This window comes from Burkholderia paludis (assembly GCF_000732615.1).
GTDB classification, from domain to species: Bacteria; Pseudomonadota; Gammaproteobacteria; order Burkholderiales; family Burkholderiaceae; genus Burkholderia; species Burkholderia paludis.
Map to the genome: position 1 here is coordinate 1 of NZ_JPGL01000012.1, position 206748 is coordinate 206748.

The following is a 206748-nucleotide window of genomic DNA, read 5'->3' on the forward strand; positions in this document are numbered from 1 at the left end:
CCCTCACGCCCGCGCCGCCACCATCGCGCGCTCCGAGCGCGTCCACGCGACCAGCGCGCCGATGCCGAGCAGCGCCAGGCACACGATCGGCACGATCATCGGCCCGAACGCGGTGCCGGTCGCCTTGCCCGCGAACGGCATCAGGTTCTGGCTGAAGAAGCCGCCCAGGTTGCCGATCGAGTTGATCGCGGCCACGCTCGCCGCCGCCCGCGCGCCGGTGAAGTAGCGCGGCGGCATCGACCAGAAGCACGGATACAGCAGCGGAATGCACGCGCCGCCGAGCACGAGCGCGACGAAGCGCAGCGGCGTGGACGGCAGCACGAGGCTCAGCAGGAAACCGAGCGCGCCGAGCGCCGCGACGATCGCGATCGTGCGCAGGATGCTCTTCGCGCGGCGCAGCTTCGCCGGCAGCCACAGCAGCAGCAGCACCGCGAGCGCCCACGGCAGCATGCTCAGGAAGCCGTTCATGCTGCTCGACACGCCGAACGACTTCACGAGCGTCGGCAGCCAGTACGTGACGCCGTACAGCGACGTCGACATCAGCATGTAGGTCGCCGCGAACAGCATCACGCGCGGATCGAGCAGCGCCTTCCACGGCTGGCCGTGCTCGGCCTGCGCCGGCTTCTCGCGTTCGAGCGCGGCCTCGACGATCGCCTTCTCGCGCGCATCGAGAAAACGCGCGTCGCGCACCGACGCGGGCAGCACGCGGAACACGACGATCGCGACGATCACCGCCGGGATGCCGGTCGCCACGAACACCCACTGCCAGCCCGCGAGCCCCCACACGCCGTTCAGGCTCAGCAACACGCCGCCGACCAGCGAGCCGAGCATGTTCGCGAGCGCGCTGCCGAGCGTGAAGATGCCGAGCACCTTCGCGCGATAGCTTTGCGGAAACCACAGCGTCAGGTAGTAGATCACGCCGGGATAAAAGCCGGCCTCGGCGATCCCGAGCACGAAGCGCAGCGCGCAGAACGCGGGCATCGACGTCGTGAAGCCCATCAGCACCGTGATGAGGCCCCACGTCAGCATGATCCGCGCCAGCCACAGGCGCGCGCCGTAGCGATGCAGCGCAAGCGTGCTCGGCACCTCGAACAGCAGGTAGCCGATGAAGAACAGCGACGACGCGAGGCCGAACGCGGCTTCCGTCATCCCGAGGCTGTGCACCATCTGCAGTTTCGCGAAGCCGACGTTCTGCCGGTCGATGAACGCGATCAGGAACATCACGACGAGGATGGGCAGCAGGCGCCGCGCCATCTTCGACATGATGCGCTGCTCTTCGGCGGACGCGGGGTCCAGGGTATCGGTAGCGCTCACTTCGGGCTCCTTGCGTGAATCGGTTGCGTATCGGTTGGATCGGCGCCGCGCGACGAACGCGCGGGCGCGGGGGTGGATCGATGAACGGGGGCGGCGGTTCAGCCCGACCGGTAGGCGTCCAGCATCGGCGCGAACATCTCGTGCCACGCGCGCGGCTTCGCCTTGATCGTGCCGGCCAGGTACAGGAATTCGACGTAGTCCATCAACTGGTTCGGCAGGACCGAAAAGCGCGTGTCCGGTGCGGCGAGCATCCGCATCACGTCGTCGTGCGACACGCCGACGCCCGACGACGCCGCGTACAGCGCGGCCGCCGCGCGCGGGTCCTGCGCGATCAGGCGGTTCGCCTCGTCGAGGGCGGCGATGAACGCCACGGCCAGCGCGGGCTCCGTGTCGACGAGCCGCTTCGGCGCGAACACGACGTCGAGCGTCATCGGGCCGAGCACGTCGACCGAATTCACGACGCGGTGGATGCCCGGCCGGCGCAGCTCCAGCGTGGAGAACGGCGGCGACGTGAAGTGCGCGGTGACGCCGTTCTCGCGGCGGATCAGCGCCTGCATCGCCTGCGGATGCGGCAGGTTCACGGTGATCGAATCGAGCTGCGCGAAATGCGCGGGGCCGAGCTGGCGGCTCGCGACCATCTGCAGCACGACCGCCGACAGCGACGTGCGGATGCCCGGCACCGCGATCCGGTCGGACGGCGCGAAGTCGCGCAGCGACACGAGGCCCGGACGGTTCGCGTTCAGCGACAGCGACGTGGCCGACAGCCCGCTGATGCCGATCACCTCGACGTTCGGAATGCCGCGCGCCCGCGCCCACAGCTCGATGAAGCCGGGCGCGCCGGCGCCCGCGAAATCGAGCGTGCCGGCCATCATCGCGTCGTTGACGGAATTGCCGCCGTCGAGCAGCACCCAGTCGACCGCGACCTCGCGCAGGCCCTGGCGCGCCGCGTGCCGTTCGAACAGCCGCTGCTTCTCCATCACGAGCAGCGGCAGGTACAGCACGCCATAGCCTTTCGAGATCCGGACCGTGCGCGGCTTCGCGCGCACGAGCGACGGCGCGGCGAGCACGCCGAGCCCGGCGGCCAGCAACGCGCGGCGACGCGGCGACGCGGTCATGCGCACACCGCCATGCAACGGTCGGCCAACGGCCGCGCGCGGGCCATCGCCGCGCCGCGCCGCACGCCCGTCGTGCCCGTGACCTGCTGCATGTTGCCGTCTCCTTGAATATTTCTGGTATTAATGCCGTCCTTGCATTCTGCTTCCGGCTCGACACAGGTTATCGGCCGAGTCTGAGAAAATGCTGACATCCCGGCCCCGGGAAAACCCCTAACCCATCCTCTGCAAGACGGCACCATGCGCATTCTGGTCGTGGAAGACGATGCCGAGATCGGCGCGGCGATCCGCAGCCGCCTCGCGCGGCTCGGCCACGCGGTCGATCTCGAAACCGACGGGGCAACCGCGAACGGGCTGCTGCGCGTCGAGCGCTTCGACCTCGTCGTGCTCGATGCGAACCTGCCCGGCATGGACGGCTTCGCGGTGCTGCGCCACCTGCGCGCAGCGGGCAGCACGACGCCCGTGCTGCTCGTCACCGCGCGCTCGGCGATCGACGATCGCGTGAGCGGCCTCGGCCTCGGCGCCGACGACTACCTGGTGAAGCCCTTCGACTATCGCGAGCTCGACGCGCGCGTGCAGGCGCTCCTGCGCCGCAACAGCGGCCATGCGAACGACGTGCTGACGCTCGGCGGCCTCGTGATCGACCGCAGCAGCCGGCTCGCTGAACTCGACGGCCAGCCGCTGTCGCTGTCGCGCCAGGAATTCGCGCTGCTCGAAATCCTCGCGAGCCGGCCGCAGCGGATCTTCTCGAAGGACGAGCTGCTGAACCAGTTGTTCAGCTTCGGCAACGAGCCGACCGCGAACGCGGTCGAGCAGTATGTGACGCGCGTGCGCAGGAAGCTGCAGGGCAGCTCGGTCGAGATCCGCACCGCGCGCGGCATGGGGTACCAGATTGCCGCGCATTGACTGGTTCCCCAAGACGCTGTTCGGGCGCACGCTGCTGTTCGTCGCGATCGTCGTCGCGACCGGCGCCCTCGCACTCGCGGCGATCGCGCGCTACTACGCGGGCGTCGCGGCCGAGCGTGCATACGACCAGTTGCTGGGCGGCGCGTCGATCCAGGTCGCCGAGAACCTCTACGTGCAAGGCGGCGTGCTCGCGCTGAATCCGCCGGTGGCCGCGCTGTCGACGCTGTCGCGCTACGACCTCGTGTACTACAAGGTCGTCGACTCGCGCGGCATCGTCGTGGCCGGCTACAGCGATCTCGCGAGCCCCGCGACGCTCGCCGCCGCGCAACAGGGCCCCGCGTTCGCGAACGCCGTCTACCAGGAGCACCCGATCCGCACCGCCACCATCGCGCGCTACATGCCCGAGGAAAGCACGCCCGGCTGGGCGCTCGTGACCGTGGCGCAAACCACCCACGCGCGCCGGCAGCTCACCAACGACATGAGCTTCAAGGTGTGGACGCTGATCCTGCTGATGAGCGTGCTCGCGATCGGCGCGAGCGGCCTCGCGATCCGGCGCGGCCTGCGCCCGCTCGCGCAGATCGGCGCGATCATCGCCGCGCGCGACCCGGCCGACCTGCGGCCGGTGGCCGTCGATACGCCGAGCGAGATCGACGCGATCATCGGGTCGATCAACGGGTTGATGCGCCGTCTGGCCGAACGCATCAACGCGATGCAGCGCTTCATCGCCGACGCCGCGCACCAGATGCGCACGCCGCTCGCGCGGCTCGATGCGCAGATCGAGCTGCTCGACGGCGAGGCCGATCCCGCACGCCACGCGGCGCGCCTCGACGCATTGCGCGCGACCTGCTCGGACGTCGGGCGGCTGACCGGCCAGTTGCTCAATCACGCGATGGTGATCCATCGCACCGAGGCCGTGCCGCAGCAGCCGGTCGAACTCGTCGCACTCGCGAAGGACGTGCTCGGCCGCACGATTCCGCTCGCGGACGAGCGCGACGTCGCCGTCGCATTCGCGAGCGACGCGCCGTTCGCGTGGATCGACGGCGACGCGATCAGCCTGCAGGAAGCGCTGTCGAACGTGCTGCACAACGCGTTGTTGCACGGCCATGCGGACGATCTCGTCGTGGCGGTCGCGAGCGCCGGTCACGCCGACGGCGCGATCACGCTGACCGTCACCGACAACGGTCGCGGCATCCCGCGCGAACACTGGGACGCCGCCTTGCAGCCGTTCGTGCGGATCGCGCCGGACGGCAGCGAGCGGCGCACCGGGTCGGGCCTCGGGCTCGCGATCGTGCAGGAGGTGATGAAGGCGCACGGCGGGCGCGTCGGGTTCGCGTTTCCCGACGCGGGCGGGTTCGCGGTCGTGCTGACGTTTCCGCGCGCGGCGAAGCTCCCGGCGGATGCCGCAAAGGCCGGACGGATACGGCCGGGCAACTAGGCCGGGCACGCCGGGCGAACGCCATCCGGCGCAGGTGCGGCCGGGCCGGGCCAGTGCGTCATTCCGGTCGACGCGTCAGGCCCGGCGCATCATGGCCCGGGTCGAGGCTCGCGCGTCGCCGCGCTCAGTCGCCGTCGCCGGCATCGCGGCCGAGCGCCGCCAGCCGCGCGACGAGCCGGTCCAGCTCGTCGTACTGACGCTCGCAGAACAGCCGGCACAATGCGTCGACGTCCGCGCGCTTCTCGACATCGATCGTCTCGACATACCGCTCCTGCTTTTCCTTGCCGATCCCGAAGAGCCCCTTCTTCACCCGCATGGAAACGGCATGCAACTGGAAGCCTTCCGCATGCGCATCGCCGAGCGCGGTCACCCACAATTCCCGCTGGTCGTCGGCCTGCTGCAGCACGAGGGCCGGCAACGGGCCTTCCTGCGCTTCGTCCCACTCCGCATGCTGCGCGGGCCACGGAAACGCGTCGAACGCCTGCGTGAACGACGCGTAGTCCGTCGCGCCTTGCGGATCCAGCTGATTGAAGTCATAGCCGACTTTCTGAACGGAATAGGTCAACATGCGCGGCACTCCGTGGCGTCCGGTATCGGGAGAACGTCAATCTACCTTGAATGCCGCCGTCCATCAGTATTTTTCGCATGCCTGACAAAAAACAGGCGACCTACCCGACTGGAGAGGGCGCGGCGCACCCGTCCGCTGCGTTGACGCACGTCGATCAGTCGTGCGCGACATCGTATGCAATCCGGAACCCCGTGTGTCCGGTCGAGGTATCCCGCGGTCGCCCCGTCCGGGCGGCGATACGATAGCGATAGCAGTAATCGCGATGGCACAGATACGACCCGCCTTTCAGCGTATGCTCCCGCTCCGCGAGCGCCTGACGATTGCGCGCCTTTCCCGCGCCCGACAGCGACTGCGTCAGGAACGGATCGGCGCACCATTCCCACACGTTGCCGCTGCAGTTGTACAAGCCGGCGGGATTCGGCGAAAACGCATCGACCCGAACCGTACCGGCATACCCGTCCGGCGACGTGTTCAGATGGGGAAACACGCCGTGCCAGATGTTGCAGCACTGCATCTCGTCGGACGGCTCCTCGTCGCCCCAGGGATAGCGGCGCGCTTGCGCGCCCCCTCTGGCCGCATGCTCCCACTCCGCCTCGGTCGGCAGCCGGCCGCCGCACCACGCCGCAAACGCGCACGCGTCGTTCCACGACACGTGCACCACCGGATGCTGCTCGCGCCCCGCAACCGACGAACCGGGCCCCTCCGGCGCCGCCCAGCTGGCGCCGTCGATCGCCAGCCACCACGGGGCGTCCGCGACGCCCACGAGGTGATCTGCGCAGACGGAGGACGAGCGGAACACGTAACTCCAGCCGATGCGCTCGGCCTCCGTGCGATAGCCGGTCGCGGCGACGAACTCCGCGAAGCGCGCGTTCGAGACGGCATAGCGATCCATCCCGAACGCGCGCAACGTGACGCGCCGCCGCGGCCCCTCGCCATCGGCCTTGATGACGGGCGTATCCGTGCCGACCCAGCTCCTGCCCGCCTCGAACCAGACGATGTCCCGGCTCGACGGCACGCCGGCGCCCGTGCTGTGGATGCGCGGCGCGGACGCATGCGCCGACACCGCGGACAGTTGCTGGCGCTTTCCCGCGCCGGGACAGCACGATCGTTGCTTGTCGTTGCTCACGGTTCCTCCCTGCCGAAACGTCGTTTCCCCGTGTCTGCCGGCCACGGGGTGCCGAACCCGGGATGGCGTCGCACGTCAGCCACCCGACGCGGCCCCGGCCTGGGCCGCGCGCTTGCGCTCGACCTCGGCGCGCATCGCCTGCGCCTGGACGGCCAGGTGCGCCCGCCACCGCTCGGCGCGATCCGCGTGGCTGCGGGCCAGAAGCCGCGCCGGCTCGATCGCGCCCGCGGACGGCAGACCGAGCCGCGTGTATTGGTCTTCCGGCGCATCGCTGGCCCGCATCAGGTCGCGCATGAGTTCGGCCATCCGCAGTTCGGCCGTCTCGTCGTACAGCGGGCGCTCCTGTCGCGGATCGTCATGCAGATCGAAAAGCAGCGTCCCCGACCGGTACGCATACCCGACAGGCCGGCTCGCGATCCGCATCGTCCGGACACCCTTGGTAAACGAAAAGGGTTCGGACAACTCGATGTCACGCAGTTCGTCGACGCTGAACCGCTCCCGCATGTGGGTGGGCATCAACGTATATTCGTACAGCGGTTCGTTACGGTCCGGATCGACGCCCGAGCGCATGTACACGTAGCGCCCGTCGGTCACGTTGACCTGTTCGCCATGCATGCCGAACAGCGCGGCCTCGCGAACGGGCGCGTCCGTGTCGATCGTTCTCCAGAGCGCACTGCCCTGCATGTCCGGCGTGGGCGCCAGACCGAAAAAGTCGAGCAGCGTCGGCGCGAGGTCGATCATCTGCACGAGCGAGCGGCGGCGTACGCCGGCCCGACGCCAGCGCGGATCCCAGATGAAGAGCGGCGTGTTGGCGAGTTCGTTGAACCACGGCTGGACCGTCTTTGCCCACCACCCGTGCTCGCCGAGCATGTACCCGTGGTCGGTGCAGACGATCAGCATCGTGTCGCGCCACAGATCGAGTTCGTCCATCAGATCGAGCACCCGCCCGAGCGAGTGGTCGCACATGGACACGAGCGCGGCATACCCGGCCTGCGCCGTGCGCAGGTCGCCGTCCGTCTCGGCGGCGGAGACCGGGCCGTAGGGCGGCCAGTCGAAGTGCGTGCCGTCTCGGTCGCCCGGGTAAAGGTCGCGATACTTCGGATAGCTGGCGAACGGCTCGTGCGGATCGAACGTCTCGATCTGCAGGAACCACGAATCCTTGTCGTGATTCTTTCTCAGGAACGCTTCGCCCGCATCGAAGGTCAGCGTCTGCGGATGCAGATCCTCGGTCGGGTAATACTGGCGGTTCACGAAATCCTGCCGCGCGGCCGTCTCCTTCAACGCGCCTTTCAGCCGTGCCGGCATCGGGGGCGGGCCGAGTTCCGCCTTCCACGGGTCGCCCTCCTGCCCCCGGAAGAATTCCCAGCTGCTGTATCGCGTGTGATAGGTCGCGCCGCCGTCTTCCCAGTAGTGCGGGTGATCGCTCGCCAGATGGGTGTGAATGCCCTTCTTGCGGAGCATGTCCGGCATCGAATCGTCGAACGGCTCCAGCGGCCCCCAGCTTCGATGCAGGAAGTTGTAGCGCCCGGTGTGCAGTTCCCTGCGCGCCGGTATGCAGGCCATGCTGCCGATATAGCAGTTGTCGAAGGTCGCGCTGCGATCGGCGAGCCGCTGAAAATTCGGCGCGTTGACCCAGGTGTTGCCGTACGGCGGCAGCATGTGCCGGTTCAGGCTGTCGTACATCACGAGTATGGCTTTCATGATCGGTTCGATTCACTCCATGTTTGATGCGTCGTGTGCGGCCTGCTCGTCGCGTCGTTCACGCACGGCTCGCCGCCGGAACGGTCGCGGCCCCTTGCCCGCCGCAACGCATCCGATGATCCCGACGGTTCCCGTCTTACCGGGTCTGCGGACTGATGCGCAACCGATTACGCACCTCGCCGACGCCCGGCACGCGCTGCGCGGCCGATGCGGCCAGCGCGGCCTGCTCGGCATCGGCCACCTCGCCGGACAACGTGACGACGCCGGACCTCGCGAAGATCAGCAGGCGGCTCGAATCGAGACGCTTCGTTCGCGCCAGCGCACCCGCCACCTGCTTGCGCAACCGTCGGTCGGCCGCCTTCGTCGCCTTGCGCGACTCGCTGCCGGACGCTGACGCCGACACCGATGCCGACGCAGCCGCCGATGCCGATGCTGGAGTCGCCGCCCCCCCGCCCTGCGATTCCTGAGCGGCGGCACTCAGCGCACTCAAAGCGATCGTCCATGCCACCAGATAGCGGCATCCCCTTCTGCAAACCTGCATGTCGTTTCTCCCGTTGTTCCCCCGGCATCGCCTCGCGTCGTGCGCCGCGATGCCATTGGCCGCACCTCTAAAACTGCGTCATGACGCCGATCGACACCCCGCTCACGGTGCGCCCGTCGGGACGCAGGTTCAGTGCCGACACGTTCGTCGGATCCTTCTTGTAGGCCCCCGAGAAGCCGTTCCGGTCGAACTCCACATAGAGTTCCGACCGCTTCGACAGGAAGTACTCGAGCATCGCGTACGAGCTTGTCTTCCGGCCATCCGCCCCGGCAACGTTTTGCAGGTTGCTGGCCATGTCGTAATAGGTGGCGCCGGTGAACTGCAACGTCGGCGTGATCTGGTAGACGATGCCGACCCCGGGAATGTTGTCGCGCCGCTTGCTGCCGGCCGCGCTCGCCGCGGAGACCGCCAGCGCGCTGTAGTTCAGGTACAGCCGCGTCGGCCCGAGCTGCCACGTCGCGCCGCCCATTGCGGTTTGCGCCCACTGGTTGGTGGTGGCGCTGTAGGTCTTCTGGTACGCGGCCGCGAGCAGCAGCGAGCGGAACTGATAGCTGGCGCCGGCGGCCAGATTCGTACCCGTGTGCCAGTCGCCGGCCACGCCTCCCGGCGAATAACTGGCTCTCAGCGTGAAGCCGCCGAGCCGGCCGACGTACTTGACCGTATTGTTGAAACGGGCATCGAGCGTAAAGAAATTGCCGCCCCAGACAATGCCGGGCGTCATCGCAAGCGTCGAGCCATTCGCCTGGTTCGGATCGAGTTGAACGCCGATATCTTCGGCGGCGTTCAGCTGGCGTCCAAGCGTCAGCCGGCCGAATCCCCCCTCCAGCCCGACGTACGCCCGCTGCGAGAAAAGCGTATTCGACGATTTCAACGCACCGGTGCCCAGATTGAAGCCGCTCTGCAGCATGAAGACGGCCCTCACTCCGCCGCCCAGGTCCTCCTTGCCCGTGAAACCGAGGGTGTTGCCCGCAATCGGATTGTTGTCGAAGCCGACCTGCTGCCCGCCCTTCCCGCCATCGGTCCATCGAACGCCGCCGCCGAGCGTGCCGAACAGCGTCACGCTCGACTGCGCGTGCGCACCTCCGCCAATCACCAGCGCAACCATGCCTAATGTCAGTCTCCTCACCACGCTTCCCCTTCAATAATTAATATTCCTTATTAAATTCCACGCTAAAACAGACAACATCGAACGGGGCTTCTCCGAGCTCCTGTACGGGCCGGGCGCGAAGGCGTACCTGACGTACCGCCTGCGCGCCCGGTTACTGCCTATCGATCTTCCTGCGCACGCCACTCGCCGGGGCGCGGCAAGTCGACCGGCGGAAAGCGAGAGCCTTTCGCGGCGGGCAGGACGTCGGCCGTTTCGACTTGCCAGCGCAACAGGCGCTCCAGCAACCCGGCCTCGACGTCGGCAAATTCCGGCCTGCCGGCCAGGTTCGTCGTCTCGCCCGGATCGGTCGTGCGCCGATACAGCTCGGGCGCCTCGTAGAGGCGCCACACATACGTCCACTCCGGCGTCCGGATGACCGCGGCCTTGCCCACCGTCTCCGGCTGCCCGCTTTGCAGCTTCGCCTTGATGTCGTACGGAAAGCCGGCCTGCTCGAAATGGTCGACTTCCCGGGTCAGGAAGCCGCCCTCGCTGAACACCTGCTCACGGTGCGCCTCCCCTGCCGCGAGGAGGCAGTGCGCGAAGCTTTTCCCGTAGTGCGCATGCGTCGCCTCCAGGCCGGCCAGCTCCAGTAGCGTGGGAAACACGTCGATCATCTCGACCATCGCGCTCGAGGTCGTGCCGGCCACGTCCGGCCCGGACGCGCCGGAGACGATGAGCGGATTGCGCAGCAGGCATTCGTGCACGCCCGACGGCCACTTCTCCGCGAGCCCGAAATCCCCGATGTATTCGCCGTGATCCGAAAAGAACGTGGTGACCAGGCGCCCCGGCTCGGTGGCGCGGCCGGCCGCCTCCATCACGCGGCCGACGTGGTGATCCAGTCTCGACACCATGCCGTAGTACACGGCGCGCAGTTCCCGCCATTGCGCGTCGGTCAGACGGTCCCATCCATGCGCGCGGGCCAGCGCCTCGACGTAAGCGGGCATCCGGCCATGTCCGACCGCACGCTCCGGCACCGCCGCGCGGTCGTACATCGAAAACCACGGCTCCTCCGCCTCGAACGGCGGATGCGGCGCAAACAGCGGGACATACAGCACCCACGGTTCGCGCGGCGGGGCGGCGAGCCAATGCTCCGCCGTGCGGATCACCACCTCGTCGTATTCGATGGCGGCCTGCTCCTGCGAACGCTGCCCCCGATAGAACGCGCGCACCATCGGGTCCGCGGGGTCCCCTTTCGCCTTGCTCTGCAGGAATTCCGCCGCGCTGCGCCGCGTCTCTTCCGGCAGGAAGCCATACTCATGCGCCGAACGTTCGGTCGCGCCGGGCGCGAACGAATCGCCGCGACCGCCGGCCATCGCCACGTGATAGCCGTTCTCCTTGAAGACGCGCAGGAAATTCGGCTCGTCCGGCCCCAGCAGGTAACCGAGCGTGCGATGCCCGGCCACGTGCGGATACTGTCCCGACAGGAACGACACGCGCGACGGCGAGCAGACACTGTGTTGTCCGAACGCCTGCGTGAACGCAACGCCGCCGGCGGCGAGCCGATCCAGGTTCGGCGTGCGGACGGGCGTCGCGGGATCAACCGCGTGAACGCAATCGGCGCGCAACTGGTCCGCGACGATGATGACGAAATTGGGCTTCGTGGTCATGAGATATCCGTTGGCAAAATACGAGTCGATGTCAGCGAACCGACCTGATCGCGGCGATGACGATCCCGCCGAGCAGCGTCGAGCAACCCGCCGCGAGGAACAGCGCGTCGAAGCGGATGGCGCCGCCCGGCATCGTCAGCCAGGTCGCGAGAAGGGAAAGGGAAAGCTGCGGCACGACGTTCGCGAGATGGAACACGCCCATGTCCTTTGCCGCCGCATTGCGGTCGGGCAGCACTTCCGTCACCAGCGCAAGGTCGACGGCGAGATACGCGCCCTGCGCCACGCCCATCCACGCGATCACGGCCAGCAACTGCGAAAACGTCGCGCAGTACAGGAGCACCGGAAACCCGAGCGCCATCCCGATGCCGGCCCCGATCACGAAGACCTTGCGGCGCCGCAACCGGTCCGACAGCCGCCCGAACACCAGCGCACTGGCCGTCATGGCCGTCGTGGCCACCAGCAGGCACATGAACATCGCGTGCGGCGTCTCTTTCGTCGACAGGCCGATCCGGTCCCGCAGATAGAACAGCAGGTAGTACTGCAAGCTGCTGACGCCGAACAGCACCAGCGCACGCGACAGCCACGCGATCGCGAAGTCGGGATGCCTGACCGGATTGGTCCAGAAACTCGCCGCCAGTTGCCGCCACTGCAGCGGTTTCACCTGGCGGGCATCCAGTTGCCGGTCGTTGGCGAACACGACGAAGCAGGTGACCGCCACCAGCGCGATCGCCCCCTGCACCAGCGCGATCGACACGAGATCGGGGGCCAGTTGCCTCGCAATGCCGACGCCCAGGAGAATGCCGATCGGCGGCGTGAATCCGACGATCGACGAATAGAAGCCGAGCTTCTCGGAGCGGACCTGATCCGGAAGCACCGCGTTCAGGCCGCTCAAGATCGAATTGAAGGTCAACGCCATCAGCCCCCATCCGAGCGCGAGCTGCGCGGGCGTGCGCGCGGTCGCCATGACGGCCATCGCACCGAGCCCGCCCAGCATGCCGCCCAGGATCCACGGCTTGCGCATGCCCCAGCGCGAGCGCGTGTGATCGCTCAGCACGCCGAATATCGGCTGCGCGACCAGGCCGATGAACGAGCCGATGCCGAGCGCCCGCGCCAGCACGGTTGCCTTGTCGGTCGGCGAGATGCGTTCCGCCAGCATCGGCAGGATCATCATCGGATACGGCAACATCGCCAGCCAGACGCCGACGAAGGCGACGGTCAGCGTCACGCCGAGATACCGGTTGGCCGTTTTACGGGCCGATACATAGATCAATTCGTCCATATCCCCTCCATTCATCATGCGCCGCCGCCCGCTCAGCGCCCGAACACCCGCCCGTCGAGCTGCACCGACCCCGCGATCGCGTGATCGATCGCCGCGCGCGCCAGCGCGATGCGATACGTGCCGGCCGCGATCCGCCACTGTCCGGCCGATCCGTCGAACCGGGCCAGCAGGCGCGGATCGACGCTCAGCGCCACGCGGATGGATTCGCCCGCGCGCAACGTCACGCGCTCGAACCCGAGCAGCCGCACGCGCGGCTCGCCGCAGGCATTCGTCAGGTAGAGCTGCGGCACATCGTCGCCGTCGCGCGCGCCGGTGTTGGTCACCGTGAAGCGCGCCGTCACCGTGTCGCCGCCGTCGAGCCGCAGGTCGTCGTACGCGAAGCGCGTATAGCTCAGCCCGAAGCCGAAAGCGAAGCGCGGCGTCCGCCCCGTCCTGGCGAACCAGCGATAGCCGACGTCCGCGCCCTCGTGGTAGTGCACGTCGATCGGCGTGCCGAGTTCGACGTCGGCGCCCGGCAGCGCCGGATGCGGCGTGTGCGCGACGTCGACCGGAAACGTGACCGGCAGGCGGCCCGACGGATTGACGCGCCCCGTCAGGATCTCCGCGATCGCCTGCGCGCCCGCCTGCCCCGGATACCACGCCTGCACGATCGCCGCGACGCCGCCGCTCCACGGCATCGCGACCGGGTTGCCGGTCTGCAGCACGACCACCGTATCGGGGTTCGCGCGCGCCACCGCGTCGATCAGCGCATCCTGCCCGAACGGCAGCGTCATGTCGGGGCAATCGAAGCGTTCGCCCTCGTGACGGATCGCGTTGACGATCACGACGTCGGCGCGGCGCGCGAGCGCGACGGCGTCCGCGACGTGCGCGCCGCTGTCGTATTCGACGATCGCGTCCGGCAACTGCGCCCGCAGCGCCGCGAGCGGCGACCCGCCGCCGATGCACATCGCGGTCGGCCCGAGCAGCGGATGGCTGCGCATCGGCACGACCGCCGCATAGCCGCCGTGCGGCATCACCTGGCTGGAACCCGAACCGGACAGCACGCCCGCCTGCGCGAAGCCGCCGATCACCGCGACGCGGCGCACCGCCGGCAGGAGCGGCAGCACCTGCCGGTCGTTCTTCAGCAGCACGATGCCCTCGCGGGCGATCTGCAGCGCGATCGCGTCGTGCGCGGCGAAATCGACCGGCTCCGGCGGGCGCGCGCGATCGATGCCGACCGCGTAGCAGGATCGCAGGATGCGCGTCACCATCTCGCCGATGCGCGCCGGCGGCACCTTGCCTTCGTCGTACGCGCGCCGCAGCGGCCCGTTGAACCACTCGGCCTCGTCGAGCTGCGCGCCCGAATGCTGGTCGAGGCCCGCGAGCGCGGATTCCCAGCCGTACACCGAGCGCCAGTCCGACATGATCCAGCCCTTGAAGCCCATCGCGTCCTTGACGATGTCCTGCAACAGCGGCCGGTTGCCGCTCGCATACGCGCCGTTGACCTGGTTGTAGGCGGCCATCAGCGCGCCGGGCGCGCCCGCCTCGATCGCGATCTGGAACGCGAGCAGGTCGCTCTCGCGATGCGCGTCCGGATCGATCACGGCGTTCAGGAAGAACTTGTCGGTCTCGCTCGCATTGAGCGACAGGTGCTTGAGCAGCGCGACCACGCCCTCGCGCTGCGTGCCGGCCACCACGCTGCCGCCGATCCGCCCGGACAGCAGCGGATCTTCCGACACGTATTCGAAGTTGCGGCCGTTGCGCACGTCGCGCACCAGGTTGATGCCGCCGCCCAGCGCAACGTTGAAGCCGCGAGCGCGCGCCTCCCTGCCGATTGCCGCGCCCATGCGGCGCGCCAGCGCGGGATCGAAGGTCGCGCCGAGCGCCAGCGCGGCCGGGAACGCGGTCGCGCGCTCGTCGGCGGTTTCGGTATGGCGCAGGCCGAGGCTCGCGTCGGCCAGCTTCAGCGCCGGCACGCCGAGGCGCGGCACGCCGGGGACGTATCCGGCGATGACCGGCAGGTCGGCCGGCACGCGCGGCTCGCGGCCGGTACGGCCAAAGACCCGCACCATCAGGCTGTAGAGCAGCGAAAAGCGCTCGTCGTCGGTCATGCGGGCTTCGGTTTCCCGCGCGCGGGCGTCGGGACAATCCGCCGGCGCCATGTGCGGGCCGGCCGGCTCGGAGGATTCGAGGGGATGCTGCAGATGGGTCGTGGGTTTCATCATGCGTGGCGTCGAATGAACGGGACCGGCAGGCACCGCGCTCGCATCGCCATGCCGAGCGGGTGCCGCCGAATAATTATCCGAGTGGATAATTATTGTTTTGAACCTGCGTGTCAAGCGTGTGACCGCTCTAATGGCGGCGGGGTTTTCCCCGACCCGTGCGGGCTGCGGCATCGCGCGGGCGCACCGCGTCGGGCCGGGCCGGCCCGTTGCGGCCGGCCCGGACGGACGGCACAATCCGGGGATTCGATCAAGGACAGGACACATGCAGATTGCCCGGCAAGCGCAGCAGGAGCGCGGCGAACAGACCCGTTCGGAAATTCTGGGCATCGCGCTCGAACAGTTCTCGACCCGCGGTTTCGACGCGGTCAGCGTGCGCGACATCGCGGACGCGGCCGGCGTGAACCACGCGATGATCCGCTACTACTTCGGCAACAAGGAGAACCTGTGGCGCGCCAGCGTGACGCAGCTGTTCGACCGGTTCATGGAGGGGGTCGCGCTGCCGGACCCGGCGTCGGACACGTTCTCGATCGACGCCGTCAAGCAGTACATCCGCAACTACGTGCGCTATTGCGCCGCGCATCCCGAGCATGCGCGGCTGATGATGCAGGAGGCCAACCGCGATTCGGAACGCCTGAAGTGGATGGCGGAAACCTTCGTGCGGCCGCGCCACGATCGCTCGGTGCCGCTGATCCGCCTGGTCAGCGAGACGACCGACGGGCTCGCGCGGATCGACCCGGTCGTGCTGCTGTACATGATTACCGCGATCGCGCAGGTGCCCTATCTGCTGACGGCCGAAATGCGCTACGCGCACGGCATCGACGCGCTCGACGAGCGGGCGATCGACGCGCATTGCGACGCCGTCGTCGCGTTCATCTTCCGTTGAAACGTCGGGTGCGCGGCGCGACCGCGCCGCGCCGGCGCCCTCGCCCGGTGCGCGCGGCTACGCCGCGACCTCGCCGCCGAGATACGCATCCCTGATCCGTTCGTCCGCGAGCAGCGCCTGCGCCGGCCCTTCGAGCACGACGCGCCCGGTCTGCAGCACGTAGCCGTAATGCGCGATCTCCAGCGCGAGGCTCGCGTTCTGCTCCACCATGAACACCGTCACGCCCTGCCTGTTGATCGCGTCGATCAGCTCGAGCACCTTGTCGACGTAGAGCGGCGACAGCCCCATCGTCGGCTCGTCCATGCAGATCAGCTTCGGCCGCGCCATCAGCGCGCGCGCCATCGCCAGCATCTGCTGCTCGCCGCCCGACAGCGTGCCCGCACGCTGCGCGAGCCGCTCCCGCACCCGCGGAAACAGGTCGAGCACGCGCGCATAGTCCTCCGCCACCGCCGTGCGGTCGCCGCGCGTGTAGGCGCCCATCAGCAGGTTCTCGCGCACGCTCATGTCGCCGAACAGCCGCCGCGCCTCGGGCACGGCCGCGATCCCGCGCCGCACGCGCTGCGGCGTCGCGAGCGCCGTCACGTCGTCGCCGTCGAAACGCACGACGCCGCGCTTCGGCCGCATCAACCCGAGAATCAGCTTCATCGTCGTCGACTTGCCGCTCGCGTTGCCGCCCAGCAAGCTGACGATCTGCCCGCGGCCGACCTCGAAGTTCACGTCGAAATGCACCTGCACCGGCCCGTAGAACGTGTCGAGGTGTTCGAGTTTCAGCAGCGCGTCGGTCATGGTCGTGTCGGGTCCGGAAGAAAGCGCGGTCATGCGACCGCCTGCGCGGGGTGCGGCGCGTCGGCGCCGCCCGCATGGCGGCGGCCGAGGTACGCCTCGATCACGCGCGGATCGTGCCGCACGTCGCGCGGCGCGCCTTCGGCGATCTTCACGCCGTTGTCGAGCACCATCACGCGGTCGGACACGCGCATCACGAGTTCGAGCTTGTGCTCGATCAGCAGGATCGTGAGGCCGCGCGCCTTCAGCGACTGGATCAGCAGCAGCATCTCCGCCGTTTCCGTTTCGTTCATCCCGGCCGTCGGTTCGTCGAGCAGCAGCAGCCGCGGATGCAGCGCGAGCGCACGGCCGATCTCCACGCGCCGCCGGTTCGCATACGACAGGCTGTGCGCCGGATGATCGATGCGCGGCGTGAGCCGTTCGCCGAACCCGGCGACGATCGCGCGCGCCTCGTCGCGCAGCGCCGCCTCCTCGCGGCGCACCGACGCGGGCCGCACGAGCGCGCGCAGCACCTCGGCCGCCGCGCCGAGCACGGGCCAGCCGGGCCGCGCCGCGCGCAGCCGCGCATGTGCGCCGATCAGCACGTTGTCGAGCACGCTCAGGTTGCCGAACACGCGGCCGTGCTGGAACGTGCGCGCGATGCCCAGCGCCGCGAGCCGTTCGGGCGCGGTGCCCGTGATGTCGCGGCCGTCGAACGTCACGCGGCCGGCGTCGGGCCGGTCGGCGCCCGCGATCAGGTTGAACAGCGTGGACTTGCCGGCGCCGTTCGGGCCGATCACGCTCAGCAGTTCGCCGTCGGCGAGCGTCAGGCTCGCGCCGTCGAGCGCGGTCACGCCGTCGAAGCGGCGCGTCAGGCCCTGCACGTCGAGCAAGGGTCGAGGGGTCGTCATCGTCTGTCTCCTCACACGGTGCCGAGCAGGCCCTGCGGCCGGAACCGGACGAGCAACAGCAGCACGACGCCGTAGATCAGCATCCGGTAGTCGGCCGCCCAGCGGAACAGCTCGGGCAGCCCGATCAGCGCGACCGCGCCGGCGATGCCGCCGAGCACGTTGCCGAGCCCGCCGAGGATCACCATCGTCAGCGCGAGGATCGACACCTGCGAGTCGAAGGTCTGGTGATTGATGTAGCTGTACAGGTGCGCGGCGATGCCGCCGCTCACGCCGGCCGCGACGCCGCCGACCGCGAACGCGATCGCCTTGTAGCGGTTCGGCGCGATGCCGTGCGCGCGTGCGGCGACGTCGTCCTCGCGCACCGCGCGCAGCGTGCGGCCGAGATGCGAGCGCAGCAGCCGCACCTGCACCAGCGCGAACGCGACGAGCACCGCGAACGTGAACCAGTACGCGGCCTGCGCGCTCGTCGCCCACGGCAGCGGCGCGATGCCGGTGATGCCGAGCGGGCCGCGCGTGAGGCCGTCCCAGTTCAGGATCACGAGGCTCACCACCTCGCCGATGCCGAGCGTCGCGATCGACACGTAGTGCCCGCGCAGCCGGAAGGCCGGATAGACGAGCAGCGTGCCGAGCACGGCCGTGATCGCGCCCGCGCACGGGATCGTCACGGCCGGCGACCAGCCGAGATCCGACGACAGCAGCGCCGACGCGTACGCGCCGATCACGAGCAGCGCCGCGTGGCCGAGCGAGATCTGCCCGACCGTGCCCGCGACGAGCGTGAGGCTCAGCGCGAGCAGGCCGTACAGCCACGCGTTGGTGAGCGTCTGCAGCACGTACGGCGATGCGCCGAGCCACGGCAGCGCGGCGGCCGCCAGGATCAGCGCGACGAGCGCCGGGCGCGGCACGCGCACGGCTTTCGCGGCCGCGAGGAAGGTGCCCGTCATCGGCTCGGGCGGCAGCGCGCGGTTCGCGCTGAACAGGCCGTTGGGCCGCCACACGAGGAACACGATCAGCAGTCCGAACGCGAACAGGTCGCGGTAGCTGGTGCCGAACAGCGCGACGCCGTAGCTTTCGACGAGACCGAGCAGCAGGCTGCCCGCGATCGCGCCCGGCACGTTGCCGAGCCCGCCGATCAGCAGCGCGACGACGCCCTTCAGCGTCGCCTGGAAGCCCATCGCCGGGTCGATGCTGTTGTAGTACATGCCGACCAGCAGCCCGCTCACGCCGCCGAGCGCGCACGCGATCGCGAACACCGTCTGGTTCACGCGGTCGACGTCGACGCCCATCTGCAGCGCCGCGTCGCGATCCTGCGCGGTCGCGCGCACGGCCCAGCCGAGCCGCGTGAAGCGCAGGAAGCCGTACAGCAGCGCGGCCGCCGCGATGCCGATGCCCGCGATCAGCAGGTCGAGCGAGCCGAGCGTCGCGCCGGCGATCCGCAGGTGCCAGTCGGGCAGCGGCGTCGGCACCGCGCGCGGGTCCGCGCCGAACGCGAGCTGCGCGAGCTGGTCGAGGATGAAGCTGATGCCGATCGTCGCGAGCAGCGGCGCGATCCGCGCGGCGTGGCGCAGCGGCCGCAGCCCGATCCGCTCGATCGCGATGCCGAGCGCACCGCAGCCGGCCACGACCGCCGCGAGCGCGACCGGCAGCGGCAGCCCGAAGCGCGTCAGGCACAGCCAGCCGATGAATGCGCCGACCATGTACACCGAGCCGTGCGCGAAGTTGATCAGGTGCGACACGCCGAAGATCAGCGCGAGCCCGACCGCGAGCAGCGCGTAGATGTTGCCGACGATGAGGCCGTTGAGCGTGTAGTCGAGCCAGGATGCCATCACGATGCGTCCATCACTTGCCTGTGGAATCCGGAATCAGCGCGCGGCGAGCTGGGGCTTCGCGCCGTCCCACAGCGCCCACTGCCCCTGCTTCACGACCAGATACACGGTGCGCGCGCCCGCGACGCGGCGCGTCTGCGGATCGAAGCGCACCTTGCCGAAGATCACGCTCGGCACGTCGCTCACTTTCGCGAAACCGTCGTGCGCGGCCTGGCGCGTCGTGCCGTAGCGGCGCAGCACTTCGGCCGACAGGATCAGCGCGTCGTACGCCCGTGCGACGAACGAATCGGGATCGGCGTGGAATTTCGCGCGATAGCGCTGCACGAACGCCTGCACCTCGGGGCGCGGCTCGGCCGGGAAGAAGTTCGATTCGGTATAGACGCCGTCGACAGCCGCGCCGCCCAGCTCGATGAACTTCGGCGAATACACGGAACCGACCGCCGCGATCGGAAGCGCGACGCCCGACGTGCGCGCCTGCCGCACGATCTGTGCGCCGTCCGCGTAGTACGAGATCAGCACGATCGAATCGGGCTTCGATTCGCCGATGCGCACGAGCGTCGAGCGGAAATCCTTCTCCGCCGGCTGATAGCCTTCGGCCGCGACGACCTGCGCGCCGAGCCCGGCCACCGCCTTCGCGAAGATGTCCTTGCTGGTGCGGCCCCAGTCGGTGTTCAGGTACAGCACCGCGATCCGCTTGAAGCCGAGTTCCTTCACCGCGTAGCGCGCGAGCAGCGGCTGCTCCTCGGCCTGGCTCAGCGCGGTGCTCCACAGGTAGTCGCCGCCTTTCGTGAAATCCGGATGCGAGTTCGTGAAGCCGAACTGGAGCAGTTGCCCGCGCTGGTAGATCGGCGACGCGGCCATCGACGTCGCGCTCGAGAAATCGCCGAGCTCGATCACGACGCGCGGATCGGCGACGAACTTCTGCGCGATCGCGACCGCCTGGCGCGGATCGCTGCGGCTGTCCTGGAAGTCGACCGCGAGCGGCCGGCCGTGAATGCCGCCGCTGCCGTTGATCTCGTCGAGCGCGAGATCGAAGCCGCGCTTCCATTGCTCGCCGTATTGCGCGTCCTGCCCCGTGAGCGGCCCGCTCACGCCGACCACCACCGGCTCGCCCGACACGCCCGCCGCGAGCGCACCGCCCGCCGACAAGCCCCATGCGGCCGCGAACGCCGCCACCGTGCCCAGCACGCGCCGCCATGCGCTGCGTGCGTCGTTCCCCGAAACCTTCATGCCGCCCCCACCTTCAGTCGATCGAAAAGAGTGAGGGCATGTAACCACCCGGTTCAGGGCGATCCAACGAAGTTTTGCGCATATCGATATCGCGTGCGGCGCGAAGCCGATCGCGCCTGCGCAAGGCCCGGCGACTGCCGCGCATCGTGCGGCGCCGCGCCGATAGCGCATCGCGTTGATTCGATTGGTGTTTTCCGCGCGACATCGCGCGACGCCGCGGCACGGGCGCCCGCCGCCGACGCGCGCCCCGGGCGCGCGCTTCGCAGTTTTCGCGCTGTCGATAGCAAAAATCATTATATGAATTACGCATGCTCGCACTTCTACAATGCGCAAATCGCATCATCGGAACGTGTCATGGAGCTGCACCAACTCGAAGCCTTTTCCGCGGTCATGTCGGCCGGCAGCGTGACCGGCGCGGGCGAACTGCTCGGCCGCTCGCAGCCGGCCGTCACGCGGCAGATCCAGGAGCTCGAAGCCGATCTCGGCTACGCGCTGTTCGACCGGAACGGCCCGCGCGTCACGCCGACGCGGCGCGCGTTCCTGCTTTACGAGGAAGTCGAGCGCTCGCTCGTCGGCCTGCGCGCGATCGAGGCGCGGGCCCGCGCGCTCGGCGTCGAAACGGCCGAGCCCGTGCGGATCGCGGCCACGCCGTCGCTCGCGGCCACGCTCGTGCCGGCCGCGCTCGCCGCGCTGCCCGACGACGCGCACGCGCCGCACTACCAGTTGCGCAGCGAATCGGCCGAGCATGTCGTCCACGAAGTGCTGGCCGGCACGGCCGACGTCGGCGTCGTCACGCTGCCGATGGCGCATGCGGGGCTCGACGTGCACTGGATCGCGCAGACGCCGTGCGTCGCCGTGCTGCCCGCCGGCGATCCGCTCGCGTCGAAGCCGCGCATCGCGCTGCGCGATCTCGAGCAACGCCGCATCGTGACGGTCGCGAACCGCCACCGGCTGCGCCAGCGGATCGATGCGGCATTCGCGGCGGCGCGAATCAAGGCGCGCGTATTCATCGAGACCAATGCGTCGCTGAACGCGGTGATGGCCGCCCGCGCGGGCGTCGGAATCGGCATCGTCGATCCGGCCACGGGCGTCGCGCTGCCGGTGGACGGCGTCGTCGCGCGCCCGCTCGACGTCGACATCCCGTTCGCGTTCGGCGTCGCGACGCCGGCCGGCAAGGCCCGCACCGCGGCCGTCGATGCGCTGCTCGACGCGCTGCGGCGCACGACGCGCGCGCTGCTCGACGACGTGATCTTTCACGAGGCCGCCGCGCACGATGCGCTGCTGCGCGGCGACCGGCTGCGCAGCGAGCGCACGCCGCGCCCGCCTCGCGCCACGCGGCCCCGCCGCGCCCGCCAGGAGGCCGCATGACGACGATGCCCGACGCACTCCCGGCGCTCGAAGCGCGGCTCGCGCAGGACCTGCGCTGGCTCGACCTGCCCGCGCCGTCGTGGGTGCCGCCGCAGGAAGCCGACGGCATGCGCGTGCTCGACGTCGCGATCGTCGGCGGCGGGATGGCGGGGCTCGCGGCGTCCGCCGAACTGCGCCTGCTCGGCATCGACAACCAGTGCGTGATCGACCGCGCGCCGGCCGGCTACGAAGGCCCGTGGGTCACGTTCGCGCGGATGGAAACGCTGCGTTCGCCGAAGCAGCTCGCCGGCCCCGCGCTCGGCCTGCCCGCGCTGACGTTCCGTGCATGGTTCGAGGCCCAATACGGCCGCGACGCGTGGGACGCGCTCTACAAGATCCCGCGCACGCAATGGATGGACTACCTGCGCTGGTACCGGCGCGTGCTCGACCTGCAGGTGTGCAACGACACCACGCTTGCCGCGCTGCGCCCGCGCGCCGACGGCCTGCTCGCGCTCGACGTGCGCGCCAACGGCGAAGCGCGGACGCTGCTCGCGCGCCATGTCGTGCTCGCGACCGGCCGCGACGGGCTCGGCGGCCCGTACGTGCCACCCGTCGCGCAACGCGCGCCGCGCGCACGCTGGGCCCATTCGTCCGAGCCGATCGATTTCGCGGCGCTCGCGGGCAAGCGGGTCGGCGTGGTCGGCGCGGGCGCTTCCGCGTTCGACAACGCGGGCGCCGCGCTCGAGGCCGGCGCCGCGCGCGTCGACCTGTTCTTCCGCCGCGCCGACATTCCGCGCATCAACAAGCTGACCGGCATCGGCAGCCCGGGCCTCGTGCACGGCTACGCCGATCTCGACGATGCGACGAAGTGGCGTTTCATGCACTACGCGCTGACGTCGCAGACGCCGCCGCCGCGCGACAGCGTGCTGCGCGTGTCGCGCCACGCGCAAGCGCACTTTCACGCGGGCAGCCCGATCGAGACGCTCGCCGGCCACGCGGACGGCCTCGACGTGACGACGCCCCGCGGGCGCTACACCGTCGACTTCCTGATCTTCGCGACGGGCTTCCATTCGGACTGGACGACGCGCGCGGAATTCGCGTCGTTCGGCGCGCACGTGCGGCGCTGGAAGGATCGTTACCGGCCGGCGCCCGGCGCATGGCTCGACGAGCTCGCCGAGTCGCCCGACCTCGGCCCCGCGTTCGCGTTCCAGGAACGCGAGCCCGGCGCGTGCCCGGCCGTCACGCGCATCCACTGCTTCAACCACGCGGCGAGCCTGAGCCAGGGCAAGCTGTCCGGCGACATCCCGGCGATCAGCGCGGGGGCGAAGCGGCTGGCGCGCGGCATCGCGAGCCGGCTGTTCGACGCCGATCGCGACTGCCATTACGACGCACTCGTCGCGTATGCGAACGCCGAACTGCAAGGCGACGAATGGCATGACGCCGACGCATGAACGCACATCCAGCGACGACATTGACGAACGAAGGGAATCCGAAACGATGACTGAACCCATTACGCCGGCCGCCGTGCCGGATACGATCGACGCGGTGGCCGGCCTGCACGGCGGCGACGCGATAGCCGTGCTGCGCCGGGCGCGCGACAAGGTGCTGCGCCATACGCAGCTGAGCGAAGCCGCGCTGTTCGATCCCGCGCTGCCCGATCTCTCGCTGATCGAAAGGCTGCATGCGGCGCGCCTGGTCGCGCGCCAATCGAACGCGCACGCGCTGGCCGAGACGTATCGCGCCCGGCTGCTCGACGCCGGCGCCGCCGCCGAGGACATCGCCCGCGCGGACGCCGAGGCGTTCGACGCGCTCGCCCCGCGCGTCGGCGCGATCCTCGCGCACGCGCGGCTGCTGGCGCGGTCGCCCGTCGACGCACGCGCGGCCGATCTCGACGCCCTGAAGTCGGCCGGCCTCACGACGCCCGCTATCGTCGCGCTGTCGCAGCTCGTCGCGTTCGTCGCGTACCAGTTGCGCGTCGCGGCTGCCGCGCAGGCACTTCAGGCGCGTGCCGCGCAGGAGGCCGCATGACGACCGCCGCCCACGGCTTCACTTCCGACACGCTCGGCTGGCGCGCCTGGCTCGACACGGTGCCGCTCGACGCCGCGACGCCCGAGCAGCTTGCGGTGCTCGAAGCGAGCCACCCGCAGGCGAAGACGTCCGACTACTACCTGCTGCTCGTCCACCTGCCCGAGATCCTGCGGCAGCGCTCGGGCGTGTTCAACGCGATCATGTACGGCCCGGGCGGGCTGTCTCGCGCGGAACGCGAACTGGCCAGCACGGCCGTGTCGCGCGTGAACGGCTGCGTATATTGCGCGTCGGTTCATGCGCAGCGCTTCGCGCAGCTCGCGAAACGCACCGATGCGATCGAGCAGGTGTTCGACGATCCGGCGACGGCCGGCACGACGGCACGCGAACGCGCGATCGTGCGCTATGCGATCGCGCTGACCGAGCGGCCCGATACGGTCGATGCGAGCGCCATCGCCGCGCTCGAGGCCGAAGGGCTCACGCATGAGGAAATTCTCGACCTGTCGCACGCGGTCGCGATCTTCGCGTGGGCGAACCGGTTGATGTTGACGCTGGGGGAGCCGGTGTTTCCGGGAGAGGGAGATCGATCTGCGTAAGCGCGGCGCGACATTCGCCGCGCCGCGTCCGCCCGGGACCGACCTTCACGCCGCGCGGCCCGGCTCCGTCGGCACCGTGCCGCCGCGCACCAGCAACGCGAGAAACACCGCCGCCGCCAGCCCGAACGCGATGCCCGCGCCAGCATAGAACGCCGGCCAGCCCACCGACGCGATCAGTCTCGGCATCCCGAGCAATCCGAACGTGCCGACCAGCCGCCCGCTGCCGTAGAACAGTGCATAGACGGTCGCCGGCTGGCGGCCGGCCGCCCAGCCGAGGATCGCACCGCCCATGCCGATGAAGGTCCAGGCGCTGGCCGCGCCGACCAGTACCGCTCCCGTCGTGGCCAGCGCAGCGTCGCCACGCATGGCAGCGACCGCCAGCACGGTAACGCTCGCGATGCAGGCCACGGCGCCCGTCGCGCAGATCGCGGCGGGCCGCCAGCGACGCGCGGCCCAGCCGGTCGCTATCGCCGCCGCAAGGTTCGCTGCCGGCACGAGCGTGCCGAGCAGCGCACCGATCCGCTGCAGCGGCAGGCCGAGATCGACCAGCAGCAGCCGGTTGAAGTTGAACAGCAACATCAACATCACTGTCAGAGCGATCGTCGCAAGCAGTCGCGCCCGCATCGGCGCGTCGCTCAGTGCATTGCGCCATCCCGGCAGCGACCGGTTCGCGATGCGCGGCGCCGCGCGATCGGCCGCGACCAGCAGCGTGACCGGCAGCAGCGACACGGCAAGGATCGCGGCCAGCAGCACGAACGTGAGCCGCCAGCCGGCCGACGGATACGCCCACAAGAGCACGCCGCCGCCCAGCAGCAGGCCGAACGCCATCCCGCCCATCTTCGCGGCCGCAACGAGCGTACGGCCCGATGGCGGCGTCTGCTCGACCGTCAACGCGTCGAGCGACAGGTCCATCGTCGCGACGGCCGCCGTCGCGACGAGCCCGAGCGCGAACAACCTCGCGACGGGGGCGCCCGGCAACGCGGCGATGCCGAGCGTCGCGGCGACCGCGACGCCCTGCGCCGCGACGATCCAGCCCGTCCGGTGCCCGAGCCGGGGCAGCCGCCGCGCGTCGAGCCACGGCGCCCACAGGAACGCGACGCCGAAAGGCAGGTACAGCGCATAGACCCATTGCAGCGACGCCAGCGCCACGCCCTGAGCGCGCAGGATCGGCCCGAGGCCGCCCTGCACGAAGCCGAGCACGCTGCCGATCGCGGCGTAGAGAATCGCGACGACCGTGAGCGCGCGCGCGATGCCGGGCCCCTGCGCAACGGCCGGCGATCGATCGCCGGCGAGATGAAGCGGTTCGCTCATGTGATCTCCTGTCAAAGCTTCGTCGTGATGCCGATGCCGACGACGCGCGGCTGCCCGACGCGCACCGATCCGACGCCCGGCGCCCAGCTCTGCCCCGCGACGACGTAGCGACGATCGAGCAGGTTCTCTGCGAACCCGTACAGCGTCCAGTTCCGGTACGTCCAGCCGACCCGCAGGTTGACCACGCTGTACGCGGCGAGATTGAAGCTGTTGCGTACGTCGACCGCGCGCGAGCCGACGAATTGCCACGCCGCGTCCGCGTTGAAGCGTCCCGGCATGCCAACCGTGCCGCCGGGCAGTTCGCCATGCACGCCGAGGCTGGCCGTCGTGCGCGGCACGTTCGGCAGCCGGTTGCCCGACCGCGCGCCCGTCACATCGCCGGCGGGCACCGCGCGCAGTTCGCCCTGCGTATAACCGAGCCCTGCCGTCAACCGCACGTAGCGCGATACCTTCGCGCCGAGTTCGAGCTCCGCGCCGTAGGTCCGGTAGTCGAGCGACGCGGGCATGAACAACCCGTTCGACGGGAAGAACGCGACGAGGTGGCCGTTCTTCACGTCGTTGTAGAACACCGAACCGTCGACGCTGAGCCGCCGGTCGAGCCACAGCGACTTGAAGCCAAGCTCGTAGGCCCAGCTCGTCGACGCCGGAAACGACGACTCGCGCCGGCCTTGCGGCCCGTTCACGGTCACGGCCGGGAACCCGGCCGATGCCTCGCCACGCGACACGGTCGCGTAGGTCATCAGCGTATCGGTCCAGTCGAACGTCAGGCCGGCGCGGCCGGTGACGAACGTGTCGCTCAGGCTGTCTTCCTCGCGGAATCGGCTCACGACCTTCGGATTGCCGTTGCCGTCGAACGCATAGCGCGCGTCCTTGCGTTCGTAGGTCGCGCGCACGCCCGTGATCGCCTTCAGCCGGGCCGTGAGCGGCCAGCTCGCCTCGCCGAACAGCGACACGCTGTCGGTATTGATGCGGTTGTGCTGCTGACCGTTCTGCGTCGTCACGAAATTGAACGCGGCCGGCGACGCAATCGCCGACGAGTCGTTCGTAAAGCGCGAATGGAAATAGTTGAGCCCGGCCGTCCACATCACGGGGCTGTCGTCGCGCGAATTCAGCCGCATCTCCTGCTGGAACGTCGTTTCGCCGAAATGCATCTCGGTGTAGTCCGCGCCCGGCACGTCGAACACGGTCGCCGGCCGCTTCGACAGTGCCGAATAGATGAGCCCGTCGGTCAGGTCGAACTGCTGGACGTTGCGCGAATCCTGGTAGCTCGTCAGCGACGTGAACTTGAAGCGCTCGAACTCGCGGTCGACCCGCACGCTGCCGCCCGCGTCGCGCCAGCGGCTGAACGTGGACGGATTCAGCTCGACCTGCGGGAACGCGGGATTCTGCAACAGCACGAAGCGCGGCGCGGTGGTCTCGGTCTGGTCGACGAAACCCGACACAGTGACCGACGTATGGTCGTCGATCACCCACAGCACCGTGCCGCGCGCGGCGCCGATCTTCACGCGCCCGTCGGTGCCGCCCGTCGCGAGGTTCGGCACGTTGCCGTTCAGATTCGACATCCGCACCGCGACGCGCGCGGCGACATCGTCCGACACCGCCCCGTTGCCAATCACCTCGCCGAGCCAGCGACCGTGCGTGCCGGCTTCCGCGGTGGCCGAGAATTCCCGCTTGAAGGTCGGCTGCTTCGTGATCACGTTGATCGCGCCGCCCTGCGTATTGCGGCCGAACAGCGTGCCCTGCGGGCCGCGCAGCACCTCGACGCGGTCGACGTCCATGAAGGTCGGCGGCGCCCCGGTGGTCGCGCGCGGCACGTCGTTCACGTACATCACGACCGATTCGTCGTCGGCTGCGAGCGGCATGAAGGAGCCGACGCCGCGGATGCTGAACACGTTCGCATAGGTCGCGCCGATATCCGCGAACGCGAGATTCGGCACCGAGCGCGCCAGGCCCGCATTGCCGGCCGACGGCGCTGCATCGACCGCGAGATCCGCACCGCTCACGGCCGTCACGCTGACCGGCACCTTCTGTCGCGATTCGCTGTGACGGCGCGCGGTGATCGTCACCGCTTCGAGCTGCGAGCCGTCGACCGCATCGGACGAAGCGGAAGCAGACGACCGGGCCGCCGCCGGCGTCGCTGTTTCAGCTGCGTGCGCGGCTGGCGTCGGCGCCAACGCGGCAGCCAGCGCAAGCGACAGCGGCACCATCGACGAGACCTTGATGCGTAACCCGGCATCGGTGGATTCTGCGACGCCCACCGGTGAAACGTTCCGTGAATGGACGGAATGACCGGCGAATCGATCCGGTGAAGCGATACGAGAAGTCGCCCGGCGAGTCCGGGCGGTGCGACTGCAACGACGATTCATGAAGCCTTCCTCTGCTGATGCTCCGTCCGCGACGGACCGGCAACGGCCTCGCCGCGAACCCCGTGAAGCGTGGTGGTTGCAATGGGTGATGAGATTCACGCGTGCCCGGCATCGCGGGCAATCAGGCGCGCATAGCGTCCGTGGCGCGCGACGAGTTCGGCGTGCGTGCCCTGCTCGACGACGCGGCCTTCATCGAGCACGACGATGCGGTCAGCCTGGCGGATCGTCGACGGCCGGTGCGCGATCATCAGCACCGTGCGACGCCGTCGCAGCCGCGCGAGCGCGTCGTGGAACGCGCGCTCGCTTTCAGTGTCGAGGCTCGACGACGCTTCATCGAGCACGAGCACGGGGCTGTCGCGCAACAGCGCGCGCGCGATCGCGATCCGCTGTCGCTGGCCGCCTGACAGCCGCGCGCCACGCTCGCCGCAGCGCGTGTCATAACCGTTCGGCAACGCGGCGATGAAGTCGTGAGCCTGCGCATCGCGCGCGGCCTGCTCGATGTCCGCGTCGCTCGCGTCCGGCCGCCCGAGGCGGATGTTGTTCGCGATGGAATCGTCGAACAGGTACACATCCTGCGGCACCACCGACACGAGCTGCCGCAGCCGCGCGACCGGGATGTCGCGCACGTCGACACCACCGAGCGTCACCCGTCCCGACTGTACGTCCCGGAAGCGCAACAGCAGGCTCACACACGTGCTCTTGCCCGCGCCCGACGCACCGACGAGCGCGACCGTCTCGGCCGGCTTCACATCGAGATCGACACCGCTCAGCGCCGGCGCGTGCGCGCCGTCGTACGCGAACCCGGCCTGCTCGAAGCGGACCGTCGCGTCGCCCGGCTCCGCGCTGCCGTGGTCGACGATCTGCACGGGCTGCCGCTGAATCGCGAGAATGCGCTCCGCACCGGCCTTCAGCTCGCCGAGCTTGCGCGCGGCCTGCGCGACTTCGGCAAGCGGGATCAACGCGGCGCCAACCAGTACGACCGCGCACGGCAGCAACGCGCCGGCGAGCAGCCCGTTCTGGACCAGCACCGCGCCGGCCAGGAGCGCGGCGAGCAACGCACACGCCTGCAGCAGTTCGATCGCGGCCTGCTCGAGCCCCGCACGCACGCCGTAGCGGCGCTGTTCGTTCTCCATCTCGGCCACGCGCGACGCGACGCGGTCGAGCCACGCGCCTGCCTGGCCGAACAGCGCGATCTCCTTGCGCCCCTGGATCCCTTCAATCACGTCGGCATCGAGCCGCGCAGCCGCTTCCGCGAGCTTGCGGCCCTGGCGGTGCGCACGATCGCCGAGCCAGAACGGCACCGAGGCGAGCAGCGGCAGGAACGGCAGCAGCGCAAGCGTCAACCACGGCTGCACGAACGCGAGCACCACGAGCGCCAGCAGCGGTACGACGCCCGCCGCGATCGCGTCGGCAAGCGTGTGCGCGAAGAAATGTTCCATTGCCTGCGCGTCGCGCGTCGCCGTCGCCGCGAGCTCGCCCGTGCGGCGCCCGGCTACGGAACCCGGCGCCGCGCGGTCGAGCCCGTCGTAGATGCCGATCTGCATCGTCTCGATCAGCGCGAACGCGAATTCGTGCGATACGTGCGCCTGCCACCAGCGACCGCCCGCGCCCGCGACCACCGCCGCGGCAAGCACCCACAGGCCGGGCTGCCACTGCGCGACGGCCCCGCCGGTGACCGCCACCCCGACCAGCCACGCACAGGTCGCGAGCGTCGCGACCATCCCGCCCTGTGCAAGAACCGTCGCGACGATCGTCAGCACCATCAGCCGTTCCTGCCCGCCGGCGAGCCGCATCAGGTCCGCCCATCCGCTGCGCGTGCGCGGCGCATCGTCGCGCGGCGCCGCCGCGCGATCTCGGATCGTTGTCGAGGTCGTGCTCATGCGGTTTTCTCCTGCGATGCGCCGGCGTGTGCATCCTGTGCGGCCAGCAGACGCGCATACAGTCCGCCGCGCGCCGTCAATGCGTCGTGATTGCCTTCCTCGACGATCCGGCCGTCATCGACGACGACGATCCGGTCCGCGTGCCGCACCGTCGCGAGGCGATGCGCGATCACGACGAGCGCGCGCTGTCCGGCGAACGCCTCGATCGACGCCTGGATCGCCTGCTCGCTCGCCGGATCGACATTCGAGGTCGCCTCGTCGAGCAGCAGGACCGGCGCGCCCTTCAGCCACGCACGTGCGATCGCGAGCCGCTGTCGCTGGCCGCCCGACAGTTGCGCGCCGCGTTCGCCGACCGCGGTCGCATAGCCACGCGGCAGGCTTTCGATGAAATCGTGGATGTGCGCGACGCGCGCCGCGTCGCGGATCGCTTGCGCGTCCGCGTCGGGACGCGCGAACCGCAGGTTGTCCTCGATGCTGCCGTGAAACAGCACGATGTCCTGAAACACCGCGCTGACCTGCGCACGCATCTCCGCCAGCGGCAGATCGCGCAGGTCGATGCCGCCGATCCGCACGGCGCCGCGCTGCGGATCGGCCATCCGCATCAGCAACGCACCGAGTGTCGACTTGCCGGCCCCCGACGGTCCGACGACGCCGACGAATTCGCGCTCGCCGACCGCGAGCGATACGCGCTCGAGTGCGGGGCGATCGCTGCCCGGCCATGCGAACGTCACGTCGTCGAATGCGATGTCGGAGCGCGCACCCGGCGCGCGCGGCGACGCAGGCTCGCGCACCGGCGGTTCGGCATCGAGCAGCGCAGCGACCGGCGCGGCCGCGCTCGCGGCGCCCCACGCGATGTGGAACGTCTTGTCGAGCCGGTCGACCGGCCGGAACGCCTCGCGCGCCAGAAACAGCGTGATCAGCGCGGTCGTCGCAGGCAGCGCACCCGACGCCGCGCGCGACGCGTTGAGCGCCGCGATCAGCGCGATGCAGCCGAGCCCGAACAGGCCCGTCACGCCATTGCGCATCAGCGTGGCGTAAAGAATCTCCATCGCCTCGCGGCGCAATTCGGCCGCCGCGGCAACCAGTGCCGCGCGGCGCGTACCGGCCACGTCGAACGCCTTCAGCGTGACGATGCCCTGCAGGCTGTCGAGCATCGTCGCACCGAAACGCCCCATCGATGCCATCAGCCCCGATGCCTTCGGCCGGCACAGCCGCAGCCACACACGATCGACCACGGGCACCGCCAGCACGCAGACGGCGAGCACGCCGGCAGATAGCGGATCGAGCCACGCGACGACGCCGATCACGCCGGTACAGCCGACAAGCGCGACGCAGACGGCCGGGATGTAGCGACCGTAATACGTCTCGAGCGCTTCGACACCGCCGACGATGGTGTTCTGCAGTTCGGCGGTGCGGCCCGCGCCGCCGTCCGCGCCGAGCGCCAGCGCCTGCGGCAGCAACCGCGCGCGCAGCCGCGCCTTGGTGCGGCTCGCGGTGCGCAGCGCGGCAACTTCACCGGCCCACATCAGCGCGATCCGCACAAGCGCGAACAGCGCGAAACCAAGCGCCCAACCGAACACGCCAGACGGCGGCGTGCCGGACAGCACGGCCACGATCCCGAACGCGAGGCACAGTGCCTGGGCCGCGTGGCATGCGGTAACGGCCAGCCCGATCGCGACGCTCGCCGCGATATCGGCATAAACGACTCCCGCGAGCCGCCACAACTGAGTTTGCATCTGATTCTCCTTAATATGGATACCTTATCGATTGGGATCGGACCGCACCACCATGGCATGGATGCAACGCGCTGGTCAGCCGGCCGCGCGGTCGCCCGTCACGCAGTGCACGGGCACGCCCTTCAGCGGCGTGGCCGTGATGTCGACGAGCCCCTGCTCGGCGAGCAGCGCCCTGACGGCGGCAACCGGATAGCAATCGCCCGCCTGCGTAAGTCCAAGCATCTGTGCTGCGAACAGACGCGGCACGGGTTCGCTCGCTGGAGGCGCGTCGGAGATCATGAAATCGCAGACCGCGATCCGCCCGCCGGGCGCGAGGCAACTGCATGCGCGAGCGAGCAGCCGACGGCATGCGTCCTCATCGAAGTGATGGAGGATCTGGCTCATGATGACGAGGTCGTACTGCCCCGGGATCTCGACGTCGAACAGGTCACCGCCGACGAACCGCGCACGCGCCTCGACCCCGAATTCATGCGCGGTGCGCGCACATGCGTCGTGGATCGACGGCCAGTCGACGCCGCACACGATCGCCTTCGGCTGCGCCTGCGCGAATGTGAAACCGTAGATGCCGTTGCCGCAGCCGAGATCGAGCACCGCAACCGAACGGCGCACGGCAGCCCACGGTGCGAGCAGATCCGCGACGCGTTGCGCGGTACGCCGGCTTGTGTTCGCAATGCCGACCGCGAATTCCTGCCAGTACGGGTGATCCGCCGCCTCGAGGCTCGACGGCAGCACGCTGCCACCCGCCACGACGGCCTCCCTGAAATGCCGGAACGTGTCCCACATCAGATCGGCCGTGTAGACGCTCGACAGGCCGCCGATGTAATGCGGCGATGCGGTCACGAGAAAGCGCTGCGACGTCGGATTCAGCGCATAGCATGCCTGCACGGCATCATGATCGACGAGCGCAAGCCCGGCCAGCGCATCGAGCAGGATCCGTATTCCGCGCGCACTGGCCCGCAGTTCTCCGGCCAGCTCGGCCGCGCCGCGCGGGCCGGCCGCCAGCCGGTCGAATACGCGCAGCTCGATCGCCGCGCGCAGCACGCCGGCGCGCTCGACGCCCATCAGCAGATCGAGGATCGGTGCCGCGGACAGTGCGGGTTGCGCGCCCGGCAAGCAGGTCGCGAGCGCAGCCTGCGCGGTCGCGACCTCGCGCGCGAGCATCGCGCGGTCAACCTTGCCCGACGGCGCGAGCGGCAGCCGCGGGCAGGGCACGACCGCGTCGACGCGCTTGCAGCTTTCCACGCCCGCGTCGTCGAACAGGAAGCGGTTGACCGCGTCGAGCGTCGGCGCCGGGCGACCCGCGCGCGGCACGACGCAAGCGCAGAGCCGCACCCCAGTTGCGTCGCCGGCCGCCTGCACGACGGCCACGTCCGCGACGTCGGGATGCCCGTGCAGAAGCATCTCGATCTCAACGAGGTTGATCTTCACGCCGTTACGCAACACGATGTCCGCCCGTCGGCCGACGATCTGCAGGTAACCGGCCGAGTCCATCCGGCCGCGATCGCCCAATCGCACCCAGCCGTCCGCCGCGCGATTGCGTTCATCCAGCCCCGGCGCACCGTAGTAGCCCATCGGCGTCATCGGCCCGCGCGCCCAGATCTCTCCCTCGTCGCCCGGGTCGACGTCTGCACCCGCCTCATCGACGATCCGCACCGTGACGACCGCCGGATCGGGACGCCCGACCGTCGCGACAACCGTATCTAAATCGTCGTCCAGCGCGGTGTGGCATGCGACACCGTCTGCCGAGCCGTACGACTGGATCAGAGAGCAGCCGATCACGTCGCGCACACGCCGAGCGGTCTCCGCGCTCAGCGCCGAGCCACCGCTGACGATCGCCTTCAGCGACGACAGGTCGGGCGCGTCGGCCCCTCCGTCCACAAGCAGCGGGCTTTCAAGCAGCATGTCGACCATGTTCGGTCCGGCGAACAGGTGCGTGACGCGCAGCGCGGCGACCGAGAGCAGCGCGGCAGTCGGCTCGAACCGCTCGAGATTGACGAGCGCTCCGCCGAGCGCCGCGAGCGTGCACGACGTGCCGAGCGAGCCGAACGGCGACGCGAGCGACACGCAGAACATCGCGCGTATCGACGAAACATCGGCGCCGAGACTCTTCAGGTACGATGCCTGCCCGCCGATCAGGCCGTTGTGCGAATACAGCACGAGCTTCGGCTCGGCCTCCGAGCCCGACGACGCGATCAGCCGCACCGGGCCGTCCGGATCGAGCACGCCCGCCCGATACGGATACGGTTCGAACTCCCAGCAGCGATCGAGGTCGGGCCAGTCGAGATAACGCGCGCCATGCACGAACACGCGTTCGAGCGCAGGCAGTTCGTCGCGCAACCCGTCGACCAGCGCTACGTAGTCGATGTCGCCCACCCGCCGCTGGCAGATCAGCACTTTCGCGGCCGACTTCGAGAGCAGCGCGCGGCTCTCGTGCCGCTTGCGACCGATCGGGTAAGGCAATACGATCGCGCCGAGCGCGGCGGCGGCCAGGTCGACCGCGCAGGCACGCCAGCCGTTCGGCAGATTGACCGCGACGACGTCGCCCATGCGCACGCCGCTTGCGTGCAGCGCGGCTGCGAGCCCGAGGCTGCGCACGCGCAGTTGCGCATAGGTGAGCGCGATGCCGCCGTCGGACACCGCGAGTGCGAGCGGGTGCGCATCTGCGTAGCCCGCGAACGCCCCGAACAGGTCGCGACCGGCGTAAATGCCGGCGTCAGCCCAGGCGCGCCGCAGCGGGGCTGGCACATGATCGCGTACGGCACCGGATTCCGGAACGGCGTCGCACGAGCGGGCGGCGGAAAGCGTGGAGTCGAATGTCATCGAAGCGTCTCGGTGTGAGTGAAGGTCCAGGGACAGGCGACGGACAGGCGATCGGCTTCGCGTCGCACGCTGCCCGTCAGCAGAGAATGGGTGGCGACGCAGGCTGCGTCGGGCGCGATAGCGACGGCCGGCACGTCGTGCGCGGCGAATTCGTGCTGCCAGTGCGTGGTGTCGTGCATCGCGAGCGCCGCAGCGAGACGCTCGGCTGCATCGTCCGGCACCGTGCCATGCACGACCCCGCACAGCGTCGCAATGCGCGCCGCGCCACGTTCGCCGGGCGGCACATCGATCATCAGGCGGCCGTCGCGCGTCGCGTACGCGGCCGGCAGGCCCAGCGCCGCGACGAGCGGCGCGGCATCGTTACGCCGCATCGCGACCGCCACCTCGTGCTCATGCGCGACGAGCAGCGCCGCGGCACCCGTCATAGCGGAATCGAACCCGCGCGCGCGGCCATCGACAGCGCGCGCGTAGAGCGCAGCGGCCACGCCCTCAGCCGCCGCGACGCCGCCGAGCACGTCGACCAGCGTCAGCAGCGCGCCGCCGCTTCCATGCGGGCCGCCGATCAGAGACGCCAGGCCGCTGTGCGCCTGCACCATGAAGTCGGTACCGACCGGATCGTCGGGCGCTGGCTCGCGCCCGGCGCCCGACGCCGATACATAGACGAGCGCTGGTGCGACCGCCGCGAAATCGGCCGCCGTCAGTTCGAGCCGCACAGCGCGGCCGGGTGCCCAGTTGTGCAGGAACACGTCAGCGTCGCGCGCGAGCTCGAGCACGCGGTCGCGCCCGGCGCGCGTACGGAGGTCGAGTTCGACGCATTCCTTGCCGCGGTTGATGGCATCGAAATGCGCGGACACGCCGCCCGCGAAAGGGGGCATCCCACGCATCGGATCGCCGCCGGGCGGCTCGATCTTGAGCACGCGCGCGCCGAGCAGGCGCAACACGTGCCCGGCGAGCGGCCCCTGGATCAGCCGGCAGGATTCGAGCACCGTGATGCCGGCGAGCGGCCGGTCGTGCACCGCCGGCACATTGCCGCGCGCGAACGTTCGCGCACTGGCCGGTTCGGCCGCAGGATCGAATTGCCACGGGCCACCCGCGCGCCAGCGCGCGTCGCGCGGATCGTCGCGCAGCGCGGCCGCGTCGCGCACCGCGCTCACGTAGGTACCCGTCTCGCGTGCGATCGCGCCCAGCGACGCATAGTCGAACCGGGCCGCCGCGCGGAACAGGCCGACCGGCAGCGGCGCAAGCGCCTGCGTGTAGCGCAGCATGAACGGACGCCACCCGGCAGCGATGTCGTCCTCGCCTGCCGCCACTCGCCGCCAGAAGCGCCCCCACGCGTCCGGGTCGAGCGCTTCGAGCTCGAAGCGCACGCCGTCGCCACTCTCGAACGGCGGCGGACGATCGTTCGCATCGCGCGGCTGCTGCGCGGGCTGCCCGACGTGATCCATCGCGAGGTATTGGCCCATCGCGAACAGCGCCGCATCGGCAAGACACAGCGACAGCGCGGCAGGCAGCGCGCCGTCGCGTCCGCGCTGGGCAGCCAGTGCGGACAGCGCCGACACGGACGCGAGCGACGCGGCGAGCGTCGACACGTAGTCGACACCAAGCGGCCGCCACGCATGCACCGCACGCGCATGCCAGCCCGTGATGCCGGTCGCGGCCTGCAGCAGCGCATCGGACACGGGAGCGACGGCCGCCGGCCAGCCTCGTAGCGAAACATCGACGCGCGCGCCCGACGCATCGGCAAGACGCGCGTGAATCGCGCCATCAGCGGCTGCCCCGCCGTCAGGCAACGCGCAAGCGAGCGGCAGCGGAGCACACTGCACGCCCAGCGCCACCATCCGCCGACGCAGCGCGGCTTGCGCCGGCGCGAAGCCGGGCGACGCCGCCGGCAGCGTCAGCCGCACGCCACCCAGCGGCGGCGCCGCGAGGCTCGCGGCATTTCGTTCAACGTCAGTCATAGGCATGGATATAGATCTGGCCCCGACCTGAGGAAACGCACCGTTTCCCGCTTGTCCGGCAGCCACGCCATCGGTTGATGGTCGACATCCACAATGATATTTTACGGTTGAATGAGAATAATTCTCATTTCGTATGTATGTCGGCGAATTTCATATGCGGGCCGGATGAAGCCGTTCCATCCCAAAAACTTTGTAGCTAGTCTTGCGGCCATCGAGGCGTTTGAGACTCATACGAGCCGTCCGGTCTGCCGTGGAGAACCTGAGAGGAGTTGTTCGGATGCACGCACTGACCATACCCAGCGCGTCCCCAATGGACGTCGCCCCAAACCAGACCTGGACCGTCGCACGCGGAGACGCCGAATGCGGCAGCTACGCGGTCGAACGCCTCAATTGCGAACCCGGCTTCTCGGTCGTCCGCTCAAGCGTGCTGTCGGAGCGCGAGTTGACCGAGGCCTGCAGCCACGACGGCGCCGAACGCCAGCTTGTCGTCGCGATCGGGCTCGAAGGCGACTCCGAATTCTGCGACCGGCGCGGCGAACGTCTGCCGTTCTCGTCCGGTCACACAACGGTGTCGGTGTTCCGCAGCGGCGGCGGCGAACGCCGCTTCGCGGCGAACCGGCTCGTGCGGCAACTGCGGCTTGTCGTATCGGAAAGCACGCTGTCGAGCTTCGTCGGCGAGGACCGTTGCCGCGAACTGCTCGGCCCGATGCTCGGTCATTTCGAAGGATTCCGGCAGGTTGCATTCACGGCGAACGGCACGAGCCCACACCTGCGTTTCTTCCGCAACCCCGACCTGCTGCAGCAGGATGGCCTGAGCCTGCGCATCCACGCGCTGAGCCTGCTCGCCGACCAGTTGCACACGATCGCGCCGGCACCCGCGCGAACCAGTCGCCTCGGCGCGCGCGACCTCGACAAGCTCGCGCATATCGAGGCGTTCATGCGCACCCACCTCGACAAGCCGCTCAACAACGCGTACCTGTCGGCCTCGCTCGGCATCAGCGAATACAAGCTGAAGGAGTGCTTCCGTCAGGCCTACGGCACGAGCCCCGCGCAGCACCTGCTTGAACTGCGGATGCACCGCGCGCAGGAACTGCTCGAAGCCGGCCACCAGGTGGCCGAGACAGCTTATCGCGTCGGCTACCAGCATCCGAGCAATCTCAGCGCCGCCTTTACGCGTTTCTTCGGATGCACGCCGAAATCCGTCCTCGGCAACCGATCCTGCCGAGCCCTTCCCCGATCCGCCGAATGTGCCAGCCATGACTGACCTGCATGCCACACCCGCCCGCGCCGCCGGCCGGTGCGAGATTTTCCTGAACCTCAACGAATCGCCGTTCGGACCGTTCGACGAAGCCGAAGCCGCCGCCGCGCGCGTGCTCGCCGAGGCAGGCCGCTACCAGTTCCCGCTCGTCGAACGGCTGCGCGAAGCGATCGCCGCCGCGCACGACGTGCCCACCGGCTGGGTGTCGCTGTATCCGGGCTCGAATCGCGCGCTGCATTACGCGACGCTCGCGTTCACCGCGCCCGATGCGCCGCTCGTGCTCGCCAGCCCCGGCTACCCTGTCTGCGAGCAGGCCGCCCGGCTCGCGAACCGGCCCGTGCGCCGCGTACCGCTCCGCGCGGACGGCGCGCACGACGTTGCCGCGATGTGCGAGGCGGCGCCGCGCGGACTGATCTATGTCGCCAACCCGAACAACCCGACCGGCACCGTGACCCCGCACGGCGCGCTGCGACGCCTGCTCAGCGATCGCTGGCCCGGCACGACCGTGCTCGTCGACGAGGCGTATATCGAATACAGCGACGAGCCGTCGATGCTCGACGCGGTACGTACGGACCCGGGGCTGATCGTCGCGCGCACATTTTCGAAGATCTACGGGATGGCCGGCCTGCGGCTCGGCTATGCGGTCGCGCAACCCGACGCCATCGGGTGCATCCACACCATGCCGCCGCACGACGTGTCGGTGCCGGCCACCGCCGCGGCCCTCGCGAGCCTTGCGCTGCGCGACCGGCTCGGCGAGCGCAAGGCATACACGGCAGCCGGCCGCGACGACCTGATCCGCTGGTTCGCCGCGCGCGGCCTCACGTGCCTGCCTTCGCGCTCGAACTGCGTGATGGTCGATCTCGGCCGCCCCGGGCCGCCCGTGATCGCGGCGCTCGCCGCGCGCGGCGTGCACGTCGGACGCAATTGGCCCGACATGCCGAACTGGATGCGCATCACGATCGGCACGCGCGACGAGATGGCGGCGCTGAAAGAGGCGCTCGTACACGTGCTCGCCGAGCCGGTCGGGCGCGACGCTGCCTGAGCATGCCCCACTCTCCCCCCTCATTCCGTTCAACCGCCTACCGACGATCCACCATGAAACTACCGCCTCTCGTTACGACGCTCGCGCCGCTGTCCGGCGACGAACTGACCCGCTACAGCCGGCATGTCCTGCTGCCCGAACTCGGCCTGACCGGCCAGCAGCGCCTGAAGGCCGCCCGCGTGCTCGTGGTCGGCGCAGGCGGGCTCGGCTCGCCCGCACTGCTCTATCTTGCCGCCGCGGGAGTCGGCACGCTCGGCGTGATCGATTTCGACCGCGTCGACGTGTCGAACCTGCAGCGGCAAGTGATCCACCGGATGTCGACGGTCGGCATGCCGAAGACAGCCAGCGCGCACAACGCGATCGTCGCGCTCAATCCCCACGTCGACGTGCGGCTGCATGACGAACGGCTCGACAACGACAACGCGATCGCGCTGTTCTCGCAGTACGACCTGATCGTCGACGGCACCGACAACTTCGCGACGCGCTACCTCGTCAACGATGCCTGCGTGCTGGCCGGCAAGCCCTACGTATGGGGCTCGATCTACCGCTTCGAAGGCCAGGCGTCGGTGTTCTGGGAGGACGCGCCCGACGGCGTCGGCGTCAACTATCGCGATCTCTATCCGGAACCGCCGCCGCCGCATCTCGCGCCGTCGTGCGCCGAAGGCGGTGTACTCGGCGTGCTGTGCGCGTCGATCGCGTCGATCATGGCGACCGAGGCCGTGAAGCTGATCACGGGCATCGGAGAATCGCTGCTCGGCCGGCTCGCCGTGTACGACGCGCTCGACATGCGCTACCGCTTCCTGCCGCTGCAGCGCGCGCCGCAGCGACGGCCGATCGTCGCGCTCGACGACTATCCGCATTTCTGCGGCCTCACGACGCGCATCGAGCCCGTGCAGGTGCCCGCAATCGATGCGACTGCACTCAAGCAACTGCTCGATGCAGGTATGCCCGTGGAACTCGTCGACGTACGCGAGCCGAACGAATGGGACCTCGTGCGCATTCCCGGCGCAAGGCTGATGCCCAAGCAGCAGTTGCTGGCCGACGGGCTCGCACAGCTCGAACGCACGCGACGCACTGTCGTCTACTGCAAGGGCGGCGCGCGCTCGCGCGACGTCGTGCAGGCGATGTACCGTGCGGGCTTCACGGACGTCAGCAACCTCGACGGCGGGATCCTGTCGTGGATCCGCATGGTCGATCCGTCTCTGCCGCGATATTGAGGCGCCGACGATGCTGACCCTGCCGACCGACGTCGTAGACACGATCGTCCGCCACGCGCACGACGCGCATCCGCTCGAATGCTGCGGCATCATCGCAGGCACGGCCGACGGTTCCCCGCCATCGCGAGTGGTGCCGATGCGCAATGCCGCGCAGTCGCAGACCTTCTTCCAGTTCGACGCCGCCGAGCAGTTGCGCGTCTGGCGCGACCTCGACGCACGTGACGAGGCACCCGTCGTGATCTATCACTCGCATACGGCATCGGCCGCGCGACCAAGCCGCACCGACATCGCGTACGCGGCCGCGCACCCCGATGCATACCACCTGATCATCGCGACCGATCCACGCTTCGAGCCGACGCTCCGCTGCTACCTGATCGTCAACGGGATCGCGACCGAAACGCCGCTGAAAATCGGAGCATAGGAACCACTCTGATCAACCTGTACGATTTATCCAAAAAATATACTAAGGACTACAAATGGCAATCACCATCTGCATCCCGACCATCATGCGACCGCTGACCAACGACCGGAAGGTCGTCGAAGCGCAGGGCGGCACGCTTCGCGGTGTGATCGAATCGCTCGAGTCGACATATCCGGGCCTGCAGGCGCGGCTCGTCGAAGACGACCGGCTGCACCGCTTCGTCAATGTCTACGTGAACGACGACGACATCCGCTTCAAGGGCGGACTGTCGGCCGCCATCGCGGACGGCGACACCATCACGATCCTTCCGGCAGTCGCCGGTGGCCGCTCCTGAACGTGGCCGCCGCGACGCCTCTCCCGTCCGAGGAGCCGATCATGCAGCAATGTCCTTTCATGAGCCCGCCCGTTACGAAACCCGCGAAGCCGCGGCCGGGCTTGCGTTACAGCGGCTATCTGCAGCTCGACAGCTTGCTCGACAGCCAGTCGATGCTGTCAGGCACGCACGACGAGATGCTGTTCATCATCCAGCATCAGGCATCGGAGCTGTGGATGAAGCTGCTGCTGCACGAGCTGACGCGTGCGTGCGCGCAACTTCGCGCATCGCAGCTGCCGCAGGCGTCGAAGACGATCGCCCGCGCGCAGCGAACCATGGAGCATCTCGTGCACAGCTGGAACGTGCTCGCGACGCTCACGCCCGTCGAGTTCCTCGCGATGCGCCCCGCGCTCGGTACCGCGTCCGGCCATCAGTCATTCCAGTTCCGCGAAATCGAATTCCTGCTCGGCAACAAGAACCCGGCGATGATCGGCGATCACGATGCGCACCCGGCCGCGCGCGACGCGCTGCTCACGCGGCTGCACGCTCCGTCGCTATACGACGAGGCGGTCGGCGCACTGGCGCGCGCGGGCTTCGCGATCTGCCGCGCGCGACTCGATGCCGATCCGGCCGGGTCGGTACGTTACGACGCGTCGGTGGAAGCCGCGTGGTGCGCGGTGTACCGCGACACGGATGCGCACTGGGCGCTGTACGACCTCGGCGAACGCCTGATCGACCTCGAGGAAGGTGTACGTCAATGGCGCTTTCGACATATCGGCACCGTCGAACGCACGATCGGCCTGCGCCGCGGTACGGGCGGCAGCGATGGCGCGAGCTATCTGCGCAGGACGCTCGACGTCGTGCTGTTTCCCGAGCTGTGGCAGATGCGCACGGCGCTCTGACTCCCGCCTCTCTTTTCGAATCTCCGACATGCACGATACCTTCCCCCCTCCTCTCGGCCGGCCCGCGTCGCGCGGCCGCCTCGCGATCGCTGGCGCGGGACTGGCAGGCACGCTCGCCGCGTGCCTGCTCGCCACGCGCGGCTGGCGCGTCGATGTGTTCGAGCGGCGCACTGACCCGCGACTCCACGGCGACGCGGGCGGCCGATCGATCAATCTCGCGCTCGCGGAGCGTGGCATCCACGCGCTACGCGCCGCGCGGCTCGACGTCGAAACGATGCACCACGCAGTCGCGATGCGCGGCCGCATGGTGCATACGATCGGCGAATATCCGCACCTGCATCCTTACGGACGCAGCCCCGGCGACGTGATCTGGTCGATCCATCGAGGTCGACTGAACCGGCTCCTGCTCGATGCGGCCGAGCGCGCCGGTGCGCGCGTGCATCACGATGCGGCCGTCGAGGATATTGATTGCGGGGCGCGCGAGCTGATCCTGACGAACGGGCAGCGTGTCGCCTTCGACCTGCTGATCGGTGCGGACGGCGCGGATTCCCGCGTGCGAGCCGCGCTATCGCGCACCGCCGATCTCGGCATCGATTGCGAACGGCAACCGCACGGCTACAAGGAGCTGGAGATTCCCGCAGCGCCCGGCGGCGGCTTTCGCATCGAGCCGCATGCGCTGCATCTGTGGCCGCGCGGCGGCTACATGTGCATCGCTCTGCCGAATGTCGAAGGCAGCTTCACCACGACGCTGTTCCTGCCGGTCGACGCGGATGGCGACCCGGGCACGCCCAGCTTCGCTCAGTTGCCCGACGGCCGTGCCGCGCGGCGACTGTTCGAGCAGACGTTCCCCGACCTGTCCACGCACGTGCCGGCACTCGAGGCCGATTTCGACGCGCACCCGGTCGGCATGCTCGCCACGCTGCGGCTGCAGCGCTGGCATGCGCACGGGCATACCGTACTGCTCGGAGATGCCGCGCACGCAATGGTTCCGTTCCATGGTCAGGGAATGAACTGCGCGCTGGAAGACGCCGTCGCGCTCGCGCACCAGCTCGATCAGCACCCGCACGATCGCCCGGCCGCGCTCGCCGCATTCGAGGCCGAACGCCGACCCAATGCGCTGGCGATCCAGGCGATGGCGCTCGAGAACTATGTCGAGATGCGTGCGCGGGTCGCGACGCCCGGATATGCGCTCGAACGCGAGCTGTCGACATGGCTCGCTGAACGCCATCCCGCGCGCTTCGTCCCGCGCTACAGCATGGTGACCTTCCAGCGTGTGCCGTATGTGCTCGCGTACGAACGCGGCAAGATCCAGGCCGACATCCTGCGGGCTGGTACAGCCGGCTGCGACTCATTCCGGCAGATCGACCTGCGCGCGGTCGAGCGCGACCTGTTCGAGCGCCTGCCCGAACTGTCCACAGTATGACCGCCGCCACGATCCTGCCAGGCATCATCCGGCCGGCCTGGCGCCGGCTGGATGACGCCGAGCGCGCACGCGAGTATTCGCCGAGTTCGAAAGCGCCGGATTTCCTCCACACGCTGTCCGACTATCGCGCGCGCAGCCTCAGCGCGGCACACGACCTCGTTGCGCCGACGATCCTGCGCTACGGCCCCGACGCCGCGCAGCGCATCCTGCTGTTCGAGCCGCCCGGGCACGCCGCCGACGTGCTTGTTGCCTATTTCCACGGCGGCTACTGGCAGGAACTGTCGGCCGACGATTCGCTGTTTCCCGCGCCCGCATTCCTCGGCCGGCGCATCGCCTACGCGGCCGTCGGCTACACGCTCGCGCCGCGCGCGACACTGCCCGGCATCGTCGAGCAGGCTGCCGATGCCATCGCCGCACTGCGGCGCTTCACGACCGCCCCACGGATGGCCGCCGCCCGGATAGCCGCCCCCCGCATCGTCATCGCCGGCAGTTCGGCGGGCGCTCATCTGGCCGCGATGCTGCTGACGCTCGACTGGCGCACGCGCGTGCCCGGCGTATCGCCGTTCGACGGCGCGATCCTGCTGTCGGGCATCTACGACCTGCGCCCGCTCGTCGGCACCTACATCAACGATGCGCTGCGACTAGACGAACGCGACGCCTTCGCGTTGAGCCCACAGTACCTGCCGATTCACACACGGGTACCGGTGACCGTCTGCTGGGGAGAACATGACACCAACGAGTTCCGGCGGCAGAGCCGTAATCTGGTCGGCCGCCTCGCGCGTGTCGGCATGCTGTACGCGGCCGGCGAAATGGCGGCGCGGAACCACTTCGACCTCGTATTCGACCTCGGTGTGGCCGGCTCGCCGCTTGATCGCCGGATCGCGCCACTGCTCGGCCGCGGCGGACGCTGACGCGTGCCCGCCACGGCGCGTGGCCTGCCCGCTACGCGAGCGCGGCGATCCCCGCACGGGCGACTTCCGCGTCCTCGGCGGACTTCACACCCGATACGCTGACCGAGCCGACGGTCTCGCCGTCGACGACGATCGGCACGCCGCCCTCGAGAAAGCCGGCCATCGGCGCGCTGAGAAACGACACGCGGCCCTGCATCACGATGTCTTCGTAGATCTTGGTCTCGCGTCGTCCGAGCGCGGCCGTGCGCCCTTTCGCGATCGCCATCTCGACCGAACTCGGCGTTGCGCCGTCGAGCCGCTGCAGATGCAGCAAGTGGCCGCCGTCGTCGAGAATCGCGATCGTCACGGGCCAGTGACGAGCCAGCGCGAAAGCCTCCGATGCGGCGGCGATCTTCTTTACGTCTTCACTCGTCAATACGGGTTTGGTTTTCATCGCGTGTGGCCTTTCTTTGGTTGATTCGTTGTTTTTACATAGTTATCCGAATTAAAAATATAGCGTAAACATTGCACCGATTCGACCGTCGCTTGACAATATGTCCGATACGGAAATGACGATTCGACGGAAAGCCCGCAGAGCGCGCCTGCGGCACACCACGCGCTACGCCTTGTGCGTCGACAACAAAATACTCGTCTCCGTATTCGCGATCCCGTCGATCAACCGGATCGCGCCGAGCACGCGATCGAAGTGCTCGAGCGAATCGGCGTGCAGCTCGGCGACCAGATCCCAGCGGCCATTGGTGCTGTGGATCGACGCGACGTTCGGATGCCCGCGCAGCACCTTCACCACTTCCGCGCCGCGATTGCCCTGCACCGCGATCGACATCAGCGCGCGGATCCGGTGCCGTTCGGCCGCCGGCTTGAGCCGCACCGTATAGCCGACGATCACGCCGTTTTTCTCCAGCCGCGTCAGCCGGTTCTGCACGGTCGCGCGCGCGACGCGCAGTTCCTTCGCCAGCGCGACGACGGGCAGTCGCGCGTTGTCGCGCAGCAGCGCGATGAGCTGCCGGTCGACGTCGTCGAGCGTGATCATGGGCGAGGCTTCCTGTTGAACGTGAACCGGCCGCCAGCGTGCCGGAGGCTGCGCATTCCGGCCAGCGCGAACCGCGCATATTGCCGAAATTGGCCATCATTCTGCCAAGTCTATCGATAAATCTGCCACTTTTGCTGTCTTTTTGTTGGCTCGACTCGCGGAAATAATGACGTCATCGACCGGCCGCATCCGCCGCGAAAGTGCCCGTCAGGCAGTCCGGGCCCGCGCCGGCGCCCTGTCCGGTCGACCGAAAAACCAGGACACCCGTACCGGCAAAGACCCTATGGAGACAGACCGATGACTCGCTTCCTCGACGTGCCCGCCACCGCCCGCCTGATCGCCCGGACCGGCGTCACGACGTTCCTGCGCGAACTCGTCGATACGCTGCGTGCCGATTACCTGCAGTGGGCCGATTTCGACAAGTCGCCGCGCGTCGCGTGCCACTCGCGCGACGGCGTGATCGAACTGATGCCCGTCGCGAACGCGTCGCTGTTCGCGTTCAAGTACGTGAACGGCCACCCCGTCAACGCGGCGCGCGGCATGCACACGGTGATGGCGTTCGGCGCGCTGGCCGAAGTCGACACCGGCTACCCGCTGCTGCTCGCCGAACTCACGCTGACCACCGCGCTGCGCACGGCCGCCACGTCGGTGCTCGCCGCGCAAGCGCTCGCACGGCCCGATGCGCGCACGATGGCGCTGATCGGCAACGGCGCGCAGAGCGAATTCCAGGCGATCGCCTTCCACTCGCTGCTCGGCATCGACGAAATCCGCGTGTTCGACGTCGATCCGCGCGCGACCGACAAGCTCGTGCACAACCTTGCCGCGTACCCCGGGCTGCGCGTGGTGCGCGCCGCGTCGACCGCCGACGCCGTGCGCGGCGCCGACATCGTGACGACCGTCACCGCCGACAAGGCATACGCGACGATCGTCACGGCCGGCATGATCGAGCCCGGCATGCATCTGAACGCCGTGGGCGGCGATTGCCCGGGCAAGACCGAACTCGAGGCGGGCGTGCTGCACGCGGGCCGCGTGTTCGTCGAATTCGAGCCGCAATCGCGCATCGAGGGCGAGATCCAGCAAATGCCGGCCGACTTCCCCGTCACCGAACTGTGGCGCGTGCTGCGCGGCGAAACGACCGGCCGCGAACGCGCGGACGAGGTCACGGTGTTCGACTCGGTCGGCTTCGCACTCGAGGATTACTCGGCGCTGCGCTACCTGTATGCACTCGCGCAGCGGCACCACGCGGGCGTCGAGATCGCGCTGATTCCGCCGGCCGTCGACCCGAAGAACCTGTTCGCGCTGATCGACGATCCGGCCGCGATCGCGCCGGGTCACGCGGTGCTGGTCGCCGAAGCCGTCGCCGCGTTCGCGCGCTGACCGTCATTCCCGGGCGGCGCGCGCCGCCCGGCTCCCCGTCCCTCGCTCCTGCCCCTCATGAATCTCGTATCGATCCAGGCGCCAGCCGCCGTCGTGATGATCCGGCCGCACCGCTTCCTGCCGAACCCGCAGACCGCGGCCGACAACGCATTCCAGCGCACGGCCGGAGGCGGTGCGGCCGGCGCACCGTCCGTTTCCGCGGCCGCGCGCGACGAGGTCACGGCCGCCGCACGCACGCTCGCCGATGCGGGCGTGCGCGTACACGTGTTCGACGACCACGGCGAACGCGACACGCCCGATTCGGTGTTCCCGAACAACTGGTTCTCGACGCACCCGGGCGGCCATGTCGCGCTGTATCCGATGTTCAGCGCGAACCGCCGCCGCGAACGGCGCGCCGATATCGTCGAGATGCTGAAGGCCGAGTATCGCGTGCAGGACGTGATCGATTACTCGGGGCTCGAATACGACGACGTGTTCCTGGAAGGCACGGGTGCGATGGTGCTCGACCACGTCGCGCGGATCGCGTACACCGCGCGTTCGCGCCGCGCCGATCCGGTCGCGCTCGAACGCTTCTGCACGCACTTCAATTTCGAGCCGATCTGCTTCGACACGGCCGATGCGGACGGCCGCCCGATCTATCACACGAACGTGATGATGAGCGTCGCGACCGAGTTCGCGATGGTCGGCCTCGACCTGATCGCCGACAGCCGCCGGCGCGACGAGATCGCGCGGCGGCTCGCCGAAACGGGCCGCACGGTGATCGCGCTCGATGCGGCGCAGATCGCGAATTTCGCGGGCAATACGCTGGAATTGTCGGGCAACGCGGGCCGCGTGCTCGCGCTGTCGCGGCGTGCGTTCGACTGCCTCACCGCAGCGCAGCGCGCGACGATCGAACGCTCCGCGCGGCTGCTGCCACTCGACGTGCCGACGATCGAACTGGCCGGCGGCTCGGTGCGCTGCATGCTGGCGGGGATTCATCTGGCGCGGCGTGCATGCACGCAGGACGCGCTGGACGTGCCGACAATCGAACTGGTCAGACCATAGGGCGTGCCGGAACTGCAAACCTGCCATTGACAGGTGAAGTGTCCACAACATTACAAGCCGGCCACCATAGATGGCATGAGCGGCGGGCCGATCTTCGCGTTGAACGTCCTCGACGGAGGGGACTATTCGTACAAGCTAATCGGCGTCCAGAGCTCGCGCAACAACAGCGACTCAGTTGCATTCTGCGCAATGCCGCCGTTCCTGAAGGCGCTTCGAGACACCGCGTCCAAATTCCACAAGAAATTGGGGGGACTGTAACGGCGCGGCGACCAAATCTTGATCGATCGGGAGCATTGGCCTTGGCATGGACTCACTGAAGATCGACGGGTGCCGAACTATCTCCGGACCAACAGGCGCGTGTGGTATTTCGCGATCTCCGCGCGGCGCCGCTTTTCCTCGGCCGTCCCAGCCACTCGCCGCACGCGAGCCGCTCGAACGCAGCGGCGAACTCGCCCACATAGCGCTCGGCCTGCTCGGGCGACCAGCGTTCGACGGTGTAGCTCCAGATGCCCTCGAGATCGGTCTCGGCCGGCGGCGTCAGCCGCACCGTACGCGACTTAACCGGCATGCCTGGTCCGCATGCGGGCCAGGAACGTCGGGCCGTCAAACGCGACCGGCGTGCCCGAGGCCTCGCCGGCCTTCAAGGCGTCCTGCAGGACCCGCAGTTCCGTTTCCCGGGTCTCGAGCAGGCGCAACCCTGCCCGCACCACGTCGCTCGCCGAGCCGTAGCGCCCGGACGCGACCTGCGTGTCCGCAAACTGGGTCAGGCGATCGCCCGGCGAGATCGATGTATTGCGTGGCATCGCGCTCCTCCTCGTAACCGCTCGATCATCTACCAAATTTTGGTATTCGCATCGATGGGGGGCCGCGGCCTCGCATCTGATAAGCAGAGTTATCAGAGGTAGCATTTTTGGCCCCGGCCCCGTGGATCCGCCGGCGCCGGCCGTAAAAAACCCGGCCGGGGCCGGGTCCACAGGTCGACATGCTGCCGTCAGCACTATCCGCCCCAGAAGCACCAAAACTCCCAGCATTGAGTCACCAGGCACTGGCGGGAATTACACTCGAACTGGGGCTGGAACTCCTCGGCGACCGCCGGCGCGACAACCCCGATCAGCATGGCGGCCGCTAGCCCGCCCAGCACGGCCCTTTTGATTCGACGCATGATGCGCTCTCCTTGATGGTGGATTGGCCCCGTCCGCGCGCGTCCCGATACCGACAAATCGTCTGACGAAAGCCATCAGCAAGCTTAGGCGACGCAGGCGGTTCGTCAAGCGGCGGGATCGATGCGTGCCAGGTTTGAGCGAGCTGCCGCCGCTCTGGTGGCGGTCCCCGCGGCGCCGGCTGCGGCGGCAACCGGCCAGTTGTAAGGGATTGGCCCGGCGGTTAGCCAATCAATCCCGGCCGCAGCCCGGATCGGGTACGTGAGTTGCGGGCGACACCGCCCGGCCCGACCAACATGCAGCCAAGCAGACTTGGCGGCATTGAAAGGTACGAAAGAAAAACCCGGCCGAGGCCGGGTTCTCGCTGCCTCGTACTACGCAGCCTTGCCTTGCTTGACCGATTCCGGCAGTGGGATGCCCCACTCCCGCATCAGTTTTTCCGCCTCATCCCAAATCAGGTCCAACGTGGCCCCGTCATCGGTTGCGGCGTCTAACCCCAGTGCCTCGGCAGCATCGTGCCAGGCTTCTTGCCACGCTTCTTCTCGATCGATCGACATAGGATCGGTCTCCCTACGGTTTGCCGCGAAGGTGCACTCGCTTGCGCGGCTGCCGGGCGCTTCACTCCACCATGGAGGTCTCGCGTAATCCGACCCGATCATCGTACAGGGCCGGAAGGAAATTGTCTGCGGGTAGACACGTAGTCAACTGACTTTGAGCACGAGGCCGTAAGCCGGAAAGAGCCCTGCAGCCGGGCTCTTTCCCGGGAGACGGGATTCCAGCCCGCGACAGACTTTCACCTATACCGGTTTGGCAACCCGACTCCTTAAACCGCTCGGGCGCCCCGGAACTCACGGCGAAGGGAAAGTCGCCAGGATTTATGCGTACGAGGCCATCAGCATCATTGGCCGCAAATAAAGGTTTGACGAGCAGGCAACAGCCGCGCCATTGCCCATTGCTCAGCGGTTTCGGACGCAATCCCTGGATGTCCGTCTGCGGGGCGACCGTTCTGGCCGACCGGGTTGCTTGCCCGCTCCTGCTCATATGCAAACGATGCCGAAGCGTGACGCGCACCGCTCACCCCGCCAGCAGCTTCAACCCGGCCGGCAGCGTTTCGCCGAACACGCGCACCGTATCGGCTTCGTCGAACGCGATCGCCTCGCGCACCATGTCGACCCATGCGGCCGACGCATTGGCGGCCGCGAGACGCCGGATCACCGATTCACGCACCTCGTCCGCCAGATCGCGCGAACGGTCGCCCGTCATCCGCGCGATCTGCGCGGCCGCGAACGCGGCCGGCTCGACCTGCTTCCAGTCGAGCGCAAACAGCGCATCGAGCCAGCCGCCGACGACATCCGCCGGCACGACGCCGTGCGCGCTACCGTAGAACGGCCGGCGCGCGCCGATGCGCCCGAGCGCCCATGCGCACAGCGCACGCTCGGCCGGCTTCTGCAATTGCACGATCAGGCGCCCGGCCAGCTCGACCTTGCGCTCGACCGGCAGCCTTTCGAGCGATGCGGACAACCGCGTCATGTCGGCGGGGCCGACCTTGCCCGGATCGAACGGCAGCTTGCGCCGCTTGTCGTCGGACGGTTCGAGGAACGCGATCGCGTCGCGCACCTGCGCCTGCGCGTCGTCGTCGAGGCCGCCGGCCACGCGCCGCCACAGCGTCCACCACTCCGACCACACCTGGCCGTCGGTCACGTATTGAATGCCGTCGTCGAACAGCGGCCACAGCTGCTCGATGCGCCAGGCGTCGAGCGGATGGCCGAAGCCCGGCCGCAGGCAATACCCGGCGAGGTTCAGCCACGCGCGCTCGTGATCGGCCGAGCGGCGGCGACGACGCGCGCGTGCGAGCAGCGCATCGAACAGTTCGCGGGCAAGCGCGACGTCCCACGCCTCGCGGGCGCCGAGCACCTGTTCGAGCTGCGCGCGCAGCCGGCGCGTGTCCTTCGGCGCGACGTCCGCCGCCTTGCTGCCGAACGAGCGCTCGATCAGTTCGAGCGCCTGGTCGAGCCGCGGATGCCGCGCGGGCGACGCATCGTCGCCAGGCGCCGGCGCATCGCCGCGCAGCTGGAATTCGAGCCGCCAGCGGCGCGCCGCGTCGTCGGTCGCGAGGCAATGCATTTCGAGCGTGCCGACTTCGGTCAGCGACGCGGTGAGCTTCACCGGCGTTTCGCGTGCGTCGCTGCCCACCTTCGCGTCGACCACCGTCGCGATCGGCGGCAGCCGCACGAAATCGCCGCCGTCGAGGTCGACGAGATCGCCGGGCCGGTACGCGGTCTCGGCCACCGTCGACACGAGGTGAAAACGCACCGGCTGTCCGAGCTGCAACGCGAACGTGCGATCCTCGAGCCGGATCTCGCGGCCCTCTTCCGCGCCCCGCGGCAGCAGGCAGACGCCACGCGCGGCGGAATCGGCCGCGCCGTCGTCGAGCACGAGGAAATAGCTGCGCGCGGAGCCGCCGCCGATGCGCGGCGCATGCCCGGCGCGCGCGAGCCCGTAGGCCACCGCGCCGCGCGCGACGGCCACGTCCGGATGCGCGTTGTGCAGCACGTCGAGCGGCGCGCCGCGCCACGCGCCGAGCGTCCGTGCGAGCCGGCCGGCAAGCGCGCCCGCGCGGAACACGCCGCCGTTGAGCAGCAGCGTGTCGGGCAGCGGGCCTTCCGCGTGACGCTTCAGGAACGCGGCGACGTGCCGCGTGACGGCCGCGTCGCTCGCATACGGCAGCCCGAATTCGACGATCGCGGCGCGCGCACGGCGCGGCAGCTCGCCGGCTTCGACCTGCGGAAAGAACCCGTCGACGACGATCTGCTCGACTTCCTGCCGCGTCAGCTCGGCCGAGCGCGCGCCGCCGACGAGCTTGCTGCCCGCGCCGAGCAGCGTGACGGTGACGGATGCGGGCGCGTCGTCGCCGAGCAGCCGCTCCTTCGCCGCGCGGCAGCGCTCGACGAGCTGCGACAGGCTCGCGGCCGACAGCCGCGCGCCGGGCTCGGTCAGGCGCGTTTCGACCAGGCGCGCGAGCGCGAGGTCCATGTTGTCGCCGCCGAGCATCAGGTGATTGCCGACGCCGACGCGCGTGAAGGTCGGCTCGCCGTCGCCGCCCGGCGCGACGTCGACGAGCGTGAGGTCGGTCGTGCCGCCGCCGACGTCGCAGATCAGCACGCGCCGCGCGGCGGCGAACGTGTCGCGCAACCTGCGACGCTGGCCGTACAGCCAGTCGTAGAACGCGGCCTGCGGCTCCTCCAGCAGCCGCAGCGCGGGCAGCTTCGCGCGCCGCGCGGCCTCGACGGTCAGTGCCCGCGCGCCGTCGTCGAACGACGCGGGCACCGTGAGGATCACGTCCTGTTCCGCGAGCGGCGCATCGGGAAAGCGCGCGTTCCACGCGTCGCGCACATGCGCGAGATAGCTCGCGCTGGCATCGACCGGCGACACCTTGTCGACGCCGTCGGCCGCGCCCCACGGCAGGATCGCCGCGAGCCGGTCGACCGACGCGTGCGACAGCCAGCTCTTCGCACTGCTGACGAGCCGGCCCGGCACCTGCGCGCCGAGCGTGCGCGCGTAGCGGCCGATCACGGCCGGCGCCGCCCCGGCCGCGCCCGCCTGCGCATCGGCCGCCCACGGCAGCCGCAACGCATCGGGCGGCAGCTCGCCCGCCGCGGGGTGATAGCGCACCGACGGCAGCAGCGGCTGGGCGGCCACCGCACCGGGGCCGACCAGCTGCTCGACGTCGAACACGCGGATCGCGTCGGAACCGGCCTCGACGTATGCGACGACCGTGTTGCTGGTGCCGAGGTCGATACCGACCGTATAGCGCTTCATCGCGCTCAGGCGGCGCCGCGCACGTCGAACTCGACCTTCCAGCGCTCGTTCGTGCCGCTCGGGATCGCCTCGAGTTCGAGCGTGCCGGCCTCGGTCACGCGCGCATGCAGCTTCACCGGCACGACCTCGCCGACCGTGCGCCCTTCGGCGGGCAGCGTGGCCTGGATTTCCTCGAGTTCCTGCAGTTCTTCCGGCGACCAGTAGTCGAGCAGCGTGCCGACCTGATCCTGGCGGCGCACCGACGAACCGAAGAAGCGGAACTGCACCGGTTCGCCGACGACGAGGCCGAACTCCTGCGGCGGCAGCGCCGCATCCGAGCCCTCCTCCATCCCGAACGGCGCGACGCACAGCGCCTGCACCGGCGGTTCGAGCCCCGGCACCGCGGGCATCGCCGATTCGATCGCGACGTAGTACGCACGCGCCGTGCCGCCGCGAATGCGTACGCCGCGGCCGCGCTTCACGTAGCCGTAGTAGGCCGCGCCGCGCGCGACCGCGAGATCGAGATCCGCGCCTTCGAGCAGGCGGGCGGGCGGTGCGCCTTCGGCGGCGAGCCAGCTGTTGAGGGTGTCGAGCACGCGCTGCGTGAGCAGCGTCGACTTGAACACGCCGCCGTTGAACAGCACGGCGGTCGGATGCAGGAACGTCGCGCCCTGCGGCAGCGTGCGCTGCACGCCTTCGAGCGAATCGAGCGCCGCGACCTGGCGGCCGAGGAACGCCGCGAGATGGCGCGTGACGCCCGCGTCCTGCGCATACGGCAGGCCGAGCTGCGTCAGGCCGACGCGCGCGCGGCTCACCGGGCGCGCCGCCGCATCGACCTGCGGGAAGAAGCCTTCGAGGATCGTCTGCGTGAGTTCCGCGCGGGTGAGTTCCGTGCGGATCGACCCGCCGATCAGCTTCGAGCCGCGGCTCGGCACGACGAGCGGCACCGCGTCGGCCGACGGATCGGACAGCAGCGTTTCCTTCGCGGCGCGGCATGCGTACGTGAGCGCGCGCAGTTGCCACGGATCGGCCTGGGTGCCCAGCTGCGCGAGCTTGCGGGCGACCACGTGCGCGAGCGCGAGGTCCATGTTGTCGCCGCCGAGCAGGATGTGCTCGCCCACCGCCACGCGGTGCAGTTCGAGATTGCCGTCGCGCTCGACCACCGCGATCAGCGACAGGTCGGTCGTGCCGCCGCCGACGTCGACGCACAGGATCAGGTCGCCGACCTGCACCTGCTTGCGCCAGCCGCCGTGGCTTTTCTGGATCCAGCTGTAGAGCGCGGCCTGCGGCTCCTCGAGCAGCGTCATCCGCGAATAGCCGGCGGCGCGGGCGGCCTCGGCCGTCAGCTCGCGCGCGGCCGGGTCGAACGACGCGGGGATCGTGACCGTCACGTCCTGCTCGGCGAACGGCGCATCGGGATGCGCGTGGTCCCACGCTTCGCGCAGGTGCGTCAGGTAGCGGATCGAGCTTTCCAGCGGCGACACGCGCGACACCTCGGGCGGCGCATCGCTCGGCAGGATCGCCGCGCGGCGGTCGACGCCCGGGTGGCACAGCCAGCTCTTCGCGCTCGACACGAGGCGGATCGGCGTGCCGGCGCCGCGGGTGCGCGCCATCTCGCCGACCGCGAAGTCGCGCGAGGACGTCCACGGCAGCGTCAGGTCGCCCTGCGTCAGTTCGCTTTCATGCGGCAGGTAGAGGAACGACGGCAGCAGGTCGCGCGACTCCAGCGCGCCGGGCGCGGTGAGCTGCGCGATCGGCAGCACCTGCTGCGCGATGGTTTCGCCGTCGCTCGCGGCGCTGTCGACGTACGACAGCGCGCAGTGGGTCGTCCCGAGGTCGATCCCGATCGAATAGCGCGAATCGCTCACAGTTCCACCTCCGCCGGTGCGACGACCGAGGCGTCGTGGCTGCCCGTCAGCTTCGGCAGGCGCACGTCGGCCACGCGCCAGCCGCGATGGCTGACCGTCCCCGTGAACGGCGCGGCGCCGACCACGTTGCCCGTCACGCGCACGGCCGTCGCGTCGAAGCCGGCCGGCAGCGTCACGCGGCTGCCTTCGGCTTCGTCGCGCACCGGCACGATCGTGAAGTGCTCGCGCAGCGCGGCGCGGCAGCCGTCGTGGACGAGGCGCGCGGCCGCGCCGATGTCGGCGTCCGCGTAGCCGGCGATGTCTTCCTCGACGAAATCGATGAAGCGCGCATCGCGCTGCAGCAGGCCGAGCAGTTGCAGCGCGGCCTGCGGGCTCGCTTCGCGCAGCTCGGGCGCCGGCGCCTTCACGGGCGCCGGCGCGGGGGCCGGGGCGGCCGCGGGGGCCGGTGCAACCGGCGCCGGGGCGCCGTCGCGCACGCGCAGCACGCCGGCCGCGAACTCGCGATTGCCGAGCACGGAGAAGAACGTGCCGACGGCAAGCGACAGCCGGCCGAAGAAGGACAGGTTGGATTCGGGCATGAGGTCTGGACTCCTGTGGGCTCGCGACATGGCGAGCGATCGTGCCTGGGCGCCCGGCGGCGGCGTGCGGATTGCGCACTTTCGCCACCCGGCGCGTGATTCGGTCGCGCCCTCGCGGGTGCGGAAAACCCGTATTTTGCCCTGTGGCGGGCGAACCGGGCAGAAGTTGGGGGACAGAACGTCGCGACGCGACCGTTTCGGCCGCGTCGGCACGCACGGCGGCCGCGCCCGGCCGCGATGCTGCAGCGCGTCAGCGCGGCTTGCGCCGCCGGGCCGCCTTCGCTTCGAAATCGCGCGACAGCATGCCGAGCGTGACTTCGCCGAAGCGGGCCAGCAGCGTCGTCTCGGCCTCCTTCAGCGTGGCTGACAGGTGCGCGTTGACGGCCTGCTCGACCAGGCATTCGGCCTCGTCGTCGGTGACGAGATCGGAGAACAGCGGCGGCTCGCCCACCGCGCCATAGACGTCGAGCAGCGTGATGTCGTCGAGTGCGGCGCTCAACACCCACCCGCCGCCATGCCCCTTCTCCGACTGCACGTAGCCGTGGTCGCGCAAGCCGCCGAGCAGGCGGCGCACGACCACCGGGTTCGTGCCCAGCATCGTCGCGATCGTCTCCGACGTCAGCGGGCCGTCGGCCTGGTCCATGTGGATCAACACGTGCAGCATGCGCGACAAACGGCTATCGGTCCTCACGGGCGGCGCCCCTCTCTCTCGAAACTCTTGAAGTTGCGTGAATGATACCACCGCCCTATCATGCAACTTCTCATGTTTCATGAGTTGGCCGCCATCGGAACATGTCCGTCATTCACGCAGGTTCAGGAAAGGAGTGGGTGCATGCATGACCATCATGAAGTGATCGTGATCGGCGGCAGCTTTGCGGGGCTGTCGGCCGCGATGCAGCTTGCGCGGGCGCGCCGCCGCGTGCTCGTGATCGACGCCGGCCGGCCGCGCAACCGCTTTGCCGCACACGCGCACGGCTTTTTCGGGCAGGACGGCAAGCCGCCCGTGCAAATCGTCGAGGAAGCCGCCGCGCAGCTCGCCGCGTATCCGACCGTACAGCGGATCGCGGGCGACGTGCGCACGGCCGAACGCGATGAGCACGGCCGCTTCCAGGTGACGCTGGCCGACGGCAGCCATGCGAGCGCCGACCGGCTGATCCTCGCAACCGGCATTCGCGACGAACTGCCCGCGCTGCCGGGGCTCGCCGAACGCTGGGGCGTCAGCGTGCTGCATTGTCCGTATTGCCATGGATACGAAGTGAGCGGCCGGCGGCTCGGCGTGCTCGCCACGCATCCGCTGTCCGTGCATCAGGCGATCCTGATTCCGGACTGGGGCCCGACGACGTGGTTCACGCAGGGCGTGGCCGACGTGAATCAGGAAGAAGCCGCGCTGCTCGATGCGCGCGGCGTACGCATCGAGCGCTCGCCGGTCGTTGAAATCCTGGGCGACGCGCCGCGTATCGAAGCGTTGCGGCTCGCCGACGGGCAGGTCGTGCCGATCGATGCGCTGTTCGTCGGCGCGCGTACGGCCATGGCGAGCGATCTCGCTCAACAGCTCGGCTGTGCATTCGACGACGGGCCGCTCGGCGCCGTCGTGCGCGTCGATGCGGGAAAAGAGACGAGCGTCGCCGGCGTATTCGCGGCCGGTGACGCGTCGACACCGATGACCAACGCGACGTTCGCGTCGGCGTCAGGCGTGATGGCCGGGGTCGCCGCGCATCGGTCGCTGATTTTCGGGCTGCGCGCGTAAGCGGGCATCTTGCCGGCTGCAACGCGCCGTCACGCGGCGCGCGGCGCCGCTTCCACCGCCGGTTCCGCGCCGCCCTCCATGCAGCACTCCTCGAGCGAGATCCGCCGCGTTTCGCGCCCGTTGAGCCACCACAGGCCGGCCGCGAGCGGCCCCGGCAACGCGAGCACGAGCAACACGACCAGCGCGGCCGACGGCGCGCCGGACATCGCATGGACGCTCGTCAGCATCAGCGGTGCGACCACCGCGCCGAGCCGGCCGATCGCGACCGATACGCCGAGCCCCGTCGCGCGAATCCGCGTCGGCAGGATCTCGGACGACACGACATAGCCCGAGATGTACGCCCACGTGACGCCGAACTGGATCAGGCAATAGCCGAGCACCATGCCGGGCAGCGCGTGCATCGCATAGATGAACACGATCGCCGCGACCGTGAACGTGTAGCTCGCGAACAGCGACGCGCGCCGCCCCCACGCCTCGACGAGCACTGCCGCGACGATGCCGCCCGCGAGCGCCGCCGCGTTGCCGATCATGTAGTAGATCGGCATGTCCGTCGACGCGACCTTCAGGTATGGCAGGATCACGAGCGCCATCAGCGACAGCACGCCGTACACGACGGCCGCCTGCGAGAAGTTCAGCGCACCGGCCAGCGCGCAGCGCGCGCGATACGCGCCGAACAGTTCGCGGACGTTGCGCCAGAATGCGGGCGCCTGGTGTGCGAAACGGGTCGGCGTATAGCGTTTCGCCAACTGCGCGCGATCGGCCGGCGCAAGCGGGTCACGCGCAGCGCTCGCGACGACCTGCTCGACGATGGCCTCCGCTTCCGCCACGCGCCCCTGCTGGATCAGCCAGCGCGGCGATTCCGGAATCACGCGGCGGATCCAGAAGAACACCAGCGCCATCGTCGTGCCGAGGCCGAAGCCCACGCGCCACGCCCACTCGGCCGGCAACTGGTTCAGCACGAGATACGACACGGCCGCCGACAGCAGTGCGCCGACCGGGAAGCCCGACAGGATCAGCGCATCGGTGCGGCCGCGATGGCTATGGTCCGTGAGATGCGGTTTAATGCTCTGCATCATCAGCATTAAGGAACATGAAATGCTCGATCTCGACGACCTTCGGCTCGTTCGCGCGATCGGCGCGTCGCGCTCGCTGGCCGCGGCCGCGCGCCTGCTCGACCTCACGCCGCCCGCGGTCACGATTCGCCTGCAGCGGATGGAGGCGCGCCTGAACGCGCGGCTCGCGGTGCGGCAGCCGAAAGGAATCGCACTGACCGACGAAGGGCAGCGGCTGTACCAGGAAGCCGTCGGCATCCTCGAGCGGGTGGAGGCGCTGCCGGCCAGCCTCGCGGGCGACCGGGGCGACGTGCAGGGCACGCTGCGGGTGGTCGCCCCGCTCGGCTTCGGGCGCAAGTACGTCGCGCGGATCGTGCGCGACGTCCAGCGGGCGCATCCGAAACTCGAGATCGCGCTGCACCTGTCGGAGAGCCCGTTGACCGGCGCGGCGGGCGCCGACGTGGTCGTCCACGTCGGCAGCCTCAAGCCGTCGTCGTGGGTCGGCTATCCGCTCGCGCCCAACGAGCGCTTCCTGTGCGCGAGCCCGGCCTATGCGCGCCGCATCGAGGCACTGAACCACCCGTCCGACCTCGCGCGCTACGACTGCCTGTGCCTGCGCGAAAACGACGAGGACATCCCGCGCTGGCGCTTCTCGCCGGGCCGCGACGTCAAGGGCGAGTCGCGGCGGTCGGTCGTCATCCGCGTCGGCGGCGCGCTGTCGTCGAACGACGGCACCGTCATCACCGAGTGGGCGCTGGCCGGCCTCGGGATCGTCGAGCGCTCGGAATGGGACGTCGCCCCGTTGCTGGCGAGCGGCAAGCTCGTCCGCCTGCTGCCCGACTGGCGCCTGCCGGCCGCGCCGGTCACGGCGCTGCTGCCGTCGCGCACCGGCCATTCCGCGCGGCAGCGCGTGTTTCTCGACGCCGCGCGGCGGTTTCTCGATCCGCCGCCGTGGCGCGGCAACGCATGAACGCCGCCCCGCCCCATCCCGCAAGATCCGACCATTAAACGATATTTAATGACGGATTAGCGCTGCGTTAAACACGCGGCGCATCGCCGGCCCTACAGTGCTCGCATCGGCAACACTCCGAGGCAACGCATCGTGGATCTTCGAACCCTCAACACCCCGGCCGCACTGATCGACGTCGGCCGCATGCAGCGCAACATCGATCGCATGCAGACGCATCTGGACGCGCTCGGCGTGCGCTTCCGGCCGCACGTCAAGACCACCAAATGCCGGCACGTCGTCGACGCGCAGATCGCGGCCGGCGCGCAGGGCATCACGGTGTCGACGCTGAAGGAGGCCGAGCGGTTCTTCGCGGACGGCATCCGCGACATCGTCTACGCGGTCGGCATGGTGCCCGCGAAACTGGGCCAGGCGCTGGCGCTGCGCCGGCAGGGCTGCGACCTGAAGATCGTCGCCGACAGCCTGGAGGCCGCACACGCGATCGCCGGCTTCGGGCGCGCGCACGGCGAGCGCTTCGACGTCTGGATCGAGGTCGACGTCGACGGCCACCGCTCGGGCATCCCGCCCGAAGCCGGCCTGCTGATCGACGTCGGCCGCGCGCTGGTTGACGGCGGCATGGCGCTCGGCGGCGTGCTCGCCCACGCGGGCTCCAGCTACGACCACGACACGCAGGACGCCCTGGCGGCGGTCGCCGAACAGGAGCGCGGCGGCGCCGTGCGGGCCGCGGCGCGCCTGCGGGCCGCCGGGCTGCCCTGCCCGGTCGTGAGTATCGGCTCGACGCCCACCGCGCTGTCGGCGCAACGGCTCGACGGCGTGACCGAGGTGCGCGCCGGCGTGTACGTGATGTTCGACCTCGTGATGCGCAACATCGGCGTGTGCGAACTGTCCGACATCGCGCTGTCGGTGCTGACCACCGTGATCGGGCACCAGGAAGGGAAAGGCTGGGCGATCGTCGACGCCGGCTGGATGGCGATGAGCCGCGATCGCGGCACGCAGCGCCAGGCGCACGATTTCGGCTACGGGCAAGTCTGCACCGAAGACGGCGCCGTGCTCGGCGACTACGTGATGAGCGCCGCCAACCAGGAGCACGGGATCGTGTCGCGCGCGGGCTCGCCCGACACGGGCATCGCGCAGCGGTTTCCGATCGGAACGCGCCTGCGCATCCTGCCGAATCACGCATGCGCCACCGGCGCGCAGCACCCCGACTATCAGGCCGTCGGGGAAGACGGCGTCGTGCAGACGTGGCCGCGCTTTCATGGATGGTGAACGACGCCCGCCGCCGCGCCGTCCTGCGCGTGACTTGACTATTAATCCAGATTTGGACAAACTTTAAATTACCTCGATCCGCCCCGCGCCGCCAAGGCCGCCCCGACATGCCGACAGACGCCCGACTCCTGCTCCTCGACCGCGACGCCGTCGAGCCCGCCCTTCAGGCCCCGCAGGTGATGGCCGCGGTCCGCGAGGCCTTCGTGCTGCACAGCCAGCGGGCCGGGCGCGTGTTCCCCGTGGTGCGCGAGAAGCTGCACACCGGCGGCGTGTTCGGCATCAAGTCGGGCGATATCGCGAGCCAGGGCGTGCTCGGCTTCAAGGCGGCCGGGTTCTGGCCCGGCAACCGGCGCGTCGGCGGCGAGCCGCATCAGGCCACCGTCGCGCTGTTCGATCCGGACACGGGCCGCCCGCTGTGCATCATGGACGGCAATGCGATCACCACCGCGCGAACCGGCGCGGCAGGCGGCCTCGGGCTGCAGCATCTGGCGCGCCGCGACAGCACGCGGATCTGCGTGTTCGGCACGGGCGTGCAGGCGCGCGTCCAGCTCGACTACGCGCTCGGGCTGCTGCCGCAGCGGTGCACGGTGCAGTACGTGAACGTCGGCGGCCAGCCGGACCCGGCGTTCGAGGCGGCGTTCCTCGACCGATGCGCGATCGGCGTGGCGCGCGACCGGAACGACGCGGTGGCCGCCAGCGACGTGGTGATCACGGCAACGCCCGGCGGCGGCCCGTTGTTCGATGCCGAGGCCGTCCGGCCGGGCACGCACCTGACCTGCGTGGGCGCCGACACGGCGGGCAAGCGCGAGCTGCCGGCCGGCGTGCTGGAACGTGCGCGGGTTGTCGTGGACGATCGCGACCAGGCGCGCAGCATCGGCGAATGCCAGTGGTCGCCGGATTTGCCATGCACCGAAATCGGTGACATCCTCTCCGGGGCGGCCGCGTTCGACCGCGCGCCGCACGACATCACCGTCTTCGACATGACGGGGCTCGCGCTTCAGGACCTGACCGTCGCGCGCCTCCTGTATCGACAGGCCCTCGAAAACGGCACCGGAATCGCCATTCCGTGGCCCTGGTAAAACGACTCTCCGCCACCCGCCATGCGTCTCGCCAAAGTATCCGCCGTCTCGTTCGACCTGGACGACACCCTGTGGCCGTTCGGACCGTCCGTCGCGCGGGCCGAAGCGGCGCTTCGCGCATGGCTGGTCGAGCACGCGCCCAATACCGCGAGCGTGCTGCCCACGCAACAGGCGCTGAGCGCATTGCGTGAGGAATACGAACGTTTGCACCCGGATCTCGCGAACGACTTCCGCGCGATGCGGATCGGGTCGATCCGGCTGGCGCTGACGCGCGCAAACGAAGATGTGTCGCTGACCGACCGCGCGTACGAGGTCTTCTATGCGGCGCGGAACCGCGTCGAGTTCTACGAGGATGCGTTGCCCGCGCTCGCGTGGCTGAGCGAGCGCTTTCCGCTGGTCGCGGTCACCAACGGCAACGCGAATCTGCGGCTGACCGGCGGCGGCGAATTCTTCCGCGCGACGCTCAGCGCGCAAGCGTTCGGCTTCGCGAAGCCGGAGCCCGAAATCTTCCATGCGGCGGCGGACACACTCGGCGTGCGCCCGGCCGAGCTGCTGCACGTCGGCGACGATTTCCACCTCGATATCGTCGGCGCGCTGAACGCGGGGCTTCAGGCGGCATGGGTCGTTCGCGATCCGCGCACCGAGGACGAACACGCCCCGCGGCCCGACGCGACGCCGCACCTCACGTTGCGCGATCTGTCGATGCTGTGCCGCGCGCTCGGCGGGCCCGCCGACGTGTCGTGACCGCACGCGCGCGGCCGATCGCGCCGATACGGCGCGCGGCCGGCCGCGCGCTCACGCCGCCTTGCGCGCGTCCGCGATCCGCTGCGGCGCCTTCGGCCGCGCGTAAAGCCGTTCGAGATACGCGCGCAATTGCGGGAACGGTTCGATCAGGTCGCATTCGCCGGCCCAGTCGATCAGGTAGGCCGTCACGCAATCGGCCACCGTCAGCGCATCGCCGACGATGAATTCACGCCCTTCGAGATGCGTGTCGAGGATCGCGGCCATCGTCGCGAAATCCTCGCGCGCCAGGTCGATGTCGGCCGGCAAGCGCTTCTCCGGCGGATAGATGAACGCATGCCGCGTGATGCGCCACAGCGGCTGCTCGAGTTCCGTCACCGCGAACATGACCCACCGGTAGGCCTGCGCGCGCAGCGCCGGATCGGCCGGCAGCAGCGCCCGCTCCGGGTACTTGTCCGCGAGATACAGCACGATCGCGGCCGATTCAGGAATCACGAGATCGCCGTCGACCAGCACGGGCACCTTGCCGGCCGGGTTGAGGCGCAGGAATTCGGGCCGCCGGTGCTCGCCCCGCAGCAGGTTCACCGGGACGAACTCGAACTCGGCATCCAGTTCCTTCAGCCCCCACAGCGCGCGCTGCGTGCGGGTGCCGGCCCATCCATATAGCTTCATCGCCAGTCTCCATCCGAAGGGCGGGAAGACTCCGCGCCTGCCCGCCACCGCGCCTCGCCCGTGCGCGGCACGCGGCCTTGCGCGTCGCTCATGCAGCGGGGATCGCCAGCACCGGCATCACGTCGACCGCCACGCCCGGAAACAGCGTGAAATGCGGATGGCCTTCGAACAGCGCGGCGGCCGCCTCGTGCGAGGCCGCGCGCACGACGGTGAAGCCGCTCATCGCGTTGACCGTGTCCCGGATGCCACCCGCATCGATGGTCCTGGTCTTGCCGAGCGGGCCGCCCATCTCGACGATCGCGTCGCGGTGCCGGTCGACCCACGCATGCCATGCCGCGATGCCGTCCCGCTCGCGCGCACGCCGCGCCTCGTCCGGCAGCGCCAGCCAGGCCTGCATCGCCGGGCTGTCCTTGGCCCCGAGAAACACGGCAAGATACAACTGCTGTTGAGCGCTCATGCTGCCTCCTCCGATGTCGGACGCGACGGGCTGCCGCGCCTCGCCCTTGACACAATAGGTTGATATCAACACAATTTCAACATGGCACGAAAAGAAAGGCTCCCCTTCGAAGCGACGCTGATGGTGCGCGATTGCTGCCTGTGTCTGCACATGCAGCGCGCGGCGCGCAATCTGGCGCGCATCTTCGACGATGCGCTGCGTCCGCTGGATCTCACCAACGGCCAGTTCTCGCTGCTGATGTCGCTGAACCGGCCGCAACCGGCGCCGATGAAATCGGTCGCGTCGCTGCTCGCGATGGATCGCACCACGCTCACCGCGGCGCTCAAGCCGCTCGAGCGGCGCGGCCTGGTCACGATCGCGCACGATCCGGACGACCGGCGCAGCCGCCTGCTCGAACTGACGCCGGCCGGCCGCGACCTGCTCGCCGACGCGTTTCCGCTGTGGCAGCAGACGCATGCGGAGGTCGAACGGCCGTTCGCGCCGGGCGAAGTCGACCGGTTGCGCGGCCAGTTGCGCGCGCTGTCGACCGATCCGGCCGAGCGCGGTTGAACCCGGGCGCGCCCGGGCTGGCTTTCCGCTTTTTCCCTGCTGCGGCAGCGGCGCGAATGACGAAGGGTCTCGGGCCGCTGCACCCGGCGGACCGTGCGGCCCGCCGGGCGCGTTCATTCCGCGAGCGCGGGCACCACGCCGACCCGCTTCGGCACGCCGGTCGCGATCGTCGCAACCGCGACGGCCAGCACGACGGCCGCGGCGACGAACACCCCGGCCGCGCCGTTCGCATCGAACACCACGCCGCCGGCCGCCGCCCCGGTCGCGATCGCAAGCTGGATCGCCGCGACGATCAGCCCGCCCGCGCTCTCGGCCTCGTCGGGCACGGTGCGCGTGACCCACGTCGACCAGGCAACCGGCACGCCGCCGAACGCCATTCCCCACAACGCAACGAGCACCGCGTCGAGCACCGGCGCGCGGCCGAGCGCCACGAGCGCGACGCCGAGCACGACCATCAGCGCCGGCATGCCGATCAGCATCGGCCGCAACCGGTGTTCGAGGACGCGCCCCGCGAGCGACGTGCCGACGAAGTTCGCGACGCCGTAGCCGAGCAGGATCGCCGACAGCCCGTTCACGCCCACGCCCGCGACCTGTTCGAGAAACGGCCGAAGGTACGTGAAGAACGCGAAATGCCCGGTGAACACGAGGATCGTCGCGAACATCCCGAGGCCGACGGTCGGGCGGCGCAGCACGTCGAGCAGCGTGCGCAGGCGCGTCGTGCCGCTCGGCGGCATCGACGGCAGCGTGACGACCTGCGAGACGAACGCGACGCCGCCGAGCACGGCCGCGATCAGGAACACGTTGCGCCAGCCGATCAGGTGGCCGAAGTAGCTGCCCATCGGCGCGGACGCGATCGTCGCGACCGCCACGCCGCTGAAGATGATCGACAGCGCGCGCGGCACCATCGCCGTCGGCACGAGCCGCATCGCGGTCGCCGTCGCCATCGTCCAGAAGCCGCCGAGCGCGATGCCGAGCACGACGCGGCCGACCAGCAGCAGCGTCAGGTTCGGCGCGAACGCGACCGCGAGATTCGACGCGACCAGCAGCACCGAGAACGCGAGCAGCACGCGCCGCCGGTCGATCGTGCGGGTCAGCGCCGAGATCAGCAGGCTCGTGACCAGCGCGACCGTCGCGGTGGCCGTGACGGCCTGCCCGGCCACGCCCTCGGTCACGCCGAGGCTGTCGGCCATCGGCGTCAGCAGGCTCGCGGGCAGGAATTCGGCCGTGACGAGCCCGAATACGCCTAGCGTCATTGCAAAGACCGCGCCCCAGGCCGGTTCGCGGGGGGCCGCCAGCGGGGCGGCCGAAGAGATTCCGGGATTCATGCGTCGTTCCGTATCGATAAGGGGAAATACTGATGACGGCCTATCGTAAGGATCGGCAGCAGGACGGTCTATGACATACAATCCGCTCTTGTTGATCGATCGTCCGAATCTCACGATGTCCGAACCCCTGTCCCCTCCCGTACCCGACGCGCACGACCTCGTCAGCGAGCTGCTGCTGGGGATGCGCCTGAGCGGCGTCCAGTACCGCCGCATCCAGGTCGCGCGGCCGTTCGGGCTGAGTTTCGGCCACGCGCCGGGCCGCGCGCAGTTCCATTTCGTCGGGCGCGGGCCCGTGCTGCTGCGCGACGCGGCCGGCGAAACGATGCGGCTCGAGGCCGGCGACGCGGTTCTGCTGCCGCACGGCCGCATGCACGCGCTGGTGTCCGATCCGGATGCGCCGTGCCGCGAGATCAACGGCTTCGAGGCGGCGAAGCTCTGCGAGTCGGTGGCGTCGGTGGCGTCGGCCGGCGCGTCGCCGGGCGCCTGCGCGACGGCCGAGCCGGGCGCCGGCGATGCGCTGATCTTCAGCGCGTGCATGGAACTCGATCTCGGCGGCATGCAGCCGCTCGTCGGCACGATGCCCGAGTTCATGCACGTCGGCACGCTGCTCGCGCGCTACCCGGAAATCCGCCCGATGCTCGACGCGATGGAGCGCGAATCCTGCTCGGCGCGCGCGGGCTTCGCGGGCATCCTCGCGCGGCTCGCGGACGTGGTCGCGGCGTTCATCGTGCGCGGCTGGGTCGAATGCGGATGCGGCGACGCGAGCGGCTGGGTGCAGGCGCTGCGCGAGCCGAAGCTCGGCCGCGCGATCGTCGCGCTGCATCGCGACCCCGGCCGCAACTGGAGCGTCGCGGAGCTGGCCGCCGAAGCCGGTGTGTCGCGCTCGGTGTTCGCCGAGCGCTTTCTCGCCGCAACCGGGATGACGCCGGTGCGCTACCTGACCGAACTGCGGATGCGGCTCGCCGCGCAGTGGATCGCGCGCGACCGCGAAGCGATCGAGGCCGTCGCCTACCGGCTCGGCTACGGGTCGCTGGCCGCGTTCAGCCGCGCGTTCAAGCGCGTGGTCGGCAAGCCGCCGGGAGCGGTGCGGGCCGAGGGGGAAGCCGCCGTCGAGGCGTGAGCCGGCGCCCGGCGCCCACCCCGCTCAACGCGCGGTCGCCCGCACGACGATCTGCGCCTGCGTGTCGCGCTCGATCCGTTCGAGCGACGCGCGCAGCGCCGCGAACTCGTCCGGCGTGCACACCTGCCGGCCGAAATCCGCCGTCATCCGACGCGTGACCTGCACGACGCGCGCGGCCGCGTCGAACACGTAATGCGATGTGAAATCGACGAAGCGGTCGTGCACGGCCGCATCGGCCGGCAGGTCGGTCACGACCACGTCGGCCGGCAGCGCGATCTGGCCGGTCTCGTCGAACGTGCCGCCGATGCAGCCCCACGGCTGCGTGCGCACGGGTTCGGCGAGCCAGCTTTCGACCTGCGCCGCGATGCCGCCCGGCACGCTCGACAGCGCGGGCAACGCGGTCGTGCCGTCGGGCCACACGAAATGATCGAGCGTGCCCGCGAGCGTCACGTCGAACGGCCCGCCGGTCGCGCGCCGGTCGCCGGTCGACAGCTGCGCCCGGCCGCGCAGGCCGCTTTGTCGCAGGCGGTCGGTCGCGAGCTGCCCGATGACGTCGGGCGTCGCACGGCGAAACAGGTTGCGTTCGAGTTCGGCCGTCCAGCCGTCGTCCTCGACGTACGCATGAAAGCGCGTGGCGCCCGGCCCGGCGGCGTCGATCTCGACCCGCGCGACGCGGCCGCGCGGCTGCGTGGCCGGCGTGCGCGACAGCACGCCCGTATCGACGAGCAGCGCGGGGCGATCCATCACGATCGGCGGCAGATAGCCGAACGCGATGCCGGCCGTCGTCGTATCCGCGTAGAGCCCGAGATCGGGCAGCCACGTGATCGCGTGATTGATCGCGCCGCCGCCGTAGCCGGGCACCGCCGGCAGCGTGTAGACGGCGCCGAGGCCGATCAGCACCGGCTCGCTGCGGATGCCGACCGCCGCGAGCAGCGCGCCGAACAACGCGACGTGATCCTTGCAGTCGCCGTAGCGGTTGCGCAGGATGTCGGTCACGCGATGCGGCGCGGCGGCCGTCTCGCCGAGAAACAGCCCGACGTAGCGCACGTTCGCCTGCACCCAGTCGTACAGGATGCGCGCCCGGTCGCGCGGATCGGCAGCCTGCGCGGTGAGCGAACGCGCCAGCCGCACGACGGCCGGATCGCCCGCCGACGGATCGACGGCCGCGTTGCGGTAGCGCGCGGCGAACGCCGCATAGTCGGGCAGCGTCGACACGACGAGCCGGTCGCCGTAGGTCGGGTAGCCGACCGCGCCGCTCTCGATGCGGTCGTACGGGCCGTGCCGGTAGTCGAATTCGTAGCGCGTGCGGCCGTTCGCGGTCACCGGCGGCACGGCGACGTAGCCGCGCGCATCCGCGTACAGCGGCAGGTCGGCCGGCAGGTCGAAGATCAGCCGCTGGCTGTCGACCGGCCCGCGCGACGGCTCCACGGTATAGCCGAAATAGCCGGGGTTGACCGGCTTCGTGCGCGTCTTGCGGACCGCCACGCGCGTGCTCCATCCGGCCTCGACGCCGGGAAACACGACGGTGCGCAGCAGCCCGTCCTGGAACGTCGGCGCGCCGGCCGAGCGCGGCTCCTGCACGTCGCGGATGCCGTCCGCGCCGACCGGATGCGCGACGCCGTCGCGGTCGATCGCCTCGGCCGCGAGCAGGTCGACCCGTTCGAGATTCTTGTCGTACCACACGTAGCGCTGCGCGACCGCGTCGATGCCGTTCGCATTGTTCGCGCGCAGTATCGAATCGTCGTGTTCGTCGAGCGATCCGTCGCGCTGGAGCACGAATTCGTGGACGTCGCTGACGATCGTGACGGGCGCCGTGTCGGCCGCGTCGTGCACGTCGCCCGCCGGCTGGCTCGTATTCGGGCGGGTGTCCGGGCCCGCATCGGCGGCCGGCGGCGCGCCGAGCGCGGCGGCGCATGTCAGCATCCAGCCGGCCAGGCCGGCAGAAAAGCGCACCAAATCGCACCTCGTCGCGGTTCACGGAAGTCGCGGCCGCGCGGCGGGCAAGGTCATGCGCGCGGCCCTCGTGCCGGCCAGTGTCGGCGACGCATCCGCACGCGTCAAGCCGGCGCGCGCCGGCCTACAATGAATCGTCGGCGCGGCGTCGCGCGCGACCGGGAGGCACCATGCAAAACGCGATCGTGGAAGCCGTCGTGCTGCTGGCATTCGTCGCGCTCGCCGTGCTGTTCATCCTCAAGCGTCCGGGGCGCGACCGCGCAAGGGCCAGATTCCACCACTCGCCGCTGCGGCGGCCGAACCGCCCGCATCGGCGCGACCGGACCTGACGGCGGCGCCGGCCGGCAGTCGCCACGCCGGCAGCGCCGCGGTTCGCACGCGCCGGGCGACGTTCAACCGACGTTCATCGGCAGCAGCACCATCTGCTTGCCCTCGACATGCAGGCGCGCCTGCAGCTCGACCGGGGTCTGGTTGTGCAGCCACGCCGTGAGGAAGTTCACGCGCCGGAAGATCAGCTTGCTCGCGAAGCACACGGCGTTCGGATACGCATCGAGCGTCGTCGACGCGAGGTTCATGAATTCGACGACGGGATTCGTGCCGAACGCGATCCGGTAGTCGGCCGCGATGCCGTTGCGGCGGCAGTGCGCGACATAGTAGTCGAGCGATTCGGTGATCGCGCGCCGCAGCCGTTCGAGATGCTCGTGCCCGTCGTACGCCTTCGCATCGACTTCGCCGACCGCGAGGAAGATCACGTTGCGGAAGTGCCCGGGAAACAGCCGGTTGACCCACAGCAGCGCATGCATGCTCGCGCCGCGATGCTTGCCGACCAGCAGCACGGCGGTGGGTTGCGACGGGTCCGGCTTGCCCGGCGCGGTCGCTTCGTCGACGACCGGCGCCTTCCCCGAGAACAGCGCGTCTTCCTTCGCGAGCTGCGCGCGCGTGTACGCGTAGTGGCGGTTGATCATGAAGCACAGCGCGATCACCGCGCTCGTCACGAGCACCGTGAGCCAGCCGCCCGCGGTGAACTTCTCGATCAGCGTGATGACCAGCACGGTCGACGTCACGCTCAGCCCGAGCGCCGACAGGAAGAAGTGCTTGAACCAGCCCTGCTCGCTGCGATGGTGCCACCAGTACGTGCACAGCCCGAGCAGCGACATGCTGAACGTGAGGAACACGTTGATGCTGTACAGCACGACGAGCACGTCGACGTTGCCGTGCGTCCACAAGAGGATCAGCAGGCTCGACAGGCCGACGACGATGATGCCGTTCTGCCGCACGAGGCGCCCCGACAGGTCGCGGAAATGGCGCGGCACCCATGAATCCGACGCCATGTTCGACAGCACGGCCGGGCCGTCGAGGAAGCCCGTCTGCGCGCCGACCAGCAGCAGTCCGGCCTCGAACGCGAGCACGGCCGCGAGCAACGCATGGCGCGCGAAGGCCGAGCCGAGCCCGAGATGGTCGATCACGCTGCCGAACACGACCGCGTTGAGCGTCTCGCCGTCGACGGGCTTCGCATGCCACAGCATGTACAGCAGGATGATGCCGCCGGCCGTGAACGCGAGCGACGTCGACATGTACCACATCGTCACCTTGCCGTTCGGCACGCGCGGATCGGCGAGCATGTTCACGTTGTTCGACACGGCCTCGAGGCCCGTGTAGGTACCGCCGCCAAGCGAGAACGCACGCATCAGCAGCGCGAGCAGCACGAACAGGCCGAGCGACTGCGACATCCCGTGCGCCTCGTGCACGGCGTCGGGCACGACCATCGCGAGGTTGCTGCCGTGCACGGCGACGCCGTACACGATCAGCCCGAAGTGCAGGATCACGAAGCCGATGAAGATCGGCAGCAGCACCATGATCGATTCGCGCATCCCGCGGAAGTTGAGCCCCGTCATCATCAGGATCAGCACGATCTCGGTGGTGAGCTTGAAGGCTTGCGCGCTGACCGGCAGCAGGCTGAAGAACGCGTCGACGCCGCTCGCGAGCGACGTCGCGACGGTCAGCACGTAGTCGACCAGCAGCGCCGCGCCCGACACGAGCCCGGGCTTCGACCCGAGCAGCGACGTCGCGACGCGGTAGCCGCCGCCGCCCGTCGGGAACAGCTCGATCACCTGGTTGTAGCCGAGCGCGATGATGAACACGGTCGCCGCCGTCGCCAGCGCGAGAAACAGCGCGAGCGCGTGGTGCTGGCCGAGCGCGAGGAACGCCTCCTCCGGGCCGTAGCACGACGACGACAGCCCGTCGGCGCCCAGCCCGACCCAGGCCAGCAGCGGCGTCACGGCGATCGCATGCCGCGTGCGCGGATCGAGCGGGTCCAGCGGTTTGCCGACCAGCAACTGCCACACTTTCTGGAATGCAGCCACGATTCCTCCGGAACGCACGACGCATCGGCGACACTGCTCTAAAAATAAATGAGTTCCGGGACGACTTCCAGTCGGCGTATTCCATAGGAGTGCATCGCACGCGGCCCGTCCGCTTTCAACCTGCCGACAGCTTGCCGACACGCTGCAGACGATCGGGCTACAAACGTGCAAGACGGATGCCCGCGACGCTGCCGCGTCACGCATGCGTTGCGCGCAATGGCGCAGGTTCGCGCCCTAACCCGCCTCGCCCAACGCGCGGGCGAGCACGCGGGACACGCCGACGAAAGCCGGATGCGGAGCGGTGATCACGAAGGTCGGAATCCTCGCGACGTATTCGGCAAAGCGGCCCTTTGCCTCGAAGCAGGCGCGAAACGGCGACGTATCGAACCATGCGCCAAGGCGCGGCACGACACCTCCGCCGATATGGATGCCGCCGGTCGCGCCGAGGGTCAGCGCCAGATTGCCCGCGAACGTGCCGAGCATGCCGCAGAAGCATTCCAGCGTCGCCGCGCAGCGTGCATCGCCCGCGAGCGCCCGGGCGACGATGGCGGCCGTATCCGGCGCCTCGGCCTCCGGTGCGTCGCGGCCGTCGCGCGCGGCGAGCGCCGCGTGAATCACCGCAATGCCGGGCCCCGACACCAGCCGCTCGAACGACACGTGCGGCCAGCGCATTCGCGCATGGCGCAGCACGTCGGCCTCGCGTGCGTCGGCGGGCGCGAACGACACGTGTCCGCCCTCGCCGGACACCGGCACCCACGCGTCGCCCGCGCGCACCAGCGCCGAGACGCCCAGCCCCGTGCCGGCGCCCAGCACGCCGATCGTCCCGGTGGGCGTCGCACGCCCGCCGCCGACCTGCCGCCGTTGTCCGGCGGACAGGTGCGGCACGGCCATCGCCAGCGCCGTGAAGTCGTTGCAGACCTGCAGCGTGTCGAGGCCGAGCGCGCGGCGCGTCGCGTCGATCGAGAAGCGCCAGTCATGATTCGTCATCGCGACGCTGTCGCCGTCCACGGGATTGGCGATCGCGATCGCCGCGTGCCGCACCCGCGCGCCGCCCATGTCGCGCAGGAAGGCGCGCACCGCGTCGTCCACGCCGGCATGGTCGCGGCATCGATAGACGCGCACGTCGCCGATCCCGCCGGACGCGGTCTCCAGCGCGAAGCGCGCATGCGTGCCGCCGATGTCCGCCAGGAGGCGCGGCTCGCCGTCGCGCATGTCGCCACGCGCGGCCGGCGGCGCGTTCAGGGTCGCTTCACTCATCGTGTCTCCCGATCCGTCCTCGTGTGTCGATCGCGCGCGTCATGGCACCTCCACGCCACGCGCCGCATCCAGCAGCGCGAACCAGTGCTCCCGCTCGAGCGTGACGCGCGTGGCCGCGACCGCTTCGCGCAGCGCAGCGATCCGGCCCGAGCCGACGATCGGCAGCGGCCGGCACGGCAGCGCGAGCAGCCACGCGAACAGCACCGTCGTCGCGGACACGCCGAGCGCGTCGCCGATCCGCGCCGCCGTCGTGCGGACGCGCGTCGCGGCGGGCGCCGCCTCCGTCAGCAGCCGGCCGCCCGCGAGCGGCGACCACAGCATCGGCGGGCAGCGCCACTGCTGCGCCTGGTCGAACGTGCCGTCGTCGAGCGGCGCGAGGTGCAGCAGCGAGCATTCGACCTGGTTCGTCGCGAGCGACATCCCCCGCGCCGCCATGCGGTCCTGCAGCAACGCGGCCTGCGCCGGCGTGAAGTTCGACACGCCGAACGCCCGCACCTTTCCGTCGCGGTGCAGCGACGCCAGGGTCGCGGCGACTTCGTCGGCATCCATCAATGGATCCGGGCGATGCAGCAGCAGCAGGTCGATCCGGTCGGTGTGCAACGCGCGCAGCGACGCGTCGACCGACGCGACGACGTGCGCGGCCCGCGTGTCGTAGTGCTTGATGCCGTGCGCGGGCCGGCGCGCGGACACGAGCCGGATCCCGCACTTCGTGACGATCTGCATCCGTTCGCGGAGATGGCGCGCCTCGGCCAGCACGTCGCCGAACAGGCCCTCGGCCGCGTAGTCGCCGTAGATGTCGGCATGGTCGAAACTCGTCACGCCGAGTTCCAGCGCCGCTTCGATCAGCGCCCGGCGTTCGCGAACCGACAGCGCCCAGTCCGCGATCCGCCACATCCCGAACACGATGCGCGAGAACGGCGCGCCTTCGGCCCCCAGCGATATCGTCGTACAGCGTTCCGTCATCGCGTCACCACCACCATTCGACTTGCGCGCCGACCGTCGAGCCCGAGCGCGAGGTGCCGAAAATGCCCGTCGTCGACAACGGATCGCCGGGCGTCGCCGCATCCTGCGCCGCCTGGTTCCAGTGCGCATACGTATAGAACACGCGGAATTCGGGCCGCGACCAGAACGAGCGGTCCATCGCCAGCGTCAGCGCGACGCTCGCCTTCAGCAGCGTGCGGGTCGGGCCGCCGGACGGCGTCACGCGGTCGTGCCCGAGATCGCCCTGCAGCTTGATGTGCTGCGTGAACGCATACACCGGCCGCACGCCCATCGACACCCACGTCTGCGAGCCGCCCGACGGCGCGATGTCGCGCTCGTAGATGCCGACCACCTGGCCGCTGAAATCCCGCGTCGCCTGCCAGTCGAATGCGTCGAGCACGCGCAGGCTCTTGTAGCGGTTGTCGTTCGTCAGCGTCCCCGTATAGCTGAGGCCGGTGCCCGGGCCGACGCCGTACTGGAGCGCGAGCTTGTTCTTGCCGCCGAGCAGGTTGGTCTGTACGTGCTGGACCGTGAACGACCAGCCGCCGTGCGCGTCCTGCAGCACGCCGCTCGAATTCAGCACCGGCGCGCGCGCCGGAATGTACGACAGCCCGAACTGCAGTTCGCCGCCGGGGTTCGGATGCACGCCGGACAGTTGCAGGTCGTGGCGCGTCGCGTAGTTCGGCTGGTCGATGTAATCCTCGCGGAACAGCGCATAGCTGAGTTTCAGGCCGCCGCCGATCGGCACGTTCTCGATCCCCGCGCCGAGGCCGCTCGGGTTCCAGTAGTAGAAGTCGTTCATGTGAACGTCGTTGCGCCGGTAGTAGATGCGCCCGAACCAGATCCGCATGTCGTCGAGCCCCGGGAAATTCGTGAGCTGCACGTACGACTGCGGCAGGCGGATCTTGCCGTGATCGCCGTCGAAGGTCGGCGTGCGGTCGAGATCGTTGACGAGGCTCGCCATGCCCACCGCCGACAGTTGCATGCCGTTCGAGAAGCGGTACAGCGTCTGGTCGATCTCCAGCTCGCTGTAGACCTGGCACTCGTTGCCGAGCCGGTATTTGCTCGGCGCGCCCGGCAACTGGAAGCAGGCCTGCGAATGGCCGTCGCTCGTGCCCACGCCGGCCCGCAGATAGCCATGGAACTGCGTCCACGGCGTCAGCTGGTTCCACGCCGACGACGGCGTCGGCGTCACCACGTTGGCGGGGCTCGTGTCCGCCGGCACCACGCCGGTGGCCTGCGCGAGGCCGCCCGGCGCGCTGTCCGCGGCGACGGTCGTGGCCGGGTCGGGCGCCGCATGCAGCGCGGCCGACGCGACGGCCAGCGAGAGCGCGGCGCCGAGCCGCGTGAGCCTGAACGGCATGCGTGCGGGGCCGCGCACGGCGCAGCCTGCTTCGTCGATCATGAACGTGTCTCCAAACGTTGTCGGTGCGCCGCGTGCGATGCGCGGCGTCTTCGAATCGGTAGGTGTGCTGCGTCGTCCGTCACGAAACCGACGGGCCGGCGCGGTGGACGAGTCGCGCGCCAGCCCCGTGCGGCGTCAGCCCGCGACGTCGAGATCGAGCACCGGCGGCGCGGCGGCCGCCGCCGGCGCATCGATGCGGATCGGCTCGCCCGCTGCCGCGCTCGCATAGATCGCGTCGAGGATCTCCATCACGATCAGCCCCTCCTCGCCTGGCGCCGGATGCGCGACGTCGCACAGAATCGCTTCCGCGTAGTCGTACATCGCCGAGTGCGCGCCTTCCGCGGGCGGATTCAGGCGCATGTCGAACTGCGCGCCGTTCTGCTCGATGAACACGTGCGCGTCGAACGTGTAGCCCTCGTTCAGGTTCTTCTGCAGCAGCCCCGCGCGCGTGCCGAGGAGGCGGGTTTCCATCAGTTCGGCTTCCTGGATGTTGGTCGCCCACGACGCCTCGAGCGCGAGCGTCGCGCCGTTGTCGAAGCGGATCAGCGCGGCCGCGAGATCCTCGACGTCGAACGTCTTGCCCGCACGCGCGGCCAGCTCGCGGGCGATCGGATCGTAGGTGCTGCCCATCACCCACACGGGCTTCGGATAGCCCATCAGCCACAGCGCGAGATCGAGGCGGTGCACGCCGAGATCGATCAGCGGCCCGCCGCCCGCCAGCGCCTTCGTGCCGAACCAGCCGCCGAAGCCGGGCATCCCGCGCCGGCGATGCCAGACCGTGCGGCCGAAATAGAAATCGCCGAACAGCCCGCTCTCGACCTGCGCCTTCAGTGCGCGCGACTGCGCGCTGAAGCGGTACGAGAAATTGATCATCAGCCGCCGGTCGGCGCGCCGCGCGGCGGCCAGCATCTCGCGCCCCTCGCCGGCGTTCATCGCCATCGGCTTCTCGCACAGCACGTGGCAGCCGGCCTCGAACGCGGCGAGCGTCAGCTCGCGATGGAACTTGTTCGGCGTGCACACGCTGACGACGTCGAGCTTCTGCGCCGCGAACATGTCGGCGGCCGACGCGTAGCGCGCATCGATGCCGAACGCATCGCCGACCTTCGCGAGACGCTTCGCGTCGGGGTCGGCGAGCGCGACCACGTCGACGTCCGGATGCTCGCGCCAGCCTTCGACATGCTTGCGGCCAATCCCGAGCCCGATCACGCCGACGCGCAGGCGCCGGCCGCGTGCGATGGCCGCCGCTTCCGGCAGCTCGACCTTGTAGTCGTCGTTCATGCGAGGTCTCCCCGGGTTTGCCGGATGCCCACGTGCGCGAACTGGCCGTCCTTCTCGCTGAGCACTTCCAGCGGCGCCGATTCCGGGCACCGGTCGACGAGGTTCACGCGCGGCGCGGCCCATTGCACCGCGTTCGCGATCACGCGCTGCACGTTGCGGTCGTGATAGGTCGGGTACGCTTCGTGGCCGGGACGGAAATAGAAAATCCGGCCGTGGCCGCGCTCCCAGCAGCAGCCCGAGCGGAACACCTCGCCGCCCTCGAACCACGAGATGAACACGGTGCTGTCGGGTTGCGGGATGTCGAAGCGCTCGCCGTACATCTCCTCGTTCGGCAGCTCGAAATACTCGCCGAGCCCGGCCGCGATCGGATGCGACGGCTCGACGACCCACAGCCGCTCCCTCTCGGCCGCTTCGCGCCACTTCAGCGAGCAGTTCGTGCCGAGCAGGCGGCGGAAGATCTTCGAGAAGTGCCCGGAGTGCAGCACGATCAGGCCCATCCCCTCCAGCACGCGGCGCTGCACGCGCTCGACGATCTCGTCGGAGACTTTCGCGTGCGCCTTGTGCCCCCACCAGATCAGCACGTCGCACGCGGCGAGCCGCGCTTCGTCGAGGCCGTGCTCGGGCTGGTCGAGCGTCGCGGTGCCGATCTCGAGCGGCAACGCGCCATGGGCGAGCGGCGGCGTCTCGGCGAGCGCGGCGGCGATCACCTGGTGCAGGCCGTCGGGGTAGATCGCGCGCACGCCGGCGTTTTCCCGTTCGTGCTCGAACTCGTTCCACACGATCACTGAAAGTTTTTTATTTTGCATGACTATCCTTTATCGATGATTTGGCGCCCATTCGACAGCGGCCATGCGCCGTGGCCGCCTGAAACCAGAAACCGGACCGGCCGGGCGACGCGCGCCGTTCAGACGGCGACGAGCGCCGGCGCGGCGGGTTCGCGCGGCCTGCGTACCGCCGCGCGCCCGTCCGGATGAAACAGATGCAGTGCGCCTGCCGGCAGATCGAACCGCAGACGCTCGCCGATCCCCACGCCGCCGGCCTCCGTCTTCGCGACGATCGGCTGCGCGCACAGCGGCGTGTCGAGATACAGATACGTGTGTTCGCCCATCTGCTCGGCGTGCGCGACCTGGCCCGTCACCGCGCCGGCGCCGACCCGCACGTGCTCGGGGCGGATGCCGAGCGTCACGCCCGCGCCCGTCTCGAGGCCGTCCCCGGACACGTCGGCGCTGAGCGGGCAGTCGCCCGCGAGCGTGCGAACCGTGTCGGCGCCGGGCGCGGCGACGACGGCCGGCAGGAAGTTCATCGCCGGCGAACCGATGAAGCCGGCGACGAACTGGCTCGCCGGGCGGTGATACAGGTCGAGCGGCGTGCCGATCTGCGCGATGCTCGCCAGCCCGCTGCGCCCTTCGAGCGGCCGCAGCAGCACGATCTTGTCGGCAAGCGTCATCGCCTCGACCTGGTCGTGCGTCACGTAGATCATGCTGGTGCTGTCGAGGCTGCGGTGCAGCTTCGCGATCTCGACGCGCGTCTTCACGCGCAGCGCCGCGTCGAGGTTCGACAGCGGCTCGTCGAACAGGAACACCTTCGGCTTGCGGACGATCGCGCGGCCGATCGCGACGCGCTGCCGCTGGCCGCCGGACAGCGCGCCGGGCTTGCGTTCGAGCAGCTCGCCGAGCCGCAGCGACTCGGACGCGAACCGCACCCGCCGGTCGATCTCGTCCTTCGGCAGGCGCAGATGCCGCAGGCCGAACGCCATGTTTTCGTAGACGGACATGTGCGGATAGAGCGCATAGCTCTGGAACACCATCGCGATGTCGCGCTGCGCGGGCGCCAGCGCGTTGACGCAGCGGCCGTCGATCCACACGTCGCCCTCGCACGGCTCCTCGAGGCCGGCGACGATCCGCAGCAACGTCGACTTGCCGCAGCCCGACGGGCCGATGAATACGCAGAACTCGCCCGGCTCGACCGTGAGATTCACGTCGCTGAGAATGGGCGTCGCGCCGAACCGCTTGTGGAGACCGCTCAACTTGATCTGACTCATGTTTTCCCTCTTGATCCTGTGCGGGCCGATGCGCGTCAACCCTTGACCGCGCCGGCGGTGAGGCCGGAGACGATTTGCCGCTGGAACACCAGCACCAGCAGCACGAGCGGCACGGTGACGATGACCGACGCGGCCATGATGGTTCCCCACGGCAGCTCGTAGCTGCTCGCGCCCGAGATCATCGTGATCGCGACCGGCACCGTGCGCTGGCTCGACGAGATCATGAAGGTCAGTGCGAACAGGAACTCGTTCCAGGCCGACACGAACGCGAGCAGCGACGTCGCGGCCAGCGCCGGCCGCAGCAGCGGCAGGAAGATCCGGAAGATCAGCGTGAACACGCCGACGCCGTCGACGAGCGCCGCCTCCTCCAGCTCGCGCGGCAGTTCGCGCATGAACGTGACGAGAATCCAGATCGTGAACGGCAGCGTGAAGATCAGGTCGGACAGCACGAGCGCGCCGAGGTGGTCGTACAGGCCGAGCGCGCGGACCAGTTCGAACAGGCCCGACAGGATCGCGACCTGCGGAAACATCGACACGCCGAGAATGCACATCATCAGCACCCCGCGCCCGCGGAACGACACGCGGCCGAGCGCATACGCGGCGAGCACCGACACGGCGAGCGACAGCGCGACCGCGCCGCCCGCGACGAGCGCCGAGTTCAGCAGGTACGCGCCGAACGGCTGGTCGCGGAACAGCTGGCGATAGTTGTCGAATGACGGGCTCGCCGGGAACAGCGACGTATCGAACAGCGCGTCGCCGTGCTTGACCGACGTGCCGATCATGTAGACGAACGGGAACAGCGAGATGACCAGCACGAGTGCCGACAGCAGCCAGTACACCGCGACGTCGAGCGGATGCTTCTTCATGTCACGCCTCCTGCAGCCGGCGGCGGCTCACCGCCATGTAGCCGATGGTGAACAGCACGATCGTCGCGAACAGCAGCATCGCCGACGCCGATCCGTACCCGACCTGCTGGAAATCGATCAGTTGCTCGCGCACATAGACCGACATGCTTTTCGTGATCCGGCTGTTCGACGTCATCACGTAGATCAGGTCGAACACGCGCAACGCGTCGAGCGACCGGAAGATCATCGCGACCAGCACGCCGGGCAGGATCAGCGGCAGCGTCACCGAACGGAACACGCGCCAGCGCGGCACGCCGTCGACCCGTGCGGCCTCGTAGCAATCGCGCGGCACCGTCTGCAGCGCGGCGAGCATCAGCAGCGCCATGAACGGCGTGGTCTTCCACACGTCGACGAGCACGATGGTCGGAAATACGAGGTGCGCGTCGGCGGTGAACGCGAGCGGCTCGCGGATCGCGCCGATCGACATCAGCATCGCGTTGACGATCCCGAACTGGTCGTTGAGCATCCAGCTCCAGATCTTTGCCGACACCACGGTCGGGATCGCCCACGGCACGAGCACGGCCGCGCGCAGCAGCGTCCGCAGCCGCGACGGCACGTCGAGCAGCAGCGCGACGCCAAGGCCCGAGGCCGTCTCGAGCACCACCGACACGACGGCGAACAGCACGGTATTGCCGACCGCCTGCCACCAGGCCGCGTCGCGCAGCACGCCCGCCGCGCCGAGATAGTTGTCGAGGCCGACGAAGCGGTGCTGCGACAGGTCGGACAGCTGCGCGTCGGTCAGGCTGAACCACGCGGTGCGCAGCAGCGGCCAGCCGGCGATCGCGGCCAGCACGAGCAGCGCGGGCGCCACCAGCAGCCATGCCTGGCGCCGCCGCGCGCGGGCCATCCCGGCCCGGGCCCGCGCAGGCTTCCCCTCAAAGGTAGGACTACTACCCAATTCGATGCTTCCGGTTCTCATCCGGTGTCTCCTGTCAGGCCGGCGCCGTGGGCGGGCCGGCTCGATCGGTCAATCGCGCGCCGCGGCGCTCAGTGCCAGACGCCGCCCGGCGCGAGCCGGTTCAGCGTGGCGGCGAGCCGCGCCAGCGCACCCGACGCGGTGTCGCTGCCGGCGAGCACGTCGTGGGCGGCGTTCCAGAACTGGTTGCTGACCTGGTTGTACTTGGCGCCGGTCACGGTCGACGGCCGCGCGACCGCCGTGTTGAACGTAGGCAGCAGGTCGGCCATGAACGGGCTGGCCTGCAGGATGTCCTTGTCGCGGTAGAGCGCCGGCATCGTCGGGTTGTACGAGCCCTGGATCGCGCGCATCTTCTGCACTTCCGCGCTCGCCAGGTACATCACGAGATCGGCGGCCAGTTTCGGGTTCGGCGAGTAGCGCGACACCGCGAGCTGCCATCCGCCCAGCGCGGTGGCCGGACGGCCGTCCGCGCCGCCCTTCGGCAGCGGCGCGATGCCGACCTTGCCCTTGATCGGGCTGCCCGTGCGATTCGCGATCGCCCACGCGTACGGCCAGTTGCGCATGAACACGGCATTGCCGGCCTGGAACACGCCGCGGGCCTCCTCCTCGCCGTAGTTCAGCACGGCCTTCGGGCTGATCGTGCCGACCCATTTCGCCGACTGTTCGAGCGCCTTGATCGCGCCCGGGTTGTCGATCGTCACGCGGCCCTTGTCGTCGACCACCGTGCCGCCGTTGTAGCTGCTGACCCACTCGAGCGCATCGCAGGTGAGCCCTTCGTACGCGCGCCCCTGCCACACGTAGCCCCAGACCTTCTCGTTGCCGGCGGCGCGCTCGCCCGACTGGATCCTGCGCGCGGTGGCGTCGAGTTCCTCCCACGTGGCGGGCACCTTCGCGCGGTACTTGTCGAGCAGGTCCTTGCGGTAGTAGAGCAGCCCCGTATCGATGAACCACGGCATCGCGACCAGCTTGCCGTTCACCGTATCGTTCGCGACGATACTCGGGAACGACTGGCTCTCCAGCCCCTTGCTGTACGGCTTCAGGTCGATCAGGTGGTTCGCGAGAATGCCCGGCCAGACGGTATCGATCTGCATCACGTCGATCTTGTCCGAGCCGCCGCCGAGCAACTGCTGATAGAGCGCCAGCGTTTCGCTCGAGTTGTTCGGCATGCTGATGAACTCGACCTCGTTGCCGGTCTTTTCGGCCCAACGCTTCGCCGAGACCTGGCAAATGTCCTGGTCGACGCCGGCCGCGCCGCACGCGATCCGCAGCGTCGCCGCGCCGGCCGTGGCGGCCGTCATCGCGAGCGCCATCGTCAGCAAACCTGCCTTGAGCTTCGTCATTCGATGTCTCCAGTTTTTTTCGAATCGTTCGCATCGTGCGGCGCGCCGTCGAGGGCGCGCCACCGGGTGCCGTGGGTGTCATGAGACCCCAGTCCGGTTAATCGAAGATTTCGGAAACGCGCCGCGCCATTAACAATCGAAACAATCGCCGGCGCGGGTCAGCCCAGCAGGGCGGCGAGCGCCGCCAGATCGAACGGCTTCGGCACGAACGGCAGGTCCGCGCGCCAGTCCGGATGGGCCTGGTGCACCTCGGGCGGCAGGCCCGACGTGAGCGCGACGCGCTGCGCCGGCCAGCGCTCGGCGAGCCGCGCCGCGAACGCGATGCCGCTGCCGCCCGCGCCGAGCGAGATGTCCGACAGCACGAGCGCGACGGGGCCGTGCTCGGCCAGCCAGCGCAAGGCCGCGTCGCCGGTCGCCACCGCGTCGGCCCGCGCGCCCAGCGCCGCGAACTGGCTGAGCGCGGTGTCGCGCACCTCGGGATCGTCGTCCACCACGAGCACGCGGGCCCCGGCCGGCGCGGCAACCTGCGCGGCCGCCGCCTCGACCGGCGCGCCGCGCCGCTCCGGCGGCGCGCTCTCGGGCAGCCACAGCTCGACGCGCGTGCCCCGGCCGACCTCGCTGTGAATGCGCAGGTCGCCGCCGCTCTGGCGCACGAAGCCGTAGACGCTGCTGAGCCCGAGCCCGCTCCCCTCGCCGGCCGCCTTGGTCGTGAAGAACGGCTCGATCACCTTGTCGAGCAGCACCGGCGCGATCCCGCACCCCGTATCGGTGACGCTCAGCACGATCGCGTCCGGCCCGGGGCCGCCGCCGGCCGCCGGTGCGCGGCGCGCGGCCAGCGCCAGCGTTCCGCCTTCCGGCATCGCGGCGGCGCTGTTGAGCGCGAGGTTGAGGACCGCGTTCTCGAGCTGGCCGCGGTCGACGTTCACCCACATCGCGTCGACGGCCGGCTCCAGCACGACGGCGACCCGCTGGCCCGCCGAGTACTCGACCAGATCGAGCATCTCCGCGAGCATCGCCCTGACCGACACGCGTTCGGCCTGCAGCGGCTGGCGCCGCGCGAACGCGAGCAGCCGCCGCGTCAGCCGCGACGCGCGCTCGGCCGCACGGCGCGCGCGCTCGGCCATCGTCTGCGCGTCCTGCTGCCCGTCGAGCCGCGGCAGCAGCAGCTCCAGGTTGCCGAGTATCGCGACGAGGAAGTTGTTGAAATCGTGCGCGACGCCGCCCGTCAGTTGGCCGAGCACGTCCATCTTCTGCGCCTGGCGCAACTCCGCCTCGACCGCGCGCCGGCTCGTCAGGTCGCGGCACACCGCCACCCAGCCGCCGTCCGGAAGCGGCTGGCAGTGGAATTCGAGGGTCCGCCGGTCGTGCAGGTGCAGCTCGGCCGACACGGCGATGCGCGCGCCGTCCGACGTGCGGGTCGCGGTTTCGCGCGACACCTCGCGCCAGCGCGCGGGGCGGTGCATCGCCTGCCGCAGCGCGGCGAGCGGCAGGCCCGCGTGCAGCAGGCCGGCGTCGATGCCGAGCAGCGTCGCGAAGGTCGGATTCCACGCGATCAGGCTGCCGTGCGTGTCGTGGACGGACACCCCGTCGTTCATCGAGTTGAGCACCGATTCCTGCAGGCGGCGCTGCGACTCGAGGCCCTGCGTCAGCTGCTCCTTCTCGATCAGGTTGGTGCGGAACACCTCGAACGCGCGCGCCAGCTCGCCGATTTCGTCCGGCCGGTGGGTCGACGGCATCCGGTCCGACGTGATGCCTTTCGCGAGCCGCCCCATCACGCGCGTCATCGCCTGCAGCTTGTGCAGGATGCGGCTCGCGTACGCGACGCCGAGCAGCGCCACCGCGACGCCCGCGACGACCAGCAGCAGCAGGCCCGACTGGCTGGAGACCGCGACCTTGCGCACCTTGTCGCTGCGCTCACTGGCGATCTGGCGCAGCCGCTCGACGTAGCGCGCCGACTTGCCGCTCAGGTGATCCGAATGGCCGCGCAGGAGCGTGACGAGATAGCCCGTCTGCGCCTCGCTCGACAGGAACTCGCGGCGCACCGCGAACACGCTGAGCGCGCCGCCGTCGAGATGCTGCAGCGCCTCGGCCAGCGCCGGCTCGAGGCGGTCCTCGCCGCGTTCGCGCACGCGCAGCCACAGCGCCTCGTTGTCGCTTTCCGCGCTGCCCAGCTCCGCCGCGTTGGCCGCCTGCAGCGCGCCGGCCGTGCGGGCCCAGATCTCGAGCAGCGTCGGCGCGCGCTGCGCGATCCGGCTCTTGTCGCGCGCGATGCGCTCGCCGATGCGGTCGTTCGCGACCCGCAGGTCGCTCAGCGCCTCCTTGAGCTGCCGCTGCCGGCCCGACACGACCAGCAACCGCGCGAGATCCTGATCGATCGCGTCGAGATCGTCGATCACCGCGAGCTGCTCGCCGGCCTTCGCGGCGGGCCCCGGCTGCCTGCCGAAGCCCGGCGACAGCCGCCGGATATCGCCGAGCAGGCCGCGCAGCAGCTCGGTGTCGTTGTGCAGCAAGTCCGGCGAATCGGTCAGCATCATGCTCGGCGCGACCGCCGCAAGCTGCGCGACCTTGTCCGACAGTTCGAGCGCGCGGGCGATCTCCGGCACCACGTTCGCCTCGTACTCGTCGAGCGCGTTCTGGTTCGCCCGCATGCCGAGCACGCCGACCACCACGACCGCGAGCGTGATGCCGAACAGCAGCAGGAAGGTGGCGATGAGCTTCGCGCGCACACTCAACGGCGGCAACAGCCTGAACGTCGTACGCATCGCGTCACACGCGCACGACGGGTACCGCGAACACATAGCCGACGCCGCGCTGCGTGCGGATATAGGTCGGCTGCTCGGGGTTCGGCTCGATCTTGCGGCGCAGGCGCAGGATCAGCACGTCGATGGTGCGGTCGTACACGTCGATGCCGAAGCCGCGCGTATGTTCGAGCAACTGGTCGCGCGACCAGACGCGCGACGGCTGCTGCACCATCGCCGCGAGCAGCTCGAATTCGCCCTGCGTCAGTGCGCACGGGCCGCCATGGTGCGTCAGCGTGCGCGCGGCCAGGTCCATCGTCCAGCCGTCGAAGCAGTAGCGCGGGCCGCCTCCGTTCGACGCGGGGCGCGGCATCGACAGTTCGATCGTGCGCCGCAGCTGGGCGCGCACCCGCGCGATCAGTTCGCGCCCGGAGAACGGCTTGGTGACGAAATCGTCGGCCGCGGTTTCGAGCCCGAGGATGCGATCCGTCTCGTCGCCCAGGCCGCTGATCATGATGATCGACACGTCGGAACGGCGCCGCAGCTCGCGCGCGACCGTCAGGCCGTCCTCGCCGCGCAGCTTCAGGTCGAGGATCACGAGCGCGTGCGGCGCGGCCGCGAGCTGCTGCTGCATCCGGGCGGCGCTGTCGACCGCCGAGACCTCGTAACCGGCCTCTTCCAGCACGCCCGTCAGCCAGACGCGCACCTCCGGATCGTCGTCCAGCACCAGGATCCGATGTTTTTCTGACATGGCTGTTCTCCTCCAAGCCGGTCGCGTCGGCCGCTTCGTTCGGTCGCTCACGGCGGACTGGCATTTCTGTCGGTATGAGGCCGGACCGCGACGGGTTGGCGCGGTCGGGCCGGAAGCGAATGGTGGCCGATTCGGGCCGATCCTGGCAAGTTCCCGTGAGCGCGCATCGCCGCGTCGCCCGGCCGCGCACCGCGTTCGCCGTCGCGTCGCTTAGTAAGGACGCGCGCGGGATTCTAACGTCGAAAAATCCCGGCGGAAGCGCGTCGCGATCGGTGAATACCCTGCCCGGATTTCCGTCGTAACGCAGGCCCCGGCGCACGCTCCGGGGCGCGCCCGCGCCGAACGATCGCGCCGGATGCGCGGGCCGCGCCGGCGTGCCGATCGCACATGCGCCCCGATGCCGGGCCCCGTTCGTGCCGCCGGCACGTCGCGCGCACCAGCCGCGTGCATCGATCCGCCGCGCGTCCGTCAGTCGATCTGCATGCCGAACGAAATCGGCGTCGCGTCGCTTTGCATCGACCACGATCGCCCCTGCCCCTGTCATGCGGGACCGCTTCGTCCCGTTCACTCCAGTCACGCAAGCTCGGCCCATCCCGTTTCCGTTGTAGCGGCGATCGGTCCGCGTTGCCGTCGTCACTGCACGTCACTGCACGCCGCTCAAAAAAGAACGCATGCGAAATACCCGCGCGGCCCCCGAGCCGCTCACGCGGGTTGCGTGAAATCCGCGGAAAAACGGCTTTCCGCGGCGCACGGAAGTCGTGCATCGATCCGCTCGCCCACCGCCGATCGTCCCGCCGCCGCGCGCTTGCCGACCACGCAATCGGGTGACCCATTCAACACATCGGCCAAGTTTGTGCGCGCAACAATGGCGGTGCCTCGCGCCCGGCCCCAGGCGGGCAACCCGATGTTCCGCATGGCGCCGGGCGCGGCGGTCTTCAAAAACCACATCTCACGAGGACATACCATGCAACTCCAATCCCATCCCGCTTGCCGCCCGTTTTACGAAGCCGGCGAACTCACGCAACTGACGGCGTTCTACGAAGAAGGCCGCAACGTCATGTGGATGATGCTGCGATCGGAGCCGAGGCCGTGCTTCAACCAGCAGCTCGTCACCGACATCATCCATCTCGCGCGCGTCGCACGCGACTCGGGCCTGCGGTTCGACTTCTGGGTGACGGGCTCGCTCGTCCCCGAGCTGTTCAATGTCGGCGGCGACCTGAGCTTCTTCGTCGACGCGATCCGCAGCGGCAAGCGCGACCTGCTGATGGCCTACGCGCGTTCGTGCATCGACGGCGTGTACGAGATCTACACGGGCTTCGGCACCGGGGCGATCTCGATCGCGATGGTCGAGGGCAGCGCGCTGGGCGGCGGCTTCGAGGCCGCGCTCGCGCATCACTACGTGCTCGCGCAGAAGGGCGTGAAGCTCGGGTTCCCCGAGATCGCGTTCAATCTGTTCCCGGGCATGGGCGGCTATTCGCTCGTCGCGCGCAAGGCGGACCGCGGCCTCGCGGAATCGCTGATCGCGACCGGTGAAGCGCACGTGGCCGAGTGGTACGAGGATCGCGGGCTGATCGACCAGACGTTCGACGCCGGCGACGCGTATCTCGCGACCCGCACCTTCATCGACGTGACGAAGCCGAAGCTGAACGGCGTGCGCGCGATGCTGCGCGCGCGCGAGCGGGTGTTCCAGCTGACGCGCTCCGAGCTGATGGACATCACGGAAGCGTGGGTGCATGCGGCGTTCACGATCGAGCCGAAGGATCTCGCGTACATGGAACGCCTCGTGATGCTGCAGAACCGGCGCGTGTCGAAGCTGCGCACGGTGTAACGCGACAGGCGCCGCCGCTTGCCGGCGGCGCCTGCGCGGCAACGGGGCTCAGGCGATCAGCCTGAGCTTTCTCGTCTCCGCGAGCCACGCCTCGAACGCCTGCGCCGGCATCGGGCGGGCGTAGTAGTAGCCCTGCGCGTGATCGACGTCGAGCTGCTTGAGGAATTCGGCTTCCGCATGCGTTTCGACGCCTTCGGCGATCACCGCGAAATTCAGCGCCTTCGCGAGCGACACGACCGAGCGCACCAGCGCCTGCGAACGCGGGTTGCGGTCGATGCCCGTGATGAAGGTGCGGTCGAGCTTGATCGCGTCGAGCGGCAGGCGCGACAACTGCGACAGCGACGAATAGCCGGTGCCGAAATCGTCGAGATGGATCTCCGCGCCGAGCTGGCGGAACTGCCGCATCAGCCCGTTGGCCGCATCCTCGTCCTCGATGAAGCAGCTCTCGGTCAGCTCGATGTCGAGCAGGCCGGGCTTGAGCCCCGCGGCGTCGAGAATCGACGCCAGCTGGTGCACGATGTTCATGTCCTGCAACTGCCGCGCCGACACGTTCACCGCGATCCGGATGTCGAGCCCCTGCGCCTTCCACGCGGCGGCCTGCGCGGCCGCGGTGCGCATCACCCAGCGCCCGAGCGGCGCGATCAGGCCGGACTCCTCCGCAAAACGGATGAACTCGATCGGCGCGACCAGCCCGCGATCGGGCGACTGCCAGCGGATCAGCGCCTCGACGCCGTGCACGTCGCCCGTCGCGATATCGACGACCGGCTGGTAGTGCAGCACGAACTGCTCCTCCTCCAGCGCCTTGCGCAGATTCGTGTCGAGCCACATGTACTTCGCCACCTTCTGGTTCATCTCCAGCGAGAACACGCGGTACGTATGCTTGCCCGCCTCCTTGGCGACGTACATCGCGGTATCCGCGCTGCGGATCAGCGTCTCGAGCGAATCGCCGTGCTGCGGATGCATCGCGATGCCGATCGAGCAGCTCGTGTACACCTCCATCAACCCGAGATGGATCGGCGTGCGCAGCCGCTCGAGGATGATCTGCGCGGTCGCCTCCAGCAGCGGCCGCGTGCCATGCTCGAACAGCACGAGGAATTCGTCGCCGCCGAGCCGCGCGAGCGTCGCGCCGGACGGCAGGCAGCCGTTGATGATCGCCGACACGTCCTGCAGCAGCCGGTCGCCGGTGATGTGGCCGTAGTGATCGTTGACGCGCTTGAAGTTGTCGAGATCGAGGAACAGGATGCCGACCTGCCCGCGCGACGCGGCGGTTTCCGCCGCGATCGCCGCGTGGATGCGCTCGCTGATCGCATGACGGTTCGGCAGCCCGGTGAGCACGTCGGTATTCGCGAGTTCGATGAGCCGCTGCTGCGCGCTGCGCTCCTCGGTGATGTCGATGCCCGAGCAGATCAGGAACTGCTCGTCCACGCCGCTGCCGCTCTGCACGAACTTGTTGCGGAACTGGAACAGGCGCGGCCCGTTCACCGTGTTGATGTAGCGCTCGACGGCGAACGAATGGTTGCTCGCGAAAAAGCCCGTGATGTTGCTGCGCGACTGCGCGCCCTGCTCAGGGCTCATGAACAGCTCGAACGCACTGCGGCCGATCACGTCGACCTCGCGCCGGCCCGTCACTTCCTCGCACAGGCGGTTGAAGCGCTGCACCATTCCGTTGCGGTCGAGAATGACCACGAGCGAATTCACTTCGGACACGACCTGCTCGGCGAACGCGAGCCCGTGCGCGAGATCGCCCGCGACGGATTCGGTGTCGGAATAGGCGGAGGCGGTGCCGGCCCAGTCGGTGGTGTCGACCTTCCTGCCGACGAGATGAAGGCTGACCGACTCGCCGAACAGCACGATGTCGAGCACCAGGTGCGACGTGACGCCGGTCAGCGCGCGCACGCATGCGGCCTGCTCGGCCGTCAGTGCGACGGCGACGTTGGTCAGGCCGCGAACGGCCGCCAGCTCGAGGGCGTTGCTGTCGCTGCCGAGACGCCAGCAGGGGCTGCGCGTACCGACGTGCGCTTCGAGCACCGCGCTATCGTTTTCGTCATCCATGGAGACGCCCCGATCCAGAAAAAACGCACAGTGTAGACGGAGGCGAGCCGGCCGGCCGCCCTTCCGGGTCGCACATCGCGCGCTCCCGGCCGGCGGTGATTGCCGTGAAGATGGGCCTCGTCCCGTACTTGTTTCCAACTAATGCGACCCGGCGTTCGCGCATGACGCGCGCAGGTGCTGCCAAACGAATGATGAGACCCATCTTATCAAATGACGATCGGGATTGGCACTCACATTTAGAGCAGAGTGTCAAGGAATCGGGGCTCAGTTGGCAAGCCGGATTATTCATGATTGGCAGTCCGCGAGAACGCGTTTGACGCACTGCGCAATGCGGCCGGTGCAACCGGCAAAGTGCCCGGCGGGCGGGCGTTTGCGGCGGATCCGGGAAATCCCGGATCGCATGATGACAGACGCATGACAGCAGGGTCGGATCGCATGACTGCGACCCGATTTTCCGTCATTTTTTCATTCTTATGATGCGTGAATGCGCAGACTTCATTTCACAATCCGTGGCAATGTCGTCCGCGCAGCGGCGCGGGGTGCCCGCGCCGCGATGCGGCTCAGTCCGCGGCGCCGTATCCACCGCCGCCCGGGGTCTCGACGACGAACACGTCACCCGGCGCCATCTGTGCGCGGCCGATATGGTCGAGCGCCTCGACCGTGCCGTCCGCGCGCTCGATCGTGTTGCGCCCGAGCGCGCCCGCCGCGCCGCCGGCCGCGCCGAACGGCGCGTGGATCCGGTTGTTCGACAGGATCGACGCGGTCATCGGCTCGAGGAAGCGGATCCGCCGCACCGCGCCGTCGCCGCCGCGCCAGCGCCCGGCGCCGCCCGACCCGGCGCGGATCCGGTGCGAGTCGAGCCGCACCGGGTAGCGCCATTCCAATATCTCCGGATCGGTGAGCCGCGAGTTCGTCATGTGGGTCTGCACCGCGCCGACGCCGGCGAAGCCGTCGCCCGCGCCGCTCCCGCCCGCGATCGTCTCGTAGTACTGAACCCGCTCGTTGCCGAAAGTGAAGTTGTTCATCGTTCCCTGGCTCGACGCGACGCAGCCCAGCGCGCCGTACAGCGCGTTGGTGATCGCCGACGACGTCTCGACGTTGCCCGACACGACCGCCGCCGGATACTCGGGGTTCAGCATCGAGCGTGCCGGCACGATCACCGTGAGCGGCTTCAGGCAGCCGGCGTTCAGCGGGATGTCGTCGCCGACCAGCGTGCGGAACACGTACAGCACGGCGGCCATGCACACGGCCTTCGGCGCGTTGAAGTTGTTGTCGAGCTGCGCGGACGTGCCCGTGAAATCGATTTCCGCGCGCCGCGCCGCGCGGTCGACGCGGATCGCGACCCGAATCTCGGCGCCGTTGTCGAGCGGATAGCGGTACGCGCCGTCCTGCAGCGCGCCGATCACGCGCCGCACGGCCTCCTCCGCGTTGTCCTGCACGTGCCCCATGAACGCGAGCACGACGTCGCGGCCGAACTGCGCGACCATCCGGCGCAACTCGTCCACGCCCTTCTGGTTCGCGGCGACCTGTGCGCGCAGGTCGGCCATGTTCTGCTCGACGTTGCGCGCCGGGTAGCGGCCCGACGCGAGCAGCGCGCGGGTTTGCGCGTCGCGCAGCTCGCCGGCCGACACGAGTTGCCAGTTGTCGATCAGCACGCCCTCTTCGTCGATATGCGTCGAGTCGGGCGGCATCGAGCCCGGCGTCGTGCCGCCGATGTCCGCGTGATGGCCGCGCGAGCCGACGTAGAACAGCGGTGCGTCCGAGCCGTCCGCGAACACCGGCGTGATGACGGTCACGTCCGGCAGGTGCGTGCCGCCGTGGTACGGGTCGTTCAGCATGAAGACGTCGCCGTCGCGCATGCGGCCGCGGTTGCGCTCGATCACCGTGCGGATGCTCTCGCCCATCGACCCGAGGTGCACGGGCATGTGCGGCGCATTCGCGATCAGGTTGCCGTCGCCGTCGAAGATCGCGCACGAGAAGTCGAGCCGCTCCTTGATGTTCACCGAGTACGCGGTGTTCTGCAGCCGCAGCCCCATCTGCTCGGCGATCGACATGAACAGGTTGTTGAAGATCTCGAGCCGCACCGGATCGGCGTCGGTGCCGAGCGAGCGGCGCGTCGGCAGCGGCGTCGCGCGCGTCAGCACGAGATTGCCCTGCGCGGTCATCCGCGCGCGCCAGCCGGGCTCGACCACGGTCGTGCCGTTGCGCTCCGCGACGATCGCCGGGCCGTCGATCGTGTCGCCGGCCAGCAGCGTGTCGCGCACGTAAAGCGCCGCGTCGTGCCACTGGCCGCCGGAATGGAAGCGCACGGCGGAAGCGGCGTGCGGCGCGGCGCCGTCGCCCTCGCCCGCTCCGCGCGGCGCGAGCGGCGCGATCTCCACCGGCGCGTCGGAGCGGCCGATCGCCTCGACCGACGCAAGCTCGGCGACGAGCGGCGTGCCGGGCATCAGGAACGCGTAGCGTTGCCGGTACGCGGCCTCGAACGCCTGCTGCATCGCGGCAACGCTGCCGGCCGGCACGTCGAGCGCCGAATCGGTGCCCTGGTAGCGCAGGTGCACGCGCCGCTCGGTCGCGATCCGCTCCGGCGCGACGCCCTGCTCGCGCAGCGCGCCGACGGCCTCGTCGGCCAGCCGGTCGAGCGCCGCGTGCAGCGCCGGCAGCGACGCGTCGGACAGCACGACCTCGACCGCACGCTCGCGCATCGCGGTCTGGTCGGCCAGGCCCATCCCGTACGCGGACAGCACGCCCGCGAGCGGGTGCGCGAACACCTGCGTCATCCCGAGCGCGTCGGCCACGCCGCACGCGTGCTGGCCGCCCGCGCCGCCGAACGTCGTCAGCACGTAGCGCGATACGTCGTGGCCGCGCTGCACGGAGATCTTCTTGATCGCGTTCGCCATGCTGCCGATCGCGATTTCCAGGAAGCCTTCGGCGAGCGCCTCGGGCGTCTCGCGCCGCCCCGTCGCCGCGTGGATCTCGTCGGCGAGCGCGGCGAACTTCGCGACCACGCCGTCGCGGTCGAGCGGCTGGTCCGCCCGCGGGCCGAACACGCGCGGGAAATGATCGGGCTGGATCTTGCCGAGCATCACGTTGCAGTCGGTCACCGTCAGCGGGCCGCCGCGCCGGTACGCGGCCGGCCCCGGGTTCGCGCCGGCCGACTCGGGCCCGACGCGCAGCCGCGCGCCGTCGAAGCCGAGCACCGAGCCGCCGCCCGCGGCGACCGTGTGGATGCTCATCATCGGCGCGCGCATCCGCACGCCGGCCACCTGCGTCTCGAACACGCGCTCGAATTCGCCGTTGTAGTGCGACACGTCGGTCGACGTGCCGCCCATGTCGAAGCCGATCACCCGCTCGAAGCCGGCCGCCTGCGCGGCGCGCACCATCCCGACGATGCCGCCGGCCGGCCCGGACAGGATCGCGTCCTTGCCCTGGAATGCGTCGGCGCGCGTCAGCCCGCCGCTGCTCTGCATGAACTGCAGGTTCACGCCCGGCATCTCGCGCGCGACCTGCTCGACGTAGCGGCGCAGGATCGGCGACAGGTACGCGTCGACGACGGTCGTGTCGCCGCGCGACACCATCTTCATCAGCGGGGACACCTCGTGCGACACCGAGACCTGCGTGAAGCCGATGCGGCGCGCGAGCGCGGCCAGCGCGCGTTCGTGCGCGGTATGGCGATAGCCGTGGATCAGGACGATCGCGAGCGCGCGCACGCCGTCGTCGAACACGCGGCGCAGCGCGGCTTCGGCGGCCCGTTCGTCGAGCGGCGCGACGACCTCGCCATGCGCGCCGACGCGCTCGTCGATCTCAACGACCGTCTCGTACAGCGCGTCGGGCAGCACGATGTCGAGATCGAACAGGCGCGGCCGGTTCTGGTACGCGATGCGCAGCACGTCGCGAAAACCGCGCGTCGTCGCGAGCGCGGTGCGTTCGCCCTTGCGTTCGAGCAGCGCGTTGGTCGCCACCGTCGTGCCCATCTTCACCATGTCGACGCGCTCGGGCGTGATCGGCTCGCCGTCGGCCAGGCCGAGCAGGTGGCGGATGCCGGCCACGGCCGCGTCGCGGTACTGCTCGGGGTTCTCCGACAGCAGCTTGTGCGTGACGAGCGTGCCGTCGGGCCGGCGCGCGACGATGTCGGTGAACGTGCCGCCGCGGTCGATCCAGAATTGCCAGCGCGCGGTATCGGAGGGAACGGGGGAAAGGTGTCGATCGGTCATGATGTCGGGTCGAAGCGTCGTTGAATCGGGAGACGAGCGCCGCCGCACGGCGCGCGGCGCGCGCCGTGTCACGGTGGCGATGGAACGGGGGAAGAAAACGGCGGCGAAAGGCGGGACGCCCCGCCGCTCACGCGGCGTCGAGTTCGCGGCCGCGCGTTTCGGGCAGCGTCAGCGCGGCGACGATCACCACGCCGTACGCGGCGACCGCGAACAGGCCGATGCTCGTGCCGAGCCCGTATTGCTTGGACAGCGCGCCGATCAGGAACGGGAACAGCGCGCCGATCGCGCGGCCCACGTTGTAGCAGAAGCCCTGACCGGAGCCGCGCACGCGGGTCGGGAACAGCTCGGTCAGGAACGCGCCCATCCCGGAGAAGATGCCCGATGCGAAGAAGCCGAGCGGGAAGCCGAGCCAGAGCATCGACGCGTTGGTCAGGTTCAGCGACGTGTACGCGAACGCGATCACCATCGAGCCCACCGCGAACAGGATGAAGTTCGGCTTGCGGCCGAGACGGTCGGTCAGGTACGCGCTCGCCAGGTAGCCGACCCACGAGCCGAGGATGATCATCGCGAGATAACCGCCGGTGCCCATCACGGTCAGGTGCCGCTCGGTCTTCAGGAAGGTCGGCAGCCACGTCGTGATCGCGTAGTAGCCGCCCTGCGCGCCGGTCGTCAGCAGCGCCGCGCGCAGCGTCGTCGTGATCAGCTGCGGCGAGAAGATCTCGGTGAGGCGCGGCGCATCGGCCGTTTTCGCCTGCGCGGCCTTCTCCTTCTCGTAGACGTCCGGCTCCTTCACGTAGCGGCGGATCGCGACGACCAGCAGCGCGGGCGCCAGCCCGACGAAGAACAGCGCGCGCCATGCCTGCTCGGGCGGCAGCACCGAGAACAGCAGCGCATACAGCAGCGCGCACAGCCCCCAGCCGATCGCCCAGCCCGACTGCACGAGGCCGACCGCCCGGCCGCGATCGCGCGCGCGGATGACTTCGCCGATCAGCACCGCGCCGGCCGTCCATTCGCCGCCGAAGCCGAAGCCCATCAGCGCGCGCGCCGCGAGCAACTGCGGGTAGTTCTGCGCGAGCCCGCACAGCGCGGTGAACGCGGCGAACCACAGCACGGTGAGCTGCAGCGTGCGCACGCGGCCGATCCGGTCCGACAGGATGCCGGCGATCCAGCCGCCGGCCGCCGACGCGAGCAGCGTGATCGTGCCGATCAGGCCGGCGTCCGCCAGCGAGAGGCCCCAGGTCGCGACCAGGGTCGGGATCACGAACGACAGCATCTGCGTGTCCATCCCGTCGAGCATGTAGCCGACCTTGCAGCTCCAGAAGGCGCGGCGCTCGCGCGGCTGCGCATCGGCGTACCACGAGAACAGGCCGTTGCGCTCGGGGCCCGCGGGCTCCGCGGCGCTCGCCGCGAGGGTCTTGCTTTCCATGGTGGTGCTCCTGTCGTTGTGTGCCGTCGAAATGGCGTCGAATGAGGGCGGGCGTCGTCGCGGCTCAGAACACGGCCAGCGATGCGTTCGTGATGTCGGTCATCAGCATGTGGCCGGGCGTGTGGGCGATGGCGATCGGCAGTTGCGCCTCCATCAGCGCGGTTTGCGGCGTCACGCCGCACGCCCAGAACACCGGCAGTTCGCCGTCGCGGATCGTCACCGCGTCGCCGAATTCGGGGGCGCCCAGATCGGCGATGCCCAGTTCGCGCGGATCGCCGAGATGGATCGGCGCGCCGTGCACGCCCGGGAACCGGCTCGTGATCTGCACCGCGCGAATCGCGTCGGCGCCGCGCATCGGGCGCATCGACACGACGAGCTGGCCGCCGAAGATGCCGGCGCGGCGGTTCGGAATCGACGTGCGGTACATCGGCACGTTGCGCCCCTCCTCGACGTGGCGCAGCCCGATCCCCTCGCGCGCCAGCATGTCCTCGAACGAGAACGAACAGCCGATCGCGAACACGACGAAATCGTCGCGCCACAACGCCTCCAGCGACTCGACGCGCTCGGCGAGGCGGCCGTCGCGGTATACGTTATAGCTCGGCACATCGGTGCGGATGTCGAGATCCTCGCCGAGCGCGTCGAGCCGGAACGCGCCCGGCTCGCCGACGCCGAGCAGCGGGCACGCTTTCGGGTTCGCCTGGCAGAAGCGCAGGAAATCGTGCGCGTACGCGTCGGGCAGGATCGCCAGATTCGCTTGCGCGAACGGGCCGCAATGGCCGGCGGTCGGGCCGCGGAACGCGCCGCGGCGCACGGACTGGCGGAATTCGGAAGGGGTCATGAGAGTCGTTCGCGGATCGGGATGACGTGGCGATGACGGCGGTGTGTCATCGGATACGGCGAAGAATAGAAAAGAAAAAATTTTGTCGCCAACGAGTTTTTTTGCGCTTCGTGTATAGAATTTCTTAACGGATCTCGGGGTTTTCCCCGGCTCCGTTCACTTTTCCTCACCGGCAAGCTGCGCTGCCACCGTCCGCCCGACCGCCATGAACACGCGTTTTCTCGAAACCTTCGTCACGCTCGCGAAGCTGCGCAACTTCCGCACGACGGCCGCCGCGCTGCATGCGACGCCGGCCGCGATCTCGCAGCGCGTGAAGGCGCTCGAGGACGAGCTGCAGACGGTGCTCGTCGACCGCGACAGCCGCGAATTCCGGCTCACGCCGAACGGCGAGTACCTGCTCGGTTACGCGAAGGCCGTGGTCGAGGCGACGCAGGAGCTGCAGGCCGCCGCGTCCGGCGAGAGCGCGCTGCGCGGCAAGCTGCGGCTGGGGGTGATCGAGACCGTCGTGCACAGCTGGCTGCCGAACTGCATGCGGCGGCTCGCGGCCGACTATCCGCAGCTCGAAATCGACCTGACCGTCGACGTGAGCGTCGTGCTGCAGCGCCGGCTGATGGCCGGGGAGCTCGACCTGATCATCCGCGTCGAGGGCAGCGACGAGGCGTCGGTCGTGTGCGACGCGCTCGCGAGCTATCCGGTGCGCTGGATCGCGCGCGCGGGGCTGCTGCCGAACACGCGCACGGGTCTGGCGCGGCAGGTGCTGCGCCAGCCGATCCTGACCTACGGGCGCGGCACGGCGCCCCATCGCGCGCTCGAGGACATCGTCCGCACGCTCGCGCACGCGCACGGCGTGCCGCTGTCGGACACGCGCATCACCGGCTCGCCGTCGATCTCGGTGATCGTGCAGCTGGTGCGCGACGGCTTCGGCGTCGCCGCGATTCCGGTGCTGTTCGTCGATGCGCTGATCGAGCGCGGCGAAGTCGTCGAGTTGCCGCTGCAACCGTCGCCGCCGTCGATCGTCGTCTCGATGTCGCGGCGCGCGGACGCGCCGAGGTACGTGCACGGCGCGGCGATCGCGGCGCGGGCCGCGTGTCACGAGTATTGCGGCAAGAGCAAGCGGCTGCTGGTCGAGGCGCTGTGATGCGGTGACGCGGTTCGGGCGAGCGCTGCGCGACGCGCATCGCATCGCCCCGTTCGCGCTTGCGTTTGCGCGACGCATGCGCAGCGCGCGATCGCCCGTCCGTCACGCGAAACCGGTGAAACGGCAGCCAATCAGGCGGATTCGCCCGCGTGCGGCTGCGCCAGCCGGCCGTCGCCGTATTCGCGCAGCACCTGCGAAATCACGACGCGATAGCCGTCGAGCCAGCGCGCCTGCTTCGCCTTCGCTTCGCGATGCGCCGGATGCTGCATCAGCTGTTGCAGCGCCGCCTCCGACTCCCAGTAGTAGACGTTCTGGATCAGCCCCGACTCGGCGTTCTCCCAGGTCTCCTCGCCGAGATAGCCCGGCGTCGCGCGCGCCATCTCGGCGATCTGCCGGTCGAGCCGGTGGAATTCGTCGTCGAATTGCCCGGCCCGGAAAATGAAGGTCGACGCGTACATGCCCGCTCCCGCGATAGCGATGGAAAAGCGGCCAGTGTAAGGCACGCACCGCGTGCCGCGATCGTCACGCGGCGAGCGTGTCGATGCCGCGCGTATCGCCGAGCCACGCATCGATGCGCGGCGCATCGTCTCGCGCGCCCGCCGCGGGCGCCGGCATCGCGGCCAGTGCCTGCCGCGCGCGTTCGAGCGCCTGCGCGAAGCCGCGCAGTTCGCGGGTCGCGGAGCGGTCGTCGACATGCCGGCGCGCGAGTGCGGCCTCGACGTTCGCGCCGATCAGCGCGAGCTGCGCGTCGATGAAGTCCACGCACAACGCACGGCAATGCGCGGAAACCGGTGCGACGGCCAGCAGCACGGGCACGATCGACACGGTCAGGTAGCCGCCCGGCGCGAGCCGCGACAGCGCGTCGCGCAACGTCTGCCCGCCGCCGGCCAGCGACGCGCACACCGCGTCGCGCCACACCGCGCGCTCGAACGCGAGCGCGTCGCGATGCGCGTCGAGCGCCGCGCGCTCGGCCACCTGTCCGTCCGTCACCAGCGGAATCGGGAACGGCGCCCCGGTGGACGCGCGTGCGGCCTCGCCATCGACGATGCAGTTCGCGCCGAGCCATGCCGCATCGTCGCGCCGCGCGGCCAGCACGCGGGACTGCAGCCGGTCCGGCAGCATCGGATCGAGCGGCACCGCGCCGCAGATCGACGGCTTGTGCGCATGCACGCCGCAGCGGCCGTCGGCGGCGAGCGCCGCGCACCGGCCGAGCGACGGATAGTCGTAGCCTTGCAGCGTCAGCGCGAGCCACTCGCCGCCCGCGCCGCCGGGGCGATGGAACAGCCGCTCCGCCAGCGCGTCGCAGGCCGCGACGTCGTCCGCGTCGAGCACATGCTCGCGCCCGCCCGCACGCCAGCGCTCGCCGATCCGCCGTTTCGGCAGGCGCCGGATCGCGAGCGCGCCGACGAAGCGGTGCCGGTGCCGGAACAGCTCGCGCAGCGACAGGGTCGGCGCGCTGTTGCAGCAGCGGCCGCATGCGTGGCACGCGAGCAGGAGGGTCTCTACCACGGCCGCCGCACCGAATCCTGGTAGCGCGTGAGGATGAAGCGCGCGACGTCGTCCGAGTGATACGCGGCGACGAGTTGCGCGACCCACGGCTGCGCGCGATCGGCGCTGCGCACCGTCAGCACGTTCGCGTACGGCGAGCGCGCGTCCTCGAGGCTGATGCTGTCGCGCGCGGGCTGCAGCCCGGCGCGCGCGGCGTCGTCGCTGTCGATCGCGACGAACGCGGCCGTGTCGAGCGCCGCGTAAAGACGGTCGCGGCGCAGCGCGACGAGCTTCAGCCCGAGCCGGTTGCCGGTCACGTCGCGCAGCGTCGCATGCAGGCCGGCCTGCTCGCGCAGCGTCACCAGCGTGTCGTTCTGCAGCAGCACGAGCGCGCGCGCCATTCCGCGCCGGTCGGCGGGAATCGCGACCGTCGCGCCGGGCTGCAGCTCGTTCAGGCTCTTGAGCCTGCGCGAATAGAGCGCCATCGGCAGCGTGACGGTCGGCGCGACTTCGGTCAGCGCGTAGCGTTGCCGCGCGCGCGTCGCGGCGAGCTGCTGCGCATCCTCGAAGCTGGCGGCGTCGATCCGGCCGTCGGCGAGCGCCGCGTCGATGCGCGACGCGTCGTCGAATTCGACGACGTCGACGCCCAGCCCGCGAGAAGCCGCAACCCGCTTCACCTCGTCGAGGATCTGCGCGTGCACGCCGCGCGTGACGCCGACCCGCACGGGCGGCGCGGCGGCTTCGGCCGCGACCGCCGCGCCCTGGAGCGCGATGCCGGACGCGGCGAGCAGCCACACGGACACGACGCGCGCGATACGTTGCTTCATGATGCATCCCTCAGGATCGTGCGAAAGCCGATGTGCGACGCCCCGAGATCGGCTTCCTGCTGTTCGCGCGACGACGCGCGATAGCGCACGCAGTAGTCGCGCGAGCACAGGAACGAGCCGCCCTTGATGACCATCGGCGTATCGTGCCGGCGCGTCGGCGGCGCGACGGCCGCCGTGTCGCCGTTCGCATGCGGCTGGTGCGGGCCCGAGTAGCTGTCCTTCGTCCATTCCCAGGCGTTGCCGATCATGTCGTAGAGCCGGAAGCCGTTCGCCGCATAGCAGCCGACGGGGGCGAGCCCCGCATGGCCGTCCTCGGCGGTGTCGAGCACCGGGAACACGCCCTGCCAGTAGTTCGCGGCCGGCCGGCCCTGCGCGTCGCGCGGCGCCGCGTCGAGCGACGCGTCGTCGCGGCCGGCCTTGCCCGCGTATTCCCATTCGGCCTCGGTCGGCAGGTCGCGGCCGAGCCAGCGCGCATACGCGAGCGCGTCGCGCTGCGTGACGAGCGTGACGGGCAGGTTGCCGAGCCCGTCGACACCGCTGCCGGGGCCGCGCGGATGACGCCACGACGCGCCCGGCACCCACGACCACCACGCGATGTCGCGCGCGTTCATCTCGTCGCGCGTCGGCACGTGGAACACCGCCGCGCCGCCCTGCCGCTCGGGCTCGGTCACGTAGCCGGTCGCCTGCACGAACGCGGCGAACTGCGCGATCGTCACGTCGGTCTGGTCGATCCAGAAGCCGCCGACGCGCGTGCGGCCGTCGCCGGCCGGGCGCTCGTCCGCGTAGCCGCGCGTGCTGCCGAACACGAACGCGCCGCCGCGCAGGTGCACCATCCCGGCCTGCGGATCGTCGCGCCATCCGGCCGGCAGCCCCGCGTAACGCCGGCACTGCGACTCGGAGCCGAGCGGCGCGAGCGCGCGGCCGCGATTCGCGTCGTCGAATGCGCCGCCCGTCTGCGCCGCCGGGTTCGCATAGCCCACCGCGAACGCGGCGGCGAACAGCGCGGCGGCAAGCGCCGCGCCGGTCGTCCAGAAGCGGAGCCGCATCGCGCCGTCCTCAGTAATAGCCGCGCGGACGCAGCGGCTCGACCCCGCCGACGTTGCTCATGTAGGTCTTCCACTGGTCGACGAGCGTGCCGATCACCGACGGGTTCTGCGCCGACACGTCGGTCGTCTCGCCGCGATCCGACGCGAGGTCGTAAAGCTGCCAGTGGCCGTCGGGCGGGCCGAGCGGCGGCTCGGTCCACAGCGCCTTCCAGCGGCCGTCGGCGCTGCGCAGGTAGGCGCGGCCGTACGCCTCGTCGCCGAACGGCGCGGTGTGCACCTCGCCGGTGGCCGAACCCGTGAGCACCGGCAGCAGCGACTGGCCCGTGACCGGATACACGTAGCGGTTGTTGTAGACCACCTTGCCCTTGTTCTGGTCGACGCCCGTCAGCGTGTTGACGAGCGGCGGCGCCGGCTGCGACGGCGGCGTGACGCCCGCGACCGCGAGGAACGTCGCCGTGTTGTCGGTCACGTGCGTAAACGCGCGCAGCGTCGGCAACTGCCGGCTCTGCCCGGGCAGCCGCACGATGGTCGGCGTCGACACGCCGCCTTCGGCCGAGTAGCCCTTCGTGAGCCGGAACGGCGCCGCGCTCACCTCGGCCCAGCGCAGCCCGTACTGCAGGCGCTGCGCGTTCTGCTTGCCGTTGTCGGTGCCGAGCGTCGCGTAGATCGGCGCCTGCCCGTTCGCGGTGTCGGTCGCCGTCGGGTCCGCGCCGGAATCGATCGGCCAGCCCTCCGCGCCGTTGTCCGACTGGAACATGATGAAGGTGTTGTCGTATTCGCCGATGTCCTTCAGGTGCTGGATCAGCAGGCCGATGTTGTAGTCGAGGTTCTCGACCATCCCCGCATAGATCTCCATGTAGCGCGCCTGCGCCCTGCGCTCGTCCGGCGACAGGCTCGACCACAGCTTGTCGACCTTGCCGGGGCCGTAGTCGCCGTAGCCGTCCGCGGCCGAGTGCACCGCGCTGACGTACTTCGCGTTCGCGGCGCCGTTGTTCGCGGTCGCGGGCGACGCCACGGTCGTTTCCGGCAGCCCGTCGAACGGCCGGAAATCGGCGGGGATCAGGCCCAGCGCCTTTTGCCGGGCGATTCGCGCGTTGCGGATCGCATCGTAGCCGGCGTCGTACACGCCCGCATACTTGTGCAGCCACGGCTCGGGCACCTGCAGCGGCCAGTGCGGCGACGTGTAGGCCGCGTACGCGAAGAACGGCTTGCCGTCGCGCTTGTTCGAGTCGATGTACGAGATCAGCTTCTGCGTGTAGAAGTCGGTCGAATAGAACACGGCCGGGCTGCCGCCCGCGCCGCCCGGCTGCCCGGGCTGGCCCGGCTGCACGTAGCGGCCGTCTTCCGTGTAGTTCGACGAGCCGGCCGGCTCGTGCGCGAAGTGATTCGTCGCCGCGCCGCCGAGCAGCACGTAGCTGCGCTCGAAGCCCCACTGGTCGGGCGTCTGCCCGCTGCCCGTCGCGCTGCCCACGATCCCCGAGCCGATGTGCCACTTGCCCGCGATGTAGGTGTGATAGCCGGCGTCCTTCAGCAGTTGTGCGAACGACAGCGCGCGGTCGTTCAGGTAGCCCTCGTAGCCGGGCAACCCGCGCCGCTCGTCGGTCGGCACGCCCATCGTGCCTTCGCCGACGAGATGGTGATCGGTGCCGGAAACCAGCATCGCGCGCGTGATCGCGCAGACGGTGCCCGTGTGATGGTTCGACAGGATCCGCCCCGACGCGACCAGCGCGTCGAGGTTCGGCGTGTCGATCTCGCCGCCGAACGCATGGATGTCGGAATAGCCGAGATCGTCGGCCATGATGTACAGGATGTTCGGACGCTTCGCCGCCAGCGGCGGTGTCGTCGTATCGGCCTGCGACGACGGCGCGTCGCTGTCGACGCCGCCGCACGAGGTGAGCGACAGCGCGCCGGCGATCGCGGCGCAGGCGACACGGATACGGAAGGCATGCAACGGCGCAGCGGACTTTTTCATTGTTCTGGAACGCTCGATCTACAGGATCGGCGATCTTAGCGTCGCGCGTGCGGCCCCCAAAGTCGGATTCGTCAGATGCTAACGGAGCGGCGGAATATGTGCGCCAGCCGGCAGACCGTCCGCGGTCGCGGTCGACGTCGCGGTGCGTCGCCGTCGCCGTCGCCGTCGCGGTGCGATGCGATGCGATGCGATGCGATGCGGTGCGGTGCGATACGTCGCGATGCGCTGCACGCGGGACGCTCGCCCGCGCCGGCCACCGCGCGAGGTCGCACAGGTTGCGTCAGCTACGCCCGCCGAGGCTGCCGCCGCCGTCCACCGACAGCACCTGCCCCGTGACGAAGCCGGCCTCGTCGGACAGGAAGAAGGCGATCGCCGCGGCCACGTCGTCGGGCGTGCCGAGCCGGCGCGCGGGAATCGTCGCGAGCACCTTGCGTTCGGCTTCGCTGCCGACCGGCCGCGTCTGGCGGAACAGCGCGGTCTCGATCGGGCCCGGCGCCACCGCGTTCACGGTCACGCCATGCTCGGCCAGTTCGAGCGCCCACGTGCGCGTGCAGCCGACGAGCGCGCTCTTGGCGGCGGAATACGCGGTGCGATCGAGGCTGCCGAAAATCGCGCGGCTGCAGACGTTGACGATGCGCCCGTGGCCGCGCGCCTTCAGCGCGCCCACGAAGTGCTGCGTGACCTGGATCGCGGCCCGGACGTTGAGATCGAACACGGCCTGCAGCGACGGGAAATCGATCTGCCCGAGCGGTTGCGGCAACGCGATGCCGGCGTTGTTCACGATGCCGTCGACATCGTGCCGCTCGCCGATGCGGGCCAGCGTGGCCGCCGTCCGTTCGAGGTCGGCGAGATCGCACGCGATCAGTTCGCCGGGGAAATCGATGCCCTGCGTGTGCCGCGCGAGGCCGATCACGCGATGGCCGCGCCGGGCGAGTGTTGCGCTGAGCGCGTGGCCGATGCCGCGCGACGCGCCGGTGACGAGATACGTGCGAGATGACATGCGTGCTCCCGAAGTCGGTTCACATGAATGACGTGGAAATGGACGGGCCGGCGGCGCCGCGCGCCGGAACCCGCGCTTTCGTCGGACGATTCTACGTGCGTAACGGCACGTTACGTCGTGTCGTTACGCGCGCCCCGTAGCGGCACGTTACGTTTGCCCGCCCCGGCGCGATCAGGAATTTCCAAATGACGGGCGGCGGGAAATATCGTCCGATTTAAAAGCGGATTTCCGAATACCAAAAGAAAGCTTGTTAATGAATATCGTGCGCGCAAACGTTTCACATGAACGGGATGTGTAATTGAAAAATAAGACGAATGGAAAAGGAATAAGCCATTCCGTTTGAAACAAGGGCAGGCATGCCTCTTGCTGACTCCCCCCACCATGTGCCGTGTTCAGCCGGGAACGAATAACCCGAAAATCGAGCGGCGTCGTGTGTCGTACAAATTCATCGGGGTCGGGGAAATGGGATCGAGCGCAAGCAGGCGCATTGCCTGGGGGGCCGTGGCGTGTCTGTCGCTGGTCGCGGCGGCGCGCGCGCACGCCCAGGACACCCTCGACGCGCCGCCTCCGGCCGCCGCGAACGGCGGCCATCCGATCGCGCCGCCGTCGACCCTGCTGAACGCCGAACGCGTCCTCGAAACGCCGAAACCCGCGCCCGGCACGGGCCCGGCGGCGGGCAAGCCGGCCGCAAGCGCCGCGGCCGGCGCCAAGGCGGCCGCCCGCGCGGCGCTTCCGGAGGACCGGCTCGGCGGCACGGTCACCACCGACGCGGTGACGCTCGCCGGCCGCGATTTCTATACCTACTTCTCGCAGACGTGGGCGGACATCCCGCTGAGCGAGCGCTATATCGTCGCCATTCACGAACGGCCGTCGGGACGTTACGGCAGCCTGATCTGGGTGGAATTCCAGCAAAAGCGCGTATTCCAGACTTTCCTGCCGATCGCCCGCGCCAACGTCCGGGCCGTGGCCGAAAGCGCCGCCAATATTTCCTTTCAAACCGTCATTCAGGACGATCTGTCGAATTTGCTGTTTCCCGATTCGGATCTGGCGAAAGACGAGATTTAGTCGATTAATCGAAAAAAGGGGTTACGGAAAATGAGTCGAAACGGATTGGGCCTGATCGCCCTGGTCGCCATGACCGCGGTTTCGCCGTATGCGTGGTCGTCGGCGCTGATTTACCAGCCGAACAACCCGAATTTCGGCGGCAACCCGGCCAACGGCCCCAACCTGCTCAACGAGGCCAATGCGCAGAGCAAGTACACCGATCCGTCGCTGTCCGCCAGCGCATCGCCGACGTCGACGTCGTCCCTCGACCAGTTCAACGCGCAGTTGCAGCAGGCGATCCTGTCGCGCGTCGCCGGCTCGGTGACGAACTCGATCGTCGGCACCAACGGCGAACTCAAGCCGGGGACGATCAGCACCGGCAATTTCACGATCGTCGTGAGCTCCGCCGGCAACGGCAACCTGCAGGTGACGACCACCGACAAGACGACGGGCGCGACCTCCACGTTCATCGTCAGCAACGGCCAATAAATCCAAGAATAACGATCGGGCACATCATGAAAAAAAACGCTGAACGCGTGCGCTTCCACACGGGGATGAAACGGATTGCAACCGGCGCGGCGCTGCTGCTGTCGCTGGCCGGCTGCGTCACGCGGCCGATGCCGGCCTTGAGCAATGCGACGCTGACGCCGCCGACGCGCACCACGCGCGACCTCACGCACCTCCCGCCGCCGAAGGGCAAGATCGTCGCCGCCGTGTACGGCTTCCGCGACCTGACCGGGCAGTACAAGGCGTCGCCGGACAGTTCCTTCTCGTCGCAGGTCACGCAGGGCGGCGCGTCGTTCCTGGTCAAGGCCATGCGCGACTCGGGCTGGTTCACGCCGGTGGAGCGCGAGAACCTGCAGGACCTCCTGACCGAACGCAAGATCATGCGCGCCACCGACGGCGCGGATGCGAAGAAGGCGCAGAACGATGCGATGGCGCCGCTGCTGCCGGCGAACATCGTGCTCGAAGGCGGGATCGTCGGCTACGACACGAACGTCCGCACCGGCGGAGCCGGCGTGGCGTATCTCGGGATCAGCGGGTCGACGCAGTACCGGATCGACCAGGTCACCGTGAACCTGCGCGCGATCGACATCCGCACGGGCCAGGTGCTCAACAGCGTATCGACGACCAAGACCGTCTACTCCTACCAGGTCGACACGGGGGTCTACCGCTTCGTCGGATTCAAGGACCTGCTGCAGGCGGAAGCCGGGCTGACCCGCAACGAACCCGCGCAGATCTGCGTGAACGAGGCGATCGAATCGGCGCTCACGCACCTGATCGTGCAGGGCGTCGCGAACCAGACCTGGGCGCTGAAGAACGACCAGGACTGGTACGACCCGACGATGCAGCGGTATCTGCAGGAAGACCGCCAGTACGCACAGGACATGGAAGACGCCAACACCGCGTACGACCCGCAGAAGGTCGAACGGGCGGGGGCGTCCAGTCATTGAACCGGCATGAAGCCGGCCAGCGGAGAACACATGATGAATCGACAGCGTGATCGGAACGGCCGCGCCCGCGTCGTGCGGCGGGTGCTGGCAGCCATGTGCGCGGCGGCCGCCGTGCAGGCGGCGTGGGGCGCGCCCGTGGCGTACAGCGATCTCGGCCCGCCCGAACCGGCGTTCGACTACAGCGGCAACATCGTCTCGGTCCAGCAGGGCGGCAGCGGCAATACCGCGTCGCTCGACCAGAGCGGCCACAACGGCGCGACGACCCTGCAGGCCGGCGACAACAACGCGATCGTCGCGCGCCAGACGGGTGCGCAGAACTGGGTCGCGGCGTCGCAGTCCGGCGTCGGCAATACGCTGAACGCGACCCAGCGCGGCAACGGCAACACGCTGCAGGTGCAGCAGAACGGCGCCGGCAATTCGGTCAGCTCGACGCAGGTCGGCACGTCGCTGTCGGCGCGCGTCACGCAGAACGGCAGCAACAACGCGGTGAACATCGTGCAGAGCGGCACGAACACCGGCATCCAGGTGATTCAGACCGGCAACGGCGCGCGCGCCACGGTGCTGACGCGGTAGCGACGGTTACGCAGGTTGCAAGTGACGGGCATGAAGTGGTGTGACGTGTGGGCGTGAGAGCGCCCTCAATTGGCGGGGGTGCCGGTAAAAGACCGACTTTTCCGGCGAATTTTCTTTCGAATCAGGAGCAAGAGATGAAGGTGACCAAGTCTGCAATCGCAATCGCCGTGCTGATGTTCGCATCGGCCGCCGCACAGGCCGACTCGGCCGGGAACACCGTGAACATCGGCCAGTCCGGCAACTACAACTCGGCGACCGTCGAACAGGCGGCGACGAGCGGGGATTCGGTATCGATTACGCAGTCGGCACTCGGCAACAATCCGGCGTACGGGTTCGTCGCCAACGTGACGACCCAGGGCGGCAGCGGCGACACGACCGTGATCCAGCAGAACTCCTGGTGGGCGCAACCGTATTCGAGCGTGAACGTGTCGCAGACGGGCACGTCGCACGAATCGAACTACGTGACCCAGTCCGGCGGCGGCGACTTCTCGGCGAACATCACCCAGACGACGTCGGCATACACGGGCGGCCCGCAATACGACACCAACACGATCAACCAGTACAGCTACATCGATAGCGCATCGATCTCGCAGCAGGGCGGCGGCTGGAACACGGTGACGATCAACCAGGGCACGCCGAGCCAGTCGGCGATCGGCAACAACGCGACCGTGACGCAGACGGACACGGTCGGCAACACCGTCGGCATCACGCAGACCGGCAACAACGGCACGGCGACGGTCCAGACCTCGTGGGCCGGCGCGAACACGACGTCGATCACGCAGACGGGCGGCGTGACCAACGCCAACGTGACGCAGTTCGCGGAAGGCGGCGACCGGGTCACGACGACCCAGAGCGGCGCCGAAACCGCCAACGTGACTTCGTCGTTCGGCGGCGGCAACCAGACGACGATTTCGCAATCGGGCGGCGTGGCCGGCAACACCGCGACGGTGAACCAGCTCCTGTCGAACGGCAACACGACCTCGATCACGCAGACGGCCGACAGCAACAGCGCCACGGTCAACCAGACGCTCGAGTTCGGCGACAGCGCGACGATCAACCAGGCGGCCGCCTCCAACACCGCGACGATCACGCAGCAGTTCGGCTTCGGCAACAGCGCGACCGTCACGCAAACGGACGTGAACAACCAGGCGACGATCACGCAGACCAGCTCGGCCGGTTCGACGGCATCCATCACGCAGGGTTCGGCGAACAACCAGGCAACCGTGACGCAGACGGCGGCATCCGGCTCGCTGACGACGGTGAACCAGACGCTCGACATCGGCAACGTCGCCAATGCGTCGCAGACGGGTGCGGACGACCTGCTGAGCCTGTCGCAGGCCGGCGGCTTCAACACCATCAACGCGTCGCAGGTGGCCGGCTCGGGCAACCAGGGCTACGTGACGCAGTTCGGCTACAACAACAGCGCCACGCTGCTGCAACAGGGCAACGGCAACTACGCGAGCATCAGCCAGAACGGCCTCAACAACACCGTATCGGTCAGGCAGCACTGAGCGACGGCGGTGTAACGAAAAGGCCGGACGGATGCCCGTTCGGCCTTTTTTTCATTCGACAGGAGACCGATCATGGTCGGGATTCACGATCTGAATGCCTATTTCGACATTGCCGCCGGCGCCGGCGGCGTGAACATCGTGCCGCACGTGCGGGCGGCCGCGCCGGTCGACGTGTCGTACAGCCTGCGCATCACCCGCACCGGCGGCGCGGGCTCGGCCACGCTGACGCGCTCCGGCGAGTCGCGGCTCGCCGGCGGCGAAGACCGGCCGCTCGCGATGCTGCGGCTGAGCGTCGGGTCGAACGACATCTGCCAGGCGACGCTGGTGCTGCACGTCAACGGCGAGCACGCGGAGTATTCGGTGGACTGCAATCCGCACCGCGCGGCCGATTGATGCGGCACGCGGGCGGGCGCCGCCCGCCGGGCCGCGACCGCGGCGCCACGCTGCTCAGGCGCCGGACGCCAGCATGCGCGGGATCTCGTCGACCAGCGCATCGATGACGACGCGCAGCTTCGACGGCACATGGCGCGAAGCCGGCCGCACCGCGTACACGTCGGCGCCCGACACGCTGTCGCTGCCCATCACGAGCGCGAGACGGCCGTCGCGCAGGTAAGGCGCCATCAGCCAGCACGGCAGCCACGCGAGGCCCGCGCCGGCGGCGGCCGCGTCGGCGATCGCCTGCAGGTCGTCCAGCCGCAGGCGCCCGGCCGGGCGATGATCGTGCACCGCGTCGTCCGCGCCGACGATCCGCCACGGCGTCGGTTGCCCGCCGCGCGAATACGCGATGCCGACATGCGACGCGAGCGCGTCGAGCCCTGCCGGCGTGCCATGACGGTCGAGATACGCGGGCGACGCGCAGATGCCCATGCGCTGCACGCCGAGCGGCCGGCCGACGAGCGCGCTCGTGTCGGCCAGCTCGCCGATGCGCACCGCGAGGTCGAAGCCGTCGTTGACGAGGTCGGCCACGCGATCGCTGAACGACACGTCGATTTCGAGCCGCGCGTGGCGCTCCACCAGGCGCCGCATCACGGGCGCCACGCATTGCCGCCCGAACAGCACCGGCACGCTGACGCGCAGCCGCCCCGCCGGCTCGCGCCGCCCGGCGTCGAGCGCGGCCTCCGTCTCGCCGAGTTCGGCCAGCAGCCGCCGGCACTGCTCGTAATAGACCAGCCCCTCGTCGGTCAGGCTCAGCTGGCGCGTCGTGCGCTGCAGCAGCCGCGCGCCGAGCCGGTGTTCGAGCCGCGCGACGACCTTCGCCACCGCCGAGCGCGTGACGCCCAGGCGCAGCGCCGCCGCCGCGAAGCTGCCCGACTCCACCACGTCGACGAATTCCGCCACGCCCCTCAACCGCTCGTCCATGCCGTTCCGCTCCGGTTCGATAACGGGTTTGTATCCAGTGAGGCAACAGTCGTCGGCCGAATTCTCGCCAATGCATCCCCTCGCGCAACACTATGATAAATCGCTCTATCTCGACAAGGAGTCGACATGCATGCATGGCAAGTCAAGCCGGGGGACGGCGAGGCCGGGCTTCGGCGCATCGACGCGCCGCGCCGCGCGCCCGGGCCGACCGACGTGGTCGTGAAGATCCACTCGGCGGGGTTGAACCGTCGCGACCTGATGTTCGCGCGCGGCGACTATCTCGGCATCGGCACGGAGGCGTTCATCCCGGTGGCCGACGGCGCCGGCGAAGTCGTCGAAACCGGCCGCGACGTCACGCGCGTGAAGCCGGGCGATCGCGTGATCAACACGTACTTCCCGAACTGGATCGACGGGCCGCCCACGCCGCGCAAGGTCTCGGGTTCGCCCGGCTCGCACTTCGACGGCGTGCTGGCCGAGTACTTCGTGTCGGACGAAACGGCGCTGGTGAAGATTCCCGCGCATCTGGGCTACGACGAGGCGGCGACGCTGTCGTGCGCGGGCATTACCGCGTGGAACGCGCTGTTCGTCGACGGCGGGCTGGGGCCCGGCGCGACCGTCGTGCTGCTCGGCACCGGCGGCGTGTCGATCGCCGCGCTGCAACTCGCGCACGCGGCCGGGCTGCGCACGATCGTCACGTCGTCCAGCGACGCCAAGCTCGAACGCGCCCGCGCACTCGGTGCGGACGCAACGATCAACCATCGCACGACACCGGAGTGGCAGCACGAGGTGCTGCGGCTCACCGACGGCGCGGGCGCGGATCTGGTCGTCGAGGTCGGCGGACGCGATACGCTGCCGCGCTCGGTCGCCGCGACGAAGATGGGCGGCATCGTGTCGGTGATCGGCGGCCTCAGCAGCTTCGGCGGCCCGGAACTCGGGCTGCTGTCGCTGATCGGCGGCATCCGGCAACTGCACGGCTTCATGGTCGGCAGCCGCGCGATGCTCGACGACGTCGTGCGCTTCGTCGACGCGCAACGGATCGCGCCGGTGGTCGATCGCGTGTTCGGCTTCGACGAGGCGCCGCAGGCGTATGCGTACCTGGCGTCGGGGCAGCATTTCGGCAAGGTCGTGATCCGGGTCGCGCAGTAACGGGGGGCCGGCGGCCGGCGGCGCATCCGCCGGCCGCCGCGCGTTCCGCGCACGGCGCGTCAGAACCTGTGCCGGATCCCCGCATGCACCATCAGCTGCTTCGCGTTCGACGACAGATCGGCCGCGCCCGGGATGTACGCCCGGTCGAGCGACGAGCCGGTCGCCTCGCCCGCGACGCGCTGGTATGCGCCCATCAGATAGACGTCGGTGCGCTTCGACAGCGTGTAGTCGGTCATCAGCCCGATCGAGTGGATCTTCGGCTGCGCGGTGCCGGTCGTCGCGTCGTAGCGCATCGTCGTGTACACGTATTGCGCGCCGACGAACCACGCGGGCGTGAACTGGTACTTGCCGTTCACTTCGACGTTCCGGTACCTGATCGACGTCACCGTGCCGCCCGCGAGCGGCCCCGTCACCGGCTCGATCGTCTCGTCGCCGGACAGGTAGCCGACGTTCGCGGTCGGCCGCGTGACGTTGCTGTCCGTATAGGCGAAGCCGACCGTCGCCGGCCCCGCCGTGTAGTTGACGCCCGCGCCGAAGATCCGCAGCCTGGCCGACACGAAGTTCGCATCGGCGCCGGCCGAGCCCGGCCCCGCGATCGCGCCGCCCGGGGTCGCGCCGGGGTTGTCCGCATTCAGGAACGCGGCGCCGACGAGCAGGCCGCCCTGCTCGTACTGCGCGCCGACGCTCCACTGGCGATTGTTCGCGAAGCCGGCGTCGTTGCTGAAGCTGTATGCGCCGCCGAACGAGAAGCCGGCGAAATCCGGGCTCGCGTACTTGACCGTGTTGTTCGCGCGGAACGTGTTGCCGGTGTTGTCGTTGTCGAGCGGATGCGAGAACGGATAGACGCCCCAGCTCCCGTTCGCGGTCGTCGGCGCGAGATAGTCGACGAGCGCGTCGTATTGCCGGCCGAGCGTCAGCGTGCCGTAGCGCGCGCTGCCGAGCCCGACGTACGCCTGCCGCCCGAACAGGCGGCCGCCCTGCGCGAGCGTGCCGCTGTTCACGTTGAAGCCGTTCTCGACCTGGAACAGCGCGCTGTAGCCGCCGCCCAGGTCCTCGGTGCCCTTCAGTCCCCAGCGGCTGCCTTGCGCGAAGCCGCTCGCCATCTGCCACGCGCCGTGACCGCCGACGTTGTTCGTATAGTCGATGCCCGCATCGACGAGGCCGTACAGCGTGACGCTGCCCTGCGCGAATACGGGCGCCGCGCACAGCGCCGGCAGCGCGACCGCCATGAATCTCCAGTTCATCCGTGTCCCCTTGTCGGTATTTTTCGGCCGCGCGCGTGCGCGGCGATGCCGCTTACTTCGCGCCGTAGATGTCGAAGTCGAAATACTTGCGATTGATCTTCCGGTACGTCCCGTTCGCGAGAATCGCGGCCAGCGCGCGGTTGAACGCGTCGCGCAGGTCGCTGTCCTCCTTGCGCAAGCCGAGGCCGTCGCCCTGCCCGAAATACTTCGCGTCGTCGATCGGCGCGCCGGCGAACATGAAGTCCTTGCCCTGCGGCTTCTTCAGGAAACCGTCGCTGGCCGCGATCGACGCCTGGAACGCCGCGTCGAGCCGCCCTGTCACGAGATCGGCATAGACCTGGTCCTGGTTCGGGTACGACACGATCTGCACGCCGGCCGGCTGCCAGTTCGCGATCGCATAGTCGGCCTGCGCGGAGCCCTGCTCGACGCCGACGCGCTTGCCCTTCAGCGACGCCGCGGTCGGCAGCAGCGGCGAACCCTTGCGCGCGACCAGCCGTGCCGGCGCATTCGAGATCCGGTTCGTGAACGCGATCTGCTCCATGCGCTTCGGCGTGATCGTCATCGACGATGCGATCACGTCGAACTTGCGCGCGCGCAGCCCCGGAATCATCCCGTCGAAGCTCGACTCGACCCACACGCAGCGCGCATGCAGTTCCGCGCACAACGCATTCGTGATGTCGATCCCGAAGCCCGTCAGCGTGCCGTCGGGCAGCTTGTATTCGAGCGGCGGGTAAGTCGGATCGACCGCGAGACGAATCTCCCTGCCCGTCCAGTCGCCGGCGTGCGCCGACCCTGCCGCCAGCGCCACCGCGAGCGCCGCCATCCACTGTTTCATTGCCTGTCTCCTTGTGAAAATCGTGAACCGGATGCGTGCCGCCGCGTCACGCGAGGTAGCGCTCCACCAGCGCGATCCAGTAGCTCGCGCCCGTCGCGAGGCACGCGTCGTTGAAGTCGTAGCCGGGGTGATGCAGCCCGCATCCGCCCGCGCCGCCGCCGTTGCCGATCGACAGGTAGCTGCCGGCGCACACCTCCAGCATGCAGGCGAAATCCTCGCTCGCCGCGATCGGCCGCAGATGCGGAATCAGCGCGGCATCGCCGCCCCATTCGCGGGCGACCTCCCGCGCGAAGGCCGTTTCCGCCGCGTGATTGACGAGCACCGGGTAGCCGTGCCGATAGTCGATCTCGGCGGTCGCGCCGTAGCTCGCCGCCTGCCCGTTCACGATCTCGCGGATGCGCCGTTCCAGCAGCGCGCGAACCTCGGGCGACAGTGCGCGCACGCTGAGTTCGAGATCCGCATGCTGCGGAATCACGTTCGATGCGCTGCCCGCATGGATCGAGCCGGCCGTGACGATCGCCAGCTCCTGCGGATTCACGTTGCGCGCGACGATCGTTTGCAGCGCCATCACGATCGACGCGCACACGACCACCGGATCGATCGTCGTATGCGGCGCGGCGCCGTGCCCGCCGTGGCCGGTCACGCGCACGCGCACCTCGTCGGCCGACGCCATCGCCGGGCCGTCGCAGAAGCCGAGCACGCCGGCCGGCAGGCCCGGCACGTTGTGCATCGCGAACACCGCATCGCACGGAAATCGGATGAACAGCCCGTCGTCGATCATCCGCTTCGCGCCGCCGAGCCCTTCCTCGGCCGGCTGGAAGATCAGGTTCAGCGTGCCCGTGAAGCGCGCGCGTTCGGCCAGACAGCGCGCCGCCGCGAGCAGCATCGCCGTATGGCCGTCGTGGCCGCACGCGTGCATCACGCCGTCGCGCCGGCTCGCGTGCGGCAGCCCGGTGGTTTCGCGGATCGGCAACGCGTCCATGTCCGCGCGCAGCCCGATCCGCTTCCCGGCGCCGCGCGCCAGCGTGCCGACCACGCCCGTGCCGCCGAGCCCGCGCGTGACCCGATAACCCCAGGTTGTCAGACAATCGGCAACGAGCGCGCTCGTCGCCTGCTCCTCGAAACCCAGCTCGGGATGGGCGTGCAGCCGGCGGCGCAGCGCGACCATGTCCGCCTCGATGGCCGCCATCTCCTGATGAATGTGTCTGGTGTCCAACCCCGCCGCTCCTCGCCGTGCTCCGGTTGCCGATCGCCCGGATGACCGATCGTGGCCGAATCGTATGCAGCGAAAATCCCGGCGACCAGCCGCGGTTTCGTTATGATGACAACATCTCGTTGTCAGGTATCGCGCCATGAGTCACATCAAGCTGCACCAGTTGCAGGCGCTCGTCGCCAGCGCCGAGGCCGGCAGCATCCGCGGCGCGGCGCGCACGCTCGGGCTGTCGCAGGCCGCCGTCACGCGCGCGCTGCGCGAGCTGGAGGCCAGCGAGCGCCTGCCGCTGCTCGTGCGCGCGCCGGAAGGCATCGGCTTCACCGAGTATGGCAAGACGCTGCTCACGCACGCGAAGCTCGTGCTGAAGCAGCTCGAACACGCGCGGAGCGATCTCGAGCGCATGCGCGGCCGCGTCGAGGGCCGCCTGAGCATCGGCGTCACGCCGTGGCTCACGGTGACGTTTCTCGCGGAAGCCGTGCTGCGGTTTCGCGAACGGATGCCCGACGTGCGTCTGGAACTCTACGAGGCGCTGATGGCGGTGGCGCAGCCGCTGCTGCGCGACGGCAGCATGGACTTCGCGCTCGGGCACGTGCAGCCGGGCGGCACGCCGGAATTCTCGTTCGAGCCGCTGCTGCGCTACGACACCGCGGTGATGGTGCGGGCCGGTCATCCCCGCGAGCGCGCCCGGTCGATCCACGAGTTGCTCGATACCGACTGGGTGCTGAATTTCGCGGCCGACGCGCAGGCCGCGCTGGTCGACTACCTGTTCACGCGCCACGGCGCGCGGATCGACGAGCGGCGCATCGTGCGCGCGCAATCGGTCGCGATGCTGCAGACCATGCTCGAACAGGCCGACATGTGCACCTGGTGCCCGACGATCCTCGCGGCCGTGCCGCCGTTCGGCGAGCAGATGCGCGCGCTGCGCCTGAAGGAGACGTTCGAGCCGCGCGACCTCGGGATCGTCACGCGGCGCAGCAGCACGCTGAGCGATGCGGCGCGCTGCTTCATCGACTGCCTGCTGCAGGTGATCCGCCGGCATGCGCGATCGGCCCGCAAGGAGGATCTCGCGCTGTTCAGGACGGTATCGCTGCTGATCTGACGGGCGCTGCGGCAACCACGGCACGGGCGGCTCGCCGCCGCGCCCGCGCCGCGTCGTCGCCGCCCGTCAGATCTTCGCGGTCAGCGTGATCCCGACCGTGCGCGGATCGCCGTACAGCACCGGATACGCGCCGTACGACGGCAGCAGCTCGAGCTTCTTGTAGACCTTGTTCGTCAGGTTCGTCACGTAGCCGGTCACGATGTACTTCTGGTTCGGCGTCGTGTACGACACATGCGCGTTCAGCACCGTATAGCCGCCCTGCCACAGCTGCGGGATCGTCTGCCGCGTCGCGCTGAAGTACTCGCGGCTGCGGTAGTTCGCGTCGCCGCCGGCCGTCAGCGTGCCGAACGACACCGGCACGCGATAGTCGAAGCCCGCGTTGATCGTCGTGTGCGGCGAGCGCGCGAACGAATTGCCGACGGCGGTCGGCACGTAGCGGAATTCGGTGTAGCGCGTGTTCAGCATCCCGAAGTTCGCGAACAGATAGAGGCTGTTGACCGGTTGCGCCTTCAGCTCCAGCTCGAAACCGTCCGCGCGCCCCTGCCCCGCGTTCGACAGCGTCGACACGGGCGGGCCGCCGAGCGGGTTCGGCGCGAGCGCGAACACCTGGATGTCGCGATAGTCGTAGTGGAACACGCTCGCGTTGACGATCAGCCGCTTGTCGAACCACTCGCTCTTGATGCCGGCCTCGTAGTCGGTCAGGTACTCCGGCGACACGGTCGACACCGTGCTCTGCGTATACGCGTTGCCGTTGTAGCCGCCCGAGCGGAAGCCGCGCGCATAGCGGAAATACGCGCGCACATTGTCGCTCAGCGCATATTCGGGCGTGAGATCCCAGGTCGGCGCGCGCCACGTGTTCGTCTGGTTCTGCCGCGCGCTGACCGCGAGCGGCGACGACACCGACGACGGGTCCCACCAGCTGTTCGGATCGCTGAACGTCACGTTGCCCGTGCCCTGCAGCCCGGTCAGGTTGATGTTCTTGCGCTCGATCGTGTAGCGCAGCCCGCCCGTCACGTTGAAGCGGTCGGTGAAGCGGTACTTCACGCTGCCGAAGATCGCCGCGCTCTGCGTGTGCTGGGTGAGGTCGGTCAGGTGGTAGAACGCGGGCGACGGCGACCCCGGCAGGCCGCCGCCGGCGCCCTGCTCCGCCAGCTGCTCGGTGAACAGGTGCGTGCCGACGATCCAGCTCAGCCGGTCGCTCTGCGGCGATTCGAGCCGGAATTCCTGCGAGAACTGGCGGCTCGACAGGCTGTCGTGCGAGCGCGCCGCGTCGTACGCCGAATAGTCCTCGTCGTCCTGGTACCAGCGGTGCAGCCCTTCGAACGCGGTGATCGACGTCAGCGTCACCGCCGGGTTGATGCGCCAGTGCGCGGTGAGCGACGTGCCCCAGGTCGAGATGTGGTCGCTCGACGGCGCATTGAGCGACACCGTATACGGATCGCTCGACCCGACGAAGCCGAACTGGTTGGTGCCGCCGGGCCCCGCGCCTTCCGCATGCCACGCATCGCCGCCGCCCGTGTAGTTGCGGCCGTGGATGTTGAACAGGAAATCGGTGTCCGACGTCGGCACGGCCAGCACCTGGAAGCGCACCGCGTTGTCGTGGAAGCCGCCGAAGCGCCCCTGCTGAACGGTGTTCGTGAAGAAGCTGTCGGCGTTCTCGTGATACACCGACACGCGCGCGGCCAGCACGTCGTTCTGGCCGATCGGCCCGCCGATCGCGGCTTCCGCGAGCCGGCTGTTGTACTGGCCGAACCCGAGCTTGCCGTAGCCGCTCACGTCGAAGGTCGGCTTCTGCGACGTGATGCTGAGCGCGCCGCCGACGGTATTCTTGCCCCACAGCGTGCCCTGCGGCCCGCGCAGCACCTCGACGCGATCGAGGTCGAACAGCGGGAAGCCCTGGCCGAACACGCTGTTGATGTACACGTCGTCGAAGTACACGCCGATCGGGCTCAGCGACAGGTCAGACGGATCGTTGCTGCCCACCCCGCGCAGGAACCAGCGCGGCCGCTCGCGGCCCTCGGTCGATTGTCCGGTGAAGTTCGGCACGTACTTCGTCACGTCGTTGATCACGCGCAGCTCGTTGTTCCTGATCGTGTCGCCGCTCAGCGCGCTGACCGCGACCGGCACGTCCTGGATGCTCTCCTTGCGGCGGCGCGCCGTCACGGTGACGGTACCGAGATTCGTTTCGCGGGCGGCCGCGGCGTGTTTCGCGCGCGCGGCCTTCGGCGCGGTCGCGGTCGCGGCCGTGTCGTCCGCCGCCTGCCGCGCCGGCTTCGCGTCCGGCGCCCCTGCTGCCGCGCCATCCTCTGCCCACGCGGGCAACGATACGGTGCCGCCCGTCAGCAGTCCCCCCAGTGCGGTGACGATGAGTTTTTTTCTGAACATCGATGAGTCATCCTGTTTGATCGGTTGAACGCACGTGCGTGCACGACGCACGGGTTCCCTATTGCAATTCGGATGCCAGCATCGCGAAGCCCGTCGCACGGGGCTGTCGGCGGGTACGCGGCGCGCGCGTTGCTGCCTGCGCATCTGTGTGGGGAAGCAAACTGCTTGTCACGCAACACCGCCGGACCGTGCGGCGCCGAGAATCGTCAGGACAGCTTTGCAGGCAGCGGCCGCGTCGCATCGCGCCGCCCGTGCGCGATCCGCAGCGCCAACACGGCCAGCGCGACCGCCGGCAGCCAGCACAGAAACATCGCCTGCAGGCCGACGAGCGGCGCGAGCACGCTGCCGGCCAGCGGGCCGCAGAAAGCGCCGGTCATCGACGCGAGGTTGTAGAGGCTCGAGATCCGGCTCTTGTCGGCAGGATGGCGGCCGAGGCGCTGCATGTTGACGAGATGCAGCAGCGACGACCCGGCGCTCAGTGCGGCGAGGCCCGCACCGACGAGCCACGCGTCGCGCGCGAGGCCGAGCGCGAGCAGGCCGGCCATGCCGCCCGCGAGGCTGAACGCATGGCAACGACGCGCGGTCATCCGCTGCGCGACATGGCCGAGCCCGAACAGCGCGATCACCGCGACGGCGCCCTGCAGCATCAGCAACGCGACCGCGTCCCGCTGCGATAGCCCGAGCGACTGGATCGCGAGCACCACCGTATACGCGGCGACGAGCGAACGGGTCGCGCTGTTCACGGCTTCCAGCGCGAGCTGCTCGCGCACGTCGCGGCTCCATGCGAGCGCCAGCAGTGCGCGCAGGCCGCCGGTGTCGGGCTGGACGTCGGGCGGCGGGGGCGGCGCGTCGCCGAGCAGCGCCCGGCTGAACCACGCCATGCCCGCGAAGCTCGCCGATACCGCGCAGAACGTCGCGACCGCGCCATGCGCGCCGATCAGCCAGCTCGCGAGCCACGGCCCGAGCAGGCCGGTCCCGACCGACATCGCCGCGCGATACCAGCCCGCCCGCGCGAGGCCGATCTGCGCGAGACGCGCGAGGAACACGCCGTTGATCGACACGATCCGGAACGGGATGCACAGCCCGATCAGCGCCTGCGTCAGCGCGATCAGCGGCCATGCGCCGGTGAACGGCACGACGAGATTGAGCAGCATCGGCCCCATGCTCGCCGCGAAGTAGACGCGCCGCGCGCCGTGGCGCGCGACGAGCAGCCCGGCCGGCAACATCATCAGCGCGATGCCGAGCGGCTCCATCGCGGCGATGATGCCGAGCCGCGCACTGTCGACGCCGAGCGCGAGCGCGTACAGCGTCGTCGCGAGCTGCGCCATGCTGATCGTCGTGCCGCTCGCGAGCGCCAGCAGCATGAAGCCGCCGGTGAAGCGTTCGCGCCGCCACGCGTCGGCGATGCGCGCCGGCGCGCTCACCGCGCGGCGTCGCGGGACGGCGTCGCGATGCCGTCGAGCGCGCGCCGGTCGATCCACCCGTGCACGTCGAAATCGGCCGGCAGGAACCGCCATTCGACGAGGAAGCGCTTGAAATCGTCGAGCGCGGCGATCGACGCTTCGTCGAGATCGGTGCGCAGCCGCCGATGCACGTCCGCGCCGTACGCGAGCCTCAGCCAGTCGTGGCCCGATCCCGTCTCGCGGCCGAGGTAGCCGAGCACGTCCTGCTCGTGCTCGCGCGCCCAGCCTTCCACCTCGGTCACGCGCGCCAGGAACCGGCGCACGATGTCGGGATGGCGTTCGAGCGTCGACGCGTTGACGGTCAGCGGCCGCGGCGAGCCGTTGTTGATGCGGATCTGCGGATCGGGATGAAAGCCGATGTCGACCACCGGCTGCGCGCCGATCAGGTGCGCGGTTTCGAGCCCGAGCGAGCCTTTCACGTAGATCGCGTCGACCTCGCCGCGCACCAGCGCGGCCGCCTCGGCCGCGTAGAGCCGCCGGCTCGACAGGCTCGCGGGATGGCTGAACGCCGCGTCGCGCGTGAGCGGCGTCGACACCGGCGCGCGCAGGTCCGATGCGGGCACGTCGACCCATTCGACCTCGGCGGGGCCGAGCCCGTCGAGCGACAGCGCGCTGACGAAGCCGCGCAGCGCCGCCGCGCGAAAGATGTCGATGCGTTCGCCGTCGCGGCGCGGCAGGCCGATGCGCCGCCCGCGCAGATCCTTCGGGCGCGTCAGGCCGGCCTCCGGCAACGCGACGATCGCCTGCGCCTCGTCGATCCAGGTCAGCGCGACCACGCGCGTGTCGGCGCCGGCCGCGCGCGCCCACAGCGCGGGAATGCTGCCGCCTTGCCGGAACGCGTTGTCGAGCGAATGATCGACGTGCGCGTGATGCAGCGCCGCGTGCCGGCTTTCCTGCAGCGCGCGCACGGTGATGCCGTCGCCGGCGAATTCGCTGTCGAGCCAGCCGAGATGCGCGGCGATGCCGAGCGGCGTCGGCACCGGACAGCGCATGTACCAGATCGACTGGATGTGACGGGAAGCCGTGGTGCTCATGGATGCATTCGGAAAATGAGTCGTGAGCCGCGCATCAGCCGCGCGGCGCGGTGAGCACCGACAGCCGCGTGATGCCCGCATGCTCGATCGCGGCCATCAGCTTCGCGACGGTGCCGTACGGCACGTGCTCGTCGGCCTGCAGATCGAGCGCGACGTCGGGGCGGCCGGCCTTCAGCGCGGCCAGCTCGGCTGGCACCGCGGCCAGCGCGACCGCGCGCTTGTCGAGGTACACGACGCCCTTGTCGTCGACGCTCACGGTGACGTTCGGCTTGCGATCGGCCGGCGCCGTGGCGACGGTGTTCGGCAGGTTCACGTGCACCGCGTTGTTGAGCAGCGGCGCGGTGACGATGAACGCGACCAGCAGCACGAGCATCACGTCGACGAGCGGCGTGATGTTGATTTCGCTGAGCACGTCGTCGTTGTCGGAGGAAGAGGAGAAGGCCATTATGCGAACGCCTCCTGGCGGGTGTCGCCGGCACGGCGGGCCGGCGCGGGCGCGGCGGCGGCGGCCGGCACGCGGAAGCCGGCCTTCTGCGCGAGCGTGACGAAGTCGGTGGCGAACGCGTCGAGATCCGCCGACGCGGCCTTCACGCGCCGCACGAAGAAGTTGTACGCGAGCACGGCCGGCACGGCGACCGCAATGCCGATCCCGGTGGCGACGAGCGCCTCGCCGATCGGCCCGGCGACGACGTCGATGCTCGCCGACGCGCTGTGCGTGATCGCAGTCAGCGCGTGGATGATGCCGAACACGGTGCCGAAAAGGCCGACGAACGGCGCGGTGCTGCCGATCGACGCGAGCACCGCGAGCCCCGCTTCCGCGCGCCGGCGCGCGTTGTGGATCTGCTGGCGCAGATGGCGTTCGAGCAGGTCGTGGCGGCTCCAGCTGTGTTCGAGGTCGTGCGCGCTGCTCTCATCGGCGCGCCGCAGCGCGTCGAAGCCAGTCGCCGCGAGCTCGCCCACCGGGCTGTTCGCGCCGTCGAGCGCGGCCGCCTCGTGGAAGCTGTTCGCGGCCCAGAACGCCCGGGTGTAGCGCCGGTTGCGCGCGCTCGCCCGCAGGCTCTGGATCGCCTTCACGACGATCAGCGTCCACGTGACGACGGAGAAGACGACGAGCAGCCAGAGCGCGCCCTGGACGATGAAGGTGGTCGGGATACCGTTCATGATGTGAGTTCCTTGAAAAATGTGGCGGGCGGACCGGCGGGTCAGCCCAGCTTGAAATCGATCGGCACGTTGACCCAGCCGTCGACCGCCTCGTCGCCGCGCTTCGCGGGCACGAAGGTCCAGCGCTTCACGGCGGCCACCGCCGCGTTGTCGAGCATGCGGCGGCCGCTGCTCGTGCGCACGTCGACGGAATCGGGCGTGCCGTTCGCGAGCACGTGCACGCGCAGCACGACGTGCCCTTCCCAGCCCTGGTCCTGCGCGAACGCCGGATAGTCGGGCGCCGGATTGCGCAGATAGGCGGCGTCGCCGATCGGCGCGGTTTCGCGCACGGGCGCGGCGGGCGCGGCCGGCGCGGGAGCCAGCGCGGCCGGGACGGCGACGGCCGGGGCCGCCGGCGCCGCCTCGCGCGCGACCTGCGGCACGGCGGCCGGCGCGACCGCCGGATGCGCGACGGCCGCGCGCGGCGGCGGTGTCGGGGCCTGCTTCAACGGCTTCGGCGGCGTCGGCACCGCCGGCGGCGGCGGATGCGCGGCCTGCGGCAGCGGTTCGGGCGGCCGCGTGAGTTCGACCGTCATCGGCAACGGCCTCGGCGGCTGCACCGGCGGCGCAGCGGGCGCGCGCGCGGCCAGCAGCGCGACGCCCGCATGCAGCGCCGCGACGGCCAGCGCAATCGCGCCGGTGACGCGCCAGCCGCCCGGCTTCACGGCCCGCCCGGCCGGCCGTGCGGACGGAACGGGGAACGGCGGCCGCGCGGCGGCGGTCACGGCGGCACCCGCTCCCGCACGCGGCGCGGCGCGCGCCGCGTGCCGGCGCGCCGACGGCACGCCGTATTCGATCGTCAGTCCTGACATGCTCGACTCCTTGCAATGACGCGCCGCGGCGCGCTACGCGACCCACGCATGGCGTTGCCGGTCGATGCGCGTGAACGGCGCCGGGTCGATCCATGCGCGTGCATCGAAATCCCGTTCGAGAAACCCCCACTCGACGAGGAAATCCTTGAACGCGACCAGCCCGTCGATCGACGTCTGCGCGAGCCCCGTCTCCAGATGGCGGTGCACGTCCGCGCCGTACGCATAGCGCACCCACTCGTCCGACGCGCGCGTCTCGCGGCCGATATAGGCGACCGTTTCCGCCGGATGGCGCGCGGCCCAGTCGCCCGCGCCCACCACGACCGACAGGAAGCGGCTCACGAGATCGGGGCGCGCGTCGATCAGCGCGCGGTCGACAGTCAGCGTGCGCGGCGTGCCGTTGCCGATCCGCACCAGCGGATCGGGGTGCGCGCCGAGATCGATGACGACCTGCGCGTCGATCAGGTGCACGGTTTCGAGCCCCTCGACGCCTTTCACGAACACCGCGTCGACCTCGCCGCGCACGAGCGCCGCGATCTCGAGCCCGTACTCGTGCGGGCCGCGCGTAAACGACGCGGGCCCCGTGCGGCGTTCGCGGGCGTCGGGCAGGTCGACCCATTCGACGTCGCCGTGGCCGAGCCCTTCGAGTTCGAGCGCGCTCAGGAAGCCTTTCAGTGCTGCCGCGCGCCAGAAGTCGATGCTGATCGGATGGCGCGGCAAGCCGAGCCGCCGGCCGCGCAGGTCGCGCGCGGTGCGGATGCCGCGATCGGGCAGCGTGACGATCGCCTGGAATTCGTTGGTCCACGACAGGCCGATCACGCGCGTATCGGCCCCGCGCGCCCGCGCCCACAGCGCCGGGATGTTGCCGCCCTGCCGGAACGAGTGCGGCAGGCTGTGATCGAAGTGCGATTCGCGCTTGCCGGCGTCGGCCGTTTCCTGCAGCGAATGCAGCGCGATGCCGTCCGGCCCGAACTCGTCGTCGAACCAGCCGCGATGCACGGCGATGCCGAGCGCGGTCGGCACCGGGCAGCGCGTGTACCAGAGTGCGTCGCAGGCCGTGGCCTGCTCAGCGAGTGTCGTCATGGTGAGTGTCCTCGTCGTTGGAATGCGTCGGGATGTCGTGGCGCTCACGCGCCGGCCGCGCGCAGCGCCGCCCGCGTGCCGCGCGTGTTCAGCGCGCCGTCGACGAGGGGCAGCACTTCCTCGCCCACGCGATACGCCTCCTCGAGATGCGGGTTGCTGGCGAGGATGAACGTCGATACGCCGATGTCGACGTACTCCGCGAGCCGTTCGGCCACCTGCTCGTGGCTGCCGACGATCACGCAGCCGGGGCCGCCGCGGATCTGCGACATGCCGGCCCACAGGTTCGGGCCGACGATCAGGTCGTCGAAGTGCTGCGTGTTGCCCTGGTGCAGCGCGAACTGCCGTTTCGCGCCGACCGATTCCGACGCTTCGCCGCGCCCGCCGAAGCCGTTGCGCGTCGACGCGCCGACCGTCGCGAACATCTGCCGCAACTCGGCCCACGCCTGCTCCTCCGTCTCGCGCGCGAGGATGTCGATGCGCATGCCGAAGCGCAGGTCGCGCGCGGCGTGCTGGCGCTCGAGCGCGCGGCGCGCCGCATCGATCACCTCCTTCTGTTTCGCGAGCGGCTCGCCCCAGCTCAGGTGAACGTCGCCATGCTTCGCCGCGACCGCGAGCGCGGCGTCGCTCGCGCCCGCCAGGTAGATGCGCGGCGGTTGCTGGCCGCTCAGCGGCGGCAGCAGGCCGCCGGCCTCGACCCGATAGAACCGGCCGTCGAACGTGAACGGCTCGCCCGCCGCGACGCCCTTCACCACGTCGAGAAATTCGTCGGTGCGCGCATAGCGGCTGTCGTGATCGATGAAATCGCCGTACGCGCGCTGGTCGGGGCCGCCGCCGCCCGTGACGACGTTCCACTCGACCCGGCCGCGGCTGATCCGCTGCAGGCTCGCGGCCATCTGCGCCGCGTAGACGGGATGCACGAAGTGCGGCTGCAGCGCGATCAGGAGCCGCAGCCGGCGCGTCTCGCGCGCGAGCGCGGCCGCCACGACCCACGGCTCCTCCGTGAAGCGGAAGATCGGAATCAGCGCGCCGTGGAAGCCGGCGATGTCGGCCGCACGCGCGACCTGCGACAGATAGTCGATGTAGCCAAATGCGTCGTCGTCGATCTTCGGCGCGACGCGCGACGCGCGCTGGCGGTTCCATTCGCCGCGCGTATGCAGGTCGTGTGCGCGCCTGCCGTCGCCGTGCATCGGCAGGCGCCACAAGAATTCAACAGCCATCGGGGTTCTCCTGGTCGGACCGTTCGGATTGCGGATTGCATGCGGCACCGGCGTGCCGTGCGTGTGCTGCGCTCTAAAGCACGCCGTGTGCCAACGCGCGCGGCATCGCGCATCCCGGGCCGCAGGCGGGGCGCGCGGCGCCTTGCGGGCAGGGCCTCCACGGCAACCGGACGACGCGCGCCGGTCGCCGCCGATCGCATCGCAACCGGCCCGCGCCGCGCTGCTGCGCCGGCCGCACGGGTGCTGCGCGCGCAACAGCGGCCGGCGCGACTGTTGCTGGCGCAACAGGCCGCGCACCGCCACCGGCGCCGTGCCGCGCGCGCGGGCCCCGCGCCGCGTGCGGCCGCGCCGCGCCCGGCCACTGGCCCGGAACTTGCGACGTTGACCGGCCCGCGCCAGCGACGCCGTGCGCGACCGCACTTCGACCATGCTCATGCAGACAGGAAATCACCCATGACAGACAGGCCCGATTCGTCATCGGACAAGCAGCAGACGTTCTGGTACGCCCGCTCGCCCGTGCCGACCCCGCTCGGCATCGCCGTGCATCTCGGCTGGCTCAACGGCGAGACGTCCGCCGACGGCGTCGCGATCCGCTCGCCGCGCGGCGCCACGCGGCACGACGTGTCGTCGATCAGCGACCACACGCTGACGCAGTCGTTTCGGCAGGGCGGCAGCATCCCCGCGATGTGGGCGCGCTCGAACGGCGCGAACACGCGCGTGATCGGGCTGTCGTGGGTCGACGAATCGCAGTTGATCCTCGCGCGGCCCGAGTCGGGCATCCGTTCCGTGAAGGCGTTGCGCGGGCGCCGCCTCGCGATCCCGAGCCGCCCCGACGACCGCATCGACATCTTTCGCGCGTCGGCGCTGCGCGGCTTCCTCAACGCGCTGAGCCTCGACGGGCTGGGCGCGCGCGACGTCGAACTCGTCGACGTGCGCGCCCGCACGCTGCAGTCCGTCGGGCCGGCGCGCGCGGCGGACCTGTTCGCGTCGCCGCACGGTTTTTCGAGCCGTGCGCTGTACGCGGCCGAGGCCGGCGCGCTGCTGCGCGGCGAGGTCGACGCGATCTACGTGAAAGGCTCGACCGGCCTCGAGATCGCCCAGCTGATCGGCGCGCACGTCGTGATCGACATCGGCTTTCATCCGGAGCGCGCGATCCGCAACAACAACGGCACGCCGCGCCCGCTGACGGTCAACGCGGACGTGCTCGCGAACCATCCGGACATCGTCGCCGGTTTCCTGAAGCTCGTGGTCGCCGCCGGCGAGTGGGCCGGCGCGCATCCCGACGAAACCGCGCACTACGTGGCCGGCGAAACCGCATCGTCGATCGACTGGGTCCGCGCGGCGTACGGCAACCAGCTGCACCGCCACCTCGGCGTCAACCTCGACGACGAATCGATCGCCGCGCTCGCCGATTTCAAGACCTTCCTGCACGACCAGGGCTTCCTGGAAGCCGACTTCGACGTTGCCGACTGGATCGACCCGCGCCCGCTCGCCGACGTGCTGCGGCCGTCGCTGCAAAAGCGCGCGTGAGCCCCTTTTCCGCCCCCTGCCCCGGACCATCATGAAACACACGTTCTCCCTCGCCTCGCTGCGCCGCCCGCTGCGCGCGCTGCTCGCCGCACTGCCGCTCGCCGCGGCATCGCTCGCCACGCTCGCCACGCCCGCCGCGCATGCGCAAGACGCGCCCAAGGTCGTGCGGATCGCCGTCGTCGCGTATTCAAGCGGCGGCAAGACCCAGTACGCGGGCGCGTCCGCGCTCATCGACGCCGACAAGTCGCTCGAGAAGGCGCTCGCCGCGCGGCACGTGCAGCTGCAATGGGTGCCCGTCTCGACCGCGGCGGTCGGCACGCTCGTCAACGAGGCGTTCACGAACGGCAGCATCGACTTCGCCGGCTACGGCGACCTGCCGTCGGTCGTCGTCAACGCATCGGGCACGCGCACGCGACTGATCGTGCCGGGCGGCGTGGGCAGCAACACGTACCTGGTCGTGCCGGCCGGCTCGAGCGCGAAATCGATCGTCGATCTCAAGGGCAAGCGCATCGCGCTCAATCGCGGCCGGCCGTGGGAAGTCACCTTCAGCAAGCTGCTCGCCGAGAACGGGCTGAAGCTGTCGGATTTCAGGATCTACAACCTCGACCCGCAGGCCGGCGCCGCGGCCGTCGCGGCCGGCCGCGTCGACGGCTTCTTCACGCTGTCCGATGCGTATTCGCTCGTCGACAGGAACGTCGGCAAGATCATCTGGTCGACCAAGCGCGCGCCCGACGACTGGAAGATGCGCGCGGAACTGTGGGCGTCCGACGATTTCGTGCGGCGCTACCCCGACATCACGCAGCTCGTCGCGACGGCCTACGTGCGCGCCGCGCACTGGATCTCGCAGCCGCAGAACCGCGACGCGTACGTGAAGATCCTGAGCGCGTCCGGCCAGCCGGAAAGCGTCGTGCGCCGCGAATACGCGGACGAGGCGACGCCGTGGAAGGAGCAGTGGACGCCGCTCTTCACGCCCGCGCTGACCGGCCACTACCGCGACGTCATCGCGTACAGCCGCCAGGCCGGCCTGACCTCCACGCCGGTCGACGTGAACGCACTGCTCGCGCCGGCCTTCGTGTCGACCGCGCTCAAACAGCTCGGCCTCGACGGCTACTGGCGCGCCGACGCGGCGCGCGTCGCGAGCCGCTGATGCCGCGGCACGCCTTCGCGTCGAGCGGCGCGCTTGCATGCCGCGTGCCCGCCGTCGCACGGCTCGGCGGGCACGCGCTGTGGTGGGCCACGCCCGTCGCCTTCCTCTCGCTGTGGTGGCTCGCGAGCGCGCAGCGCTGGTTCCCGCCGCAGCTCGTCGTGCCGCCCGGGCGGCTTGCGACGACGCTGCGCACGCTGATCGAGACCGGCGAACTGCGCGACAACCTGCTGATCACACTGCACCGGCTGGCCCTCGGCTTCGCGATCGGCGCGACCGGCGGCGCCGCGTTCGGCGTCCTGCTCGCGCGCAGCCGGCTGTTCTCCGACTATCTGCGGCCGACGTTCGACCTGCTGCGGCAGGTGCCCACGCTCACGCTGATTCCGCTGCTGATCCTGCTGATCGGCATCGACGAGCCGCTGAAGCTCGTCGTCGTCGGCAAGGCCGTGTTCTTCCCGGTCGCACTGGCCGCGTACACCGGCGTGCGCGACGCGCCGCGCGACCTCGTCGAGATGGCGCGCCACTACGGGCTCGGCCGCTTCGCGCTGCTGCGCGACGTGCTGTTGCCGGCCGCGTTGCCGCCGCTGCTGACCGGCGTGCGGATCGCGCTCGCGCGCGCGTGGCTCGCGCTGGTCGCGGTCGAATTGCTCGGCGCCGACAGCGGGATCGGCCAGATGATGGAACTGGCGCGGCAGATGCTGCGGCTCGACGTCGTGCTGATCGACGTCGCGGTGATCGGGCTGGTCGGCTTCGCGCTCGACCGGTCGATCGCGCGCGTGCAACGCTACGCCCTGCGCTGGCAGACGCCCGCGCATTGAACGCACAGGTTTCGACATGCCCCTCGCGACACCCCGTTTCCCGTTCCCCGCGCTGCGCCGCCGCGCGCGCGGCCTCGTCGTGCCGGCGCTGCTGGTCGCCGCGTGGCAGTACGCGTCGTCCGGCGACGCGGCCCATCAATACGCGTTCGTGCCGTTGCAGCAGGTGGGCGCCGCGCTGGTCGAACTCGCGCGCAGCGGCGAACTCGCCACCGATCTTGGCGCGAGCCTGCGCCGCACGACGCTCGGGCTCGCCATCGGCGTCGCGCTCGGGCTCGTGTCGGGCGCGGCGATGGCGCGCTCGACGCTCGCGCGCAAGCTCGGCGAACCGGCGTTCCAGGCGCTGCGCTACGTGCCGCTGCTCGGGCTGATCCCGTTGCTGAGCCTGTGGGCCGGCACCGGGGAATTCGCGAAGGTGTTCATCATCGCGCTCGCCGCGTTCTATCCGATGACCACCGCGAGCTTCGACGGGCTGCGCCGCGTCGATCCGCGCTACGTCGAGCTGGCGCAGTCGTATCGCCTGACGCGCGTCGGCCTGTGGCGCGACGTGCTGATTCCGGGCGCGCTGCCCGACCTGTTCGCCGGCGTGTTGCAGGCCGTGCCGTTCGCGTGGATCACCGCGACCAGCAGCGAGCTGCTGTTCAACGCGGGGGCCGGCGTCGGCAGCCTGATGCAGAACGCGCAGGCCGGCGCGCGCGCCGACGTGCTGCTGGTGTGCGTGCTGGGGGTGACGGCGCTCGCCGTCGGCATGAGCGCGCTATGCGAGCGGCTTGCCCGGCGCGCGCTGCGCTGGCGCGATCACGCCTGACGGCGCAGTCGCGCGTCGGCGTCGCCCGCGTCGCGCGGCTTCAGGATGCCGAGCTGCGCGAGGCGCGCGCGCACGATGTTGCGCGACTGGTCGAGCAGGCGCGACATGCGCAGCTGGTTGTGTTCGCTGTAGTCGAACACGCTGCGGTACACGGTGTCCTCGATGTGCTGCCAGAGCGACGGCGTGCCGAGATCCAGCAGTTCGACGACCGCATGGCGCAGCGCGTCGGTCGCTTCCGCCACGTCGCGCGCGCGGCGCGGCGGCGCGGCCGTGGCGCCGCGGGCGTCGTTCGTGTCGGGCGCGAGCGACAACGCTGAGAACTGCAGGTCGCCCACGTCGATCGCGCCGCCGGCGCAGATCAGCACCGCATGGTGGATCACGTTCTCGAGCTCGCGGATGTTGCCCGGCCACGCATGCGCATGCAGCCGCGCCCGCGCGGCGTCCGTCAGCGCCGGCGCGGCGACCCTCAGGCGCTTCGCGTAGGTGTCGACGAAATGCTCGATCAGCGGCGCGATGTCGCCGGGCCGCTCGCGCAGCGGCAGCAGGCTCAGCTTCACGACGTTGAGCCGGTAGTAGAGATCCTCGCGGAAATTGCCCGCGCGCACCGCGGCTTCGAGATTCACGTTGGTCGCCGCGACGAGCCGCACGTCGATCTTCACGGTCTTGCGCGAGCCGACCGGCGTGACCTCGCGCTCCTGCAGCACGCGCAGCAGCTTGACCTGCGCGGACAGCGGCAGGTCGCCGACCTCGTCGAGAAACAGCGTGCCGCGATTCGCGGATTCGAACCAGCCGGGCTGGCTGTTGATCGCGCCGGTAAACGCGCCGCGCTCGTGGCCGAACAGCTCGCTCTCGATCAGCGTCTCGGAGAATGCGCCGCAGTTGACCGCGACGAACGGGCCGTCGCCGCGCTCGCTCAGCGAATGCACGAGGCGCGCGATCAGCTCCTTGCCGGTGCCGCTCTCGCCGGTGACGAGCACGGTCGCGTCGCTTGGCGCGACGAGCTGGATGCGCTCGAGCAGCACCCGCGATTTGGGATCGTCGAACGTCAGCGCCTTCGCACGGATCGTGATCGCATGCGAAGTCGGGTCCGGCAAGCTGAAGATGGCCATGGCACGACCGGCGTGTTGAACGGGGAAGGTTCGACGATAGCAAGGCGCGCGCCGGCCACGAACCAATTCATCGAGCTATCGGTATGACGGCGGCCGGATTGCGCCGGCCGCCGCGCGGCGTCATGCGAGGCCGGTCATCTTCCACTGCTGTTCGAGCGCGCCCGGCCCGAATTCGAGCGCGCCGCCGAGGGGCTCCGCCAGCGCCTGGAAATACGCGGCTTCCTCGAGGATCAGGATGTACTTCGACACGTCGAGGATCGAGCGGCCCCAGAACGTCGCGCCGCCGTTCGCCTCGATGATCGCCGGCACCTCGGGATCGCGGCGGATCGTGTCGACGATGAAGCGCGGCTCGCCGGGGCGGCGATCGACGTACACCGGAATCTCGCGCGCCCGCGTGTAGCGCGCGGCGGGCGCGTAGCGGATCGGCAGCGGGCGATGCGCGCTCGCCCACGCGCCGAGGTACGGGCCGTGCACGTGAATCACGACGCCGACTTCCGGCGCCTCGCGGAACACGTCCGCGTAGCGCGGCCCGTTGCCGCCCGCGCGCGCGTCGCCGTGCAGCACGTCGCCGTCGAACGTCACGACGACCGGCTGGATCTCCTGCGACGCGGCCCACGGGCTCGGCGCGGACAGCGCGACCACGAGCTCGGCGCCCGGCACGCGCTCGAACGCCTGAAACGTGTTGGTCGCGGACAGCGTGCGCGTGTCCTTCAGCACGCGCGCGGCCTGCGTGAATTCGCGCGTGGCGCGTTCGGCGAATGCCGCGAGTTCGGCGCTGTCGATGGCTTGGGTGGCTGGCATGAGGACGGTTTCCTTGATCGGGTGGACGGAGTGGCTCGCGTCGCGACGCGGCGACGCACGGCAACAGGATCAGCAGCAATCGTGCCAGCCGCGCACGCGGGCATCGGGCGTCCGTGCGGCGGCGCATCCGCGCGACGCGGGATGCCCGGCGCGCAACCGGCGGCCTCGCCCTTGTTGCGGGAGCAACAACCGGCCGGCCCGGATTGCTGCGCGGCACGCAGCCGGCGCATGCATGCGACACGCGCCGCGCGACCCGATCGCCCGCCGCGACGCGCATCGCGCGCGCTGGTTCGAAACTTGCGTCGTGGTCGGCGCGCGCGTTGTCCCGCGCATCCGATCCGATCTCATCGACTTCCATCCGACCATGACGCTTCTCCCCCTGCGCGGCCGTGCCGCGCGCACGCTGCTGGCCGCCGCGCTCGCCGTATCGTCCCTGCCCTCGCACGCGGCCGCGCCCGGCCGCGTCCCGGCGCCCGACCCGCTGCAGGGCGACGGCCGCGTGTCCGCGTTCTACACGTGGGACCGCGACGTGCCGGCGACGCCCGGCGTACTGCTGCGTTCCGAGCCGCTGCCGGCGACGCTCGGGCTCGCGAGCGCCGGCCGGCAGTTGCGCATCCTGTATGCATCGACCGACGGGGTCGGCGGCCGCACGCCGATCGCCGTATCGGGCGCGCTGTTCGTGCCGCGCGGCACGCCGCCGGCGGGCGGCTGGCCGATCGTCGCCTGGGCGCACGGCACGTTCGGCATGGCCGACATCTGCGCGCCGTCGTGGTTCGGCCGCTCGTATCGCGACGTGCGCTACCTGAACGCGTGGCTTCAGCAAGGGTTCGCGGTCGTCGCGACCGACTACCAGGGGCTCGGCACGCCCGGCCCGAATCCGCAGCTCAACAATCGTTCGAACAGCTACACGTTGCTCGACAGCGTGCGCGCGGTGCTCGGCGGCGTGCCGGGCCTCGCGAACGCGGTCGTGCTCGTCGGCCAGTCGCAAGGCGGCTCGGCGGTGGTCGCGGCGGCCGGCTACGCGCCCGTCTATGCCCCCGAACTCGCGATCCGCGCGACCGTCGCCACCGGGACGATCTACAACGCGTCGCCCGCCACGCTCGCGTCGCTGCCGAAGTTCGAGACGGCCTACCGGCGCGATCCCGACCGCGTCGATCCGACGCTCGCGTACCAGTTCTACTCGGTGCTGTCCGCGCAGCAGATCGACCCTGCGTTGCGCGCGGACGAGGTGCTGACCGACCGGGCGCTGCCGCTGCTCGAACAGGCGCGCATCAGTTGCCTCGCGTCGCTCGAGGACGACGCGGCGCTCGCACACCTCACGCACGCGAACACCGTGAAGCCCGGCGGCGACGCGCGGCTGAAGGCGTGGTGGGACGCGTACCTGACCTACCCGACACTGAAGCTCGCCACGCCCGTCTTCATCGGCGCGGGCGCGGACGACGGGCTCGCGCCGCTCGAACTCGCGCTCGCGAAGGACGCGTGCGCGGCGGGCACGACGGTCGAGGCGCACCTGTATGCGGGCCGCGAGCACAACGGCACCGTGAACGCGTCGCTCGCCGATTCGATTCCGTTCGTGAAGCGCGTGCTCGCCGGCGAGACGATCCGGCCGGTCTGCACGCCGGCCCCGCAGCAGGCGACGGCGCAATAGCGGGCGCGCGGCGCTTTGCACGACGGCGCGAATGCATTTCCGAATCCGTTATTGGATCGCGGCGCCGCGCATTTTTATACTCGTCAGCACTCTCTGTTAAAGAGTGCCAGCCCATTTCGACAGAACCGCACAGGACCAACCTATGAGCCTACGCCCCTTGCACGACCGCGTGATCGTGAAGCGACTCGACCAGGAAACCACCACCGCGTCGGGCATCGTGATCCCCGACAGCGCGGCAGAAAAGCCCGACCAGGGCGAAGTGATCGCCGTCGGCCCCGGCCGCAAGGATGCGGACGGCCAGCGCATCGTGCCCGACCTGCAGGTCGGCGAACGCGTGCTGTTCGGCAAGTACGCGGGCCAGGCCGTCAAGCTGGACGGCAACGAGTTTCTGGTACTGCGCGAGGAAGACATCGTCGCGGTCGTCAACCAATAACGGAGTGCAATCATGGCAGCGAAGGAAATCATTTTCAGCGACGTCGCACGCGCCAGGCTGACCGAAGGCGTGAACATTCTCGCGAACGCGGTGAAGGTCACGCTCGGGCCGAAGGGCCGCAACGTCGTGCTCGAACGCAGCTTCGGCGCGCCCGTCGTCACGAAGGACGGCGTGTCGGTCGCGAAGGAAATCGAACTCGCGGACAAGCTGCAGAACATCGGCGCGCAGCTCGTGAAGGAAGTCGCGTCGCGCACCAGCGACGCGGCCGGCGACGGCACCACGACGGCCACCGTGCTCGCGCAGGCGATCGTCCGCGAAGGCCAGAAATACGTCGCGGCCGGGCTCAACCCGCTCGACCTGAAGCGCGGCATCGACAAGGCCGTCGCATCGGCCGTCGAGGAACTGAAGAAGATCAGCCGGCCGACCACCACCAGCAAGGAAATCGCGCAGGTCGCGACGATCTCCGCGAACGGCGAGGAATCGATCGGCCAGCGCATCGCCGAGGCGATCGACCGCGTCGGCAAGGAAGGCGTGATCACCGTCGAGGACGGCAAGTCGCTCGCGGACGAACTCGACGTCGTCGAGGGGCTGCAGTTCGATCGCGGCTACCTGTCGCCGTACTTCATCAACAATCCCGACAAGCAGATCGCCGAGATCGAGAATCCGTACATCCTGCTGCACGACAAGAAGATCTCGAACATCCGCGACCTGCTGCCGGTGCTCGAACAGGTCGCGAAGTCGGGCCGGCCGCTGCTGATCATCGCGGAAGACGTCGAGGGCGAAGCGCTCGCGACGCTGGTCGTGAACAACATCCGCGGCATCCTGAAGACGGTCGCGGTCAAGGCGCCGGGCTTCGGCGACCGCCGCAAGGCGCTGCTCGAGGACATCGCGATCCTCACCGGCGGGCAGGTGATCGCCGAGGAAACGGGCCTGACGCTCGAGAAGGCGACGCTCGCCGAGCTGGGCCAGGCCAAGCGCATCGAGGTCGGCAAGGAAAACACGACGGTGATCGACGGCGCCGGCGATGCGAAGAACATCGAGGCGCGCGTGAAGCAGATCCGCGTGCAGATCGACGAGGCGACGTCGGATTACGACCGTGAAAAACTGCAGGAACGCGTCGCGAAGCTCGCGGGCGGCGTGGCGGTGATCAAGGTCGGCGGCGCAACGGAAATCGAGGTGAAGGAGAAGAAGGATCGCGTCGACGACGCGCTGCACGCCACGCGCGCGGCCGTCGAGGAAGGCATCGTGCCGGGCGGCGGCGTCGCGCTGATCCGCGTGCGCCAGGCGATCCGCGACCTGCAGGGCGTGAACGCCGACCAGAACGCGGGCATCAAGATCGTGCTGCGCGCGCTCGAGGAACCGCTGCGCCAGATCGTCGCGAACGCGGGCGAGGAAGCGAGCGTGGTCGTCGCGAAGGTGGCCGAAGGCAGCGGCAACTTCGGCTACAACGCGCAGACGGGCGAGTACGGCGACCTCGTCGAATCGGGCGTGCTCGATCCGACCAAGGTCACGCGCACCGCGCTGCAGAACGCGGCATCGGTCGCGGGGCTGCTGCTGACGACCGACGCGACGGTGTTCGAAGCGCCGAAGGACGCGGCGCCGGCTGCCGCGCCGGGCGGCCCGGGCGCGGGCGGGCCGGGCTTCGACTTCTGACGCACCGCGGCCGCGCGGGTTCGCCCGCGCGGCCGCACACGCACGCACGACGCGTGACGACTCCGGTCGTCACGCGTTTTTTTTTCGCCGCCGCAAAGTCCGCAATCGCAAACCAAAAAGCGCAACATCGTTCAATCCCCGCTCCGGCCGATCCGTTACTTTTCGATCGCGGCCACGCAGTGCCGGCCACCCACGGCGCCGTGCGAAGGATGTGCCTCCTTCATTGCCGCCGACGCGTTCCGTTTGCCGTCGTCGACATCGCACGCAACCCAACTCGCTGGAGGAATCCGTATGTCCCAACGATCGTCATCGGCGCTCGTCGTCAGCGCCTTCGCCGCCGCGCTCGGCGCGCTCGCCGCAGTGCCGGCCGGCGCGCAGCAGTTCACCGACGCGCAGAAGAAGATCCAGGCGGAGCACACCGTGCTCGTCAAGTCCGGCAAGGTCGAGCCCTGCTTCGGTACCGCCCTGAAAGGGCAGAACGACTGCTATGCCGGCGCGGGCACCACCTGCGCGGGCACCAGCACCACCGACTATCAGGGCAACGCGTTCAAGCTCGTGCCGAAGGGCACCTGCACGGCCATGTCCACGCCGAACGGCCCCGGCAGCCTGTCGCCGAAGGCCTGATCCGCACCGTGCGGCCGGGGCTCCGCGCCCCGGCTGTGCCGCGCCCGCCGACCTGTTCCGGAGCCCTGCCGTGATCGTGTCCGAACCCTCCGCCTCCCGCGCCGCGAGCGCGCTGCACGGCCGCGCCGGCGTCGGCCTGAAAGCCGGGCATTACCGGACGATCGTCGGCATGCGGCCGGACGTCGGCTTCTTCGAAGTGCACGCCGAAAACTACATGGGCGACGGCGGCCCGCCGCACCGCTACCTGGGCGCGGTGCGCGAACGCTACCCGCTGACGCTGCACGGCGTCGGCCTGTCGATCGGCGGCGCGCGCGCGCTCGACACCGCGCACCTGCGGCGCCTGAAGGCGCTGATCGCGCGCTACGCGCCGGCGCTGTTCTCCGAGCATCTCGCATGGTCGAGCCACGACGCCGGCTTCCTCAACGACCTGCTGCCGCTGCCCTACACGACGCCGACGCTGCGCCGCGTCGTCGCGCACATCGACGAGGTGCAGGACACGCTCGGCCTGCAGATGCTGCTGGAAAACCCGTCGACCTATCTCGCGTTCGCCGAAAGCAGCTACGCGGAGCCGGACTTCATCGCGGAGATCGTGCGGCGCACCGGCTGCGCGCTGCTGCTCGACGTCAACAACGTGTTCGTGTCGTCGATCAACCAGCGATGGGACCCGGTCGCGTATCTCGACGCGTATCCGCTCGCGCAGGTCAGGCAGATCCATCTCGCCGGCCATGCGCGCGAGGCCGACGCGCGCGGCCGCCCGCTGCTGATCGACACGCACGATCGCGCGGTCGACGAATCCGTGTGGGCGCTCTACGCTGATGCGATCGACCGGATCGGCCCGGTGCCGACGCTGATCGAATGGGATGCGCAGGTGCCCGACTGGGCGACGCTGCACGCGCAGGCGGCGCGCGCGGAGCGGGTCATGCGGCGGCGCGGGCCCGCGCATGCGGCAACGCCCGCCGCATCCGCCACGCCAGCCGCGCCTGCCTCCCCTGCTGCCCCGTCGCGCCCGTCGCCTGGGCGCGCCCCCCTCTAACCTGCGGAGATCCGCGATGCCGTCACGCAAAGTCCTCGTGTACTACGCCTGGAGCCGTCCCGGCGAAACCGGCGCGCCGCTCGGCGTCATCGAGAACCGGTTCCCGACGCTGTTCGAAAGCCGCCGGATGAGCTATCCGCGCTTCGCGGAGCTGGCCGATCCCGAGCAGTTCGACCAGAGCGTCGCGGGGTTTCTCGATCACATCATGAAGCACAACTTCACCGCGTTCGTCGAGCTGGCCGGCGCGCTGACCGGCGCGCCGGTCGTGCAGGTCGAGCGCGTCGCGGACGACGGCCGCCTCGTCGCGCTCGACGCCGACCTGCTGCGGGACGTCGACACGCTGATCGTCATCAGCTTCGATTCGCTGCGCACCGCGCAGATCGCCAGCCTCGCCGAGGTGGACGCGCTGCGCTGCTTCCTGTCGCGACCCGACCACGTCGCGTTCGTGTGCCCGCATCATGACATCGGCGACGTGTCGGGCCTGGCGCCCGAGCGCTGGCTCGACCACCAGCTCGCGGATTTCCTGCACCACGGCGACCGGACGATCCCGCCGCAGCAGCGCTTCGGCGGCTTCGCGCGCGCGCTGCTGGCCGGTCTCGGCGTGCCGGTGCTGAACCGCTTCGGGCTGCGGCCGGCGGCCGGGCCGGACGGCGCGCCCGCGCCGATCGACGCCGACCTCGCGCTCGACCGGCTGCGCCTGCTCGACGGCGTCGCGACGTTCAACCTGCATGCGCACCTGCCGCACCTCGAACGGCACGGCGACGCACTCGGCAAGCTCGACGTGCTGGCGCGCCAGACGATCGACCCGGCCGCGCCGCCGCATCCGTTCGCGCTCGCGCACGACACGTTCGACGCACTGCTGCAGTCGCGCGCGGACGCGTTCGCGGGCACGCTGCTGGTCGGCGACACGACGCTGTGGAGTTCGACCGCGGGCGGCGTCGACAGCCTGCGGCGGCTCTGGACCAACGTGCTGCAGCGGCCGCAACGGGCATAACGTGCCGACGCCCGCCATGCGAGCCCCGACTTCCTTGCCCGCACACGGCGCGCGCCCGGCGCCGGACTTCGGCGGGCGCCAGTCGGCCTTCGCCGCGGCGCTGCTCGACGCCGATCGCGCGGTCCCGCCCGGGCTGGTCGGGCCGGACGGCCTGCCCGACCTCCGCCGCTTCGCCGTGTACCGCAACAACGTGATCGCCGGCCTCGCCGACGCGCTGAAGGCCGCCTTTCCCGCGACCTGCCGGATCGTCGGCGACGCGTTCTTCGCGGCGATGGCGCGCGCGTATGCGGCGCGTCACCCGCCGCGCTCGCCGGTCATGCTCCACTACGGCGACGGCTTCGGCGCGTTCGTCGACTCGTTCGAGCCCGCCGCGTCGCTGCCGTACCTGGGCGACGTCGCGCGGCTGGAGCACGCGTGGGCCGTCGCGTATCACGCGGCCGACGCGGCGCCGCTCGCGGCCGCCGCGTTCGCCGGCATCGCGCCCGAGCGGCTGCCGTCGCTCGTCCTGGGCCTGCATCCGTCCGTGCGGATCGTCCGCTCGCGCTTTCCGGTCGTCCGCATCTGGCGGATGAACATCGACAGCGGCGAGCCGGCGCCCGTCGATCTCGACGCGGGCGGCGAGGACGCGCTCGTCGTGCGGCCGGCCGCCGACGTCGAGGTGCGCAGGCTGCCGCCCGGCGCGGCGGCGTTCATCGCCGCGCTCGCGGCCGGCGCGCGCATCGTCGGCGCGCTCGACGCCGCGCTGGCCGACGCGCCCGGCTTCGATCCGGCCGGCGCGCTGGCCATGCTGTTCGACGCGGGCGCCGTCGTCGGCGGGCCGCCGGCCGACGCCCCCGTTCCCCCCTGCACCGTGAGGCATCCATGAGCGCGATCGTTCCCCCGCACGCCGGCCAGCTCGAACGCGTGCTGCGCCGCTGCATCGGCGGCCTCGCAGCGGCCGCCGGCCTCGTCGCGCCGCCGCTGCTGCGCGTCGCGCTGGCGCTGCCGTTCTTCCGCTCGGGGCTGACCCGCTGGGACGGCTTCCTGTCGATTTCCGGCGGCACGCTCTACCTGTTCGAGAACCAGTTCAAGCTGCACGTGTTCGGCGCGGCGATCGGCCTGCCCGCGCCCGATGCGCTCGCGTTCGTGGTCGCCGTCGCGGAAATCGTGCTGCCGGCGCTGCTCGTCGTGGGGCTCGCCACCCGCTTCGCGGCGCTCGGGCTGCTGGCGATGACCGGCGTGATCCAGCTCGTGTTTCCCGACGGCTGGGCGAACTTCCACCTGTACTGGGCGTCGCTCGCCGTCGCGATCCTCGCGCTCGGCCCGGGGCCGCTGTCGCTCGACCGCCTGGTCGACCGGCGCACCGCGCGCTAGCGGGTGCCGGCGCCCCCACACGCCCTGCCGCAAGCGCGCCCCGCCGGCCACCGGCCGCCCGCCGCGCGGCCGAATCGGGGCATGATCCGCTTTCGCCCCCCGGCATCGCCCGCACGTCGGTGCTACCATCGATGCGCGCAGCCGGCCCGCCGGCTGCAACGCATCCGACGCACATCGTGAATGGGGGCAACGATGGCCGACACGCATTACCCGCACCCGGAGCAGGCGCCCCGGGTGTCGATCGACGAGATCGTCAACGTACTGTCGCACCGCCCGTTCGCGACCACGCGCGAGCGCGGCTGGGCCGGCGTCACGGTCGACATGTACGACCCGCTGCCCGATGTCTCCGAGCGTTATCCGCCGCTCGACCACCACGTGATCTGCTACTGCCCGTACGGCAGCGCGCGGCTCGTCCAGGGGCGCGACGGCGTCGTGCACGAAAGCCTCATTTCCGCCGGCGTGTCGATGCTGATGCCGGCCGGCTACGACTCGCTGTGGGAAGGCCACGCGTCGGCCACCGCGCGCTTGCGCATCCCCACCGCGCTGATCGCCGCGGCAGGCGAACAGCTCGGGCGGCGCGGCACGGCTTCCATCGAGCTGCTCAACGTGTTCTCGACGCGCGATGTGGTGATCGAGCACATCGCGCAGGTGCTCGTCGCGGAACTCGGCCGCGCGCCGCATCCCGCGCAGGCGCTGATCGCCGATCAGCTGTCGGCCGCGCTCGCCGCGCACCTGCTGCGCAGCTACAACGCGTTCGAGCCGGTCGTGCCGGCCGACGCGCCGCCGCTCGGCAAGAAGGACATCGCGCGGCTCACGGAGTACATCGAGGACAACCTCGACCGCCCGATCGGGCTCGACGAACTCGCGGGCATCGCCAACGTGAGCCGCTTCCACTTCACGCGGCTGTTCAAGCGCAGCACCGGCATGACGGCCGGCAGCTTCGTCGAGCGCTGCCGGATTCGCCGCGCGCAATCGCTGATCGTCGAGACCGACCTGCCGCTCGCGGACGTCGCGCTGATGACGGGCTTCGCCGACCAGAGCCACTTCACGCGGCGCTTTCACCGTCACGTCGGCTGCACGCCGGCCGCGTTCGCGCGGGACTACGGCCGGCGGCGCGCGGCACGCAAGGCCGGCGGCGGCATCCGGTGCGCGACGTAAAGGTTTGCCCCGCGTGAACGCCGCCCGGCGTGCGCGGCGCGGGACGCCCGGCGACGGCGCGCGCCCGACCGCCGGCCGGCTCCGCCGCACCTCGCTCCGGTAAGATGAACGCTCGCCCACCGCCCCGCCCGCCCATGTCGACCACCCTGAACACCCTGCTGCCGCTCGCCGGCGTCCTGTTGCTGAGCGTCGCGAGCCCCGGCCCGAACTTCGTGATCGTCACGTCGACCGCCGTCGTGTCGCGCCGCGCGGGCGTGATGACGGGGCTTGGCCTCGCGGCCGCGTCCGGCACCTGGGCGGCGATCGCGATCGCCGGGCTGGGCCTGCTCGTGACCCACGTCGCGTGGGTCCACACCGCGCTGCGGCTCGCGGGCGCCGCGTACCTGATCTGGCTCGGCCTGAAGATGATCGCGACCGCACGCCAGCCGCTGCCCGCCGCCGCGCCCGCCGCGGCGTCCGACTGGCGCGCCGCGAAAAAGGGCTACGTCGTGAGCATGACGAACCCGAAATCCGTCGCCTTCTACGGCAGCATCTTCGCGCTGATGGTGCCGGCCGATGCGCCGGCATGGCTCGATCTCGCGGTCGTCGCGCTGTCGGTCGCGATCTCGGCCGCCTGGTATTGCACGATGGCGCTGCTCGCGTCGCATCCGTCGGTGCGCCGGTTGCTGGTGCGGCGCAAGGCCGTGCTCGACACGGCGGCCGGCCTGCTGCTGACGGGCATCGGCGGGCGGATGCTGGCCGGCCGCTGATACGCGCGCCCGGCGCTTCGCTCACGCGGGGCGCCGCTTCCTCGAACCGTCTCCGCTCGCCTGCCATGCCGACCGCGCAAACGGTTGTGTCGCGATAGGGACGAAAGGATGAGTGTTTCTCGATATGCCAAGGACTGCTTACATGGCCGATGAATAAAATTGCTCAGCAGCGGTTCGCGTCATGGCCTCGCCCTGCATCTGCCCCTCCCTGATCATGTGCATCACTTCGATGCCATACAGGATGATACGGCGCAACGAAAATTCTTGAACCCGAGCATCGGTCGGGTGCGCCGCTTGATCGCGCGGTGGTCCTGCTCGATGATGTTGTGCAGGTACTTCGTCTGGCGGATCTTCATCGGCGTCTCGCGCTGCGCGTTCACCGCATGCAGTGCGGCCAGGTTGGCGCCACCTTTGTCGATGGTCACTGTATCGGGTACGCCGTTCTGGCCGATCGCCTTCTCGAAATAATGCTGGGCCGCAGCCTTGTCGCGGCAGCGCGCATCAGGAAGGCGACGGTGTTGCCGGCTTTGTCCACCGCGCGATAGAGGTATGTCCACTTGACCCGCACCTTGATGTAAGTCTCGTCCATGCGCCAGCTCTTGCCAACCGGGCGCTTGCGACGGCGAAACACCTTCTCGATCAGCGGCAGCAGCTTGAGGACCCAGCGGTGCGCGGTCGAGTGATCGACAGCGAGGCCACGCTCAGCCATCATTTCTTCAAGATCGCGCAGGCTCAGCGAATAGGCCACGTACCAGCGCGCACAGCAGGATCACGTCCAACGGGTAGTGCAGGCGCTTGGCACCTTGGTTATCCCTGCGGGCAGGGTCCTGCGGGGTGTCTTCGGCGGCTTCGTCATCAAGGCGCTTCCAGCATTTCTGGTCGACGACTCTACCCTTCCCGCCTTATTGCGACAGAGCCATCGCATCCAGTGCGCATTCATCGCGCACGGGGTCGCGACAATCGCGCCACACTTTCAGATCAGGCTTGAGATGAGGTGACATCCACATGTCGCCCGATGCCCATGCCGGGCAATCGGGATACCGCCGTCCGTCATCGAAGAATCGCCTTCCTCTATGACGTTAGGCGAAACGTCGGGGTGCTGCGGACAAGACACTCGATCCCCCTTACGAGAGACGTAGCGGCCGTCAAAACGCATGGTTGCGGAACCTGTTTCAACTTTGCCGCCATGATCAGTGCTGTCTCCGATACGGATGAGATTAATTGACATTTCGCTCATTTACCCGAGCAGGAATCTTTTCAGCGCTTCCCGACCTAGTCATCAAATCTACGTATTTCTTATATGCCGGACGTGCCTTCTGTGAGTCACCCAAATCCCAATACGAATCAGCAATATTAAGCCAAGCCACTGCTCTATTTGGAGCAACAGATAACACCGTTTCCAAAATCGAAACCGCCTCACCGTTCCGCTTAACAAGCTGAAGGGCGTATGCATAGTCGTTAAGCGATGAAATCAAGATATCACGCGTATTTCTCTCATGCAGCCACTTTTCTTGATACGAGGTTACGTATGGGGAAAGAATGTCAACAGCATCCCCCGGGAGGTTGCTTTTCAGAAAAATAATCGCCTCAGAATGCACCATGGAAAGATAATAGGAATACTTCCTCCTAAGACTATCCCCACCGCTCACAATTTTGTACGCGCCGGTAAGATCTACATCATCGGCGCAAATACCTTGAACGGCCGCCTCTTTTACCTCTAGCGTCGAATTATTGACACTCGCGACCATGCGATGACCCACGACGCTTCTTGCACTAAGATTGGCGACCTCATTATGAACTGGAGCAAGTTCTCCATCAAGAGAGCCCTTTTCCAGCTTTAGATCCTTGGATCTGATATAGCAATCTGCCGAAGTGGACGCGCCTGCCGCCGGCGCCCCACCAGAAAGCGTCAGCGTATAACTACCGTCACGTTGAGCCAACGCGGCATCTGCTCCCTGAGTGGAATAGAATTTCACCGATCCCTCGGCATTCGCAAACAGAGGGTAAAAAACAAACAACCCTAAAATCGATATTTCAGTAATCTTTCTCATTGACAAGCTCCCGCTGCGCTTTCACTCGTTCCGAAACAACCTTGTGTTTCCCCTTAGCTGGTTGATTTGTCACGCTCTTCGGCTGCACCTTCACCCAGCGCGAACTTTTTGGGTCGCCCAGCGGCACAAGCTTCAGTCCCGCTTGGGTCAGCTTCCGATCCGGCTCTGGAATGTCGCTAACCAGTTGGGCCCCCGGCTCGATTTCAAGGAGTGGTACCCGGATTGCGGCCGCGGGATGCGCTTCGTGATGCAGATCGATTCGAATCTTCCGCAGGTCGACGGCGGCGAATGGCTGTGGGGCAGCGGCGGCGCGAACTACACGTTCTGGTGCGCGCCGTGCCGCACCAGTGCGCATCTGTGGCAATGCACGTGACGCACGCCGCGCACGACCCGACGATCTTTCAACGCGGCCCGCACGCGCCTCCGGCATCGCCCGCCGCCGCGCGGGCATCGCCGGCCGGCCGGCTGCCGGACGCGGGCAGCCGCGCGATCGAACGATAGACGGCCGGGCGGATCCCGCACGCCTGCTGCCACGCGTGAATCATGTGCGCCGCGTCGTAGAAGCCCGCATGCATCGCGGTATCGGTCAGCGACTCGTCGCGATTGCGCATCCGGTATCCGGCCAGTGAAATCCGCACCGCCTGCTTCAGCGCGGCGAACCGCACGCCGTCGCGGCCGAGTTGCCGCTGCAGCGTGCGCAGCGACACGCCGGCCGCCGCCGCGCACGCGTCGACGCTCGCGCCCGGATCGTCGTGCAGCCGCTCGAGCACGTCGCGGGTGGCGCCCCCGCCGGCCCCGAGATCGGCGCACAGCGCGAGGATCGCGCGCGCGTCGTCGACGCCCGCCGCCGGACGCCGGCTCGACAGCAGGTCGAGCAGCTGATGCATCCGTTCGGCCCGGCAGGCCGCCTCGCGACCGCCCGCACCGGCAACCCGGCGCACCGCGCCGTCGCCGGCGCCGAAGCGTTCGAGCGCGGTCCGCACCCCGAACGCCGACGCCTGGTCCAGCGCGTTCCAGCGCGCCTCGAAATCCGCCGCGCACAACGACGGCGGAAACAGTGCGGCCACCGGATTGGCGTCGACCGAGATCGCCACACCCAGTTGCCGCCTGAATGCCGCGGCCGACAGCACGCCGTCCGCGCGTTGCGCGGCGCCCGCGTAATGCGCGTGCGTGACGAGCCCGGACACCGTCCGCGCGACCGCGTGCGCGAACAGCGCCGTCCCGCCGCCGGCGCGCAGCGTCAGGCCGTCGCAAAGCAGGTGATAGCTCACCGCGTTCCGTTGCCGCTCTCGTTTCATCTGCATGGGTATCCGTGCCGAACCGGCGTGTCACCTATTTACAATCCGCCGCGCGCGCGACGCGCGACCATCGCCGCATCCCATTCACACAGGACCCGACGATGCCTACCGACAACCTGCCCCGCCATTTTATCGGCGATACGCGAATCGACGCCACGCTTCACCGCCTCTATGCCGCGACGTTGCGCGCGGACCCGCCGGCCCGGCAAGCCGCCCTCGCGCGCGGCCTCGACGAGGGCGCCCCCGGGTTCTACGACGCGATGAAAGACGCCTACCTGCCCGTCACGCCCGATTTCGGCATGCTGCTCCATCTGCTCGTGCGAACCACGCGGGCCCGCATGGCGGTCGAGTTCGGCACGTCGTTCGGCATCTCCACGATCTGGATCGCCGCCGCGCTGCGCGCGAACGGCGGCGGCCAGCTCGTCACGACCGAAATGAACGCGGAAAAAGCCGACGGCGCGCACCGCAACCTGTGCGAAGCGGGGCTCGACGATCTCGTGGAAATCCGCACCGGGCTCGCCGAGCACACGCTGCGCCGGCCGCTCGGCGGGCCGCTCGGGTTCGTGCTGCTCGACGGCGAGAAATCCGCGTACCTGCCGGTGCTGCAACTGCTGGAGCCGGATCTCGCCACGGGCGCGCCGGTCGTTGCCGACAACACCGGCATGGCCGGCGCCCGCGCGTTCCTCGACCACGTGCGCGAACCGCGCAACGGCTACCGGTCGGCAGACCTGCTGACGCAGGCGCTCGGCGCGCTGCATCCGTGCACGCTGCTGCTGCGCGGCTGACGGCCGCGCGCGCGGGCGGCCGGGCACGCGCCGCCCGCCGCCCGCCGCGCGCGACTTTACGACCTTTTTACTTGCGCCCGCGCGTGCGTTCACTAGAATAGGTTCGCCATCCACCAACGAGCACGCACCATGCGCATCCGAAGTCCTCGCCCTCCGAGTTGCTTTTCTGCCTGACAGGCAGGACGCCTGCGCTTCCTTCTTCCATAGCCACCGTCCTGCCGACAGGCGGACGGTGCGCGCCGTAGTCCTTCCCGCGCACGCTTGAACACGACGTCGATGCGTTGATCGCGCATCGTGCGCGCAAGCGTGCCCGCGGGGCAAACCCGTGCCACGACGCGCCATCGATCCACCGTACCGGCAACGATCGATCGCCTGCCCGCAGCCGGCCGCCGATCCGGTCGATATGTTTCGCATCCCTTATTTAAAGGCGGACATTTCCGCCACCGGAGCCCGATCATGTTCGAAATCGACAAGCAATACACGCGCGAATTCATCCACACCGCCTGCGGCGGCAGCAAGCAGGCATTCCTGCCGACCAGGAACGGCAGGGTCGTGGCCGCCTGCCTGCGCGCGGACCTCAACCCGCATGCGCCCGACGTGATCCTGTGCGACGGCAGCGCGTCCGCGCGCTCGGCCGGCAGGACGCTCGCCGCGCAGCGCGACGCGATCCCGGTGTTCATCCGGATGGCCACCGATGCGTACCGCTTCGTCGGCCAGTACGTCGTCAGCGAATCGCTCACCGCGCCGCTCGACTGCGCGCCGTACGTACGCAACAGCGGCTTCACGCCCGCACAGATCTCGCGCGTGCTGAAGCTCAAACGCAGCTGACGCGCCGGCCGGGCGCATCCCGCGCCCGGCGCGGGCGTCTTTCATACAGGAGCAATCATGCTTGGCTTCACGTTCTGGAAACACGTGATCGGCGCGCGAACCGATGCCATTCGCGACGACCGGACGATCGCGCACGACCGGCATCGCAGGATGTCGCGGACGCTCGTGCTGGCCAGCGCCGCGGTGGCGTTCGCGGCGATCGCGTTCGACGCGCCCGTGATCGGCATTTCGGTGTTTCTGCTGGCGACGCTGCCGTTCGTGCTGTCGGGCACCTGAAGCCGCGCGTGCCGGGCCCGGCATCGGCCGTCGATCGATACGACATTTTAATACCGGGCCCCCGCGTCTCTGACACCGTCTTTACGCGCTTTTGTCTAGGATTTCCCTGTCATCCCGACACGGAGAAATCCGCATGCAAACGCAACAGGCCGCCGCCGGCGGCCCATCCGACCTTCCCCATCGACGCGGCGGCACGCCGTTCGCGACCCGGCTCGCGCACGCGTGTCCGCCGGAGCGCATCCTGCTCGACGTGCCGGTCGAAAGCGCGATCCAGTTGTTCGACCTCGCCGCGCAGTACATCGCGCGCGGCAGCGGCGTGTCCGCCGAGCGCATCCGGACCGAGCTGACGAAGCGCGAACAGCTCGGCTCGACCGGCCTCGGCCAGGGCGTCGCGATTCCGCATGCGCGGGTCGACGGGCTCCGCTCGGCCGCCGCGCTGTTCGTGCGCGCGCTGTACCCGTTCGCGTTCAACGCGCCGGACCGCAAGCCGGTGCGCGAGTTCATCGTGCTGGTGCTGCCGAAGGAGGACGACCGCGCGCACCTCGAACTGCTCGCCGACGCGGCGCGCTGCTTCAGCGACCGTCCGTTCCGGCAGGCGTCGCGCGATGCGCTGACGCCCGACGACATTCACCGTCTCATGCAACGCGCGAACTGACGCCGCACGGCGCGGCGACAGGCCCCTCTTCATTACTTCGGATTCCCATGTTCCCAGACCCTGAAAGTCCCATTCCGACCTCGCGGCGCGTCGCCGGCCTGGCCCGCTCGCTGCCGTTCATGCAGGCGCTGCACGGGCAGACCGTCGTCATCGTCGACGGCGGCGCGACGAACGACGCGCGCGCGCGCCAGTCGCTCGCGCAGGACGTCGCGCTGCTCGCACTCACCGGCGTGCGTCCGATCGTGATCCAGGGCGTGCCGGCCGCGTCCGGCACGCCGTCGATCCACGTCGTGCACGCCGAGATGGCGGGCGTCAATCATGAACTGGTGCGCCTGATCGGCAGTCACGGCGCGAGGGCGATCGGCATCGACGGCCACGACGGCGGCCTGCTGGTCGCGAGCGCGGAATCCGGCTGCGACGGCACGGGCGCGGTCGCCCGGTTCGACGGCGCCGCGCTGGATGCGTTTCTCGCGAACGGGCTGGTGCCCGTCGTGATGCCGGTCGCCCCGGACGACGGAGGCCGCGATCGCCTGCTGCGCCCGGAACGGCTCGGCAGCCTGTTCGCGCAGCGCACCGGCGCCGTCACGCTGGTGATGATGGTGAACGGCACGCTGCTGGGCGAACTCGGCGAACTGGCGGGGCTGTACGGCATCACCGAGCTCGAGCAATGGCTTGCCGAGCATCCGGCGGCGGCGGCGGCCCCGTGCGTGCGGGACGCGCTCGATGCGCTCGCGCACGGCGTGCAGAACGTCCATCTCGCCGATCTCGGGCAACCCGAATCGCTGATCGACGAACTGTTGACGGAGGAAGGATCGGGGGTGGTGTTCTGCCGGCGCGGCAACACCGACCTGCTGTCGGAAACCCGCCGCTACTTCGCGGATTCGGCCAGCGTGCTGCGCGACGGCTTCAGCGTCGAGCAGAAGCAGGTCGTGCGTTTCTGACCGCGCGGCCATGAAGCGCCGGCGGCGACCCTTGCGGGCCGCCGCCGGCGGACGGCCTCAGCGACGCGTCGCCAGACGCCGCACGACGCGCACCAGCGCATCGACCTCGTCGCACGTGTTGTAGAACGCGAGCGACGGCCGCACCGTGGCCTCGAGCCCGAAACGCCGCAGGATCGGCTGCGCGCAGTGATGCCCCGAGCGCACCGCGATGCCCTCTTCGTTCAGCGCCTGCCCGACCTCCTCGGTCTCGTAGCCCTTCAGCACGAACGACAGCACGCTCGCCTTGTCGCGCGCGGTGCCGACCAGCCGCACGCCCGGCACCGGCGCGAGCACGCTCGTCGCATACGCGAGCAGGTCGTGCTCGTAGCGCGCGATGTTCTCGATGCCGATCCGGCTCACGTAGTCGAGCGCGGCGCCGAGCCCCACCGCATCCGCGATGTTGCCGGTGCCGGCCTCGAAGCGGTTCGGCGGCGGCTGGAACACCGTGCGCTCGAACGTCACGTCCGCGATCATGTTGCCGCCGCCCTGCCAGGGCGGCATGTCGTCGAGGATCGCGCGCTTGCCGTACACGACGCCGATCCCGGTCGGCCCGTAGATCTTGTGCCCGGAGAACACGAAGAAATCCGCATCGAGCGCCTGCACGTCCACGCGCATGTGCGAGATCGACTGCGCCCCGTCGACCAGCGCCTTCGCGCCCGCGCGATGCGCAAGCTCGACGATCTCCTTCACCGGCACGACCGTGCCGAGCGCGTTCGACACCTGCGTGACGGACACGATCTTCGTGCGGTCGTTGAGCAGCTTCCGGTATTCGTCGAGCAGAACCTGCCCCGAATCGTCGACCGGAATCACGCGCAGCTTCGCCCCCTTCTGCGCGGCAAGCTGCTGCCACGGCACGATGTTCGCGTGATGCTCGAGATGCGACACGACGATCTCGTCGCCTTCGCCGACGTTCTGCACGCCCCAGCTCTTCGCGATCAGGTTGATCGCCTCGGTCGTGCCGCGCACGAACACGATCTCGTCCGGCGACGAAGCGCCGATGAAGCGTTGCACGGTTTCCCGCGCGTGCTCGTACGCATCCGTCGCGCGGCCGGCCAGCGCATGCGCGGCGCGGTGGATGTTCGAGTTCTCGTGCGCATAGAAATACGCGAGCCGGTCGATCACCGCCTGCGGCTTGTGCGTCGTCGCCGCGTTGTCGAACCACACGAGCTGCTTGCCGTTCACGCGCTCCTGCAGGATCGGGAAATCGCGGCGGATCGCGTTGACGTCGAACGGCGGGTGCGCGCCGCCCGCCAGGGCGTGCGGCTCGGCGGCCCGTGCGTCGTCGATGAAGTAGCGCGGCACGTCCGTTCCCGGCGTGCGTGCGGACGGCGCGTCGCGACGCACCGCCAGCAGTTCGCGCAGCGCCTCCTCGCCCGGCAGCCCGAACGCTTCCGGCGACGCCAGGCCGTGCGACGGCACGACGATGTCCTGCGGCGTGGCCTGCCAGCCCTGCCGCGTACCGTCGGTGAAGTAGTACGGCGACGCGGCGGCCGGCGCGGCCTTCGCGCCCTCCTCCACGGTCACCGCATTCGCCTGCGGCACGCCGAGCGCCGCGCCGCCGATACGCGGCTCCAGCGCCGGCGCGATCGTCACCACGCTGTCGGGCAAACCGTTCTGCGCGGCCGCATGCGGCGCGAGCGCGGGCACGCGGTTGCCGAGCGACAGCACGTGAGTCGGCGCCGACGGCGCGAGGTTCGCACCGGCCACCTTCCCCTGCGGCGGCGCGAAGCCCGGCACGCCCGTGCCCGTGCCGCCCGGCCCCGCGAGCGGCGAGCCGGCCGGTGCAGGATTGCTCACCGACGCGAGGATCGGCGCAGCCGCCGGCAGCGCCGACGGCACGCCGCCGACCGCCCCGCTGCCCGCCGACACCTCGGGCGCGGTAGCCTGCCCCGGCGGCGTCGCGAAGAACTCGGACGCGAGCCGCGCGAGCATCGCCGGGTCGGGCAGGCCGGCCGGCAACGGCGGCGCGTGCGGCAACGCGGGTGCGTCGCCGCCCAGGCCCGGATTAACGGTAGGTGTCGGGATAGTCATGGTACTTGGCGATTTCGACGTCATCGAGGACAGCCAGCGCATCCGGCGAATGGACCGCGAGCGAGCAGTACAGCGAGATCAGGTACGACGCGATCGCCTGATTGTTGATCCCCATGAAGCGCACCGACAGGCCCGGGCCCTGTTCGCCGGCCACGCCCGGCTGATACAGGCCGACGACGCCCTGCCGCTTGTCGCCGACGCGCAGCAGCAGGATCTTGGTCTTGCCGTCCGCGACCGGCACCTTGTCCGACGGGATCAGCGGAATGCCGCGCCACGTGATGAACTGCGAACCGAACAGGCTGACCGTCGGCGGCGGCACGCCGCGCCGCGTGCATTCGCGGCCGAACGCGGCGATCGCGAGCGGGTGCGTGAGGAAGAACGCCGGTTCCTTCCACACCTTGGTCAGCAGTTCGTCGAGATCGTCCGGCGTCGGCGCGCCCGTCAGCGGGAAGATCCGCTGTTCGTCGGTCACGTTCGCGAGCAGCCCGTAGTCCGGGTTGTTGATCAACTGGCTTTCCTGCAGCTCCTTGATCGTCTCGATCGTCAGGCGCAGCTGTTCCTTGATCTGGTCGTGCGGGCTGCTGTACAGGTCGGAGATCCGCGTATGCACGTCGAGCACCGTGCTCACCGCGTTCAGGAAATACTCGCGCGGCTGCTCTTCGTAGGGCACGAAGGTCTGCGGCAGCACGCTTTCGTCCTCGAGCTGCGTGCATGCGGCGCGCACGGCTTCCGGGTTCTTCACCTGGTTCAGGCGATAGATGCCGGCCTCGACCGGCACCCATTGCAGCAGATGGGTCAACCAGCGCGGCGTGATCGTGGAAAGCTGCGGGACGGTCTTGGTAGCGTTCGCTAGTTGGCGGGCGGCGTGATCGCTCAGCGCAGCCGTGCCGCTTGCAACGGTCGACATGTGTAGCTCCGGGTTCTTAAGATGAAAAACGGGATTGCTTATGACGCTGGGTGATTATCGGAAGCGCGCGCCCGCCGGCTCAACATGCTATAGCCGTCAAGTCGCGCGCAACCGAAAGGGAAATGAAACAGGCGGCGTCAGGTGACGTAGGCGCCCGGCAACAGCGTCGAGATCGACACGTCGAACGCCCGCGCGAGCTTGTCGGCCGTGACGATCGACGCGATCGCCTCGCCGCGCTCGATCTCGCCGACGTACGAGCGGTTCAGCCCCGCATGCTCGGCAAGCTGCTCCTGCGACCACGTGCGCGCTTCGCGCATCTTGCGCACGGTGGCGCCGAAGTGATGAATGAGATCGCTCATGACGCCACCTGTGCAACGGAAACCGGTTCCGCCGGCACGCGCGGCGCGGCGCTCGCCTCGCTGCGCAGCACGGCCTGGGTCACATTCGCGCCGGGCGGCACATCCTGCGTCAGCCACACGTTGCCGCCGATCACCGCGCCGCGCCCGATCGTCACGCGGCCGAGGATCGTCGCGCCCGCGTAGATCACCACGTCGTCCTCGACGATCGGATGACGGGCGAGCCCTTTCTCCAGATGGCCGGCCGCATCGCGCGGGAACCGCTTCGCGCCGAGCGTGACCGCCTGGTACACGCGCACGCGCTCGCCGATGATCGCCGTCTCGCCGATCACGACACCCGTGCCGTGGTCGATGAAGAAGCCGCCGCCGATACGCGCGCCCGGATGGATGTCGATGCCCGTTTCCGCATGCGCCTGCTCGGCGATGATCCGCGCGAGCAGCGGCAGCCCGAGCCCGTACAGTTCGTGCGCGAGCCGGTGATGGATCATCGCGAGGATGCCCGGGTAGCACAGCAGCACCTCGTCGACGCTGCCGGCCGCCGGATCGCCGTGGAATGCGGCCAGCACGTCGCTGTCGAGCAGCCGGCGAATCTCGGGGAGGCGGGCGGCGAACGCCTGCACCACCTCCGATGCGGGCTCGTCGACCGTTCCCGCCGCGCTGCGCTGGCGCGCCGCGTAGCGCAGCTCCAGCGTCACCTGCGCGAGCAGCGCGTTCAGTGCCGCATCGAGCGCATGCGCCACGTAAAAGTTCTCGCTCTCCTGGCGCAGGTCCGGCGGCCCGAGCCGCATCGGAAACAGCACGCCTTTCAGCGCGCCGACGATCTGCGCGAGCGCCTCGCGCGCCGGCAGGTCGCGCCCGCCCGGTTCGAGCGAGCGGCGCTGCTTCTCGCGCCACGCACGGCGCACGGTCTGGAGCGACTGGACAATTTCGGCGATATCGAATGCGGCCATCTGCGTGTTCCCCGTTCCGCTCGCCGATCAGTCCTGCACCCAGGGCAGGCCGTGGCGCCGCCAGCCGTTGCGGCCGCCGCGGTGCTGCTGCTCGTCGAGGTCGCCCTCGAAACCCTCGAGTACGTTGAACACCTGCGTGAAGCCCGCCTTGGTCGCGGCCTCCGCCGCCTGCGCGGAACGGTTGCCGCTGCGGCACAGCAGCAGCACGACGGCATCCTTGCCCGTCTTCGCTTCGAGTTCGCGCGCGAAACGCGGATTGCGGGTCAGGCTCGTACCGGTTGCCCACGGTACGTGCAGCGATTCCGGCACGTGGCCGACGAACTTGCGCTCCTCTGCGGTGCGCACGTCGACCAGCACGGCATCGCCGGCGGAAAACAGCGCCCATGCGGCTTCGGGCGCCACGCCGCCCGCGTAGGGCGTGCCGGCTGCGGCGGCGGCCGCGCGGGCGTCTTCGAGCGCCTGCTGCGCGGTGGTTCGTTCTTCCAATGCATACGTCATGACGCTTCCTTGTCCTTGTATATTGGTATGACAAAAACCTGGGAGGCGGCCCGTGCAGCTGTTGTGCAGTCTATAGCCGTCAACGTCACTATGCGAGTGCGCTACGGGAAGCAGAACCAATAAAAATTCATTTCCTAATCAGCGTCGGGAGATAGGCAATCGCAGAGGCGAACAATCGCGTGCACTGTTGCATGGCGAGACGTCAGGACGATGAAAAGGGCCGGATGGCATGCAGCCGTCCGGGGAGGACGGCACGCGCGGAATCGCCGGGCGGGATCCCGCGGGATGAAACGCCGGCTTGCCGGGACAAGCTTGCAGTCACTTCATGATTGCATCCGGCGTTTCGGCGTTTCGGCGTTTCGGCGTTTCGGCGTTTCGGCGTTTCGGCGCTTCGGCGCTTCGGCGCTTCGCGCCCCGCCCGCGCCACGCGACCGTCCGGCCGCGCGACATCGCACCGCTCACCGCGCATCCCGCTGCGCCCGCTCCGCCGCCGCGATGATCGCGTCGGCCACGGCCGTCGGCCGGCTCAGCATCGCGACATGGCTGCCGTTCACGCGCGCGACCGTCGCGCCGATCCGCTTCGCCATCGCCTCCTGCAACGCCGGATCGATCATCCTGTCCTGCGTCGTCACGACGAACGTCGACGGCTTCGCGTGCCACGCGGCCTGCGCGACCTTCTCCGAGAGGCACCCGCCGTACCACGGCCCCTGTGTCGCCGCGACGAGGTGCTGCTGCGCGGGCGGCAGGTCCGGCGCGAAATCCTGCGCGATCGCCTGGTCCGACAGCGTCGCGAAACCGCCCGCATCCTTGCGCAGCTCACCGGCCCATGCGGGCGCAGGCAGCCCTTGCGTGACATCGGCGATCGACTGGCCGCTGTCGGGCGCGAACGCCGCGACATAGACGAGCGACTTCACCTTGTCGTCGTTGCCGGCCTCGCTGATCACGACGCCGGCCCACGAATGGCCCACCAGCACGACCGGCCCCTTCTGCCCGTCGATCGCGCGCTTCGTGGCGGCCGCATCGTCCGCGAGCGAACTCAGCGGATTCTGCACCGACACCACGTGCAGCCCGCGCGCCTCTAGCAGCGGGATCACGCGGTTCCAGCTCGACCCGTCGGCGAACGCGCCGTGCACGAGCACGACGTTGGTGCCCTTCAGGTCCGCCTTCGGCGCAGCGTGCGCCGCGACCGCACTGCCCAGTCCGCCGACCATCGCGGCGGATACCAGTACGCGTTTCATCAAACCGGCCATCGTCCTGCTCCTTTCTCTGTCGTGTCGTTCGAATGACGTGCCTCGGCAGCAGCCGCGCCCGCATGCGGCGGACGCGGCGCCGGGTCACGAATGGGCATACAGGTCGTCGGCGGCGTTCCGTCCGGCGCGCGACGGGGCATCCCGATGGCCGGCAGGCGCCGATGCATCGGCCATGTTGTCGCCCTGCGACTTCGACGGGCCGTTCTGGTCGGAGCGCGCGACCTGCAGCGCGGCGGCGATGTCGTCCGGGTAGTGCGGCTCGCTCTGCGCCGGGTGGTAGCCGGCCTGTTCGAGGCGGACGAGTTCGGCACGCACGTCGGCACGCGTCAGGCCGTGGCCCGCGGTATCGGCGAACAACCAGGCGGGGACGGCGGCGAGCGCGGCAACGGCGAGGATTCGGGCGGCTTTCATCAGGGTTCTCCTTCAAGGAAATGGGTCTGTCGATCATTCGGCATCCGATGCATGTTTCCGGCATCGAACGTTTGCTGCATGTCGACAGTAGAACCCGCGCACGTATCCGGCATGTTTCCGGAACCGGGGCTTTACGCATGCCTGTTTGTCCGGAACGCCCGCAGATACGCTGCGATACACATCCGCCCGCCGCCGCGCTTCCAGCTCCCCGCGCACCCATGAAAAAAGGCGTGCCTCGCGCGGCACGCCTTTCGCTTCGCCGGTCACGCGCGCTCACGTCATGGCGCGAGCCGCGTGAACACGTCGTCGTGGTTCTTCACCCGCGCCTGGTGGCACGCGAAACACGTCTGGTGCTGGCCGATGTCGGCCGGCACGCCGTCGATGAAACGCCCGTAGCCCCAGCCGCCCGTCGACGCATAGCGCCGCGAATCCTTCACCATCACCTGCACGGTCGTCGCGTGGCCGGGCACCGTCGCCGGCGCGAACTCGTCGGACTGCCTGCGCTTGTACGCGAGCTTCACGAGGATCGCGCCGTCGGGGAACGGCAGCGTCGCCTGTTCGAGCGCGCGGATCGCGACGGGGTTGCCGAGCACCACGCGCAGCTCGTCGAGCGGCGCGGCCTCTTCGGCCGGCGCGACCATTTCCCACTTGCGGTAGCCGGGCGGAATCGACACGCCGTAGATCGGCGACACGGCCGCCGCCGGCTTCGGCTGCTCCGCGAACGCTGCCGGCCCGCCGGCAGCCCACACGCCGGCCAGCAGCACGCCCGCGACGAGCGCGCGGTGCGCACCGCGACGCCACTCCCCCACGCCCGCCCACATCACAGCTGCTCCACTTGCAGGATTGCGTCGGCGAACGCCTGCGGCGCTTCCTGCGGCAGGTTGTGGCCGATGCCGCCGGAGATCGTCCGGTGCTGGTACTTGCCCGCGAACTTCTTCGCATACGCGGCCGGCTCCGGATGCGGCGCGCCGTTCGCGTCGCCTTCCATCGTGATCGTCGGCGCCGTGATGACGGGCCCCGCCGCCAGCCGCCGCTCGATCTCGTCGTATTGCGCCTCGCCCTTCGCGAGCCCGAGGCGCCAGCGATAGTTGTGGATCACGACGGCCACATGATCGGGATTCCGGAACGATGCCGCCGTGCGCGCGTAGGTCTCGTCGGAGAACTGCCACTTCGGCGACGCGAGTTGCCAGATCAGCTTGTTGAACGCATCGCGGTTCGCCGCATAGCCCAGCGCGCCGCGCTCGGTCGTGAAGTAGAACTGGTACCACCACTGGAATTCGGCCTGCGGCGGCAGCGGCTTGCGGTTCGCCTCCTGGCTGCCGATCAGGTAGCCGCTCACCGACACCAGCGCCTTCACGCGCTGCGGCCACAGCGCCGCGACGATGTCGGCGGTGCGCGCGCCCCAGTCGTAGCCGCCGAACACCGCGCGCTCGATCTTCAGCGCGTCCATCAGCGCGACGATGTCGACGGCCGTCACCGCCTGCTGGCCGTTGCGCACCGTGTCGGCCGAACGGAACGTCGTCGTGCCGTAGCCGCGCAGGTAAGGCACGATCACGCGATAGCCGGCCGCGACCAGCAGCGGCGCGACGTCCGCATAGCTGTGGATGTCGTACGGCCAGCCGTGCAGCAGGAACACCGCGGGGCCGTCCCTCGGCCCGAGGTCCGCATACCCGACGTTGAGCACGCCCGCGTCGATCTGGTGGATCGTGCCCAGCGACGCGACGCCGGCCGGGCGCTGCGCCGCCGGGGCGTTGGGCGCCGGCTGCGCCTGCGCCAGCGCGCCGAATCCGAGGTCGGCGAGGCTCAGGCTCGCCAGGGTCGAGCCCAGGATCAGGCGGCGGCGGGTATTCACGGTATCGGGCATGACGTGTTCTCCAGTGTCGGTTTCCAAGGAAGGCGCCCGCGGCACGTGCGGGCATTCGGGTCGCGCCGTTCGCGGCGGCCGCACATCGAACCGCGCCGCCGCGTGAAGCGCTTCACCGGTTTTATAGCGGAACGCCCGGAAGGCTTTGTATCCCAACGTATCCGCGTGCGAACACGACATACAGCGATTCAAAAATCGCCGGGGAAACGACGCTTCCGGGCGTCCTCGCCTACCCGTTCCGTCGCGACAGCCCGCCGCGTGCGCCGGGCCAGCCAGCGAACGCGGGCCGCATCGGCAACCGGCCCGCGTTGGCCCGGCGTCGCCCGCCTACGCGCGACGCAACGGCCGCAACCCGGCCCGCACCTCGCGGGCAAACAGGTCCGGCTCCTCCCATGCCGCGAAATGCCCGCCCTTGTCGACTTCGTTGAAGTAGATCAGGTTGTGATAGCTGCGCTCGGCCCAGCTGCGCGGCGCCTGGTAGATCTCGCCGGGGAACACCGTGATCGCGGCCGGCAGCGCGATATCCACCGCGTTGAAGTTGTTCGAGTGATCCTCCCAGTAGATCTGCGCGGCCGATGTCGCGGTGTTCGTCAGCCAGTACAGCGAGATGTCGTCGAGAATCTCGTCGCGCGGAATCGAGCGTTCGGGCACGCCGCCGCTGTACGTCCACTGCGAGATCTTGTCGAACATCCACGCGGCCTGCCCGGACGGCGAATCGGCGAGCGCATAGCCGACCGTCTGCGGGCGCGTGACCATCATCGCCGAGTAGCCGCAGTTGTCGCGATAGAACGTCGCGAGCTTCTCGTACGCGGCCGTCTCCTTCGGCGACAGCGACGCCGGCGCGGGCGCATCGGTCGCGAGCAGCGTCGCGATGTCCGGCGGCACCGTCGCCGGCATGTTCACGTGTATCCCGGCCAGCCCCTGCACGCGCTGCATCGCCATCCGGTGCGAGATCACCGAGCCGCAGTCGCCGCCCTGCGACACGAAGCGCGTATAGCCGAGGCGCGCCATCAGCTCGCCCCATGCGCGCGCGATGTGGTCGGAACCCCAGCCGGTCTGCGTCGGCCGCCCGGAGAAACCGAAGCCCGGCAACGACGGCACGACGACATGGAACGCATCGTCCGCGCTCGCGCCGTGCGCGGTCGGGTCGGTCAGCGGCCCGATCGCCTTCAGCAACTCGAAGATCGAACCGGGCCAGCCGTGCGTCATGATCAACGGCAGCGCATTCTCGTGCCGCGAGCGCACGTGAATGAAGTGAATGTCGAGCCCGTCGATTTCCGTGATGAACATCGGGAAGCCGTTCAGGCGCGCCTCACCCTTGCGCCAGTCGTACTCGGTGCCCCAGTAGCGCAGCAGCGCCTGCATGCGCGCGAGCCGCACGCCCTGCGATTCGTCGGCAACGGTCTCGCGGCCCGGCCAGCGCGTCGCGGCGATGCGGCGCCGCAGGTCGGCCACGGCGTCGTCGGGAATGTGGGCGGTGAACGGGCGTATGCCGCTCGCGCCGGTCGCGGCACGCAGCGCCGCCGTGGGCAGCATCGCCGAGACCCCGGCGGCCACGGATGTGGCCAGCAGGTGGCGACGCATCGGGGAAAACGGTGTGGAAGACATCGTGCGGCATCTCCTTTCGTGAAGTGGAAAGTGAACATGCCGCGCGCGCAAGCGCACCGTGGCTTTCAATCCGGCGCGCCCTCGTCACGCGGCGTCGCTCATTTGAAAGGTCCGATGTATCCGGGATTTGTCCCGTTTGTATGTGTATGTAGCAGCCGCTTGCGGTGGCTGCGCGGCGACAGGAAGCCGCCGACGCCCGGTTTCGGGCCGTGACGCGGTCACGCCCTCTCGCGCTTGTCCTGCTTGAACGACGGGGGGCGGCCGGCCGCCCCCGCATGGCGCTGCCGGCCGGCGGCCCGGCCCGCGTTCAGAACTGGTAGCCCACCCGGACGCTGCCCTGCTGCATCGACGCCCCCCCGGTGTTGATGACGGCGTCGTAGTTCAACGACACGTCGAGGCGCTTCGACAGATGCATCGAGACACCGGCGCCGGTCGAGAGATACCCGTGCGGCAAGTTCGTCCCCGGCGCCGCGAACTGCGTCCCGTCCTGCGCGGCAACCGTGATCGCGCGGTGCGTGTCGAGCACCTCGCGGGCGTAACCCAAGCGCAACTGCACGTTCACCGGCTTGAGTTCGCTGCCGAAGGCCTGATCGAGCGTGACGCCGGCATAGGGCTGCAGGCTGTGGACGTTGTCGGTGCCGACGTTCAGGTCCTGGCCGCCCGCCCCGCTTTCGCCGAAACCGTTCGCGTGGAAGTAGGCGTAACGCAGGCCGATACGCGGGGTCAACGTCACGCCGCCGAATGCGAGCGGCAGGCTGGCCTGCGCGCCCGTGGTCACTTCCTGGCCCATGTGGTCGCCCGTGGCGCTGCCCGGCGCGCCGAGCGGGCGCTTCTGCGCAAGGAAGTCGAGGCCCGCGCCCAGCGTCGCCGCGAGGTTCACCGGCCCCACGAAGCGGCTGCCGTACAGCGCGGCGCGCAGCGTGTCGGTCGTGCCCGTGTCGCCGGTGACCTGCTCGCCGATGTCCGCGTGACTGTAGCTCGCGGCCACCCCGACCGTATAGTCGCCGCGCTTCTGGTCGAGCCCGGCAAGGAAGCCGTAGCGGGTCGACTGGAAGCCGGGCGCGCCGTTCGTGCCGCCGACCTTGGTCTGGCTGGCCGTCGCGGTGATCCAGCCGTCCGGGTTCGCGGCCGTCGCGGCCGATGCGCGGTCGAGACGATCGAGCAGCGCGCTGCCGGCCGCCTGGGCGCCGAGCGCGACCGACGTGCCCACCGCCGTATAGATGCCGGTGTCGACCGGTGCGACCACGATCGGCGCGCCCGGCGTAGCCGGCGCGCCGGGCGCGCTCAGCGTGAGGTCGACGGCGGTCGCGCCGTACGCGATCGACGGCGTCAGGGTACCGAGGTTCGCGGTGCCGGTGCTGGTGACGTTGCCGAACGTGCCGCTCAGGCTCTGGGCCGCAACGAGCGTGTACTGCTTCGCCGAATACGTGCCCGGATCGTAGGTGATCGCCAGCGTGCCGCCCAGCGTCGCGGCGCCGTTGACCTTCAGCTGGGACGCCGCCGTCGGGCTGACCTCGACCGCCAGCGTGGCATTGCCGGCCTGCTTGTAGTTGCCCCCCACCGTCAGCGTACCGATCGAGCCGCCCGGCATGACCGTGCCGTTGTTCGTCACGCTGCCCGCCACCGTGCCGTGGCCGCGCAGCGTACCCGGCAGATCGACCAGGACGTCGCCGCCGAGCCTGGCCGAAGGCGTATCGATGTCGCCCACCTCGAGCCGGCCCTGCGCCACTTCGGTGATGCCGCTGAACCCCGCGCTGTTGCCGTTGACGATCAGCGATCCGCTGTTGCCCGAGACCAGCAGCTTGCCCGTGCCGTTGAAGGTCCCGCCGAAAGTGCCGGCGGCGTTCGTGAGCGTGAGCGTCCGGCTGCCGAGCTCGACCATGCCGCCGCCGGCCAGGTTCGCGACCGAGGCGCCGCTCGTCGTACCCGAGAGGTTCAGGGTTCCGTTGACGGTGACGCCGCTCGACTGCGCAATGCTGCCCGCGCCGCTCAGCGCCAGTTCCGCGCCGCTGGCGATCGTGGTGGCGCCCGCGTACGTGTTCGCCCCGGTGAGCGTCTGCGTGCCGCTGGTCATCGTCAGCCCGCTGCCGCCCGAAATCACGCCGCCGAAACTGCCGTTCACGCCGGAAAGCGCCAGCCCCGCGTTGCCGAGCGTGACGTTGCCGGTGCCCGACAACGCGCTGATCGCGCCTTCGACCACCAGCTTGCCGTTATCCACGACATTGCCCAGCGCGATGTTGTTCGCGTTCGACAGGATGAGCGTGGCGGCGCTCCCGATCGTCGTGATGCCCGAATAGGTGCTGATCCCCGTCAGGGTCTGGCTACCGCTGGCGATCGTGAGACCGCCGGTGCCGGAAATCGCGCCGCTGTAGACGCCGGTCGCGTTCGTGAGCGTGAGCGTGCGGCTGCCCAGCGTCACGCCGCCCGAGCCCGTCAGGCTCGTGACCGAGGCGCCGTTCGTCGTGCCCGAGATGTCCAGCGTGCCGTTGTCGATCACGCCGCTCGACTGGGCCACGCTGCCCGTGCCGCTCAACGCCAGCGTTGCGCCGCGGCCGATCGTGGTCGCCCCCGTGTAGGTGTTCGCACCGCCCAGCGTTTGCGTGCCGCCCGTCAGCGTCAGCCCGCCGCTGCCGGACATCGCACCGCCGAAGGCGCCCGCGCCTTTCGTCAGCGTGAGCGTCTGGCTGCCCAGCGTCACGCCGCCCGCCCCCGACAGGCTCGCGAGCGAGACGCCCGCCGTCGCGCCCGAGAGGTTCAGCGTGCCGTTGTCGTTGACCGCGCTCGACGCGATGCTGCCCGCGCCGCTCAATGCCAGCGTCGCGCCGCCGGCGATCGTGGTCGCGCCCGTGTAGGTGTTCGCGCCGCTCAGCGTTTCGCTGCCGCTCGCCAGTGTCAGTCCGCCGCTGCCGGCAATCGCGCCGCCAAAGGTGTCGCCGGCCTTCGTCAGCGTGAGCGTCTGGCTCCCCAGCGTCACGCCGCCCGAACCCGCCAGGCTCGTGACCGCAGCACCCGCCGTCGTACCCGAGAGATCGAGCACACCGTTGTCGGCAACCGCGCTCGACGCGATGCTGCCCGTGCCGCTCAATGCCAGCGTCGCACCGCCGGCGATCGCGGTTGCGCCCGTGTAGGTGTTCGCGCCGCCCAGCGTTTCGGTGCCGCTCGCCAGCGTCAGCCCGCCGCTGCCTGCAATTGCGCCGCCGAAAGTATCGCCGGCCTTCGTCAGCGTGAGCGTCTGGCTGCCCAGCGTGACCCCGCCCGAACCCGCCAGGCTCGCGAGCGACGCACCCGCCGTCGTGCCCGAGAGGTCCAGCGTCCCGTTGTCGATCACGCCGCTCGACCGGGCCACACTGCCCGTACCGCTCAATGCCAGCGTCGCGCCGCCGGCGATCGTGGTTGCGCCCGTGTAGGTGTTCGCGCCGCCCAGCGTTTCCGTGCCGCTCGCCAGCGTCAGCCCGCCGTTGCCCGCAATCGCGCCGCTGAACGTGTTCGCGGCCTTGGTCAGCGTCAGTGTCTGGTTGCCGAGCGTCACGCTCCCCGAACCCAGGAGGGTCGAGATCGACGCGCCGGCCGTCGTGCCCGAGAGGTCCAGCGCGCCGTCGTCGACAATGCCGGCCGACTGGGCGATGCTGCCCGCGCCGCTCAGCGCGAGCGTCGCGCCGCTGTCGATCAGCGTCACGCCCGTATAGGCGTTCGCCCCACTCAACGTCAGCGTGCCGGCACCGTTGCTGCTGGTGACGCTCAGGCCGCCCGCGCCGCCGATGACGCCGCCGAGGGTCGACGCCTGGCCGTCGGTGTCGACCGTGCCGCCGCGACTGTTCAGCGTCACACTGCGGCTGGACGTGATGCCCGCCGTCGTCCGAAGCGTACCGCCATTGAGCGTCAGCGCGCCCGAGGCGGCGCCCAGATTCGCGTCCGACGACACGACCAGCGTGCCGGCCTCGATCGTCGTGCCGCCCGTATAGGTATTGGCGCCGCCCAGCGTTTCGACGCCGCTCGCCAGCGTCAGCCCGCTGTCGCCGGAAATCACGCCGCCGAAACTGCCGTTCGCGCCAGAAAGCGTCAGCCCCGAGCCGCCGAGCGCGAGGTTGCCGTTACCCGACAATGCGCCGATCGTGCCTTCGACCATCATCTTGCCGTAGTCCACGACATTGCCCAGCGCGATGTTGTTCGCATTCGACAGGATGAGCGTGGCGGCGCTCCCGATCGTCGTGATGCCCGTGTACGTGCTGATCCCCGTCAGGGTCTGGGTGCCGCTGGCGATCGTGAGACCGCCCGTGCCGGAGATCGCGCCGCCGTAGACGCCGGTCGCGTTCGTGAGCGTGAGCGTGCGGCTGCCCAGCGTCACGCCGCCCGAGCCCGTCAGGCTCGTGACCGAGGCGCCGTTCGTCGTGCCCGAGATGTCCAGCGTGCCGTTGTCGATCACGCCGCTCGACTGGGCCACGCTGCCCGCGCCGCTCAGCGCGAGCGTCGCGCCGCCGGCGATCGTGGTCGCGCCCGTGTAGGTGTTCGCACCGCCCAGCGTTTGCGTGCCGCCCGTCAACGTCAGCCCGCCGCTGCCGGACATCGCACCGCCGAAGGCGCCCGCGCCTTTCGTCAGCGTGAGCGTCTGGCCGCCCAGCGTCACGCCGCCCGACCCCGACAGGCTCGCGAGCGAGGCGCCCGCCGTCGCGCCCGAGAGGTCCAGCGTGCCGTTGTCGTTGACCGCGCTCGACGCGATGCTGCCCGCGCCGCTCAGCGCAAGCTTCGCACCGCCGGCGATCGTGGTCGCGCCCGTGTAGGTGTTCGTGCCGCCCAGCGTTTCCGTGCCGCTTGCCAGTGTCAGCCCGCCATTGCCTGCAATCGCACCACTGAAGGTGTCGCCGGCCTTTGTCAGCGTGAGCGTCTGGTTGCCCAACGTCACGCCGCCCGAACCCGACAGGCTCGTGACCGCCGCGCCGGCCGTCGTGCCCGAGAGGTCCAGCGTACCGTTGTCGGTCACGCCGCTCGACTTGGCCACGCTGCCCGTGCCGCTCAATGCCAGCGTTGCGCCGCCGGCGATCGTGGTTGCGCCCGTGTAGGTGTTCGCGCCACCCAGCGTTTCGGTGCCGCTCGCCAGCGTCAGCCCGCCGCTGCCGGCCATCGCGCCGCCGAAGGTGTCGCCGGCCTTCGTCAGCGTGAGCGTCTGGTTGCCCAGCGTCACGCCGCCCGAACCTGCCAGGCTCGCGAGCGCGGCGCCCGCCGTCGCGCCCGAGAGGTTCAGCGTACCGTTGTCGGTGACATTGCTTGAAGCAGCGCTGCCCGTGCCGCTCAATGCCAGCGTCGCGCCGCCGGCGATCGTGGTTGCGCCCGTGTAGGTGTTCGCGCCGCCCAGCGTTTCGGTGCCGCTGGCCAGCGTCAGCCCGCCGTTGCCGGATATCGCGCCACTGAAGGTGTCGCCGGCCTTCGTCAGCGTGAGCGTCTGGTTGCCGAGCGTCACGCCGCCCGAACCCGCCAGGCTCGCGAGCGAGACGCCCGCCGTCGCGCCCGAGAGATCCAGCGTGCCGTTGTCGGCGACCGCGCTCGACGCGATGCTGCCCGCGCCGCTCAATGCCAGCGTCGCGCCGCCGGCGATCGTGGTCGCGCCCGTGTAGGTGTTCGCGCCGCTCAGCGTTTCGGTGCCGCTGGCCAGCGTCAACCCGCCGCTGCCGGCCATCGCGCCGCCGAAGGTGTCGCCGGCCTTCGTCAGCGTCAGCGTCTGGCTGCCCAGCGTCACGCCGCCCGACCCTGCCAGGCTCGCGATCGACGCACCGTTCGTCGTACCCGAGAGGTCGAGCGTACCGTTGTCGGTCACGCCGCTCGACGCGATGCTGCCGGCACCGCTCAGCGCCAGCACCGCGCCGCCGGCGATCGTGGTCGCGCCCGAGTACGTGTTCACGCCGCCCAGCGTTTCGGTGCCGCTGGCCAGCGTCAGCCCGCCGTTGCCCGACATCGCGCCGTTGAACACGCCTGCGGCATTCGTGAGCGTGAGCGTCTGGTTGCCCAGCGTCACGCCGCCCAGGCCCGTCAGGCTCGCGACCGAGGCGCCGGCCGTCGTGCCCGAGAGGTCCAGCGTGCCGTTGTCGATCACGCCGCTCGACCGGGCCACACTGCCCGTACCGCTCAATGCCAGCGTCGCGCCGGCGGCGATCGTGGTCGCACCCGTGTAGGTGTTCGCGCCGCCGAGCGTTTCCGTGCCGCCTTCCAGCGTCAGCCCGCCGCTGCCCGACATCACGCCGCCGAACGTATCGCCGGCCGTCGCCAGCGTGAGTGTCTGGCTCCCCAGCGTCACGCCGCCCAGGCCCGCCAGGCTCGCGATCGACGCGCCCGCCGTCGTGCCCGAGAGGTCCAGCGTGCCGTTGTCGACGACCGCGCTCGACGCGATGCTGCCCGCGCCGCTCAATGCCAGCGTCGCGCCGCCGGCGATCGTGGTCACGCCGATGTAGGCATTCGCGCCGCTCAGCGTTTCGCTGCCGCTGGCGATGGTGAGTCCGCCGCCGATGCCCGACATCGCGCCGCTGAAGGTGTCGCCGGCCTTCGTCAGCGTCAGCGTCTCGTTGCCGAGGTTCACGCTGCCCGAGCCGGACAGGCTCGCAATCTGGCCTCCGGTCGTTACGCGCGACACGTCGAGCGTGCCGTTGTCGGTGACCGCACCCGATGCGATGCCGCCCGTGCCGCTCAATGCCAGCGTCGCGCCGCCGGCGATCGTCGTGGCCCCCGTGTAGGTGTTCGCGCCCGCCAGCGTTTCGGTGCCGCTTGCCAGCGTCAGCCCGCCGCTGCCGGATATCGCACCGAAGAACTGGTCGCTTGCGCCGGTGAGCGTGAGCGTCTGGTTGCCCAGCGTCACGCCGCCCGCGCCCGAGAGCGTCTTGACCGACGCACCGCTCGTCGTGCCTGAGATATCGAACGTGCCGTTGTCGGTCACGCCTCGCGACTGGGCAATGGTGCCCGTACCGCCGAGCGCCAGGGTGGCGCCGCCGGCGATGGTGGTCGGTCCCGCGTACGTGTTGGCGCCGGTCAGCGTCAGCTTGCCGGCGCCGGTGCTGCTGGTCACGATCAGCGCGCCGTAACCGTTGAGCACACCGCTGAAGGTGGACGCCTGACCGTCGGTATCGACCGTGCCGATCGTCTGCAGGAACATGCCGCGGCTGGAGGTCATGCTCGTCGTGGTCTGGAGCGTGCCGCCGAGGAAACTCAGGATACCGGACGATGCGCCCAGGTTCGCGTCCGACGAAACGGCCAGCGTGCTGCCCTGGATCGTCGTGCCGCCCGCATAGGTGTTCGCGCCGCTCAGCGCTTCGGTGCCGCCGCTGATCCAGAGGCTGCTGTTGCCGGAAATGACGCCGCTGAAAGCACCCTGCGCGTTGGTGAGCGTCAACCGCCCGTTACCCGCAATCAGGCGGCCCGAGCCCGAGAGGCTCGTAATCGACACGCCGCCCGGCGTGGGCGTCACGGCCGAAACATCCAGCACGCCGTTGTCGGTCACGCCGCTCGACTGGGCGATGCTGCCCGCGCCGCTCAGCGCGAGCGTCGCGCCGCTGCCGATCGTCGTCGCGCCCGCGTAGGTGTTCGCGCCGCTCAACGTCAGCGTGCCGGCGCCACTGCTGCTGGCGACGCTCAGGCCGCCCGTGCCGCTGACGACTCCGCCAAGGGTCGACGCCTGACCGTCGGTATCGATCGTGCCGCCGCCATTGACCAGCGTCACGGCACGGCTGGACGTGACGCCCGCCGTCGTTTGCAGCGTGCCGCCGGCGAGCGTCAACGCGCCCGAGGACGCCCCCAGGCTGGCGTCGGACGATATCGCCAGCGTTGCGCCGGTCTCGACCGTCGCACCACCCGTGAACGTATTCGCGCCGCTCAGCGTCAGCGTGCCGTTACCCGTGCTGCTGGCGGCGATCAAGCTGCCGGCGCCGCTGATCACGCCGCTGAAGCTCGCGCGATTGCCGTCGGTATCGATCGTGTTGGCGCCGGCGCCCAGCAGCACGTTGCGGGCGGACGTGACACCCGCCAGCGTCTGCAGCGTGCCGAAGTAGAGCGACACCGTGCCCGACGACGCCCCCAGGCTGGCGTCGGACGTAATCGCCAGCGTGCCGCTCTCGAGGGTCGTTCCTCCCGTATAGGTGTTCGCGCCGCTCAGCGTCAGCGTGCCTTTGCCGGTGCTGCTGTCGACGAGCAGCGCCCCCGAGCCGCTGATCACCCCGCTGAAGGTGGACGCGTGCCCGTTGCGGTCGATGGTGCCGCCGCCGTTCAGAACCACGTTGCGGCTGGACGTGATGTCCGCCGTCGTTTGCAGCGTGCCGCCGGACAGTGTCAGCGAACCCGAGGACGCCCCCAGCCCCGCGTCGGACGACACGGCCACCGTGGCGCGATCGATCGTCGTGCCGCCCGTATAGGTGTTCACGCCGCCCAGCGTCAGCGTGCCGCCGTCGAGACTGCTGGCGACCGTCAGGCCGCCCGCGCCGCTGAGCGTTCCACCGAAGCTGACGGCGTTGCCGTCGGTGTCGATCGTGCCGCCGCCGCTCCCCAGCACCACGCCGCGGCTGGACGTGAGGCCTGCCGTCGTCTGCAGCGTACCGCCGGCGAGCGTGAGCGCGCCCGTCGAGGCGCCCAGGGCGCCGTCGGAAGAAATGGCGAGGGTTCCGCCGGAAACCGTCCAGGGCGTGACGGCCGAAGTCGTGTTCGTCAGCGTCCACGTGCCGGCGCCGGTTTTCTGGAAGACGCCGAATCCCTGATACGCGGCGCCCGGGCCAATCTTGCTGACATCGAAACTGCCATTGGCGGTGCCGCCGAGCGCGAGGGTATCGGCGGCGCTGAAGGCCACGACGTTGCCGTTGATCGTCGAGCCCGCCTCCAGCGTGAGCGAGTTGACGCCCCCCGTGAATAGAATCGCGGCGGCTTGCGCACCGGTGCCGCCGTCCGCATATCCGCCGGAAATCGTTCCGCTGTTGGTGACCGTCACATTCGAGCCGAGTATGCCCGCGCCGCCCGCCCCCGGCCCCGTCTCGAAGCCGACGCTCGTGCCGCCGTTGCCGCCCGAAATGACACCGGTGTTGGACACGCTGCCCGAATTGACCAGCACCCCCGAGCCGCCGCCGCCGCCGCTGCCGATATCGCCGCGGCCAAAGCCCGGCATACCGCCGTTGCCGCCGTTGCCGCCGGCGACCTTGCCCGAGTTGGAGAGGGTGGCGGAATTCACCAGAATCCCCGTGCCGCCGCCGCCGCCGCCGCCATCGCCGCTCCCGCCCTGGCCGCTCATGGACGACGTTCCGCCTGCCGCGCTCTGCGCATGCACGAGCGGCGCCGACCCGATCAGCCCGAGCGCAAGCACGACCGCCGTGACCCGGCACGCGCCCGGTTGAAATGACATCATGTTCGACAGGAAACGGGGCGATTCAGACGCGTCGGCCTCAACCGTTCCATCCGCACGCTTGCTGCTCTTGCTCCCCTGTGCCCGTGCCAGTTCCGATACCACCTGGAACATCCCCTGACTCGTATTCCAAACGATCCGGTAAACATGATTCATTACTAACCCCATTTCCTATTGACGTATTTTTTATAAATTTGATTCGCCGACCGGCACTTGAATGTCCAATCGTGATATTCGGCACTGCGAGACAAAAACGCGTACACGCAAACGATTTACTATTGAAAACCGCCGCGATTCACTCAAATCATTTCATTGGCCTTTCATCGCCGTCATTTCTGCTTACGGCTCATTCCGGGCGCTTGCCGTCAGTGAACGACAAAAAGCCGGCCTCTTTCTGCAAGGCTTTTTTTGATGGTTTCTTCCGGAAGCCGAAGCATATCGAGGCCCGTCATGCGGAACCTGACAAATCCTGACATCCCCGACATCCCGCCGGCCATCGCATTTAATTCGCGGAGATCGATTCGAATACGGGTCATCTTTAATTTCTCGAATTCATCTGTAAAACCCGTTTCCTTTCAATTCAAAAACGATCGTCGCGGCGACTCGATGAAGGATTGCCGCCGAAGCGGCCTCGCCGCAAGCGATGGCGGTGCCGGCTCCGCCGTTCCCCGGCGTGCGCCTGTCGGCCGCTTGCCGTCACCCGGTCGTTCTGCATGCCTTACAAAATGAAAGAGCGACGCACGGCCGCTTCGGTGCCGCGCGGCTAAAGTTTTTGCGCATGCATACCGTAATAGAGGGGCGTGCCCACGGCGGGTCCTCTCCGTTCGCACGCGGCGCGACCCTCGCCCGCCAGTCGGACTCGACCGGCATCCCGGGTTGCGCCGCAGCGCTTCAGCGAAGCAGGACGAGAACGTGTAAGGCGGGGAGGTGCAAGTGCACGATGGCGTGATGGGGAAGGTGCTTCTGCTCGACGATGAGGTCGAACTGCGCGAGGAAATTGCCGCTTTCCTGCGCAAATGCGGCTGGCTCGTCAGCGAGGCCGGCACCATCGCCGAGTTTCGGCAGCTCGCCATGCACACCGACATGGCGATCATCGACGTCATGCTGCCGGACGGCAGCGGTTTCGACGCGGCCGCATGGTTGAGAGCGCAACGGCAGGGCTGCGGCATCGTCATGCTGACGGCCCGCGGCGAGACGCTGGACAAGGTTTCCGGCCTGAAGGGCGGCGCCGACCACTACATCGTCAAGCCCGCGAAGCTGATCGAACTCGACGCCACCCTGCATGCCCTGAGCCGCCGGGTGGTGGCGAACTGGCGACTGGATCGCCAGGCCTTCGCGCTGTTCGCGCCGGATGGAAAGCGCCTGGATGTCTCCGGCAGCGAAATCAGCTTGCTGGAACTCATGGCGCGACATCCGGCCAGGCCCGTCAGCCGCCGGCAGATCGCCGAGACCTTCGGCTACGACTGGATCGATTACGACGAGCGCAGGCTCGAGGCCGTGGTGAGCCGCCTGCGGCGACGCTGGCGCAACGAGCTGGGATCGGACCTTCCGCTCCGGACCGTCCACCGCGAGGGCTATACCTTTGCCGAGCCGCTGTCGCTGGGTTGAGCATCGGCGGCAAACGAACCTGCCGCGCGCGGGATCGCACGCTGGCATTCAGTCCGGCGCGCCCGCGTCACGCGGCGCAGCCCGTGCGAACGATCCGATCCATCCGGGAGTTATCCGGTTTGCAGGCGTGCGCAGCGACCGCGTGCGGTCACTGCGCGGCGAGCGGCCGGCCGAGGCGGCCGCCCGCCCGGGCGACGCTCACAGCGCCTTGACGATCGCGCCGTCGACGCGGATGTTCTGCCCGGTGATATAGCCCGCGCCGTCCGACAGCAGGAACGCGACCGTCTTCGCGATCTCGCCGGTCTTGCCGAAGCGGCCGGCCGGAATGCGCGCGACGATCTCCGGCGTTTCCGGCCAGCTGTCGATGAAGCCCGGCAGCACGGCGTTCATGCGGATGTTCTCGGCCGCATAGCGTTCCGCGTAAAGGCGCGTCCATGCGCTCAGCGCCGCGCGCAGCGTCGACGAGACGGGCATCGGCTGCTCGGGCGCGTCCGCCGCGAAACTCGAGATGTTGACCACCGCGCCGCCGCCCTGCTTCTGGAAAATCGGCGTCACGCGACGCATCACGCGCACCACGTTCAGCAGGATCAGGTCGAGCCCCGCGTGCCAGTTGTCGTCGGTGATCGCCAGCAGGTCGCCCTTCGGCGGATGCCCGGTATTGTTCACCACCGCGTCGATGCGGCCATGGCGCGCCATGGTCTCCTGCACGAGCCGGTCGATGTCGGCCTCTTCCGTCACCGAACCCTGGATGCCGAAGCCGCCGAGTTCCTCGCCGAGCGCCACCGCGCTGCCCGACGGCGACATCAGCGCGACGCGATAGCCCGTCGCCGCCAGTTCGCGCGCGATCGCCGCGCCCATGCCCTTGCCCGCCGCCGTGATCAACGCCACTTTTTCTACAGTCACGATTTGCTCCTTGATCGATTCCTGCCGCCGCGCAGCCGCCGTTCGGCCCGCCATGGTGGTAATGTAGACGCATCGATGACGCCTGTCGAACCAGTATTTCTGCCTCCAGACAATAGTTTTTCTACAGCCTGAAGATGCCGCTCCGCCCATCCCGCCTGCCGCCGCTGAATGCACTTCGCGCGTTCGAAGTGTCCGCGCGGCACCTCAATTTCCGCGCGGCGGCCGACGAGATCGGCGTCACGCAGGGCGCGGTCGCGCAGCAGGTGCGCCACCTCGAGGACGTGCTCGGGCTGAAGCTGTTCGAGCGCCTGCCGCGCGGCCTCGCGCTGACGCACGACGGCGCCGCGTATTTCTCCGACGTGCAGCGCGCGCTGCACGCGATCGCCGACGCGACCGACAAGCTCGTGAAGCGGCGCGCCGCGCTGACCATCAGCACGACGCCGTCGTTCGCGTCGAAATGGCTGATCCCGCGGCTCGCGCTGTTTACCGATGCGCATCCCGACTACGACGTGCGCGTGATCGCCGACCCGCAGATCGCAACGTTCCGCCACGACGGCGTCGATCTCGCGATCCGCTACGGCAAGCCGCCGTTCGGCAAGCATCTCGCCACGCATGCGCTGTTTCCGCTCGACGTGTGCGCGGTGTGCAGCTCCGCGCTGCTGGCCGCGCCCGCGTCGCCGCGCGCGCTCGCCGGCCAGGTGCTGCTGCACGACGCGCACGACCTGTGGCCCGCGTTCCTCGCCGCGATGCCGGAGCACGTCGACATCGATCCGCACAAGGGGCTGCGCTTCAACCAGACGTCACTCGCGATCGACGCGGCCGTCGCGGGCCAGGGCATCGCGCTCGCAACCGATCCGCTCGTCGAGCGCGACATCGCCGCCGGCCGGCTGTGCAAGCCGTTCGATTTCGCGTTTCCGCTGTCGGTGGGGTTCTATCTCGTGTATCCGGCCGAGCGGCGCGATGACGATGCGATCGTCGTGATGCGCGAATGGATGATCGCGCAGGCGGCGTCGGACGGGCAGCCCTGAGCGGGCCGCGCCGGGGTCACGGCGCGATCCAGCGGCTGTCGTCGCCGCCTGCGCGCAGCTCGAATACCGCGCGGCGATGCCCGGTCCGCGCGAGTTCGAGCCAGTCGATGCGCGTGACCGTCATCCGGATCAGGCAGAAGTTTTCGTAGCCGTCGCCGGCCGGCGCGGCGCCGTCGGCGTGCGCGGCTTCCGGCGATTCGATCGGCGTGCCCGGCGGCAACGGTGCGCGATACAGCAGCAGCGTGTGAGGGCGGCTCGACGCCCAGATCGCGCGCCGCTGCGCTTCGTCGTCGCAGAACGATGCCACGCCTTCCGCGCGAATCTGCACGAGCGCGTCGAGATCGGCCGCGACGATCGAGAGGCGCGGATCGCGGCGCAACTCCGCGACTTTCTCCGACCGCGCGTCGGTATGAAACGACAGCGTGCGATCGGCGCGGCTCGCCTGGCGCAAAACGATCGTGCGCACCTTCGGCGCGCCGTCGAGGCCGAGCGTGGCCGCCTGGAGCATCGTGAACGGCGAGCGCCGGGCGCTTGCGCCGGATTCGAGGCAGGCCCACAGGCGGTCGTAGGTCTGCTCGAGCGATTCGAACGGGGCGTCGGGCATGGGCGGGCGATGAGCGGACGTGTTTCGATCGCGCAAGCTTAGCGGATTGCCCCGGCGGCGGCTCGCCCGCGACGCGGCCCGCCGCGCCGGCGCCGGTCAGTTGTAGCCGAGCACGACCGAGGCGGCTTCGCCGGCCTCGGCCGCCGGCTCCGCGCCGAACCGGCCGAGCACGTCGGCCACGTATTGCGGCCCCGCGCTGATCTGCGACGACCGGTGCGCGACGGGCCGGCTGTCGGCCGCGCCCGGCGCGGCGCCCGTCGATGCGGAATCGTTGACGGTGAGGTTCATCCCGATCTCTCCTTACGCGGCCAGCGCCGCACCGTACGCGCGCACGAGGCGCGCGACGCCTTCCCGGATCGCGTCGACATCCGGCGCGGCGAACGACAGGCGCAGCGAGGCCGCGTCGACGTTGTCCGCGAAGAACGCCTTGCCCGGCACGAACACGACCTTGTTCGCGATCGCCTGTTGCAGCAGCACGTCCGACGACACCGCGCCGAGCCGCGCCCATACGAACATGCCGCCTTCGGGACGATGGCATTCGATCGCGTCGCCGAAACCGTCGCGCAACGCGTCGTACATCGCATCGCATTTGCGGCGATAGGCCGCCGCGATGCGCGGCAGATGGCGTTCGAGCGCGCCGTCCGCCAGATAGTCGGCGGCGATCGCCTGCGTCCAGGGCGTGCTGCACAGGTCGACCGTCTGCTTCGCGATCACGCAGCGCCGCGCGATCTCGGCCGGCGCGATCGTCCAGCCCACGCGCAGCCCCGGCGCGACGATCTTCGACAGGCTCGCGAAGTGCACGATCCAGTCGCGCGCGCCGTCCACCTCGTCTGCCAGCGCGAGCATCGACGGCACGGCTTCGCCCGCGAAACGCAGGTCGCCGTACGGATCGTCCTCGACGATCAGGAAACGGTACTGCACCGCGAGCCGCAGCAGCTTCAACCGCCGCTCGCGCGTGAGCGTCGCGCCGGTCGGGTTCGCGAAGGTCGGGACCGTGTAGAGCAGCTTCGGCTGCGCGATCGCGCCGGACGCGAGCTGGTCGCCGAGACGATCGACGTCGAGACCCGCGCCGTCGACCGGGATCGTCGCGATGCGCGCCTGCTGCAGGCGCATCGCCTGCAGCGTCGCCGGATAGGCGGGCTGTTCGGTCAGCACGAGGTCGCCGGGCGCCACCATCACGCGCAGCAGCAGGTCGAGGCCCTGCTGCGAGCCGGTCGTCACGAGCAGCTCGGCCGGCGTGCACGATGCGCCGCGGCGCGCCATCAGCGCGATCAGTTGCTGCTTCAGTTCGACGAGGCCGTCGGTCGGGCCGTATTGCAGGCAGCGCACGGGCTGCGCATACGCGCGCGCGGCCGCGGCGTTCAGGCCGTCGACGTCGAACAGATCGCTGGCCGGATAGCCGCCCGCGAACGAGATCATGCCCGGTTCGGACAGGTACTTGAACAGTTCGCGGATCGGCGAGCCGGCGGGATTCTGGAATGAGGAAGTGAACGCGTACATGTCGTCGAGAGCTGGAGGGCACGGGGCCGGGATAGCCGCCGGGTGCCGGCCGCCGTGGCGCTTCCGGCGCACGGCGGTGAAATCGAGCCACGATTGTCGAGAGTCATTAACGCGTCGGCAAACGATATCTATGCACTAGGTCTTGCGGTTTGGTCATCACTTGGGGCATGGCAGAACACTACGGGCCGTGACGTGCGCGGGCGTGTCGACGCCGGGTTCCGGGCGCCCGTTCGCGCCGACGGCACGATCCGGCCGATCGTTTCGCGCGGCGGGCCCCTTTTGCCGGCCCCGCCTGCCCTGCCTGCCGGGCGCGCCGGGTCAGCGCGCCGGTTCAACGCACCGGTTCAACGTACTGGGTCAGCGCGCCGGATCGGCGAGCCCGGCCGGCGGCCTCGCCGTCCACGCGGAAAGCGCGCGCGCGAGATCGTCCGACACATAGTGCGGGCCGTCGAACAGATAGACCGGATAGCCGCGATACGCGAGCAGTTGCCGGCCCAGCTCGTCGGCGCTGGCCGCGCGGAACCCGCCATGCTCGGCCGGCCGGAACGCCTCCGCGATGACCCGCACGCGTCGCTTGCCCAGCCTTGCAACGAGTTCGTCGACGTAGGTGCGCGCGACATACGGCTCGCGGGCGTAGACGCCGCAACCGTCCTGGAAGAACACGCCGACGTCGGCGGGCAGCCACGCCGCGAGCCAGTCGGCCAGCGCCTTTCCGCCGATATTGGTCTGGTCGTACACGCTCACCCAAAGCGGACGGGGCAGCCGCTGCAGGACGGCGGCGAGCCGGGGCGCGTCCTGCCAGGTCGGATCGATCTCGACCGGGAAGTAGTAGCCGGTCACGTGCAGCGGGACCGATGCGCGCGCCACGTCCAGCGACTGCGCGGCGAGTGTCTCCAGATGGGTGCGCGCCCGCTTCTCGTCCTGGTAGCCGGCCAGCCCGAGGATCACGTTGGCGGCCCACGGCTCGCGGCCGATGCGCGCCCAATCGGGCACGTGCGCCGCCGCCGGGATGCCGGTGCCGGCGAGATACGCGGTATCGTCGACGACGGTCCATTGAATCAGCAGGTCGCGTACGCCGAGCACCTGCCAGTGGCCGACCGGATTCGTCGTCGCGTTGTCCAGCTGCCAGACGATGCCGTCGGCCTGCACGTCGTGCGCGGTCCAGCTGCAGGCGGCCACGACGAGCGACGCGCCGAGCGCCGCGAGCGACGCCGCCCGGCGCGAACGCGGCGCGCCGGCGGGCGGGCGCGCCGGGCGCCTGCGCCGGCCCATGCGCTGCCGGATCTTGCGCAACATCGCGATCGCATACGTGGTCATCGCCGGCTCCCCGCAAGCATGCCTGCGCGTCATCGTAGCGGCCCGGATACGAACGTGCGACCCGCGTTGCCGCCGCGGGTCGCACGAAGCTGCCGTTACGCCGTCGTCACTTGGCCGTCGTGCCGTCCACCCACTTGTAGCCGAGGTTCGTGATGCCGGAGATGAGGCTCTGGAAGTCCTGGTACGCCGGCAAGTTGAGATCGGGCTCGAGCCAGTACGGATGGAAGAAGAACGACGCGAAGCCGTCGCGCACCGCCAGGCCGTACTGGGCATTGGTGACGAGTTGCTGCCACGTGTACGTGATGCACGAGAACTTGTCGATACTGCAGATATCGTACTGGATGCTGCCGAGGTTCTCCGGAATGATCCGTTCTCCGTAGTAATCGGAGTTGATGATGTACGGGAAGAACTGTCCGGCCGAGAAGTCCTGGTTGGCGGCGCCCGTCCCGAGTTGCGGGTTGGTCGCGGTGTAGTACACGGCCCGCTGGAACGTGGTGGTAAACGTCGCGGCCGTCGCCGTCGCCGCATCCGGCGACATCTGGTACTGCGGCGCGGCCCAGCCGACCACCTTGTAGCCGTTGGTCGTGAACTCGGCCAGCCCGTCGGCCATCCTGCCTTCCGCCCATTGCACGGAATCCTCGTCGACCGGCCGGTTCTGCACCGCATACCAGAACTCGTAGTCGCTGCCGCTCACCGCGTTCTCGACATTCGGCGTCGAATCGTACTGGTGCGTATAGCCGTGCATGATGATCGATCCGCCGTGCGCCAGCGCATAGTTCAGCGCGCTCTTCAGGCCCGTGGCCTGCGCCAGGTGGATCGTCTCCGCCACGCCGCCGTTGTAGTAGCCGTTCGGGTCCGTATACAGCGGGATGGTGGCCATCGTGAACGGAATCTTCTTCGAGTACAGGTAGTTCGTCAGCTGCTGCATCGAAGTGGTCGTCGTATAGGCGTCGAGATCCTCCAGCCGGACGAGTGCGCGATGATTCACCGCCGCATTGGTCTGCAGGATGTCATGCAGGATGTCGCATATCACCAGGTAGCGATCCGTCGGTCCGATGTACGAAAACGGCACGTCCGCGAAATACCAGAAGTTGCCCGAGCGCATCACGTACGGCGTCGAGGCGCCGCTCTGGCTGTTCGTGATGGTGACGAGCGCCTGCGCCTTGGACGTATTGAGAATCTGCGTCAGTCCGACGTCCGGGTCCGCGCTGATGACGCCGGTCGACGAGTTATAGGCGTAGTACTTGACCATCGACAGGTTCTTGTACGTGACCGTATCGTAGAAGCCCGGGTTCGGATTGCTCGCCGATGGCGTCGCGTTCATCCCCGCGAGGCCGAGAAAGCTGAACCCGAAGGTCTGGTTGAACGTGTAGGCCGTGTTCCATGCCAGCTGCCACAGGTTGTACTTGAACCAGACCACGGTCTTGGTGGTGGTCATCACGTCGCTCATGAACGCCGTCGGAATCGGGTTGTTGTAGTAGTCGCCGATATAGAACGTGACGTCGTGGCTGCCGACCATGCCCGCCGTGTAGTTCTGTATCGGCACCAGGTCGATCGTTGCGTTGAAATGCCCGAGCAGGTTCCTCAGCATGATGCTGTACATCAGGCCCAGCTTCGAATACGGGTCGTTGGCCGGATTGTCGTACAGCACGAGCGTATGGGCGGTGGTGGCCTGCGCATGCGCGGTGCCCGGCAAGGTCATTTGCGCGAGTCCGGCCAGCAGGGCGATGACGATCAAGATCTTTTTCATGGCCGTTTCTCCCTAGTCGCGTTCCACGTTGCCGCCGGTTTTCTTGACGGAACTCCGGCTGAATGGCGGGCGCCCCGATTCCTTGTATGCCTTTTCCCAGTCCTCGTCGGACATGCCGGCCTTCACGTTCATGTGAGCGGAGCCGTTCGGCAACGGCGGCGGCTTGATCTTCGAGACCGACGTCTTGCTGGTCTCCTGCGCATGCGCATCCTGAACGACGACCGCGAATACAAGCGTGGAAATCAATGCGACGACTGATCCGACGGTGCTCAACCCGTTTCGAAGCAATTGGCCGTGATGAGAATTCATGATTTTCATCCTTTGATATGCAAAATACCTTCACCTCATTAAAGGAACGAGCACGTCGAAACGCCATCGGCAATCCATGACGTCATGTCGTGATTTTTCACTACTCGATTGATAACAGACGAATAAATCCGGGCGGTGATGGTTCGACATTCAAGCTAGAACCGTACCATCCGTCGCAAATGAGTACAGGACAAGGCGACGAAATCGACACATCGATGCGCTTCTGAATTGCATCGGAAAAACGTTTCAGCGATGCAACGCAACTGTCCGCGAGAATTTAATCGGATGAACGCGCAAGGCCTGCTCGTACGATTCAGGGAAAACCAGTTATCCGCTGCGTTTTTAAAATGGCCGTGCGGCAATCGCGCCGGGCTGCATGCGCGCGCAACGACACTCGTCGTGCCGAATGGTCGGGTCGAACACACCCCGTCCGGCATGCGACCGGCGCAAGCGCGCGCCGATGTCGCGTCGCCCGCGTCCATCGCACCGCGGCGCGCGCGAATGCGACATTTCATCAGGCCGGTCGGCCGCGTGTTTCAGCACTGAAACATTTGGCGCGGCTCCGGCGGAGCGCGCCCGGGCGGCACGCGCCGACGCCCGGAACGCCAAGGGCGACGCGGCGATGGCGCACGACTTGCTTCATCGGCAGTGTGTAACGGAGACGGTGCGCGGGGCGTATTGCGCAAGTGCCGGACGAAGAACGGCGGCACGCGTCGACGCATGCAGGGGCGGAAGCAAACAGTCGGGACACCGGCTTTCAACAAGTCATCCACCGAACGCGTTGCATCGATCGCGATGTCGCGTGACGCACACCATGGTGTGGACATGACGGGGCGGCGAGGACGAGGAGCGTTTCTTCCTGCGCCGATACGAGTCTGAATAATCCAATAAAAGATAAAGCAGCGGAATAAAGATGGATAATATGATATGGAGTGCGTATTTATATGCACTTAATTTTGTTGCCATTCTGACCGCCATTGTCATCCTGGTAAGCACGCTGGATGACCTCACGCTGGACGCCTGCTATTGGTCATTTGAAATCGGGCGCATCCTGCGCCGTGAGAAAACGCAAACGGTCGATATCGCGATGCTGCGCGCGCTGGACGAACGCCATCTGGCGTTGATGGTGCCGGCGTGGAAAGAGTATGACGTGATCGCCAAGATGATCGAGAACACCCTGGCGACGCTCGAGTACGAGCGATACGTGATCTTCGTCGGCACCTATCACAATGATGCCGAAACCACGGCCGAGGTCGAGCGGATGGTGCGCCGGTATCCGGGCCGCGTCACGCGCGCGACGGTCATGAACGACGGGCCCACCTGCAAGGCCGACTGCCTGAACTGGATCGTCGAAGCCATCCTGCGCTACGAAGCGGTCCACCACGTCCGGTTCGCGGGCGTCGTGATGCACGACTGCGAGGACGTGATTCACCCGGTCGAACTCAAGTACCTGAACCACGCGATCGCGGACAGCGACCTGGTCCAGCTTCCCGTCCTGTCGTTGCCGAGGAAATGGAACGAATTCGTCGCCGGATGCTACATGGACGACTTCAGCGAATCGCACCAGAAGGACATGCCGGTCCGCGGCCGCCTGACCGGCGTCGTCCCCGGCGCGGGTGTCGCATCGTGCTACAGCCGGCGCTCGATCGAAGCGGCGATGAAGGAGCGCAACGGGTGCCCGTTCAACACGTGCTCGCTGACCGAGGACTATGACTTCAGCTTCCGGCTGAAGGAGCTGGGCATGAAGGAAACCTTCGCCCGCATCCCGCTTTCCGGCACGCCGGCCGACGGCGCGCCCCGGCGCTCGAACGACCACGCGCACCGCAACCTGCTGGCCACGCGCGAATACTTTCCGAAGACGTTCCGGACCGCCTACCGGCAGCGTTCGCGCTGGATCCTCGGCATTGCGTTTCAGGGCTGGGAACAGCTCGGCTGGAAAGGCGACCTCCTCACCCGCTACCTGTTCTTCCACGATCGCAAGGGCATCGTCACGTCGCTGTTCTCGGTGATCGCGTACGGCGTGCTGTTCAACTTCCTGATGCTTGCCGCGCTCCGGAACGCCGGCCACGTGATCCCCGCCGGCGCCTCCGTCGTCATGGCGGGCCACTGGGTCACGCCGCTGCTGTGGGTGAACAGCGTCATGCTGCTTGCGCGCGCCGGGCAGCGCTTTCATTTCGTCAGCCGGTTGAACGGCCCGCTCCAGGGGTTCCTGTCGATTCCACGGATGTTCGTCAACAACCTGATCAATTTCTCCGCGGTCTGCCGCGCCTGGCGCATCTATCTCGGCCACCTCGCGAGCGGCAAGCCCATCGCGTGGGACAAGACCAGTCATATCTACCTGTCGAACGAAGCGCTCGGGAAGACGCGCCTCAAGATCGGCGAGATCCTGGTCGGCTGGGGCGTGGTCACGCTGGAGCAACTGCAGGCGAGCCTCGAGAAGCAACTGACCTGCGGCAGGCGGCTCGGCGAGTTGCTGATCGAGGCCAGCGCGCTGTCCGCCGAATCGCTGGCGGACGCGATCGCCGAGCAGGCGGACCTCCCCCGGGTGAGCCTCGGCAACGTGGCGGTCGGCCACTTCGCGAACTCGCTGGCATTCGAGCTGCAATACGCGTACCGGGCGATTCCGTTCTCGACGGCCGACGACGGCACGTTGAACGTCGCGGTCGGGCGGCCGCTCACGCAGGACGAGCAGGACGTCATGCGGCGCGGCGCGCGCGCGAGGGTGGCCTATTTCATCGCCTGCGATGCGGAAATCGCCGCCGAGCTCGCCCGCCATTCGCGCTTCGTCGACATCGCCCGCGTGCGCGACGGCGCGCCGGACGCGCAACCCGTCTCCAAACCGTCGGGAGAGCAGGCATGAAGCATTCGAGACTCCCGATCGCGATCGACCTCGGGCGCTGCGCGCGCTCGAGCGTCGTGGCGCTTGCCGTCGCGCTGGCCTGGCACGCGCCGGCCGCCGCCGCCCAGCCGCTGACGCCCCGGGCCTACAGGCTCGCCGACAGCGCGTACAAGGCGATCGACGCCGGCGACCTGCCCCGCGCGGAAGCGTATGCGTCGCGCGCCCTCAGGATCCAGCCCGGAAGCGAACAGCTCGGGCTGCTGCTCGTCGACGTGCTGAGGCGGGAAGGAAAGGTCGACGAGGCGGACGCGAGGGTGGCGTCGCTGATCGTTCGTTTTCCGAAAAGTCCGGCGGTCCTCGCGCAGCATGGCTACATGGCGCAGCGGCAGATGCGCTACGCGGTTGCCTGCGCCGACTTCTCGGCCGCCGTCGCGACCGGGAAATGGAACAGGGAACAGCAGCGCAACCTGCGCCTCGCGTGGTCGGACAGCGCGCTCGCGGCGAATCGCCCGCACGAGGCCGGCGTCGCGCTGGCGCCGCTCGCCGATGAAAAATCGGCCGCGGTCCAGTTGCGCATCGCGCAGTTGAGCCTGCAGGCCGGTGACCGCGACACCGCAGTCCGCATGGCGGGCCTCGCGGCCGACGATGCCTCGACCGACGGCGAGCGCAACATGGCCGCGTCGATCGCGGCGCAGGCGCGGCAGGACGATCAGCCCGCCGACGCGCCGGCGGACGACGGCGCGCAACGGAAATTGCAGGAGGCCTACGACCTGCTGCGCGACCATAAGGATCGCGAGGCGCTCGACGCCTTCCAGGAAGGATTCGCCGGCGGCGCCGGCAACGCGATGAACTACGCGGACGCCGGCTATGCAGCCAAGCGGATCGGGTTGAACGACACGTCCATCGATCTGTTCGAGCACAGCCTCGACGCCGACGACAACGAACACACGTTCGATGCGCAGCACAAGTTCGGCTACCGGCGCGAAGTCGAGCAGCTTCAGCGCACCTGGGGCTTCGTGCTGAGCGCACCGTACCAGTCGGCCGCGTTCGGCCCGCAAGGCACGATCAGCGTGTTGCAGCCGGGGATCGAAGCGTACTGGCAGCCGCCGAAGATCGGCTACCAGAACGGACGCATCTTCCAGTTCTTCGTGCGCGGATACGGCACGGCCTACGACGGGACGGGCAACGTGACCGGCATGCCGACCGTGCAGGGTTCGGTGGGGGCGCGCTACAAGCCGATACCCGACCAGAACGTGGTGCTGACCGCCGAGCGGCTGTTCCACATCGGCAGCCTGTCGACGACGGACTGGCTGATGCGCCTGGGTTATTCATCGGAAGCCGGCACCGACCTGATGGTGACCGAGCCGAGCTGGCGCAGCTGGCAGGCGTACGTCGAAGGCGCGTACTTCATTCGCGAGGGACGCTACATCATCTATTCGGAACTGCGTTACGGGCACACCTGGCGCCTGTCGACGCTCAGCGACCGGCTGACCGTCTACCCGCACGCCGCGATTGCCGGCGATCACGACAATCGCGAGCCGAACGAAACGGCGATCGGCGCGGGGCCCGGGGTCCAGTTGCGATACTGGTTTCGCGAGGGCCGCTACAGTGCGCCGGCAAGCTATCTGGATGTGACGGTGCAATACCGGTTCCCGTTGACGTCAGCGGCGCGCGCACGTGGTCTCGTGGTACGCGCGACATTGTGGTTCTAACCGGCGGCGCTGACGCTTGCACCTGGATCGCGCTGCCGCTTAGTTCGGCGACTTCAGCGGGATGATCGTTTGACGCAACAGCTGGAAGTACGGGCTCGTCGAATACGGGACCATTTCTTCGGCGTAGTACCACCAGAAGAACCCGCCGACGAAACGCGGATCGGTCATGCTGTCGACCATCGGATAGTACGTCTTGATCAGGTTCTGCTGTACCGAAGCGGGCGCGGAGGTTTCCGAGGTGCCGATTTCACCGAAGCCGACCTTCGCGTTCGGGAAGATGCTTTCCAGCGCCGAGAAATCGTTCGTCCACGTCGGATTCAGCCCCGGGCAATCCTGATACGGGTAGTAGCTGAACAGCGCGTAGTCGGCCTGCTGGCGAACCGTCGAGGACAGGAAGGTGGTCGGCCACGTCTTCCAGTAATCCTGCGGCTTCTCCCAGCAGTTGTTGCCCTTGCTGTCGTCGTTGTAGTACAGCGTGATGGCCGTCTTGCCGCCGTTCGATTTGACGATCGTGTTGGCCGCGGCAACCATCTGGCCGATCTGCTGCTCTTCCGAGTTGACCACGGTGTTCGAGCCGTCCGGGTCGTTACGCAGCCATTCGCCGTTGATTTCGTTGGCGATCTCCCAGACGTCGACGGTGTTCTTCAGTTGCGACACCAGTTCCTGCGTGCGGGCCTGGTAAACCGAAAGCGTCGTCGGGAAATAGTAAGAATCGTAGACCTCGCCCATCACGTACGCGACGGCATGCAGACGCAGCAGCGGCGCGTAGTAGTCGGCGGCCGACGTACCCGGATCGAACACCACGCGCACGGTGGGCTTGTACGGCAGGTTCTGCAGCGACGCGATGATCGCGTCAAGTTGGGACAGGTCGTCGAGGGTCACACCGTAGACGGGATTCTTCAGAGGTTCGACCTGGGCTTCGGCGGGCCGGGACAACGGCATCAGTGCGGCACCGGCAACGCATGCGGCAATGGCCGTACGCGAGAGATTTTTCGTCAGTCCTTTCAAAACGCTTTCCTTCAAAAAGTAAGAAGAAGCGCGATTTTAGACGAAAATAAAAGATAATTATCCGACGATAAAGAAAGTTGCGAGCCCTAAAAAATGTTTAGGATTATTATCCAAATTGATGCAATCACGGCCTTCGATCGTGCGATTACTACGCAATACTTATTGATTGCACTGCAGCATCGCGGCGGGATGCCGGCACATGAAATATGTCGAGGCTCGCCATGCTCGAGCGGCGCATTCACGAGCCGTGCGCCGGCACCCGGGAGGCACGCGTGCGGCGCGCACGGCACGCTCCGCACACGCCCGGCACGGCACGTTTCCGGCACGGCGCCGGCGAGTCGATGCAGGCCGACACAAACCGGGACGGGCAGCGGCTCAGCCCTTGAACCGCCGCAGACGATGCATGATCCAGAACGCAAAGCCCGCCACGGCGCCGAGACACACGAACGCCAGGAACCCGAGGGCGGCCGACAGGCTCGCCTTGAAGAGATCGTCGTTCCAGATGGCGGTGTAGATCGCATAGGTGGCGATCCACGTCAGCAATCCGGTCACACCGCCGCACAGACACGACGCAACCAGGGAGACGCGCCAGTATTTGACGACCAGCAGGTATTGCGGGATCGCAAACACCGCCGTGCCGAAGCAGGCAATGGGAATCGAATATTCGAGCGAGCCGGGATCGCCGGTGAAGTACGACCACAGCAGGCCCGGCACGAGGGCCGAGAGCGCAAAGGCGAGAAAAGGTATCTGACGCATCGGTGCAGGCAGCCGTTCGCTGCGGAAAGTCCATCGATGCCGGTCGCGAGGCCGGCGCGGGCCGCACGATCATACTTGCACCGGCGCCGATGCGCTTCCCTCACGCCGCGACCGCGCCGGCCCGGGCGCGTCGGACCGCGTCGCCAACGCACGGCCATGCGTCGCGCGAGCCGGTGCGCCCGGACGGATGCAATGGCGATGGCGATGGCGATGGCGATGGTGATGGCCATGGCGACGCGCACCGCGAACGAAGCAACCCGCGCGAATCGCCGGCGGGCGGATCGGGTGCGTGCGAACGCCCGCACACCCGGAGAGCCCGCCCCGCGACGGCGTCCGCTCAGGCGGACGCGCTGCGATTCGCCTCGATCACGGTCAACGCGGCCATGTTCACGATCCGCCGCACCGTCGAACTCGACGTGAGAATGTTCACCGGCGCATTCACGCCCAACAGGAACGGCCCCACCGCCACGTTGCTGCCCGCCTCGGTCTTCAGCAGGTTGTACGCGATGTTCCCCGCATCCACGTTCGGGCACACCAGCAGGTTGGCCGCGCCCTTGAGCGGCGACATCGGAAGCAGCCGCGACCGCAGGCCCTCGTCGAGCGCGCAGTCGCCGTGCATCTCGCCGTCCGCCTCGATATCCGGCGCCTGCTCCCGCACCAGCTCCAGCGCCCGGCGCATCTTCGCGCCCGAAGCCGCGCTCCCCGACCCGAAGTTCGACCGCGACAGCAGCGCGGCCTTCGGCGTCAGGTTCAGCCACTCCATCTGCCGCGCCGCGGCGATCGTGAACTCGGCGATCTGCTCCGCGTCGGGATTGTCGTTGACGTGCGTATCCACCAGCGCGACCGTCCGCTGGTCGAGCAACAGGATGTTCATCGCCGCATAGGTGGACGCGCCCGGCTTCCTCCCGATCACCTCGTCGACGAAGCGCAGATGGTTGTGATACTCGCCCACCGTCCCGCAGATCATCCCGTCCGCATCGCCGAGCCGCACCATCATCGCGCCGATCAGCGTCAGGCGGCGGCGCATCTCGACCCGCGCCATTTCCTTCGAGATGCCGTCGCGGCACCGCAGCTCCCAATACGTCGCCCAGTATTGCGGGAACCGCTCGTCGTACTCGGGATTGGTCACCTCGACGTCCTGCCCGAGCCGGATGCGCAGGCCGAACCGCTCGATGCGCGCCAGCAGCACTTCCGGGCGGCCGACCAGGATCGGGCGCGCGAGCTTCTCGTCGACGATCACCTGCACCGCGCGGAGCACGCGCTCGTCCTCGCCCTCGGTGAAGACGATCCGCGCCTTGCCGCCGTCGCGCACGAGCTGGCGGGCCGTCGCGAACAGCGGCTTCATGAACGCGCCGGAGTGATAGACGAATTGCTGCAACTGCTCGACATAGGCATCGGGGTTCGCCAGCGGACGCGTCGCCACGCCGCCCGCCATCGCCGCCTTCGCCACGGCCGGTGCGATCCGCACGATCAGGCGCGGATCGAACGGCTTCGGAATCAGGTATTGCGCGCCGAACGCCACGTCGTACGCGCCATACGCCGCCGCGACGACGTCGTTCTGCTCCTCCTCGGCCAGGCCCGCGATCGCGTGCACCGCGGCGATCTCCATGTCGCGGGTGATCGTCGTCGCGCCCACGTCCAGCGCGCCGCGGAAAATGTACGGGAAGCACAGGACGTTGTTGACCTGGTTCGGGTAGTCCGAGCGGCCCGTCGCGATGACGACGTCGTCGCGCGTCGCGTGCGCCAGCTCCGGAAAGATTTCCGGCGTGGGGTTCGCCAGCGCGAGAATCAGCGGGCGCGGCGCCATCGCCTTCAGCATGTCCGCGCTCAGGATGCCGCCGACCGACAGGCCCAGGAACACGTCCGCGCCGCCGATCACGTCGGCCAGCTTGCGCGCGTCGGTCGGCTGCGCGAAGCGCGCCTTGGCCGGGTCCATCAGCGCGGTGCGGCCGCGATAGACGACGCCCTCGATGTCCGTCACCCAGACGTTTTCCACCGGCAACCCGAGGTCGACCAGCAGGTCCAGGCACGCCAGCGCCGCCGCGCCGGCCCCCGACGTCACGACCTTCACTTCCTTGATCGACTTCCCGACCACCTTCAGCCCGTTGATGAACGCGGCGGACACGGTGATGGCGGTGCCGTGCTGGTCGTCGTGGAAGACGGGAATCTTCATCCGTTCGCGCAGCTTCTGCTCGACCGTGAAGCATTCCGGCGCCTTGATGTCCTCGAGGTTGATGCCGCCGAAGGTCGGTTCGAGACCGGCGATGATGTCGACCAGCTTGTCCGGATCGGTCTCGTTGATCTCGATGTCGAAGACGTCGATCCCCGCGAACTTCTTGAACAGCACGGCCTTGCCTTCCATGACCGGCTTCGACGCGAGCGGGCCGATGTTGCCCAGGCCCAGCACGGCGGTGCCGTTCGTGATCACGCCCACCAGGTTGCCGCGGCTCGTGAAGCGGTGCGCCTGCAGCGGATCGGCCGCGATCGACTCGCACACGCTCGCCACGCCGGGCGTATAGGCCAGCGCCAGGTCGCGCTGGGTCACCAGCGGCTTGCTCGCCACGACCGAGATTTTTCCGGGGGTCGGGAATTCGTGATAGTCGAACGCGGCCTGCTGCTGTGTCTCGGTCTGTTTCATGTTTTCGGTCCGGGCAAGGGCGCCAGGCCAGTCCCGGCGCGATCCATGAAGGGCATTCTAGGGATCCGCCATAACGTGATGATTCTGTTTTAATATCAACCCATCACTTTTTCCTGATGAGTGCATGACCAGTCAATGAATTTTGACGCAACCGACGTGGTCAGGCGGCTGGGCGCGCGCCTGAAGATGCGGCATCTGGTGCTGTTGCTGCAGATCCGCCAGCACGGGTCGCTGACGCGCGTCGCCGAGCACATGGCCAGCAGCCAGCCGGCCGTGACGAACGCGCTGTCGGAGCTGGAGAGCATGTTCGGCACGCCGCTGTTCGAGCGCTCGTCGCGCGGCATGCGGCCCACCGCGCTCGGCGCGGTCGTGCTCGAGCGGGCGCAGGCGATGCTCGAGGATCTCGACCACCTCGCCCGCGAGATGGAGGCCGTCGCCGCCGGGCATGCGGCCCATCTGCACATCGGCGTGATTCCGTTCATTTCCGGCCAGATGCTGTCGGCGGCGCTCAAGCGCCTGCAGGCGCGCATGGAGCGGCGCCTGACCGTGACGATTCACGAAGGCACCAGCGATCAGCTCCTGCTGCAGCTGAAGGACCACGGCGTCGACATCGTGATCGGGCGGGCGTCGGCGGTGATCGATCCGGGCCAGGCGTCGTTCGAGGTGCTGTACCGGCAGCAGCCGCGCATGATCGCGAGCCGGCGTCTGGCCGCGAAGCTGGCCCGCACGCCGCTCGACTGGCACAAGCTGCACGCGCTCGACTGGATTCTCGGCGCGCCGCATACGCCGATGCGCGAGCAGGTGGCCGACCTGTTCCTGTCGGCCGGCATCGCGCCGCCCGTTCCGATCATCGAAAGCTACTCGTCGAAACTGATCGGCGAGATGATCGCGTCGAGCGACGAGGCCGTGTCGATCGTGCCCGCCGATATCGCGGAAGAACTGGTGCGGATCGCCGGCGTGGCGATCGTGCCTTACTCGCTCGTCTGGACGCTCCCGCCCATCGCGCTGTTTACCCGCGCCGCCGGCTCGCATGCGCCGGCGCGGGATCTGCTGGTCGACGCGTTGCGCGAGGTCTGCCGGGAGACTTACGGGGATGGGCAGCGCTAGGGGTTCGGGAGCCTGCGCGCGTGCAACTGGCGCGGCGCTCGCTGGAAACGCACAAGACGGAATCCACGAGCACCGGCAACGCGTCCGGCGCCCCGGTCGGCGCCGCCGATTATCACCGGTCGACTTCGCCCGGCACGCCCGTCCTGCTGAGCTCTCACGGATCGTGGTCGAAGGCGTGCGTCGCGCGCTTCACGCCGCAGGTCACCGTGGTGCAGCAACCGCTGCACGGGAATCTCGACATCCGGGAAGGCGACTACGAGATCGGGCACGACTCGCGATGCGCCGGGCAGATGGTTCACGGCACCCAGGTTTTCTACACGCCCGACGCGAGCTTCAAGGGGCAGGAAACCGTTCGCTATATCGCCGACAGCGTTCCCGGCGTGACCCGCACCGCGTTGATCGACGTACGGTGACGGCGGCGGCTCGCGGCCGGCCGACGTTGCCGCCGCGACAGCCGGCTGCCGTCGGACACCTGCGTATGAATGACCGCTCGGGCCCGCCGGCGGCGCTCGCGCGCCCCGGCGCATACCCGGCGCACCCGTGTCAGGCTACTTGCTCGCGGCGAGGCGCCGCATGATTTCCGCACGCTCGGCGCTCAGCACGTGATCCGAGCCCTCGCCGCGGTCGTAGCGCCGCGTCGTCCGGTACGAAAACCGCTTCGCGTACCGACCGGTGGCGGGATCGAACGCCCATGCGTCGACGACGAACAGGTGCTTGTCGAAGTGACTCTCGTGGTCGGCCCACTCGAAGTCCGCCCGCACGAACAGCGGATACGGCGACACGTCCGGCACGTTCCACATCGCGCGGTCGGCCATCTCGGTTTGGGTCACCTCGGGCATCAGGTTCTCGAACTTGCCGTTCGCGCCGTAGCGCAGGATCGCCACGCGCTCCAGCATCGAGCTGCCGCCGCCCGAGAACATCCCCGAGAAGAACACCCACGCGCCGCCCGATGCGATCGGCAAGCGTTCCGAGCGCGGCATCAACCCGAACTGGTAAAGCTCCTTCGGGGAATTCGGCACGGGCGCGGCCGGCATCACGAAGCACGGCGCACGGTCGGGCAGCACGCAGAGTTTCACGCCGGACAGCGGGAGCCCGTCGCTATCCTGCCGCCCCTCCGCCTGCGTGAAACGCGGGAAGGTCGTTTCGCCGGCCACGGCTCGAACACCGGTGAGCCCGATGATGGAAATGCCGAGGATCGCCCCGAGCGCCTTGATGTACCCACGCATGCACCTGCCCCCTTCTCTCGTTTCTTGAAATCGGCAGATTGTCGATGATCCGGCCGCGCCTGTCGAACGATCGGCGGCGGCCGGTCATGGCCAGGCGCGCGGGCAGGCGCCGTCAGACGGTGGCCAGCGTCAGGCGCGCGGGGGACGCGCCGATACGCAGCCCGTCGGCACGGTTCGCGAGATAGCGCCGGTTCAATGCATCCGGCGTCCACGTGCTGCTGTGGCTGAAGCCGAGCGCCGCGAGCCGCACGGCCAGCGCGTCGGGTTCGAAGAAACTCTTCCACGGCTCGCCGTGCGCGGCCAGGCGCGCCGTCATCTGCTCCATCGTGATGCGCATGAGCGGCGGCAGGTTCGCGAGCGGCATCACGTATTCGAACAGCACCGCGCTGCCTTTCGCGCAGCCGGCGATGAAGCGCAGCGTGTCGATCACCGCGGCCTCGTCGAGGTACATCGTCACGCCGAGCCAGCTGAACACGGCCGGGGCGTCGGCATCGAAGCCGGCACGCGCCAGGCCTTCCGCGAGGCCGACGCGCTCGAAGTCGACCGGCACGAAACGCAGCGACGGCGGCGGCGCCATCCCCGCATCGCGCAGGCGGGCCTGCTTCCATGCCTGCGTCGCCGGGAGGTCGACCTCGAAGACCCGTCCCGGCGCATCGGGATGCCGGAACGCGCTCGTATCGAGCCCCGCGCCGAGCACCACGTACTGGCGGACGCCGCGCCCGAGCGCATCGGCCCACACATCGTCGGCCAGCCGGCTGCGCACGACCACCGTGCTGCGCAAGCCCACGGTCATCGGCTGGCGGAACTTGTCGAGGTTGTCATGCAACGCCTGCACCTCGGCCGCGCCGAGGACGGTCAGCGCCACCGGATCGTCGAGCACCAGCGGCCGGTCGAGCAACTGGTGCGCGGCGCGCTGCGTGGCCACCAGCAACGCGCTCGGCTTGGGTCCGGCATTGACCGGCGTGGCGCCGTGGCCGACGAGATGCGCCCTGTTCAGATAGGCCAGCAACGCGTCGTCCAGGCCCAGGCCAAGTTGCAGGTCCGGTTCGCGCATCATCGCGTCGCGCACGCGCGCTTCCAGCGCCGCGTCGTCGCCGCAGAAGCTGTCGACAAACAGCTGCTCCCAACGCTTGACGACGGCCTGCACCGGCGCCGCGGCGACGTCGACGTCCGCGTCCATCAACGCCCGCAGTTCCACCACCAGCGCCGGCCACGCGCGCCGCTCCGCGCTCGCGAACTGGCGCCGCCGCACCTCGTCGGCCTGCGCCGGATCGAGGTACCTCGCGAGCAGCGCGCAGCGCGCATGCGTGAACGCCGCGTCGATCCACTCGAGCATCTCCGCCGTGATGCCGACGATCTGCCGCGCGCGCGGCTCGCCAAGCTGCATCGCCATCAGCTTGGTTGCAAGCGTCGGGTCGTTGCGGGTCATGCTGACCACGAGCCGGACCCAGCGCCACGCCAGTGCCTGGGCGGCCTCGCTGTCGGGCGGCAGCGCCTGCTGCCCGGCCGCGCGGACCTCGTCGACCAGCGCGGCCCATGTCGGGTCCGTCGGCGCGATCGTGTCCGGCCCGGATGCCAGCAGCGCATCGAGTTCGTCATCGTCGAGATGTTTCTGAATCATGTTCATCAGCTCCAGGGCGTTCAGCCAGTCGGTCTCCGTGGTCTCGCCGCCGGCGGCGATCATGTCCACGAGGTATCGGAGGTGACGACCGAGGCGCTGCGCACGCGCTGCCTGCGCGTCGAGTGCCGCGATCTGGCGCTGCAGAAGCTCGAGCGGCGAGCCGGCCAGGTGCCCGTCGAGGCTGGCCTTGATGTCCGGAAGCGCGTACCCGAACCGTTTCAGCGCCTCGATCCGGTGCAGCCGGATCAGGTCGTCGCGCCCATACAGGCGCGCGCCGCCGTCGCTGCGCAGCGACGGCGACAGCAGCCCGATCGCATCGTAGTGATGCAGGGCCCGCACGCTCAATCCCGCCTTCTTCGCCAGATCGCCGATCTTCAGTCGCATGGTTTTCCCGGTCGTCGGTATCGACCTTAAAAGCTGACGTAACGTCAGGTGCAAGCGAAATCGACGGGGAGCGGCCCCGGCCGCATGAACGCAGTCTCGACCGCCGCATTCCGCGCGCTCGCGCCGCCCCGCCCCGCCGGCAACGACGCATGCGCGGCCGCCCGCCGGGCAGCCGCGCGGCGGCTAGCGGCCCGCCTGCGTGCCGGACGGCAGCGGGCCGACCGGTCGCTCGTACAGCGCCCAGACTTCGCCGTCCGTCTTCAGTCCCGCGCGGACGAAACCCAGCGACTCGTAGAACGCGCACAGCGTCGTGTTCGCGGCGGCGCAGTCGAGCCTCACCCAGTGCCGGTTCGACGCGCCGATCTGCCGCGCGCACCAGTCGAGCATGAAGCCGCCGAGCCCCTGCCCATTGCAACCGCGTCGCACGCTCAGCCCGTGTACGTAACCGGCGATCGGCTCCTGCGGCCCCCAGTGCCGGTCCTCGCCGAAGCCGAGCGAAAACGTGCCGACCGGCGTGCCGTCCAGCTCGACGACATACACGTCCTTCTCGCGGACGTTGTTCCGCACCCAGGCCTCGGAAAATCCGTCCCCTTCCCTGCCCCATGCATGGTCGCCGTACGTCACCTTCTTCGCATGCGCATCGTTGCGTATCGCGGTGAGCACCGGCACGTCCTCTTCCGTTGCGCGGCGGATGCTTTTCGAAACCATGGTTCGTCTCTCCGTTGATGCGTATCGGTGAAGGGAAACCCGCCCGCCGCCGCCGGCTCGCGGATCACGACTTCCTGCAAAAGATCCTGGCGTCGTCCGTATCGATCCTCACGGGGTAGGCCTGCTCGATCAATGCCCGCTCCGCGCCGCTCGGGTTGCCGATCCACACGGGCACGCAGCGGTTGACCAGCCGTCCGGCCGTGCGGTGCGACTCTTCGTCGTAAAACAGTGCAACGTTCGTCACGCCGCACTGGTGCGCCTGGCAGGCGTGATAAAGCCACTCGCGCGACGCCCCGACTTTCCACAGCGCGCCCTCCGTCGCGGGGCCGCTCAGCAGGCGTGCGCGCAGCGCGGGCGAACCCTGGCCGGCCTGACGCAGAAAATCGTCGAACGCGGCCGATACCGTCCGGCCGATCGCCGTCCCGTATTGATCCCCGTCCGGGTCGACGAAATTGAAGATCTCCGTCTTGTATCGGGAGCTCGCCGGCGTGATGTCCTGCGGAACCGGCGCTTCGCTCCTGGCCTGACCGTGACACGCCAGCGGGAACGCCAACGCCGCCCACAACAGGACGGACAGGCCCGGCAAGGGGGACATTCCGGCGCCGCTGCCGGCGCGCATCGTGTTGCCGCGATCTCGCTTCATTCTTCCATGCAACCTTTTCGACTCGTTGTTGGCGTGGCGATCCACGCACATCGCCTTCATGCTTGTTCGCTTCGTCGCCGCCGCGATCCGCGCATGGACACGCCGCGCCCGGCAGCGCTTCGCACACGATGCGTTGTTCCGGGCCGCATGTTACCCGCACGGACGCGGCGCGAGCCATGCGCGATCGCGTGCCTGCGACGCGGCACCCCCGCGCGACGGGCTTGAATCCGGCGACGGGCGCAGTGGCTCCCATCGGCAATCAGCGGCGACGCGCGACCAGCGCCCGGCCCCGAGCGGAAAAATCGCCGACATGCCGATCGACAGGAAATCAGCGGATGTCCGTGGCGGCGACCGGATCGTGCGAACGCGCCTGCGGGATATCCGCTCGGGCAGGCAATACCCATTCCGCCAGGCGCAACGCGGCCCGGTTGCCGACGCCATGCCCGTACAGGGTCGCGCGCAGCCATGCCAGCATGCCCGGCACCACCCGCATCGAAGCCTCGGCCGCGCAATGCCCGAGGCCGCGCAGCAACCAGACCCGGGCCGACGGATAGGCGCTGAAAACCCGCACGTCCTCATCGGGGATGTACGGATCGCAATCGCCGTTGACCGCCAGCAGCGGTGCGCAGTCGGCACCGTCGAGCCATCCCTGGTTCCTCAGCGAGAACAGGCCCAGAAAGCGCTCCATGGCCGCGACGTCGGGCAACCCCGGCAGGCGCGCCGCGTTCGCGACGATGCCCGTCATGCCGTTCGGCAACTGCGCCAGCGCGCCGGCGTCGCGATGCGCGGCGCCGATCGGGCCGCCCCAGTCGATCGCGGCATCGACCTCGTTGCGCAGCGCCAGCTTGGCGGCCCAGTGCCCGCCGAAGCTCACGCCGACGATCGCCTTCTTGCGCCGCCCGCCGAATCGCGACAGGACCGTGCGATACAGCCGGTCGCTGTCCGGTTGCAGCGGCGTATCCGTCTCCCCCGTTCCCGGCATGTCGATCGCCACCACCGTCAAGCGCCCGTACAGGGCAAGCACGAGCGCGAGGCGATGCAGCTCCATCTTTCCGGTATCGACGCCGCCCGTCAGGCATACGACCGGATATTCCCCGCGCTGCCGGGGCTGGTAGACATGCGCGGGGAACCGGACGGCGCCGCCGTCGTCGTCGTGACGCACCTCGATGCGCTCGAAATGCACGGGGAAGCTTGCCGACGCGCGCAGGAAGCATTGCACCTGGTTGCGCAATGCTTCCTGCCGGGCCGGCGTACAGACCACCGGAAACCGCGCGGCGCCGTAAAGCATCGCCGCCAGCAGCCAGCGGTTGTCCGCCTGCGCGGCGGCGGCCTCCCGCGACCATTCGCGGGTCCATCCTCCGGGGCCGTCATGCCAGTTGTCCGTGACGCGCTGCTCGACGCGCGCGATCGTCGCACGCGGAATCCCCCAGCGTACGAACTGGATGCGCCGCTCGTCGAACAGATCGCGCGGATTGACCGGAAACGCGAACATGGCCTGGTTCCTGAATCGTGGTATCGATTGCCGACGGGGTGGCTCGCGATGCCGAACCGCTGCCCTGAAGCGGCGCCGCGCGACGGCACGCATCGCCCCGGGCCGCTCCCGCGAAGGGAGGGGCCCGCCGGCGCCCCGACGTGAAATGGGAAAGAGGAAATCACCGCGATGTTGCCACACGCGGCCGTCGACGGCACGCCCGCCCGCCGGCAAAAAAAAAAGCCCGACACGGTCGGGCCAACGAGCGAGATACCAAGAGAATCCCGCTCCCCCTCATCGAGCGCGCACACCGCGCTGACCGATGCCGCCGTGATCCCGGCGGCACCCGATGACCTCGCAGGATGTGGCGACCGGTCGTCGGCCGCCGCGTCCTGCCGGGAAAAATGCGGAAAGAAACGCTTACTGCGTCACCGGCGCACCGGACGGCGCTTGCGCGGGCAGGGCCGGCAGCGGAATCGCCGCGCTGTCCGTCCCGCTCCCCGACGTGCTCGCCGTGTTCGTGGCGCCCGTCTGTCCGCGGCGGCCGCGGTGCCCGCCATGCGTGGCCGTGGGTGCGCTCGCGGCGACCGGACGGACGGGCGGATGGGTGATGTACTGGAAGTTGTCGTTGATCGCGCTGTTGCCCGTATCGTAAGACCGGTGCACGAATACGCTGCTGGTCACGGGCTCGCTGGCTTGCGCGAACGCCGCCGGCATGACGAACATGGTTGCGGCTGCCGTCGCCGCGCTCAACGCGGCGATCCGCACGAGCGAACCGGCATCGCGGACTGTCGGGCGTGCTGTCACGCTGGGGTTCCTCCACAAGGTGCATCCGCTCGGCGATCGTTCTGCGGCCGCCGGCGCCCGCCCGAAAAATCGGCCCGCGCCGACAGGTCGACGAGCGCGGGCCCAGCCAAGAAAACACAACACCTTGGGGGGGGATCAAGGCGAGCCCAGTCTAGCCCGAGTCGCCGGATGGAAGATTTCAGGCGGGATTACAGCTATTACTTCATATGACGACGCATCGGCGGCCGCCGTTCGCGTGAAACGGCCGCACGTCGCCCGTGCAACGGCCTGGCGGGCCGCTCGCCGGCGGCGCTCCGGGCCGGCCGATCGGCATCGGCTGGCGGCCGCCGCCGCTTCGGTCCCACCTGCCGGCGCCTTTGGAAACAGCCGGCGGCGCCGTTCCTGCCAGCGGCCGGCACCGCGAGCGCCGCGACGGGCCGGTCAGCGCGCGTCCGACAGATGCAGGCTGAACCACGCCAGCGCCGCCCGGCTGGTCGTGTCGAAGTGCTCGATATACGGCGTGAAATGCCCGCCCTTGATCTGCAGCAGGCGCTTCGGTTCCAGCGCGTTTTCCCACGCCTTGAGGCAAAGATCGGTGGGCGTCAGCAGATCCTGGTCGGCCACGATCATCAGCAACGGGGTCGGCGAAATGCGCTCGACGTACTGGCCCGGCTCGTTCTCGCGGGACATCTCGGCGCTGCGCAACGTCACCTCGTTTCGCCAGTTCGGCGCGCACCGCGCCGCCGACTCGACGAAGAACCGGTACGCATCCGCGCCGGCCATCGCGCAGGCCGCCGTCGGATCGGCACTGACAGCCGGCAGCATCGCCGGCTGTCCGCCCGCGAACCGCTGCCGGCGATCTTCCTCGAAGCGGGCCAGCGTCGCGGGCACCAGATCGGCACGCGTGCGGCGCAGCGCCGACTGATACCCGCTGATCGTCGGCACCTGCGACACCACGCATTTGACGCGGCGATCGACGGCGGCGACTTCGAGCACGTGGCCGCCGCTGTAGCTGGTGCCCCAGATGCCGATGCGTGCGGCGTCGACGTCCGGGCGGGTCAGCAGATAGCTGATCGCATCGCGATAGCCGCGCTTCTGCTGCACCGGGTCGATCTCCTGCCGCGGATGCCCGTCGCTCGAGCCGAAGTTCCGGTGATCGTATAGCAGCACGCCGAAGCCGCCGGCGGCGAACACCTCGGCGTAGCGGTCCAGATACTGCTCCTTCACGCCCGAGAAGCCGTGCGCCATCACGATGGCGGGATACGTTTCCGTATCGGCGCGCCGCGCCGGCGCGTAGAACCAGCCTCGCAGCGTGGCGGCTTCGGACGGGAATTCGATGTCGTGTCGTGTCATGTCGGCTTACCTCTTTCGGTCGGTGGTATCGATGACCGACACGATAAGCGCGCATGCCGCCGCCCGCGTGGGCTGGAAGGACGTTTGCTACGCGGAATCGGACAGTTTCGCGTAAGCGCTGGGCGTCATGCCGGCGCACCGGCGAAACACGGTCGAGAATGCGCTCGTGGTTTCATAGCCCAGCTCGGCCGCGACCGCGATCACGGAGCGCCCCGACGCCAGCAACGGGCGCGCGGCCGAGATCCGGGCCTGCTGCCGCCACTGGCTGAACGACAGCCCGGTTTCCGCGTTGAACAGCCGGGCCAGCGTGCGGCTCGACGCCCCGACTTCGCGGGCCCATTCCGTCAGCGTGCGCGGATCGGCCGGATCCGCGAGGATCGCGTCGCAGACCCGGGCAAGACGCCGATCCTGGCCGGACGGAAGCGGCAACGGCTGTTCGGGGGACCACGCGATCTCGGCGAGCATGAGCCGGATCACGAGATCGTCGCGTCCGTCGGGGCGGATCTCGATCGGGAACGACGACGCGCGCACGATCAATTCATGCAGCAGCGACGATACGTTGACCAGTGCCGGCCGATCCGGATGCGCCGACCGGTACGCTCGCGGATCGACGTACGCGGTGCGCATCTCGAGCTGCCCGCGCGCGCGCATCGCATGCGGAAGGTCGGGCGGAATCCAGAGCGCGCGACGAGGCGGGATCATCCACAGCGACTGGCCGACGATAACTTCGGCGATGCCCGTCGTCGTATAGACGAGCTGCGCGCGCGCATGCCGATGCACGTCGACGACAAAACCGTCGGGAAACACTTTCGGCATGACGGCCGCGATCCCCGGCGCGTCCTGGTAGTCACGCGGGTCGGTGCTCTTTGCGACGGGCCCGATGCCCGCATGTCGCGCGCCGGTTGCCGCGTGACGCCCGGTCGCGCCGGCGCGGCCGCGCCCTTCGACCTTCATTGCCATTCCTCGTCTCTTGCCGGGGCGGACATGCCGGGGCGTGCGCGCCCCGTGCGTTACGCGATGCGCAGGAACATTCCCGCCTTCTCCGGCAGCAGCGAAGGCTGAAAACCGTAGCGTTCGTAGAACGTCGGCGTGCCGTGATCCGCCATCAGGCTGACATAGGCGGTCGGCGGCGCATTCTCGTGAACGTAGCGCATGAGCGCCCGCATGATCAGGTCGCCCACGCCCTTCTTCTGGTGCGCCGGCAATACCGCGATATCCACGATCTCGAAGAAACACCCGCCGTCGCCGATCACCCGGCCGATGCCGACCGGCACGCTGCCGAGGTAAGCCACGACGCTGAAAAGCCCGTTCTTCAGGCCGATCGTCGCGGCCTGCTCCGACTTCCTGCTCAAGCCCGCGGCAAGACGAATTCCGATGTAATCGGACACCGACGGGACTTCCCGTCGAACAACGTATTCCATGCAAACCCTTCCGGTTGACGGTGTCGATGAATGGATCGAGAGGGCCGCGCCGGCGGCGACGCGGCGGGCCGCCGGCGCGCGCCGCCCGCGCGCGCACCGGGCCCGCGAACCGGCCTACAGAATCCGGTCCAGCGCATCGGAGAACCGGGCGACCGCGCCGTCGACGTCATGCAGCTTGTCCAGGCCGAACAACCCGAGGCGGAAGGTCTTGAAATCGTCGGGCTCGTCGCATTGCAGCGGAACGCCGGCCGCGATCTGCAGGCCGACGTCGGCGAACTTCTTCCCGGACCGGATGCCGTCGTCGTCCGTGTAGCTGACCACGACGCCCGGCGCCTCGAAACCTTCGGCCGCCACGCTCCGGAACCCCTTGGCGGCCAGCAGCGCGCGAATGCGCGCGCCGAGTTCGAGCTGCTCCGCCTTCACCTTGTCGAAACCGTAGGCCCCGGTTTCCTTCATCACGTCGCGCAACGTGGTGAGGCTGTCCGTGGGCATCGTCGCGTGGTATGCGAACCCGCCGTTCTCGTACGCCTCCATGATCTGCAGCCACTTGCGCAGATCGCAGGCGAAGCTGGTGCTGGTCGTCGCGTCGATCCGCTCGCGGGCGAGCGCGCCGAGCATGACCATCGCGCAGCACGGCGACGCACTCCAGCCCTTCTGCGGCGCGCTGATCAGGATATCGACGCCGCTGGCCTGCATGTCGACCCAGACCGTGCCGGACGCGATGCAGTCGAGCACGAACATCCCGCCGACCGCGTGCACGGCGTCGGACACCGCGCGCAGATAGCCATCGGGCAGCATCATCCCGGACGCGGTTTCGACGTGCGGCGCAAAGACCAGATCCGGCTTGTGCTCGCGGATCGCGGCCACCACTTCGTCGATCGGCGCCGGCGCATAGGCGGCCTGCCGCCCCGCTTCGACCGGGCGCGCCTTCAGTACGATCGTTTCGGACGGAATGCCGCCCATGTCGAAGATCTGCGACCAGCGATAGCTGAACCAGCCGTTGCGGATCACCAGGCACTTCCGGTTCGTCGCGAACTGCCGCGCCACGGCTTCCATGCCGAACGTCCCGCTGCCCGGGACGATCGCGACCGACTTCGCGTGATAGACGTCTTTCAGCGTGCCGGAGATGTCGCGCATGACGCCCTGGAAGCGCTGCGACATATGATTGATCGAGCGATCGGTGTACACCACCGAGTATTCGAGGAGCCCCTCGCGGTCAACATCGGGAAGTAAACCTGGCATGCTCGCCTCCGGTGAAAGATGAACGATGGAATCAGGATGAGCAGCGTCCGTGACGCGATACTGCTCTGCACCAATGCAATGGCGTTGTTTCTTCGACGAAAGCAGATTCTAACGAACGCCGCGCGCCGCTTGGGCATATTTTGCCCGCCGCCCTTCGCATGCGTCGCGGAGCGCCTTCCGGGCGGGCGCCGCGCACGTAGCCCTGTTCCACGTATGGATTAATGGCGCGGCCGGCATGCGACGCCTAACATGTCGGCTCGCCCTTTCACGACAGAGTCCTCGATGACCCCGAACCGAGCATCGTCACTTCAGCCGTCGCCCGATCCCGCACTCGCCGAGCGCGTCGATGCGGTCCTGTCCCGTCAACTCGAAACGCGGCGCCTGGTCGGCGCGGTCGTCCTGATCGCCCGCGACGGCGAGCCCGTGTATCGCCGCGCGGCCGGGTTCGCCGACCGTGAGGCGCGCACGCCGATGCGCGAGGACACGCTGTTCCGGCTCGCGTCGGTGACCAAGCCGATCGTCTCGGCAGCGGCCATGGCGCTCGTCGCGCAGCGCCGGCTGTCGCTCGACGACGACGTCACCCGCTGGCTGCCCGAATTCCGTCCCGCGCTGCCGGACGGCCGCGTGCCGGCGATCACGGTGCGTCACCTGCTCACGCATACCGCCGGCCTCGGCTATCGCTTCGCGGAAGCCGACGCCAACGGCCCCCGTGCGCGCGCGGGCGTCTCCGACGGGCTCGACGGCGCGTCGATCACGCTCGGCGAAAACCTGCGCCGGATCGCGAGCGTGCCGCTGCTGTTCGCGCCCGGCACCGGCTGGAACTATTCGCTGGCGATGGACGTCGCCGGCGCGCTGATCGAGGCCGTCTGCGGGCTGCCGCTGGCCGACGCGGTCGATACGCTGGTGCTCCGGCCGCTCGACATCCGCGACACGGCATTCGTCGCACGCGATCCCGCGCGGCTCGCGACGCCCTACGTCAACGATACGCCGCAGCCGCACCGGCTCGCCGAGAACGAAACCGTGCCCATCTTCGATGGCACCGTCGGCGTGACGTACTCGCCGGCGCGCGCGCTCGATGCGCATGCGTTCGCGTCGGGCGGCGCCGGAATGGTCGGCACCGCCGGCGATGTGCTGAACGTGCTGGATACGCTGCGCGCGGGCGGCGGCGCCGTGCTGCCGCCCGAGCTGGTGGACGAGATGGGCCGCGTGCAGACCGGCACGCTCGCGTTGCCGGACCGGCCCGGCACGGGCTTCGGGATCGGCTTTTCCGTGCTGCACGACCCGCTCGCGGCGGCGTCGCCCGAGTCGCCGGGCACCTGGCGCTGGGGCGGCGTCTACGGCCACTCGTGGTTCGTCGACCGCGCACGCGGGCTCACCGTCGTGTCGCTGTCGAACACGCTTTATGAAGGGATGAACGGTCAGTACACGGTCGATCTGCGCGACGCGGTTTACGGCGTCGGGTAGCACGCGATCGATTAGGGGATGGGGTTGCACCCGTCCCCTGTCATGCCGCCGTATGTGTCGTTCCGCGTACGGCGGTTCACTGGACACACCGGGCGCGCCGCTGGATTTCCGGCTGCAAAAGTTGCGCCGCGTACCGGCATGACCGCCTCCGCCCCCGCGTGCGCGACATCCCGGCCGCCCCGTTCGGGCGCGGCGTCATGGCGAGCCACGAAACGCTTCGTCTCGAATGCGACTCGTTCTGCGTCGGCTTCGCCAAGCAGGTCGAGGTCGAGCAACGCAAATGCAGCTTCCACGCCGCGAAGCGCATTCATGCCGTCTTCTCCTGCTTCGGCCCGATCCGTCGGCATTTCGCCCTGAAGCAACATCTTTCACGCTACCCGCTAGCGCAAGCATCTTCCCGCGCATTGTTCGACGTGGCGTAACCGTCTGTCTCACGAAGCAGCAGGCCGCTCCAGCGTGCCTCGCGAACATCCCCCACCACGCAGCTTGTGTCCTTCGGTGTGCCAGACCAAAGCAAGGGGCAGTTTCTGCCTCGGACGAAGAAGCGCGTGTATCGACGCTCATTCGTTAAACAAACTCGAAGCAAGTCATCCGGCAGTTATAGAAGCGCGATCGATCATCACGTCGCATACCAGCTGTCCAACTGACCAGTCCTTTTTACGTCTCCGTCTCCGTCTCCGTCTCCGTCTCCGTCTCCGTCTCCGTCTCCGTCTCCGTCTCCATCACCGTGACTAACAAATAGGATCACGTAAATTTTCGTATCTCCATTGCTGTTTTTTGAGATTCGTTAAAATTTTCATTCTGTACAATTCCGCCAAATGGCAATGCGTCATCACTAGTTCGCATGCCTATGAATGAATATAGAAAGGTATGCAGATGGATACTCGCAATCTGATGCAGATTTTTCGAGGCGGGCTGATTCAGCAAGACCGTCTTCTCAAGCTGGACACGTCGTTGGGTGGCAACGTTCTGCTTCCCCACCAGACGATTGGGGAATCGCGGCTCGGGCGCGATTTCGAGTTTGTTGTCGACGTCGCAACGACAAGCTCGAGCATCGAACTCAAGAAACTTATCGCGCAACCCGCTACCCTCTGGATTCAGCAGCGCAACGGATCGTATGCACCACACCACGGCTATGTGCATACGGCGCGGCGCCTGGGTGCCGATGGCGGGCTGACATTTCATCAGATAACGATGGCCTCATGGATGCATTTCCTGCGCTTTCGTCGTGATCAGAAAATCTGGCAGGACCAACCCGCCGATGCAATCGTTACGGACGTGTTCAATGCGCATCCACAAGCGCGCGGCCTCTACGAGTTTCATCTTTCCCGCTCTCTTCCTTCGCTCTCATTCTGCCGCCAGAACGAGAGCGATTGGAATTTCGTTCACCGGCTTCTGGAGTCTGAAGGGCTATATGGCTACTGGAAACACGACAGTGACGGCAAGGCGCATCGACTCATCATTACAGACCGCCTGACCGCGCTCGACGAAGCGCTGCCGCTCGACTTCTCCAGTGCCGGAACGACGCTTGCATCGGGCGCACTGACGCAATGGAGCGGCAAGCGTACACTGCAGAGCACGTCGCTGACCACGCGCACGTTCGACTACAAGAACCCGGCGGGCGCGTTCAATTCAAAGGGAACGTCATGGCCGACGATGCCAAATCAGGGTGAGTTGCCTGATCAGGCAGAGGTCTATCAGTACACGGGCGCCTACACCTTTCTCTCACAGGAGCGCGGCGACACCCTGTCGAAGACTCGCATCGAAGAATGGGAATCCCGGTCGAAGCGTTTTTTCGGCATTGGCGGTTGGCGCGCGGCCGACGCGGGCAAACGTTTCACATTGAATGCCCATCCCGATCACGACGGCAACTCGCTCGAGCAGCGTGAATTCGTCACGATTGCGGTGCGATGGACCATTCGAAACAACCTGCCGATCACGCGATCGTCGGCACGAATACCCCATAGCCTCGACCAGTTGATCGCCGATTCCGGGATAGACGACCTGAGCAGCGCGTCGCATGTGTCGTCGGATATCGACGGATCGACGGGGGCCTATCAAGTCGAGATCGAAGCACAGCGGACCACCGTCCCGTTTCGTAGTCCGTTCGAACACATCAAGCCGACGACACACCTTGAGACTGCCGTGGTAGTCGGCCCGAAGAACGAAGAGGTCTACACCGACGTGTTGAACCGCATCAAGGTGCGATTCATCTGGGACCGTGTGAACGACGGCAACGAGAGCGCTTCGTGTTGGGTCCGGGTCGCGCAGTCCGATGCCGGCAGCGGGTATGGCTCCGTTCATCCGCCGCGAATTGGAGAAGAGGTCTTGATCGACTACGTCGGAGGCGACTGTGACCGACCGATCGCAATCGCACGCGTTTACAACGGTGCAGCGAAGCCGCAGTGGCACACGAACGGCCTGCTTTCGGGCTACCGGTCGAAAGAGTTTTCCGGAACAGGGTACAACCAGATGGTGATGGACGACTCGACCGGACAGAACCGTGTGCAGTTGTTCAGTAGCCAAGGAAACTCCGTGCTCCATCTCGGTTACCTCATCCAGCAAACCGGCAATGCGCGGGGCGACTACCTGGGAAGCGGATTCGACCTGCGGACAGACACTTACGGCGCCGTTCGCGCGAATCGCGGACTATACGTCACCACGTATTCGAAAGCACTCGACAGCCAACCGCTCGACGCTCGCGAGACGCAACAGCAATTGGTACGCGCCGAACGCTTGCTCGAATCACTATCCGACGCGAGCATCGCACATGACGCCGAGGGCCTGCAGGCCGGATACGATGCGCTGAAGCTGCTATCCGACGCAACGCAGGATTCGGCCACCGCGGCCGTCGCGGGCGGACGAACAGCCGGGGGTGGAACCGGAGCGGCAAACGCCTTCAAAAAACCCGTGATGTTGTTCGGCAGCCCATCGGACATCGCGCTTTCCACGAACGAAACTGCTCACCTGTCGGCCGAGCAACACGTCAACATCGTCAGTGGCCGGAACACGCATCTGGCGATCGGGAAGTCGCTTCTCGCAAGTGTCGCCAACAAACTGAGCATCTTTGTCCGGGGCGCCGGCATGAAACTGTTCGCCGGGCGCGGCAAGATCGAACTGCAGGCCCACTCGGACAACATCGAGTTGACCGCCCGGAAATCAGTGAAGGTGCTTTCGACAACGGCCAAGGTCGAAGTCGCGGCCGATCAGGAACTCCTCCTTACGTCGGGTGGCGCCTACATCCGGATCGCGAATGGCGGCGTCCAGATCCATGCGCCAGGCAGGATCGACATCAAGGGTACGACGCACAGCTTCGACGGGCCGACCGCGCAAGGCTACGCGCTTCCCGGCCTGCCCCATGCGGGCGATGCCCCGCGGTATCACGAGCAGTTCCACCTGGTCGACGACGACGGCACGACCGTCCTGCCGCACACACACTACGAGATCGAAAGCGAGTCGGGCAAGAAGTGGAGCGGTTACAGCGATGCAGATGGATTCACTCGGCACGTCTACACCGATCAACCTGAATCCCTTTCTCTCACCGTCTACAAGGAGGTCGACGATGACAGCGACGAAGAAACGTAAGACCGTGACGCGGCACGTAAAACATGCGTCGACGACCGGTACCGATCAAAAATCGCTGGTGAAGGCCGTTATTCAGAGCGACATCGGTGAATGGGTCCACCCGAAGACCGGGGACAAGTTCTATATCGACGAGACTACTCGGTTCCCTTCCGTCACGTTCGAGATCGAGACGAATGACCCACCACCTTACCAATGGAAATGGAGCATCGTGTGGGACGCCCAGGTCAGTTCGTTGCGCGAGTCGGCCAAGCGAGGGAAGAAGGTCAGGTCGTTCTCGGAGACCGGCTCATTCACGAGCAACGACACGACCTGGGACGCAAAGCTGAACGACAAGATCATCGGCGGGAAGCTGTCCGTCGAAGTGAAGGCGGGTACGACTGATTTTCGACGAACCGTCTTCATTCTTGGAAAGAATCCTGCGAAAGACGATGTCCTGAACTACCTTAAGGCGATTCCGAATACTGCTGGATTCGATCTGATCCTCGAGCAAGAGAGCCGCTTCAAGAACTTCATCAACGCCGACAACGAACCGGTAGTTGCCGGCGACAAGGGCTACGGGATAACGCAGATGACGAATCCCGCACCCAGCTATGAGCAAGTCTGGAGCTGGAAGGAGAATATCAAGGCCGGTGTCGCGCTATGGCAGTTGAAGCAAAAGGCAGCGATTGCCAGCTTCGACGGGGTGCCCTACACCGAAGAGCAATTGAGGCGCGAGACCTTCACTCGCTGGAATGGGGGGAGCTACTACAAGGCCAACACGAAAACGCAGACGCTTGAACGTCGCGACATACAGTGCGACACCCAGACAGGCAACATTGGCTGGGACATGAAAGATCCGACGAACATCGGGAAAACCGAAGCGGAACTACACGACCGCGATAAGGACGAATACAAGAAAATGAAGGGCGGTCAGGGCAAAGACCATCGATGGATGTATTCCGGAATCTGCTATGTCGATCATATCTTCGGTCGTTAAATGTTGCGTCATTTCCGTCGCCCTCGCCGGTACGGCGAACGTTCTTGCAGACGAAGAGGCGCCCACCTCGATTCGACTGTCAAATGGGCGCCACCTGCAGCAGGATGAGGATGGGAAGCGACTGATCGAGGTCGACATTGCCCATCACCGCTCGATCACGGTGAAGTTACCGACTGCACTGCGTCGGGCTGTCTCTTCCGCATCGAGCATCGGCTTTCCGTCGGCGGACTCGAAGGTCGTCGACGGAAAGGAGATCGTGCTGGTTGTCGTCAGTCAGTCGTCGAGCAACAATCCGACGGGATATTGCGGCGCGGGGGAGGAAAGCACCCTGTATGCACTCCAGATCGACGGGAATGCCGCAGTGCCGAGATATTCGATGCCCGTGCAAAGCTGCTTGCACACCGTGTCGCTCGATACCTACGTCAACAATCGATCGCCCTGGCTTGCGATCGAGTGGCTTGACGATCCGCTCGGATTCAAGATCAACTGGTCTTTCATCGACGAGACCGCGCACGTGACGCGTCAGTATCGCTACAACGGCAGCACCTTCGTGCAGAGCAAGAAGTGACGTGCGCAGTCACGAATCAGCAAGACAGTCGCGCTGCCGTCGGTGGTGCACCGTGCGGCACTGTCATGTTGCTGGAGGTGATCGCGCAGGATGAGGGGATGACGAATGGCACATCACTCTGCCGCGGACACCGAATCCCGGCGGCAGTCATCTGTATTCGCCGGGACTCGATCTGACAGGTAGCCGGCCCGACAGCCGGGCGCACCCACAAAAAAAGCCCGACACAGTCGGGCCAATGAGTCGAGACACAAGGAGAATCCCGCCCGCTCCACGGCGGGCGGGCTACGCCGCGCTACACGACGTTCTTTTCGACGATCGGGCGGTTTTCCAGCACGCGCGCCCAGCCGAGCGTCGACAGGTCGAGCGTGTCGTAACGCCCGCCCAGGATGAGTTCGCTGACGCCGCGCCCCGTCGCCGGCCCTTGCTGCAGCCCGTGGCCGCTGTAGCCGTTCGCGAACACCACGTTGTCGAGTTCCGGGTGATACCCGATGATCGCGTTGTGGTCGAACACGTTGTATTCGTAGTATCCGGACCAGCAGTTCTGCACGCGCAACGCCTCGAATTCCGGCACGCGATGCGCGAGCGTCGGCCAGATCACCTCGTCGAACAGTTCGTGATCGACTTCGTCGAGCGGCAGGTCGTCCGGGTCGCGGTCGGCGCTCGGCGACATCCCGCAGATATACGTCCGCCCTTCCGGCCGGAAATACACGCCCGTCGGGTCGATCAGCAGCGGACAATCCGCGAGCTTCGCCGGCGACGACACGTTGAAGATGCTGCGGCGCCGCGCATGCACGGGAATGTCGATGCCCATCATCGCCGACAGCGTGCGCGTCCACGCACCGGCCGCGTTGACGAGCGTGTCGCACGCATGGCGCTCGCCGTCGTGCGTGACCACCTGTGTCACCTTGCGGCCGTCGCGCTCGACGCCCGTCACATCCGCCGCCACGTAGCGCGCGCCCAGCGCCTGCGCCTTCTTGCGCAGCGCCTGCACGAGCCCGTAGCCGTCGAACCACCCCTCGCCGCTCACGCCATAGGCGCCCGACACGAGATCGTCGACGTTCAGCCACGGAAACTTCGCGCGCAGCGCATCGCGATCCATCAGCCGGATATCGGCGCCGAGGCGCGTCTGCAGCGCATGATTATCCTGCAGCGTCGCCTCGCCGGCCGGCGTCGCGAGGAACAGGTAGCCGCCTTCGTGCAGATCGATCGACGGCCGGTTGCCGTCCACTTCGAGCCGTTCGCCGATCGTGCGCAGGAAATCGATGCCGAACAGCGACATCTGGATCGACAGCGGCGTCGAGAACTGCTGGCGGATCGACGCGGCCGACAACGCCGACGACGATTTCGCATAGCTGGGATCGCGCTCGATGACGGTCACGGAAACCGTGGGATCGGTGGCGCGCAGGAAATAGGCGATCGAGCTGCCGATCACACCACCGCCGACGATGACGACTTGAGAACTCACGACTGACTCCAGTTGCACATGAAGGGCGCAGCCTGCCGGCCGCGCCCGTGGGTTGTTCATGCCGCGTCGCGCGGGCAGGCCGGCCCGTCGGCCGGGCCGGCGGGCGCCGCGATCGCGCCGGACCGCCAATGGCATTTCAGCACGTCCGGCATCGCAGCGAAAGCCCGCGCGCGCGTTGCGTTCAGTCCGCCGATTTCGTCGTGACGGGCTGCCACGCGGCGTTCTTCACTTCGTACAGCGTCGAGCTCGGGTTCTTCAGGTCGCCCGTGCTCGTGAACGCGATCGTGCCCGTGATGCCGTCGTAGCGCGTGCCCTTCAGCGCGCCGTTGAAATCGGCCGGCTTCGTCGAGTTCGCCTTCTGCATCGCATTGATCGCGATCCACGTCGCGTCGTACGCGAACGGCGCATACGCGAGCATGTCGACGCCGTACTTCTGCTTGAATTTCGTTTCGAACTGCTTGCCCTTCGCGAGCCGCGACAGCGGCTGCCCGTACTCCCACACGGCCGCGCCTTCCGCCGCGTTGCCGGCCAGCCGGATGAAGTTCGCGTTCATCACGCCGCCGCCCGCGAGGAACTGCGCGCGGATGCCGAGCTGGCGCATGCGCTTCACGAGCATCGCGGCCTGGGCGTCGAGGCCGCCGAAGAACACGAGATCGGCATTCGTGCTCTTGATCTTCGTGAGCTGCGCGCTGAAATCGACGGCCTTGTCGTTCGTGAATTCGCGCGTGACGATCGTGCCGCCGTTCGCCTTCACGGCCTTCTCGAATTCGTCCGCTTCGCCCTGGCCGAACGCGGTGCGATCGTCGATGATCGCGATGCGCTTCGCCTTGGTGACGCTCGCCGCATACGCGCCCGCGTTGCCGGCGTTCTGCGTGTCCGTCGCGATCACACGGTACACGGTGCCGAGCCCGGCGCGCGTGATGTCGGGATTGGTCGCCGACGGCGTGATCATCGGAATGCCGGCCTTCGCGTAGATCTTCGATGCGGGCAGCGTCGTGCCCGAGTTGAAGTGGCCGATCACGACGGCCACCTGCGCATCGGCCAATTGTTGCGCGGCCTGCACGCCGGTGCGCGGATCGCTCTGGTCGTCCTGCGACGCGACGACGAACTTCACGGGCTTGCCGCCCACCGTCGTATGCGCGGCATTCGCCTCGTCGACGGCCATGCGCACGCCGTTCTCGATGTCCTTGCCGTACGCGGCGCCGCCGCCCGTCAGCGGGCCGGCCACGCCGACCTTGACGACCGTCTCCTGGGCATGGGCCGCGCCGGCCTGGAACGCGAGGATCGCGGCGGTCAATGCAACGCCGGAAATCGAACGAATGCGGAACATCATGGCAGTCCTTCTTGTGTGGGTCGGGATGCAACGCGCGGCTGCCGCGCGTCGGCGACCTCCTGCGTGCGGCGGATCGCGTCCGTCACCGGGCACCTTCGACGAAGGCGCCGGACCGGCCGGTCGATCAATCACCGCGGTTCCGTCTCCGAAGAACCTTGCACCGCTAAAGAGGTGAAGGAATTGTGGGTAGCCAATACCCGTGCAGCAAACGAATTATCGGAACTACATAGTGAGGATTTGTCATCAAGTGCCGGCTGTGCGCCAGTCTGGCCGGCCTGCGCCGCCACGCTTCATGCTGCCGGATTGCGATGCCGCGCCAAAGGCACTTTGGCGCGGCACACGTCGTCCCGCCGTCGCCCGTCAGGGCGCTCGCTCGTCGTCCCGGTCGATCAGGAACACGCTGCGATCCTTGCCGCGAATCCATTGCGGCTCGCGGCCCCGGCCGGTCCAGGTCCGGCCCGTCGCGGGATCCATGTATTTCGGCGGTATCGCCGGCCGTACCCTATGCCCGGTGGCCGCGCGATATTCGATGAGGTCGCTCAGGCTGATGCCGTTCCTGTCGAGCAGATCGATCAGCTCGCCGAGGAAACGGCGCATCTCGCGCGTCCTCGCGCTCTCGATCTCCTGCTTGAGCCGGTTGAACTGTTGCAGCATCTCGACGTATGAATTCATGTTGCCCCCCTCATCTCGCCATTCCGTTGCGCAGCATCGCGCACGTCATCCGCGCCACGGACGCGGCGGCGGCGCGGTCGCGCAGCCGCCGCACCGCGGGCTCACCATTGATAACCCGCGCCAAGCACCGCGCCGGTGCCTCCGCGGCTACTCGTCGTCAGCGCACCCTTGTAGATCCACTTGCCGTTTTCCGACACGGTCGAGACGCCAAGCGCGAGCCCCTGCTGCCCCTGCCACGTCGAACCCGCGACCGCGACCATGCTCTTGCCCGGCCCGGTCGGCTGAGGCAGGCCCGCGACAGCCATCGCGGCCGCGACGCCGCTGTTCATGTCGTTCTTCAGCCCTTCGATCTGCTGGTTCGTGTACTGGTTCGCTTGCGCGACGGCATTCGAAACCCCGCTGTTCAACTGGTTCACGTTGACCGCATCGGTGCCGTTCACGCCCGGCGCAAGATTGCTGATCGTGCGCTCGTTGCCGACCGAGCCAACCGACACGGTGTTCGCCGCCGTCGCGACCGAATTCGCGCCAAGGGCGACCGAGTTCGCTCCGCTCGCGGTGGCATGATCGCCCAGGGCGGTGCTGCCGCTGCCGGACGCGACCGAACCGCTACCGGCGGCAGTCGCGTTCTGGCCGCTTGCCGAAGGCGGCGTGAACGTCGTCGGGTTGCCGGTGATCCAGGTCTGATCGCCCCCCGTCGACGGTACGACCGTCTGGGCGGGCAGGCTGTTGATCGTCTGGTCCAGCGTGCTGATTGCACTCTCGAGCTGGCCCAGATTGACCGCATCGGTCAGTTGCGTGCCGGGCGCGACGTTCGTGATCTGTCGCAATGCGCCCGATGCCCCGACGGACACCGCACCCAGCGTCGTCGTGAAACTGCTTCCGCTGATCGGATCGACATAGGTACCGGCCGCACGGTCGGCTACCGACCCCGCGCCCAGTGCCACGCCGCCGAGCGTCGCGACGCTGGCGCCGTTGCCCAGCGCGAGCGAGTTGCCGCCCGTCGCCTGTGCGCCGCTGCCGAGCGCGACGTCGCCCGACACCGCCTGATTGCCGCTGACGCCCGCCACGGCGCCCGAGCCTTCCGCGATGGACGAATCGCCGTTGGCGGTCGCGGTCGGGCCGACCGCGATGCTGTCGGTACCCACCGCGTTCGAATCGGCCGCGGTCGAATTCGCATGGAAGTATTTGATGCCGCCGCCGTTCACGGCCGTATCCACCTCGCTGGCAACGGCATAGAGCTGACTGCCGTTGACCGCATCGGTCGACGTCGCCGTGACGCGCCCCGCCGCCACGTTGGTGATCTGCCGCTCGGCACCCGGCGCGCCGACCGACACCACGCTGGTCGGATTCGCGCCGGCAAAACCGGACAGCGTGAGTTGCCCGCCGGACGCGGTCGTGATGGTGGCGCCGCTGGTCGGATTGGCGGCGGCGGTCGTCGAGCCGGCGCCGAGCGCAACGTCGCCGTTGTTGTTCGCCATCGCGCCGTTGCCAAGCGCGACCGTGTTGCTCACGGCAAGGCCCGCCGTGCCCGTCGACGCGACCTGGCCGGTGGTCGCGTCCACGCTGTAGGACGCCGCGTTCGCCCCCGCGCCGATCGACACGTTGCCGTTGCCGGTCACGCCCGCGCCCGCCGCCGCGCCGATCCCCACGTTGGTGTTGCCCGTCACCTGGACGCCCGCGTTGAGCCCGAAGTTCGCGTTCGCATTGCCGACCGTCAGCGCACCGGCCTGACTGCCGATGTTGCTGTTGTAATTGCCCTGCACGCTTTCGCCGCTCAGGCTGCCGATGCTCGTGTTCAGCGTGCCGTTGACACCGTTCCCCGCGCCAGGGCCGATCGCCGTGTTCTGTCCGCCGGCCGCATTCGCGCCCGCGTCGTTGCCGATGTTCACGTCCGACACGCTGGTCGCGTTCGCGCCCGCGTTCTGGCCGATCGACACGGTACCGGTCGTCGACGCCGACGCACCGCTGCCGATCGCCACGCCGGACGCACCCGCCGCCGACGCGCCGACGCCCGCCGCCAGCGCATCCGCGCCGGTCGCGCCGTCGTTCGCGTAGTTGCCTCCCTGCGCGCCACCGTCGTTCACGCTGTAGTAGTGCGTCTGGCCGGCCGCCACCGCACTCGCCAGCGATTGCAGCTGGCTCACGTTCACCGCGTCCGTCGCGTTGCTGCCCGGTGCCACGTTCGTGATCTCCCGTTCGGCGCCCGCCGCGCCTACGCTCACTACTCCGCTTGCCGTGCCCGACAGCGTGCCGCTGCCCGGGTTGTAGTAGTTGGTGTTCGCCGCCGCCACCGTCGAGTTGTTACCCAGCACCACCGAGTTGTCCACCGCATCCGTCACGTTGTTGCCCAGCACGAACGCGTTGTTCGCGGACACCGTGTTGTTGCTGCCGACCGCGCCTGATTGCGCGCCGCTCACGACATTGTTCAGACCGAGCGCGAGCGACTGGCTGCCGCTGGCCGT

174 protein-coding genes and 3 pseudogenes are annotated in these 206748 nt (G+C 69.0%); 66 read left to right on the forward strand and 111 right to left on the reverse strand.

What is annotated here, in order from left to right:
* Positions 1-3: 3 nt before the first annotated feature.
* Together GQ56_RS0108330 and GQ56_RS0108335 are read right to left on the reverse strand one after the other, a co-directional pair.
* On the reverse strand, positions 4-1314 hold the full coding sequence (locus tag GQ56_RS0108330; RefSeq protein WP_031398220.1) for an MFS transporter: 1311 nt from the start codon (positions 1312-1314) through the stop codon (positions 4-6).
* Positions 1315-1412: 98 nt separating this feature from the next.
* Positions 1413-2429, reverse strand: a complete 1017-nt coding sequence (locus GQ56_RS0108335; RefSeq protein ID WP_031398221.1) for an ABC transporter substrate-binding protein — start codon at positions 2427-2429, stop codon at positions 1413-1415.
* Between the two features lie 237 nt (positions 2430-2666).
* Here GQ56_RS0108335 and GQ56_RS0108345 point away from each other — a divergent pair, with 237 nt between their 5' ends.
* The gene (locus GQ56_RS0108345; protein WP_031398222.1) at positions 2667-3332 is read left to right on the forward strand and encodes a response regulator transcription factor; all 666 of its coding nucleotides are present in this window, start codon (positions 2667-2669) and stop codon (positions 3330-3332) included.
* The gene (locus tag GQ56_RS0108350; RefSeq protein WP_031398223.1) at positions 3319-4767 is read left to right on the forward strand and encodes a sensor histidine kinase; all 1449 of its coding nucleotides are present in this window, start codon (positions 3319-3321) and stop codon (positions 4765-4767) included. The genes GQ56_RS0108345 and GQ56_RS0108350 overlap by 14 nt, the downstream gene beginning before the upstream one ends.
* A 124-nt stretch (positions 4768-4891) precedes the next feature.
* On the opposite strand, the gene GQ56_RS0108355 is transcribed toward GQ56_RS0108350, so the two are convergent.
* The 8 genes from GQ56_RS0108355 to GQ56_RS0108390 form a co-directional block, all read right to left on the reverse strand.
* The gene (locus GQ56_RS0108355; protein WP_031398224.1) at positions 4892-5335 is read right to left on the reverse strand and encodes a hypothetical protein; all 444 of its coding nucleotides are present in this window, start codon (positions 5333-5335) and stop codon (positions 4892-4894) included.
* A gap of 154 nt (positions 5336-5489) precedes the next feature.
* The gene (locus tag GQ56_RS0108360; RefSeq protein ID WP_081894870.1) at positions 5490-6461 is read right to left on the reverse strand and encodes a formylglycine-generating enzyme family protein; all 972 of its coding nucleotides are present in this window, start codon (positions 6459-6461) and stop codon (positions 5490-5492) included.
* 75 nt (positions 6462-6536) lie between these two features.
* Complete coding sequence (locus GQ56_RS0108365; protein ID WP_034197159.1) at positions 6537-8162, reverse strand: sulfatase; 1626 nt, start codon at positions 8160-8162, stop codon at positions 6537-6539.
* 136 nt (positions 8163-8298) lie between these two features.
* Positions 8299-8565, reverse strand: a complete 267-nt coding sequence (locus GQ56_RS39250; RefSeq protein ID WP_052007231.1) for a BON domain-containing protein — start codon at positions 8563-8565, stop codon at positions 8299-8301.
* Positions 8566-8770: 205 nt separating this feature from the next.
* Positions 8771-9808 carry a porin gene (locus GQ56_RS0108375; protein WP_031398228.1) on the reverse strand — a complete coding sequence of 346 codons (1038 nt, stop codon included), beginning with the start codon at positions 9806-9808 and terminating at the stop codon, positions 8771-8773.
* Between the two features lie 161 nt (positions 9809-9969).
* Positions 9970-11457: a sulfatase-like hydrolase/transferase gene (locus GQ56_RS0108380; protein ID WP_031398229.1), complete on the reverse strand. Its 1488-nt coding sequence runs from the start codon at positions 11455-11457 to the stop codon at positions 9970-9972.
* A 31-nt stretch (positions 11458-11488) separates the two neighbouring features.
* On the reverse strand, positions 11489-12736 hold the full coding sequence (locus GQ56_RS0108385) for an MFS transporter (protein WP_031398230.1): 1248 nt from the start codon (positions 12734-12736) through the stop codon (positions 11489-11491).
* A gap of 32 nt (positions 12737-12768) precedes the next feature.
* The gene (locus tag GQ56_RS0108390; RefSeq protein WP_200877982.1) at positions 12769-14940 is read right to left on the reverse strand and encodes a beta-glucosidase family protein; all 2172 of its coding nucleotides are present in this window, start codon (positions 14938-14940) and stop codon (positions 12769-12771) included.
* Between the two features lie 262 nt (positions 14941-15202).
* Here GQ56_RS0108390 and GQ56_RS0108395 point away from each other — a divergent pair, with 262 nt between their 5' ends.
* Positions 15203-15823 (forward strand): TetR/AcrR family transcriptional regulator, encoded by a 621-nt coding sequence (locus GQ56_RS0108395; protein WP_031398232.1) that lies wholly within the window; start codon positions 15203-15205, stop codon positions 15821-15823.
* A 57-nt stretch (positions 15824-15880) separates the two neighbouring features.
* Here GQ56_RS0108395 and GQ56_RS0108400 read toward each other — a convergent pair whose 3' ends face one another.
* Genes GQ56_RS0108400 through GQ56_RS0108415 form a run of 4 tightly spaced genes read right to left on the reverse strand, consistent with a single transcriptional unit; the run spans position 15881 to position 20549 of the window.
* Positions 15881-16642, reverse strand: a complete 762-nt coding sequence (locus tag GQ56_RS0108400) for an ABC transporter ATP-binding protein (RefSeq protein WP_031398233.1) — start codon at positions 16640-16642, stop codon at positions 15881-15883.
* Positions 16639-17496, reverse strand: coding sequence for an ABC transporter ATP-binding protein (locus GQ56_RS0108405; protein WP_031398234.1), 858 nt, complete (start codon positions 17494-17496; stop codon positions 16639-16641). The genes GQ56_RS0108400 and GQ56_RS0108405 overlap by 4 nt, the downstream gene beginning before the upstream one ends.
* Positions 17497-17507: 11 nt before the next feature.
* Positions 17508-19319, reverse strand: a complete 1812-nt coding sequence (locus GQ56_RS0108410) for an ABC transporter permease (RefSeq protein ID WP_031398235.1) — start codon at positions 19317-19319, stop codon at positions 17508-17510.
* 36 nt (positions 19320-19355) lie between these two features.
* Entirely contained in the window at positions 19356-20549 is a 1194-nt protein-coding gene (locus GQ56_RS0108415) for an ABC transporter substrate-binding protein (protein ID WP_031398236.1), read from the reverse strand.
* 354 nt (positions 20550-20903) lie between these two features.
* On the opposite strand from GQ56_RS0108415, the gene GQ56_RS0108420 reads away from it, so the two are divergent.
* Genes GQ56_RS0108420 through GQ56_RS0108435 form a run of 4 tightly spaced genes read left to right on the forward strand, consistent with a single transcriptional unit; the run spans position 20904 to position 24517 of the window.
* On the forward strand, positions 20904-21917 hold the full coding sequence (locus GQ56_RS0108420; protein ID WP_031398237.1) for a LysR family transcriptional regulator: 1014 nt from the start codon (positions 20904-20906) through the stop codon (positions 21915-21917).
* A gap of 5 nt (positions 21918-21922) precedes the next feature.
* Positions 21923-23347, forward strand: a complete 1425-nt coding sequence (locus GQ56_RS0108425; RefSeq protein WP_031398238.1) for an NAD(P)-binding domain-containing protein — start codon at positions 21923-21925, stop codon at positions 23345-23347.
* Between the two features lie 46 nt (positions 23348-23393).
* The gene (locus GQ56_RS0108430; RefSeq protein WP_031398239.1) at positions 23394-23924 is read left to right on the forward strand and encodes a CMD domain-containing protein; all 531 of its coding nucleotides are present in this window, start codon (positions 23394-23396) and stop codon (positions 23922-23924) included.
* On the forward strand, positions 23921-24517 hold the full coding sequence (locus tag GQ56_RS0108435) for a peroxidase-related enzyme (protein ID WP_031398240.1): 597 nt from the start codon (positions 23921-23923) through the stop codon (positions 24515-24517). The genes GQ56_RS0108430 and GQ56_RS0108435 overlap by 4 nt, the downstream gene beginning before the upstream one ends.
* 45 nt (positions 24518-24562) lie before the next feature.
* Here the strand turns inward: GQ56_RS0108435 and GQ56_RS0108440 are convergent, their stop codons facing one another.
* The 6 genes from GQ56_RS0108440 to GQ56_RS0108465 form a co-directional block, all read right to left on the reverse strand.
* Entirely contained in the window at positions 24563-25828 is a 1266-nt protein-coding gene (locus GQ56_RS0108440) for an MFS transporter (RefSeq protein ID WP_031398241.1), read from the reverse strand.
* Between the two features lie 11 nt (positions 25829-25839).
* Complete coding sequence (locus GQ56_RS0108445; RefSeq protein ID WP_031398242.1) at positions 25840-28035, reverse strand: TonB-dependent receptor; 2196 nt, start codon at positions 28033-28035, stop codon at positions 25840-25842.
* Between the two features lie 254 nt (positions 28036-28289).
* Positions 28290-30074, reverse strand: coding sequence for an ABC transporter ATP-binding protein (locus tag GQ56_RS0108450; RefSeq protein WP_031398243.1), 1785 nt, complete (start codon positions 30072-30074; stop codon positions 28290-28292).
* Positions 30071-31810 carry an ABC transporter ATP-binding protein/permease gene (locus GQ56_RS0108455; protein WP_031398244.1) on the reverse strand — a complete coding sequence of 580 codons (1740 nt, stop codon included), beginning with the start codon at positions 31808-31810 and terminating at the stop codon, positions 30071-30073. Before GQ56_RS0108455 ends, GQ56_RS0108450 begins: the two co-directional genes overlap by 4 nt.
* A 75-nt stretch (positions 31811-31885) precedes the next feature.
* Positions 31886-34630: an AMP-binding protein gene (locus tag GQ56_RS40075; protein WP_052007232.1), complete on the reverse strand. Its 2745-nt coding sequence runs from the start codon at positions 34628-34630 to the stop codon at positions 31886-31888.
* Positions 34627-36654 carry a CoA transferase gene (locus tag GQ56_RS0108465; RefSeq protein ID WP_152601703.1) on the reverse strand — a complete coding sequence of 676 codons (2028 nt, stop codon included), beginning with the start codon at positions 36652-36654 and terminating at the stop codon, positions 34627-34629. Before GQ56_RS0108465 ends, GQ56_RS40075 begins: the two co-directional genes overlap by 4 nt.
* 244 nt (positions 36655-36898) lie before the next feature.
* Between GQ56_RS0108465 and GQ56_RS40080 the strand changes: the two genes are divergently transcribed.
* From GQ56_RS40080 to GQ56_RS0108505, 8 genes are read left to right on the forward strand one after another with little or no spacing between them, the layout of a single operon-like run.
* Positions 36899-37852 (forward strand): helix-turn-helix transcriptional regulator, encoded by a 954-nt coding sequence (locus GQ56_RS40080; RefSeq protein WP_052007233.1) that lies wholly within the window; start codon positions 36899-36901, stop codon positions 37850-37852.
* Positions 37845-38888 (forward strand): aminotransferase class I/II-fold pyridoxal phosphate-dependent enzyme, encoded by a 1044-nt coding sequence (locus GQ56_RS39255; protein WP_052001056.1) that lies wholly within the window; start codon positions 37845-37847, stop codon positions 38886-38888. Before GQ56_RS40080 ends, GQ56_RS39255 begins: the two co-directional genes overlap by 8 nt.
* Positions 38889-38941: 53 nt before the next feature.
* Entirely contained in the window at positions 38942-40105 is a 1164-nt protein-coding gene (moeB, locus tag GQ56_RS0108480; protein WP_031398249.1) for a molybdopterin-synthase adenylyltransferase MoeB, read from the forward strand.
* A gap of 10 nt (positions 40106-40115) precedes the next feature.
* The gene (locus GQ56_RS0108485; protein ID WP_031398250.1) at positions 40116-40526 is read left to right on the forward strand and encodes a Mov34/MPN/PAD-1 family protein; all 411 of its coding nucleotides are present in this window, start codon (positions 40116-40118) and stop codon (positions 40524-40526) included.
* A 55-nt stretch (positions 40527-40581) separates the two neighbouring features.
* On the forward strand, positions 40582-40860 hold the full coding sequence (locus tag GQ56_RS0108490; protein WP_031398251.1) for a MoaD/ThiS family protein: 279 nt from the start codon (positions 40582-40584) through the stop codon (positions 40858-40860).
* Between the two features lie 41 nt (positions 40861-40901).
* Positions 40902-41741, forward strand: a complete 840-nt coding sequence (locus tag GQ56_RS0108495) for a tryptophan 2,3-dioxygenase (protein ID WP_081894880.1) — start codon at positions 40902-40904, stop codon at positions 41739-41741.
* A 28-nt stretch (positions 41742-41769) separates the two neighbouring features.
* A complete protein-coding gene (locus GQ56_RS0108500; protein WP_052007235.1) occupies positions 41770-43164 on the forward strand; it encodes an FAD-dependent oxidoreductase in 1395 nt (464 codons plus the stop codon).
* Positions 43161-44075, forward strand: coding sequence for an alpha/beta hydrolase (locus tag GQ56_RS0108505; RefSeq protein ID WP_052007236.1), 915 nt, complete (start codon positions 43161-43163; stop codon positions 44073-44075). Before GQ56_RS0108500 ends, GQ56_RS0108505 begins: the two co-directional genes overlap by 4 nt.
* Positions 44076-44106: 31 nt before the next feature.
* Here the strand turns inward: GQ56_RS0108505 and GQ56_RS0108510 are convergent, their stop codons facing one another.
* The gene (locus tag GQ56_RS0108510) at positions 44107-44508 is read right to left on the reverse strand and encodes a GlcG/HbpS family heme-binding protein (protein WP_031398255.1); all 402 of its coding nucleotides are present in this window, start codon (positions 44506-44508) and stop codon (positions 44107-44109) included.
* A gap of 165 nt (positions 44509-44673) precedes the next feature.
* Positions 44674-45105, reverse strand: a complete 432-nt coding sequence (locus GQ56_RS0108515; protein WP_006479718.1) for an Lrp/AsnC family transcriptional regulator — start codon at positions 45103-45105, stop codon at positions 44674-44676.
* 297 nt (positions 45106-45402) lie between these two features.
* Between GQ56_RS0108515 and GQ56_RS0108520 the strand changes: the two genes are divergently transcribed.
* Positions 45403-46482, forward strand: coding sequence for an ornithine cyclodeaminase (locus tag GQ56_RS0108520; RefSeq protein WP_031398256.1), 1080 nt, complete (start codon positions 45403-45405; stop codon positions 46480-46482).
* 57 nt (positions 46483-46539) lie between these two features.
* The gene (gene ctlX / locus GQ56_RS0108525; protein WP_031398257.1) at positions 46540-47526 is read left to right on the forward strand and encodes a citrulline utilization hydrolase CtlX; all 987 of its coding nucleotides are present in this window, start codon (positions 46540-46542) and stop codon (positions 47524-47526) included.
* 310 nt (positions 47527-47836) lie between these two features.
* Here the strand turns inward: ctlX and GQ56_RS40880 are convergent, their stop codons facing one another.
* The 7 genes from GQ56_RS40880 to GQ56_RS0108565 form a co-directional block, all read right to left on the reverse strand.
* Positions 47837-48094, reverse strand: coding sequence for a type II toxin-antitoxin system RelE/ParE family toxin (locus tag GQ56_RS40880; RefSeq protein ID WP_075122901.1), 258 nt, complete (start codon positions 48092-48094; stop codon positions 47837-47839).
* The gene (locus GQ56_RS0108535; RefSeq protein ID WP_031398259.1) at positions 48084-48329 is read right to left on the reverse strand and encodes a type II toxin-antitoxin system ParD family antitoxin; all 246 of its coding nucleotides are present in this window, start codon (positions 48327-48329) and stop codon (positions 48084-48086) included. Before GQ56_RS0108535 ends, GQ56_RS40880 begins: the two co-directional genes overlap by 11 nt.
* A 731-nt stretch (positions 48330-49060) precedes the next feature.
* On the reverse strand, positions 49061-49243 hold the full coding sequence (locus GQ56_RS0108545; protein WP_031398260.1) for a hypothetical protein: 183 nt from the start codon (positions 49241-49243) through the stop codon (positions 49061-49063).
* A gap of 517 nt (positions 49244-49760) precedes the next feature.
* Positions 49761-52505, reverse strand: a complete 2745-nt coding sequence (locus GQ56_RS0108550; protein WP_031398261.1) for an Hsp70 family protein — start codon at positions 52503-52505, stop codon at positions 49761-49763.
* 5 nt (positions 52506-52510) lie between these two features.
* Positions 52511-54352 carry an Hsp70 family protein gene (locus tag GQ56_RS0108555; protein ID WP_031398262.1) on the reverse strand — a complete coding sequence of 614 codons (1842 nt, stop codon included), beginning with the start codon at positions 54350-54352 and terminating at the stop codon, positions 52511-52513.
* Positions 54349-54930, reverse strand: coding sequence for a DUF2760 domain-containing protein (locus GQ56_RS0108560; protein ID WP_031398263.1), 582 nt, complete (start codon positions 54928-54930; stop codon positions 54349-54351). The genes GQ56_RS0108555 and GQ56_RS0108560 overlap by 4 nt, the downstream gene beginning before the upstream one ends.
* 250 nt (positions 54931-55180) lie before the next feature.
* Positions 55181-55621 carry an Rrf2 family transcriptional regulator gene (locus GQ56_RS0108565; protein ID WP_031398264.1) on the reverse strand — a complete coding sequence of 147 codons (441 nt, stop codon included), beginning with the start codon at positions 55619-55621 and terminating at the stop codon, positions 55181-55183.
* A 141-nt stretch (positions 55622-55762) separates the two neighbouring features.
* On the opposite strand from GQ56_RS0108565, the gene GQ56_RS0108570 reads away from it, so the two are divergent.
* Positions 55763-56677 carry an NAD(P)/FAD-dependent oxidoreductase gene (locus GQ56_RS0108570; RefSeq protein WP_031398265.1) on the forward strand — a complete coding sequence of 305 codons (915 nt, stop codon included), beginning with the start codon at positions 55763-55765 and terminating at the stop codon, positions 56675-56677.
* Positions 56678-56706: 29 nt separating this feature from the next.
* Here the strand turns inward: GQ56_RS0108570 and GQ56_RS0108575 are convergent, their stop codons facing one another.
* Positions 56707-57753 (reverse strand): MFS transporter, encoded by a 1047-nt coding sequence (locus tag GQ56_RS0108575; RefSeq protein WP_235212666.1) that lies wholly within the window; start codon positions 57751-57753, stop codon positions 56707-56709.
* On the opposite strand from GQ56_RS0108575, the gene GQ56_RS0108580 reads away from it, so the two are divergent.
* The 4 genes from GQ56_RS0108580 (at position 57740) to GQ56_RS0108595 (ending at position 61785) form a co-directional block, all read left to right on the forward strand.
* A complete protein-coding gene (locus tag GQ56_RS0108580; RefSeq protein WP_031398390.1) occupies positions 57740-58699 on the forward strand; it encodes a LysR substrate-binding domain-containing protein in 960 nt (319 codons plus the stop codon). The two genes, GQ56_RS0108575 and GQ56_RS0108580, sit on opposite strands and share 14 nt — an antisense overlap.
* 132 nt (positions 58700-58831) lie before the next feature.
* A complete protein-coding gene (locus tag GQ56_RS0108585; RefSeq protein WP_031398267.1) occupies positions 58832-59962 on the forward strand; it encodes a DSD1 family PLP-dependent enzyme in 1131 nt (376 codons plus the stop codon).
* Between the two features lie 107 nt (positions 59963-60069).
* On the forward strand, positions 60070-61041 hold the full coding sequence (locus GQ56_RS0108590) for an ornithine cyclodeaminase family protein (RefSeq protein ID WP_031398268.1): 972 nt from the start codon (positions 60070-60072) through the stop codon (positions 61039-61041).
* A gap of 21 nt (positions 61042-61062) precedes the next feature.
* Entirely contained in the window at positions 61063-61785 is a 723-nt protein-coding gene (locus tag GQ56_RS0108595; protein ID WP_031398269.1) for an HAD family hydrolase, read from the forward strand.
* A 51-nt stretch (positions 61786-61836) separates the two neighbouring features.
* Here GQ56_RS0108595 and GQ56_RS0108600 read toward each other — a convergent pair whose 3' ends face one another.
* Both GQ56_RS0108600 and GQ56_RS0108605 read right to left on the reverse strand, forming a co-directional pair.
* On the reverse strand, positions 61837-62454 hold the full coding sequence (locus GQ56_RS0108600) for a glutathione S-transferase family protein (protein ID WP_031398270.1): 618 nt from the start codon (positions 62452-62454) through the stop codon (positions 61837-61839).
* Between the two features lie 88 nt (positions 62455-62542).
* Positions 62543-62911, reverse strand: a complete 369-nt coding sequence (locus tag GQ56_RS0108605; protein WP_031398271.1) for a hypothetical protein — start codon at positions 62909-62911, stop codon at positions 62543-62545.
* A gap of 81 nt (positions 62912-62992) precedes the next feature.
* On the opposite strand from GQ56_RS0108605, the gene GQ56_RS0108610 reads away from it, so the two are divergent.
* Positions 62993-63460 carry a MarR family winged helix-turn-helix transcriptional regulator gene (locus GQ56_RS0108610; protein WP_031398272.1) on the forward strand — a complete coding sequence of 156 codons (468 nt, stop codon included), beginning with the start codon at positions 62993-62995 and terminating at the stop codon, positions 63458-63460.
* Positions 63461-63573: 113 nt separating this feature from the next.
* Here the strand turns inward: GQ56_RS0108610 and GQ56_RS0108615 are convergent, their stop codons facing one another.
* Positions 63574-64785 (reverse strand): MFS transporter, encoded by a 1212-nt coding sequence (locus GQ56_RS0108615; protein ID WP_031398273.1) that lies wholly within the window; start codon positions 64783-64785, stop codon positions 63574-63576.
* A 70-nt stretch (positions 64786-64855) separates the two neighbouring features.
* On the opposite strand from GQ56_RS0108615, the gene GQ56_RS0108620 reads away from it, so the two are divergent.
* Complete coding sequence (locus GQ56_RS0108620) at positions 64856-65905, forward strand: AraC family transcriptional regulator (RefSeq protein ID WP_031398274.1); 1050 nt, start codon at positions 64856-64858, stop codon at positions 65903-65905.
* A 24-nt stretch (positions 65906-65929) separates the two neighbouring features.
* Here GQ56_RS0108620 and GQ56_RS0108625 read toward each other — a convergent pair whose 3' ends face one another.
* Entirely contained in the window at positions 65930-67828 is a 1899-nt protein-coding gene (locus tag GQ56_RS0108625) for a DUF3857 domain-containing protein (protein ID WP_081894873.1), read from the reverse strand.
* Between the two features lie 200 nt (positions 67829-68028).
* On the opposite strand from GQ56_RS0108625, the gene GQ56_RS45545 reads away from it, so the two are divergent.
* Positions 68029-68187, forward strand: coding sequence for a hypothetical protein (locus GQ56_RS45545; protein WP_160257500.1), 159 nt, complete (start codon positions 68029-68031; stop codon positions 68185-68187).
* A gap of 63 nt (positions 68188-68250) precedes the next feature.
* Here GQ56_RS45545 and GQ56_RS0108635 read toward each other — a convergent pair whose 3' ends face one another.
* The 12 genes and pseudogenes from GQ56_RS0108635 to GQ56_RS0108690 form a co-directional block, all read right to left on the reverse strand.
* Entirely contained in the window at positions 68251-70221 is a 1971-nt protein-coding gene (locus GQ56_RS0108635) for an APC family permease (protein ID WP_031398276.1), read from the reverse strand.
* A gap of 249 nt (positions 70222-70470) precedes the next feature.
* Positions 70471-71478 (reverse strand): annotated as a pseudogene (locus tag GQ56_RS0108640) (glucokinase); the annotation flags it as partial.
* 39 nt (positions 71479-71517) lie between these two features.
* Complete coding sequence (locus GQ56_RS0108645; RefSeq protein ID WP_031398278.1) at positions 71518-72441, reverse strand: aldo/keto reductase; 924 nt, start codon at positions 72439-72441, stop codon at positions 71518-71520.
* A gap of 4 nt (positions 72442-72445) precedes the next feature.
* Positions 72446-73864, reverse strand: coding sequence for a maltoporin (locus GQ56_RS0108650; protein ID WP_081894874.1), 1419 nt, complete (start codon positions 73862-73864; stop codon positions 72446-72448).
* Positions 73865-73999: 135 nt separating this feature from the next.
* Entirely contained in the window at positions 74000-75142 is a 1143-nt protein-coding gene (locus GQ56_RS0108655; RefSeq protein WP_031398280.1) for a Gfo/Idh/MocA family protein, read from the reverse strand.
* Positions 75139-75948, reverse strand: coding sequence for a ThuA domain-containing protein (locus GQ56_RS0108660; protein ID WP_031398281.1), 810 nt, complete (start codon positions 75946-75948; stop codon positions 75139-75141). Before GQ56_RS0108660 ends, GQ56_RS0108655 begins: the two co-directional genes overlap by 4 nt.
* 98 nt (positions 75949-76046) lie before the next feature.
* Positions 76047-77183 (reverse strand): ABC transporter ATP-binding protein, encoded by a 1137-nt coding sequence (locus GQ56_RS0108665; protein WP_031398282.1) that lies wholly within the window; start codon positions 77181-77183, stop codon positions 76047-76049.
* Between the two features lie 35 nt (positions 77184-77218).
* A complete protein-coding gene (locus GQ56_RS0108670; RefSeq protein WP_031398283.1) occupies positions 77219-78049 on the reverse strand; it encodes a carbohydrate ABC transporter permease in 831 nt (276 codons plus the stop codon).
* A 1-nt stretch (position 78050) separates the two neighbouring features.
* A complete protein-coding gene (locus tag GQ56_RS0108675) occupies positions 78051-78935 on the reverse strand; it encodes a carbohydrate ABC transporter permease (protein ID WP_174923245.1) in 885 nt (294 codons plus the stop codon).
* A 140-nt stretch (positions 78936-79075) separates the two neighbouring features.
* Entirely contained in the window at positions 79076-80344 is a 1269-nt protein-coding gene (locus GQ56_RS0108680) for an ABC transporter substrate-binding protein (RefSeq protein WP_031398285.1), read from the reverse strand.
* Between the two features lie 158 nt (positions 80345-80502).
* The gene (locus GQ56_RS0108685) at positions 80503-83106 is read right to left on the reverse strand and encodes an ATP-binding protein (protein ID WP_031398286.1); all 2604 of its coding nucleotides are present in this window, start codon (positions 83104-83106) and stop codon (positions 80503-80505) included.
* A 4-nt stretch (positions 83107-83110) separates the two neighbouring features.
* Entirely contained in the window at positions 83111-83833 is a 723-nt protein-coding gene (locus tag GQ56_RS0108690; protein WP_031398287.1) for a winged helix-turn-helix domain-containing protein, read from the reverse strand.
* Positions 83834-84797: 964 nt separating this feature from the next.
* Here GQ56_RS0108690 and GQ56_RS0108695 point away from each other — a divergent pair.
* Complete coding sequence (locus tag GQ56_RS0108695; protein WP_031398288.1) at positions 84798-85661, forward strand: crotonase/enoyl-CoA hydratase family protein; 864 nt, start codon at positions 84798-84800, stop codon at positions 85659-85661.
* A 48-nt stretch (positions 85662-85709) separates the two neighbouring features.
* On the opposite strand, the gene pdeR is transcribed toward GQ56_RS0108695, so the two are convergent.
* The 4 genes from pdeR to GQ56_RS0108715 form a co-directional block, all read right to left on the reverse strand.
* Positions 85710-87713 (reverse strand): cyclic di-GMP phosphodiesterase, encoded by a 2004-nt coding sequence (gene pdeR, locus GQ56_RS0108700; protein ID WP_031398289.1) that lies wholly within the window; start codon positions 87711-87713, stop codon positions 85710-85712.
* 560 nt (positions 87714-88273) lie between these two features.
* On the reverse strand, positions 88274-91924 hold the full coding sequence (locus GQ56_RS0108705; RefSeq protein ID WP_031398290.1) for a hydantoinase B/oxoprolinase family protein: 3651 nt from the start codon (positions 91922-91924) through the stop codon (positions 88274-88276).
* Positions 91925-92051: 127 nt separating this feature from the next.
* Positions 92052-93350, reverse strand: a complete 1299-nt coding sequence (locus tag GQ56_RS0108710; RefSeq protein WP_031398291.1) for an MFS transporter — start codon at positions 93348-93350, stop codon at positions 92052-92054.
* A 64-nt stretch (positions 93351-93414) separates the two neighbouring features.
* On the reverse strand, positions 93415-94188 hold the full coding sequence (locus GQ56_RS0108715) for a putative hydro-lyase (RefSeq protein ID WP_031398292.1): 774 nt from the start codon (positions 94186-94188) through the stop codon (positions 93415-93417).
* 205 nt (positions 94189-94393) lie between these two features.
* Here GQ56_RS0108715 and GQ56_RS0108720 point away from each other — a divergent pair, with 205 nt between their 5' ends.
* Positions 94394-95326, forward strand: coding sequence for a LysR family transcriptional regulator (locus GQ56_RS0108720; protein WP_031398293.1), 933 nt, complete (start codon positions 94394-94396; stop codon positions 95324-95326).
* 131 nt (positions 95327-95457) lie between these two features.
* Here GQ56_RS0108720 and GQ56_RS0108725 read toward each other — a convergent pair whose 3' ends face one another.
* The 6 genes from GQ56_RS0108725 to GQ56_RS0108750 form a co-directional block, all read right to left on the reverse strand.
* A complete protein-coding gene (locus GQ56_RS0108725; protein WP_031398294.1) occupies positions 95458-95784 on the reverse strand; it encodes an antibiotic biosynthesis monooxygenase family protein in 327 nt (108 codons plus the stop codon).
* 64 nt (positions 95785-95848) lie between these two features.
* Complete coding sequence (locus GQ56_RS0108730; protein WP_031398295.1) at positions 95849-96835, reverse strand: hypothetical protein; 987 nt, start codon at positions 96833-96835, stop codon at positions 95849-95851.
* Entirely contained in the window at positions 96829-97641 is an 813-nt protein-coding gene (locus GQ56_RS0108735; RefSeq protein ID WP_031398296.1) for a MetQ/NlpA family lipoprotein, read from the reverse strand. Before GQ56_RS0108735 ends, GQ56_RS0108730 begins: the two co-directional genes overlap by 7 nt.
* The gene (locus GQ56_RS0108740) at positions 97638-98687 is read right to left on the reverse strand and encodes a formylglycine-generating enzyme family protein (protein ID WP_031398297.1); all 1050 of its coding nucleotides are present in this window, start codon (positions 98685-98687) and stop codon (positions 97638-97640) included. Before GQ56_RS0108740 ends, GQ56_RS0108735 begins: the two co-directional genes overlap by 4 nt.
* A gap of 10 nt (positions 98688-98697) precedes the next feature.
* On the reverse strand, positions 98698-100659 hold the full coding sequence (locus tag GQ56_RS0108745) for an arylsulfatase (protein ID WP_031398298.1): 1962 nt from the start codon (positions 100657-100659) through the stop codon (positions 98698-98700).
* A 280-nt stretch (positions 100660-100939) separates the two neighbouring features.
* Positions 100940-101659: an SDR family oxidoreductase gene (locus tag GQ56_RS0108750; protein ID WP_031398299.1), complete on the reverse strand. Its 720-nt coding sequence runs from the start codon at positions 101657-101659 to the stop codon at positions 100940-100942.
* 363 nt (positions 101660-102022) lie between these two features.
* Between GQ56_RS0108750 and GQ56_RS40085 the strand changes: the two genes are divergently transcribed.
* From GQ56_RS40085 to csgH, 6 genes are all read left to right on the forward strand, one after another.
* Positions 102023-102724, forward strand: coding sequence for a CsgE family curli-type amyloid fiber assembly protein (locus GQ56_RS40085; protein WP_152601704.1), 702 nt, complete (start codon positions 102023-102025; stop codon positions 102722-102724).
* 45 nt (positions 102725-102769) lie between these two features.
* Entirely contained in the window at positions 102770-103192 is a 423-nt protein-coding gene (locus GQ56_RS0108760) for a curli assembly protein CsgF (RefSeq protein ID WP_235212667.1), read from the forward strand.
* A gap of 26 nt (positions 103193-103218) precedes the next feature.
* Positions 103219-104157 carry a CsgG/HfaB family protein gene (locus GQ56_RS0108765; RefSeq protein WP_052001047.1) on the forward strand — a complete coding sequence of 313 codons (939 nt, stop codon included), beginning with the start codon at positions 103219-103221 and terminating at the stop codon, positions 104155-104157.
* Positions 104158-104190: 33 nt separating this feature from the next.
* Complete coding sequence (locus GQ56_RS40090; RefSeq protein WP_161788559.1) at positions 104191-104730, forward strand: hypothetical protein; 540 nt, start codon at positions 104191-104193, stop codon at positions 104728-104730.
* Between the two features lie 134 nt (positions 104731-104864).
* Positions 104865-106241, forward strand: a complete 1377-nt coding sequence (locus tag GQ56_RS0108775; protein ID WP_031398304.1) for a beta strand repeat-containing protein — start codon at positions 104865-104867, stop codon at positions 106239-106241.
* A 72-nt stretch (positions 106242-106313) separates the two neighbouring features.
* On the forward strand, positions 106314-106634 hold the full coding sequence (gene csgH / locus GQ56_RS0108780; RefSeq protein WP_031398305.1) for a curli-like amyloid fiber formation chaperone CsgH: 321 nt from the start codon (positions 106314-106316) through the stop codon (positions 106632-106634).
* 54 nt (positions 106635-106688) lie between these two features.
* Here the strand turns inward: csgH and GQ56_RS0108785 are convergent, their stop codons facing one another.
* Positions 106689-107600 carry a LysR substrate-binding domain-containing protein gene (locus GQ56_RS0108785; RefSeq protein ID WP_031398306.1) on the reverse strand — a complete coding sequence of 304 codons (912 nt, stop codon included), beginning with the start codon at positions 107598-107600 and terminating at the stop codon, positions 106689-106691.
* Positions 107601-107726: 126 nt separating this feature from the next.
* On the opposite strand from GQ56_RS0108785, the gene GQ56_RS0108790 reads away from it, so the two are divergent.
* A complete protein-coding gene (locus GQ56_RS0108790; protein ID WP_031398307.1) occupies positions 107727-108746 on the forward strand; it encodes a zinc-dependent alcohol dehydrogenase family protein in 1020 nt (339 codons plus the stop codon).
* A 59-nt stretch (positions 108747-108805) separates the two neighbouring features.
* Here the strand turns inward: GQ56_RS0108790 and GQ56_RS0108795 are convergent, their stop codons facing one another.
* Genes GQ56_RS0108795 through GQ56_RS0108805 form a run of 3 tightly spaced genes read right to left on the reverse strand, consistent with a single transcriptional unit; the run spans position 108806 to position 111993 of the window.
* Positions 108806-109990 carry a porin gene (locus tag GQ56_RS0108795; RefSeq protein WP_031398308.1) on the reverse strand — a complete coding sequence of 395 codons (1185 nt, stop codon included), beginning with the start codon at positions 109988-109990 and terminating at the stop codon, positions 108806-108808.
* 52 nt (positions 109991-110042) lie between these two features.
* Positions 110043-110825, reverse strand: coding sequence for an ABC transporter substrate-binding protein (locus GQ56_RS0108800; protein WP_031398309.1), 783 nt, complete (start codon positions 110823-110825; stop codon positions 110043-110045).
* Positions 110826-110871: 46 nt separating this feature from the next.
* Positions 110872-111993, reverse strand: a complete 1122-nt coding sequence (locus GQ56_RS0108805; RefSeq protein WP_081894881.1) for a M20 aminoacylase family protein — start codon at positions 111991-111993, stop codon at positions 110872-110874.
* Between the two features lie 184 nt (positions 111994-112177).
* Here GQ56_RS0108805 and GQ56_RS0108810 point away from each other — a divergent pair, with 184 nt between their 5' ends.
* On the forward strand, positions 112178-113137 hold the full coding sequence (locus GQ56_RS0108810) for a LysR substrate-binding domain-containing protein (protein ID WP_031398311.1): 960 nt from the start codon (positions 112178-112180) through the stop codon (positions 113135-113137).
* Positions 113138-113203: 66 nt separating this feature from the next.
* Here the strand turns inward: GQ56_RS0108810 and GQ56_RS0108815 are convergent, their stop codons facing one another.
* From GQ56_RS0108815 to GQ56_RS0108850, 8 genes are all read right to left on the reverse strand, one after another.
* Complete coding sequence (locus tag GQ56_RS0108815) at positions 113204-115522, reverse strand: TonB-dependent receptor (RefSeq protein ID WP_031398312.1); 2319 nt, start codon at positions 115520-115522, stop codon at positions 113204-113206.
* Positions 115523-115728: 206 nt separating this feature from the next.
* Positions 115729-116946 (reverse strand): MFS transporter, encoded by a 1218-nt coding sequence (locus GQ56_RS0108820; protein ID WP_031398313.1) that lies wholly within the window; start codon positions 116944-116946, stop codon positions 115729-115731.
* Positions 116943-118019 (reverse strand): ABC transporter substrate-binding protein, encoded by a 1077-nt coding sequence (locus tag GQ56_RS0108825; protein ID WP_031398314.1) that lies wholly within the window; start codon positions 118017-118019, stop codon positions 116943-116945. Before GQ56_RS0108825 ends, GQ56_RS0108820 begins: the two co-directional genes overlap by 4 nt.
* Positions 118020-118053: 34 nt before the next feature.
* Positions 118054-118464 (reverse strand): ExbD/TolR family protein, encoded by a 411-nt coding sequence (locus GQ56_RS0108830; protein ID WP_009694203.1) that lies wholly within the window; start codon positions 118462-118464, stop codon positions 118054-118056.
* A complete protein-coding gene (locus GQ56_RS0108835) occupies positions 118464-119180 on the reverse strand; it encodes a MotA/TolQ/ExbB proton channel family protein (RefSeq protein WP_031398315.1) in 717 nt (238 codons plus the stop codon). Before GQ56_RS0108835 ends, GQ56_RS0108830 begins: the two co-directional genes overlap by 1 nt.
* Before the next feature lie 41 nt (positions 119181-119221).
* Positions 119222-120031: an energy transducer TonB gene (locus GQ56_RS0108840; RefSeq protein WP_031398316.1), complete on the reverse strand. Its 810-nt coding sequence runs from the start codon at positions 120029-120031 to the stop codon at positions 119222-119224.
* A 33-nt stretch (positions 120032-120064) separates the two neighbouring features.
* Positions 120065-121111 carry an ABC transporter substrate-binding protein gene (locus GQ56_RS0108845; protein WP_031398317.1) on the reverse strand — a complete coding sequence of 349 codons (1047 nt, stop codon included), beginning with the start codon at positions 121109-121111 and terminating at the stop codon, positions 120065-120067.
* Between the two features lie 44 nt (positions 121112-121155).
* Positions 121156-122328, reverse strand: a complete 1173-nt coding sequence (locus tag GQ56_RS0108850; protein ID WP_031398318.1) for an LLM class flavin-dependent oxidoreductase — start codon at positions 122326-122328, stop codon at positions 121156-121158.
* Between the two features lie 453 nt (positions 122329-122781).
* On the opposite strand from GQ56_RS0108850, the gene GQ56_RS0108855 reads away from it, so the two are divergent.
* Genes GQ56_RS0108855 through GQ56_RS0108870 form a run of 4 tightly spaced genes read left to right on the forward strand, consistent with a single transcriptional unit; the run spans position 122782 to position 126625 of the window.
* Positions 122782-123858, forward strand: coding sequence for an ABC transporter substrate-binding protein (locus tag GQ56_RS0108855; RefSeq protein ID WP_031398319.1), 1077 nt, complete (start codon positions 122782-122784; stop codon positions 123856-123858).
* Between the two features lie 31 nt (positions 123859-123889).
* The gene (locus tag GQ56_RS0108860; RefSeq protein WP_031398320.1) at positions 123890-125005 is read left to right on the forward strand and encodes a PhnD/SsuA/transferrin family substrate-binding protein; all 1116 of its coding nucleotides are present in this window, start codon (positions 123890-123892) and stop codon (positions 125003-125005) included.
* The gene (locus tag GQ56_RS0108865) at positions 125005-125820 is read left to right on the forward strand and encodes an ABC transporter permease (protein WP_031398321.1); all 816 of its coding nucleotides are present in this window, start codon (positions 125005-125007) and stop codon (positions 125818-125820) included. The genes GQ56_RS0108860 and GQ56_RS0108865 overlap by 1 nt, the downstream gene beginning before the upstream one ends.
* Positions 125821-125836: 16 nt before the next feature.
* Positions 125837-126625 (forward strand): ABC transporter permease, encoded by a 789-nt coding sequence (locus tag GQ56_RS0108870; RefSeq protein WP_031398322.1) that lies wholly within the window; start codon positions 125837-125839, stop codon positions 126623-126625.
* Here GQ56_RS0108870 and GQ56_RS0108875 read toward each other — a convergent pair.
* Together GQ56_RS0108875 and GQ56_RS0108880 are read right to left on the reverse strand one after the other, a co-directional pair.
* Positions 126616-127734 carry a sigma-54 interaction domain-containing protein gene (locus GQ56_RS0108875; protein WP_031398323.1) on the reverse strand — a complete coding sequence of 373 codons (1119 nt, stop codon included), beginning with the start codon at positions 127732-127734 and terminating at the stop codon, positions 126616-126618. The genes GQ56_RS0108870 and GQ56_RS0108875 overlap by 10 nt on opposite strands.
* A gap of 120 nt (positions 127735-127854) precedes the next feature.
* The gene (locus tag GQ56_RS0108880; protein ID WP_031398324.1) at positions 127855-128535 is read right to left on the reverse strand and encodes a class II aldolase/adducin family protein; all 681 of its coding nucleotides are present in this window, start codon (positions 128533-128535) and stop codon (positions 127855-127857) included.
* A 364-nt stretch (positions 128536-128899) separates the two neighbouring features.
* Between GQ56_RS0108880 and GQ56_RS0108885 the strand changes: the two genes are divergently transcribed.
* The 10 genes from GQ56_RS0108885 (at position 128900) to GQ56_RS0108930 (ending at position 138180) form a co-directional block, all read left to right on the forward strand.
* Positions 128900-130183, forward strand: coding sequence for a lipase family protein (locus GQ56_RS0108885; RefSeq protein ID WP_031398325.1), 1284 nt, complete (start codon positions 128900-128902; stop codon positions 130181-130183).
* Positions 130184-130325: 142 nt separating this feature from the next.
* Positions 130326-130616, forward strand: coding sequence for a co-chaperone GroES (locus tag GQ56_RS0108890; protein WP_031398326.1), 291 nt, complete (start codon positions 130326-130328; stop codon positions 130614-130616).
* A 12-nt stretch (positions 130617-130628) separates the two neighbouring features.
* Positions 130629-132269 carry a chaperonin GroEL gene (gene groL, locus GQ56_RS0108895; RefSeq protein WP_031398327.1) on the forward strand — a complete coding sequence of 547 codons (1641 nt, stop codon included), beginning with the start codon at positions 130629-130631 and terminating at the stop codon, positions 132267-132269.
* A gap of 291 nt (positions 132270-132560) precedes the next feature.
* The gene (locus tag GQ56_RS0108900) at positions 132561-132893 is read left to right on the forward strand and encodes a BufA1 family periplasmic bufferin-type metallophore (RefSeq protein WP_031398328.1); all 333 of its coding nucleotides are present in this window, start codon (positions 132561-132563) and stop codon (positions 132891-132893) included.
* A 76-nt stretch (positions 132894-132969) separates the two neighbouring features.
* On the forward strand, positions 132970-133926 hold the full coding sequence (bufB, locus tag GQ56_RS0108905; protein WP_081894882.1) for an MNIO family bufferin maturase: 957 nt from the start codon (positions 132970-132972) through the stop codon (positions 133924-133926).
* Positions 133927-133942: 16 nt separating this feature from the next.
* Positions 133943-134920 carry a hypothetical protein gene (locus GQ56_RS0108910; protein ID WP_031398330.1) on the forward strand — a complete coding sequence of 326 codons (978 nt, stop codon included), beginning with the start codon at positions 133943-133945 and terminating at the stop codon, positions 134918-134920.
* 16 nt (positions 134921-134936) lie between these two features.
* Entirely contained in the window at positions 134937-135785 is an 849-nt protein-coding gene (locus GQ56_RS0108915) for an HvfC/BufC N-terminal domain-containing protein (RefSeq protein ID WP_052001043.1), read from the forward strand.
* Positions 135782-136273, forward strand: coding sequence for a DoxX family protein (locus GQ56_RS0108920; protein ID WP_031398332.1), 492 nt, complete (start codon positions 135782-135784; stop codon positions 136271-136273). Before GQ56_RS0108915 ends, GQ56_RS0108920 begins: the two co-directional genes overlap by 4 nt.
* A gap of 192 nt (positions 136274-136465) precedes the next feature.
* A complete protein-coding gene (locus GQ56_RS0108925) occupies positions 136466-137431 on the forward strand; it encodes an AraC family transcriptional regulator (RefSeq protein WP_031398333.1) in 966 nt (321 codons plus the stop codon).
* 134 nt (positions 137432-137565) lie between these two features.
* Entirely contained in the window at positions 137566-138180 is a 615-nt protein-coding gene (locus tag GQ56_RS0108930) for a LysE family translocator (RefSeq protein WP_031398334.1), read from the forward strand.
* A 138-nt stretch (positions 138181-138318) separates the two neighbouring features.
* On the opposite strand, the pseudogene GQ56_RS39265 reads toward GQ56_RS0108930, so the two are convergent.
* The 3 genes and pseudogenes from GQ56_RS39265 to GQ56_RS43015 all read right to left on the reverse strand — a co-directional run bounded on the left by GQ56_RS39265 (position 138319) and on the right by GQ56_RS43015 (position 140231).
* Positions 138319-139036 (reverse strand): annotated as a pseudogene (locus GQ56_RS39265) (IS6 family transposase).
* A gap of 117 nt (positions 139037-139153) precedes the next feature.
* Entirely contained in the window at positions 139154-139408 is a 255-nt protein-coding gene (locus tag GQ56_RS40895) for a PAAR domain-containing protein (RefSeq protein WP_075122904.1), read from the reverse strand.
* Positions 139398-140231: a tetratricopeptide repeat protein gene (locus GQ56_RS43015; protein ID WP_081894876.1), complete on the reverse strand. Its 834-nt coding sequence runs from the start codon at positions 140229-140231 to the stop codon at positions 139398-139400. Before GQ56_RS43015 ends, GQ56_RS40895 begins: the two co-directional genes overlap by 11 nt.
* Positions 140232-140373: 142 nt before the next feature.
* Between GQ56_RS43015 and GQ56_RS45850 the strand changes: the two genes are divergently transcribed.
* Complete coding sequence (locus GQ56_RS45850) at positions 140374-140604, forward strand: hypothetical protein (protein WP_152601705.1); 231 nt, start codon at positions 140374-140376, stop codon at positions 140602-140604.
* Positions 140605-140632: 28 nt separating this feature from the next.
* Here GQ56_RS45850 and GQ56_RS0108955 read toward each other — a convergent pair whose 3' ends face one another.
* Positions 140633-141535, reverse strand: a complete 903-nt coding sequence (locus tag GQ56_RS0108955; RefSeq protein ID WP_031398336.1) for a helix-turn-helix domain-containing protein — start codon at positions 141533-141535, stop codon at positions 140633-140635.
* 95 nt (positions 141536-141630) lie between these two features.
* Between GQ56_RS0108955 and GQ56_RS0108960 the strand changes: the two genes are divergently transcribed.
* The 5 genes from GQ56_RS0108960 (at position 141631) to GQ56_RS0108980 (ending at position 145014) form a co-directional block, all read left to right on the forward strand.
* On the forward strand, positions 141631-142314 hold the full coding sequence (locus tag GQ56_RS0108960; RefSeq protein WP_052007238.1) for an O-methyltransferase: 684 nt from the start codon (positions 141631-141633) through the stop codon (positions 142312-142314).
* Positions 142315-142770: 456 nt separating this feature from the next.
* Positions 142771-143142: a DUF6697 family protein gene (locus tag GQ56_RS0108965; RefSeq protein WP_031398338.1), complete on the forward strand. Its 372-nt coding sequence runs from the start codon at positions 142771-142773 to the stop codon at positions 143140-143142.
* A gap of 57 nt (positions 143143-143199) precedes the next feature.
* Positions 143200-143418, forward strand: a complete 219-nt coding sequence (locus GQ56_RS0108970) for a hypothetical protein (RefSeq protein ID WP_235212668.1) — start codon at positions 143200-143202, stop codon at positions 143416-143418.
* Positions 143419-143551: 133 nt separating this feature from the next.
* Positions 143552-144073 (forward strand): PTS sugar transporter subunit IIA, encoded by a 522-nt coding sequence (locus GQ56_RS0108975; protein ID WP_031398340.1) that lies wholly within the window; start codon positions 143552-143554, stop codon positions 144071-144073.
* A 47-nt stretch (positions 144074-144120) separates the two neighbouring features.
* Positions 144121-145014, forward strand: coding sequence for an amino acid kinase family protein (locus GQ56_RS0108980; protein ID WP_031398341.1), 894 nt, complete (start codon positions 144121-144123; stop codon positions 145012-145014).
* A 57-nt stretch (positions 145015-145071) separates the two neighbouring features.
* On the opposite strand, the gene GQ56_RS0108985 is transcribed toward GQ56_RS0108980, so the two are convergent.
* From GQ56_RS0108985 to GQ56_RS45550, 13 genes and pseudogenes are all read right to left on the reverse strand, one after another.
* The gene (locus tag GQ56_RS0108985) at positions 145072-147084 is read right to left on the reverse strand and encodes a family 2A encapsulin nanocompartment cargo protein cysteine desulfurase (RefSeq protein WP_031398342.1); all 2013 of its coding nucleotides are present in this window, start codon (positions 147082-147084) and stop codon (positions 145072-145074) included.
* The gene (locus GQ56_RS0108990) at positions 147059-147991 is read right to left on the reverse strand and encodes a family 2A encapsulin nanocompartment shell protein (protein ID WP_031398343.1); all 933 of its coding nucleotides are present in this window, start codon (positions 147989-147991) and stop codon (positions 147059-147061) included. Before GQ56_RS0108990 ends, GQ56_RS0108985 begins: the two co-directional genes overlap by 26 nt.
* A 137-nt stretch (positions 147992-148128) precedes the next feature.
* A complete protein-coding gene (locus GQ56_RS0108995; protein ID WP_031398344.1) occupies positions 148129-148350 on the reverse strand; it encodes a helix-turn-helix domain-containing protein in 222 nt (73 codons plus the stop codon).
* On the reverse strand, positions 148347-149297 hold the full coding sequence (epsC, locus tag GQ56_RS0109000) for a serine O-acetyltransferase EpsC (RefSeq protein WP_031398345.1): 951 nt from the start codon (positions 149295-149297) through the stop codon (positions 148347-148349). Before epsC ends, GQ56_RS0108995 begins: the two co-directional genes overlap by 4 nt.
* A 27-nt stretch (positions 149298-149324) precedes the next feature.
* Entirely contained in the window at positions 149325-149795 is a 471-nt protein-coding gene (locus GQ56_RS0109005; RefSeq protein WP_031398346.1) for a rhodanese-like domain-containing protein, read from the reverse strand.
* Positions 149796-150253: 458 nt separating this feature from the next.
* A complete protein-coding gene (locus tag GQ56_RS0109015; RefSeq protein WP_031398347.1) occupies positions 150254-151045 on the reverse strand; it encodes an alpha/beta fold hydrolase in 792 nt (263 codons plus the stop codon).
* Between the two features lie 84 nt (positions 151046-151129).
* A complete protein-coding gene (locus tag GQ56_RS0109020) occupies positions 151130-151456 on the reverse strand; it encodes a DUF4148 domain-containing protein (RefSeq protein ID WP_031398348.1) in 327 nt (108 codons plus the stop codon).
* Between the two features lie 278 nt (positions 151457-151734).
* Complete coding sequence (locus GQ56_RS0109025) at positions 151735-152277, reverse strand: cytochrome P460 family protein (RefSeq protein WP_031398349.1); 543 nt, start codon at positions 152275-152277, stop codon at positions 151735-151737.
* Complete coding sequence (locus tag GQ56_RS0109030; protein WP_031398350.1) at positions 152277-153320, reverse strand: alpha/beta fold hydrolase; 1044 nt, start codon at positions 153318-153320, stop codon at positions 152277-152279. The genes GQ56_RS0109025 and GQ56_RS0109030 overlap by 1 nt, the downstream gene beginning before the upstream one ends.
* 327 nt (positions 153321-153647) lie before the next feature.
* A complete protein-coding gene (locus GQ56_RS0109035) occupies positions 153648-154928 on the reverse strand; it encodes an epoxide hydrolase family protein (protein WP_031398351.1) in 1281 nt (426 codons plus the stop codon).
* A 307-nt stretch (positions 154929-155235) separates the two neighbouring features.
* Complete coding sequence (locus GQ56_RS44120; protein WP_043301240.1) at positions 155236-164292, reverse strand: autotransporter-associated beta strand repeat-containing protein; 9057 nt, start codon at positions 164290-164292, stop codon at positions 155236-155238.
* A 54-nt stretch (positions 164293-164346) separates the two neighbouring features.
* Positions 164347-164457 (reverse strand): annotated as a pseudogene (locus tag GQ56_RS47205) (ESPR domain-containing protein); the annotation flags it as partial.
* 197 nt (positions 164458-164654) lie between these two features.
* Positions 164655-164825, reverse strand: coding sequence for a hypothetical protein (locus tag GQ56_RS45550; RefSeq protein ID WP_161788561.1), 171 nt, complete (start codon positions 164823-164825; stop codon positions 164655-164657).
* Between the two features lie 412 nt (positions 164826-165237).
* Between GQ56_RS45550 and GQ56_RS0109050 the strand changes: the two genes are divergently transcribed.
* Positions 165238-165897, forward strand: a complete 660-nt coding sequence (locus tag GQ56_RS0109050; protein WP_031398353.1) for a response regulator transcription factor — start codon at positions 165238-165240, stop codon at positions 165895-165897.
* Positions 165898-166095: 198 nt separating this feature from the next.
* On the opposite strand, the gene GQ56_RS0109055 is transcribed toward GQ56_RS0109050, so the two are convergent.
* Positions 166096-166800 carry an SDR family oxidoreductase gene (locus GQ56_RS0109055; protein ID WP_031398354.1) on the reverse strand — a complete coding sequence of 235 codons (705 nt, stop codon included), beginning with the start codon at positions 166798-166800 and terminating at the stop codon, positions 166096-166098.
* 134 nt (positions 166801-166934) lie between these two features.
* On the opposite strand from GQ56_RS0109055, the gene gcvA reads away from it, so the two are divergent.
* Positions 166935-167828, forward strand: coding sequence for a transcriptional regulator GcvA (gene gcvA / locus GQ56_RS0109060; protein ID WP_031398355.1), 894 nt, complete (start codon positions 166935-166937; stop codon positions 167826-167828).
* A 16-nt stretch (positions 167829-167844) separates the two neighbouring features.
* Here gcvA and GQ56_RS0109065 read toward each other — a convergent pair whose 3' ends face one another.
* The 6 genes from GQ56_RS0109065 to GQ56_RS0109090 all read right to left on the reverse strand — a co-directional run bounded on the left by GQ56_RS0109065 (position 167845) and on the right by GQ56_RS0109090 (position 173308).
* The gene (locus GQ56_RS0109065; RefSeq protein ID WP_031398356.1) at positions 167845-168432 is read right to left on the reverse strand and encodes a pyridoxamine 5'-phosphate oxidase family protein; all 588 of its coding nucleotides are present in this window, start codon (positions 168430-168432) and stop codon (positions 167845-167847) included.
* A 96-nt stretch (positions 168433-168528) separates the two neighbouring features.
* Complete coding sequence (locus tag GQ56_RS0109070; RefSeq protein WP_031398357.1) at positions 168529-168720, reverse strand: hypothetical protein; 192 nt, start codon at positions 168718-168720, stop codon at positions 168529-168531.
* 12 nt (positions 168721-168732) lie between these two features.
* Positions 168733-169932 carry an aminotransferase-like domain-containing protein gene (locus tag GQ56_RS0109075; protein ID WP_031398358.1) on the reverse strand — a complete coding sequence of 400 codons (1200 nt, stop codon included), beginning with the start codon at positions 169930-169932 and terminating at the stop codon, positions 168733-168735.
* A 357-nt stretch (positions 169933-170289) separates the two neighbouring features.
* Positions 170290-171249: an alpha-amylase family protein gene (locus tag GQ56_RS0109080; protein ID WP_031398359.1), complete on the reverse strand. Its 960-nt coding sequence runs from the start codon at positions 171247-171249 to the stop codon at positions 170290-170292.
* A 106-nt stretch (positions 171250-171355) separates the two neighbouring features.
* Positions 171356-172999: a DUF2334 domain-containing protein gene (locus GQ56_RS0109085; protein WP_031398360.1), complete on the reverse strand. Its 1644-nt coding sequence runs from the start codon at positions 172997-172999 to the stop codon at positions 171356-171358.
* A gap of 12 nt (positions 173000-173011) precedes the next feature.
* On the reverse strand, positions 173012-173308 hold the full coding sequence (locus GQ56_RS0109090) for a hypothetical protein (protein WP_031398361.1): 297 nt from the start codon (positions 173306-173308) through the stop codon (positions 173012-173014).
* A 922-nt stretch (positions 173309-174230) separates the two neighbouring features.
* On the opposite strand from GQ56_RS0109090, the gene GQ56_RS0109095 reads away from it, so the two are divergent.
* Complete coding sequence (locus GQ56_RS0109095) at positions 174231-176168, forward strand: glycosyl transferase family protein (protein ID WP_235212672.1); 1938 nt, start codon at positions 174231-174233, stop codon at positions 176166-176168.
* Positions 176165-177859, forward strand: a complete 1695-nt coding sequence (locus GQ56_RS0109100) for an NfrA family protein (RefSeq protein ID WP_031398363.1) — start codon at positions 176165-176167, stop codon at positions 177857-177859. Before GQ56_RS0109095 ends, GQ56_RS0109100 begins: the two co-directional genes overlap by 4 nt.
* A 39-nt stretch (positions 177860-177898) precedes the next feature.
* On the opposite strand, the gene GQ56_RS0109105 is transcribed toward GQ56_RS0109100, so the two are convergent.
* The 3 genes from GQ56_RS0109105 to GQ56_RS0109120 form a co-directional block, all read right to left on the reverse strand.
* Positions 177899-178801: a hypothetical protein gene (locus GQ56_RS0109105; RefSeq protein WP_235212669.1), complete on the reverse strand. Its 903-nt coding sequence runs from the start codon at positions 178799-178801 to the stop codon at positions 177899-177901.
* A gap of 441 nt (positions 178802-179242) precedes the next feature.
* A complete protein-coding gene (locus tag GQ56_RS0109115; protein WP_031398366.1) occupies positions 179243-179623 on the reverse strand; it encodes a hypothetical protein in 381 nt (126 codons plus the stop codon).
* A 337-nt stretch (positions 179624-179960) separates the two neighbouring features.
* Positions 179961-182261 (reverse strand): NADP-dependent malic enzyme, encoded by a 2301-nt coding sequence (locus tag GQ56_RS0109120; protein ID WP_031398367.1) that lies wholly within the window; start codon positions 182259-182261, stop codon positions 179961-179963.
* A 135-nt stretch (positions 182262-182396) separates the two neighbouring features.
* Between GQ56_RS0109120 and GQ56_RS0109125 the strand changes: the two genes are divergently transcribed.
* Positions 182397-183368 (forward strand): LysR substrate-binding domain-containing protein, encoded by a 972-nt coding sequence (locus GQ56_RS0109125; RefSeq protein WP_031398368.1) that lies wholly within the window; start codon positions 182397-182399, stop codon positions 183366-183368.
* A gap of 20 nt (positions 183369-183388) precedes the next feature.
* Positions 183389-183781 (forward strand): hypothetical protein, encoded by a 393-nt coding sequence (locus tag GQ56_RS0109130; RefSeq protein ID WP_031398369.1) that lies wholly within the window; start codon positions 183389-183391, stop codon positions 183779-183781.
* 135 nt (positions 183782-183916) lie between these two features.
* Here the strand turns inward: GQ56_RS0109130 and GQ56_RS0109135 are convergent, their stop codons facing one another.
* The 10 genes from GQ56_RS0109135 to GQ56_RS0109180 all read right to left on the reverse strand — a co-directional run bounded on the left by GQ56_RS0109135 (position 183917) and on the right by GQ56_RS0109180 (position 194223).
* Complete coding sequence (locus tag GQ56_RS0109135; protein WP_031398370.1) at positions 183917-184594, reverse strand: hypothetical protein; 678 nt, start codon at positions 184592-184594, stop codon at positions 183917-183919.
* 112 nt (positions 184595-184706) lie between these two features.
* A complete protein-coding gene (locus GQ56_RS0109140) occupies positions 184707-186599 on the reverse strand; it encodes an SAM-dependent methyltransferase (RefSeq protein WP_031398371.1) in 1893 nt (630 codons plus the stop codon).
* 183 nt (positions 186600-186782) lie between these two features.
* A complete protein-coding gene (locus tag GQ56_RS0109145; RefSeq protein WP_052001570.1) occupies positions 186783-187307 on the reverse strand; it encodes a GNAT family N-acetyltransferase in 525 nt (174 codons plus the stop codon).
* A 64-nt stretch (positions 187308-187371) separates the two neighbouring features.
* Positions 187372-187950 (reverse strand): hypothetical protein, encoded by a 579-nt coding sequence (locus GQ56_RS40100; protein WP_052007239.1) that lies wholly within the window; start codon positions 187948-187950, stop codon positions 187372-187374.
* A 328-nt stretch (positions 187951-188278) separates the two neighbouring features.
* The gene (locus GQ56_RS0109155; protein ID WP_052007240.1) at positions 188279-189442 is read right to left on the reverse strand and encodes an alpha/beta fold hydrolase; all 1164 of its coding nucleotides are present in this window, start codon (positions 189440-189442) and stop codon (positions 188279-188281) included.
* Positions 189443-189841: 399 nt separating this feature from the next.
* Entirely contained in the window at positions 189842-190228 is a 387-nt protein-coding gene (locus GQ56_RS0109160; RefSeq protein WP_152601708.1) for a hypothetical protein, read from the reverse strand.
* 420 nt (positions 190229-190648) lie between these two features.
* On the reverse strand, positions 190649-191560 hold the full coding sequence (locus tag GQ56_RS0109165) for an alpha/beta hydrolase (RefSeq protein WP_031398376.1): 912 nt from the start codon (positions 191558-191560) through the stop codon (positions 190649-190651).
* A gap of 87 nt (positions 191561-191647) precedes the next feature.
* The gene (locus tag GQ56_RS0109170; protein WP_235212670.1) at positions 191648-192520 is read right to left on the reverse strand and encodes an AraC family transcriptional regulator; all 873 of its coding nucleotides are present in this window, start codon (positions 192518-192520) and stop codon (positions 191648-191650) included.
* 50 nt (positions 192521-192570) lie between these two features.
* Entirely contained in the window at positions 192571-192981 is a 411-nt protein-coding gene (locus GQ56_RS0109175; RefSeq protein WP_031398378.1) for a GNAT family N-acetyltransferase, read from the reverse strand.
* A gap of 114 nt (positions 192982-193095) precedes the next feature.
* Positions 193096-194223: an aminotransferase class V-fold PLP-dependent enzyme gene (locus tag GQ56_RS0109180; protein WP_031398379.1), complete on the reverse strand. Its 1128-nt coding sequence runs from the start codon at positions 194221-194223 to the stop codon at positions 193096-193098.
* A gap of 282 nt (positions 194224-194505) precedes the next feature.
* Between GQ56_RS0109180 and GQ56_RS0109185 the strand changes: the two genes are divergently transcribed.
* From GQ56_RS0109185 to GQ56_RS0109210, 5 genes are all read left to right on the forward strand, one after another.
* On the forward strand, positions 194506-195687 hold the full coding sequence (locus GQ56_RS0109185) for a serine hydrolase domain-containing protein (protein WP_031398380.1): 1182 nt from the start codon (positions 194506-194508) through the stop codon (positions 195685-195687).
* Positions 195688-195845: 158 nt separating this feature from the next.
* A complete protein-coding gene (locus tag GQ56_RS0109190) occupies positions 195846-196109 on the forward strand; it encodes a hypothetical protein (RefSeq protein ID WP_152601709.1) in 264 nt (87 codons plus the stop codon).
* A gap of 454 nt (positions 196110-196563) precedes the next feature.
* Positions 196564-199272 (forward strand): type VI secretion system Vgr family protein, encoded by a 2709-nt coding sequence (locus tag GQ56_RS0109200; protein WP_043301252.1) that lies wholly within the window; start codon positions 196564-196566, stop codon positions 199270-199272.
* Positions 199250-200248, forward strand: a complete 999-nt coding sequence (locus GQ56_RS0109205; RefSeq protein ID WP_031398383.1) for a hypothetical protein — start codon at positions 199250-199252, stop codon at positions 200246-200248. The genes GQ56_RS0109200 and GQ56_RS0109205 overlap by 23 nt, the downstream gene beginning before the upstream one ends.
* Entirely contained in the window at positions 200223-200816 is a 594-nt protein-coding gene (locus tag GQ56_RS0109210; RefSeq protein WP_152601710.1) for a hypothetical protein, read from the forward strand. Before GQ56_RS0109205 ends, GQ56_RS0109210 begins: the two co-directional genes overlap by 26 nt.
* Positions 200817-201108: 292 nt before the next feature.
* Here the strand turns inward: GQ56_RS0109210 and GQ56_RS0109215 are convergent, their stop codons facing one another.
* The 4 genes from GQ56_RS0109215 to GQ56_RS43065 form a co-directional block, all read right to left on the reverse strand.
* Entirely contained in the window at positions 201109-202281 is a 1173-nt protein-coding gene (locus GQ56_RS0109215; protein WP_031398385.1) for an NAD(P)/FAD-dependent oxidoreductase, read from the reverse strand.
* A 181-nt stretch (positions 202282-202462) separates the two neighbouring features.
* A complete protein-coding gene (locus tag GQ56_RS0109225) occupies positions 202463-203614 on the reverse strand; it encodes a branched-chain amino acid ABC transporter substrate-binding protein (RefSeq protein ID WP_031398387.1) in 1152 nt (383 codons plus the stop codon).
* A gap of 360 nt (positions 203615-203974) precedes the next feature.
* Complete coding sequence (locus GQ56_RS0109230) at positions 203975-204268, reverse strand: H-NS histone family protein (protein ID WP_052001567.1); 294 nt, start codon at positions 204266-204268, stop codon at positions 203975-203977.
* 119 nt (positions 204269-204387) lie between these two features.
* Positions 204388-206748, reverse strand: a 2361-nt coding sequence (locus GQ56_RS43065; RefSeq protein ID WP_052007241.1) for a YadA-like family protein, incomplete at its 5' end; no start/stop codon positions are given.

Coding starts and splice junctions, on each gene's coding strand:
- GQ56_RS0108335 (WP_031398221.1), bottom strand. CDS start 2,429: ATGACCGCGTCGCCGCGTCGCCGCGCGTTGCTGGCCGCCGGGCTCGGC.
- GQ56_RS0108345 (WP_031398222.1), top strand. CDS start 2,667: ATGCGCATTCTGGTCGTGGAAGACGATGCCGAGATCGGCGCGGCGATC.
- GQ56_RS0108355 (WP_031398224.1), bottom strand. CDS start 5,335: ATGTTGACCTATTCCGTTCAGAAAGTCGGCTATGACTTCAATCAGCTG.
- GQ56_RS0108365 (WP_034197159.1), bottom strand. CDS start 8,162: ATGAAAGCCATACTCGTGATGTACGACAGCCTGAACCGGCACATGCTG.
- GQ56_RS0108375 (WP_031398228.1), bottom strand. CDS start 9,808: ATGGTTGCGCTGGTGATTGGCGGAGGTGCGCACGCGCAGTCGAGCGTG.
- GQ56_RS0108380 (WP_031398229.1), bottom strand. CDS start 11,457: ATGACCACGAAGCCCAATTTCGTCATCATCGTCGCGGACCAGTTGCGC.
- GQ56_RS0108385 (WP_031398230.1), bottom strand. CDS start 12,736: ATGGACGAATTGATCTATGTATCGGCCCGTAAAACGGCCAACCGGTAT.
- GQ56_RS0108390 (WP_200877982.1), bottom strand. CDS start 14,940: ATGATGAAACCCACGACCCATCTGCAGCATCCCCTCGAATCCTCCGAG.
- GQ56_RS0108395 (WP_031398232.1), top strand. CDS start 15,203: ATGCAGATTGCCCGGCAAGCGCAGCAGGAGCGCGGCGAACAGACCCGT.
- GQ56_RS0108400 (WP_031398233.1), bottom strand. CDS start 16,642: ATGACCGCGCTTTCTTCCGGACCCGACACGACCATGACCGACGCGCTG.
- GQ56_RS0108405 (WP_031398234.1), bottom strand. CDS start 17,496: ATGACGACCCCTCGACCCTTGCTCGACGTGCAGGGCCTGACGCGCCGC.
- GQ56_RS0108410 (WP_031398235.1), bottom strand. CDS start 19,319: ATGGCATCCTGGCTCGACTACACGCTCAACGGCCTCATCGTCGGCAAC.
- GQ56_RS0108415 (WP_031398236.1), bottom strand. CDS start 20,549: ATGAAGGTTTCGGGGAACGACGCACGCAGCGCATGGCGGCGCGTGCTG.
- GQ56_RS0108420 (WP_031398237.1), top strand. CDS start 20,904: ATGGAGCTGCACCAACTCGAAGCCTTTTCCGCGGTCATGTCGGCCGGC.
- GQ56_RS0108425 (WP_031398238.1), top strand. CDS start 21,923: ATGCCCGACGCACTCCCGGCGCTCGAAGCGCGGCTCGCGCAGGACCTG.
- GQ56_RS0108430 (WP_031398239.1), top strand. CDS start 23,394: ATGACTGAACCCATTACGCCGGCCGCCGTGCCGGATACGATCGACGCG.
- GQ56_RS0108435 (WP_031398240.1), top strand. CDS start 23,921: ATGACGACCGCCGCCCACGGCTTCACTTCCGACACGCTCGGCTGGCGC.
- GQ56_RS0108440 (WP_031398241.1), bottom strand. CDS start 25,828: ATGAGCGAACCGCTTCATCTCGCCGGCGATCGATCGCCGGCCGTTGCG.
- GQ56_RS0108445 (WP_031398242.1), bottom strand. CDS start 28,035: ATGGTGCCGCTGTCGCTTGCGCTGGCTGCCGCGTTGGCGCCGACGCCA.
- GQ56_RS0108450 (WP_031398243.1), bottom strand. CDS start 30,074: ATGAGCACGACCTCGACAACGATCCGAGATCGCGCGGCGGCGCCGCGC.
- GQ56_RS0108455 (WP_031398244.1), bottom strand. CDS start 31,810: ATGCAAACTCAGTTGTGGCGGCTCGCGGGAGTCGTTTATGCCGATATC.
- GQ56_RS40075 (WP_052007232.1), bottom strand. CDS start 34,630: ATGACATTCGACTCCACGCTTTCCGCCGCCCGCTCGTGCGACGCCGTT.
- GQ56_RS40080 (WP_052007233.1), top strand. CDS start 36,899: ATGGACGTCGCCCCAAACCAGACCTGGACCGTCGCACGCGGAGACGCC.
- GQ56_RS39255 (WP_052001056.1), top strand. CDS start 37,845: ATGACTGACCTGCATGCCACACCCGCCCGCGCCGCCGGCCGGTGCGAG.
- moeB (WP_031398249.1), top strand. CDS start 38,942: ATGAAACTACCGCCTCTCGTTACGACGCTCGCGCCGCTGTCCGGCGAC.
- GQ56_RS0108485 (WP_031398250.1), top strand. CDS start 40,116: ATGCTGACCCTGCCGACCGACGTCGTAGACACGATCGTCCGCCACGCG.
- GQ56_RS0108490 (WP_031398251.1), top strand. CDS start 40,582: ATGGCAATCACCATCTGCATCCCGACCATCATGCGACCGCTGACCAAC.
- GQ56_RS0108495 (WP_081894880.1), top strand. CDS start 40,902: ATGCAGCAATGTCCTTTCATGAGCCCGCCCGTTACGAAACCCGCGAAG.
- GQ56_RS0108500 (WP_052007235.1), top strand. CDS start 41,770: ATGCACGATACCTTCCCCCCTCCTCTCGGCCGGCCCGCGTCGCGCGGC.
- GQ56_RS0108505 (WP_052007236.1), top strand. CDS start 43,161: ATGACCGCCGCCACGATCCTGCCAGGCATCATCCGGCCGGCCTGGCGC.
- GQ56_RS0108510 (WP_031398255.1), bottom strand. CDS start 44,508: ATGAAAACCAAACCCGTATTGACGAGTGAAGACGTAAAGAAGATCGCC.
- GQ56_RS0108515 (WP_006479718.1), bottom strand. CDS start 45,105: ATGATCACGCTCGACGACGTCGACCGGCAGCTCATCGCGCTGCTGCGC.
- GQ56_RS0108520 (WP_031398256.1), top strand. CDS start 45,403: ATGACTCGCTTCCTCGACGTGCCCGCCACCGCCCGCCTGATCGCCCGG.
- ctlX (WP_031398257.1), top strand. CDS start 46,540: ATGAATCTCGTATCGATCCAGGCGCCAGCCGCCGTCGTGATGATCCGG.
- GQ56_RS40880 (WP_075122901.1), bottom strand. CDS start 48,094: ATGCCGGTTAAGTCGCGTACGGTGCGGCTGACGCCGCCGGCCGAGACC.
- GQ56_RS0108535 (WP_031398259.1), bottom strand. CDS start 48,329: ATGCCACGCAATACATCGATCTCGCCGGGCGATCGCCTGACCCAGTTT.
- GQ56_RS0108545 (WP_031398260.1), bottom strand. CDS start 49,243: ATGTCGATCGATCGAGAAGAAGCGTGGCAAGAAGCCTGGCACGATGCT.
- GQ56_RS0108550 (WP_031398261.1), bottom strand. CDS start 52,505: ATGAAGCGCTATACGGTCGGTATCGACCTCGGCACCAGCAACACGGTC.
- GQ56_RS0108560 (WP_031398263.1), bottom strand. CDS start 54,930: ATGCCCGAATCCAACCTGTCCTTCTTCGGCCGGCTGTCGCTTGCCGTC.
- GQ56_RS0108570 (WP_031398265.1), top strand. CDS start 55,763: ATGCATGACCATCATGAAGTGATCGTGATCGGCGGCAGCTTTGCGGGG.
- GQ56_RS0108580 (WP_031398390.1), top strand. CDS start 57,740: ATGCTCTGCATCATCAGCATTAAGGAACATGAAATGCTCGATCTCGAC.
- GQ56_RS0108575 (WP_235212666.1), bottom strand. CDS start 57,753: ATGATGCAGAGCATTAAACCGCATCTCACGGACCATAGCCATCGCGGC.
- GQ56_RS0108590 (WP_031398268.1), top strand. CDS start 60,070: ATGCCGACAGACGCCCGACTCCTGCTCCTCGACCGCGACGCCGTCGAG.
- GQ56_RS0108595 (WP_031398269.1), top strand. CDS start 61,063: ATGCGTCTCGCCAAAGTATCCGCCGTCTCGTTCGACCTGGACGACACC.
- GQ56_RS0108600 (WP_031398270.1), bottom strand. CDS start 62,454: ATGAAGCTATATGGATGGGCCGGCACCCGCACGCAGCGCGCGCTGTGG.
- GQ56_RS0108605 (WP_031398271.1), bottom strand. CDS start 62,911: ATGAGCGCTCAACAGCAGTTGTATCTTGCCGTGTTTCTCGGGGCCAAG.
- GQ56_RS0108610 (WP_031398272.1), top strand. CDS start 62,993: ATGGCACGAAAAGAAAGGCTCCCCTTCGAAGCGACGCTGATGGTGCGC.
- GQ56_RS0108615 (WP_031398273.1), bottom strand. CDS start 64,785: ATGAATCCCGGAATCTCTTCGGCCGCCCCGCTGGCGGCCCCCCGCGAA.
- GQ56_RS0108620 (WP_031398274.1), top strand. CDS start 64,856: ATGACATACAATCCGCTCTTGTTGATCGATCGTCCGAATCTCACGATG.
- GQ56_RS0108625 (WP_081894873.1), bottom strand. CDS start 67,828: ATGCTGACATGCGCCGCCGCGCTCGGCGCGCCGCCGGCCGCCGATGCG.
- GQ56_RS45545 (WP_160257500.1), top strand. CDS start 68,029: ATGCAAAACGCGATCGTGGAAGCCGTCGTGCTGCTGGCATTCGTCGCG.
- GQ56_RS0108645 (WP_031398278.1), bottom strand. CDS start 72,441: ATGACGGAACGCTGTACGACGATATCGCTGGGGGCCGAAGGCGCGCCG.
- GQ56_RS0108650 (WP_081894874.1), bottom strand. CDS start 73,864: ATGATCGACGAAGCAGGCTGCGCCGTGCGCGGCCCCGCACGCATGCCG.
- GQ56_RS0108655 (WP_031398280.1), bottom strand. CDS start 75,142: ATGAACGACGACTACAAGGTCGAGCTGCCGGAAGCGGCGGCCATCGCA.
- GQ56_RS0108660 (WP_031398281.1), bottom strand. CDS start 75,948: ATGCAAAATAAAAAACTTTCAGTGATCGTGTGGAACGAGTTCGAGCAC.
- GQ56_RS0108665 (WP_031398282.1), bottom strand. CDS start 77,183: ATGAGTCAGATCAAGTTGAGCGGTCTCCACAAGCGGTTCGGCGCGACG.
- GQ56_RS0108670 (WP_031398283.1), bottom strand. CDS start 78,049: ATGAAGAAGCATCCGCTCGACGTCGCGGTGTACTGGCTGCTGTCGGCA.
- GQ56_RS0108675 (WP_174923245.1), bottom strand. CDS start 78,935: ATGGCCCGCGCGCGGCGGCGCCAGGCATGGCTGCTGGTGGCGCCCGCG.
- GQ56_RS0108680 (WP_031398285.1), bottom strand. CDS start 80,344: ATGACGAAGCTCAAGGCAGGTTTGCTGACGATGGCGCTCGCGATGACG.
- GQ56_RS0108685 (WP_031398286.1), bottom strand. CDS start 83,106: ATGCGTACGACGTTCAGGCTGTTGCCGCCGTTGAGTGTGCGCGCGAAG.
- GQ56_RS0108690 (WP_031398287.1), bottom strand. CDS start 83,833: ATGTCAGAAAAACATCGGATCCTGGTGCTGGACGACGATCCGGAGGTG.
- GQ56_RS0108695 (WP_031398288.1), top strand. CDS start 84,798: ATGCAACTCCAATCCCATCCCGCTTGCCGCCCGTTTTACGAAGCCGGC.
- pdeR (WP_031398289.1), bottom strand. CDS start 87,713: ATGGATGACGAAAACGATAGCGCGGTGCTCGAAGCGCACGTCGGTACG.
- GQ56_RS0108705 (WP_031398290.1), bottom strand. CDS start 91,924: ATGACCGATCGACACCTTTCCCCCGTTCCCTCCGATACCGCGCGCTGG.
- GQ56_RS0108710 (WP_031398291.1), bottom strand. CDS start 93,350: ATGGAAAGCAAGACCCTCGCGGCGAGCGCCGCGGAGCCCGCGGGCCCC.
- GQ56_RS0108715 (WP_031398292.1), bottom strand. CDS start 94,188: ATGACCCCTTCCGAATTCCGCCAGTCCGTGCGCCGCGGCGCGTTCCGC.
- GQ56_RS0108720 (WP_031398293.1), top strand. CDS start 94,394: ATGAACACGCGTTTTCTCGAAACCTTCGTCACGCTCGCGAAGCTGCGC.
- GQ56_RS0108725 (WP_031398294.1), bottom strand. CDS start 95,784: ATGTACGCGTCGACCTTCATTTTCCGGGCCGGGCAATTCGACGACGAA.
- GQ56_RS0108735 (WP_031398296.1), bottom strand. CDS start 97,641: ATGAAGCAACGTATCGCGCGCGTCGTGTCCGTGTGGCTGCTCGCCGCG.
- GQ56_RS0108740 (WP_031398297.1), bottom strand. CDS start 98,687: ATGCGGCTCCGCTTCTGGACGACCGGCGCGGCGCTTGCCGCCGCGCTG.
- GQ56_RS0108745 (WP_031398298.1), bottom strand. CDS start 100,659: ATGAAAAAGTCCGCTGCGCCGTTGCATGCCTTCCGTATCCGTGTCGCC.
- GQ56_RS0108750 (WP_031398299.1), bottom strand. CDS start 101,659: ATGTCATCTCGCACGTATCTCGTCACCGGCGCGTCGCGCGGCATCGGC.
- GQ56_RS0108765 (WP_052001047.1), top strand. CDS start 103,219: ATGAAAAAAAACGCTGAACGCGTGCGCTTCCACACGGGGATGAAACGG.
- GQ56_RS40090 (WP_161788559.1), top strand. CDS start 104,191: ATGAATCGACAGCGTGATCGGAACGGCCGCGCCCGCGTCGTGCGGCGG.
- GQ56_RS0108775 (WP_031398304.1), top strand. CDS start 104,865: ATGAAGGTGACCAAGTCTGCAATCGCAATCGCCGTGCTGATGTTCGCA.
- csgH (WP_031398305.1), top strand. CDS start 106,314: ATGGTCGGGATTCACGATCTGAATGCCTATTTCGACATTGCCGCCGGC.
- GQ56_RS0108785 (WP_031398306.1), bottom strand. CDS start 107,600: ATGGACGAGCGGTTGAGGGGCGTGGCGGAATTCGTCGACGTGGTGGAG.
- GQ56_RS0108790 (WP_031398307.1), top strand. CDS start 107,727: ATGCATGCATGGCAAGTCAAGCCGGGGGACGGCGAGGCCGGGCTTCGG.
- GQ56_RS0108795 (WP_031398308.1), bottom strand. CDS start 109,990: ATGAACTGGAGATTCATGGCGGTCGCGCTGCCGGCGCTGTGCGCGGCG.
- GQ56_RS0108800 (WP_031398309.1), bottom strand. CDS start 110,825: ATGAAACAGTGGATGGCGGCGCTCGCGGTGGCGCTGGCGGCAGGGTCG.
- GQ56_RS0108805 (WP_081894881.1), bottom strand. CDS start 111,993: ATGGTCGCGCTGCGCCGCCGGCTGCACGCCCATCCCGAGCTGGGTTTC.
- GQ56_RS0108810 (WP_031398311.1), top strand. CDS start 112,178: ATGAGTCACATCAAGCTGCACCAGTTGCAGGCGCTCGTCGCCAGCGCC.
- GQ56_RS0108815 (WP_031398312.1), bottom strand. CDS start 115,522: ATGTTCAGAAAAAAACTCATCGTCACCGCACTGGGGGGACTGCTGACG.
- GQ56_RS0108825 (WP_031398314.1), bottom strand. CDS start 118,019: ATGAGCACCACGGCTTCCCGTCACATCCAGTCGATCTGGTACATGCGC.
- GQ56_RS0108830 (WP_009694203.1), bottom strand. CDS start 118,464: ATGGCCTTCTCCTCTTCCTCCGACAACGACGACGTGCTCAGCGAAATC.
- GQ56_RS0108835 (WP_031398315.1), bottom strand. CDS start 119,180: ATGAACGGTATCCCGACCACCTTCATCGTCCAGGGCGCGCTCTGGCTG.
- GQ56_RS0108840 (WP_031398316.1), bottom strand. CDS start 120,031: ATGTCAGGACTGACGATCGAATACGGCGTGCCGTCGGCGCGCCGGCAC.
- GQ56_RS0108845 (WP_031398317.1), bottom strand. CDS start 121,111: ATGACGACACTCGCTGAGCAGGCCACGGCCTGCGACGCACTCTGGTAC.
- GQ56_RS0108850 (WP_031398318.1), bottom strand. CDS start 122,328: ATGGCTGTTGAATTCTTGTGGCGCCTGCCGATGCACGGCGACGGCAGG.
- GQ56_RS0108855 (WP_031398319.1), top strand. CDS start 122,782: ATGACAGACAGGCCCGATTCGTCATCGGACAAGCAGCAGACGTTCTGG.
- GQ56_RS0108860 (WP_031398320.1), top strand. CDS start 123,890: ATGAAACACACGTTCTCCCTCGCCTCGCTGCGCCGCCCGCTGCGCGCG.
- GQ56_RS0108865 (WP_031398321.1), top strand. CDS start 125,005: ATGCCGCGGCACGCCTTCGCGTCGAGCGGCGCGCTTGCATGCCGCGTG.
- GQ56_RS0108870 (WP_031398322.1), top strand. CDS start 125,837: ATGCCCCTCGCGACACCCCGTTTCCCGTTCCCCGCGCTGCGCCGCCGC.
- GQ56_RS0108875 (WP_031398323.1), bottom strand. CDS start 127,734: ATGGCCATCTTCAGCTTGCCGGACCCGACTTCGCATGCGATCACGATC.
- GQ56_RS0108880 (WP_031398324.1), bottom strand. CDS start 128,535: ATGCCAGCCACCCAAGCCATCGACAGCGCCGAACTCGCGGCATTCGCC.
- GQ56_RS0108885 (WP_031398325.1), top strand. CDS start 128,900: ATGACGCTTCTCCCCCTGCGCGGCCGTGCCGCGCGCACGCTGCTGGCC.
- GQ56_RS0108890 (WP_031398326.1), top strand. CDS start 130,326: ATGAGCCTACGCCCCTTGCACGACCGCGTGATCGTGAAGCGACTCGAC.
- groL (WP_031398327.1), top strand. CDS start 130,629: ATGGCAGCGAAGGAAATCATTTTCAGCGACGTCGCACGCGCCAGGCTG.
- GQ56_RS0108900 (WP_031398328.1), top strand. CDS start 132,561: ATGTCCCAACGATCGTCATCGGCGCTCGTCGTCAGCGCCTTCGCCGCC.
- GQ56_RS0108910 (WP_031398330.1), top strand. CDS start 133,943: ATGCCGTCACGCAAAGTCCTCGTGTACTACGCCTGGAGCCGTCCCGGC.
- GQ56_RS0108915 (WP_052001043.1), top strand. CDS start 134,937: ATGCGAGCCCCGACTTCCTTGCCCGCACACGGCGCGCGCCCGGCGCCG.
- GQ56_RS0108920 (WP_031398332.1), top strand. CDS start 135,782: ATGAGCGCGATCGTTCCCCCGCACGCCGGCCAGCTCGAACGCGTGCTG.
- GQ56_RS0108925 (WP_031398333.1), top strand. CDS start 136,466: ATGGCCGACACGCATTACCCGCACCCGGAGCAGGCGCCCCGGGTGTCG.
- GQ56_RS0108930 (WP_031398334.1), top strand. CDS start 137,566: ATGTCGACCACCCTGAACACCCTGCTGCCGCTCGCCGGCGTCCTGTTG.
- GQ56_RS40895 (WP_075122904.1), bottom strand. CDS start 139,408: ATGTCAATTAATCTCATCCGTATCGGAGACAGCACTGATCATGGCGGC.
- GQ56_RS43015 (WP_081894876.1), bottom strand. CDS start 140,231: ATGAGAAAGATTACTGAAATATCGATTTTAGGGTTGTTTGTTTTTTAC.
- GQ56_RS0108955 (WP_031398336.1), bottom strand. CDS start 141,535: ATGCAGATGAAACGAGAGCGGCAACGGAACGCGGTGAGCTATCACCTG.
- GQ56_RS0108960 (WP_052007238.1), top strand. CDS start 141,631: ATGCCTACCGACAACCTGCCCCGCCATTTTATCGGCGATACGCGAATC.
- GQ56_RS0108965 (WP_031398338.1), top strand. CDS start 142,771: ATGTTCGAAATCGACAAGCAATACACGCGCGAATTCATCCACACCGCC.
- GQ56_RS0108970 (WP_235212668.1), top strand. CDS start 143,200: ATGCTTGGCTTCACGTTCTGGAAACACGTGATCGGCGCGCGAACCGAT.
- GQ56_RS0108975 (WP_031398340.1), top strand. CDS start 143,552: ATGCAAACGCAACAGGCCGCCGCCGGCGGCCCATCCGACCTTCCCCAT.
- GQ56_RS0108980 (WP_031398341.1), top strand. CDS start 144,121: ATGTTCCCAGACCCTGAAAGTCCCATTCCGACCTCGCGGCGCGTCGCC.
- GQ56_RS0108985 (WP_031398342.1), bottom strand. CDS start 147,084: ATGACTATCCCGACACCTACCGTTAATCCGGGCCTGGGCGGCGACGCA.
- GQ56_RS0108990 (WP_031398343.1), bottom strand. CDS start 147,991: ATGTCGACCGTTGCAAGCGGCACGGCTGCGCTGAGCGATCACGCCGCC.
- GQ56_RS0108995 (WP_031398344.1), bottom strand. CDS start 148,350: ATGAGCGATCTCATTCATCACTTCGGCGCCACCGTGCGCAAGATGCGC.
- epsC (WP_031398345.1), bottom strand. CDS start 149,297: ATGGCCGCATTCGATATCGCCGAAATTGTCCAGTCGCTCCAGACCGTG.
- GQ56_RS0109005 (WP_031398346.1), bottom strand. CDS start 149,795: ATGACGTATGCATTGGAAGAACGAACCACCGCGCAGCAGGCGCTCGAA.
- GQ56_RS0109015 (WP_031398347.1), bottom strand. CDS start 151,045: ATGGCCGGTTTGATGAAACGCGTACTGGTATCCGCCGCGATGGTCGGC.
- GQ56_RS0109020 (WP_031398348.1), bottom strand. CDS start 151,456: ATGAAAGCCGCCCGAATCCTCGCCGTTGCCGCGCTCGCCGCCGTCCCC.
- GQ56_RS0109025 (WP_031398349.1), bottom strand. CDS start 152,277: ATGTGGGCGGGCGTGGGGGAGTGGCGTCGCGGTGCGCACCGCGCGCTC.
- GQ56_RS0109030 (WP_031398350.1), bottom strand. CDS start 153,320: ATGCCCGATACCGTGAATACCCGCCGCCGCCTGATCCTGGGCTCGACC.
- GQ56_RS0109035 (WP_031398351.1), bottom strand. CDS start 154,928: ATGTCTTCCACACCGTTTTCCCCGATGCGTCGCCACCTGCTGGCCACA.
- GQ56_RS44120 (WP_043301240.1), bottom strand. CDS start 164,292: ATGATGTCATTTCAACCGGGCGCGTGCCGGGTCACGGCGGTCGTGCTT.
- GQ56_RS45550 (WP_161788561.1), bottom strand. CDS start 164,825: ATGACCCGTATTCGAATCGATCTCCGCGAATTAAATGCGATGGCCGGC.
- GQ56_RS0109050 (WP_031398353.1), top strand. CDS start 165,238: ATGGGGAAGGTGCTTCTGCTCGACGATGAGGTCGAACTGCGCGAGGAA.
- gcvA (WP_031398355.1), top strand. CDS start 166,935: ATGCCGCTCCGCCCATCCCGCCTGCCGCCGCTGAATGCACTTCGCGCG.
- GQ56_RS0109065 (WP_031398356.1), bottom strand. CDS start 168,432: ATGCCCGACGCCCCGTTCGAATCGCTCGAGCAGACCTACGACCGCCTG.
- GQ56_RS0109070 (WP_031398357.1), bottom strand. CDS start 168,720: ATGAACCTCACCGTCAACGATTCCGCATCGACGGGCGCCGCGCCGGGC.
- GQ56_RS0109075 (WP_031398358.1), bottom strand. CDS start 169,932: ATGTACGCGTTCACTTCCTCATTCCAGAATCCCGCCGGCTCGCCGATC.
- GQ56_RS0109080 (WP_031398359.1), bottom strand. CDS start 171,249: ATGACCACGTATGCGATCGCGATGTTGCGCAAGATCCGGCAGCGCATG.
- GQ56_RS0109085 (WP_031398360.1), bottom strand. CDS start 172,999: ATGAAAAAGATCTTGATCGTCATCGCCCTGCTGGCCGGACTCGCGCAA.
- GQ56_RS0109090 (WP_031398361.1), bottom strand. CDS start 173,308: ATGAATTCTCATCACGGCCAATTGCTTCGAAACGGGTTGAGCACCGTC.
- GQ56_RS0109095 (WP_235212672.1), top strand. CDS start 174,231: ATGATATGGAGTGCGTATTTATATGCACTTAATTTTGTTGCCATTCTG.
- GQ56_RS0109100 (WP_031398363.1), top strand. CDS start 176,165: ATGAAGCATTCGAGACTCCCGATCGCGATCGACCTCGGGCGCTGCGCG.
- GQ56_RS0109105 (WP_235212669.1), bottom strand. CDS start 178,801: ATGCCGTTGTCCCGGCCCGCCGAAGCCCAGGTCGAACCTCTGAAGAAT.
- GQ56_RS0109115 (WP_031398366.1), bottom strand. CDS start 179,623: ATGCGTCAGATACCTTTTCTCGCCTTTGCGCTCTCGGCCCTCGTGCCG.
- GQ56_RS0109120 (WP_031398367.1), bottom strand. CDS start 182,261: ATGAAACAGACCGAGACACAGCAGCAGGCCGCGTTCGACTATCACGAA.
- GQ56_RS0109125 (WP_031398368.1), top strand. CDS start 182,397: ATGAATTTTGACGCAACCGACGTGGTCAGGCGGCTGGGCGCGCGCCTG.
- GQ56_RS0109135 (WP_031398370.1), bottom strand. CDS start 184,594: ATGCGTGGGTACATCAAGGCGCTCGGGGCGATCCTCGGCATTTCCATC.
- GQ56_RS0109140 (WP_031398371.1), bottom strand. CDS start 186,599: ATGCGACTGAAGATCGGCGATCTGGCGAAGAAGGCGGGATTGAGCGTG.
- GQ56_RS0109145 (WP_052001570.1), bottom strand. CDS start 187,307: ATGGTTTCGAAAAGCATCCGCCGCGCAACGGAAGAGGACGTGCCGGTG.
- GQ56_RS40100 (WP_052007239.1), bottom strand. CDS start 187,950: ATGAAGCGAGATCGCGGCAACACGATGCGCGCCGGCAGCGGCGCCGGA.
- GQ56_RS0109155 (WP_052007240.1), bottom strand. CDS start 189,442: ATGTTCGCGTTTCCGGTCAATCCGCGCGATCTGTTCGACGAGCGGCGC.
- GQ56_RS0109165 (WP_031398376.1), bottom strand. CDS start 191,560: ATGACACGACACGACATCGAATTCCCGTCCGAAGCCGCCACGCTGCGA.
- GQ56_RS0109170 (WP_235212670.1), bottom strand. CDS start 192,520: ATGGCAATGAAGGTCGAAGGGCGCGGCCGCGCCGGCGCGACCGGGCGT.
- GQ56_RS0109175 (WP_031398378.1), bottom strand. CDS start 192,981: ATGGAATACGTTGTTCGACGGGAAGTCCCGTCGGTGTCCGATTACATC.
- GQ56_RS0109180 (WP_031398379.1), bottom strand. CDS start 194,223: ATGCCAGGTTTACTTCCCGATGTTGACCGCGAGGGGCTCCTCGAATAC.
- GQ56_RS0109185 (WP_031398380.1), top strand. CDS start 194,506: ATGACCCCGAACCGAGCATCGTCACTTCAGCCGTCGCCCGATCCCGCA.
- GQ56_RS0109200 (WP_043301252.1), top strand. CDS start 196,564: ATGGATACTCGCAATCTGATGCAGATTTTTCGAGGCGGGCTGATTCAG.
- GQ56_RS0109205 (WP_031398383.1), top strand. CDS start 199,250: ATGACAGCGACGAAGAAACGTAAGACCGTGACGCGGCACGTAAAACAT.
- GQ56_RS0109210 (WP_152601710.1), top strand. CDS start 200,223: ATGTCGATCATATCTTCGGTCGTTAAATGTTGCGTCATTTCCGTCGCC.
- GQ56_RS0109225 (WP_031398387.1), bottom strand. CDS start 203,614: ATGATGTTCCGCATTCGTTCGATTTCCGGCGTTGCATTGACCGCCGCG.
- GQ56_RS0109230 (WP_052001567.1), bottom strand. CDS start 204,268: ATGCTGCAACAGTTCAACCGGCTCAAGCAGGAGATCGAGAGCGCGAGG.